Here is a 228165-nt window from a genome sequence, read left to right on the forward strand (position 1 = left end):
GTTCACGTGAATCCCCTGCCGCTGGACCACCTGCTCAGGGCCGATCCCGATCTGTGTTCCTTCCGTAACGCCAATACCCCTGACGAACTGCGCTCTTTGCGCGCTTTGGCAGCCGAAATCAGCCATTCACAGGAGACTCTTCCGTGACGCAGCCCCCGATTAGCCGAGATCTCGCCCTGGAGCGGATCAGGCATCACATCCAAGAACATCAGACCAATCCGGTCGAACTGCCGCTGTTCGAAAGTCTCGGCCTTGTCTGCGGGCAGGATCTCTTCGCCGTTCACGCCACCCCGGCAGAGCCCAGAAGCACCGTGGACGGTTTCGCCTTCGCCAGCCAGTCCATACGAATGGCAACGCCGGACACCCCCATCACGTTGTCCGTATCCGGTCAGATACGTCCTAGCACAAAATCTCCCGCTGCGTTGGATTCTGGCTGCGCGGTGCAGATTCTGACCGGTGGGCCGCTGCCTCCGGGCGCGGACTGTGTGGTCCCGGCAGAAGATGCCCGCATTCAGGAAGGTGCCCTGGTATTCGAACGTCCATTGGGAGCGCGTGAGCATGTCCGCGCTGTTGGCAGCGACCTGAAGGCAGGCACACGCATTATCCGCCGTGGCGAAGAGCTGAACGCGCAGGCCCTTGCCGCTCTTGCGGTGTCTGGCTCGCAAACCGCCAAGGCCTACCGGCCTCCCCAGGTGCTGGCGCTGGCCTTGGGCAACGAGCTTGATCCTCCCAGCGTTGAAGCCGCTCCGGGCCAGACGTCGGCCGACAACCTGTTGCTTGTCGCAGGGGCGCTGCTGCAACGTGGCGTACCCGATGTGACTGCTGAAGTGTGCCCCAACGATCTGGAGCGAATCAGCAACAGGCTTGGTCAGGGCACATACCAGTGCATCGTCACCACGGGCGGCACAGGACCGGGACAACGGGACTTCATCCGCAAGGCGGCTTCCGATGCCGGATTCCATCCCTTGTTCGATGGCCTGGCCCTGACGCCTGGAAAGAGCATGTTCGTCGCCGTACGGGGAGCGACCCTGCTCTTCGCGCTTCCCGGAACCCCCTGGGCGGTGTTCTCGCTCACGCAGGCCATTGTGCTACCCTCCATATGCTGGCTGCGCGGCCGCACCTTGCCGACGCCAAGCCCCATCCTGGCCAAGCCGATGCTGCCACTGCAGTCTCCGCCGCTTGGCTGGGAAAGATTGGTGCCCTGCACGGTCTCGGCGCTTGGAGCGGAACTGCAGGCGCATCCGCTGCTTGACCGGTCCCGCGAGGCTCGGCTGGACATGCTTGAGGCGCAAGGACTCCTCATCGTTACGGATACCACCGACGCCAATGAGCTGTTGCGCATGATCCCCATATGGGAAAATCGCCGAGGGCACCGCCTGGGCTGAGGCTGTTGCGGTTTTTCTTGACCCCCGCACGCGCCTTGTATACAAATTCGCGTCTCGAGTCGGCCAGCGTAGCTCAGCTGGCAGAGCAGCTGATTCGTAATCAGCAGGTCCGGGGTTCGATTCCCCGCGCTGGCTCCAGACCACCCCCTCTCCACGCGAAGGCACCACGTAGCCCAAAAGGAAATTCCTGGCGTTGCCGGATTTCCTTTTTTTCGTTTGCGCGGGTCTCCTCTTCGGGCAGCCGCCCCAGACAACGTTCATCACGCCACCCGCAGTCTGGAGGGCATTGCGCAATGCCGACAATGGCCGAGCAGCAAGGCATCCGTCGCGGCACTCGTCCCAGTGTCCAAGAAACTGACTCGAAATCGTTGCATTCCATATCTGCGGCATGTATGTATGGATATGCGTGGACACCAGTATTCGTTTCCTGGAACATGAGCAGACACTGGCGGTCGAAGCGAAATGGGACACAATACCTGCTCGGAGGAAACGGGCTTTCTCCTGACAAGGCAGCCGGTATTCGACCGCAGCCTTGAGCCGTGGGGATCGGCCATGCGCTTCGCCCTGCCTGGAAATGAAGGCCATCTGTTTTGCGACGAGACCAGCGCCAACATGCTGCTTGAAGCCTATCTTCCCCAGCGGGAAGATTCCACCTCGCGGATTTTGATAGGGTTTCCGGAAGAGGCGTTGCTCCAAGACATCCCTCGTTTGCTCTGGCCCGAGGGCGTGGTTCTGGAAGTAGATGAAAGCGCTGGATTTCGGCCCGGGATTGTTCAAGCCGTGGCCGAGCTAAAAAAGGTCGGCTTCGGCATCGCGATTTCTGATTTTCGCAACAGGCCAGGCTGCGGAGGGCTGAACGCCCTTGCGGAGATCATGGGGATCGACTGTGCGGATGGCGCAGAGAGCGATCACGGCAACCTTGAAGAGCGGATTCAGGCCGCCCATGGGCTTGGAGCAAAGGCCCTTGTGCGCGGCCTGACAAGCTGGACACCCATGCTCCAGGCCAGAATGGCCAACGCAGATTTTTTCCAGGGTTTTTTCTTCACCAGTATGCATTTGAAGCCCAGCAGCAGGCTTATTACCGCCACCCAGGTCTCGCGTTTGCGCCTCTTGGAGTGTCTGAGCCAGCCAGATGCCGACTTCAAGGCGCTTGCCCGCGTGGTTGAGGCCGATGCCGCCCTGACGTATCGCTTGTTGCTGTTTCTCAACTCCGCCAGCTTCGGCCTTGCGCGCAAGGTCACGTCCATAGAACAGGCAATCGTGCTTGCCGGTTGGCGCCCCCTTAAAAAGTGGCTGGAAATCGCCTTGCTTACCGATCTGTCTCCTTCGCCAAGGCACCAGGAACTCTGCCACTATGCGGCGCAGCGATCAATCTTCCTGCGCTGCATCGCCAAGACTGCTGGACTGGAGCAGCTTGCTCCCAGTCTCGCGCTCTTGGGGCTTCTTTCGTTCATTGAGCCGATTTTGGAGATGCCGCCTGAGCAGGCGCTGGTGAATATCCCCGTGAGCGAGGCCATCCGCATGGCCCTATGTGGCCAGAAAAGCCCATTGAGTCCATGGCTTGGGCTGGCCTACGCCATGGAGAACGCGCAGTGGGAGCTTGCGGCACGAGTGGGCGCAAGCGTCAAGCTGGCGTTGAGCGACCTTTCCAAATGCTATCTGGAATCCCTTACAGAGGCCGATGCGTTGTTTCGGCTGCTTCCTGCCCCAAAGACAAAGGCGTCTAATCCAGACGCCTGAGCGGCAGCAAAGCGCCTGATTCGGCTTGGGCGAAGCCGTGGCTTGCGCATATCCGGACAAGATCCTGTGGCAGCGGCGACACGGCGGCAAGCGCCCTGCCCCGGTTCTGAAAACTGCGCTTCGCGCAATGGAGAAGTTGAAAGAACAGCAGGTCCGCCCGAACTACAGCCGTCCAGTCGAGAAGGACGCCCTCACAATCGGCCATGCCAGCCTCCAAGGCATTGCGCAAATCCGTCAACACGGGCGGCGAGAGCGTCTCCGGCAGACATATTGTGGCCAGCTCCCCCGCTGGGCGCAGCGCCAGGGCTCCATAGCGCTTTTCATCCGCTCCCGGTTCACGGGAAATCAGTGCCAAGCTGCCGACATCCATATGCCGCACGCGATCGTGCGGAAGCTTCACCAGCCCTGCCACATACTGGGATTCGAGAATGCTGGCGAAAAGGACATAAAACGGGATGCTGTTTGTGAAGTCATCCAAATCGCCAACGGTACAGAAATCCACCTTGCAGTCCACTATGCGGCCGGTGTCGGTCAGGGCCTTCAGCACCTCAAGGGGCATTCTCCCCTTCCCGTGGATGTCGTGGATGAGGTCGAATTCAAGCAGGTAGATTTCGTTCCCTCCGGCGGCGGCTTGACGAAGACTTTCGGCGTCCACGTCAAAGGTCCCCCCTTTGCCGACAGCAAGGGCTGCAAAGCCTCCAGCGGGCATGACGGCGTCGTCCGGTTCGCCCACCAGGGCAAGGAGCTGTTCCACCTGGGGTGCGATGTCCAGATGTTCGCTCTCATGGATGTTGCCCACCAGGAAGCTCAACCGGTCAAAACCGTTGAGCAGGGCATCAAGCAGAGATCTGCTGGACCGCAACTCGCCGCTACGCATCTTGTGCAGTACGTTTTCCAACTTGTGGGCAAGGGCCTTGATGTTGTCAAAGCCGAGCATTCCGGCACCGCCCTTGATCGAATGGGCCAAACGGAACACGCCGTTGAGGAGTTCAGGGTCGCGGTCGTCCCCGGCGGCTTCGATGTCCAGGAGCGATGCTTCGATGCTTTCCAGATGTTCCCGGCAATCCTCCACGAAGCTTTGCGTAAGCTGCGACAGGTCATGGCTCATGTGGCGGCCTCCCGCTCCGTGCTGATGCTGAAGTGCTTATCCAGCCGCATAAGGGTGAGCAGTTGGTGGATGTCCGTGTTCACCCCGGTGAGGGCCAGCGCCCCACCCAGCTTGACGAGGGAGTTGTGCGTGGCCACAAGAAGGCCAATTCCCATGGAATCAAGATGCTCAACGCTGGAAAAATCGAGCACGATCCTCCGTGCGCCCTGCTGGATGCTTGCGCGGAAGCTCTCACGAAGGCCCGCGACTTCCTTGGCGGTAACGTTCGGCCCAAGTGCCATTTGAACCAAATCGAATGCAGTGTTGGACATGCCCTGATTCTCCATAGACAAACGTTTGATCATGGTCAGCACGTTGCCTTGGTCGTTGAAGAAAAATGAATCGGAATACTTGCTGATGATGAACAGGCCCCGCCCTTTCTCTTGCAAGGGGTCGGGGGGGCGCAACGCCGCTGTGCGCCAATCGAAACCGGGCCCCTGGTCCTGAATGCGAAGGGTCAACGCATCGGCGCTTCTGCACAGACGCACCCAGACGGTCCGGGCAGGATCGGATTCGCTGCCGTGCTGCACCGCGTTCATGATCCCCTCTCGGGCAAGCAACTCGACATCAAAAGCCAAGCCGCAGAGCCCTTGTTCAGCAAGATATTCATGAACGAGCGCAATGAAACGCTCTACTCCCTCCAGAGAGGCGGGCAATTCGCAGGCGACGCCGTCCTCCTCCTGCTGCGCAGGGCGTGCGGTCATACCTCCACCCCCAGGAGCACGATGTCGTCCTGTGGTTTTGCCTCCGTCGTCATGCCGCGAACCATGTTCCCCACAGCATCCCGAAGGGGGAACAGGACGTTTTGCAAGCACAGTTCGGCCAACGTGTCATGAAAACTGTCGCTTGTGACGTAACGCCCTGCATTCTCGGCCAACCCATCGGTATACAGATAGAATCGATCGCCTGATTGGGCGCGAGCGCTGCAATTCCCGAAATCGGCGTCAAGGAACAGCCCAAGCGGCGGACTTGAAACGCGTATGCTCGCCACCAGGCCGTTTTGCACCGCCATCGCCGGAGGATGCCCGGCCGAAGCCAGCATGTAGTGGCCCGCCGAGCGATCGACAAGCAGACACACTGCGGTCATGTAGACCTCCTCGCTGGTGATGGCGCAAAGGGTTGTGTTCATGCGGGAAAGCACATCCGCTGGGGTGGCGCTTGATATCGCGTGCTGGCGAAACAAGGCTTTGAGGGAAGGGGTGAGAAACGATGCGCTCAGGTCGTGTCCGCTCACGTCAGCCAAAAAATACACCGTGCGGCCGGACCCGGTATCCAGCACATCATAAAAGTCGCCTCCAGCCTCAAGCACGGTGAGGAACTGCACGGCAAACCGGGAATCAGGAAGGTCTTCCGGGCGGGGGAGCAAGGCTCGTTGCGCCTGCTGCACCTGCGCCAGACGTGAAGCCTGGCCGTCAATGACCTCGCGTTGGCGGGCCTGGAAGGCCATTTGCGCCTTTACCCTGGCCAGAACTTCAGCGGCCATGAATGGCTTGGTGATGTAGTCAACCGCGCCAATGCCCAATCCTTCGAGCTTTTCGGACATCTCGCCGAGGCCAGTGATGAACATGACCGGCAAATGTGACGTGGCCGGGTCGTGTTTCAGCTTGCGGCAGGTGTCGAAGCCGGACTCCCCTGGCATCATTACGTCCAGCAGAATCATGTCTGGCTGGCTGCTGCGCGCCAATTCAAGGCATTGTTCGCCGCTTGAGGCGCACTCGACATGATAGCCGGACTTGCCCAGCACACCTTTGAGCACCATGAGGTTCACAGGCTCATCATCCACAACAAGAATTTTTCCGGGGATGTCCGCATCAGCCATGATGACGCCGTGGCCCTCGCGTGGGTGGGGGTTCTCGGTCAACTCGCCGCTCGGCGCATTCATAACACAGAATGAGGCAAAAGGAACCGGCAAGTCAAACAGTCTGGCGCAAACGGGTGGGCTACGTCGTCCCCAATTGCCGCAGGGCCAAAAACACCAACGCGGCCACAAGCCCTGCCGCAGGGATGGTGATGATCCAGGCGATGACCATGTTCCCGGCCACACCCCAGCGCACGGCGGACAGACGCTTGCTTGCGCCGACCCCAAGCACGGATGTGGAGATGACATGCGTGGTGCTGATGGGCGCGCCCATGTGGCTGGCCGCAGTGATGACCATGGCGGCAGCGGTTTCCGCCGCACAGCCGTGAATCGGCTCCAGCTTGAAAATCTTGTGCCCCATGGTCTTGACGATCTTCCAGCCGCCGGTGGCGGTTCCAAGTCCCATGGCCATGGCGCAGGAAAGCTTGACCCAAAGCGGGACGTGGATCTCAGGTATTTCGTGTGAGAGAAACAAGGCCAAAGTGATGATGCCCATGGTTTTCTGGGCATCGTTTTGCCCGTGGCTGGTGGCCATGAAAGCCGAGGAGACGATTTGCAGTTTGCGGAATAGGGTGTTGACTTTGCGGGGTTTCGCCTTGTGGAACAGCCATGTCAGCAGGACCATGATGACGTATCCGCCCAGAAACCCCGCCATGGGCGAAAGCACAAGGGGCAGGATGACCTTCTTGAAGATCGAGGCGAAATTGAGTGCGTCGAAGCCGCTGTAAGCCGCCGCGGCTCCCATAAGGCCGCCGATGAGCGCATGGGAGGAGGAAGAGGGAAGCCCCAAATACCAAGTGAGAAGATTCCAGAAAATCGCACCGAACAGTGCTGCGAGTACAATGGTCTGGCAACCGGCGACGACTTCGGCGTTGACGATCCCGCTGCCGATTGTTCTCGCCACCTGCTCGCCCATGAGCGCTCCGGCGAGATTCAGCATGGCGGCCATTACGACGGCCATCTTGGGCGAAAGGACTTTGGTGGAGACAATGGTTGCGATGGCGTTGGCGGAATCGTGCGCGCCGTTGGTATAATCGAAAAAAAGCGCCAACGCGACAATGGCCACCAGCATCAAAGGCAGATCAGGCATTTTTCAGCACCACCCCTTCGATGATGTCGGCCAACCGTTCAGCCTGGTTCACGGCCTGCTCGATCCTGTCATAAATGTGGGTCCACTTGACGATCTCCATGACCGAATCAAACCCAGTGAGCTTGATGTCGTAGACTTCGCCCAAGGCCACAAGCAGCAGCATCTCGCATTCGTACTTGAGCGACTTCACTTTCTTTGCGTTCTCTTCGACGGGCTTGCGTTCCCGAAGGCGGTCAAGCATCCTTCCGCCCTCTTGAACCATGATGGCGAGGTTCATGACGAGCTTCTTGGCCGGGAATTTAACGGCGTGGAAGTCGTAGAGGCCGATGCGGGTGCTGATGGCCTTGATGAGGTTCAGCAGGTCTTCCTGGGCGATGTTGATGTTGTGGATGTCTTCGCGATCAATGGGGGTAATGAAGGTCAGGGACAGCTGCTGGGATATCCTTCGGGCGATGCCGTTTCCGGCTTCCTCGATGATGTTGATGGACTTGCACTTGTTCTCAACGTCTTCGAATTCTTGAAATATGCTGTTCAGCGCGGCCACGGCCTCGTTGAGTTTAAGAAACTGTTCCTGGAAGAGGTCAAAAAACTGGATTTCCTTAGGAAAAAAGCTGAACCCCATAGGCTCTCCTTACGGATGGCATCCTTCGCCGTGGCATCGGCGGAAACTCACGGCGGCGACATGCCGCCAAACCATTCAAGCATACTCCGAGGCTTCTCGTCTGCCAAGTCAAAAGCGACCATGGGCGGCGGACGCCAACCTTGACACTGGTCATCAAAATGCGCAGAACAGGCTATGCTGTCCAACCCATCTTCATGCGTGCATCATTGTGACCCTCTGGTGAAGGCGCCCCCCGTGCACGATGCATGTGGAAATAAAAAAAGCCGACCCAAGTTGGATCGGCTTTTGTGTCTTACGTGGTGGGTCACCAAGGAATCGAACCTTGAACCTCCGGATTAAGAGTCCGCTGCTCTACCAATTGAGCTAGTGACCCACGTTTGCGTTGCGTCGTTGTCGTCGTCAGCGCGAAAAGGGGTCTACGCAAACGGGCTTTCTTTGTCAACACGAAAAAATGCATTAGGCAAAAAAAATGTCACGGAAATTCCTAACATTTCTTGTAAGTATCATCATTTCAACATGTTGCACCAGCTTGACCGCTTCGGCCATGGAGCGGCACGGCGATTTGCCACTGGGCACGCAATGGACGGCCTTTGAACTCACGCCTGCGGAGCTGCAGCAGACGGGGCTCATGGGGCCGGGCCTGGTTGTGCTCTTTGTCGAGCCGGATCGAGGCTGGTACACGTACACGGACCAGCCAGGAGAGGACGCAAAGCCCACGCGCCTTCAGGCGAGCATGGAAACAAAGCCGCTGACGGTGCTGTATCCCCCTGGGGTCGCGAAGGAAAACCCGCTTCATGCCGGAAAGCAGGTCTTCACGTACATCGGTAGGACACCGCTGTTCGTGCCATTGCCGGTCTTGCCCCCATCCGGAGACACGCCCAGGCTGGCTGCGCAACTTGATCTGCTGCTATGCTCTCAGGACAAGTGCCTTCCCGTCCGCATCAAGCTGGAAAGCACACTGCCGGCCCCTCTGCTGCGCGATGCGGACAAACAGCCTTGGTGGCCGCAGCTGCTTGCCGCCGCAAAAATCGCAAGCACAAGCACGCGGAAGTCCACACAGCTCTCCGAAACCATGGGAAATCCGGACACAATGCCACGAACGGAGAGTTCGGCCTGGGCGGATCTGCGCCCTCGTTATTTCCAACCGGAGCTTGAGGTTTCGGGCCTTGTCAAGGCCGTGCTCCTGGGAGTTCTGGCTGGTTTCATACTGAACTTCATGCCGTGCGTGCTGCCCGTCATCAGCATCAAGCTTTCAGCGCTGCTCGCTGGGGGCGGCATTGAAGATGCCGCTCGGCGCAGAAGCGGTTTCAGGCGGCATAACCTTTTCTTCGCCTTCGGAATCATGCTGTATTTTCTATTCCTCGGCGGTCTCCTTGGCGTCACGGGGCTGGCCTGGGGGCAGATATTCCAGCAGGCCAACGTGGTCATGCTTTTGATCACCCTGGTTTTCATTCTCTCGCTGAGCCTTTTCGGCGTATTCAGTCTGCCGGTCATAGACCTGAAGTTCGGCCAACACGCAACCCATCCTAGACTCCAGGCCCTTTTCACCGGGCTTTTGGCGACGCTTTTGGCCACTCCCTGCAGCGGCCCCCTTCTCGGTGGCGTTCTGGGATGGACGCTCATGCAACCTGCATGGATCATCAGCAGCGTGCTTGCAGCCATTGGCGTGGGCATGGCGTTTCCCTACCTGCTCTTGAGCCTGTATCCCGACCTTGCACGCCTGTTTCCAAAACCTGGGTCATGGACTGGACACGTGGAAAAGGCCGTGGGCCTGTTTCTGGCCGGAACCTGCCTCTATCTGCTGTCGATCCTGCCAACGCCGCGGCTCATGCCAACCCTGGTTTTGCTGTGGTTCGCGGCCGTCGCCGGTTGGGCATGGGGGGTGGCCGGGCCTGGTTTCGACACCCTGCGGAACAGGAGCATCAAAATCGCGGCTCTGCTTTTTTTCGCTTTGGGCCTGTGGCTTGCCTTGCGGCCCCCTGAGACGAAGGCGCCTCTTGAGCCGTTCGCCACGGCGGCGTTGCGCGAACGCATGGGCCGACAGACCGTGCTTGTGGATTTCACGGCGGACTGGTGTCCCTCATGTAAGGCGCTGGAGCAAACGACCTTGACGCCGGAACGCCTTAGGGCCATGAAGAACCGTTTTGATTTGGCGCTTATGAAAGCCGACCTGACGCAGAGCAATCCCGATGCAGAAAGGCTTTTGGAGGCTCTTGGCAGCAAAAGCATTCCGCTTTTGGCTGTATTCCCCAAGAATGCCCCCAACGAGCCTTTGGTGCTGCGCGACCTGTTCACTCCGGCACAGTTGGAAGAAGCGCTTACGTCCACCGCACGTCAGTAAAGGAGCCCCCCATGTTGTCCTTCGCCTTCCATCTGCCCACCGCGCTGCTGTTCGGACCTGGAAAAATTGACGAAATCGAGACCAGCCCGCATATGCCCAAGGGGAAGAAAGCGCTCATCGTCATTGGCCAAAGCGGCAACATTCTGCGCCAGGGGTATCTTGCCCGTGTGCAGGGACTGCTCGGGGCAAGGGGCGTCAAAACAGTCGTCTTCGATGGGATTCGGGCCAATCCTCGCACCGAGGACGTGGATGCGGCAGCGGAACAGGCCCGGAGCATGGGGGTGGATTTCATCGTGGGTCTCGGCGGTGGAAGCGTCCTGGATTCGGCCAAGGCCATCGCCCTTGCAGCGACAAAGGAAGCTCCGTTCTGGGCCGGTTTCGCCGCACAGGTCTACGAGAATGTCTGCGCTCTGCCCATGGTGGCGATTCCCACAACGGCAGGCACCGGCAGCGAAGCCAACGGAGCCGCACTTATTTGCGGCGCGCCGGGAAAACGCGGCTTCATCCAGCCAGGATTTTTCCCAACCCTGGCCGTGGTCGACCCTCGACTCAGCGCATCCATGCCCGCAAGACTCACGGCTGTTACCGGCATGGACGCCTTTTTCCACGCCGTGGAATGCTTCCTTTCCACCGCGCGCCAACCCATGAGCGACATGCTCTGCCTGGAGGCCGCACATCTCGTCACCCGTTTTCTTCCCCAGGCCGTGGCCCAGGGCGACGACCTCAACGCCCGCACCGCCCTTGCCTGGGCCAGCACAGCGGCGGGAATGGCGCTGGCGCTTTCCTCCCCCATCTCTCAGCACGCCTTGGAGTATTCCTTCAGCGGCTCTGGGCGCGGTTCGGAGCACGGGGCCGGGCTTTCCGTGCTTTCGCGCCCGTACTTCAAGCGGTTTTTGCTGCTTGCACAACAGCAGGGGCAAGAGGACACGCTGGACCGGTTGTCGAATCTCTCAGTCGCCATGGGCTTCGGAGCTGATGATCAGCAAGGTCATCCCTTCCTGCTGGCGTTGGACGCCCTGCTCGAAGCCGTTGGTCTGTCCGAACTGCGCGCCGAGGATATGGGGTATTCAGCCGAGGAGATCCCGGCCTTTGTGGCTGCGGCCATGGCCCTCAAGGACGCCAGGAACTTTGCCAACACCCCCGTACGCATGGGGGAAGAGGACGTGCGCGGCATTTTCGAGGACGTGTTCAAATAGGAAGACAATGCCCGGCCGCACACATCGCGCCATCTCTTGACGCTGGCATTCCCGGTCATGGAAAAAGGAATTCCGGTCGGAGCATGGAGAGTGCGGCGACCTGGTCGGCCAGGGGCTGTTCGCCTTGCGGTCGATCACAATCAATGCCGGACGCAGAGGCTAGGGGTGCCCTTCCCAGCCCTCGGCCAACTCGTGCAGTCGGCTGAATCCCTCGTTGCGTACCCAGCGGACCCCGCCTTCCTTGGCGAACCAGGTGAGCTGACGCTTGGCGTAGGCACGGGTGTTCCGGAACCAAAGTCGACGAGCCTCGTCCAAATCCGTTTCGCCCAGCACATGCGCAAGCAATTCGGCGCACCCTATCCCCGAATAGCCTGGAGCGGAGCGATCGGGAGTGCGCAACCAGGCCTCGCGCAACTCGTTCAATGCGCCCCTTTCCAGCATGTTGCCGATGCGGAGGTTGAGGCGAGGTTCAAGTTCGCCAAGGGTGGCGGACACGCCGATTTTACGCAGCATCACGCCGGGTTCCGTGCTTTTCTGCTCCCGTATCCATTCGCTCAACGTACGGCCCGTGCCCAACAAAACCTCCAAGGCCCGTGCAATGCGCTGCGTGTCGTTCGGGTGCAGGCGCGAAGCGGTTTCCGGATCGGATTGGGCCAAATCCGCGTGCAAGGCGTTCGGCCCTTCGGCGTCCATCCTGGACAGAACCCAGGCGCGCACCTCCTGCGGAACAGGGGGAATGTCGGCCAAGCCGCGCTCCAAGGCCCGCACATACAGCCCTGTTCCCCCCACAAGCACAGGCACGCGTTTCTCCGCAAGGCATCGTGCTATCTCCTCCCGCGCCAACTCGGCAAAGCGGGCGGCGGTCATGGACTCTGCCGTGGGCAAAAAACCATAAAGCCTATGCGGACACGCGGCCTGTTCGTGCGCCTCGGGCTGGGCGGTGATAACGGGAAAATCGGCGTACAGCTGCCGCGAGTCAAAGTTGATCACCGTCACGGGCAGGCGCTCCGCCAGACATAAGGCCGCCTCGGTCTTGCCGGAGCCGGTAGGCCCAAGGATGCACAGGGCGCGCAGTGCGGTCATGACGCCTGCTGGCCGCGCAAGGCTTCATATTTTGCGGCAAGGCCGGTCAGCACCGGTTCCGACACCAGCCCCTTGACGTTGCCGCCGTGCAGGGCCACTTCCTTCACGATGGTGGAACTCAGGTACATCCACTTGTAGTCGGTCATAAGGAACACGGTCTGCACCTGTCGTGAAAGCCTGCGGTTCATGAGCGCCATCTGAAATTCGTACTCGAAATCGCTCACCGCGCGCAGACCACGCAAGATGGCCCCGGCTCCCCGCTTGGCCACGTACTCGATGAGCAGCCCGTCAAAGGGCTCGACAACGATGTTCGGCTCGTCGGCAAAGCTCCGCCGGGCCATGTCCACGCGTTCCTCAAGCGTGAAGCAGGTTTTTTTGGGCGTGCTCTTGGCGATGGCCAGCACAACGGTCTCAAACACGCGCAGACCTCGGTAGATGAGGCTCATGTGGCCGCGGGTCAGAGGATCGAAGGTTCCGGGGTAGACTGCGAGCCTTGGGTTGAATTCCGCCATAAGAGTATCCTCGTCTGCCCGTAGAGCCTGTCGGCCTGCGGGATGAGTTCAGCTGGAAGCCGGTCCGCGAAATCGCACCGGGCCTCCACTTCGGCGAGCACAAGTCCGCCTTCGGCGATCCAACCGCCGCGAACGGCCTTTTCCATGGCCGGAGGCAGAAGGTCAAGACCATACGGAGGGTCCACAAAGACGATATCGAATGGCGCAGGAGCTTCCCGTGCAAGGGCTTTCAGCAGGTCGGCGGCGAGAACGCGCGCCCGCGACGGCCTGACGCCAAGCTCAGCGAGCGTCGCCTTGATGGCCGAAACCGCGCGTGGGTTCTTGTCCAGAAACCAGGCTTCGTCCGCCCCACGGCTCAGGGCTTCCAGAGCCAGAGAGCCGCTGCCTGCGAAAAGATCAAGCACGCGGGATCCGGGCCACAGCACTCCCCTGGCCTCAAGCATGGAGAACACGGCCTGGCGCACCTTGGCCGTTGCCGGGCGGTAGCCAGGGCCCTCCACGGTGCGGATGCTTCTCCCGCCATACTCTCCTGATATGATACGCACTTACAACTCCGTAATCATTTCCACCATCTTTCTGTTCAAGTCCAAAACACGGTCGCGCAAGTCGGTCTGCGCCACCCAGGACTTTTCCTTGGCCGTCTCCATGCGCTTCTGGAATTCGGCGTACAGGTTCCTGGAATCCGCCAGCAGGTACTCCCAGTCGATTCTCGGAGCGGCCTTGGCCTCGTCCACCACGGGCACCATGACCTTGCCCGGAGCGAGGGTCAGCTCTTCAAGGTAGCTTGGGACATGGACATCCATGCCGATTGTGTCCTTGATTATGCCGGAAAGCGCGTTCAGCGCCTTCACTTCGCCGTGGATGAGGATGACCTTGGTGTCCTTGCCATCGAAGCTGCTGAGCCATTTGAGAATTTCTGACTGACCGGCGTGGGCGGAAAAGCCGCCGATGGTATAAATCTTCGCCGCAACGGAGATTTCCTCGCCGAAGATGGTGATGTGTTTGGCGCCGTCCACGATCTTGCGTCCGGGAGTTCCCTCGCCCTGATATCCGCAAAACACCACGCTGGCGCCCCTGCGCCAAAGGTTGTGGCGCAAGTGGTGGCGAATTCTGCCCGCATTGGCCATACCGCTGGCGGAGATGACGATGGCCGGGCCGGTCATGGTGTTGATGGCGCGAGACTCCTCGCTGGTGAGGCTGAAGCGCAGGTTGGGCAGGGAAAGGGGATCCTTGCCCGCGGAGATGAGCGCTTTGGCGTGCTCGTCGAAGTACTGGTGGTGCTGCCTGAAAATTTCCGTCGCCTGGATGGCCAGGGGGCTGTCCAGAAAAATGGGCATGTCGGCGGGGAGCTTGTTTTCCTCGCGCAGCAAAAAGAGGGTGTAGAGGATTTGCTGGGTGCGTTCCACGGCAAAGGCCGGGATGATGACCTTCTCGCGATTTTTATAGCTGTAGGCTATGGCCTGGGCCAATTCCTCACGGCTGGATTCCGAGGACTTGTGGTCGCGGTCGCCGTAGGTGGATTCAAGGAAGAGGTAGTCCGCCCGGCCGCCGGTGCTCGGATCGCGAAGAATGAGCTGGTCCGGGCGGCCCAGATCGCCGGAGAAAATGATTTTCGTGGGCTTGCCGTCCTCCACGTACTCCACCTCAACGAAGGCGGAGCCCAGAATGTGCCCGGCGTCGCGGTAGGTCACGCGAATGCCCGGGGCGGGTTCGAACGGGGTGTCGTACTGCACCGCGTGGATGAGCGGGAACGTGGCGGTGGCGTCCTCGGTGGTGTAGAGCGGCTGCTCCATCATAGCGGCGCGGCGCTCGACCGGTGGGAAATGCGTCGCCGGCACAGCCTTGCCACGACGCTCCATGGCGGGAGCCGATGGCGCCCCCCTGCCCTTGCGCTGGTTGCGGCGCATCCGCTGTTCCGCATCCATTTCCTGAATGTGCGCGCTGTCCAGAAGCAGAATCTTCATCAGGTCCATGGTGGGCGGGGTGGCGTAGATCTTGCCCTTGAATCCTGCCCCCACAAGGCGAGGCAGCAGGCCGATGTGATCGATGTGCGCATGGGTCACAAGGACGAAATCAAGGCTTGCGGGCCGGTAATTGTCCATGTTGAGGTTGCGTTTCTCGATCTCCTTGTTGCCCTGGTGCATTCCGCAGTCGATGCTGAAGCGGTGGCCGCCGGTCTCCAAAATGTAGCAGGAGCCGGTGACGGCCTGCGCGGCTCCGAGGAAATTGATCTTCATGTGCCCCCCGCGTTGGTGCATGGTTGTTCAGCTGGGCCGTGTACGCCTCTGTCCCGGCCTCTTTCGCTCGGGCCGGAATGCGTGTATTTGTTTTCATCCGGCGGATGCACATGTTAGCCGCACTCGGCTCGGCCTCGCAACCCCTATTACGCAAGCAGAGAGGAGCCATGCCCCATTCCAAGCAATATCTCATAGACGACCTGTCCATGCAGGAATCCTGGCGGCTGTTCAAGATTCTGTCGGAGATCGTCGACGGTTTCGAGACGCTGAACGACATCGGCCCCGCAGTGTCCCTGTTCGGATCCGCACGGGTAAAGCCTGGCGAACCCTGGTACGAACGCACCGTGGACCTCTCCCGTCAGCTCGTCGAGGCCGGCTTCACGGTCATCACCGGCGGCGGACCGGGGCTCATGGAGGCGGGCAACAAGGGCGCCTTCGAATCCGGCGGACGGTCTGTGGGCTTGCACATCCACTTGCCCCTTGAGCAGATGAACAACCAGTTTCTGAGCACGCGCTGCGACTTCCGCTACTTTTTCGTGCGCAAGCTCATGTTCATCAAATACGCCTTGGCTTATGTCGCCCTGCCAGGCGGCTTCGGCACCTTGGACGAGCTTTCCGAGGCCCTGGTGCTTATCCAGACCAAGCGCATCAAGGCTTTTCCCATCGTACTGCTCGGAACGGAATTCTGGGGGGGGCTGGTGGACTGGTTCCGCCACCGTCTGGTGACGGACGGCTACTGCAATGCCAAGGACCTGGATCTTTTCCTGCTTACGGATTCAAGCGAGGAAGCCGTGGCGCACATCAAGCGGCACGTGGTGCTCTAACCTCATGCCTGACGCCTCGCGGCAACGCCTGGCCTACATGTATGGCTTGGCCACTGTGCTCATTTGGAGCACCGTGGCCACGGCCTTCAAAATCGCGCTGCGCAGCCTGGAGCCCGTTCAATTGCTTCTCGTCGCGGATGCGGTCTCCATCGTCACCCTGTTCGGCCTCCTGGCCCTCACAGGGAAACTCGTGCTGCTGCGCTCGCTTTCCGCCGCCGACTTGCTGCGAAACTGCGTGCTTGGGGCGCTGAACCCATTCCTGTACTACCTTGTGCTGTTCAAGGCGTATTCGCTGCTGCCCGCGCAAGTGGCCCAGCCGCTCAACTACACCTGGGCAGTGACCCTGTCGATTTTGTCCGTGCCGCTACTTGGCCAGAAGCTGTCCCGCCGCGACTTAGCCGCCATCTGCATCAGTTATCTGGGCGTGGTCGCCCTGTCCGCCCAAGGGGAACTCGACGGGGTCGCGCTCGGCAATCCGCTGGGCATCCTGCTGGCCCTTGGCAGTACGATCATCTGGGCTCTGTATTGGATTGGCAACACCCGAAACAGCACAGACCCCATTCTGGCCCTGCTGGTGAACTTCGTCGCCGCACTGCCGCTGATCCTGGCCGCAACGCTCATCACATCCGGCCTGCCCGCCTGGGACAACCCCGGACTTGCTGCAGCAGCCTACGTGGGCGTGTTTGAAATGGGCGTCAGCTTCGTGCTGTGGCTCAAGGCCATGCGGCTGACGGACTCCACGGCACGCATCGGCAACCTGATTTTCCTGTCGCCCTTTCTGTCGCTCGCGTTCATCCACCTTATTCTGGGTGAGCGCATCCACCCCACAACCTATCTTGGCCTTGCCTTTATCCTGGCAGGGAACCTGATCGGGCGGAAAAAAACGGTGCCAGGCTAAAGGCGGCCGCGGTCGCTGACGAAATTCCCCAACACCTTCAAATGTGAGCGCTCCTCCTCGGCCAACAGCGTCAGTCTTGCGCGCAGTTCCGCGTCTGCTTCGGCCATGGAGCGGCGCATGTACAGATCAAGCGCCTGGGCCTCCACGGCCATGGCGAGTTCCATGGCCTCGGCGGAATCATCGGGGTCGCGCATGAGGCTCATATAGTCGTTGGCCGAAACGCCGCCTTCGAGCACGGTCGATGAGGCAAAGGCGCGTGCGCGGGCCTCAAAGGCGGTGACATCGGCGTCTTCTCCCTTGCTCGTCCGATAATGCGACCAGAGAAGGGATAGGACGCGGCGGTGCTTGTCCTCGAACCCAGCCAGACGCCGGAACACATCCGCACGTTCCGGATCTGCAGCTCTGCCAGCCAGTTCCAGGTACAGCGCCTCCAGCGCGAGCTCCATGGCCCAGGCGCGTTCAAGAAGCGCATCAACCGTGCGGACCGCTGCGAGGGACTGCATTCCAAGATCGGCGGGACCGCGCGCCACCCCGCCCTCCCATGCCAGGAAGCCTCCCGTAAGGCTCATGGGCTCGGCGAACCCTTGTCCTGCAAGGAGATTGGCCGCGGCGAGGCTGCGCACCCCGGAACGACAATAGACCAGAACAGGCAAACTGCGGTCCAACTCGTCAAGACGTTCGGAAAGCTCTGGAAGTGGAATGTGCCGCGCCCCCGGCAGATGCCCTTCGGCATACTCGAAGTCCTGGCGCACATCGAGAAGGGTGCGCTCGCCAAGACGCGCCGAGTCGAGAAAACTGCCTGCTTCATGCGGAGCGAGTTGACGGACTGTGGCGGTCATAGGGTGCTCCTATCCTCCCTTGCGGGCGCTGAAGGTATATCTCCCGGCCAGGCGTCCAGTGTCCGGCGGCCCATTCAAACATGGTTGCGCAATTTGAGCTCCGCCGGGTGCGGGTGAAGATGCCATTGAGCGGACAGGTAGGGTTCATGGAACTTGCGCACATAATGGTTCAAAAGGGTCACCGGGACCACAAGCGGCACAAGCTCGCGTCCGTATGCCCCGATGACCTCCAACAGCTCCTGCTTTTCATCGGGATTCAAGTGACGCTTGAAGTATCCCATGGCGTGCATGAGGACATTGACCTGTTTTTTGACCGTGGCCTTAAGGCGCAGGCTTTCCATGAGTTCAGTGAAATAGCGTTTCTCAAGCGTTTGCACGTCCATGGTAGACCCGGCGGCCACAAGCCTGCCCAGGCTCCGATACCCCTCCACGCTGTGCGCCATGACCAGCAGCTTGTGTCTGGTGTGATACTCCACAAGCCGTCCCAGGCTGAAGCCACGGGAGAGCAGTCCCTGCCAGCGGTGCATGACAAACACGCGTTCGATGAAGTTCTCGCGCAGGGCCGGGCTGTGCAGCCGACCGTCATCTTCGACCGGAAGCATCGGCATGGCATCCATGAGCCGAGCGGCAAAAAGTCCCCTGCCCTGCAGCGACGGCGCGCCCCCAGCCTCCGGGTACACTTTGACCCGGCTCATGCCGCTTGAGGGCGAGCCGAACATGAAGACAAAGCCGCACAATCCCTCGGAACGCATGGCGGCAACCCGATGTTCCGCCCATTCCGTCATCTGGGCCGTCAGGTCCTGCCCCCCCCTGACGGTCACCAGGCGCGGGGATCGCGGGTCGCCCACAAGGCGCATGGCTTCGCGCGGAACCCGCAGCCCGCATTCCACCTCCGGACACACGGGGACATACTCCACATGCGGTCCAAGCACATCGCGCAAAAAACGGTCCAGCTTATGCCCGCCGTCATAGCGCACGGGGTCGCCCAGCAGACATCGGCTGATGCCGATTCTGGGTCTGCCTTGCGCAGTGCGCCCGGATGGATTCCCCGTCATGTCCGCCTACCCGCCTGTTTACAACAACCCCGTCTCCCAGTTGAAAACACTGATGCGCGGTGCGATTTCCAAAAACTTCGGCCATGGTTCCCGCAGCATGGCGAAACGGGCGTACCCAGCCTGCTCCAGCTCCCGGCGATGAGCGGAGATATCCAACTCCCAGCCTGGATAGATCCAATGATTGCCACCATGCTTGCGCACCCAGGCCACTTCCCCGCGCGGGCTCAGCACCGGCTCCTCAAGCCGAACCTCCTCGGCCAGAATGCGGGTGATGCCCAGGGGCCAGAATCCGCCAAGGACGATGCCCATGGGCACGGGACAGGTACGCGGCAGCGAGAGCAATTCCTCGCCGGAGAGCTCCGGACTGGCGAAGCACCCTTCCACGCCAAGCGAGGCGAACACGGCGGCCGTGTGCGGGCTGGCGAGATTGCAGAACGGGCCGCTCCAAAGCTTAAGCCCTTTGCAAGTGGCTTCCTTGCCGGGGAAAAGGCCTGCCTGCCATGGCGCGTTGAGCACGAACCGTACTGCGCCTCGCTCCAAGGCTTCGGCCATAAGGCGCACATAGCGTTCCTCTTCAGAGGGCCAGATGACCGGGGGGAGCCACCACCAGATTGCGCCAGCGACCGGGCGCGGGACATCCAGCAAAGCCGATCGCTCAAGCCATATGCCTGTTTCCGCTGTCTTGCCTCCCCTGGCCAGGCCACGCGGCAAGGAACGGAACACCTGCGTCTCCACTGGACGGGAGGCTGGCGGTGGGGAATACGACGGCGGCGCGAAACGAGCCGCTTCCTTCTCCGGCACCTCGCCCAACACCGCGACATCCTTCTCCATGTCGGCGAGGATGCGCATGAGTTCGGGCTCCCGCCGGTCGATGAGAAACACAGGGGCCTTGGAAGGCGCGGCCCCCATGCGCCGGGCGCCGGGGCTGGCCGGTGGCGCGGCGGGCAGGTCCAGTCGCCCGCCTTTTGGAATTCTGCGTCGCAGCGGGATGGTCTGGTGCCAGGGATCGTCCTCGCAGCCCAAACGCAGCAGATCGCCGGGAAGCAGGTCTTCGCGCGGCTGGACATAGGCCCGGCCGCCTGGCTCGCGCTTCACCTGTCCAACCAGCAGCCCGGAAGCGGTTTCCTGCTCCGGGCGAACAGGCGGGTGCGGACGCTGGGGCAAAAACACCCCATGGGTTCCGGGTCGGCCAAGAGCCTGGGAAAGAAGCGAGACGGCGGTCTTCCGCGCCTGGGGATCGCCGGGGTTGTCGCGCAGCAGGCGGTAAGCGGAAACAACGTAGTAGACGTAATGCGGCCCTTTTTTGCGGCCTTCAATCTTCCAGGACACTATCTGCGGGATGTCCAGCAAGGGCTTGGTCAGCACGTCCAGGCTGAGATCTTGGCAGGAGAACAGCCGCTCGGGCTTGCCTTTGGGGCCGCCTTGCCTGTACAAGCGGCGGCAGGGTTGAACGCAACGGCCGCGCAGTCCACTCTTGCCGCCGAAGAAGCTGCTCCACCAGCATCTCCCGGATACGCAGTGGCAAAGCGCGCCATGGACAAACATTTCCAGGCCCATGCCTTCCGGGCAGTGTTGCGCCATGAGCTTGGCTTCGTCCAGGGACAGTTCGCGCGGCAGAACCACCCGGCTTGCGCCAAGTTTCTGGGCCACGGCGAGGGCCGCAGGGTGCGTTGCGTTCGCAAGCGTGGAGATGTGCAGCTCGCCTGTGAACCCCGCTTGGCGGGCCAAAGGGATTACCCCGAGGTCCTGCACAATGAGCGCGTCCGGGTGGACGATGCCGGACAGGCGCTCCACGAGGTTGCCTGCCGCGCGCGCGTCATCGGGCTTGAGCAGCACATTCATGGCCACATACACGCGCACACCGCGCTGGTGCGCATAGGCCGTGAGCGCGGCAAGCTCGCCCAGGCCGAAGTTCTTGGCCTGCATCCGCGCGGAAAAATGCTTCAGGCCCAGGTACACGGCGTCCGCTCCGGCGGCCACGCCAGCCAGGAAGCTGGCGCGGTCGCCAGCTGGGGCCATTATTTCAGGTACTTGTCTCTCCATTTTGGGAAAACGCCTTTGGTGTAAGTGCGGAAGCCCCGCTCCTGGCGGCGGGGCAAAGGAAGTGTCATCGTGGTCAGAAACTGTCGTGAAGTCAAGGTTCGCGAATCGCGTCATCTGGGCGCCTGGGACCAGCCTGGCGATTTTGTGGAGCTGACGCTTGAAAATCCCGGCTGGGAGGACTACCGCCCCGGCCAGTTCGCCATGCTGCGCCCCAAGTCCTGGGGCCTTGATCTCACCTGGGGGCGACCGCTCTCGATATCACGGGCGGACGCAGATTCCGTGACGTTTTTCTTCCAGGTTGTCGGCAAGGGCACGCATCGCATGGCCTCCCTCGCCGCGGGAGACGAAGTGGTGGTATGGGGGCCGCTGGGGAACTGGTTCAGCGCGCCTGTGGACGGCCCTGTGACGCTGCTCGCGGGGGGCATGGGCATCGCCCCCTTCCGCGGCTATGCGGAGCGTTACCCGAATCCCGACAACCTGCGGCTCGTGTTCGCCCACAGGGCCGATTTGTCGAGCTACCCGTACCAGCTCATCGCTGACAGGATCGCTGCCCAGGCCATCCAGGAGCGTAGCCGAGAGGATCTGCCCATGATCATTGAGCGCATTGAGTCGGAGGTGAAGGCGGCAAAAGGCGGACTTGTGCTCGCCTGTGGCCCGACACCCTTCTTGAAGACGATTCAACATGCCGCAAAGGACCATGGCGTGCGGGCCGAACTCTCACTCGAAAGCAGCATGGCTTGCGGTGTCGGGGCCTGCCTCGGCTGTGTATGCAAAGACGGCAGGGACCGCCACGTGCAGGTCTGCGCACGCGGACCAGTGTTCCCGTCCGACGATGTGCGTTTGTAGGAGGCCTCATGGATCTGCGCGTTGAATTCGCCGGGCTGGTGCTCAAAAATCCCATCATCACCGCCTCGGGCACTTTCGGATTCGGATTGGAATTTCAGGATTTCGGCGACATCCGTCGACTTGGGGGCATCGTGGTCAAGGGGCTGTCCCTCAAGCCCCGGGAAGGCAACCCTATGCCGCGCATCGTCGAAACGTCCTGCGGAATGCTCAACGCCATCGGCATCCAGAATCCGGGCGTCGAGGCCTTTGTTCGGGACAAGCTTCCCCTTTTGCCCTGGCGGGAAACCGCCATCATCGCCAACCTGTACGCCTGCTCCGTGCAGGAGTTCGGTGCGCTTTCCGGCGTGCTTGCCGCAGAGGAAGGCGTGGCCGCGCTTGAGGTCAACGTAAGCTGCCCCAATGTGCAGAGCGGCGGCGCCGCTTTCGGTCAGGACCCGGCACAAATCCGCAAGGTTACCGAGGAAGTCAAAAAGCATGGCGGGGGCAAGCCGGTCATCGTCAAGCTTTCCCCCAACGTAACGGACATTGGCCTGTGCGCACGCGCCGCCCAGGATGGTGGCGCCGATGCCGTGTCGCTCATCAATACCCTGCTCGGCATGGCCGTGGACATCCGCACCCGCAAGCCCAGGCTGGCCAATGTGGTGGGCGGCTTGTCCGGACCGGCCATAAAGCCCGTGGCCCTGCGCTGCGTGCACCAGGCCTGCCGCGCTGTGAAGATTCCGGTCATCGGCATCGGCGGCATCGCAAGCGCAGAGGATGCGCTGGAGTTCATTCTGGTCGGCGCAAGCGCCGTGCAGGTCGGCACCGCAAATTTCCTGCGCCCGGATCAAGCGTTTCGCATCGTGGACGAACTGCCTGACGCCATGCGCATGGCGAAGGTGGAGGATCTGGATGCGCTTCGACGTGGCCTTGTGCTGCCCTAAGGAAGGCCCTCGAAAAAAAACGGCTCTGCCTCGACTTTTTTCTTGCCAGGCATGATGATTCGTATTAATTGCTACGACCTCGCGGAGAGGTGTCCGAGTTGGCCTAAGGAGCACGCCTGGAAAGTGTGTGTACCCTAACGGGTACCGGAGGTTCGAATCCTCTCCTCTCCGCCACTTTTTCAATCCTGGGGAAGCCGGACGGCGGGTTTGCCGTGAACCCCGTCAGACCCGAAAGGGAGCAGCGGTAGCGGTCCGAACCCGGGTGTCCGGTTTCCCTAAAAGAAGGGCGCAGTGATGCGCCCTTCTTTTTTTGCGTCTGGTGCGCCGTGTTTGAAATACGCATTTACATTGTCGGGGATGGATGTTAACTGACTTTGCTTTCGATGAATATGCTCACTAAAGCAAATGGTTAGTTGCGATTATTGGCATAAATAAAATCAGTCTAACGAGGAAGAACATGCGTCTCAAACGCAACCTGCACCACTTGGCCGCAAGCGCGCGCGCCATGGCCCTGCTCATGCTGGTGCCCACGGTCTGCCACGCGGGCGGCTTCGCGCTCAACGAATTCAGCGCCCGAGGCAACGCCATGGGCGGTGCCGTCATCGCCCTGCCCGCCGATGCCTCCACCGTCATTTACAACCCCGCCGGAATAACGCAGTTGCCGGGCACCAGGACCATGGTCGGCGTCACGGCAATCGCCCCCACGGCAGACGTGCATGCCGGTTCCGGCTCCAAGACCACCCTGCAAACAAACGTCTACACCCCCCCCCACGCTTTTCTCACCCATCAGTTGAGCGACACCACTTGGCTGGGCGTGGGCACCTATACCCGCTTCGGGCTGGGAACCCAATTCGGTTACGAATGGGCGGGTACGACCAAAACCTACAAGGCGGAGCTGGCTTCCTACTCCTTCGCAGCCAACATCGCCTTCAAGCTTACCGACAAGCTTTCCTTCGCCGTCGGGCCAGAAATTATTTACAGTTCCGCAGACCTGCGTAAACGCCCGACTTCCACAACTGATATGCGCATGATCGTGGATGGTGTGGGAATCGGCGCTCAGGCAGCCTTGCACTACGTGTTCAACGACCAGTGGTCTGCCGGATTTGTCTATCATTCCACGCAAAAGCAGTCGGATTCCGGGCATGTTCATTACACAGAAATAATCGCCCCTCCCCTCGTCCTCAGAAATCAGGCGCTCACAATCCGCATGGACCTGCCCGCCTCCTACAGTCTGGGCCTGGGCTATAAGCCGAACTCGGATTGGAAGATCGAGGCCGACGCGGTGTTCACCCAATGGGAGGACTACAAGAAGCTGCGCTATGATTTCGAAAACCAGGCCGATGTGACATCGCTGAAGAACTGGCGCAATACTTGGCGTTTCCAGCTGGGTGCGGAATACATGGCTACGGACTGGCTGGCCCTGCGCGGCGGTTTCGTGTGGGATCAGGACCCCATCCGCCGCGGCTACGAAGACTACATGCTGCCAACCAACGACCGTAAGATCTACAGCCTGGGCTTCGGCATCATCGACGACAAGCTGACCTACGACTTCTCGCTCATGTACCTGATCAACAACGACCGCAGCATGGATTCCAATCCCAACTTGGCTGGTGCGACCAAAATCACCAACAGCAAGGCGTACATGGCCGGTTTCTCCATCGGCTACACATTCTAGCCGCGCAGAAGGATACGATTTGCAGGGGCCGGGTAACCGGCCCTTTTTTTATCTGTTCGAGTCTGGAGCGTTCGCTGTTATCGCATACGAAGTGTTCGACTCTTCCAGGCGCGCAATAAAGATTCGCACAAAAAAGGGGGGGGTGAGAGGTTGCCAGGGGGATGACGGGTTGAACTGGCGTTATCTGCTGGAATCGTCACAAGGCGCGTGATCCAATTCCCTGTCTGCGCAGGACAATGCTTAAACCCTGGTGCCCCAAGAAGCAGCGGCCCTCGGCCCGTCATTGTCTGGAGCGTGTTGGGCTGTGCTTCTTCTGTCCCCACGCAAACAGGCATTGCACAAAAAAAGCGGGCCCCCGAAGGAGCCCGCCGAAGGTGCTGCTGTAAACCCTTGGATTAGGCGAAGGCCTTTTCCATGGGGGGAACAACCTGCTTCTTGCGGCTCATGCAGCCGTCAACCCACATGGAGTTGTTGGCCACCTTGCCATTGAAGGCCTTTTCCACCAGGGAGGCGTCTTCGGAGACCACGAGGATCTCGGAGCCTTCCTTCATGATGTCGGTCAGGAGCAGCATGACGGTGTGACGGCCGTCGGCCTTGGAGGACTTCACCTCTTCCAGCAGAGCGGGCTTCACCTTGTCGAGGAGGGTGAGGTCCAGCACTTCGACCTGGCCAATGCCGACCTTCTTGCCGCCCATGTTGAAATCCTTGAAGTCCCGGTACATGAGATCCTTGGCGGGGATGCCGTCCACGGAGCCCTTGATCTTCAGCATCTCCATGCCCAGAGCCTTGAAGTCGGCCACACCGGCGATCTTGGCGAGGCCTTCGACGGCCTTCTTGTCGGCATCGGTGCAGGTGGGGGACTTGAAGAGGACGGTATCGTTCAGGATGGCGCACAAAAGGGCTCCGGCGATGCCCTTGGGGATCTCGATGCCGTAGAATTCGTACATGGCCTTGATGATGGTGCCGGTGCAGCCCACGGGCCAGACCCACATCTCAAGGGGATTGGGGGTGGTCACGTCGCCCAGCTTGTGGTGATCGACGACGAAGAGCACCTTGCCCTTGTCCAGGTTGTCAAGGGTCTGGGAAAGATCGGAGGTGTCGACCAGGGCGATGTCCTTGCCGGTGGCGTCGGTCTCGATGGCGGGAGCGGCCAGGCCAAACTTGTCCAGCACGAACTTGGCGTCAGGGGTGCAAGGACCCTGGGCCGCTGCAACGGCTTCCATGCCGCGCTTGCTCAGCAGGTCGGCAACGGCAATGGCGGCGGTGATGGAATCGCAATCGGGATTTTTGTGACCGCAAACGATAATAGCCATGTAGAAGTCCTCCTCAATATTATGTGGATGCCACAAACGGTCATTCCTCACGAATGATTGTTCCATTTATCACAAAGCATCGGCTTTGCCAAGCCAGAAGATGTCATGGGGATGTGAAAAATGAGGGTAACCGCTTCGCTTGCAACCCAAAAACAGTCCTGAAGGAGGAAACGCGAGTGCACAGCGCGGCGTCCAGGAAAGCTTTTGTGCGATTTGTCCCAAAGTGGCCTGGCGGAGTATCAAAAAATTCCGAGAAGGCGCAAGACTCCGAGGACGATGCCCCCCCCGGCCAAGGCGACGTACAGGCTGCGCAGACGCAGGGCCAACAGCCCCCCAACGCTTGCGGCAAGAAGCAGTTCACTCCAGCTGATGCGACACGATGCCAGCGTTGGCCCGTACTGGTGCAGCACAAAATGAACGGCTGAGGCAAGCAGGCCTGCCCCGATAAGGAAAAACAGCCAATTCGCAAGAAGCTTGCTGATGAGCGTCCACATGAGCAGCCGCCCTGGCACAGCGACATCCGCAGGCTTGCGCACCCATTGCAGCACGCCGCTGTATGATCGGTTCAGACGGTCGCGCATGATGCGCTCCAGGCGTGTCCCCATCCAGGCCATGGGCAAGCCGGCTGCAAGGGCTAGGCTGGCCAATGGCAGGGAATCAAGGCCAAAGTAGCTGCACAAGGCCAATGCAGTGAACGTTGCTGCGGTTGTGTGCGGGGGAATGAAGGTGCCGACCGGGATGAAGTCGAGCCAGAGCAGTTCGAAAAACACGGCAACCAGCATACTCGTCTCAAGATTGCCGAAAGAAAGCCCCCAAAGAAGCCCGACAAACAGGGGGCGCTCAATGAGCCCAAGGCTTAGCGAAAAGCGGAAAAGGGAAAACAGCGCAAAAAAAAACCAACGGTGGCGAACCACACAGGGCCGGTCATGCTTGCGTCCATCAGGTGAACCTCACGGATACAGGATCGTTTGGAACGCAACGAAAGTCGAGCTCAACGCCCTTGTCCTGCAGGAAACGCAAACAGGCCTCGTCGTCCGGACCGATGGAAACGCTGGGAGACACCTGACGTTTTCCCTGTGAATAATGAAGGTTGCCGATGTTCAGAATGGAGATGGACAGCCCCTTTTCCACCGCTCGCCGGACATCGAGACAGGTAGAGAACAGGAGCAGCGTTGATTCACGGGCAGGCGCCTTGAGCCTCGAATCCGCGGCTAGGGCGTCTATGGGCAAAAAGGCGCTTTCCACCGCCCTTGGAATCGCCAAGGACATGATCTCCTGCTGAAATTCGTCGCGGGACAATTCGTCGTTGCCGACGATGATGCACTTGGCGTCCATAAACGGCACCCATGCCTCCACAACCTGCCCGTGGATTAGCCGGTTGTCGACCCGCACCCAAAACACGACAGCCGCTCCCTCAGGTCCGCTTCCTGAGCATTTCGCCAGGGACGACAATACCTTGCACACCTGCGGATTTGGCCTGGGCGGCCAAAGCATCCAGGCTTTCCGAACGCGACTGGAGCACCTTGAGCAGCATGGGAAGGTTTACTCCGGCCACAACCTCGACATTGCCGAGCTTGCGCAGAGAAAGACTCAAGGTCGTCGGGGTGCCGCCAAAAAGGTCCGTCAACACCAGCACGCCCATGCCCATTTCCAACTGGGCCAAATCGACCTTCAGTTCCGCAAGAATATCGTCCACCCCGCGCGATTCGAGCACAGAGACCGCGAGGAGCCCCTCTTGGGGGCCGACAATCAACTGCGCCGCACCAAGCAAGGCCGCGCCAAACTCCCCGTGTGTGACAAGAAGCACGCCCACCTGCCGGGCTCCGGGGCGCGCATCGTTGGATTCCGCCATCATACCGCCTGTGTGCGCCATGGTGCGCACCTGTTCTGGAACGAACTGTCAACCAAGGTCGAAGTGCCGGTGCTCCAGGGTGACGCTGTAGCCCGCATCATGCAAAGTGGCATAGGCCAATTCCGCAAGCGCAACGGAACGGTGCCTCCCCCCGGTGCACCCCAGGGCCAGGGCCACGCGGTAGCGTCCTTCGGCCGCATAAAGCGGCAACAGGTAGAGCAAAAAATCAAGGAACCTGGCCTTGAAGGTCCGCCCGGTCTCCGAGTCGAGCACATAGTCCGCCACTGGGGCGTCCTTCCCGGACATGGGCCTAAGCTCGGGGACGAAATATGGGTTTGGCAAAAAACGCAGATCAAAGACAAGGTCCGCCTCGGCCGGTGCGCCGTACTTGAAGCCGAAGCTCATGACGTGCACGCGCATTCCCTGCCCTGCATGTTCCTTGGCGCCGAAACGCTCCTGAATCTGGCGGCGCAAGTCATGGATGGAAAAGCTGCTTGTGTCGAGCACCAGTTCAGCATCGCGCCGAAGAGGCGCAAGCAGGGCGCGCTCCTTGGCCAGGGCCTGCTCAAGCCCTCTTTCGTCGCTCTCCAGAGGATGCGGACGGCGCGTGGTGGCGTATCGGCGCATGATGGCGTCGACCGTGGCTTCCACAAACAGCACCCGAACCACTATGCCCTTTGCGGCAAGCTCCTGCACCGCGTCATTCCATTGGTCAAGAAACTCATGTTGTCGCAAGTCCATGCCCAGGGCGAGTCCCCTGTGTTTGGAGTCCTTGCCGAGAAACAAGGCGACGAGCTTGGGAAGCATGGCTGCGGGAAGACCATCCACGCAAAAATAGCCCAGATCCTCGAACACGTTGAGCGCCGTGCTTTTGCCCGCTCCGGACAGGCCGGTGACCACCACGACCGAGAAGGACTCTGACGGATACTGCGACATGACTGACGGACCTCAGTAAGACTGGAGCAGGCGCAAAAGCCCCTCGCGGTCCTCGGCCTCAAAGAAGTCCTTACGGAACGAATCGTCCTTGATGAGCCGCGAGATGTGCGCAAGGATGCGCAGGTGGATTCCGGTCATCTGCTCTGGCGCAAGAACCAGAAAAAAGATGCTGCACGGCTTGAAGTCCAAGGCCTCAAAATCAACACCATGCAGGCTGCGCCCCACAAGCAGGATGATGTTCGACAGCGTGGGGAGCTTGCCATGCGGAATGGCGACGCCATCGCCAATGCCTGTGGTGCCGAGCCCCTCCCGGTCCAGCAGGACCGAGAGGGCAAGATCGGCATCAAGCTGCGGGTGCCTGGCGGCTACGGCCATGGTCATTTCCCGCAGAACTTCGGGCTTGCTGGTGGCCGCAAGAGCGGGCAGCACCAATTCCCGATCCAGATACTCGTCAAGACGCATTGTTAGTTTCCGGGGTCGATGAGACCGAAGTCTCCGTTCTTGGTCCTGTACAAAACGTTGACGCGGGCGGTTTCCGCATTGCGGAACACCAGAAACTCGAACTTGCGGCTCTCAAGCTGCATGGCCGCTTCATCGACGCTCATGGGCTTGGGCTCGAAGTTGTCGCTTTCCTTGATGGTTGGCGTCCGGCCAGAGCCTTCGTCAGTGAAGCTTATGACATCCATGCGCGCGGCGCGGGGCGTTCCGGCGCGGCGACGCTCCTTGTGGCGTTCGCGCATCTTCTTGAGCTGCGCCTCCAGCTTGTCAAGCACCTGGTCGATGGTCGAGTACATGTCCTCGGACTCTTCGTAGGCCGAAATATGCAGATTGTCCGCCGCAAGAACCACTTCCGCCTTGTGGCGGAACTTCTCCACGGAGAGATTGATCTGGAGTTCGGTCTCTATGGTATCGCCAATGAACTTGGCCATCTTCTCGAAACGGGAAGTGGCGTATTCCTTCAAGTGGTCGGAGGGCTCGAAATTCTTGAAGGCGAAAGAGATGTTCATGCAATACCTCCAGTAGTCTTGATGGCGCGCGGCGCCTGTTAAAACACGTGCTTGCGCTTGGAGGAAGACTCGATGTGCATGGCCGTTCGGTACTTGGCCACTGTTCTCCGTGCTATGTTCACCTCCAGTTTCTGTTTCAGGATTTCGCCGATCTGTTCATCGCTCAACGGTCGTTTTGGGTTTTCCTCGCCGATGAGCTGCTTGATGAGCGCCTTGACGGACTCGGATCCGACCTGAGTGCCGTCGTCAAGGTCCAGCGCACTGTTGAAAAAGAACTTGAGCTCAAAAATGCCGTGGGGGGTCGCCACATACTTGCTGGTGGTGATGCGGCTCACGGTGGACTCATGCATCCCGATGTCCTCCGCGACCTCCTTGAGGATCAACGGCTTGAGCCGGGTCACCCCATGTTCGAAGAAGTCGCGTTGAAAGCGGACGATACTCTCCATCACCTTGTACAAGGTGCGCTGCCGCTGGTAAAGGCTCTTCATCAGCCATTCCGCGCTGCGGACCTTGTCCTGAAAATATTCACGCTCGGCCGTGTTCTTGGCCTTGGCGTTTTCCATGTAGAAGGGGTTGAGCTGAAGGCGGGGGAACCCCTCCTCGTTCAATACGATGACGAAATCCTGCCCGACCTTGTACACGAAGACATCCGGGCTCACATACTGCGGCTCGCCGGAGGAGAAATGCGCTCCGGGCATGGGCTCAAGACTCTGGATCAGGTCGAGATAGTCCTTCAAATCCTCCATGGTGATCTTGAACTTCTTGGTCAACGGCTTGTAGCGGTGCTTCTCAAAATCCTCCAAGTGATCCCGCACGAGAGAAACCAGCACAGGATCCTCGTCGAGGCCCTGGTGCTGCAGCTGGACGAGCAGACACTCCTGCACGCTGCGCGCGGCCACGCCCACCGGATCCAGCCGCTGGATGCGCCGCACTACAGCCTCTATGTCCTCGACGGGACAATCAGGCAGCTGCTCGGCCATTTCCTCGACCGAAGCCTGCAGATATCCGCGGGAATCCAAGTTGCCAATGACGATCTCGCCGATGTCCAGATCCCGATCAGTGAAGTTGGACAAACGCATCTGCCAGGCCAGATGGCCTTCAAGACTCGGCTTGGAGGTCAGCCTGGACTCGAAGGAGAGCCCCTCTTCAGGCACTTCCAGCTCACGCCCAAGCGACTGCTTCGTAACGCTTGAAAACTCTCCGAGATAGTTTTCCCAATCCGCGCTGCGCATGAGGTTTTCGTCCTCCCTGCTCTGCGCGTCCACATGGGCGGCCTCGTAGTCGTCGAGATTGTCTGTGGCAGGTGCCGTGTCCACAACCTCCGGGTCCAATTCCTCAAGGAAGGGGTTTTCCATGAGTTCCTGCTGAATGGACTCAACAAGCTCTAGCCTGGACAGCTGGAGCAGCTTGATAGCCTGCTGCAACTGCGGCGTCATCACCAGTTGCTGCGTCAGCTTGAGTTGTTGGCGGAGCTCAAGACCCATTCACGGACACCATTGCCTTCACGTCGCCAGGGGGGAAACGCCAAAAAAATTATGAAACCTGGATATTCGCTTGCCGCCATGGTGCCACAGGCGTTGGGACTGTGCAAGTTCTTTTTGGTAACTCACCAAATATACGAACCTTTTCATAGCGGAATACATCATATGAAAAAACTGTACCAACCTTCCAGGAATGTGTAAATCCACAATTCCTTGCCCTCGGCTGCTCCCCGTGTTTCGAGAAGCCGAGACAGATCGCAACCGCCTGAAATTACGGGGTGCTACAGACTGAACGATTCGCCCAGGTAGAGCTTTCTGGCCTTGCTGCTCTGCACGATCTCCGAGGGGCTCCCCTCAAGGATGACCATGCCCTCATAGACGAGGTAGGCTCGATCGCAAATATTGAGCGTCTCCCGGACGTTGTGGTCGGATATGAGGATGCCGATGCCCATCCCCTTGAGCACGGAGATGATCTCCTGAATATCGATCACGGCGATGGGGTCGATGCCGGCAAACGGCTCGTCCAAGAGGATGAACTTGGGGTTCACGATAAGCGCGCGGGCGATCTCAAGCCTCCGGCGCTCACCCCCCGAAAGGAACATGGCGGGCTGGTTGGCAAGCTTGGTGATGGTGAACATCTCAAGCAGTTCTTCGGCGCGCGTCTTCCGCTCGGCCCGGGTCATGGGCATCTGCTCAAGAATTACGTCAAGGTTGTGGCGAACCGAGAGTTTCTTGAAAATGGAACTTTCCTGGGGCAGGTAGGAAAGACCGAGCCGAGCACGCTCGTGCAAGGGCATTTCGGTCACGTCCTGCTTGTCCAGAACGACATTTCCCGTGGTGGGATTCACCACGCCCACGAGCATGTAGAAGGTTGTGGTCTTGCCTGCGCCGTTCGGCCCCAGCAGCCCCACAACCTCGCGATCATGGATGGCGAGATTGATGTGGCGCACGACCTCGCGTTCGCCATAGCGCTTTGACAGGTTCGTCGCGATAAGTTCGGCCATGCCTATTTCCTGTCCGAACCTGGGGTAAAAAAGACCGCTTCCACACGCCGTTGCGCGCCACTCAACACTTCGCTGCGCTTTTCGTTCAGATAATACTTGATCACATCGCCGCGTACGGTGTTCTGCCCTTCGCGGAGGATGGGGTTGCCTTCCATGCGCAAAACCCCCTCGTTCACAAAATAGGTAAGCTGAGCACAGGCCCCTTCATTCTTGCCTGCGACAAGGCGCACATCCCCTTCCGCAACAATGCGGTCGATTTTTCCAGCCCCCAGGTCCGTGCCGTTTTCCTTCTGCTGGCTCCCCGGCGTCTTGGCCTTGTCGGCAAAGTAGGCCGTAATCTTGCTGGCCCAGATGGCCATGTCGGCCTGCGCGCCATGCACATTGCCCTGAAAGACAACGGCGTTATCCGTCTGGCTGTACACCATCTTGTCGGAGGTGATCCGAACAGGATCCTGATTTGCATCCTTGGCCGCTTTCACCGGTGGGCTTTGGACGGCGCTGGCTTTGAGCTCACTGCCTGGCTTCACCCCCTGCGACGACTTCCCTTTTGTGCCAGAGGACAATGCCGTGGCGGGATTCTCCGGATGGGGCGTCCCCGGCACGGCGAAACTCGTCGCCTCGGCGTAGCCAATGGCGCGGTTGGGGTCGCGTTTGGGTTCGCTCAAGTCGTACACTGCCAGCCATCCAGATGGTTTGGCGGGCTCAACGCGGACACGAACGCCCTGCTGCAGCACGCGCACCACCTGGGCGCCAGGCTCCGGCTTAAGCCGCACGGCAACTTCTCCTGCGGCCATTTTCACCTCGCCCCCTGTCGTTTGGGCTGAAGCAACGGCAACCAGCGCCAAAAGCGCCGCTACGGCGAGTACGTGGACAAACGGCCTCACGGCTTCTTCTCCTTCTTGAGCCCCTCCAGGGCGGCTGGCGTAAATTCTGCGGCAACGCCTCCCGCGGCGGTAAGCTCCCGTGTCTCCAAATTTATCTCCACCGTTGTGGCATTAACAGTGAAGTCCGGCCGGGTGACAATGACCCGGCCCTTGAAATACGCTTTCTTCATGGCGCCGATGTAGTCGAACACATCGGAACTGAGCGCAAACTGCCCAAACCGGCCAGCGATGTTGTCTCGCAGGGTCACGGTGTTGCCGGACTGATTTATCTCGCCCAGGTCGGACTTGATAAAGACCTCCTCGCGCTCAGGCCCGACATAGGCGAAAAGCTGTGGCCTGATAACCTGCACGATACGCTGGTCCAGGCTATATTCGGCGCTCGTGGCGCGAATGCGCCAGAGTTCCTTGCCATCGCTGCCCTGCACCAACTCCAGATCCTCGGCCAGAACGTCGGGCTCAGCCTTGGTCTGCGGCTTTTCGGCAGGCGCGTCGTGAACGTTGTCCCGCTGCATGTTGACCACAAGGCCGACGACCAGGCCAAGCAGGAAGATCACGATCACGGTGAAAAAAGGCTTGCGCATGCATCATCTCCACTTCTCCCAGGCCGCATCGTACTGTCCGCGGCAGCGCAGGAGGAACATCACGGCCTCGCGTACGGCTCCGTGGCCGCCGGGGCGCGTGGAGACCCATCGGGCCAGGGCCAGGATTTCCGGCTGCGCGTTGAGCACGGCCATGGGCAGCCCCACGGAACGCATAACGCCCGCATCAACCCAATCGTCGCCAAGGTAGGCGACTTCGGCGCGTTCCAGCCCCAGCCGCCCGCAGATGCCATCCACCAACGGCGCCTTGTCCACGTGCCCAGCGTGGTATTCGGCGATGCCGAGCTCGCGAACCCGTTTTTCCACCGCGCCATGGTTCAGGCCAGTGGTGACGGCGACATCCAACCCAAAGGATTGTGCAATTTTGATTCCAAGGCCGTCTTGAACGTTGAAGCGCTTGGAGACACGGCCCTCATGGTCGTAATACAGGCCGCCATCGGTGAGCACTCCGTCAACATCCAGAACAAGGAGCTTGATGCCCGCTCCAAGGCGCGCAATGTCCGCTTCAGACACTGGGCACGCTCCATATGGCGAGCAGACGCTTCAAAAGCGGCTCCAGTTGCGAAAGAGGGAGGCTGTTCGGGCCATCGCACAAGGCGCAGTCCGGATCCGGATGCACCTCCATGAACACGCCCGAAGCACCGGCGGCCACTGCCGCGCTTGCCAGGACGGAGACATATTCGCGCTGTCCGCCCGAACAGCCTCCCTGCCCTCCCGGCAACTGGACGGAATGGGTGGCGTCGAAGACCACCGGCGCGCCGAAGCCCCGCATGATGGGAATCGAGCGCATGTCCACCACAAGATTATTATAGCCGAATGAGGCCCCGCGCTCCGTGAGCCAGAACCGTCCGTTGCCTGTGGAGCGCAACTTTTCGCAGGCGTTTTTCATGTCCCAGGGGGCAAGGAACTGCCCCTTTTTGACGTTGACGATGCGCCCCGTTTCAGCGGCCGCCACAAGCAGATCCGTCTGCCTGCACAAAAAGGCAGGAATCTGCAGCACGTCGGCCACCTCTCCCACGGGCGCAGCCTGTTCCGGCAGATGGATGTCCGTCACCACGGGCAGGCCTGTGGTCTCGCGCACCTCGGCCAGCCACGTGAGCCCCATGTCCAGCCCAGGTCCACGGAAGCTCGTCACCGAGGTCCGATTGGCCTTGTCGAAAGAGCTCTTGAAGACGATGGGCAGCCCCAGTCGCTCCGAGATGGCGGCGAGTTCCTTGGCCACATCAAGTGCCAGCTGGCGGCTTTCGAGCACGCACGGTCCGGCCAGCAGGAACGGCCCGGCCAGGCTTTTGGCGTACAATGCCGCGCTGTCGGTGCAGCTCATGCTACTTTCCCTGCGCGTAGGCGAACCCGGCGGCGATGAATTCGCGGAAGAGCGGATGCGGCTGCATGGGGCGCGACTTGAACTCCGGATGGAACTGGCAGCCCAGGAACCAGGGATGTCCTGGGAGCTCTACGATTTCGACAAGCTCTTCGTCCGGGGATGTGCCGGAGAGCACCAGCCCGGCCTTTTGCAGAGCATCGGCGTACTTTTTGTTGAATTCATACCGATGGCGGTGGCGCTCCTCGATGCGGGGCTCGCCATAGGCAGCCAAGGCCTTTGTTTCCTTGACGAGCTTGCAAGGGTACGAGCCCAGGCGCATGGTTCCGCCCTTGTTGGACTCTTCGTTGCGCTTCTCGACCTTCTTCTTGCGGAAGTCATACCACTCGGTCATGAGGTAGATGACCGGATCTGGCGTGAACTCGTCGAATTCCTGGGAATTGGCCTTTTCAAGCCCCAAGACATGTCGCGAGAATTCGATGACCGCGCACTGCATCCCCAGACAGATGCCAAAGAACGGCACCTTGTTCTCGCGGGCGTATTTGATGGCCAAAATCTTGCCCTCGATGCCGCGCGAACCGAAACCGCCGGGCACAAGGATGGCGTCCAGGGTCTTGAGACGCTTCTCCACATTCTTGGCGGTGATCTCCTCGGAGTTCACGTACTCAAGCTCCACGGACACCTCATTGGCCACGCCGCCGTGAATGAGGGCCTCGTGCAGACTCTTGTAAGCCTCCTTCAAATCCACGTACTTGCCCACAATGCCAACGCGCACCTTGCCTTTGGGGTTCTGGATGCGGCGGTTCAGCTCCTTCCAGGGATCAAGCTCAGCGTTCTTGGCCGGCAGCTTGAGCAGGATGGCGATCTTCTGGTCCACGCCCTCGCGATAGAACTCAAGGGGAACCTCGTAAATGCTCTTGACGTCAATGGCGGAGAACACGGCGTCGCGGTCCACGTCGCAGAAAAGCGCAATCTTGGCCTTCAGGTCATCGGGCAGGGGCACCTCGGAACGACAGAGAATGATGTCGGGCTGGATGCCGATGGCGCGCAGTTCCTTGACGCTGTGCTGGGTCGGCTTGGTCTTGAGCTCCCCTGCGGCGCGCATGTAGGGCACCAAAGTCAGGTGCAGAAACAGCACGTTCTCCCTGCCCAAGTCATTTTTGAGCTGGCGAATGGCCTCCAAAAACGGCAGGCCCTCTATGTCGCCCACAGTGCCGCCGATTTCGATGAGCGCCACGTCCTCGTCATTCTTGGCCACGTTGAGCACCGCATGTTTGATTTCATCGGTGATGTGCGGAATGACCTGCACGGTACCGCCCAGGTAGTCGCCGCGGCGCTCCTTGTTGATGACGTTCTCGTATATGCGCCCGGAGGTGTAGTTGTTCTCCTGGCCCATGTGGATGTTCAGATAGCGCTCGTAGTGGCCCAGGTCGAGATCGGTCTCCGCACCGTCCTCGGTGACGTACACCTCGCCATGCTGGAAGGGGTTCATGGTGCCGGGGTCCACGTTGATGTACGGGTCGAGCTTCTGAATGGTGACCTTGAGGCCGCGTGCCTGTAGCAGCGCGCCTATAGACGCGCCGGCCAGCCCCTTGCCCAGGGACGAGAGCACCCCGCCGGTGATGAAAATATACTTGGTCTTCATGCAAACACCCCTTCAAGTCTGCTGTGGTTCAATCGCCGCGTGTTGACTGCGCGCGTCCGCACACGTATTCTTTCCGTTTGCGGGCCCGAAAAAACACTCGGCCCCCGCGCCATCGCCGCAGGAGGATGTTCATGGCCCGCGTCAAAGCACTTGTTCTTACCGGATACGGCACCAATTGTGAACAGGAATCCGCACACGCTGCCCGGCAATCCGGCGCAGACGAGGCGGACATCGCCTATTTTTCCGATATCTCTTCCGGACATGTCCGCATGGAGAATTACAATTTCCTCATTTTCCCCGGCGGGTTCCTGGATGGCGACGATCTGGGTTCGGCACAGGCGGCGGCCTTGCGCTGGCGTTTCGCCAAGACGGCAAATGGAGAGCCCGTCATTGAACAGTTGCGCGCCTTCTTCGAAAAAGGCGGCATCATCCTGGGCATCTGCAACGGTTTCCAACTCCTGGTGAAGCTTGGGCTGCTGCCCGCAATTGGCGGCAAGTACTTCGAGCGCCAGGTATCCATTTCGCACAACGATTCCGCCCGCTATGAGGACCGCTGGGTGACCTTGAGGGCCAACCCCTCCTCGCCCTGCGTGTTCACAAAAGGGGTGGACGTGCTCGCCGCCCCGGTGCGCCACGGCGAAGGCAAGATCGTGCCGCTTGACCAGGCCACGCTGGACGCACTTGAAGCCGCCAACCTTGTGGCCCTGCGCTACATAGACCCGGAAAGCGGCCTGCCCACCATGGACTATCCGCTGAACCCCAACGGCGCGGCCAACGCCATCGCCGGGCTCACCGATCCCTCTGGCCGCATTCTGGGCCTTATGCCGCACCCGGAGGCCTACAACCACCCCTGCAACCATCCCGGTTGGACACGTGGCGAAGGTTCGGCCCTCGGCCTGATTTTGCTGGAGTCCGGGGTGCGGTACCTGAAGAACCTTTAGGCCCATGCGCCCGGCCCCCACCCCTCCAGCCCTGCCGCCGGGCCATGCCGCTGGCCAGACCTGGCGGAGCATGATGGCCGAAGCCTTTGACGAGGCATGCCTGGCTGCGCAGGAAGGCGAAATCCCCATCGGGGCGGCCCTGTTCGACGCGAAGGGTGAACTGCTGGCTCGCGCCCGCAACCGCAACATATCCCTTTGCGATCCCAGCGCACACGCGGAAATCCTCTGTCTCCGCGAGGCTGGCGCCATGCTTCGCAACCATCGCCTCACGGGAAGCGTGCTTGCGGTGACCCTTGAGCCCTGCCTCATGTGCGTTGGCGCCCTGTTGCACGCCCGCGTGGCCGGTATCCTGTTCGCCGCGGCCGACCCCAAGGCCGGCGCACTGACTTCCAACCTTGACGGCGCAAACCTTCCTTTCGCCAACCATCGGCCATGGGTCATCCAAGGCGTGCTGGCCGAGGACTGCTCCGCCCTGCTCAAACGCTTCTTTCTCGCCCGCCGCAAATAGCCCTCACACATGAGAACAGCTTTCCGCCTTATGAATTTGCGACTAGAGAAAGTATAGATATTTTCTACATATTGATTTTCCATAAAAAAATTTGATTCGCTTGTGGACAAAAAAAGGCGGCGCACCTGCAGATGCACCGCCCGGAGTGGAATCGTAAGGCCGAAGTTAGAGAAAATCCGGATCGATTGCAGCCTTGCCGCCAGCAAGCATGATCTTGAAGTACCGCAAAGCGCGGTCGTCCACGGGGACGATGGGAAAGGTCTTGCGGCAGGAATCGCACTGGGCCATGGCTGGCCGGGTTGGGGCGATGAGGGTGACCTCGCGGCCGCAGTGCGGGCATTGGTACAGGAAAATGATCTCCATTCCAGCCGGGCGGACCGGGGTGATGGGCTTGGTCATTCGCGTTCCCCGCCCTTACGCCTTATTGGCGAAGAGGCATTCGCCGGTCATGGCGGCGGGTTGGTCCAGGCCAAGCGTGGCCAGGATGGTTGGGGCGATGTCGCCCAGCTTGCCGGGCCGCAGGTTCCGGCCGCCCGAAGGATCGGCGTGGAGCAGCGGTACGGGGTTGGTGCTGTGCGCGGTCTGCGGGCCGCCTGTCGCATCAAGCATTTCTTCGGCGTTGCCATGGTCGGCTGTGAGGAACACCTGCCCGCCATCGGCCAGGAAAGCGTCCACAAGTCTGCCCACGCACTCGTCAACCACTTCGCAGGCGGCCACAGCGGCAGAAATGACCCCGGTGTGGCCCACCATGTCCAGGTTGGCCAGGTTGCACACGCACAGGTCGAATGCGCCCCGGCGCTCTAGCAGGGCCTGGGTCACCTCACGCGCGCTCATTTGCGGCTTCAGGTCGTAGGTGGCCACGTCACGCGGTGAGGGAATGAGCGCACGCTCTTCGCCGGGAAGCGGCTCCTCCACGCCACAATTCAGGAAATAGGTTACGTGCGCGTACTTCTCGGTCTCCGCAATGCGCAATTGCCGTAGCCCCTTTTCGCTCGCCACCTGTCCCAGAAAGCCCTCCATGGACTGGGGGCCGAAGGCCACAGGCATGGGAAAGCCGGACTCGTAACGGGTCATCGTAGCAAAGGCCGACAGGGCGGGTACTGTCGGCCGTGAAAATTCCTTGAAGTCCTGCTCGAAGAACGCACGACAAAGCTGCCGAGCGCGGTCGGCACGAAAATTAAAGAAAAACAGGGCATCGCCATCGCCTATAGTGCCAATGGGGGCATTGGCCTGATCGACAACGATGCGCGGCTTCACGAACTCGTCGGTCTCCCCGGCGGCATAGGCCTGACGGATGGCCTCCGTGGCGGAGTGGACCGCCACGCCCTGACCGCTGGCCAAGGCCGCATAGGCGGGCTCGTTGCGTTCAAAGTGCTTGTCGCGATCCATGGCATAGTAGCGGCCGGTGATCGTGGCGATGCGCCCAACGCCAATGGCGTTGAGCTTGGCCTCCAGCGCCCGCACATACCCGCCACCGCTCGAGGGCGACGTGTCCCGGCCATCGAGAAAGGCGTGGACAAACACTTCGCGCACGCCCTGCGCCTTGGCCAGGGCAAGCAAGGCGTGGATGTGGTTCTGGTGGCTGTGGACCCCGCCGTCGGACACGAGCCCCATGAAATGCAGACGACCGCTTCCAGCCTTGGCCTTGGCGCACAGGTCAAGCAGCACAGGGTTGGCGGCGAACTCGCCGTTCTCGATGGCGATGTCGATGCGGGTCATGTCCTGGTACACGATGCGCCCGGCTCCGATGTTCATGTGCCCCACCTCGGAGTTGCCCATGAAACCGTCGGGCAGCCCAACGGCGCGGCCCGAACAGGCGAGGCTCGTGTGGGGATAGCGGTCGAACAGCCTGTCGAGATTGGGGGTCTTGGCCAGGGATACGGCGTTGCCAGGCCCGCCTGGGGCAATGCCGAAACCGTCGAGGATGAGCAGAAGCGTCGGGATGGCGGACATCAGTCCTCCAGGTCGGCTGCCGAAACGCGGCCAGCGGGAGCGTCCACGCGCCGACCTTCGGCCCAAAGCCCCTCGATGTTGTACATGCGGCGCATATCCTCTTGGAAAATATGCACGATGACATCGTTCAGGTCCGCCAGAATCCAGGTGCCGGCATCGTAGCCCTCAACGCCGAAGGACACGAGCTTGCGATCCTTCACCGCATCCATGACGGCGTCCGCCAAGGACTGGGCATGGCGCTGTCCACGCGCCCCGGCGATGATGATATTCTCGGCTATGGGGCACAGGCCGGAAACGTCGAGCACCACGATGTCCTCGGCTTGCTTGTCGTCAAGCAGCGCGGCGAGCATTTGGCTCTTTTCCGGAGTGGGCATTGCGGGAACTGTCGGATTTGCTTTTTTCTTCATGATTCCTCTGGCCGCAAGGGCGGCGGTGTGCTTGCCGCGCTTTGTAGCGGAATCGGCGCGGGAGCGCAATGCGCCCTACCCTGCGGCCACCTGCAGGCTGGTCCAGCGCAGCCACAGCCACAGGGCCGCACATGCGAAACTGACCAGGGTGACGGGCACTCCCACCCGCAGGTGCCGTCTCCAGGTCATGAAGACCCCCATGCGCGCAGCCTGTTCGGCCACGATGAGGTTGGCGATGCTGCCCAGCAGGAACAGGTTGCCCGCAAGCGTGCTGACAAGGGCCAAAAGCAGTTTGTCCTGGGGAGAGGCGCAAACGGGCAACAGCAGCATCACTGCCGGAACGTTGGAGATGACGTTGGAAAGCCCGGCGGTCAAGGCGAAGAGCCACACCGGTTGTTCGGGTGCCACGCCAAGGCCGCGAAGGCCCGCGAACATGTCCCCCAACACTCCCACCTCCGCCACGGCGTGGTTGACCACGAAAAGGCCGAGGAACAGCAACAACAGCTGCCAGTCCACCAGCGAGAACACGGCCTGGGATTCGGTTTTACGGCTCAGCAGGACGAATCCCCCCACGGTGAGCGCCACCACCTCGCGCGGAACGTCCAGCCAAAGAAACCCGGCCAAGGCGGCGGCCATGAGCAGGCATCCCTTGGCTGTGGGCCATGCCCGAAACTCCACAGCCGGAGCGGGCGCGCTGTGGCGCTCAAGATTCCAGTCGCCGCGATGCACGTATGCAATGACGCCCCAACCGGCCAGAAGGGAGGCCGTAACCGGAGGCAGCGCGTCGAGAAGAAACGCTCCGAAGGGCAATCCCCCTACTTGGCCAATGAGCATGTTCTGCGGGTTGCCGATGAGCGTGGCCGCTGATCCGATGTTTGATGAACAGGCCAGGCCAAGCAGAAACGGCATGGGGTTCAGCCTGCGGCGCAGACAGCCCTCGACGAGGATAGGCGTCATGGCCAGACATACGATGTCGTTCACCAACACGGCCGAAAGTGCCCCCCCGGCGGCCATGACCAGCAAAAGCAGCCAAGGCGCGGGGAGGTCGGCCTTCGCGATGCGACGCGCCATGAAGGTGTAGAACCCGCCCAGACGGAGCTGCGCGGACACGAGCATGAGGCCGAAAAGCAGGCTCATGGTCGGCATGTCGACGCTGGCCCAAGCCTGACGTGAGTCAAGCACGCCGAAGGCGAGCAAGGCCACGGCGCCCAGCACGGCGATTCCGGACCGGTTCACCGCGAGGCCAGGCAATCCTCCGAGCACCATGCCAACGTATACCACGGCGAAAACCACCATCACGATGTTCTGCATCCTTTCCTCCACTTCCGCGACAGTCCGGTTATGCGCTGCCGGGCTAGGCATTTCAAGCATCCAGCAAGGCAGCCATTTCATCGGCCTTCCTTGACGGCCAAAAGGGATTCGGGCAAAGGATTTCTCATGCTGAATCTTTTGCACAGTCTGGCCCGCAGCCACCGGCCCGGCTCATAGACTGCATGCATCCGTGGCGCGGTTTGGCGGGGCAAAGCGCGACCCCCAGCCCACGGAATGCAACAAATGGTACCGCTGTCGCGGGTGGTTGCCCGCTTCACCCGAACGCGCACACGCAGCTCGCCCCTGCGAGACCTCTCCCGAAGGAGGACAGGCCATGATTTTTGACGTGGAACACGAAACCATGCCGCGCGAGGAACTGGAAGCCCTCCAGCTGCGCCGCCTGCAGAGCGTGGTGGCCCGCGTGTATGAGAATGTGCCTTTTTACCGCAAGAAACTTGACGAACGCGGTGTAAGGCCAGAGCACATCCAGAAGCTCTCCGATGTGACGCTGCTGCCTTTCACTGAAAAGCAGGATTTGCGCAACCACTATCCTTTCGGCCTTTTCGCCGTCAGCCGCGAAAACATCGTGCGGCTGCACTCCTCCTCCGGCACCACGGGCAAGGCGACGGTCGTCGGCTACACCAAGCGCGACATTAAGAACTGGGGGCATATGGTGGCCCGCTGCTTGGCCGCGGCCGGTGCCACCAGCGGCGACTTCATCCATAACGCGTATGGCTACGGACTGTTCACCGGCGGCCTGGGTGTGCATTACGGCGCAGAGGAACTCGGAGCCACCGTGATTCCCATCTCCGGAGGCGGCACGCGCAGGCAGGCCATGATTCTGCGCGACTTCGGCGCAACGGTCATCACCTGCACGCCCTCCTACTCCCTGCACCTGTACGAAGCCGCCAAGGAAATGGGCATCGACATCAAGGAGCTGCCCTTGCGGATCGGCATCTTCGGGGCTGAGCCGTGGACAGACTCCATGCGCGCGGAAATCGAAGGCAAGCTCGGCATCACCGCCATCGACATCTACGGCCTGTCGGAGATCATGGGGCCTGGGGTGGCCATTGAATGCGCCCGCGTGAAAAACGGTCTGCACATCCAGGAGGACCACTTCCTGGCCGAAATCATCGACTCTGAAACAGGCGAGCAGCTGCCGCACGGCGAAAAAGGCGAAATTGTCTTCACCACGCTCACCAAGGAAGGCATCCCGCTCTTGCGGTACCGCACCCGCGACATCAGCCGCCTGAATACCGCGCCCTGCCGTTGTGGTCGCACCACGGCGCGCATGGAGCGCGTCACCGGCCGCAGCGACGACATGCTCATCATCCGCGGCGTCAACGTGTTCCCCTCGCAGATCGAGACCATTTTGCTGGAAACCGATGGTCTTACCCCGCACTACCAGCTCATAGTGGGCCGCGAGGGCACGCTGGACACCATGGAGGTGCGCGTGGAAATCGACGAGGCCGTATTCTCGGACCAGATCAAGAATTTACAACGCCTTGAATCCAAGATAGAAAAGAACATCAAGGAGTTCCTGGGCGTCACCGCCAGGGTGAAGCTTGTGGAGCCAAAGAGCATTGAGCGCAGCGAAGGCAAGGCCAAGCGCATCATCGACATGCGCAAGCCTCAGGCATAGCGCTCCGCGCCACCGGACACGAGCACCACAACCAAGCGAGGACATCATGAAGGTCGATCAGCTCTCCATCTTCCTGGAAAACCGCGCCGGTCGCCTGGCCGAGGTCACCCGCATCCTGGCCGACAGCGGCGTCAACATCCGCGCCTTGTCCCTGGCGGACACCTCGGACTTCGGCATCCTGCGGCTCATCGTCTCGGACTTTGAAAAGGCAAGGGAGAACCTGAAGGCCGGCGGCTTCACCGTGGGACGCACCACCGTCGTGGCCGTGGAGGTCACCGATCAACCCGGCGGCCTCAACAACATCCTGCAAATGCTGCGCGACGCAAAAATCAACGTCGAATACATGTACGCCTTCGTCACACAGGCCGGAGCGAACGCCATCATCATCTTCCGCTTCGACCGCACCGACCAGGCCATCGAACTGTTGCAAAAAAGCAACATCTCCATCGTTCCCGGAGAAAAGTTGTACAGGATGTAACGAAACGAGAGGGGGGGGCCGAAGGGTTCCCCCTTTCTTTCTCACGGAGCCGCCATGCCCGATGATCAGCCTCCTCCCATCAACCGTGAATGGCTGAAGCGGATGCGCGAGAATAAACCAGCGCTGCTCCATGAATTGTGCGCAATGTTCCTCAAGGACGAGCCGGAACGCATCAAGACGATCCGTTCAGCCGTGGAAACCGGCGACCTTGAGCTCGCCCGATACCATGCCCATTCCCTGAAGGGGGCCGCAGCGGTCATGGGCATGGCCGCCCTGTGCGACGCGTGCCGTGATGTGGAGTATGCCGCGCGCGATGCGCAAGCGGACGTGCTGCCAGTGCGCTTGGAGCGACTGGATCGCGCGGCCAAGGCTGTGTGCGACGCGATGCGCGTCGAACTTCCGCAAACGTAATTTCTGAGCATAGGCACGAAAAACGCCGGACCTCCAGCGGAAGCCCGGCGCGTTGATCCTGTGCAAAGAGGGCGCTACAAAAGGTCGCCAATGTCGTAGAGCCGCCCAGGCTTCTGCCTGGCCAGCCACTTGGCGGCGCGCAGGGCGCCCTGGGCGAAGTTTTCGCGTGAATGCGCCCGATGCGTGATTTCGATGCGCTCTCCTGGCCCGAAGAAATAGGCCGTATGGTCGCCCACGACATCGCCTCCGCGCACGGCCATGACTCCCATTTCCTTTTCCGGCCGCTCGCCCACAATGCCGTCGCGGCTATGGCGCTTGACCTCGTCATACACCCATCCGCGAGCCTGAACCATGCACTCCGCCAATTTGAGGGCCGTTCCGCTGGGCGCGTCCTTCTTCCGGCTGTGATGAATCTCGACCATCTCCATGTCATAGGCCGGGCCGAGCATGCGCACCAACTGGGGCAGAATCTTCAGGAGCACGTTGACGCCAAGGCTCATGTTCGGGGCCAACAACACGGGAGTTTCCATCGCTGCCTCCCGTATGGTCGCCAACTGGTCCGGCTTGAGTCCCGTGGTGCCGATGACGATGGGGTTGCCGTGCCGCTTGCACACGCCCACATGCTCAACCGTGGCCTCGGGAGAGGTGAACTCCACCACGACCGCGCGCGGCGACTGTGGCAACACCTCGTCCAAATCGGCGGAGAGCTGGCAATCAAGGCGCTCCAATTCGTCCAGCCGCTCGGCGCGCTCAATGACGGCCTTGAGGTGCAAATCCGGGTCGTTCTGCGCCATGCGCACCAGGGTGCCGCCCATGCGGCCGCAGCCGCCCATGACGATGATATCGGTGATGAGATCAGTGGCCATTGCGTCCTCCAAAATTAGGGGGTCGTTATTCCATGTTGGCGGAGCATATCGAAAAATTGCGGGATGTCCAGAATCGCCACGCCAAGCTGTCTGGCCTTGTCGACCTTGTGCGCCGTGGCTTTATCGCCCGCAACCAGCATGTCCAGCCTGGCGGAAACGCTCGACGACTTCGTCGCGCCCAGGCTCTCCAGCCACTGCTCTGCCCTCTTGCGGGGGATGTCGGCGGCAATCTTTCCGGTAATCAGAAAACTTTTCCCCTCCAGGGGAAGACCGGAAGCCTGCCCCGGCTGGCTCTTGGGCCACAGGCCAAGGGTCTTGAACCGCTGGAGCATGGCCTGGTTCCCCGGATTGGCGAAATAGGCGAGAATGCTCTCTGCGACCTTTGGCCCAACATCCTTGAGCCGCATAAGCTCCGTCTTGTCCGCGGCCGCCAGTTCGTCCAGATCGCTGAAGCGACGGGCCAATTCCTTTGCCGTCTGCTCGCCCACCTGCTCTATGCCGAGCGCGGCGATGAAGCGGGCCAGGGTCGCGCCCGTGCGCGCCTGTTCGATGGAGTTGACGAAGTTCTCCGCGCTCTTTGCGCCCATACGCTCGAAGCGTTGCAGGCTTTCGGTGTTGATCCGGTCAGAGTCGAACAGATCGGCCGGGGATTCCAGCACACCGGACTGAGCCAGCCGCTCGATCCACCTCTCGCCCACTCCGTCCATGTCCAGCCCGGCTTTGGATACGAAATGGACGATGCCGAGCACCACCCGGGCGGCGCAAGCGTGGTTGGGACAGTAAGTGATTTTGTCCTCTGCCACCACCTCGCTGCCGCAAACGGGACACAGGGACGGAAAAGCGAAAGGCGGTCGCGAAAGATGTTCCGAGGCGTTCCGATCAAGCACCTCGGCAACCTGCGGGATCACATCGCCTGCGCGTTGGATGACCACCCTGTCGCCCACTCGCGCATCAAGCCTGGCAATGTGGCTCGCGTTGTGGAGCGTTGCGCTGGAGACCACCACTCCTGCCACACGCACGGGATCAAGCTCCGCCACGGGGGTCAGCACCCCTGTTCGGCCGACCTGGATGTTTATGGCCAAAAGCGTGGTCGGCACTTGCTCTGGTGGAAACTTCAAGGCCAGGGCCCAGCGGGGGGCGCGCGCGGTCTGTCCAAGCAGCCGTTGCACGGCCACACGGTTCACCTTGGCGACAACGCCATCGATTTCAAAAGGAAGCAGATGCCGTCTGGCTTGAAGATCCAGGTAGAAACCCGCAACCTCCTCCGCCGATGTACAGACTCTGGCTTCCGGCGCGGTGGCCAGCCCCAGGCTCGCCACGCCGCGCATGATCTGCTCCTGTGTGCCCCAGCCAGGGTCGCCGCCATCGGGCCACTGTGTCCGCCCGATGCCATAGGCCATGAACCGCAGCGGCCGCGACGCCACCACATTCGGGTCCAATTGGCGGATTGAACCCGCAGCGGCGTTGCGCGGGTTGGCGAACGGCTTCTGCCCCGCACGCTCCTGCTCCGCGTTGAGAGCCTCGAAATCCTTCACGGCCATCACCACCTCGCCGCGCACATCAAGCACCTGCGGCAGGGACGATCCAGTGGCGAGCAGCCTGCCGCGCACGCTGGGCACCATGCGCAAATTGGCGGTCACATTCTCGCCAGTCTCGCCGTCGCCACGGGTGGAGCCTACAACGAAACCGCCATCTTCGTAAGTAAGTTCGCCTGCCAGGCCATCCATCTTGGGCTCAACCCAGAACTCGGACAGTGCGGCGATGGGGTCCGGGCCGATTTCGGCCGCAATCCCTCGCAAACCGGGGAGACTCCGGCCTGTTTGGGCGTGGGATTCCAAGCCGGGAAGTCCGAGAAGACCGCCCGACCAATGAGACCCTTGCCCCGGCCTGCGCGGGCACAGACGCAACACGCCGTCGAAGAGGGCGTCCCAGCCAGCCCCGGAAAGCAGGGTCGCGCCGATGAGCGCGCGCACCTTGGAAGCCAGGTCCTTGCGTACGTCCTTTCTGGGGTCGCCCCCTGTGACGAAGGGGCGACCGAACGCCGCCTCCATGTCCGCAAGGGCGACCTCGGCCAGTGCGTCCCGAAAGGCGTTCACCAGCTTGGTTTCCGCAAACTCGCGCCATTCATCCAGATTCATGGCGTTGTCCAGGGAAAGCATGGGCAAGGCGTGCCGGTGGGCCTCGAAACCTTCGGCGGGCGTGCCGCCTACCCGACGGGTCGGGGAATTGGGATCATCGAACTCCGGGTACTCGCCCTCAAGACGGGCCAGCTCACGAAATGTTGCGTCGTACTCCGCATCGGATATTTCCGGGCTGTCGAGCACATAATACCTGTAATTGTGGTGCTCCAGCTCCTGGCGCAGTTCCAAAACACGTTCCCGCATCGTTGCTTTGCCCTCGCTCACAAATGCTCTCCGATGCGTTGCAGTTCCGATGGCCGCCCCAGACTGATGAGGGTGTCGCCGCTGCGCAGTTCCTCCCTCGGCCCAGGGTTGAACACCAGTTGCCCATCCTCCCGCTTGATGGCGACCACAATGAGGTCATAGTCCTTGCGGATGTTCGAATCCATCAGTGAGACGCCCACGTAGCGGGAGCCCGGAGTGATGACGAGCTGCTCCAGTTGCAGGTCGATATTCCCGCGCACAGCCAGATCGAGAAAATCCGTCACGGTCGGGCGTAGCACGGTATGGGCCATGCGCACCCCGCCGATGAGGTGCGGCAGCACGACCCGGTCGGCCCCGGCGAACTCCAGCCGGGTGATGTGCGAGGCGTTGTTGGCGCGCGCAATGATGGAAATCTTGGGATTCAGCTGCCGGGCCGTGAGGGTCACGTAGACGTTGGCCGCCTCGTCCGTAAGGGCGGTGACGATGGATTTGGCGCGCTGGATCCCAGCGTCGATCAGCAACGCATCGTTGGTGGCGTCGCCCTGCAGGTGCATGATTCCATCGCGTTTGAGCTGCTCGACAAGCTCCGGATCGTGTTCGATGACCACGACATCCGGGCTGACCTTGAGGATCTCCTGGACCACCACGCCGCCGATGCGCCCGAAACCGCAGATGATGTAGTGGTTCTCAAGCCTGTTTATGCGCCGCTGCACTTTGCGCCTCCACAAAAGATTGTGCAGGTGCCCGTCAACAAGCATCTGCGAAAATGACCCGACGATGTACGCGAAGTTGCCGACGCCAAGGATGATGATGCCTGAGGTGAGCAGCCTGGCCCGGTCGGACAAGGGTTGGATTTCGCCAAAGCCCACCGTGGAAAGCGTGATGACCACCATGTAGAAGCTGTCGACGAACCCCCAGCCCTCGATGAACATGTACACGCATACGCCGCCTGCGAATATGCAGGCCATGAGCACCAGCCCCAACAGGAACTGGAAAAGCGGGCCCCACTTGTCCTTGAGGGCGCGTAGACGAGTGATGTCAACCAAGGTGGCCATTCAGTCTCCCAATTGCAACAGCCGCTCGCGCAAGGCCAGCACCCGGTCACGCAGTTCCGCCGCGCGTTCGAACTCCAACTCTTTGGCGGCTTCGCGCATGGCCCGCTCAAGCTGGCCGATCTCTTTTTTCAGACGTTTGGGATCCAGTTCACGCAACAGATCGTCTGGAGCGGCCGCACTGGCGTCCTGCCCCTCGGGAACGGCGTGGGCCGCAAGTGCGCCAAGGATGTTGTCCAGCCCCTTGGTGATGGTCTTGGGTACGATGCCGTTCTCTTTGTTGTACTCAAGCTGCTTTTCTCGTCTGCGTGCCGTCTCGTCAAGGGCTGCGCGCATGGAAGGCGTAACGGAGTCGGCGTAGAGCAACACCCGGCCTCCGACATTTCGCGCCGCCCGGCCAAAGGTCTGGATGAGCGAACGCGTGCTGCGCAGGAAGCCCTCCTTGTCCGCATCCAAAATGGCAACAAGGGAAACTTCCGGAATGTCCAATCCCTCGCGCAAAAGGTTTATGCCCACCAGGACATCGAACTCGCCCGCGCGCAGGGCCTGAATGATGGCCATGCGCTCCAGGGTCTCCACGTCCGAGTGCAGATAGCGGGCATGTACCCCCATCTGGTTCAGGTAGTCGGTCAGATCCTCGGCCATGCGCTTGGTGAGGGTGGTCACCAGCACGCGCTCGCTCTTAACCACGCGTGCCTTGCATTCGCCAAGAATGTCGTCCACCTGGCCCGCCACCGGGCGGATGTCCACCTCCGGATCGACAAGGCCGGTGGGCCGGATCACCTGCTCCACCACCAGCCCCTGGCTGCGCTCCAGTTCCCAGGGGCCGGGCGTGGCCGAAATGTACACGGCCTGCCCCAGGCGCTGCTTGAACTCCTCGAAGTCCAAGGGCCGGTTGTCCAGGGCGCTGGGCAGACGGAAACCGAAATCGACGAGCGTGCTCTTGCGGGAAAAATCGCCATTAAACATGCCGCCCACCTGGGGGACGGTGATGTGGCTTTCGTCGATGAAGAACAGGAAGTCGTCCGGGAAATAGTCGATGAGGGTTGCGGGGGGCTGCCCTGGAGCGCGGCCGTCCAGGTGGCGGGAGTAGTTTTCGATGCCGGTGCAGTAGCCCAGCTCCTCGATGGTCTCCAGGTCGAACATGGTTCGCTGCTCCAGGCGCTGGGCCTCCACAAGCCGCCCCTGGGACGTGAACTGGGCCAAGCGCTGCTGCAACTCGTCGCGGATGGCGTCCGTGGCGCGCTTGAGGTTGTCCTGGTCCGACACGTAGTGGCTGCCGGGATAGATGACCGTCTTGCGCAAAACGGCAAGCACCTGGCCGGTCAAGGCATCGGTCTCCTGAATGCTCTCGATCTCGTCGCCGAAAAAGGTGAGACGCAGGGCCTTTTCCCGGCTGTAGGCCGGGATCAGTTCCAGGGCGTCTCCGCGGACGCGAAACGACCCGCGGTGGAAGTCCATGTCGTTGCGCTCGTAATGCACTTCCACCAGCCTGCGGATAAGCTCCTCCATGCCCAACTGCTGCCCGGTCTCCACCGGAATGATCATCTTTGCGTAGTACTCCGGACTTCCCAGGCCGTAGATGCAGGACACGGAAGCCACAATGAGCACGTCGCGCCGGGTAAGCAGGGCGTGGGTGGCGGCGTGGCGCAGCTTGTCGATGTCGTCGTTGATGGAGCTGTCCTTCTCGATGTACGTGTCCGAGTGCGGCAGGTAGGCTTCCGGCTGGTAATAGTCATAATAGCTGACAAAATACTCGACTGCGTTGTGCGGGAACAGCCCCTTGAACTCGTTGAAGAGTTGGGCCGCCAAAGTCTTGTTCGGGGCCAGGACAAGCGCCGGGCGATTGAGCCGGGCCACGAGATTGGCCACAGTGAAGGTCTTGCCCGATCCGGTGACGCCGAGCAGCACCTGATCGCGCACCCCGGCAATGATGTTCGCCTCAAGCTCATTGATGGCTTGCGGCTGGTCGCCCCTGGGGACAAAATCGCTCACCAGTTCAAAAGATGTGCGCATCGCATCCGCTCCGCTTCCAGGATATGCCCTTGTGCCGACTGGACGAAAGGGCTACATTGCGTTCACGAAATTCGCCGGAGGCTTGCCCATGGACATTACGCTCATCGCTCCAGATCGTCCCCTGCCCATTGACCGCGCCTATGCCCTCTCCATGACCATAAAAAGCTTCAAGGGCCGCCGCGATGTCGAAGTGCACCTGTTCCGCAGCGCCTGGGACCCGGAGGAAGAGGAAGCTGTGGACTGGGACAAGCTCCTCGCCGCGCAAAACATGAGCGAGGCCCCGGAAGCGTCCGGCAGCCGCCATGTGGTGCTTGAAGCCCTCACGGTCGAAGAACGCGACAAGGCCGTGGCCTACCTCAAGGAGCATTATGCAAGCCGTCTCTCTGGCGTCTTCAGTGCGCCGATTCCCTTCCCCGTGCCCATCGGCCTTGTGGCCCTTTCCGACCTGACAGAGGGCAAAAGCATCGGCTTCATCCATTTCGAACGTATTCCGCACTTCAATCTTGGCTTTGCCTTGCGCGGGTTCTACGATTTGGCCCAGCACGCCCCCATCGTGGGAACCGAAAGCAACGCCGGGTAGGCGTCTCTGCCCGCCTGCCGGACGGAAGGAATTGCCCTAGAAAAATCTGCCAAGTGCCAGTCCGGCCACCATGCACGCCACGCCAAGCGCGGTCTGCCCGGCCAGGTTGATCCCGGCAGAAAGCCACTGCCCGTGCTGCATGAGGGCGACGGACTCGAACATGTAGGTGGAAAACGTGGTGTACGCGCCCATGAACCCGGTCAACGCATAGAGGCGCAGTTCCCCCGGCAGGCCGCTTCTGCTTTCCACTATTGCATACACGAACCCGAAAAACAGGCAGCCACTCACGTTCACCACGAAGTTGCCGAGCGGAAACGCCTCGCCAGCCAAACGCTGCACCACCCCGCCGAGCCAGAATCTGGCCAATGTGCCAGCGGCCCCGGCCAAGCCAAGCACCAGGTGCTTTTGCATCATTACTCCTTTGTGCGCCTTGCGGCGCGATGCGAACCCTAGCAGCAGGCGTTCAGGGAGAAAAGTGGAAAATGGGCATTGAAACCGAGTTGAAATTCATCGACGCCGACCATGTCGCGCTGCGCGCGCTCCTGGCCGAACAGGGCGCTACGCCCCACGGCGCTGGGTTCGAGTCCAATGTTGTGTTCGACGATCCCAGTGGTGGGCTCAAGGCGAAGGGCATCCTGCTGCGCCTGCGCGAATTTTGCGGACGCCACATCCTTACCGCCAAAACCCCGGTCAATGCGCCAGGACCGGCCAAGACCTGCCGCGAAGACGAAACCGAGGTGACCGATGCCGTGGCGACTTCCGCAATTTTCGCCGACTTGGGCCTCATCCCTGCCCTGCGCTACGAAAAATTCCGGGAATCATGGTCGTTTATGGACTGCGAGGTCTGCCTGGACACGCTTCCATTTGGGCGATTTGTGGAGATCGAGGGCGGGGAACAGGATATTCTCGCCTGTGCGGCCGCGCTGGGTCTGGACCTGGACAAGGCCAGCCGCGAAACCTACCATGAGCTCAACCGGCAGTGGCGTCTGTGCACCGGCCTGGCGCCCGACCCCTCCTTTGTGTTCGATGAAGCCTCCCGGAGGGAGCTTGGCCTGGGGTGACGCGCCCCCCCTCGACAAACGCCGCCAAATTGCTATGATGTAGGACATGTGGAAAACCCCCAGCGGCAGGATGCATTGAGACCATGAGCGGATCAACGGAAACCAGGCAGGCTCCTGGCCTGGACTTCGAAAGCGAGACGCGGGAGCCGAGGCGCTACAAGGTGCTGCTCCACAACGACGACTACACCACCATGGAATTTGTGGTGCATGTGCTCAAGCGCGTGTTCCACAAGGCGGAGCCGGAGGCCATGCGCATCATGCTGGCCGTGCACAAGCAGGGACTTGGCATGTGCGGCGTGTACACGGCGGAGGTAGCCGAAACCAAGGTGGACACGGTTCACACCATGGCCAAGGCCGCAGGGTATCCACTGCGGGCCAGCCTTGAGGAGGTTTGAGGTCATGTTGAGCAAGGGGCTTGAAGCCGTACTCACCAGCGCGTTCCACGAGGTCCGCCGCCGCCGCCATGAATACCTGACCTTGGAGCATTTGCTGTACGCCATGATCCACGAACCAGTGGGCAGCAACATCCTGGATGCCTGCGGGGCGAACGTCGAGAGGCTGCGTAGCCAGCTCGAAGGATTTTTCCGCGACCATATGGACGCCCTGCCCCCGGATGCCGACACCGAGGTGGTGCAGACGTTGAGCGTACGGCGCGTGATGCAGCGGGCCGTGTGGCAGAAGGAATCCTCCGGCAAGGATCTTGTGGAGGTCGGCGACGTGATCGCGGCGATGTTCGAGGAAGAGGATTCCTTCGCCGTGCACTTCCTCACTTCCCAGGGCGTCTCGCGCCTGGACGTGCTGGAATACATCTCACACGGCCTGCGCGATCCCGACGGCATGGAGACCAAGCGGGACGAGGGCTTCGGCCCTGGGGATGACCCCCTTGAGCGTCCTGCCCGGCATCAGGACGGACCGCAACGCAAAAGCGCCCTTGAGGAGTTCACCCGCAATCTGACGGCCAAGGCCCGCGATGGGGAGATCGATCCCATCATCGGCCGCGCGGCCGAACTGGAACGCATGGTCCAGGTGCTGGCCCGCCGCCGCAAGAACAATCCCATTCTTGTGGGGGAACCTGGGGTGGGCAAGACCGCACTCGCCGAGGGCTTGGCCCTGCTCATCGCCCAGGGACGCGTCCCCTCCCAGTTCGCCGAGGCCAAGGTCTTCGCCCTGGACATGGGCGCCCTTCTTGCCGGCACCAAGTACCGCGGCGACTTTGAAGCCAGGCTCAAGGGCGTGCTTGCCGAACTCAAGCGCGAGCCGGGAGCCATCCTTTTTGTCGACGAAATCCACACCATCGTGGGCGCTGGCTCCGTGTCCGGCGGCAGCATGGACGCCTCCAACATCCTCAAGCCGTTCCTGGCCTCTGGCGAGGTGCGCTGCATCGGCTCCACCACCTTCGAGGAATACCGCAACAACTTCGAGAAGGATCGCGCGCTTTCCCGTCGCTTCCAGCGCATCGACCTTGTCGAGCCCAGCGTGGACGAAACCGTTGAGATTCTGAAAGGCCTCAAGCCCTACTACGAAGACTTCCATGGCGTGGTCTACACGCCCCCAGCCCTGCGTTCCGCGGCGGAACTGTCCTCGCGCTACATCACGGAGCGTTTCCTTCCGGACAAGGCCATAGACGTGCTGGACGAGGCCGGTGCGCAGTTCAAACTCTCCCCGCGCAAGAACCCGCGCATCACCGTGCAGGACGTCGAGCGCGTGGTGGCCCGCATGGCGCGCATCCCGGCCCGACGCCTCAGCGGCTCCGACAAGGACCGTCTGCAAGGCATGGAAGAGGAGGTAAAGCGCGTGGTGTACGGCCAGGACCAGGCCGTAAGCACCCTCTGCAAGGCGATACGGCGTGCGCAGGCGGGCATGAAGCAGCCGGGACGCCCTCTTGGCGCGTTTTTGCTCACCGGCCCCACAGGCGTGGGCAAGACGGAGCTTTCCCGGCAGTTGTCCAGCGTCATGGGGGTGCGCTTCCTGCGCTACGACATGAGCGAATACATGGAAAAGCACGCGGTCTCCCGGCTCATCGGCGCGCCTCCCGGCTATGTGGGCTTTGATCAGGGTGGGCTGCTCACCGAGGCGGTGCGCAAAACGCCGCACTGTGTTGTGCTGTTCGACGAGATCGAAAAGGCCCATCCCGACGTGTTCAACATCCTGCTGCAGGTGATGGACTACGCCACATTGACCGACAACACCGGACGCAAGGCCGACTTCCGCCATGCAATTGTGCTCATGACCTCCAACGCCGGAGCGCAGGAGTTGGCCAAAGGCGGCATGGGCTTTTCCCGCAACGCGCAAAGCGATTGCAAAAGCGGTTCGATCAAGGCCGTGGAGCGGCTCTTCAGCCCCGAATTCCGCAACCGTCTGGACGCCATCGTTCCCTTCCAGGCTCTGAGCCGCGAGGTCATGCTGCTTGTGGTGGACAAGCACATCCGCGAGTTGAACGCACAGCTCAAAGAACGCAAGGTGGAGTTGCACCTCACCGAGGCGGCGCGGGTTCGGCTCTCCGTGCTTGGGTACGACCCGGCCTACGGAGCGCGGCCAATGGCCCGTGTCGTTCAGGCGGAGCTCAAGGACGCCATTGCGCCGGAACTGCTCTTCGGGAGTCTGCAAAAGGGCGGAGTCGTTCTGGTCGACCTTGCGCCAGGAGTTGACAGGGAAGCCCCGGTCAAGAATCGCGGCGTTCCAAGCGGCGAGAGTTCGGGCGATTTCGTGTTCGCCTATGCGCCGCACGAGGCGCGGGCGGTGGAACCGGCGCTGGCCCAGTGACCATCTACCGGCTCTTCGACCAGCCGGTGTTTCCGGACCCCGAAGAGTCCGACCCGGACGGTCTGCTGGCCATCGGCGGGGACCTCTCCCCGAGGCGGCTCGTCACGGCCTATTCCCTGGGCATCTTCCCCTGGTACGCGGAGGGATCACCCATTCTGTGGTGGACGCCCGATCCGAGGCTTGCGCTCATTCCCAGCGAACTCCATGTGCCGAAAAGCCTCAGGCGCGTGCTCAACTCCGGCACGTTTCGCCTCACCCTCGACACGGCCTTCGCCCGCGTCATCCGCGCCTGTGCGCAGACCAAACGTCCGAACCAGGAAGGCACCTGGATCGTTCCGGACATGGTGCTGGCGTACGAGAAACTGCACAGCCTCGGCATTGCCCATAGCGCGGAGGTCTGGCGGGACGGGGAACTGGTGGGGGGCCTCTACGGCGTGGCCCTTGGGGGCGCGTTTTTCGGGGAATCCATGTTTCACGCCGAACCCAACGCGAGCAAGGCCCTGTTCGTCACCCTGGTGCGCTGGCTCCAGTCACGCGGCTGCGAATTGATCGACTGCCAGCAAACCACAGCGCATATGCTGCGTTTCGGCGCACGCGAGCTGCCGCGCAAGGCGTTTCTCGAAAGGCTGCGCAAGGCATTGCGCTCCGATGCCCTGACGGCCCCCTGGGGCCTGGAGACAGGCATCTAGTCGCGACAGGACCGGACCACCTCCGCCGCAATGGTGGCAAGCGGCAACACCTTGTGCACGCCCCCGTGCTTGATGGCCTCCTGCGGCATCCCGAAGACCACGCAACTGGCCTCGTCCTGTGCGATGGTGTAAGCTCCGGCATCAAACATTTCCCGCATTCCCTTGGCGCCGTCGTCGCCCATGCCGGTCATGATGACGCCGACAGCGTTCTTGCCGGCATACCTCGCGCCGGAGCGAAACAAGACATCAACGCTGGGGCGATGCCGAGAAACAAGCGGACCGTCTTTCACTTCCACATGATAGCGTGTTCCGCTGCGCTTGAGCAGCATGTGCCTGCTGCCGGGCGCGATAAGCGCCTGGCCGCGCAGCAAGGTGTCATTGTCCTTAGCCTCGCGCACGTTGATGCGACAGATGCCGTCCAAACGCTTGGCGAAAGCCGCGGTAAAATGCTCGGGCATGTGCTGCACCACGGCTATGGCCGGGCTATCGTGCGGCAAAGCCTGCAAAAACGTGAGTAATGCCTCGGTCCCGCCGGTGGAAGCACCGACCAGCACGACCTTTTCTGTGGTCCGAAAGTGGTTTGCCCCGGGCTGGGCCTTGGCGAGCATGACGTCAGCGTCGAGCTTCGGAGTCACCTTGAAGGAGGAAGCGCCGGAACGGAGCTTCAGCTTGGACTGGGCGGCGGCACGCACCGCATCAAGGATGCGGATGCGCGATTCTTCCAGGAATTGTTTGGTTCCAACCTTGGGCTTCGTGATGATCTCCACGGCCCCGTATTCCAGCGCGCGGAAGGTGGTCTCGTCGCCCTCCTCAGCCAGGGACGAGCAGATCACAACGGGAATGGGATGCTGGCTCATGAGCTTGCGCAAAAACGTCAGCCCATCCATGCGCGGCATCTCGATATCAAGGGTAATGACATCGGGAACCACTTCGCGCAGTTTTTCCGCCGCGACAATAGGATCCGCTGCTGCGGCCACAACCCTGATGTCCGGGTCGGACTGCAATATGTCGATGAGGGTCTGACGCACCAGGGCGGAATCGTCCACGACCAGGACGTTGATGGGCCTGCCCACTTTCAAGCTCCTCCGCTTGCTCGCACGGTTTTATGTCCTTCTGTATACCGTTGGTGCTACTGGTTCAAGGGGCAGATTCATTCCGGTCAGGCTTTCGGAATGGCCGATGAACAGAAACCCGCCGGGTGCAAGCTTACGGCAAAAACGGGTAAAGAGCCGCTCCTGGGTCGGCCTGTCGAAATAGATGACGACGTTCCGACAAAAGATGATGTCAAGCTGGTGCTCAAGACTGAAATCCTCCATGAAATTCAGCCTGCGGAAGCGCACATTGGCTCTTGCCTCCGGCCCTATGCGCACCAGCCTGCGGGAGCGATCCTTGCTGCGCAGCAGATAGCGCTTGCGATACTCCAGAGGTACGGGCCCGATCTTGGATTCCGGATACACCGCGCGCACGGCCATGCGCAGCACCTGGGTACTGATGTCCGTTGCGAGGATATTGAACGAAAAACCCGGGCTCACGCGTGCATATTCCGAAAGCACCATGGACAGGGTGTAGGGTTCCTCCCCGGAGGAGCAGCCGGCACTCCAGACATGGACTCTCTTTCCAGAGCCGCCACGGTCGAAGAGAGTGGGCAGCACATGGTCCAGAAGCAACCCGAAGTGTTTCGGTTCACGAAAGAAATCTGTTGTGTTCGTGGTCACGACATCCACAAGGTTCACAAGCTCTTCGTCCATGCCTTGCGGACTGAAAAGGTAGCTGCAATATTCCTCGTGGCTCTCCATGCAGAGCTCACGCAAGCGCTTCTGGAGCCGCGCCTCAAGAAGCGTCTTCTTGGACGAGGGCATCTTGATGCCAAGCTCGGCCTTGATGAATTCGCTCAGACGTTCGAAAATGCGGTTGTCCATGCGCGCAAGGCCAAGGCCTTCCGTCTTGGGCTGGCCCCCTGGAGCCGCTGTCTTTACGGGTTGCCGGGGCATGGCCTCAGTCCGCGGCCTCGGCCGCAACGGAACGCACCAGTCGTGGCACGTCGAGAATTAGCGCCAGACTGCCGTCCCCCTTGATGGTGGCGCCGGAAATGCCTTCAACATCGCGGTAGACGCGCCCAAGGCTCTTGATGACCGTTTGATGTTCACCAATCACGTGGTCCACGACAATGCCCACGCGGCGTCCCTCGACCCCGGTGATGACGATCTGTTCGATGTCCGGCGGCTGGCCTTCGATTTCGAACCAACGCCGCAGGCTGATGTACGGCACCAATTCGCCGCGCAGGTTGATGATGCGCTTGCGTCCGCTGGGATCGACATCCTTTTGGTGCAATTCGACGCACTCCTCAACCAGGGAAAGCGGGATGACATAGAAGCCATCGCCCACTTGCACCTGCAGGCCCTCGATTATCGCCAGGGTCAACGGCAGGCGGATGGTGATGGTGGTGCCACGGCCTGGTTCGCTGGCGATCTCGATGGCCCCACGAAGCGAGTCGATGGCCTTGTGGACGACATCCATTCCCACCCCGCGGCCGGAGATGCTGGTGACCTTGGCCGCAGTGGAAAAGCCGGGAAGAAAGATGAGCTTAAGGGCCTCCTTGTCCGGGAGCTCTGCATCCGGTCCGATGAGCCCTTTTTCCACGGCTTTGCGGCGGATGGCGTCAGGGTCCATGCCTTTACCGTCGTCGGTGATGCGGATGAGCACCTCGGAACCGGAATGCTCCGCCTCAAGCAGAATAAGGCCCTGGGGGCGCTTGCCTGCTGTTTTGCGCTCCTCTGGCATGTCGATGCCATGATCGATGCTGTTGCGCAACAAATGCACCAGCGGGTCGCCAAGCCGCTCAAGAACGGTTTTGTCCAGCTCCGTCTCCTCGCCGCGGGTCACCAACTCGATTTCCTTGCCCAGTTCGGCGGAGAGGTCGCGCACCAGGCGGCGGAATTTGCTGAAGGCGGATCCGATGGGCAGCATCCTGATGCCGAGGGTGCTGTCGCGCAGGTCCGCGCTCAGTCGTTCCAACTGTTCCGCCAAAGCCGTAAGCTGGGAATCGCCGCGCTCGGACACGATCTGGGTTATCTGCGCCTGCACAATGACCAGCTCGCCCACAAGGTCGACAAGGGTGTCGAGCTTGTCCGCAGCGACACGAAGGCTGTTGACGCCGTCCCTGGGCATGGACTTGGGCGCCGCCTCGCGTGGCGGAAAAGCCGCCTGCGTGGATGCGGGAGCAGCACAGGTCTGGGGCTTGGGGGCAGGCTGGGCTTGCGGTGACGACGGGCCAAGCTCCGTCGCGGTCGAATCCCCTGTCCCAGAGCCCTCTGACGGTGCAGTCAAAAGAGGGTGCTGGGGCTGAACAGACTCTCCGGCGTCTGCGCTGCCGGTCTGCATCCCTGGTCCGGAATCAAAAGCTTCCGCTGCGGCGGAATCCGTAACAGGCTGCAGATCAACATCCAGGTCGATATCGGCGAAGAAAAACAAATCGAGAATTTGAGACTGAGCCGCTGTTGTTGTGAGCAACGCCTCCCAGCTCAAGTACAGATTCTGGGGATCAAGTTGAGAGAGATCAGGAAGAGCGGAGTCGTCCATGCGCAGTCGGCATTCTCCAAGTCCGTGGAGATCATCGAATATGGGCTGGAGATTCAACTCTTTGCCGACCTTGGGGTCACGTGGGCGGATGCGAATGCGATACGTAACGGGGACATCGTCCGGTTGGCCGCAACAACCCGAATCTTGCCCAGACGTTGACAGGTCTGGGTCGGCGATCATCGATGGCGGCACGGCCGTATCCACGGTTCCGGTCGAATCCGTGGCGCTTGCGGGCTGCTGGGACAAGGGGTCAAGCAGTCCTTGCAGCTCCACGTGGATGGCCTGTCCGCGTTCTGGGCTGCCGTTGCCCAATTCGTCCACTCCGTTCAGCAGGCCGAGGATGTGATCGCGAGCGGCGAAGGCTGTGCTGACGAGTTCCCGGCTGATGTGCAATTCCTCGTTGCGGACCTTGTCGAACACGCCCTCGATGGCATGGGTGAAATCCGCAATTTCATCAAACCCGAACATTGCGCCGGAACCCTTGATGGTGTGCAGAGCCCTGAACACCTGGTTCACAAGATCCATGTTCAGCGGGTTTGCTTCCAGTTCAAGCAGCGTGGACTCAAGTTCCGCCAACAGATCAAGCGCTTCTTCCCGAAATATGGCGCGGCTTTCGTCGTCGGACATCACATCAGGCTCCTCATGGCGGCTCCCCGGTCCCGGGTGACATGCAGTTCGGGCGCCGGTCGCAACCCTTCACAGGACACAGGGTCAGGTCCGTTCTGCTCGCATCGTGGCGGCAACCCGGCACTTTACCCTGTAGCAATTGACGGGGGAAAATGCAACGTGGCTGGCCGATTCCATCAACAGGATCCTATCGGCCATGGGAAGAGGCAAGCTTAGGCAAGCACATCGAATTTGGCGAACTTCATGGAAAAAGAAGCACGCCCTTGCGTTGCGGAACGCAGGAACGTGGAAAAGCCGAACATCTGCCTGAGCGGCGCGTACGCCTGGATGAGCTTGTTGCCGCCTCGGTCCAAAATGCTCTCGATCTTCGCCCCCTTGCTGCCAAGAAGCCCCACGACCTCGCCGACAAAGGCGTCAGGAGCGATGAGCTCCACCAGCATGATCGGCTCCAACAACTGCGGCCCTGCTTCGGCAAGCACGCTTTTGAGCGCCATCGCCGCAGCCATGCGGTAGCCTGCCGGGCTTGATTCGCCCTCGCGGCGAGGGAGATCCAGCACGCGCAACCGCACATCCTGCACCGGGTAGCCCCCAAGCACGCCGCACGCCAGACCATCGGCGAGCCCCAACTCCACAGCCTCCATCCAGGCTTGCGGAAAACGCATACGGTCACATTCCACGCGCACCTCTCTGCCCTGTCCGCGGGCAAGGGGTTCCACGGCCAGACGCACGGCGCCGTAATGCAGCGCCTCGCCAAGCTCGCGGTGGAATTCCTCTGTCACCTCGGCCGCACGGGTCACGGTTTCCTGATGCACCACTTGCGGCTTTCCTGTCCGGGGATGCACACCATGCTCGCGGGCCATGCGCTCCAACAAAACCTCAAGATGCAGCTCGCCCATGCCGGAGAGCACCACCTGACCGGTATCCTCGTCGCGCACCACGGACAGCGTCGGGTCCTCCACAAGATAGCGCCGCAGCACCTCGTCGAGCTTGTCCGCCTCTTCGGCGTTTCGAGGCTCGATGGCCAGGGAGATCACCGGCTTGTAGTCTGCCATCTGCTCAAGGAGGATGGGATTGTCCGCCCGGCACAGGGTGTCCCCCGTGACGCCGAACCGAAGCCCCACCGCCGCCACGATCTCGCCTGCGCGGGCGATTTCGATCTTCTCCCTGCGGTCGGCGTGGAGTCGGAACACCCTCGCCACACGCTCTTCGCAGTCGCGCGTGGCGTTGTGCACGCTTTCCCCCTCAACCAGGTGCCCGGAATATATTCGCAAGAGTGATTGCTTCCGGCCGGAGTCCATGACGACCTTGAACACCAGCGCCGAAAGCGGAGCCTCGGGATCGGGCGGAAAGGACTTTGGCAGTCCGCTGGCTGGATCAACGCCGCATTGCGGCGATGCCTCAAGCGGACTTGGCAAGAAATCGCATACTGCGTCCATGAGCGGTTGGACGCCGCAGTTGCGCAAGGCCGAGCCCAGCAGCACAGGCACGAGCTTGAGCGCAATCGTGGCTTGGCGAATCGCCGCCACAAGGGTCTCGGCCGGAATATCCTGTCCGGCCAGGTACGCCTCCATGATCCCGTCATGGGCATCCGCGAGGGTTTCGAGCATGGCTTCGCGTCTTGGAGCAACGCGCTCACGTTCGGCCTGGGTAAGCGGTCGGCGGCTGTACTCCGCCCCGCGACTGTCCGCATCGAACTCAAGGCGCTCCATGCGAAGCAGATCGAACACGCCGGAAAAATCCTGTCCTTGGCCGTCGGGAACCTGCAGGGCGAGAGGCACGACTCCGAGCTTCTCCCGAATGGAGGTAAGCACGGCGTCAAAGTCAGCCCCAAGCCGGTCCATCTTGTTCACAAAGGCCAATTTGGGCACATGATAGGACTCGCTTTGACGCCACACGGTCTCAGACTGCGGCTCCACACCGCTCACGGCGCAGAAGACCCCTATGGCGCCATCCAGAACGCGCAGGCTGCGCTCCACCTCGACAGTGAAATCCACATGCCCTGGCGTATCGATGAGGTTCACCACATGCCCTCGCCACTGACAGGAGGTGACGGCAGAGGCGATGGTAATGCCGCGGTCCTGCTCCTCCGGCATGAAGTCCATGGTGGCCGTACCTTCATGGACTTCTCCGAGTCGATGGATACGCCCGGAATAAAAGAGAATGCGTTCGGAAAGCGTCGTCTTGCCCGCATCTATGTGCGCAATGATGCCGATGTTGCGGATGGACTGCAGATACTTGGAAGAAAGCGGTTTCCTGCTCACGGTCTTCAGCCTTCGCGTGTATGCGGGTCAAGGGGAATCAGGCTGGGGAAAAAACCTCGTTGCAGACAAGGAAGGCCTGAGGGCCAAGTCCTGGCCAGCGCCACATGCCCAGGCTGCCGGTGGCGACCGTCACGGCCGCACCGCCCTGGCGTGCGCGTTCGTCCGGGCAAACGAGCAAGTCCCGTTCCGCATTGCAAAATGCCAGCCAATCGGACTCATGCGTATCCTGTCCTGGGCGGTTGGTCTCCCATTGCAGCACGCCATACAACAAGGACACGTCATCAGCTGGGGGAATATCGGCGGTGTCGCGCCACAGAGCGACTCGCCAGGGGCGACGCAGCGCAAGCAGACGCACGGTTGATGCAGCCAGACGCTCTGCAAGCGTTGGACGTTGCAGCAGACGAGCCAATGCCGCGGTTCCCGGATAGAGCACGACGCCGGGGCGACCGTCCGCCATGCAGGCGTCAAGCAACCGCTGCACCTGGATTGGGCCAAAAGCGGCGACACGTTCCTGGCCGGCAAGCTCGCAGGCGGTCAGCAGCGTGTCAGGAGCAGCGGAACGAGACCCCATCCAGGCCACAAGCACATGCGGGACACGTGCGCAAAGCGCAGGAATCAAGGCCGCCAACAAAAACGCCGGAGCGCTCATGCTGTCGTCAACGAGCAAGAGCGCGAAGGAGACGGGAGCCATGCGGGATTCCCGCCGCATGGTCGGATAGTGCTCGTCCAGGGTCCAGGACAAGGGGCCCATAGGCTGATCAAGCTGGTAATGCCGGGCGATGAGCCCCTTGATCAGACTTCTGCTGCGATCGCCAAGCGAAGCATATGCGCGGGAAAAACAGGCCTCAGGCACCATCCGGCCCTCGGTCCAGGCCGGAAAGGGGCTCGGGCGCAATTCTGGAAGGGGCGGCTCCATGGCGGCACGTTTCCTGCTGCTGCCTTCACTACAGCCATTTGAGCAGGCGCTTCCAGGTCCACTGGATGCGCTCGCGTTCTTCTTCGGACAGCACCTTCTGGTATTCAAAGTAGGAATACTCGGCCCTTTTCTTCACGTATTCCTTGAATTCCACAACGTCTGCGAAATTCTCCAGGACATACATGTAGCGATGCCACGCGGCGCCGAACTGACTTGTACGCCAGTAAAAATCCGCAACAAAGATCTCGTGCTCGGCCAGAATCTTACGGCAACGGGCGATGTTCTGCTTTACCGACTCGGAAAACTCCGAGTTGGGATAGGCTTCTTCAAGGCGATAGAAAATTTCCAGCGCCTCCTTCACGTTGTCCTGGCGTAGGTCGATAGTGCGGAATTGGTTCAGGTTGCTCAGGCCCATTTGGAACAGTACATACGGAATCTGTTCGCTGCTGGGGTGAAGGTTCTCGAACTCCTTGTAGGCGTCCAAGGCCTCGGGGAACTTGCCATCCAGGAAATAGGCGTCGCCAAGCGCAATTTCAGCCTTCGGGGTAAGCGGACTGAAAGGATAACGATCCTTGAGCTTCAGGAAGTTCTCTGCGGCGCTGGAATAATGCTTGTCGCGCATGTGGTCCATGCCGGTCTCGAAAAGCTCCTGCGCGGTGTCGTCGGGTGGGGGAAGAAAATAATAGTCGATGAGCCCGCAAGACGACAGGAGCGGGAGCAACAGAAGCAGGAGTGACGCAAAGCGCTTATGCATTCAATTCTTCCAGGTAGGCGTACGCGGCGGTTGCGGCGGTTGCGCCATCGCCCACTGCGGTGGCCACCTGACGGCAATTCTTGCTGCGGACATCGCCAGCGGCGAAAATTCCAGGCAGGTTGGTGCGCATTTCGCAATCGGTGACAATGAACCCCGCGGGATCAAGCCCAAGGCCTTCCGGCACAAACGGGCACACAGGCTCGAAGCCGACGAATACAAACACGCCATCAACGGCAAGTTCGCTTTTGCCACCGTTTTTGACGTTCTTAAGGGCCACGGAGGTTACGCCCTTGAAGGGGTCTCCCTTGATTTCCTCGACCACGGTGCTTCGCAGAATGCTGATCTTGGGATTGGTCACGCACTTGTCCTGGTAGCACTTGGCTCCACGGAATTCGTCGCGACGGTGGATGAGGTGGAGCTTGTCCACCAGCCGGGCCAAGTACAGAGACTCCTCGAGGGCTGAATTGCCGCCGCCAATGACCGCGACCGTCTTGCCACGGAAGAAATTGCCATCGCACAGGGCGCAATAGGACACGCCCCGTCCGGTGTACAAATCCTCTCCCGGGGTGCCTACGCGCTTGTAGCGGGCACCGGAACACAACACCACGGCCTTGGCGCGCAACACCTCGTCGCCGACCTTGATGTCGTAGCCGCCGTCGGCGGCGGTGATGGAGCGCACCTCGTCAGAATGGCGAGACAGTTCATAATTATTCAAGTGCTCGACGAACTTGTCCACCAACTCATAGCCCTTAACAGGCTTTGGAAACCCGGGGTAGTTCTCGATTTCTTCGGTCATGAGCACCTGCCCGCCGGGAGAAAGCTTCTCGACCAGGGCGGTATTCACGCCAGCGCGCACAAGATACAATGCGGCGGTGAGCCCGGCAGGCCCACCGCCGATGACGACAACGTCGTAAGTATTCATACCTAAGTTAGACCTTCTTGGCGATCATGTCCTTGATGCTGCTCTTGGAAACGGCGCCGGTGGACTGGTCCACCACCTCTCCATCCTTGAACAGAATCAGGGTGGGGATGGCACGAATGCCAAAGCGGCTTGGGCTGGCGGAGTTCTCGTCCACATTCATCTTGCAGATTTTGACCTTGCCTTCGAATTCAACCGCCAATTCGTCGATGATGGGACCCATCGCGCGGCAGGGGCCGCACCAGGGAGCCCAAAAATCCACCAGAACGGGAACCGGGCTTTTGAGGACTTCCTGCTCGAAATTGCCGTCAGTCACCTGGGTAGCCATACTCTCTCCTTCAGCCTTGAGGTGTCGTTGGTGCTATGCGTAATTTGTCGTCTGGCCTGTAGGATGAAGGCCATGCCGCATGTTCGGCAAACTAGTTCCCCGGCCCAATTCTGTCAAGACGCATGGCCTGCAGCATCGGTGCATCGCGGGTCCAATCGCGCGGCACGGCGCGGCCACGTGGAATGCTTTCAAGATCAAGACCGTGAGAATATCCTTCACGCAGGGCAAGCCACCCCGCGTGGGCCACCATGGCGGCGTTGTCCGTGCAGAGGGAAGGCTTTGGCATGTGCGCCGCAAGGCCCCGGCCCTCGGCCTCGGCGCGTAGGGCCGCGCGCACATGGGAATTCGCCGCAACGCCTCCGGCCACGACAACAGCACGCAGTTCGGAATCGCGATCCAAAGCCCGGGCCACCTTGACCCGCAACGTTTCGGCCACCGCGTAATTGAACGAGGCGGCAAGAAGCGACAGTTCAGCCGGATGCGGGTGAGCGGTCAAGACCCCGCCACGGAGCAAGACTTCGGCCTGTGGCATGACCGGAAAGGGCAAGTGCGGCCTCGCGGCCAGACGCTCGGCAACTGCGGTCTTGAGGCCGCTGAAGCTGAAGTCGAGATTGTCGTTGTGCACATAGGCAAGGGGAAACATGGAGCGCTCGGGCTCCACCCCCTGGCTCATCTCGTCAAGATACCGCCCGCCGGGATACGGAAGATTGAGCAGCTTGGCCACCTTGTCAAAGGCCTCGCCGGCGGCGTCGTCCAAAGTGCGGCCCAAAAGGGTGAAGCGCGTGGGATCGTCCACGCGGTAGATGTGAGTATGGCCGCCCGAAACCAGCACCCCGAGGGCGGGGAACAGCATCTGCTCCTGCAATCCCGCAGCAAGGATGTGCGCGTGGAGATGGTCGACGCCAACAAGCCGAGCTTCTGTGGCCAGGCACAGCCCCTTGGCGAACGAAAGTCCTACCAGCAGACTGCCGAGCAGGCCGGGGCCGCGGGCGACGGCGACTCCGGAGAGGCCTTCCGGCGAAGCTCCGGTCTTGCGCAACAGATCGTGAAACAAGCCAGGCAGCATCTTCTGGTGCTCACGCGAGGCGATTTCCGGCACCACTCCGCCGAATACGGCGTGGATGTCCGTTTGCGAGGCCAAGGATTCGCCAAGCAGCCGCCCATCATCAATCAGGGCGACCCCGGTTTCATCGCAAGAGGTCTCGATTCCGAGGACGAGCACTGGGCCTATGCCTGTTGCGCGGCGGTGTAGATTTCCCGGACCTTTTCCACGTCGAACCGCGAGCCGACGAAGAGCGGCACCCGCTGGTGCAGGTGCTCAGGCACGATGTCGAGGATGCGGCGGACGCCGTCGGTGGCGAGCCCCCCCGCCTGTTCGACGATGAAGGCCATGGGCGCGGCCTCGCACATGAGACGCAGCTTGCCCCCTGGCTTGCTTGGGTCGCGGTTGTCCGAGGGATACATGAAGATTCCGCCGTAGACCAGATTGCGGTGGAAATCCGACACGAGAGAGCCGATGTACCGCAGGCTGCAAGGCTTTTTCCGGCTCATGCCCACGGCCTTGAAATGCGCCAGAACGTCAAGGGTCGGCTTGTCCCAATAGTGATAGTAGCCCTCGTTGACGGAATAGATGTTGCCCTGCTCCGGAATGCGGAGGTTGGGGTGCGAAAGCAGGAACTCGCCCACGCTGGGATCAAGCGTGAATCCGTTCACTCCGTCCCCGGTGGTGAAGACCATCATGCAGGAAGAGCCATAGAGGATATACCCTGCGGCGACCTGGTCCGATCCCCTTTGGAGGTAATCCGAGGCGAGCAGGCGCGTATCGCTGGGACTTTTGCGACGGTAGATGGAAAAAATGGTCCCGATGCTCACATTGGCGTCGATGTTCGAAGAGCCGTCCAAGGGATCGAAAATGACAAAATAGTCCCCGGTGGGCAGGCCGTCGGGAATCTCGATGATGTCGGCGTTCTCCTCGGAGGCCATGGCGCACAGTGCCCCGCAGCGGGAAAGCCTGTGGATGAGCACCCGGTTGGCGAACTCGTCCAACTTCTTGACCTCTTCACCCTGGACGTTCACGTCGCCGGTGAAGCCGAGCACATCCACAAGCCCGGCCTTGCTCACCTCGCGCTGGATGATCTTGGCCGAGAGAATCAACTCGTTGAACAGACGGGTGAAGCGGCCGGTGGCCATGGGGACCTGCTTCTGGTGCAAAAGCAGATGCTCGGTGACGGTGATTTGCTGGGCCATGAGGGGGTCCTCCGTGCGCGCAGAGCTGCGCCGATTACGAATTGCCGCCGAAGAACGGGATCGAAAACCCCTTGTCCTCGATGCTTGCGTTGGCGCTTTCGGTGGCGAAGACGAACAGATCGCGCCCGATGAACCGGGCCAGCCACGTGTACTGCTTTTCCCCGGCCATGACCGTGCCGTGAATCTTTTCCTTCATGATTTCAAGCCAGGGGATATTGGTCAGTTCGACAGCGCCAGCGGGAGGGGTCTCCGTCGAGGTCCACAGCTTCTGGGCGCGCGGATCGACGATCACGAGCTGTTCCGGCTCGGGGCAAAAGGAAAAGAGCACCCGCGGGTCAAAGCTGATCACGTGCAGGCCTTTGAAATCCGCGCCGTCGAAATTGGGCATTCCGAAGTACAGCTCCGGACCAAGAGCGGTGTAGTCCACAACGGTCTTGACCAACGTCTCGCGCCAGATGGACTCGAACACCAAGGGCTCGGAGAAACGCTTGAGGGGGACAGGAGGCCTGCGCATCAAGATCTCCCCGTTCTCATCGGCCACAATGACCCCGTCTACCCAGGGGAAACGCGTCAGCAACGCGTTGATCCAGGCCTCGTCGGGACGATAGTCAATGCTGGTGACATAGCGGGTGAGGGCCATGATCCGCGCATCCACGGGCGAGAACAGCAGGGCCAGCTTCTCCTGGTTGGGATTCTCCCACTTGTAGCGATTCACGTCGATGGCAGGAGCGGGGTTGATGAACTCCTTGGTGTCCTTCATCGTTGAGCGCATACTGCTGACGCCAGTCTCCCAGCTGGGGCCAACGGCGCCGCAGCCTGAGAGAAACGCCACGCACACGGCGAAGCACGATACCAAAACGGGGCGGCGAGAAACGCGCCACCATCCTGACCTGAAAAGGGGGGTGGACATGATTGTGCGACCTCTGCGGCTGTCTCAGGCCTGGATGCGGGACTCAAGGCGCGCGGCCAGGGCCTCCAGCGTGCTCATCAGGCGGTTCTTGGCGTGTTTTCCGAAGGGATCATCAGCGGGTGGTGGGACAGGACCGCCCTCTCCCGCCGGGGCCGCAGCCATGTTTGCCTCAAGGGTTGCGATGCGGCTGGAAAGGTCGGTCTTCTCGCGATCGTCCAGGGCGCGCCCCCAAAGTTCGCGGTAGATGCCCAGAGCTCCGCCAAAATCGCCCTGAGAAGCGAGCAACTCGGCCATGGTGCGCGTGCGGTAGCTCCCCGCTTCAGGAGCGGGCCCGTCGTACCCCGCTTCGGCGCCATCCAGCGCTGCGGCAGAACGGTCCGGCGCGGGCTGGGCCTGTGGGGCAGAAACTGTATGCTCGCGCGGTTTGCGCGCACCGGTCTTGAGGGGGCCGATAAGCCGTTCGGTGAGCGAACTCAGGCCCTCGATGACGACATCGGTCCATTTGACGGGACGATCAGTGAAGTGCGAGGCGACCAGCATGAGGAAGACGGAGAAATCGCGGTCCTTTTCAGCAGTCTGCTGCGCCCACAGGGACCAAAAAGCCGGATAGCGCTCAAGTGGCTTGATGACGGCGGGCATATGCTCCAGAGCCTCGTCGTATCGCTCCTGCCGTGTCAGCACCTGGATGAGCAGAAGCCGCGCTTCCATGGAATCGGGGTGGCGGTCCAACCCTTGCCGCAGCGTCCGCTCGGCGTCCTCAAGCTGGCCGAACTCCACAAACAGCTTGGCGAGGGGGAAAAAAATGCGAGACCCCGGTTCGAGGGCCAAGACCTCTTGATACCACTCAATCTTTCTTCTCATCGTCCTCGGCCCCCTGGGGTACGTCGGTCCTGTCGGAGAAGATATACAGCACTTCATTTTCTTTCACGTAGTTCATCTTGTCGCGAATGACCATCTCCTGGTAGGCGCGGTCCGTCTTCAGACGGCGGATCTCGTTGCTCAACTCAAGACATTTGGCGTCAACGTCGCCCAATTGTCTCTCAAGCTCCGCGGCGCGCTTTTGCATGTTCATGTAGGCGATGACGCCATGGTCGCTCCAAATGATACGGAACAGAAGCACCAAGTTGACCGCGACCAACACGGTGAGCAGAATTCTCCGGGCCATGTGCGGTCCTCACTGCAGGCGCGAGCCGAAGCGTCCGTTGGGCCGAACACGTGCCAACGGCGCACGAAGCTCCTCAAGAAAACTCGCGGTGGCGCTCTCCACGCGCGACACATCATCCTCGTTCAACAGCACGGTGTCGATGCGGCGCAAAAAATCCTTGAGCACGCCAAACTCCTCAAGCAGGCCCTTGCCGAGCTCAAGCTTCTCCAATTCCGGCTCCAAATCCAAAATGGTTTGGAGGCAGTTGGAAATGCGCGCCAAATGGCTGTCATCCGGATTGCTCATCACCCTGCTCCGCAGCGGTCGCCAGCAACGCCGCTTCCTGCTCACTCGGCTTGTAACCAGTTCTTATAGAAATTGTACAGATAATTCCCCCCCGAAAAAACCGTAAGTCCAAGAGCGACATAAAGCACAAACATGCCGAGAGGCGCTGGATCGTATCCAAATATCGGGTAATGGGCCAGCAAGGGCACCAATGCCAAGCTCTGGGCTATTGTCTTCATCTTTCCGAAGCGATCCGCAGCGATGACGACCCCGCGGTCGGCAGCGACACCGCGCATTCCGGTCACGGCCAACTCGCGGCAAATGATGACCACAACGATCCAGGCCTCGACCCACCCCAACTCCACGAGCATGATCAACACCGACCCGATGAGCAGCTTGTCCGCGAGGGGATCGAGGAACTTCCCAAGGTTGGTGATGAGATTCTGCCTGCGGGCGACGTAGCCATCGGCCATGTCTGTGAGCGAAGCCAAAGCGAACACGATAGCGGAAAGATAGGCCAGCAACACAGTTTGCATCGCCTGTTCCAGATACAGGAGCACGACGATGACCGGCACCGCAAAGATGCGCGCCAGGGTCAACATGTTGGCCAGATTCAAGGTCATAACGTGGCTGCGCCCCCCCGTGCTACTTGTGGACGGTGGAAGCGGCCTCCAGGCTGGTCTGAGCCGCATGGGCGACGCGGTCTCCAAGCGCCAGCAAGGCGGTCTTGGCAGGGGTTTCACCAGGCAGAAGCACCACCGGCGTCCCCATATCCCCGGCTACGACAGTGGCTGGATCAAGGGGGATGGCGCCGAGGAACTCCAGCCCGTACTGGTCTGCCAGCTCCTTTCCGCCGCCCTGCTTGAAAAGATCGATGATCTTGCCGCAATGCGGGCAGGCAAGCCCGCTCATGTTCTCCACAACGCCAAGAATGTTGGCCTGGGCGTACTGAAGGAAATTGATCGCCTTGCGCACATCGGCGAGGGATATTTCCTGCGGGGTGGTGACGACCACGGCCAATGCGTCCGGGATGAGCTTCAGCACCGTCATGGGCTCGTCGCCGGTGCCCGGAGGCGAGTCCACGACCAGAAAGTCAAGCTCGCCCCATTGCACATCGGAAATGAACTGGCGAATGGCCGAAGTCTTCATGGGCCCGCGCCACATCACGGCCTGGTCCGGATCCAGCAGCAGCGAGTCCATGGACACCACGTGAAGGTTGTCGTTGTACTGCTTTGGTTTGACGAGGCTGCCGCGATCCTGCTCCAATTGCCCCGTGAGGCCAAGCAGCCGCGGCACGCTGGGGCCATGGATGTCCACGTCCATAAGCCCGACCTTGAATCCCTTTGCGGCGAGCGCAGCGGCTATGTTGACGGAAACGGAGCTTTTCCCGACGCCGCCCTTGCCGCTCATGACAAACAACTTGTAGCGGATGCGCTGAAGGGTAAGGGAAATAAGCTGATCCTGCATGGCCAGCTTTGCGTTGGTTTCACCCTTGTTGGCCGAGGAACAGGAACTACCGGTGCACGAACTCACAATAGACACTCCAGGGTCGGAATTATGGCGCTTTTGACCTTCAAAAATGAAGTATGGCCGATTTTGCCGTGCGTGTAAATCGTGAAGAAGGAGACCAGGCCAGCGGGGCCGGGGCACAGGCGCAGACTACCAACCATGCTCACCGACGAGATCGACGAAGGCCACGGGGCACACCTCGCTCCATTGCGGTCCGTCCGGCTGCCGCTCAACAAGGATCAACCGCTGGGAGCGCCGACTGGAGCCGACAGGGATGACGAGACGCCCGTCCTCGGCCAACTGCTCCACAAGAGGGGCGGGAACCTCCGGTCCCCCTGCGGTGACGATGATGCGGTCGAAGGGCGCGGCGCTTGGCCATCCCAAAGTGCCATCATCCTGTTTCACATGGATATTGAACAGCCCAAGCGACAAAAGCCGTTCGCGCGCGCGCGTGCAAAGCTTCGGAATGCGCTCAACTGTGTACACGTCCGCTCCAAGCTTGGCCAACACAGCAGACTGGTATCCGGAACCCGTGCCGATTTCCAACACCTTCATGCCGGGCTCCACCATGAGCAACTCGCTCATGAGGGCGACGATATACGGCTGCGAAATGGTCTGCCCTTCGCCAATCGGCAGGGGGGCGTCCATATATGCCTGCCTGGCCAGGGCCTCCTCCACGAAAAGATGCCTGGGCAGTTCGCCCATGACTGCGAGAACCCTGGCGTCTTTGATGCCTCGTGACACGAGTTGCTCGCTCACCATGCGTTCGCGTTGTCGTTTCGGATCAACCCGCATCGTCGCTGTACCGTCCCCTTCGTCGAAGTCTTGTTTCTGGCCGTGCTCTACAGATTTTGACGACCAAGTCAACACGAACCAGTCAGCTCTTGACACACCGCAGCATTGCTTACACAATCAAAGACAGGCATCCAGACTGCCGCGAGCACCCCGAACGCCGAGGAGACGCCCATGTTCAAAATCCGAGAACTCATGACAACCCCCGTCTATTCCCTGCGCGAAACGGATACGCTCCAAAGCGCACGGGTGCTCATGGACAAGAAGCGCATTCGGCATGTGCCCATTACAACCGCCGACAACGCCTTTCGGGGGCTGATCACCAATCGCGACGTGCTGGCGAACACCATTTCCCACCTTGCCAATATTGACCCTGCAACACAAAACGAAATCGACGCCGGCATTCCCTTGCAGGAAATCATGCGCACAGACGTGTGCATCATCTCCCCGGAAGAAACCGTGCGCGAAGCTGCGCACATTCTGTACAATCACAAGTACGGTTGCCTTCCTGTCGTTGAGGACGGAAAACTCGTCGGCATTGTCACCGAGGCCGACTTCCTCCAGCTGACCATGCAGCTTCTGGACGCAATGGAACCTTCCGAACTGGCCTGATCAGCACGACAAGTCTGGCCGTCACAACAAACCAGGATATCATGAAGATTCATCAAAACGCCAAGAAACGTCCCGGCTTTCCACTCCGCGCCAGCCTCCCTGTCATCGGCATCGTCCTGCTGGCCCTTGCAGCAATCTTTGTGCTTCGCGATGGCGGGTCCCCCACCATCAAGCTTTCCCCACAGACGGGTGCCGCGTCCTACACCACGGAGTTTTCACTTGATTTGTCGGCCGGAAAATCCGGTCTCAAGGAATGCTCCGTCGTGGCGGCGCAAGACGGCAAGCGTGTGGAGCTGCTGCGCGAGTCCTTCTCCGACAAACGCCCGGCGCACGCAGCGGCGTTCCGCCTTCCCCGCGAGGCCGGGTTCAAGGAAGGGTCCGTGGAGCTTTCCGTCATTGTTCGCAGCAACGCCATGCTCTCATTTCTCGGCCGAGGCAAGGCCAGCCTGGTGCAGCAGATCACCCTCGACTTCACCCCGCCCCGTTTGAGCGTGACCCCCGGCGTCCACAACGTGAACCAGGGAGGCGGCGCAGCGGTAAGCTACACCGTTTCCAAGCCTGTGGAGAGCACAGGCGTCATGGTCGGGTCGCACCTCTTCCCGGGCTACCAGCAGCCTGACGGCCGGTATCTCTGCTATTTTGCAATGCCGCACGACATGCAGCCCAGCCAGTTCAAGCCAAAGGTCATCGCCCGTGACAAGGCCGGCAACGAGGCCACGCAAAACGTGAGCGTCCTGGCGATCCCCAAGCCCTTCAAGGCGGACAAGCTCAACATCCCCGACGAATTCTTGAACAGCAAGATGCCGCAGTACACCGCCCTGTATCCGTCCGAAACATCGCCACTGGAGATATACAAGCGCGTCAACACGGAATTGCGGGACAAAAACGTCACGGAGCTGCTCAAGATCGGCAAGGATACCTCCCCCACTCCGTTGTGGAGCGGACCTTTCCTGCGGCTGCCCAACGCGGCGAGCAGGGCGGGATTCGGCGACCAACGCGACTATTTCTACCAAGGCGAAAAGATCGACCACCAGACCCACATGGGCGTGGATCTGGCCAGCGTGGCCAACGCACCTGTCCCGGCCGCAAACTCCGGCCGCGTGGTTCTGGCGGAATTCTTTGGCATCTATGGCAACTGCGTCATCATCGACCACGGGCTTGGGCTGCAAAGCCTGTACTCGCACCTGGACGAAATGAGCGTGACCAAGGGCACGCAGGTCAAGAAGGGCGACATCATCGGCAAGACAGGCACTACAGGCTTGGCCGGAGGAGACCACCTGCACTTCGGCATGATCATTGGAGGACTGCAGGTGAACCCGGTGGAATGGTGGGACGATCATTGGATCAAAGACAATATTCTCGAGCACACTGGAAAGTAGGCGCATCCGAGGCACGCAGCAGAACAAAGGCCGGGGTCCCGGCCTTTTTTTGTGCCCTGCTCCCGATAGGACTGTGCGCTTAATGGCCTCGCCGCTTGCGCTTTCGCCGTTCGCAACGCTCCACAAAACGCTCGTCGCGCAGGGCTTCACGCCGGGCCGACCGTGCGGACAGGCGTTCAATCTTGCGAGCCTCGCGCTCTGCCTGGACCGACTGTCTCGCCTTCGAGACTGCGCAAACGTCGCGCAAGGTGCGGGCGATCTCTCGCAGGCGTCGCTTCGGACTAAGCTTTGGCTGGGGCCCGATGCTGCCCTGCTCCGCACGCGCCCAAAGGAGACGACCATACCCGGTGCCTTGGACAAACGCACCAAGTTCAGCGATCCCAGGCTCCTGGCCGAACACATGACGCGCCGCTGAGCATTCTCCAGCGCACTCGCGTTCAAAATACCCAACCCAAAACCCAGCCTCGAACAGAATCAAGAGTCGAACTGTGACGGTCTCCACTCGCTTTCCCCTTTGTTGTGTACAATGCCCAGGAACGGACGACCCAAGGGGGGAAGGTTACTGGCACGCCATGCGGCGTGCGTCCGGACTACCAACCGGACCGTGTTTTTATCCTGGTGAGCCACTCAATAGGAAATAAATCATAGGGAATGCTCCGGCGTTGGGCAAGGAGCACATGCTGGCCCGAGCATAAAAAAAGGCCGGGACTGCTCCCGGCCTTTGGTCATGCATGGCGTGGCTGGAGTTAGTGCGTGGGACGCTGGTACTCTTCCTTCACCAGCAGGTCGCTCAGGGGGGAGATGTTGTCCCGTCCGCAGAAGAGCGCGTTGGAGCTGCCGCATTCCAGGGCCTGCTCCAGCACAATGTCCACGGTCTCAACAGGCACAATCTTGAGGTCCTTCAATATCTCTTCAGGCACTTCCTTGAGATCCTTTTCGTTCTCCGCAGGAATGAACACCGTGCCGACAAGACCGCGGTGCGCAGCAAGCAGCTTTTCACGCAGGCCGCCAATGGGGAGCACACGGCCACGCAGGGTTATCTCCCCTGTCATGGCCACATCGTTGCGCACGGGGATGTTCAGCAAGGCCGAGACGATGGATGTGGCCAGGGCCACACCGGCGGAAGGGCCGTCCTTGGGGGTCGCACCCTCGGGCACATGCACGTGAATGTCGATCTCCTTATGGAAGTCGCGCTTGAGGCCGAAAAGGTCCGAACGTGAACGCAGATAGGAAAGTGCTGCGCGCGCCGACTCCTGCATCACCTCACCCAGCTTGCCGGTGATCTCCACCTTGCCCGAGCCGCTCATGAGGACAACCTCAATGAGCAGCAACTCGCCGCCCATCTGGGTCCAGGCCAGGCCGGTGGTCACCCCCACCTGGCTCTTGTCCTCGCGCTGCTCGTGCCGGAACTTGGGCACGCCAAGCAGGGCCGCAACGCTCTGCCTGGTAACGGGAACCGTAGTGACCGTTTTGTCCTCAACAATCTTCATGGCCGCTTTGCGGCACAGGGCGGCAATCTCTCGCTCCAGGCTGCGCACCCCCGCCTCACGCGTGTAGCGGCGGATGATCTCCAGCACCGCATTGTCGGAGACGGTAAGTTGCTCCTCTGTCAGACCGTGCTGCTCGCGCTGCTTGCCAAGCAAAAACTGCTTGGCGATTTTCAACTTTTCCGTCTCCAGGTAGCCGGGCAGGCGGATGATCTCCATGCGGTCGCGCAACGGCAGCGGGATGGAATCGAGAGTATTTGCCGTGGTGATGAAGAAGACCTTGGACAGGTCGTAGTCCAGGTCCAGGTAGTGGTCGTTGAAGGCGTAGTTCTGCTCCGGATCAAGCACTTCCAGCAGCGCGGCGGAAGGATCGCCGCGGAAGTCGGTGCTCATCTTGTCCACCTCGTCCAGGCAGATGACGGGGTTGTTGAACTCGCAGCGCCTGAGGGAATGGATGATCTTGCCCGGCAGCGCGCCCACATAGGTTCGCCGGTGGCCGCGAATCTCGGCCTCGTCGCGAACGCCGCCAAGGGAGATGCGCACGAACTCGCGATCCATGGCCCGTGCGATGGACTTGGCGATGGAGGTCTTGCCCACCCCCGGAGGACCGACAAAGCACAAGATCGGGCCTTTCATGGTTTTGACCAGGCTCTGCACGGCGATGTATTCGAGGATGCGCTCCTTGGGCTTTTCCAGACCGTAATGGTCCTCATCCAGCACGGACCGGGAACGGGAAATGTCCAGTTCGGATTCCTTGAGTACGCCCCAAGGCAGGTCCAGCACCCAGTCGACATAATTCCGCAGCACGGTGTACTCGGCGCTGGATGGCTGCATCTGCCTGAGCTTCTTGATCTCCTTCCGGGCGCGCTCACGCGATTCGTCGCTCATGATCTTGGCGTCCAGACGCTTCTCAAGCTCCAAGGCCTCGGCGGCGGGATCGTCCTCCCGGCCCATCTCCTTGTGGATGGCCTTCATCTGCTCGTTCAGGTAATACTCGCGCTGGTTCTTCTCCATCTGGCCTTTCACGCGCCCCTTGACGCGCTTTTCGATGGAGGCGATCTCAATCTCGCCAAGCAAAAGCTCATACACGTATTCAAGGCGCTTGACCGCATCAGAGATTTCCAGAGCGCGCTGCTTGCGCTCGAAATCCACTTTTAAATGCGGCATCACGGCATCAGCCAAGGCGCCTGGCTCGCGCAGCGCGGCCATTGCAAGCAGGGATTCCGGCGCAAGCTTCTTGTTGCTTCTGGCGTACGCCTCCAGCGATTCGTTCGCGGCGCGGATAAGGGCGTCGCCCTCCCCCGCATCACCGGGCACTTCCTCCAGGCGGTCAACCCGCACAAGGGGGAAATCCCCGGCATCGGCCGGATCGGTGGGCAAAATATTCCAATTGGCCCGGTACAAACCCTCGAAAAGCACCTTGATGGTGCCATCGGGCAATCGCAGCATCTGCAAAATGCGGCTCACCGTGCCCACAGCAAAAAGCTCGTCCGCCTCGGGCTTCTCCTTTTCCGGAGAACGTTGGGTGACAAGGAAGATGTGCTTGTCGTGGAGGGCGATGGCACTCTCGATGGCCTTTATTGAGGCATCTCGCCCCACGAACAGGGGCACGATGGAGCGTGGGAACATCACCACTTCGCGCAGGGACATGAGGGGCAACACGGAATCGTCCGGCTGAATGTCGCGCTCAAGAGCGTCGTTGTCGGTCATGGAGGCTCCTTGTGGGCCGAGGCCGGGCTGGTTCTTGCGTCCCCGCCCAGGCCCGTCGGCAAAGGACGGGTACCGGGCGGTGTCTTGGGTTCAAGCCGCGCTATGCGCTCTTGACCTCCTGATGAAACAGGATGAGGGGTTCCATGCCCTTCTCAATGACGGCGCTGTTGATGACGCACTCTTTGACGCCGGTGAGCGAGGGCAGCTTGTACATGATGTCGAGCATGGTGCTTTCAAGCACATTGCGCAGGCCGCGCGCCCCGGTCTTACGGGCGATGGCCTGCTTGGCGATGGCTTTCAGGGCGTTCTCCGTAAAGCGCAGCCCCACCTTGTCCAATTCGAAAAGCTTCTGGTACTGCTTGACCAGCGCGTTCTTGGGCTCTGTGAGGATGCGGACCAGGTCTTCGCTGGTGAGCTCGTCCAGGGCTGTGACGATGGGAATGCGGCCCACGAACTCCGGAATGAGCCCGAACTTGATGAGATCGTTGGGCTGGCTGGAGGCGAGCAGTTCGCCCATGGCGATCTCCTTCTTGCTCTCCACCTTGCCGCCAAAGCCCATGCTGGCCCCCTGCATCCGCTGTTGGATCATCTTGTCCAGGCCGATGAAGGCACCGCCCAGGATGAACAGGATGTTCGAGGTGTTCATCCGGATGAATTCCTGCTGCGGGTGCTTGCGGCCGCCCTTGGGGGGAATGTTGGCCTCGGTGCCCTCAATGATCTTGAGCAAGGCCTGCTGCACGCCCTCGCCGGAAACATCGCGGGTGATGGAGGGGCTGTCGCCCTTTCTCGCGATCTTGTCGATCTCGTCGATGTAGATGATGCCCCGGCTGGCCGCGTCGATGTCATAGTCGGCGTTCTGCAGCAGCGCCACCAGGATGTTCTCAACGTCCTCGCCCACGTAACCGGCCTCGGTGAGGGTGGTGGCGTCGGCGATGGCGAAGGGCACCTTAAGGATGCGCGCAAGGGTCTGTGCGAGCAGCGTCTTTCCGGAGCCGGTTGGGCCGATCAAGAGGATGTTGCTCTTGTCGATCTCCACATCGTCCTTGTTGTTCTGAGCATAGAAGACGCGCTTGTAGTGGTTGTGCACGGCCACGGAAAGGATCTTCTTGGCCTTGTCCTGCCCGATGACGTACTGGTCGAGCAGCGCCTTGATTTCCTGCGGAGGCAGCAAGCGCACATCGCCCACGGCCTCTGTCGCGTGCTCCTGCGCGATGATGTCGTTGCACAGCCCGACGCACTCGTCGCAAATGTACACATCCGGGCCGGCGATGAGCCGCTGCACATCCACCTGGCTCTTGCCGCAAAACGAGCAGGCAAGGTCCGTGGGAGAGCCGGTCTTTTTCCTGTCCATGAGCTTAGGCCTTCTTTTCCGCGTCGCCGCGCTTGACCATGATGGTGTCGATGATGCCGTATTCCAGGGCCTCGCCCGCAGTCATGAAGTAGTCACGCTCGGTGTCCTTTTCAATGCGCTCCAGGCTCTGTCCGGTGTGCCCGGAGAGAATGCCGTTCAGCTCCTCGCGCATACGCAAAATCTCGCGGGCCTGGATGCCGATGTCGGTCGCCTGTCCCTGCGCGCCGCCCAGCGGCTGGTGAATGAGGATGCGGCTGTGCGGCAAAGCGTAGCGCATTCCCTTTTCGCCAGCACACAGAAGCAGGGCTGCCATGCTGGCGGCCTGACCCATGCACAAGGTGGCCACAGGCGGCGCTATGTACTGCATGGTGTCGTATATCGCCATTCCGGCGGTCACCACGCCCCCCGGCGAGTTGATATACATGTAGATTTCTTTTTCAGGATCCTCGGACTCAAGAAAAAGAAGCTGTGCGCACACGAGGCTGGCCACGTGGTCGTCGATGGAGCTGCCGAGCAGGATGATGCGGTCCTTGAGCAGGCGCGAATAAATGTCATAGGCGCGCTCGGTGCGGCCGGTGGTCTCAATGACGATGGGGACTGCGGGCATGGGCGGCTCCTTGCTGTGCTTCTTCCCGCGGGATGGCGCGCATCCCATTGGGCGTCCGCTGTGGGATTCATCGGCAATTTTCTTTCAATACCATATGCCGACTTGTAGGATAATGGTTTGTCGGCGTCCGTCAATACATGCGATGGTGCAGCGCGGCAAACGTGACGCCTGAAACCGTGACGCGGCGACCGGTTACAAGGCCGGCCGCCGCGCATGAATCAAACACTTTGGCGCAAAACGCGACCCAAGGCTACTCCTTGGGGGTCTCGGCCTTCTTGGCGCGGGTGCGCTTGGGCTTGGCCGGCGCCTCCTCCTTCTTCTCCTCCGCAGCGGCTGCTGCAACCTCGGTCTTTGCCGCACGGGCGTAAACCAGCTCAATGGCCTTGTCGGCAAGGATGCGGTCCTTCAGCGGGAAGATGAGATTGTTTTCCTCGTAGTACTGCTTCACGGAAAGCAGATCCTGGCCATGCTGGCGGGCAACCTGGGTCAACGCCACGTCGATTTCCTCGGACTTGACATCAAGGTTTTCCTTCTTGGCGATGGCCAGCAGCATGATCTCTCCGCGGACGGCCTCCTCGGCCTGGGCGCGGTGCGCCTCGCGCAACTCCTCCAAGGACTTGCCAAGGGCGGACAGGCTCTTGCCCTGGCGGTCGAGCTTCTGCTCAAGGTCGGCGAGCAAACGATCGATGCGGTTTTCAACCATGCTGGGCGGCAGAGGATACTCCACCTTCGCCACCAGCTGGTCCAGAAGCTTCTTCTGCGCCATGGACTTGTTCAATTGCTCACGGCTTTGCAGGTAGCTCTTCTCAATGGCTTCGCGCATCTTCTCAACGGACTCGAAGCCCCCGGCCCGCTTGGCCACCTCATCGGTGAGCTCGGGCAGAATACGCTCCTTGATGGCGTGCAGCGTGGCGCGCATGGTGAGCGTCTGTCCAGCCATGGCGGGATTGATGAAATCCTCCGGGAAGGTGATCTCGCATTCCCCGTTCTCGCCTGGCTTGAGGGTTTTGAGCAGATCCTCAAACTCGGGCAGGGCCTGCTTTTCGCCAATGGTCAGCTCGAAATTCTCTGCCTGAATGCCCTGGTACACCTCGCCGTCCTTGTAGGCGCCGAAGGTGATGACCACAATATCCCCTTCCTTGGCCAAACGGACCTCGGAAATGGGCTTCACTGTGGCGGCATTGCTCAAAATGCGCTGTTCGACTTCCGTGATCTCCTCCGGCTTCACCTCGGCCTTTTCAACGTCCACGGCCAAGCTTTCGTAATCCGGCAAGGGGAAGTCCGGCGCGACTTCAAATTCGATGGAATAATTGAGCTCCTGGTCGCGGACCAGTTCCTTCGCGTCCACATCGATACGCGACAGGGGCATGACGCCCAAGGACCCAAGGGCCTCGTTGATCTGGTAGTTCACCAGATCGGTTGTGGCCTCCTGGTAGATCTGCGTCCGATACTTGCTTTCAACCACGGAGGATGGGGCCTTGCCGCGACGGAAGCCCTTGATCTCGTAACGGTGGCGGTACAGGGCCACGGCGGTGGAAAGGGCGGCGTTGACCTCCTCCACCGGGACCGTGATGTTGATTTTGCGCTTCACCGGAGAAAGTTCTTCAACCTTGTATTCCATTGACTTGCCGTCCTCCTGGGATGTCAGCCCGCATCATGGACGCGGGACGCGTTTTTGTGTTCTTGGTGCGAGAGGAGAGACTCGAACTCTCACGGACGCGGCCGCTGGATCCTAAGTCCAGTGCGTCTACCAATTCCGCCACTCTCGCCCTGCGGGCCTCCGAAAGCACCGCCAAAAGTCCTGTTAGATAAGCGGGGGGCGGCAAACTGTCAACACGCGCGGAGCGAAGGAACACGCACTGCTACAAGAGGTCCAGCACGCGCCGGACCTTGCCGATGAGTTCGTTGGGGGCCGTGGCCAGGATGCGGATCATGGCCTCCTTGCCCGTTCCTCCACCGTCCACAACGGCGTCCACGGCGTGAGGATCGGGCGAAGCGTCCAACGCGGCCTGGGTGCCCCAATCCATGGTGCCCCCCTCGTGGCCCAAACCGTCTGTCGGCTCGTCGCCGCGGTCGAAACTGGCGCAGACGAGGCCCGCACGGCGCACCGCGACCAACACCGAGTCGTTGCACGCGATATTGAGGGCGCAGCAAAGCCTTGAATTGGACTTGCGGGCCGCAAGAAGCACGCGGGCCATGTGCGAGGAGGCGCCGAATTCCGGACCGCCCGCGAGGATCACCTCGCCGCGACGCGTGCAGGTAATGCGCCCGGCGAATCCGGCGATGTCCATGGCCGACATGGCATAGGGCAACGCCAAAACAAGATTGGAACGCACTTCGGGGATAAGTTTGGCGAACCGGGGCAGCAGGGAAAGCACCCTGCCCGTCTCGGCCAGTTCGTCCAGAGTGGCCAGTCGGGCCTGCTCCCGCAGCAAAGGAACGGCGTGGTTGGGGGATCCTCCACCAGCGCCGACGGAGTAGCTGGCCCGCAATGCGGCCTGCAGGTACTGCTGCGCCTTGCGCACGCTTGCAAGCATGTCGTGGCCCTTGCCCAGACTGGCGGCAATGGCGGCCGAAAGCGTGCAGCCGGTGCCATGCACATTGCGCGTATCCACCCTGCCCTGCATCAACGGCAAGGGCTTCTGGCCCGGCGTGGCGTACCAGTCGGTGGAGGCCGGGGAATCCATGTGCCCGCCCTTGATGAGCACGGCCTTTGGTCCCAGCGCGAGAAGCCGCTCCGCAGCCTCGCAAATGTCCCCGGGCGTCTTCAAGACAAGCCCGGTGAACAGCTCGGCCTCCGGAATATTGGGGGTAAGCAGGTCGGTGATGGGGAACAGGTGGCGGACCATGTCCTTCACGGCGGACTCTTCGAGCAACCTTGCGCCGGACTGGGCGACGCACACCGGGTCCACCACAAGGGGAAAATCCCGCCGGGCAAGCCTGGAGGCGACCATCTGGATGATCTCCGAAGAAAACAGCATCCCGGTTTTTGCCGCGCGCACGGTGAGGTCAGAGAGCACGGCTGCAAGCTGCTGGCCGACGAAATCAGCCGGAACAGGGTGAATGCCGGTGACTGCCATAGTGTTTTGAGCCGTCAGCGCGGTAATGACCGACGCCCCGAATCCGCCAAGCATGGAAATGGTCTTCAGATCGGCCTGGATCCCTGCTCCGCCGCCGGAATCGGACCCGGCGATGGTCAGGACGGTGGGATTCTCTTGCATGGATCGTGTCCTTAGGGGAGAAGCATTGCGGGATGCTCCGGATTCAGCGATGCGCTGCGCCAGGCGGAAGGGCCAATGGCCAAGGCGGCGCAAGTGCAAAAAGGCTAGCTGCCGGTGCAGGTCATCTTCACGTAGTCATCAAGGGAAACGCCGCCCCAAGCCTTGCTGGTCCAATACGCGGTTGCCCAGATCATCAGCGCTGTGGCCTGCAAATCACTCAGTCGGCGCAGCTTTATCTCCAGATTGCTCCGGCTTGCGCCATGGGTGATATGCGCTTCGTGCTCATCGCAGGCGCTCTCAACCCGCAGCATCAAATAGGCCTGTTTGGACTGGTTGGGCAAAAGGCGCACGTCCCTATGCGCTTCCAGTATGGTCTTGAGTTCCGCGGTAGTGAATTCCACCGACACGCCGCGAATCATCTTGAAAAAGACGTCCACCGCCCACGGCAGAATAAATTCGGCGCCAGCGCTCTTGGTTTTAAAGAAGTCCTTGAGCCACTTTTCGTGGTCGGTGCTGATCCTGGCGGCGACTTGCGGCATGTTTGCTCCTCCGGATATGTCACGGGAGAATATGATCTCCCCTATCCTATATGATCGACATCAATCAAGAGTTAATCTAGAGCAAATCCTCATTCTTGCTGAAAACATTCACGCAATTGCCGAAACATGCGGACCAGGTGCACATGGGGAACAGGCGCCCCCCCAACGCGCATGGCCATGAGCACAGCCACCCTGTTCCCGCTCGGCGTCCGCATGGGACGGACCCGCAGTACGTAAGAACAACAATGGCCAGCAGAAATGACCCCGAAGCTCAGGCTCCAGCCTCCCGCCTCCTCGTCCCAGAAGGAGGCGACGACACGATCCGCACCCCAGCCGACTTCAACCAATCGAATAAGCCCCGACAAAGTCAGCGGGGTTCCTTGCGCATCCGTTACGCCGAGATACTCCCCCTGGCGGGAGCGCAACACCAACGGACGGAGGAGAATCTCGGTCGGAGGACTGCCGTGCGCCGGAACATGTTCCCTTGCGGTGCGAGCAAGGCGGATTCGCTCCCGTTCCCCTTCAAGGGCCCGATGCAACGCGCGTGTTTCCGCCTCAAGTTCCAGGATCCGCTTGGCCTGAGCGGCTTGCCCCTTCCTGTACGCCTCATGCGTCCGGTCAAGCTCGCGACGCAAACGTTCCTGGGCTTCCAGGCTTTCGGCGACTTGCCGACGGGAAGCCCCACCCTGCGGGCCACCATCCGGAAATGTGGACGCCCTGCCTAGGCGCATGGAGAACATGGGCTTGGGCGCATCCACTATCGCAAAGACACCGGGAAGCTCCCGCTCCCCCTCCTCGCTCGAGCAATCGGATGCGCACATGTCGGCTCCCCAGGCCACAGGGTTGAGGCGCATGACCTGCCTTTCGCACTTTTGGATATGCCTATCCCACCCAACATGTGATGTCTAGACTTTTTATATAATCGAGAGCAACGAAAACAGCATCGCCGATTTCGTAGCCACATTCTGACAAAGCGGCCAGAACAAGCACCTGCGGTTGCTAATGATTCCATGCAAAACAAACATGTTGGATTGTGGACCCCAACCCTATGACGCCGCCATCATGGACTCCTGGTTTCGGAGGGCTCATATGGAACGGGAGCAAAACCAGCACGACCGCGGTGCCCACGCTCGGACTTTGGCGCATTCCCGCTCATGCTCTCTATGTTCCCTTTTTGCGCTCTGCGAAACGGAAATCAAAATGTGTCATCGAATCAGCAGTATACCCAGGTAGCCACAAGCAACAATGGAAAACCGCTGGACGAATGCCGCCCGCAAATGGCAAGTACGCAAACGGTACGCACAATGCGACTGCGGTAAACACTCGCAAGGGCGGGATATGGCAGGAATCATCAAGGTAGAGGTGGCCGAAGGCATCACCTTTGTGAGCATCCCTGAGGCTGACCTGCATATTCAATGCGGCTGTCCGGCCGACAGCGTCAAGCACCTCATGAAACGTGGGCTTATCCGAAACTGCATCCGCGATGGGGTGCGTTACGAGACGGGGCCGAACGCCATTGTGCTTTCCGACGTGCATATACAGAACGGACGTTTTTCAAATCTCTCGGAATTTCCAATTCTGCAAATGTTCTACCGCCAAGGGCGCATCATCCCCGGGCACCCCAACAATACGGGCGTAAAGCCCGTTCTTGTCGGATTGCGCAAGCAGGTCGAAGCCCAGATGGAGTACATCTATCGCGGGAACTACGGCCTGGTGAGCGAAGAGGAGATGATCTCCGCTGGCGCATCCCCTCAGGATGCGCGCGACATGATGCGACTCAAGCTGCGCTTCGCTTTCGGCAAGATCCGCCGCATGGACGAATACCTGGACCTGCTCGCCCTCGAAGACGGCCCACTTGAAATCAGGAACGATGTATTCATCCGCCGCCTGCGGACAAACGTCTTTGAAATCAGCCACGGCAAAAACTCTGTCCGTGTGGACCTGAACCCACCCGAGCAGCCTGCGCAAGCCCCCCCGTACACGCTCGGCTACCACCACATCCCTCGCGACTATTTTTCCGTTCTGCATTCGGGAGAAGGCGACGGCTGGGACATCAACCGTCCTGCCATGGCCAGCATCCTGCTCTTTCAGGGCAAGGTCTATCTTATCGACGCCGGACCGAACATCACCTTCAGCCTTAACGCTCTCGGCATCAGCGTCAACGAAATCGCAGGGATATTCCACACCCATGCGCATGACGACCACTTCTGCGGGCTTCCGGAGCTCATGCGCGCCGATCACCGCATTCCATACTTCGCGACACGACTTGTCCGCGCCTCGGTCATCAAGAAGCTGGCCGCGCTCTCCATGATGCGCGAAGAGGAATTCGACCACTATTTCGTGTTCAATGACCTTGTCGCGGGACAATGGAACGATGTCGACACCCTTCAGGTAAAACCGGTGTTTTCGCCGCATCCCGTCGAAACCACTGTGATGTTCTTCAGGACGCTGGATCGGGCCGGGTATCGCACCTATGCCCACTTGGCCGACATCGCGAGCCTGAAGCTCCTGCGAACCATGATCGGTCATGATGAAGACGCACCTGGGATTTCACACGAGCTCTACGACGCAGTGGCCGCAAATTACCTTGCTCCGGCGGATTTGAAGAAGCTCGACATCGGCGGTGGCATGATACACGGGGACGCCGAGGATTTCGCCAAAGACCGGAGCCGCAAGATCGTTCTGGCGCACACGTCGCTTCCCCTCACGGGAAGGCAAAAAGAAATCGGCTCAGGAGCGCCCTTCGGCACGGTCGATGTGCTCATCCCCGCTCACCAGGATTATGTTCGGTCCTACGCCTTCCACAGATTGACGGAATACTTCCCCACGGTACCCGCCTCTTGTCTTCGGGTATTGCAAAACAACCCCATCGTCACCTTCAACCCGGAATCCATCATCCTTCACGCGGGCAACAAGGCGGATTGCGTCTATATGCTGCTCACCGGGCAAGTGGAAATGCTGCACTCCCGCCGCAAGGTGTACAGCACCTTGTCCGCTGGGGCCATGCTCGGAGAGCTGACGGCCATGACCGGGAAACCGTTGGCCGAAACCTACCGCGCCGCGAATTTCGTCCAAGCGCTGCGCATTCCCCTGGACCTGTACAAAAGCTTTGTCCAGAATAACAGGCTTGCTGAACGCGTCACCCAATTACTTGATATTCGAGGGTTTCTCCACGGAAACCGCCTCTTCGGCGACGCCATGTCCAGTTCAAGACTGAACGCCATCGCCTCGGCCGTAACCCCCAGCGAACACGCCCGCGAGGCCGTCTTGAGCCGCAATGGCTCATCGCACCTCACCCTTGTCCGTTCCGGCGCGGTTGATCTCATTTTTGCGGGAAAGGTTGTGGAACGCCTCAAGGCAGGAGACTTTTTCTGCGAAAGCACCGTCCTCTTCGATATCCCCTGCCTGTTCAAGGCGGTTTTGGTGCGCGATGCCGTGCTGTACCATATCCCCGCTGCGGACCTTGCCGATGTGCCCATCATCCGCTGGAAATTGCTGGAAATATATGAAAGCCGTCTTGAGAAGGCGCTGGCGATCGGAATGCACGAATCCCCGCTTGCCTGGCACGAAGAGTATTCCCTGGGCGTGGAGTCTCTTGACAACGACCACCAGGAGCTATTCGGCACGGCACGTGAGCTGCTTGATGTCCTTTTCGGCACCAACACAACGCGTGATCCCGTGCAGCTCTTCAACACCCTGATTGGAATGACCGTCCGTCACTTCAAATCCGAAGAAAACCAGATGCGTAGCGTCGAGTACCCCGGCGCTGGTGAACACATTCGTCACCACGAACGGATTCTTTCGCTCCTGAGTGCCTTCGGCCAGGATGTTCAGCAATTCCGGCGCACCTCTCGCAAGGAAGCCGTCGCATTCATCAAGGACCACATCCTTGCGCACGTTCTGACCACAGACCGCCAACTTGGCGCCTACATCAGAAAAATCACGGCGAACCTCTCCGAAGCCTGACAGCAAGCAGACATTTTTGTCATCACCTGCGTCTCGGCTTTGCGAAATTTTACAATTTCGCAAAACTGTTGACAGAAACGCCATTGCCAAAAATCTCAACCACCTGATATTCAAGAAAAATTAATTTTGGCCCGCTTCTTGATTAGGCTGGTTGGTTTCAGTGAACGCTGAAGGCCGGTGACCTTTCCGAAGGCTCACCGCAGCAGAACGGTTCCGGGCCGATGCCAATGGCGACCCCGCTATTGGGCACAGGTCGGCATAGACGAAATACGTAGTACATTTTTGCAACACAGACCAACGCCACCATCTACAGGAGTCAGCCACCATGAGCGGAATCCAGGCACGCCTCAACGCCATTTCGGCAGTCATCAACTACAAACCTGCCCATGCGCCCCTGAACTTCCACGACACCAAGCCTACCGAAATTTTCGGCTCCAACGTCTTCAGCGAAAAGGTGATGAAGGACCGCCTGCCCAAGGATGTCTACAAATCCCTCAAGAAGACCATAGAGTTGGGCGAAAAGCTCGACGCCACCATCGCCGATGTCGTCGCCAACACCATGAAGGACTGGGCCATCGAAAAAGGGGCCACCCACTTCACCCATGTGTTCTTCCCGCTCACCGGCATGACGGCGGAAAAGCATGACGCCTTCCTTGTGCCCGATGGCAAGGGCGGCGCCATCGCAGAGTTCTCCGGCAAACTGCTCATCCAGGGCGAACCCGATGCCTCCAGCTTCCCCTCCGGTGGTCTGCGCTCCACTTTCGAGGCCCGTGGCTACACAGCCTGGGACGTGACCAGCCCGGCCTACATACTTGAGAACCCCAACGGCACCTTTCTGTGCATCCCCACCGCCTTTGTCTCCTGGTCCGGCGAGGCCCTGGACAAGAAAACGCCGCTGCTGCGCTCCAATCAAGCGCTCAACAAGCAGGCCAAGCGCGTCCTCAAGCTGTTTGGCGTCGAAACCAAGCTTCCCGTCACCTCCTATGCCGGCCCGGAGCAGGAATACTTCCTCATCGACCGCAACTTCGTGTTCTCCCGGCCCGACCTGCTCATCGCCGGCCGCAGCCTGTTCGGGGCCAAGCCGCCAAAGGGGCAGGAATTCGAGGACCAGTACTTCGGCGTTGTGCCGCGCCGCGTGCTTTCCTTCATGATGGAGGTGGAGCGCGAACTGTTCAAGCTGGGTGTGCCGGTCAAAACCCGCCACAACGAGGTGGCGCCCAGCCAGTTCGAGATTGCCCCGATCTACGAGGCCGGAAACATCGCCACCGACCACAATCAGATGGTCATGACCACCCTGCGCAGCGTCGCCAAACGGTATGGCATGGTCTGCCTGCTGCACGAAAAACCCTTTGCCGGGATCAACGGCTCGGGAAAGCACCTCAACTATTCCCTGGGCAACGCCGATTTGGGCAGCCTTTTCGATCCGGGCGACACCCCGCACGAAAACGCCATGTTCCTGGTCTTCTGCGCCGCAGCCATCCGCGGTCTGCACAAGTACGGTGCTGTGCTGCGCGCCACGGTGGCCACAGCCTCGAACGATCATCGCCTGGGAGCAAACGAGGCTCCCCCCGCAATCATGAGCATGTACCTGGGCGAGCAGCTCTCCGACGTGTTCGAACAGATCAAAAAGGGCAAGGTCAACGGCTGCAAGACCAAAGGCCTCATGCACATCGGCGTGGACACGCTGCCCCCGCTGCCCATGGATCCGGGCGATCGCAACCGCACCAGTCCCTTCGCCTTCACCGGCAACCGCTTTGAATTCCGGGCCGTTGGCTCTTCCCAGTCCATCGCTGGACCGCAGGTGGCCATCAACACCATCATGAGCGAATCCCTGGACTTCATCGCCACGGAACTGGAAAAGGCCACCAAGGGTGACGACAAAAAGCTGAATGCCGCCGTTCAGACCCTGTTGCAGAAGATCATCAAGGAGCACGGGGCAATCGTGTTCAATGGCGACGGCTACTCCGATGCCTGGCACAAGGAGGCCGCCAAACGTGGTCTGCCCAACCTGAAGACCACCCCGGACGCGCTGCCGGTCCTGACCACCAAGGAATGCATCGAGCTGTTCACCAAGTACGGGGTGCTCTCCGAGGCCGAGCTCAGAAGCCGTGAGGAGATCTACCTGGAGCAGTACTGCAAGACCCTCAAGACCGAGGCGAACCTTGTCGTCCGCATGGCGACCACCATCATCTTCCCTGCGGCCATGCGCTACCAGAGTGAACTCGCCGCCGCCTGCTGCAACCTCAAGACCATCGGGCACGATTACAAGATGTCGGCCCTGGAGACCGTGACCGCAAAGCTGCGTGGAATGCAGTCCGCAGTCGCCAAGCTGGAGAAGCTCCTTGAGCATGAGGCGGACGGAACCCATGCGGAGGCGAAATTCCTGTGCGACAAGGTCCTGCCCGGCATGACCGAAGTCCGCTCCTTCGCCGACGCCTTGGAAAACGTTGTGGCCGACGATCTGTGGGCTCTGCCGAGCTACCAGGAGATGCTCTTCATCCGCTAGCGCGCCTCCCAACCCCTCACAAGACAAGGCCGCTCCGGTTGGAGCGGCCTTTTTCGTGGGGAACGGGGAAACCGAAACTCGGTCATCAGTTTTGCGGAAGGGGCAAATCAAGCGGAGGAGCGGTCTGCCAGCCTGGGCCGTCGAAATGCCACCATTCCGTGGACAAGGGCTCGAAACCCTGCTCCGTCATGGCACGCTCCAGAATGTCGCTATTGCGCCGGGCTTCCGGAGACGCCGCAAGACTGCCGCGATGGGCCTTCTCGCTGAAATCGTCAAAGCCGGTGGGCATGGGCAGTTCGCGGCCCTGCGCGTCTACAAGGGTTACATCGACAGCGGCGCCACGGTTGTGGCGCGAGCTCTTGACGATGACGCCATTCTCGCGGCGCGGCTCCAAGACATAGCGCTCATCTGGCATAATAGCCCAGAAACGCTGCTGCACAGAAAACGGACGATAGCAGTCGTATACTTTAAGGCCATAGCCATCGGCCTTGAGCGCCTTGTGCACTGCGACAAGGCGTTTGGCGATGTCGGTCAAAAGAAAGCAGCGCCCGGAAGGGTACACGGCCTTGCCAGTAAAATTGTTGGACGTGGCGTACCGCATGTCCAACACAATGTCAGGCTCAAGCCGGATAAGCTCAACAAAACCTGAGGCCTCAAGCTGCGGTTCCTCATGGCCTGCGCAAAATAGAACGTTCGGGGCGCACAAGCACACGCAGAACAGAGCAAATGCGGTAAAACCCCTTGCGACCGCGCCAGTTCTCCCGCGTTCTACTTCTTGCCGCGCTTCTTCCACAACTCCATCTCCTTCATCTTCTTGCGGCGATCACGCTGGAGCGATTTGCAAACAAGAGGCATGCCTTTCTTGTACCCATACTTCTCGCGATATTCCGCAGGGGTAAGTCCATGAGACGCCAAGTGTTTCCTGGTGATGATCTTGAACGACTTGCCGCACGCACAACACGTGATGGTTTTCTCTCGTACGCATTTTGAGGGGTCGCATGAGGCCTCGTCATCACTGCTCACCGGCGAGGAATCCTCGGCAATGGCCTGGATGCCGCGGACCAGTTTCTTGACCATTGAGGTTATCTCCTCTTCAGTCATGGTCCGGACACTGGCCTGCGCCTTGACGATCTCCAACGCTTCCTTCAGATAGTCATCCATCGCGGTCTCCTGTTTGGCTTGCATACAGTGTTTCGTGAATCGACCTTGCATGGCTTTATGCATCACAATAGTCGATGCCGTATCATCGGCGCAACACCACGTCAACACATGCTTCGAATTCTTGTTGCGCGGCGTGAAACAGTACAGGGGACGAAATGGCGATACGTTCGGCGTCGACCAAAAAAGAAGGGCCGCCCAAAGGCGACCCTCATACGGAACAAATCAATCCAGCAGACTATTTCTTGAGCCAGCTCATCATGGAACGAAGCTTTGCGCCCACGACCTCAATGGCGTGTTCGGAAGCGATGCGGCGCTTGGCATGAAGCACCGGCTGCCCAGCCTGGTTCTCCAAAATGAACTCGCGGGCGAACTGGCCGGTCTGGATTTCGGTGAGGATCCGCTTCATTTCCTTTTTGGTCTCGTCGGTGATCACCCGGGGACCGCGCGTAAAATCGCCGTACTCAGCGGTATCGCTGATGGAATGGCGCATTTTGGCCATGCCGCCCTCGTACATCAGGTCCACGATGAGCTTCATCTCATGCAAACACTCGAAGTAGGCCATCTCCGGCTGGTAGCCAGCCTCGACCAGGGTCTCGAAGCCTGCCTGGACAAGAGCGGTGCAGCCGCCACACAGCACGGCCTGCTCACCGAAAAGGTCCGTTTCGGTCTCTTCGCGGAAGTTGGTCTCAATGACGCCGGAACGGGTTGCGCCAATGCCCTTGGCGTACGCCAACGCGATGTTCAAGGCGTTGCCGGTGGCGTCCTGATGCACGGCCACAAGCGCGGGCACGGCGCCGCCCTCGGTGTAGGTGCGGCGCACCATGTGGCCGGGGCCCTTGGGGGCGATCATGATGACATCCACATCCGCAGGCGGCTTGATCTGTCCGAAGTGGATGTTGAAGCCGTGCCCGAAGGCCAGGGCCTTGCCTGCGGTGAGGCAATCCTTCACCTCGTTGTCGTAGATGAGTTTCTGCAATTGGTCCTGGGCCAGAATCATGATGAGATCGGCCTTCTGGGCAGCCTCGCGGGCACTCACAGGCTCAAAGCCGTGTTCCTTGGCGAGTTTCCAATTGGGGCCGCCGGGGCGCTGGCCGACGATGACGTTCACCCCGGAATCGCGCAGATTCTGGGCGTGGGCATGGCCCTGGCTGCCATAGCCGATGATGGCCACGGTTTTGCCCTTCAAAAGCCCAAGATCAGCATCGGAATCATAATACACTTTCATGACTTCTCCCTTTTCATTCGTCGGGTGGCCCCGGCGTTGTTGGCTTATATGGTCTGAGTAGAGCGCTTCATGGCCACCATGCCTGACCGGGAAATCTCCTTGACCCCGAAGCGGGTAAGCAGACCGATGATGGCGCCGATTTTTTCGTAATTGCCAGTGGCCTCGATGGTAATCTCGTCGATGCTGACATCCACCACCTTGCAGCGGAAAATGTCCACTGTGCGCAGAATCTCGGCGCGGTTGGCGTCCGTGGCGTTGACCTTCAAAAGCACCATTTCGCGCAGCACGCTCTTCATCTCGGTCAAATCGACAACCTTGATGACGGTGATGAGCTTTCTGAGTTGCTTGACGATCTGTTCGATGATCTGCTCATCGCCCTCGGTGGTGATGGTCATGACCGACATGCCGGGGTCCAGGGTCGGCCCGACGTTCAAGGACTCGATGTTGAAACCGCGTCCACTGAACAGACCCGCCACGCGGGAAAGCACGCCAGGCTCGTTTTCAACTGTAACAGACAACGTATGTCGCATGGCGTATCTCCTAGACGAGCAGCATGTCGGTAAGTGAGGCGCCTGCGGGCACCATGGGGTACACGTTCTCCTCCTTCTCGACATGCACATCGACAATGACCGTGCCTGGAGTTTCCAGCGCCAGCCTGAGGACAGGCTCAAGCTCCTCGGGCTTGGTGATGCGGAAGCCCTTCGCCCCGTATGCCTCGGCCAACTTCACGAAGTCGGGCTGGGCCTCCATGCAGGTTTCACAATAGTTGCGCTCGTAGAAAAGCTCCTGCCACTGGCGCACCATACCAAGAAACCCGTTGTTCAGAATGACGATTTTGACTCCCAGCCTGTTGCACACGCTGGTTGCCAATTCCTGAATGTTCATCTGGATGGAGCCGTCCCCGGCGACATCGATGACCATCTTGTCAGGGCAGGCCAGTTGCGCGCCGATGGCGGCCGGGAAACCATAGCCCATGGTGCCCAGTCCGCCAGAGGACAGGAAGGTGTTGGGCTTGTTGAAGGTATAGAACTGCGCGGCCCACATCTGATTCTGGCCGACCTCCGTGCAGATGATGGCGTCCCCGCCTGTGAGTTCGTGCAGCTTTTCCACCACGGACTGGGGCTTGATGGCTCCGTTGCCGGGCTTGTAGGTCAGCGGATGCTCCTTGGCCCACACGCCGACCTTGGTGATCCAGGGCATGTGCCCGCCCTCGAAGTCGTATTCCGCGAGGCTGGGCTCCAGTTCCTCCTTCAGCGCCTCCAGGGCGAGGCGACAATCGGAGACCAGCGGTACGTGGACGCTGACGTTTTTCTGGATGCTCGTGGGGTCGATGTCGATATGCACAAGGGTGGCCTTGGGAGCGAAAGTGCTCACCTTTCCGGTCACGCGGTCATCAAATCGGGCGCCAACGGCAAGGACCAAATCAGCGTTGTTGACGGCCATGTTCGCGGCGTATGTTCCGTGCATTCCCAGCATTCCAAGCCACAGGCGCTTGTCGTCTCCGGGAAAACAGCCCAGCCCCATGAGGGTGGCCGTGACGGGGATGTGCAGATTCTTCGCCAGCCAGGTAAGGGCCTCATGCGCCTTGCTGGAGATGACGCCGCCGCCAGCGTAGATCAGCGGACGCTCGGCATCGCGGATGAGCTGCGCCACCTTGCGAATCTGCCCGGCGTGCGGCTTGTAGGTGGGATTGTAGCTGCGCATCCGCACATCTTCCGGCCAGGCGAACTCGGTGCGGGCCTGCATCACATCCTTGGGCAGGTCCACCAGCACCGGCCCGGGGCGGCCGGATCGGGCAAGATAGAAAGCCTGGCGGATGACATGCGCCAGATCCTTCACGTTTTTCACAAGATAGTTGTGCTTGGTGCAGGGCCGGGTGATGCCCACGATATCCACTTCCTGGAAGGCGTCGTTGCCGATGAGCGGAGTGGGCACCTGCCCGGTAAGAATGACCACAGGGATTGAATCCATGTAGGCCGTGGCGATGCCTGTGACGGTATTGGTAGCGCCTGGGCCGGAGGTGACCAGACAGACGCCGACCCTGCCCGAAGCGCGGGCGTAGCCGTCGGCCGCATGGATCGCCCCCTGCTCATGACGCACAAGGACATGCCTGAAGGAGGCGTTCGGCAACTCGTTGTAGATGTCGATAACGGCTCCGCCCGGGAACCCGAAAACAACCTCCACTCCTTCACGTTTCAGACATTCAAGCAGGATTTGAGCTCCGGTGAGCTCCATAGCGCTAGGCCTCCTGTTGACGATACTTATCCAGCAAGGCTTGCAGTTTCGTCTTTCCGGCAAGCTTCTTCTTCTTCAGCTCCTTGATCTCCTGTTCGACAACGGGGCTTAGGAAAGGCTTGCCTTCTAGCTTGACGATCATCTTTTCATAATCCTGGTGCTGCAACCAAAGGGCGCGCAGTTCGGAATCCTGGGTTTCAAACTTTTCGATAAGGGCGCGATCCTGTGCTTCCATGTGTGGCTCCTTCAGTTGGAGGTTGCCCGCCGGCCTGGTCCGCCCGGACCCGAGGCCAGATCGGCTCTTTCTCAGCACGCACTCGAAGCGTCTTCTTCCGGGACGTCTGTCCGGACGCAAGCGCCACCTGGCTTCGTTTAAGCCCCAACAGGGCCGCCACATACTCCACCAGCGAGGCGTTGGCCTTATTGTCCACTGCGGGCGCGTTCAGGCGAATCTTCAAGCAGTCCTGGTGCATTCCGGCCAGTTCATCGCGCTTTGCTCCCGGCTGCACCCAGACCTGGACCCGCCATTCCCCCTCTCCCGCAGCGCGGACATATTCAGGGGTTGCCGTTCCCGTCAAAGATCACTCCGCTTTCCGCAAATATTTCAACTTCGATTCCAAGGTCTCAAGCCTGTTCTCGGCCGGATCGTCGGATTCGAGGATGCGCAAATGCGTTTCCAGCAGGCCGCGCAGCTGGATATCGAACTGGCTGCGCTGCCGTTTCAAATTTTCAATATCTTCATAGAGTTGAGCAAGCCGGTTGTGGCCCTGCTGCACCATGCCCTCGGCCTTGGCGCGGGCCTCATCCAGGATGAGTTGGGCTTCGCGTTGCGCTCCGCCCTTGATGTCGTCGACCATCTTCTGCGTGCTCATGAGGGTGTCGCGCAGCGTTTCGTCTCTCTGGCGAAACTCCTCAACGCTGGCCTCCATGCGCCTGACCTTCTTGATGAGGTTCTTGCGCTCCTCGGCCACTGCGCCCAACATCTCCGCAACCTCGGCCATGAGCTGGTCGACCTCTTCCGGAGCATAGCCCCAGAGCTTCTTGGAGAACTTGCGGTTCAGCAGGTCAATCTTGGAGATGGTCACATCCTACCCCAACAGCGTGGAGGCGAGAGCCCCCATCATGCGCGCGTTCATGGCCATGTCGATCACAAGCCGGTCAAGCAGGGCCGTAACAATCTGCACGCCAAAAATGACGACTATGGGGGAGAGGTCGAAACCTCCGACCACGACAAAGGGCATCCAACGCCGGATGCGCCAGTAGAGCGGTTCCGTGGCGTTGCGCAGAAAGCGCACGATGGGATTGTACGGATCCGGGTTCACCCATGAAAGCAACGCGGACACGATGACCACCCACATGTAGCCGGTAAGCAGGATGGACACCAACTGCACGAACTTCACCAGAACGATCATCAAATACGACATCAACCCTCCGCAACACAGTGGCGCCGCTATTTGCCGGGCACCCCGCATGTGCCTCCCTTGTGGCACAGCGAAGGCGAAGAATCAAGTCCTTACGGCATGGCCGCGCGCTCCGGCCAGGCCCGCCGCAGCGCGTCGAGCAGGGTGGGAAAGTCGGGAACAAGCAAGGCCGCGTCAAGGTCCGGATTCTTGAAAGACCAGAAGTCCACCCCGGCGTTCTTGGCTGTGTGCTCGTCCACGCTGGAGTCGCCCAGAAAGGCCACATCGGCGGGGCCAAGTCCCCAGGCTTCCAGAATCTGCCGCACCCCGTCCGGGTCCGGCTTTGGCGCGGCGGTGTTGGCCACGGTCATAACCGGATCGAAGTAGCCCCGCAGATCAACGGCCTCGAACACCAGATGCACCGTGTCCATACGATTGGTGTCCACCGCAAGCAGAAAGTCCGACTCCTTGAGCCAGCCCAGCAAGCGGCGGATGCCAGGTTCGCGTGTCAGAAACGGCAGCATGTCGCGGTAGTCGATCTGCGAACGGAAGGCCAAGGCCTCCTCGTAATGCTCGGCTGGCACGATGCGCCTCAGGGAATCGTACACGTTCTGGATGTGCGTGTACTGCTCATCTTCGGGCGTCATGGGCGGCAGGCCGAACCGCGTGCGGTACTTGTTGTAGTACACCACATTGGCCCGAAGCGAATCGATGAGCACGCCGTCGCAGTCGAAAATGAAGCCCTTGTAACGCCGCAAGGCGGAAACATCAGGGGAGAGGTCGAGAACAACCATGTGTGCGCCCTACTCGTCCTTGGCGCCCGGCTTCAAAACGCCAAGGGTCACCATGGAGGCCAGCCACGACTTGTTCGCAGGGACATTCCCAAGCCCCAGGAACCGCCACAGGGGCGCACGGTATACGCGCTGCGCGCCAGAAATGGCTTCCAGAGGCCCCTCGGGGATTCCGGCCTCGGCCAGTTCGTCGGCAATACTGCCCACGTCCGTGCACAGGGCTTCGCCCGGCATAAGCAGGACAAAACTTTCCAACAGCTTGCGCCAGGGCAGGGGCGTATGCTCCGTCTGAGGCAACGTGAGGCCGGACAATTCACGCCCAAGGGCCAACGCGTCCTGGTCGGAGTCCTCGTCAACAACCTCAGGCCCGGCCGCGACACTTTGGCCCAGACGGCTCCAGGCGTTTTTCAGCCGTTCCTCCACGCTACGCAGGTCCAGCATCCTTTCCTCAAGACTCCAGGCCAGCAGCAGCAGCACCTGGGCCTGGCGCAAGGCGGCGCTTTCGGGATCGGCCGCCTCGACACCGCCAACGCCAAGCAGACTGCGCTCCACCTCGGCCTGCACGGCAATGCCGCCTTCAGGCGAAAGCGCTCCGACAGCGCCCGCCAGGCTTTGGGCCAGGGCATCGCCGGGATTGGCCTGCTCCTCGCCGAAGCGCAGCAAATCGGCAAGCAGGGCCCGCGCCGTGCGTGGATCAAACGGCGACAAGGCGGACCGGACCGTCTCGATATCGGGCGAAGTGCCTTCAGAACGTTCCCGGATGGAAGACAAGGCTCCGCGAACCGTGGGCAAGCCAGGATCCAAAAGGCGGAGTCCGGCCGCCAAGTGCGTGCCCATACGGGAAGAAAGCAATTGCGGGTGCATATATGGAAAATACAATGGCATGGGTACTCCAGTGCGGGTTCACGCCTTGGCGCGCAGGCGATAGTTGATGCAATGCCCCGCGCACATGGGCAGGCGCAACAGACAGATATCCACGAACAAGTGACGGCATTCGGGCAGTGCCTCCGCGGTTGTCGGCACGTACTGCGGGCAAACGACGCCTTCACTCACCATGCGCTCGAAACGCGCGCTCCACAACCGCATGAGTTCGGTCTCGTCAAGCCCGAAATTGTCGGCCCGGTTCAAGAAATCATCATACGCGGCCTCCCAGCCGAGTTGGACAACGCAGCGGTAGTCCTGGTTCAGGCCGGGGTTCAGCTGTTCCTCATAAAGGCAACGTCCCTGGTAATAGGAACGGCACCCGAAGGCAGGTAAACGGACAAGAACATTTTTCGCGTGTTCAGACACTTGCGATCCCAGCATCCTGCCATTCCATGGTGCGATCCCCGAACGAGAGAATACGCTGGCGCAATGTGGATTGTAAAGCCGCAGCCCATGCAAGGCATTGACCTGAACCAGGGCGGCAGGTAGACTTCATGCACAATAAGGAGATTCAAATGGGCGGACTTACAGGAATTCTAATCGTCGTCATCGTGGCGCTCATCATAACCGGCAGCCACAAGCTGCCGGACCTGGGGTCCGGTTTGGGACGTGGCATCAAAAACTTCAAGCGGAGCTTGAAAGAGCCGGATGAAATCGACGTGACCCCCCAATCTGCTGAAAAAGATAGGGATAACAAGCCCAAATAGCACCAAGCGCCATTACACTCGCGCCTGACCGTTGTCGTTGTGCGGAAACATGCGCAGACCGACGACCAGATAATACGCCCCGCTCAACGCCGTGAGCACCGCGACTGCACAAACGAGCCATTTGTGTATATCGGGATGAAAACGCATCATGCTATGTTCGACCATCACCAGCAGCACAAGGGATATCTGCACGGTGGTGGCGCATTTGCTGATCCATACCGGCTTGATGCCCCGCTTCACGTCCACGCCGGAATAGTGCAACAGCGCCAGCCCGCCCACGATGAACAGGTCGCGGCTGACCACGAGAATCGCCAGCCATTGCGGAATCCAGTCCTGCACGGCAAGGCAGGTGAAGCTGGTCACAAGCAGGATTTTGTCTGCGAGGGGGTCCAGTATGGCGCCGAAAGTCGACCTCTGCTTGAGCAGCCGGGCAAGGGTTCCGTCCAGGGCGTCCGTGAGCCCGGCAATGGCGAAGAGCACCCAGGCCAGATCAAGCCGCTGGTCCACAAAGGCCATGACAAAGCCCGGAGTGAGCATGATTCGCGTTACCGTGAGCAGGTTCGGAATCGTCCAGTTGTTTTCGCGTAAGGGAGGGGTCACCGCTCCGAACCCCCGGCCTGCTCCAAAAGCGAAAGGCCTCGCTCCTTCAGGGCGGCGTCCAGCCGGTCACCAAATGACTTGGGGTTCGCCACGCGGCAGCTGAACACTGCGGAAACTCCGGCGGCGCCGATCTGCAGTTGATTCAGACAGGGGTCCTGCACGTCTTTGTCCCACCCTGCGAGCACATGCAGAAACTCGACGACTCCGTCCGCGTTGGAAAAGCCGACGATCTCCATCTGCCGCTTCCCTGGACCGTGCAGACGCTCGTCAACGGAAAAATACCGCCCCCAGACGTCGAGCCACAGGGCGGGCAGGCTGGAAGAATCCGCCGCGATCATCACCTGACCCTGGCGCAAGACCGCCTTGTAGTACCCCTGGGGCACACGCTCCACCGTGACTTCCGGCAGTTGAACGCCCTGACGCGGCTCGTCGAGCCCAAGGAGCACGTCCTGCTCCCGCATCAGATTGGCGTCCTGTTGGGAAACTCCGGCGCCGCGGTGCAGGGTACAGCCGCCGGGGTGCCGCTCACCGGACAAGAACCCCAGGCGCAGCACGGTCTGTCGCAAGGCGTGGCGGTTGGTCTCCACATCCAGCTCAAGTTCCACAGCAGGACCTGCCACAGGGGCCGAAACGGATGCGGACGCAGGCTGTGGAGCCGATGAAGCGTGGGCTTCAAGCTGCGGCTGTGCAACTTCCTGATAGGTTTGCACGAACTGAAAAGAAATGGGGGTTAGGTACGCGCGCAGGGCGTCCAGACGCTTTTCAGGCGGGGCATGGGACAGAAGCCGCAGTGCGTCAGCCAGCACGGCCTCGGCCACCCCGCGTTCCAAGGCTTGCTGCCGTCCCTGGGAAAGCGGCAAGCCGACATCGGAAGCGGCGCGGACGCGCACCCGTTCGGCCTGGACGGCCTGGGGCCACGCGATGAGCACAAGCAGCAGCGACGCCAAGCCAAGTCGAAGAACAGGCAGGACCGACCGGACGACGGACGAAACGGCCCTCCCGCTTGCGGCCCAAGCCGCGCATGGCGTCTTCAAAGCGGTCATGATTGGCATCCATACACCACAACAGCCACATGCACAACGCCGCCAATGCGGGAGAATTCCATGCCCCCCTGCCGACTTGCCGCGCGCGCCGCTATGGGCTACTGCTTCGGAAATGCCATATACCCCCGGAGACCAACCATGAACCTGTACCTTATGCAGCACGGCCCCTGTCTCCCGCAGGAAGTGAAGGCCAACCAGCCCCTCACGCCGGTTGGGCAGGACCAGATGATCAGCGCTGCAAGGGCCATGCGCATCATGGGGCTGTGGTTCGACGCACTCCTCGCAAGCCCATTCCACCCCGCCATGCAGGCGGCCTCGATCATTGCCGAAGGCATGGGCTATGCTCCGTCCAGCGTCACCAGCTTCGCAGCGCTGCGCGGGGACACGCCTCTCAAACACTGCCTGGAGCATCTGCGCGAATGCGAACGCCATCAATCCGTGCTGCTCTGCGGAGAAATGCCGCTGCTGGGCGCACTCGCCTCGCATCTGCTCACATCCGGTCCGAAGCTCTCACTCGCTCTCGAAGGCGGTTCGCTGCTCGCCATCTCGCAGCCCAGGCTGGACGGCCGCAACGGCACGTTGCGCTGGCTGCTCCAGCCGGGGCAGATGCAGATGATCGCCGCAGGATGACGACTAGTCCTGCACGCAGAGCAGTTCGTATTCCTGCCCGGTGATGCACGCCCCGCCCGAGTCCGTCACCTCGTAAGTGTTCTCGACCCCGACCATGCCCAAACCGCCTATGGCCTGCTTGGGCTCCAGAGCGAAAACCATGCCCTTCTCCACCGGTCGGTCGAACCCTTTGGCTATGGCAGGCCAGCCGTCAATGGCCAAGCCGATCCCATGTCCGAGAAAGGGCACCTTGTTGGACCCAAGCCCCATGAACCCCTCGGCGAAGCCCGCTGTTTCTGCCCAGTGCAGGCAATGCGCCCAGATGTCGCTCACGCGGGCTCCGGGCTTGAGCTGTTCCGCCGCCCAGGCCTGCACCTCCACACAAAAATCGTGCGCCGCCTGCACCTGCGCTGGAACGGTGGAGCTATGCCCGCCCCAGTAGAGCTGTGTCTTGTCCGTGTGGTACCCCTCAAGCTGAAAGCCGATGTCCAGGGCCAGCGGCTCGCCAGCCTTCCAAAGCTTGCCCGCATAACCCATGAGCGGCACGGCCGGATGCTCGCCGCGAACGCCAAGCGGCCCGTTGAAACTGCTGGGGTAGATGCCGGAATCCCCGGCGGAGACATGGCCCAGGAAGCACTCCTCGCCAAAAGCGCTCATGCGCAGAATCCCTTGATGACCAAGCTCGAAAAAGACGGCCCAGGCGGTATGGGCGATCTCCCGTTCGCTCATGCCGGGCCGGATAAGCTGCGGCAAGACATCATGCAGGGCCATGTGGTGGCGCTCGCCGCAGGAGCGCAAAATGCGCAGTTCCCACTCGCTCTTGAGCGACTGCGCCACGGCCAGCACCTGGTCGCCGGAAACGAAGCGGTGCGCTCCAAGGCGTGAGCGCAGCATGTCGCCAAGTTGCCAGGACAATCCGCCCATGTCCACGGCGATGGTCGCGCTCAAGGGCGCCCCGGCTTCTGCGGCCAGCACGGCCAAGTCCTTGTAGGAACGGTATGTGGCCAGCGGGATTGTCGGGGCCTCGAGGGCGGCGCGGCCCTCGCCCTTGCGCAGCATGAGCAGCGGCTGTCCCTCCCTGGGCAGCCACAGGCAGCCTGTCCCAAGTGTTCCTGTCAAATAGTAGATCGCAGGCCGCGCGAAAACGAGCAGCCCGCCAGCGTCCGGGACGAACTCGTCCAACAGCTTCCGGCAACGCTCGTGGCGCAGGGTCAGTTCCTCGGCAGGGATGGTGGCGAGCGCTTCGAACATGTGCATCTCCGTGCCCGGCAGGGCGGGTCTAGGCAATTGCGGCGTATTGCGCTACAAGATCCTGCGCCGCAGCGGGCGGACGGTCCGCAGTTTCATGCGGCGCGGCACAAGGACAGGCATGATATACAACGACAAAGAGCTAGCCTCGCTGATCGGCCAGGTCAAGACCATCGCCGTGGTGGGCGCCAAGGACAAGCCCGGCCAACCCGTAGACATGGTCGGACGCGCCCTCATCGAAGCCGGATTCCAGGTGATCCCGGTACACCCCAAACGGTCCACGGTGTGGGGTCTGCCCGCATACCCAAGCCTGGCCGATGTCCCGTGTTCTCTCGATCTGATCGACCTGTTCCGCGCCCCGCAATACTGTCCGGAGCACGCCCGAGAAACCATGGCCCTGGCGAGCCGCCCCCGCTGCTTCTGGATGCAGACGGGCATCGCAAGTCCCGAAGCAAGGGAGATCCTCAAGGGGTCTGGCGTGTTCGTCGTTGAGGACCGCTGCCTCATGGTGGAACACAAACGGCTCTTGGGCGGCGGCCGCAATGGCTGATGCAGCGTTCACCTGCCAACGCTGCGGGCATTGCTGCCAGGGCGAGGGAGGCATTGTGCTCACCGCCAAGGACAGATCTCGCCTGGCAACGCACCTTGGCCTTGCCGAAGCCGAAATGCTGGAGCGCTATGCCGAGCGCGCCGGGGCCAAGCTGCGCCTGCGCACGGGGGAAGATGGCTACTGCGTGTTCTTCGTCCACGGAACCGGCTGCGGCGTGCATCCCGGCCGACCGGACATCTGCCGCGCCTGGCCGTATTTCCGGGGCAACCTCGTGGACGAGGCCAGTTGGGAAATGATCCAGACCGACTGCCCCGGTGTGCGCAAGGAGGCGGGACACGCGGCCTTTGTCCGAGAAGGGGTGTCCTATCTGCTTGAAAACGGGCTCATCCATGCCCCCGGTCCGGATGTGCCACACGCCCTTGTCATCGGCCGCGATTTTGACCTTTCACACCCGGACACGACCGAAGAGGGCTGATGGACGTACGGGACTGCCAACGCATCCTGCAAGTGTCGCCTGGAGCGACCCTTGACGAGGTCAAAGCGGCCTTCCGGAGGCTGGCCTTCAAGCTCCATCCAGACTTGAACCCCTTCCCCAAGGCCGCCGAACAATTCCGGGAACTGAACGAGGCCTACGTCCTGCTTTCCCACGCACTGAAGGACGAACCAAGACGGGAGGCGCGGGGCAGGCCCAAGCCGGGGCCTGAAGCGTCGGCCGGAACGGCAGAAAAAGTGCGCAAGGCCCGCGCCGAAAAGGCCTACGCCAAAGGCTCGTCCCAGGCCAGATCCGCAAGCGCGTCCTCAGGGCGGGCGACCGGACGCGTCTTCCAATTCCGAGAAGAAGAAGTCCTGCGCGACCTGCTGACAGACCCCTTTGCCCGGCAGGTGTTCGAGGACATCTACAGCCAGCTCAAGCAGGGGCGCCCAGAAGCCGCCAGGCCCCAAGCCCAGACGCCGCCGCCTGTCTGGCGGCCAACGCCGACGCCCCAGGCGCAACCGCAAACCAAGCGCCGCAAGCTCGAACTCACCTGGGGCGACAAGACCCTCGGCCTGGATCTGAGCAAGGGCATCGTGGGCGGAGTCAAATCCTGGCTCAGAGGGCAGTTGGACGACGAGCAGACCGTCTTCTATCCCGCCTTTGCCGTGGGCCCGGGCAAGGTGCTGCGCCTGACGGTCAGTTCGCGGTTCGGCGAAAGCCGCACCGTGGAGGTCACCCTGCCCCCGGATTTTGTGGTGGGCCGCCCGGTTCGTCTCAAGGGATTGGGCCGCAAGCTCGGTCCTTTTACGGGCGACCTGTACTTGCGGGTCCTTGCGAAATAGGAGCGGTGCGCGCCCTTGTGTTCCGCGCCGAAATTGACTAGTCGGCTGGTGAACGTACGCGTCTCCGACGCGCCACAGCTGCATCAAGGAGCTCGGAATGCTCGCCATTCTTGACTATAAGGCCGGGAACCAGACCAGCGTGCGCCGCGCCCTCGACCACCTCGGCATCGAAAACATCATCACAAACGATCCCGATGTGCTGTCAAAGGCCGACGGCATCATCTTTCCAGGCGTCGGCGCAGCCGGGCAGGCCATGGACGAGTTGACCTCCGAGGGGCTCGACGAAGTCCTGAAGAGCCTCATCTGGCAAGAAAAGCCCCTGCTCGGCATCTGCGTCGGCTGTCAGATCCTGCTGGACTACTGCGAGGAGAACAACACCCGCACGCTCTCCATCATTCCCGGCGAATGCAGGCTCTTCAACCCGGCCTGGACCGAGCCGGACGGAACTCCCATCCGCGTGCCGCACATGGGCTGGAACCGCGTGGCCCTGAAAAAGGACTGTCCGCTCTTCAAGGGAATTCCCGACGAAGCCGAATTCTACTTCGTGCACAGCTACCATCCTGCGCCCAAGCCCGACTTCATCATCGCCGAGACCAACTACGGCGAGGACTTCTGCTCCGTGCACGGCCGCCCCGGACTCTGGGCCGTGCAGTTCCATCCGGAAAAGAGCGGCGCTCCAGGCCTGAAACTGCTCAGCAATTTTCATGAGTACTGCCTGGAGGCCAAGAATGCTCAGTAAGCGCATCATCCCCTGTCTCGACGTGCGCGATGGCAAGCTCACCAAAGGCGTAAAGTTCAAGGACAACGTGGACATCGGCGATCCGGTGGAGACCGCGCGCCACTACTATGAGCAAGGCGCCGACGAGATCGTCTTCTATGACATCACCGCATCGTCGGAAGGCCGCGGCATTTTTCTGGACGTGGTGGAGCGCGTGGCCAGCCAGATTTTCATTCCGTTTTCCGTGGGCGGCGGCATCAACAGCGTAGCCGACATGCGCGCCGTGCTTGTGGCCGGGGCCGAAAAGGTCTCCGTGAACTCCGGCGCGGTCAAGAATCCGGACATTATCAGCGAAGGCGCGGCCGCCTTCGGCTCCCAATGCGTCGTGCTTGGCATGGACGTGAAGCGCGTTGACAAAAGTGAACGCATCCCTTCGGGCTTCGAGGTCGTCATCCACGGCGGCCGCAAATTCACCGGCATGGACGCCCTGGAATGGGCCAAAACCGGCGAAGCCCTTGGCGCCGGAGAAATCTGCCTGAACTCCATCGACGCCGATGGCACCAAGGACGGCTACGATCTCGACCTGACGCGCCTGGTGAGCAAGAGCGTGCGCATCCCCGTGATCGCCTCCGGCGGAGCGGGCAATCCGCAGCACATGGCCGACGCCTTCACCACGGGCAAGGCCAGCGCGGCGCTCATCGCCTCCATCGTGCACTACGGACAATACACCATCCGCCAGATCAAGGAGCATATCGCAAACCAGGGCGTGCAGATGCGCATGGTCTGGTAGGCTTTTTAATAACCACGGCGGCCAAACGCCGCACACGCCATGAATGATCTTCTTCGCCACTATGCCGAAGCCCTGGAAGCCTTGGACGCCCAGGGCCTGCTGCGCAGACTCCCCCCTTCCCCGCTGGGCGGAGCGGTCGATTTCTCAAGCAATGACTATCTTGGCCTTGCCCGCAGGCCCAAACTTGTAGAAGCCGCGGCAGAGGCTGGACGGCTTTACGGCGTGGGTGCTACGGGGTCGCGCCTGCTCTCCGGCAACACGCCGCTTCATGAGGCTTTCGAGGCCCGCATCGCCACGGACAAAGGCTCCGAGGCAGCGCTGGTGTTCGCCTCCGGATACCAGACCAACGCGGCCTGCATCGCAGCCCTGCTCGACAAGACCGTGCTCGGCGCGGAGCCGCTCGTTTTCGCCGACAGGCTGAACCACGCCAGCATGCATCTGGGCTGCGCCCTGGCCGGGGCCAGGCAGTTGCGCTACCGCCACCTGGACCTGGAGCATCTTAAAGTCCTGCTTGAGCAATACGAGGATTCCCCGCTTCCACGCGTCATTCTTACGGAGTCAGTGTTCGGCATGGACGGCGATCAGGCCGATGTGGCGGCCCTGCAATCCCTTGCCGTGCGCCATGGCGCGCTTTTGTATGTGGACGAAGCCCACGCCACAGGTGTTTTCGGCCCGCGCGGCTATGGCCTGTGCGAGGCCGTAGGCCTTGCCCCGTCCACTGTGGTCATGGGCACCCTGAGCAAGGCTCTTGGCGTCAGCGGCGGCTACATCGCCTGCTCGCGCCTCGTGCGCGACTACCTCGTCAACAAGGCTGGCGGCTTTGTCTTTTCCACCGCGCCCTCCCCGCTTGTGCTGGGCGCGGCCCTCAAGGCCTGGGAAATGCTGCCGCACATGGGCGCGGAGCGCACCGCCCTGCTTGACCGCGCACAGTCCCTTCGCGTCGCCCTGCGCGGCATGGGGCTCGACCATGGTGCATCCACCACGCACATCGTTCCCGTGATCCTGGGATCCCCGGAACGCACCATGGCCGCCAAGCAAACCCTCGCGAACCACGGCATCCTGGTCTCCGCCGTACGGCCGCCAACCGTGCCCCAAGGCTCCTCCAGGCTTCGCCTGGGGCTATCGGCCGCCCACACCGACCAGGACATGGCGCGGCTTCTGGCGGAGCTGGCCCGCGTATGACCGGGCTGGTTTTCCTGCATGGTTGGGGGTTCGGGCCTGAAGCCTGGAGCCCCTGGGCGGATGCATTCCCCGAACGGCCTGTGGCGCTGCTCGACGCGGGCTACTACGGTCCGGAACGCTACGCCCTTCCCCCGTGTCCTGATGGGTGGATCGGCATCGGCCATTCCCTGGGCTTCGCGCGCTTGCTGGCGATGGACATCCCCTGGCGCGGCCTTTTGGGGTTTGGCGGGTTCCTGCGCTTTTGCGCGCCGGAACCGACATGCTGCGGCGTGCCCCACACCACTGTCGACGCCATGATCGACCGTCTGGAGGGCGACCCGACGGATGTGCTTCGCCGCTTCTTGCGCCGTTGCGGCATGAACGGCATGTCCCCCAGGCAGCCTACGGCAGAAGGACTGTCACGGCTGCGCCGCGACCTGCTGTTCCTGCGAGGCCCAGGCCTTTCCGCCCCGGCCGGACCGCCGCCCACACTGCTGATCCATGCTGCGGACGACCGCATCGTGCCGCTTTCGCTGGCCGAGGAAACCTGCGCCGCGCTCAAGGGCGCGCGTCTTGCGACACTTGAGCGCGGCGGACACGCGCTGCCCTTTCTGCACATGGGGCCATGCCTTTCCATGTGCCGGGAGTTCCTCCATGGCCTTCCATGACCCGACCCTGTCCCGCAGCGCGCAAATCGCCCGCAGCTTCGGGGCCCGCGCGGCGCAGTACGATGAACACGCCCTGCTGCAGCGCCAGACCGCACAGACACTTGCCGACTTCATCGCTCGCAACGGTGGATTGCCTGGCCTGGGGCTGGTGGCCGAGGTCGGCTGCGGCACAGGGCTCTTGTCAATTCTGCTGGCGCGGGAAGCCCAACGGTACCTCGCCACGGACATCGCCCCGGAAATGCTTGCGCGCTGCACACGCCGCCTCGGCGATCTGGACCATGTGGCGTTCGCCGTCATGGATGGGGGAACCCCGGTTTTTCCCGAATCACCAGCCGCCATCGTCAGCAACCTCGCGGCCCAATGGTTCGAGGATCCGGTGGGCGGGCTGACGCGGTTGGCCCTTTGCGCTCCATGCCTGTTTTTTGCGGTCCCGCTGGCGGGCAGCTTCCCTGAATGGCGCGAGGCCTTCCAGGACATCGGCCGCCAGCCAGGGCTGCTCCCCATGCCGAAGAGCGGGGATATACTGCGCGCGCTCACCACGCTTCCCGGTCGCCGCACGCGTTTCGCCACAGAATCCCACTGCCTGCGCTATCCAAACGCCCGCGCCTTTGCGGACAGTTTCCGCAACATCGGCGCGGACAAACCACGGGACGGCTATCGCCCCGCGCCCATCAAGCCCGTGTTCGAGCGCTTTGCCCAGGGCATGGAGTCCACAGCCTTTGTCCTCTACGGCATGGTGAAACAGGAGGGCGCATGAAGATCTTCGTTACCGGAACGGACACAGACGCGGGAAAGACCGTGGCTTGCGCATGGCTGTGCCTGCACTCCGGAGCGGACTACTGGAAGCCCATCCAGTCCGGCTACCCGCCCGACCGCGATGCGGATACGGTCTCCAGGCTTTCCGGCGCCGCCGTCCATCCTGAACGGCACATGCTTCGCGCCCCGCTTTCTCCCCTGCACGCTGGGAGGCTGGAAAACCTGTGCATAGATATTGACGACTTCAGGACGCCTTCCACCACGCGTCCGCTGGTCATCGAGGGAGCAGGCGGAGTGCTTGTGCCCGTCAACGAACGCGCCACCATGCTCGACCTCATCACGCGCCTTGGCGCGCCAGTCATTGTGGCCGCGCGCAGCGGCCTGGGCACAATCAACCACACCTGCCTAACCCTTATGGCCCTGCGGGCGCACAACATCCCGGTGTTCGGCGTCGTGCTCAGCGGACCGCTCCATGCCGAGAACCGCGAGGCCATAGAACATTTCGGAAACGTCAAGGTCGTTGCGGAGATCCCGCCCCTGGACCCGCTCTCCAGGGATTCCCTCGCACGCGTGGCCCCCCTGCCAGGAGCCCTGGACTGGATACGGTGGAAATCATGAAACCCGGAAACATCGTCGACATCGACAGGCAATGCGTCTGGCACCCCTTCACCCAGGAGCGCACGGCCCCCCCGCCGCTGCCTGTGGCAAGCGCCCGAGGAGCAAGCCTTTTCCTGGATGACGGACGTGAGCTGCTGGACATGGCCTGCTCCTGGTGGGTCAACGTGCATGGGCACAGCCACCCCAAGATCGCCGCGGCAATCGCCCGCCAGGCCGCCACACTGGAACACGTGATCTTCGCCGGCTTCACCCATGGGCCCGCAGTGCGCTTGGCCCAGGGAATCGTGGACGCCCTGCCCGCTCCCCTTGAGCGCGTGTTCTACTCGGACAACGGGTCCACGGCCGTGGAAGTGGCGCTGAAAATGGCTTGGCAGTTCTGGCGCAACCAGGGACGCACTGACCGGAGATTTTTCCTCGCCTTCCAGGGCGGTTATCACGGCGACACCTTCGGCGCCATGAGCGTGGGCCGCACCTCGGGATACTACGTTCCGTTCGAGGATCTTATGTGCGAGGTGCGGCATGTGCCTTTCGCCGCCACATGGATCGGGGACGAAGCCTGCGCGGAACGCGAGGCCGCGGCGCTTGAGGAATTGGACGCGTTGCTTGCGGCGTGTGGGGACCAGTGCGCGGCGTTTCTGGCTGAGCCCCTGGTGCAGGGAGCCAGCGGCATGAACATGTGCCGTCCGGAGTTTCTGCGCGCCGTTGTGGAACGGATGCAGGCACACGCGATCCCGGTCATTCTGGACGAGGTGATGACGGGCTTTGGCCGCACAGGCACCATGTTCGCCCTGGAACAGGCGGGCGTGGTTCCCGACCTCGTGTGCCTGTCCAAGGGGATCAGCGGCGGATTCCTGCCTCTTGCCGCAACAGTGGCCAGTCGCCGCATCTACGAATCCTTTCTTGGGGAGGACTTCCACACAGCCTTTGCACACGGGCATTCGTTCACGGCAAATCCCCTTGGCTGCGCCGCAGGCGTGGCCTCCTTGGCGCTGTTCAAGGAGGAAGACACCCTCCGGCGCATAGCCGACATAACGCACGCGCACCGTGTCTGGCTGGCGGATATCGCAACCCTGCCGGGCGTCACCCGGCCTCGCGCGCTGGGGTCCATCGCCGCTGTCACCCTTGGCGACGGCGCCAGCGACTATCATGCCGGCGTAGGCGCGGCGGTCAAGGCAAAATGCTTTGAACGGGGACTGCTCATCCGCCCCATGGGCAATGTGGTGTACCTCATGCCTCCGGCTTGCGTGACCAGAGAGGAACTGCTGCGGGCTCAGGAAGGTCTGACGCGGGTACTCAAAGAAACCGCCACGCTGTATGCGTCCTGAACGCTATGTGGTAAATCGACGAAAACGCCCGCCCCGGCTTTTGCCGAGGCGGGCGTTTTCGTCATACGGAAAAGACGCTCAAACTCAATCAGCCTGGAACAGCCCGCTCTTGCCGCCGCTCTTGTACACCAAACGACAGTCTGTGATGCGAATGTCCTTCTGCACGGCCTTGCACATGTCATAGATGGTGGCCGCCGCCACCTGTGCGGCGAGCAGGGCCTCCATCTCGACGCCGGTCTTGGCGCTGGTGCGGGCCTCGGCCTCAATGCGCACGATGTTGGCGGCTTCATCCAGCTCGAACGACACATCCGCAAAATCCAACGGCAGCGGGTGGCACAAGGGGATGAGCTCGGCCGTGCGCTTCGCGGCCAGAATACCGGCCACCCGGGCCGTTCCCAGCACCTCGCCCTTGGGAAGCGCCTTGTCGACGAGCAGCCGCATGGTCCGCTCGTTCAGAACCACCTCGGCACGGACGCGGGCGATGCGCACGCTCTCGCTCTTGCCGCTGACATCGACCATGCGGGCACGCCCGGTGTCGTCTATGTGCGAGAACTCCTGGCTCATGACTCCCCCATCACTTTTTCTTTGGCTTTCTTGAAAAAGCTCTTGGCCTTCTTGAGAGGCTTGTCCTCCTCAAGGCGGGCGAACTCCCGAAGGAGTTCCTCCTGCTTCGCGGTAAGGCCGGTGGGCGTCTCCACCTTGACCTCTATGAGAAGATCCCCCTTGCGCCCCCCACCGGGATGGGGCAGCCCAAGGCCGCGCAATTGAAACACCTCACCGCTCTGGGTGCCCTTGGGAATGTCCACGGTCACGGGGTCGTCCAGGGTCGGAATCTCGATCTTGTCGCCCAGTGCGGCCTGGACCATACCGATGCTGCGGCGCAAGATGAGGTTCTGGTCCTGGCGGTCAAAGGTCTTGTCCGGCTCGACGGTGATGACGACATACAGGTCGCCGTGGGGGCCGCCGTTGACACCCGGTTCTCCCTCGCCCCGCAAGCGGAGCCTGGAACCATCGTCCACGCCTGCGGGGATGCGGACCTTGAGTTCGCGGGTCTGGCTGGTAATGCCCGCACCGTGGCACGCGGAGCAGTATTTGGTGATGATCTTGCCCCGGCCGTGACAGCTGGGGCAGGTGACGGAGATACGGAAGAACCCCTGGGCCTGCTGCACGGTTCCCGTGCCACGGCATTGGCGGCAGTCGGTAAGTTCCGAGCCGGGTTCCGCGCCGGTTCCCTTGCAGGCCGAACACGGAACGTTCTGGGGAATTTTAAGGGTGACCTCGTCTCCCTTGGCCGCTTGGCGGAAACTGATGTTCAGGTTGTACCGCAGATCCATTCCGGCTTGCGGACGACGCCCGGCCCGACCGGCCCCGGCGAAACCGAACACCTCTCCGAAAATGTCGCTGAAGGCGCCGAAGATGTCTTCCGACGAGGCGAACCCAGACCCGCCGCCGTTCAGCCCATCGTGGCCAAAGGCGTCATAGCGGCGGCGCTTTTCGGCGTCACGCAGCACGTCATACGCCTCGGCCGCCTCCTTGAACCGCTGCTCCGCCTCGGGATTGTCCGGGTTGCGGTCAGGGTGGTGCTCAAGGGCCAGCTTTCGGTATGCCCGCTTGATCTCATCCTCGGAGGCGCTTCGCTGGACGCCGAGGACCTCGTAAAAATCACGCTTGGACATGGGAGTGGAGCTTATGCTTCAGGCGCCGAGATGCCGGCCTCTGGGATGGCGTCGCCCGGCAGAACCTTGGCCTCGGCGATTTCGCGCAGGGCGGTGACCGCTTCCTTGTTGCGCGACTCGATGAGCGGGCTGTAGCCCTCGCGGTACTGTTTGACGCGCTTGATGGCCATCTGCACGATGAGAAAACGGTTGGGAACCTTTTCGAGGCAATCTTCGACTGTGATTCTCGCCATGAAGCACTCCTTGCGTGCTGAGGTGGACTAGTTCTCATCCTGCTGCGGGGCCTTTTGCGGCCACGCAGGCAAGTATCCCTGGACATCTTCAAGAAGCTGGCTGGTGACGGGGTAGTACATCTCCTCCTTGCCGACCTTGAGCCAGCACTGGCCCGCGGGAAGCCGCGGATCGCTGAAGAAGGTGAACGAGGTGACGACAGCTCCGTCTTTCGCCAGCAAATCAAACTCTAAGCGCTGGGCCGCAGGATACCCAAGCCGAGAAACGGGCTCGGCCTCGAACCTCATTTCTTTAAGTCGCCACAGCGTCATGTCAATACCTGGAATGGCGCGTCCCGTATCTCGCTCGGCCCAACCGGCAGGGGTTTTCTCCACCGCAAGGGTCTGGTTATGCGAAACGGAGTAGACACGCGCCCCCTCCACGCGGGAGGAGTCGAAATTCACAACGCCGCGCCACTGCATGTCGTAAGCTTGCCGAACAAGGTTCTTGGCCTTCTCGCGATCGAGAAGAAAACCGGCCGGATGCCGTGTGGAGCGGCCATAAACCTGTTCTGCGTCGAGCGGGGCGAACAGTTCAAGCTTGAGGGGCGCCGTGGACTTGGGCAACAGCATTTCGATGCTGCACGCGGGACGGCCGTTGACCTGCCGATCAGGCCGCGTCAGGATGACATCAGCCGCGATGGCGGTAAGATTGTGGACGTACAGCCGCACCTCGGATGCGGTCACGGTGCTGCCCCGCATGGAGTCCGGAACAGCGAAAATGAACAGGTCATCCTTGCGCTCCATGTCCCATTGCACGCCGCCAGCGCCGACAAGCGTGAGGCGTTGGATGTCCTCGCCGCGCACATCGAGCAGCCGCGTGTCGAAAAAGTAGTCCGAAGGCTTGTCGAAATGGTGAAGAACACTTGCGTCAAGGAGGAACAGGGCCGCAGGGGCCAAAGAACTGTGCGCGTAAATGGCGGCGCCGGTGGGCGTTTCAATGCCGAGCGTCAGGCGCGCTTCCCGGTCATCCGCGCGAACAGGCTTGATGGTGATCTGCACAGTGGAGTCGGCAAGGGCTTGGCCGGCGCCTTCGGAACCGGGGTCGACCATCTGGCGGGGCCGGTTGTGCGCCACCGAGGACAACAGCGCATCAATGCGGGAGACATCCGCCGGGACAGGCGGAGCATCGTCCTCGCCCCCTTCCAAGCGGACCACCCAGCCGGAGGCCTCATGCAGAAGCGTATACCGCTCCTTGCGTGTGGCGACCTCGATGCTCCGGACATCGTCCAAAGCGTATTCCGGCCAAACGCTGGACGCCAGCCTCCGCTCCTGCTGGAAAAGGAAGAACGCTGCTCCAAGCGCCGTCAAAAGCGCCAGAAACAGCAATAGGCCGAAACGGGTTGCGGGGGTGGTCAAAGCTGGCCTTCCATATATAAGGATAGGGGATGGCCGCTGGGAGGAAACTCCACGCGCCATGGGTGGAGGCTTGGGCGGCGCCCCTGCCGGGTACAGTTGGACAAATTACGCAAAGATGAATTCGTTACTCGTGCCCAGCTTGCATGTCAAGCGCAAATAGCCTACACCCGCGCGCACAAAGCCCCCGCGAAGGAGCCACGATGTCCGGCCTACGCACCCTGACCTATGCACAAAAGAAATGCATCAGCACCATCGGCATGTTGATGCAAAAGACCCGGATGCTCGGCCCGGGTGCAAGAATCGGCGTAGCCGTTTCCGGCGGCGTCGACAGCTTCACCCTGCTCAAGGCGCTGGCTGTGCGCCGATCCATTCTGCCCTTCCCGGTAGAGGTCATGGCCCTGCACGTGAATCCGGGCTTCACCCCGGAGAGCCATTGGCCCCTGGCGCGTTGGGTGGAACAGGAAGGCCTTGCGGCGCATATCGAACTGACGGACCACGGGCCGCGCGCCCACTCCGATGAAAACCGCAAAAACTCACCATGTTTTTTTTGCGCCATGCTGCGGCGCAAGCGCTTGTTCGATCTGTGCGCCCAGTACAAACTGACGCACCTGGCGTTTGGACACAACGCCGAGGATCTGATGGTGACCTTCTTCATGAACGTTGTCCAGAACGGCCGGGTAGACGGCCTCTCGGCCAGCGAGGACTATTTCAACGGACGCCTCAAGGTTGTGCGGCCGGCGCTGTTTCTGGAAAAGAAATACATGCGCGCCGCGGCGCGCCAGTGGGGGCTGCCACTGTGGGAAAACACGTGCCCCTCCAACGGCAAGACCCGCAGGACCGAAATCAATGACTGGCTGGAGCTGGAGTTCAGCCGCACCAAAAGCACCCGGCAAAACGTGCTGAATGCCCTCACGCGCTATCAACTGGAGCGCCAGCAGGCCAGCTTGACCAGCCTGCCATGATGGGCTAGGTGAATTGACTCTGGAGGCATGTCAGGCCAAATCGGCGTGCATACCCTAAAAAAACATGTTGTTCGGCAAATTCCACATCGTCATTTTCCGCGAGAAACGCGGCAGCACGCGCAAACTCCAAATGCGCGGCTGGATGCTTCTCGGTTTGGGGCTTCTCGCCTTGGCCCTTGTGGTCGGAAATGCCATCCTGCTCGCAGGCATGTTCAGCAGCGGCAGCCTGGAACGCAGCCTCTCCCTTACGGAAAAATCCGCCAATGAGCAGAAAACCCAACTGCTCAACTTGAGCCAAAAGCTTGTCACCCTTCAAAAAGACGTGACGCGCATCCGTGACTTCGATTCCAAACTCAGGGTAATGATCAACCTTGAGCAGGAAAACACCATGAGCGTGTCCTCCCGCGGCGGTCCCGGCCAGGACATGAACAAGGGCTATCTGCCCATCTACCGGCAGGAGCTCCTTGCCCGGAAAATGAATGAATTCCTGCGGCAGCTCTCGGTGGAGGCGCGGCTCGAGGAAGTCCGGCAGCAGGAGATCATGCAGCGGCTACGCGCCAACAAGGATGTTCTGGAATCCACCCCGTCGCTGTGGCCAGCAGGCGGGTGGGTCACCTCCGGCTTCGGCTGGCGCAGCTCCCCCTTCACAAGCAAGCGCGAGTTCCACAAGGGCCTGGACATCGCGGCGCCGGCTGGAACCCCCATCTTCGCGCCGTCCCGCGGCATCGTCTCCGCCGTTGAGCGCGATCCGGCCTACGGATTGTTGTTGAGCGTCACCCATGGCGCAGGACTGACGACCCGTTACGCTCACCTGCAACGCGTGAACGTGAAGCATGGGCAGGTGGTCCAGCGCGGCGAAGTCATCGCCTACATGGGCGACTCCGGCCGGAGCACAGGACCGCACCTGCACTATGAAGTGCGCGTCGGCGGCGTGCCGGTGAACCCCATGCGCTATATTCTGAACTAGGCGGATTCGGCCCGACGCCTTGCCGCTTTACGCCCCGCCCAAGGTGGGCTACCTTTACGACTTGGCGGCCAGGCATCGTCGGCGCGCGGTGCGCCGCGAACATCTCCAGGCCGTCTTAACGGGCGGCGGGCCATGGACATCTTCAGTTTCGACCCGAACATGGTGCTGAGCTTCTACCTGACGCTGTTCCGCGTCAGCATCGTGCTCTTCATCATGCCATTTTTCGGGGACACACTCCCCAACACCATGAAGGCCGCGCTTCTGCTGGTGCTTACCCTGGCCATATGGCCCAAGCTTTCGTTCCCGGGTTCGGCCTTCCCCGCGCATCCCTTCAACATCGCCATCATGTTCGCAGGCGAAATCGTCCTCGGCATGACCCTCGGATGCATCGTGCGGATGCTCATTGCGGCGGTGCAGGTTGGCGGCGCCATCATCAACTTTCAAATGGGCTTCTCAATGGTCAACTCCATCGATCCGCTGACCGGACAGCAGGAGCCGATGACCACGCACTTCATCTACATGTGCACCATGCTCACGTTCCTGACCCTCAACGGGCATCTGCACCTCATCAAAGCGCTCGGCGCAAGCTTCGACATCGTTCCACCGGGAGGCCTGTTCCTCTCGCCACAGCTCATGAGCGAAGTCATGCTCTTCTCCAAGCAGATGTTCATCCTCGGCGTGCGCATCGCCGCGCCGGTCATCATGGCGCTGTTCCTGGTGGACCTCGCCCTTGCGCTCATATCGCGCACGGCCCCGCAAATGAACATCCTCATCATGGGATTTCCGCTCAAGATCGCCGTCGGCTTTCTGTTCCTCTCCTTCGTCATGGAGATGATGAGCGACTACGTGACCAACTTCATCAGCGCCATGGACCAGGTGATGCTGCACCTGATGCGGTTGGGCTCCAAGCCCATTTAGCCGCTGCGCAAAGGTTCGCGCCATGTCCCGGGAAGATCCGAGCAGAACAGAAAAAGCCACGCCCAAGCGCATCAAAAAGGCGCGGGACGAGGGCTCCGTCGCAAAGTCGCCCGAGGTGGGCAAAGTGGTCGTTCTGCTGGCCGGCGTGGTGGCAATGCGCTACCTGGGCGAATTCTACTTCAAGAATCTCAACGAAGTCTTCCAATGGTTCTTCACCGAAGGCCTGCGCCAGGAGCTCAACCGGCAAACGGTATACAGCATGTTGCTGTGGTCGTTCCTCAAAATCGCGCTCATGGTGCTCCCGGTAATGATCATCATCGCCATTGCGGCGTATGCCGCGGCGCGGCTGCAGGTGGGCAAGCTCTGGGTGCTCAAGTTTCGCTGGGACCGCATCAACATCAACATATTCAAGTCGCTCAAGCAGATGATGGCGAGCCCCGAGACCTTGGTGCGCCTGGGGCGCGACGTGGCGCAGGCCGCAGCCGTCGCCCTGGCTCCCTACATCGTCATCCAGCAGGAGCTTCCCAACCTCATCCCCCTCTTCAACCAGAACGTCATGGGCATCACCAGTTACATGCTCTTGGTCTCCTACAAGATGATCTGCTATGCGCTGGTGCCCATGCTGCTCATCGCCATCGCCGACCTGTGGTGGACCAGGTACCGCTACAACGACAACCTTATGATGACCAAGGAAGAGATCAAGGACGAGCGCAGACAGGCCGAGGGCGACCCGGAGATCAAGCAGAAGCAGTTGCGCAAGATGTTCCAGGTCATGGCCACGCGGCTCCAAACAACCGTGCCCAAGGCCGATGTTGTCGTCACAAACCCCACGCACTATGCCGTTGCACTGCGCTACGATGTCAGCGAATCCCCGGCGCCCATGGTGGTGGCCAAGGGCGTTGACAACATGGCCAAGAAAATTCGCGAAATCGCCATCGAACACGAAGTTCCCATTCACGAGAACCCGCCCCTGGCACAGGCCTTGTATAAGCAGGTGGAAATCGGCGAGGCAATCCCCGAGGAGATGTATCAGGCCGTGGCCGCCATTCTGGCCAAGCTGGCGAAATTCAAGAGACGCCAGGCCTGATTCTCCCCAATCCAGGCAGACGCCCCGCCGGTCTCCAAACCGCCAGGAGCGTCAACAATATGTCCCAGAGCGCCAAATTCGCCGCCATCGACATCGACTACGCGAAATTCGCCAAGCACGGCGACATCATGCTCGCCATCGGCGTCGTCATCATCCTCATGGTGATGATGGTGCCCATGCCCACCCTGCTTCTGGACTTGCTGCTGACGTTCAGCATCTCCATTTCCATCGTTGTGCTCATTACCTGCATGTTCATGCAGTCTCCCATGGAGTTCAGCATCTTCCCATCGCTTCTGCTGGTCACCACGTTGATGCGCCTGTCGCTCAACGTCGCCTCCACCCGCCTCATCCTGCTCCACGGCGACGAAGGCACCTCCGCGGCCGGTTCGGTGATCCAAAGCTTCGGCGAATTCGTGGTTGGCGGCAACTATATCATCGGCCTGGTCATCTTCTTCATCCTCTTCACCATCAACAAGGTCGTCATCGTCTCGGGCATGACGCGCATAGCAGAAGTTGCGGCACGCTTCACCCTCGACTCCATGCCCGGCAAGCAGATGGCAATCGAGGCGGACCTGAACGCCGGGCTCATCGACGAGCCCGAGGCCACGCGTCGGCGCGACAAGATCCGCAAGGAGGCCGACTTCTACGGCGCCATGGACGGTGCGGGCAAGTTCGTCCAGGGCGACGTGAAGGCCGGGCTCATCATGCTCCTGATCAACATTGTCGGCGGCTTTTTCATCGGCGTGTTCCAGAAGGACATGGCCTGGCTGGACGCCGCGCGCACATACACCCTGCTCACCATCGGCGATGGTCTGGTGGCCACGATCCCCTCGCTTATCATCTCCACCGCGTCGGGCATCATCGTTTCCCGCGCGGCGGCCGAGGCCAAGATGGGCGAAGAGTTCCTGGGCCAGCTGACCTTCCACCACAGGGCGCTCAAGCTCGTTTCGGGCATCCTGCTGGTGTTCGCCCTGGTGCCGGGTCTGCCCACCCTGCCCTTCATCACCTTCAGCGTGCTCATCTTCTGGATCGCCCGCATGGCCGAGCGTGCCCACCCGGGGCTTTCCTCCGGCGATGCTTCGGCAAAGGCCAAGGCCGATGCGCCCAAGCTCGACACCCCGGAAGAGGTGCAGTCGCTTCTGCCTCTGGATCAATTGGAACTGGAAGTCGGCTATGGCCTCATCCCCCTGGTGGACGAGGAGCAAAACGGCAACCTGCTCTCGCGCATCCGCAGCATCCGCCGCCAGTTCGCCCTGGACATGGGCGTTGTCATTCCCTCGCTGCACCTGCGCGACAACCTGCAACTCAAGCCCGGCGAATACCGCGTGCTGGTGAAGGGCAACCCCATCGCCTCGGCCGAAATCCTCATCGACCACTTCCTGGCCATGGACCCCGGCGACGCCAAGCACAAGATCGAGGGCGTGGCCACGGTGGAGCCCGCCTTCAATCTGCCCGCCGTGTGGATTCCGGAAGGCCGACGCGAGGCCGCGATGCTGGCCGGGTACACCGTGGTGGACCCCTCCACCGTGGTGGCCACGCACCTGACGGAAGTGTTCCGCCGCAACCTGCACGAGTTCCTTGGCCGACAGGAGGTGCAGGAACTGCTGAACAACCTGGCCAAACGCGCGCCCAAGGCCGTGGAAAACCTGGTGCCCGGCGTCCTCCCCCTCGGCACGGTGCAAAAGGTGCTGCAGAATCTCGTGCGCGAGGGCATCTCCATCCGCGACATGCTCTCCATAGCCGAGGCCCTGGCCGACTATGGCCCGGCGGTGCAGGACGCCAACATGCTCACCGAATACGTGCGGTCGCGCATGGGCCGCACCATCATCAAGGGCTACCTCGCCAGCGACAACTCCCTGCCCATCGTCACGCTCTCCGGCGACATCGACCAGACGCTTGCCGGCAGCCTGCGCAACACCGACCAGGGCGGCTACCTCGCGCTTGAGCCCCACAAGGCCCAGCAGATCATCAAGGCCATCGCCACCGCCCAAGAAAAATGCGGTCGGCACCGATGGCCAGCCCGTACTGCTCACCACGCCGCAGGTACGGCCGCACTTGGCCCAATTGTTGCTTCGCTTCCTGCCGACAATGCCTGTGATCTCGCAGGCGGAGATACCGGCGGATATCAGGATACAGTCCCTTGCAACCGTCAAACTGAGCTGATGCCATGCACGTAAAGACATTCAAGGGAATCGACGCACAGGCCGCGCTGGCCAAGGTGAAGGCCGAACTTGGTGACGAGGCCATCATCCTGAACACCAAAACCGTGCGCAACGCCGCGGGCAAGTGCTGCGAAATCACCGCGGCCATCGACCCACGAAGCGCCGTGCCAACTCCGCGCCAACAGGCCGACGGACGCGAAGCGACCGGCTTTCCCCTGCCGGACGAGACCCCGGCCGACTGGGCCTGCGAATGGCGGCAGATCAAGGACCAGCTCATGGCCCTGGTGAAGCCGCAATTGAACATGGACGAGCTGTCTCCCCGCCAGCGCGTGGCGATCAAGTATCTGGAGCGCGAAGAGGTCGACACCCAGGTGCTTCTGCGCGTGTTTCTGGACCTCAAGGCCGATCCTGAGCGGCCCATTCTGCCGGTGCTGGAAGGTGTGGCTCCGTGTTACGGCTTCGAGTCAAAAAAATGGCAGCAAAAATTCCATGTCTTTGCCGGTCCGCACGGTGTGGGCAAGACCCTTTCCCTCATACGCCTCGCCCTGCGCGAAAAGCACGCGCGCCCCAAGTCCCGCATCTGCGTTGTCGCGGCCGATCAGGGACAAGGCAAAGGCAGGCTTGTGCTCCGGCATTATGCGGACCTTGCCGGGCTGGCCTTCCGCGAAGCGGGCAGCCTCGAAGAGATGCAGGAGTTTTTAAAGGAATCTGAGACGTTCGACATGGCGTTCATCGATCTGCCCGGACTGTGCGGGCAGACAACGCTGGCTGAACGGCTTGACGCCATTGGCCTGGCAAACGGTTTTGATGTGGCTGCGCACCTGGTCCTGGCGCCCTATTTCGCGCCAAGCCAATACGCGCAAATCGCCAGCCGCTACGCCTGCCCCCAACTGAAAAGTCTCATCTGGACGAAACTGGACGAAGCCTGTAGTTTTGGAGCGTTGCTCAACATGGCGCGGCTCACGGAACTGCCCGTTTCCGCCCTGTCCTTCGGGCCTGGACTCAAAAACTCCATCGTCCCGGCCCAAAGCGACATGTTGTGGCGGCTGATCTTCAAGCATACGCTGCCCGGCAATCACGCCGAGCAGGCCGCATAAGGCGAGGAACAATGGCACGCACGGCTCTCCCCCTGGTCTTTTCCGTCACCTCCGGCAAGGGCGGCGTGGGCAAGACCAACATTTCCGTCAATCTGGCTTGCACGCTCACCCGCATGGGCAAGCGCGTGGTCATCCTCGACGCGGATCTCGGCCTGGCCAACGTGGATGTGATCCTGGGACTTGCGCCCAAGTTGAATTTGTTCCACTTGTTCAACGAAGGCATGACGCTCAAGGATATCCTCTTCGACACTCCGTACGGCTTCCGCATCCTTCCGGCCGCCTCTGGCGTCAGCGACATGGTGAACCTCACCACCGGCCAGAAGCTCGACCTGCTGGAATCCATGGACTATCTGGAAGGCGACATCGACCACCTCATCGTGGACACCGGCGCGGGCATCAACGACAACGTCCTCTATTTCAACATCGCGGCCCAGGAGCGCCTGGTGGTGCTCACCACCGAGCCCACCTCCCTCACCGACGCCTATGCCCTCATCAAGGTGCTCAAGCTCAATCACGGCGTGGACCGCTTCCGCGTACTGGTGAACATGGCCAAGGACGAACGAACGGCCAAGGAAATCTTCATCAAGCTGTACAAGGCCTGCGACCACTTCCTTTCCGGCGTCTCGCTGGACATGGTGGGATTCATCCCCACAGATCCCCTGGTGCGCAAGGCGGTGATCAACCAAACCCCCTTCGCTGTTGCAAGCCCCGATTGTCCGGCCAGTGTGGCCATCGCCAAGGCGGCAGAAAAGATCAACACCTGGAAAGTCACGGCAAAAGCAGATGGAAACATTAAGTTCTTCTGGAAAAAGCTGCTCTTCCAGGAGCAGTCCGTGGCGTGAGCTGGAGGCCGGAATAACGGCCTGGGCGCATTTCCCCCCGCGCGACCAGGAGCAGATCGTCCGCCATTACGCCCCCAAGATCCGCATTCTCGCCCTGCGCATGAAGAACAAGCTTCCGCAGAGCGTCGAACTCGGTGAGCTCATCAGCGCCGGAAGCATGGGGCTTTTGGACGCTCTGGGAAAGTTCCGGCCCGAGCTCGGGATCAAGTTCGACACGTACTCGGAAAACCGCATCAAGGGGGCGATGCTCGACGAGCTTCGGCGCATGGACTGGTTCTCGCGGGGGTTGCGGCAAAAGGTCAAGATGATCGACGAGGCCATGCGCCAGATCGAACACGAGACCGGTGCCGCCGCCACACAGGAACAGCTTTCCACCAAGACCGGGCTGTCGCCCAAGGAAGTGCAGAACGGCCTGGAAGCATTGCAAAACCAGATGTGCGTCAGCCTCGACGCCTTCCAGGAGAATTTCGTCGGCAGCAGGGAGTCCCTGACAGAGAACGAACCGTATCAGTCCACGGCCTTCCAAGAAATGGTTGACAAGATCGCAGGGCTCATAGAAGAGTTGACGCCTCGCGAGAAACTCGTCATATCCTTATATTACGGTGAAGAATTGAACATGAAGGAGACCGCGCAGGTCATGGACATCACAGAAGGGCGCGTGTCGCAACTACATTCACAGGCCCTGGCCAAGCTGCGCGACAGCTTCCGCAAACGCTACGAAACCGAAGGCTGAGAGGAGAGAGACACCATGCCGGCAGACAAGAACATGCGCATTCTCGTTGTTGACGACTTCTCCACCATGCGCAAAATCATAAAGAACATCCTCCGCCAGCTCGGATTCAATAACGTTGTGGAAGCCGATGACGGAACCACTGCCTGGGAGACATTGAACCGGGACAACATCGACTTCATCATTTCCGACTGGAACATGCCGCAGATGACCGGCATTGAACTTCTGCGCAAGGTCCGCGCCAGCGAGGAATACGCCAGCACCCCGTTCCTCATGGTCACGGCCGAAGCCCAGCAGGAGAACATCATCGAAGCGGTGCAGGCCAAGGTGTCCAACTACATCGTCAAGCCGTTCACTCCCGAAACCCTGGGCCAGAAGATCGACAAGATCTTCAGCTGATGCCTGCACCCGTAGTGGGGAAGGCGTTTTTTCATGGCTGCTGACCTGAAGAAGGCCGAGGCGGAACCAGGAGCGGAAGCGCCAAGACCGGCCGAAGTCGCCATCGACACAAGCGAAACGACGCGCGGGACGCAGAAGGTCGAACTTGACCTGGAGGACGCTCCCTTTCTGGAAGAGGAAGAGGAAGCCCCAGCCGAACCGGAGAAGCCGACAGCGTCAGTCAGTCTGGAAGCGCCGCCGGAAGAAAAGAAACCGCTCGACAAGAAGAAGCTCATTCTCATAGCCGTTGCGGCACTGGTGCTGCTCATCGGGGCAGGGATTGCCGTCAAGCTGGTTTTCTTCGGCGCCAAGGACTCACCCAAACTCGAAGAGACGAAACAGACTGCCGCAGCCGAGGAACAGGCAGCGAACCAGACAGCGGCCGAACCGGAACCACCAGAGATTCAGGTCCGGCTGGACCCTTTCTGGGTCGAGCAACGTGCGGAACAGGACCAGATACGGTTTCTCATTGTCCGCATTCTGGTGGGGACCAAGGATCCGTCCATCGCGAAGGAGTTTGAGGCGCGATTGCTCCCGGCGCGCAATGCGATTTTTTACTACCTCAAAAACAAGGACGTGCATTTCCTCGCTGATGAGGAAAACACAGAAAAGCTAAAGGAAGAACTGCTGCTCGTCATTAATCAATACGTCACTGACGGCAAGTTCGACACCCTGATGTTCGAGGAATACGTGGTGAAGTAGATGGCCGCCAATCCGCTGGATATGCCCATTCTCATTTCCCAGCTTCCGAACGTGCAGTTGCTGATGGGGCCGCAGCACGCCCCTCACGAGGCCCAGCAAGCGCTTTTCAGCCAACTGGTGGCCGAGAACCAGAAGAAGGCAGAGCAAACCGTACAGGTCACCGAAAAGGGCGAGGGGGCGGAAGCCATGGGCCGCGACTCCGGCGGCAACAAAAACGCTTCCCAGAACAGCCCTCGCCAAGGCCAGCGTCCACCTCCCCAACAATCGGACCCGGCCCAAGGCGCTCCGGCGTCCAATGCGTCCCCCTGGGCGGGCAACATCATCAACGTCAAAATCTGATCCTCAACGGCCGGGCTTTTTCTTCCGACGCTCCGCCTCAAGCCGCTCCGCCTCTCGTTCCGCCTCCTCCTCGTCCTCGCGCTCCTCATTTTCCGTAGGAAAACGTCCGAAAAACCACAGATACAGCCATTTGGCACGCTCGGAGCGCAAGCGGGGCTCGCCAACGCGGCTGCCGCGCCGCGATTTCATACGATCCAGAAGATAGGCCAGCGCAAAGCCGAACAGCAACACGACAAAGGCGAAGATCCAGCCGGACATGGGCGCTTCCTCCTGGCTTTATGGCCAAGAATTTCCACATGCCTCCTGCATAGCGTGTTAAAAACCGAAACGCGAGGGAAAATCCACACAACCGGCGCATTGCCTCTTGCCCCTCAAATGTGCATAATGTTCAGGCAATGCGGACATCGATGCAGAAACTCTCTCACGACAAGGAGTCCATATGCCCGTAGCAAGCGAGTTCACCCTGTTCAGCGGCGGCGCCCAGGGGGCCGAGGCGGAGTTCGGCAGGCAGGCCGAGCGCTTTGGCGTGCAGGAGATCAACTATTCATTCGAGGGCCACAAAATCGAACGAGCCCGAGGCTTGCGAATGCTCACCCAGGAAGAGCTGATGCGCAAGGATGTGAGCCTGACCTACGTTTCCAAACTGCTGGACCGCAACTTCAGCAACGGGCCGCTTATCCGCATGGTGTTGCGCACCATCATGTACCAGGTTGACGCTGGGCTTGAGGTTTTTGTCGTGGGCGCCATTCTCGACAATGGCACAGTCAACGGCGGCACGGGATGGGGCGCGGAATTCGCCAAGATTTGCAACAAGCCCTTGTTCGTGTTCGACCAGGTCAAAAATGGCTGGTTCACGTGGGCGCACGGAGCCTGGGCTTCGGCTGGCGAGCCCGTCATCTCCAAAGCGCATTTCACAGGGACTGGAACACGCTTTCTGGAAGCCAACGGCAAGGCCGCTATTGCCTCACTCTTCGAAAAATCGTTCCCCAGCGCCTGATCGCGCTACGCCTCTTTCCCCCGCGCAGGGCCGCCAGCCACTCATGCTGAGACGGCCCGCGCTGCGGGGCGTGTCCGCAAGGCGTCCATGCGGAGCACAGGATTGCGCAAGTCCCTCCTCTTCAACCCGTCCGAACAACAGGTGCAGTCATGCAGATTTCCGCCCTCCTGCTACTGGCCCTCACCATTACGGAGCTTATGCTCCTTTTCGTGGTCATCGCCTTCTATCTCCGTTTGCGCAAAAGTGAGGCGCTGATCGCCAGAATGCAAACCAAGCAGGAGGAATTCCTGGTCAAGCTGCGCGCCAACGCGCAGTTGGAACAGGAATTGGTGGACAGCTTCGAACGGAGGCAGAATGAACTGGCGAGACTGGACACCCAATTGACGGAACGCGTCGTCGCACTGAACAAACTCCTCAAACAGGCGGACGAATATGCACGTTCGCCGCAATTCCTTCGCCAAGTCATTCTCACAGGGCACAGGCAAGGCAAAAGCATCAAGGAACTCTCCAAGGCCACGGGCATTGGCGTGGACGAGGTGGAGCTGATCATCGATCAAGCAGGGACCTAGGCGAAAAGCCATGCGCATCGGCGGGTACGGCACCGGAGGTTTTCGACAAGACGGCGGGCGCGATCGCGCCGCCTCCTTCCGCGCCCGGCACAGCATCGGCCAACGCATCAAAGGGCGCATTCTCCGCAAGGAACCGAACGGGCTGTACTGGATTCTCGCCGGGGGCGAAGAATTGCTCGCACGGCTGGAAGTGCAGGCGGAACCCGGAAACGAACTGCTGTTCGTTGTGCGTGCCTTGACTCCGGAAATCATGTTGCAGGCACTGCCGGAGGGCATGAGCGCTGCGGATCTGCCGGGCCTTGTGCAACGCTTCCGCGCGGCGCGGGAGGTATTCGAGATACAGGACAGCCAATTGCTTTCAGGCCTCGTTGGCCTCCCGCCCGTAACGGCAGCCCGCGTCGAGGCCTTCCGCGCCGCGCTGGCACAAAACGACGCGGCCTCCAAGCGCCTTGCCGATGTCCTGCGCCTGCTGGGGCAAGTCAACGCCCTGCTCCCTCCGGATGCCAGCCGCACGGCGGCATACGAACCCTGGCTGCTGCCTCAGGCGCGCAGACAGGAGGCGATCCGCACGGCCTCAGGCGGGCTTCGTTTGAGCGCGGTGGATGCCGCGGCTGGCGAAATGGAACTGACCGCCAGCCCCACGGAAGCAGGGATCAAACTCCTGTTCTCCGCGGAACGTCCCGATGCGGCAACGGCAATGCTTGCGGAAGTCGCCACCCTGCTCTGCGGAGAACCGGTCCTGTCGGCCAACGTGACGGGGCCGACGCGTCTGCGCCCCAATCCACTGGGGGGTGTGCTTGCCGAACTCTTCGGCACCTGCCCCTCCTGGTCCTCCGGTGGGCTGAACACCCGCGTGTAACGCGTTTCGGCGTCTCTTGCCCTTCCCCGGCAATTCGCGACCACAAGGGCGCGACAAAAACAGAGATGCCTGTACGGCATCCCTGTTTCAAAAAAACGGGATGGATGAGGGGCTACGCCAGAGCGGGCTGCCCTCGCAGGCCGCGAACCGGCTGGGCAGGTGCGGCGGCAGGGCTTTCCACGGGAAGCGGCAAAACGCGCTGTTCAAGATATTCGGAAGCGTTGTCTTCAAGATGGCGCAAAAAGCTGTTGTTCAAAGCGTGTCCGGAGGCGAACACCTCGAAACGCCCCTGCAGGGGCAAGCCCATGATGGCCATGTCGCCCACGAAGTCGAGAAGCTTGTGGCGCACAAACTCGTCAGGGTAGCGCAAGCCATCGGTGTTCAGCACGCCGAACTCGTCAAGAACAACGGCGTTGTCCAGGGTGCCCCCAAGGGCCAGGCCGTTGGCGTGCAGATACTCGACTTCGCGCAGGAAGCCAAAGGTGCGCGCCTTGGAAATCTCCGACGCGAAGGCGTCCGGGGTTACCTCAAGGCTGACATTCTGACGGCCGATGAGCGGATGGGCGAACTGGATGGTGTAGTCGACAAGAAAACCGTTGTGTGGAGTGGCTTTGACGAATTTTCCGTCCCGCTCGAACGTCACGGGTTTGGTTATGGCGAGAACCTTGCGCGGCTTGCTTTGGCGGCGCAGCCCGGCCTGGTTGAGCAGATAGACGAAAGAAGCGGCGCTGCCATCCATAATGGGCAGTTCGCGCCCTTGCACCTCGATGCGGATGTTGTCGATGCCGAGCCCCCGCACTGCTGCGAGAAGGTGCTCGACGGTCGCGACATGGTCATGGCCATTGCCCAGGCTGGTCGCCAGCCCGGTATCCACAACAAGCCGCGGCTTGGGGCTCAAAAACGAAGTGCCGGAACCGCTGCGCAAGGCAAAAAGGATGCCGGTGTCCTCGGGCGCGGGGCGCAGCACCAATTCGACCTGTTTCCCGCCATGAAGGCCAATGCCCGTGCAGCGTACTGTATTCTTTATAGTTGTCTGATGCATACATCCTCCGACGAAGGCCTTTATGCACGGAGGATGCCAAAGAACAAAGGTTAGACAACAGCTTGATTTTAAAGACAATCACAAGAATACGACAGAGCGTTCCGCTGTGTGTTTTCCACCACTCTCGTCGCATCCACGCGACACGTTCACGACAGAATGCCGCAGAGATGCGAATGCCGCTCCACGGAAAGCAACCGATCGAGCCCGGCGTGGTCGGGAAGTATCCGGGCATGATCGAAGCCACACGCAGAGCCCCTGACAAGATCAAGAGCCGCCCTCCCCTGACCGCATCCAATCTCGCAAAGCAGGCGCCCCCCTGAACGCAGGGCGCGCGCAGCGACGGGGAGCAGTTTCCGCAGATGCCAAAGGCCATGCTCTGGACTCACCAGGGCCTGGCGCGGTTCATACCCGCGCACCTCGCGGGACAGCCCGCCGTACTCTTCTTCGGTGACATATGGTGGGTTGGAGACCACCAAGTCCAATGTTCCAGGACGGCAGGCGAACAGGGTGAAGTCGGCGCGCAGGAACAGCAGGCGTTCCGCAACGCCGTTGGCGATGGCATTGGCGCGGGCCACCAGCAACGCCTGTGCGGAGAGATCAATGGCGAGCCCTCGCGCGGCGCGAAACTCATGCGCCAGCGCCACGGCCAAAGCGCCGGACCCGGTGCCGAAATCGGTGAAACAAAGGGGGTGGGCATGGTCGAAGGAGGTTAGGGCTTCCTCCACAATGCGCTCGGTTTCAGGGCGCGGAATGAGCACGTCTGGCGTGACCAGGAGCGGCAGCCCCCAGAATTCACGCTGGCCAAGGATGTACGCGATGGGTTCGCCATTGGCGCGTCGGGCCAAGAGGACGCGGAACCGAGCCAATTCGGCGGGGGGAAACGGCTGCTTGGCGCGCATGACAAGGCCGAGCCGATCACAGCCAAGGGCCATGGTGGCCAACAGCTCTGCTGAGAGACGCGGCGAATCAACTTCCGCCTCGGCCAGGGCGCGGGAAGCGGCAAGAATCTCGGCCTCAACCGTCACCGCTCCCGGAGAAGACGGTCCGGCCATGGGGCTAGGCTCCAGCGGCCTGCTGCTTCAGGGCCTCTGTCTGATAATGGCTGGTGAGCGCCTGGATCAACTCGCCGCAATCGCCATCCATAACGGCGTCCAGCTTGTAGAGCGTCAGGTTGATGCGATGGTCCGTAACCCGGCCCTGTGGGAAATTGTAGGTCCGGATGCGCTCGGAACGGTCGCCGGAACCGACCTGGGCGCGGCGGATGTCCGTCTCAATGGCCTTGGCCTTCTGCTGTTCCTGGTCGAGCAGACGCGAAAGAAGCACCTTCATGGCCTTGGCCTTGTTCTTGTGCTGAGACTTCTCGTCCTGGCACTGGACGACGAGTCCGGAAGGAATGTGCGTGATGCGGATGGCCGATTCCGTCCGGTTGACGTGCTGGCCGCCGGCACCGCTGGCCCGAAACACGTCGATGCGCAGGTCCTCGGTGCGGATGTTCACGTCCACTTCCTCGGCCTCGGGCATGATGGCCACGGTGACAGCGGAGGTATGGATGCGGCCCTGGGCCTCGGTGGCGGGCACACGCTGCACGCGGTGGGCGCCGGACTCCCATTTGAGCTTGCTGAACACGCGTTCGCCGGAAATGGAAGCGATGACTTCCTTGTATCCACCGGTATCGGTTGGGTTGGCGTCAAGCAGCTCGACCTTCCAGCCGACCCGTTCGGCATAGCGGGTGTACATGCGAAAAAGGTCGGCGCAGAATAGTGCTGCTTCGTCCCCCCCCGTCCCGGCTCGAATTTCCAGGATGCTGTTCTTGTCGTCCAGGGGATCCTTTGGCAGCAGCAGCAGCTTGAGCTCGGTGTCCAGTTCCTCAAGCCGAATCTTGATGCGCTCCACTTCACCGGCAGCCATATCGCGCATTTCGGGATCAGAATCCTTGAGCAATTCCTGATTGTCCCCAAGCTCTTGCGACAACGCCTTGTACTCTCTGAACGCCTTGACGATGACCCCGAGGTCGGCGTGGCTCTTCGCCACTTTGCGGTAGCGGTCCTGATCGGAGAGCACCTCCGGGGCGCCAAGCTCCTTCTCCAGGTCCTCAAAGCTGCGTTCGATCTCCTCAAGCTTGGCGAACATCAGGAACAGGCCTCCTCACGCACCGCGCACTTGAGCGCGGCCATGGCCACCTCGATCTGGCTGTCGTCAGGCTCCTTCGTGGTGAGCATCTGAAGGGCCAACCCCGGCCAACACAGCACGCGGCAAAAGATATTTGTGTTGAATTTCCCGGCGAAGCGGATCATCTCATACGCAACGCAACTGACAGGAACCATGAACAACAACTTTGCGGCAACAACAAACACGTGCTTCACCACCGTGGACTCCGGCCTGTACAGCTCAAGCAGAAGCGGGACAAGGATGGTGTGGAGCATGATGCTCACCGCGAGCACGAAAAGCAGAAACGACGTGCCGCAACGTGGGTGCAGCCGACTCTTGGAGCGTGCTTTGTCGACCGAAAATCCGCCGCCGCTTTCGAAAGTCCAAATGGCCTTGTGTTCAGCCCCATGGTACTGGAACACCCGGCGAATATCCGGAACAAGGGAGATTGCGGCAATGTAGCCGACGAAGACCAGCATCTTGAAAAGCCCGTCCCAAGCGTTGAAACTTACGGACTCCACATCGCCGGCAAGCCCCACCCACTGCATGAATGCGGACAAGAAGTGCGGCAGCACAACGAAGAGGCCCAGCGCCACCCCAAGGGCGACTGTCATCGTAAGGACAAGATGCCACGAAGTGAGTTCGCTTTCGCCGTCCTCTCCGTCAACGCTTTGCATGGCGGAAAAATTCAGGGCCTTGATGCCGTTGACGAGCGTCTCCAACAGGACCGGGAAGCCGCGGACAAAAGGCTTGCGCAATATCGGCGCGTTGCTCAAAGAGAACCACGGGCGCAATTCCACAAGAATTTCGCCGTCCGGCTTGCGCACGGCTATCGCCAGCCGGTCCTTGGCCCGCATCATGACGCCTTCTATGACAGCCTGTCCGCCAACGGTGGGGGCGGCCACAACGGTAGGAAGCAGGGAACGTTTCAAAAGACACCTCTGGAAGGTCAAAGGCCTCGGAAAGGATACACCGTCAACCGGCACGCCCGGCAGGCCCACTCCAGATAAGTCCGCCGCGGCCGATGTAAAGACGCCCCAGGGCGCTTGTGGCCGGACAGACACGGGAGAAACAAGAATGCCTCCATTGGGAATCCAACAGAGGCATTCCTTGACGCGCTCGCGGGCGCGCTACTTCTTGGCGTCGGAGACGGCCGCGTACTTCTTGCGGAAGCGGTCGATGCGACCGGCGGTGTCGACGAAGCGCTGCTTGCCAGTGTAAAACGGGTGACAGTTGGAGCAAATTTCCACAGTCACGTCCTTGCCCTTGGTGGTGAGCAGTTCGGTCTCGTAGCCGCAGTTGCAGCGCACCTTGGCGTCGTTGACATTGGGATGGATATCTTTTTTCATGATGCTCTCCGTGGCGTTGTTCACTTGAAGAAGGTCGCTATACGCTCGATGCCTTTGGATTGCAAGAGGCGGTCGGCAAGTTTTCGCCACCAGACGCGGGCGCGGACCTGTTGACTTCATCCTTGGCTAAGGCTAGCAAGGTTTTCTGTTCATTGCCAGCATACAACCATACGGGGGTCCGGGGAACCGGGCTGAGAGGGTCTCTGACACCGGGGCCGACCGTGGAACCTGATACGGGTCATGCCGTTGGAGGGAATGGAACAGGCTGGACTTCCGCCTCTCCCTCACGCGTGCCCTGTCGCTACCGCCCGCCAAGGCGAACACAAGGAGCGCGCAATGTCAATCATCGCAGCCAATACGGCGCTTTCCCAGGCCCTGCACACAGCCCTGCCCCAGCTCATGGAGCACGAACGCATGGGCGAGGCGGAAATCCGTTCCCGCATCGATTCGGGCACGCTTGCCCTGCTGGCGAACCCCAGGCACGAAGGCGTGACGCCGACGCTCATCGGCCAACCCGCTCGCGTGAAGGTGAACGCGAACATCGGCACCTCTCCTGTTTCCAGCGACGGCGCAGGCGAGCTGGACAAGCTCAGGGTCGCCGAAACAGCCGGTGCCGACGCCGTCATGGACCTGTCCACAGCCGGAGACCTGGACGCCATCCGTCTGCGGATGATCAAGGCCACTGCGCTGCCCCTGGGAACCGTGCCCCTTTACGGCTTGGCGCAGCAGTGTACGGATGCCGGGCGCGACCCCGCGGGATGGGAGGCCAGCGAGCTTCTGGCCGAGGTGGCCAAGCAGGCGGAACAAGGCGTCGACTTCATGACCCTGCACTGCGGGCTCACAAGGCGTGGCGCGGAACTGGCGCAGGACGGCTCGCGCGAAATGGGCATCGTCTCGCGCGGCGGAGCCATTCTTGCCCGGTGGATGCGCCGCACGGGCCAGGAAAACCCGCTGCTGACCCACTATGACGAGTTGCTTGAAATCTGCCGCGTCCACAATGTGGTCATCAGCCTCGGCGACGGCTTGCGCCCAGGCGCCGGATCCGATGCCGGAGATCCGGCCCAGTGGGAGGAAGTGCTGACCCTTGGCGTGCTCGCCCGCCGCGCATGGGCGGCAGGTGTGCAAGTCATGATCGAAGGGCCTGGACATGTACCGTTGCATCTGGTGCAGGCCCAAATCCAGGGCATCAAGCGGGCGACTTTCGGAGCGCCGCTCTACGTCCTCGGCCCACTCGTCACCGATGCCGCCGCCGGACGCGATCATCTCGCCGGGGCCATCGGGGGTGCGCTTGCCGCACAGTACGGCGCCGACTTCCTCTGCTACCTCACCCCGGCGGAGCATCTGTGCCTGCCCGATGCCAGGGACGTGCATGAAGGCGTGCTGGCCTCGCGCATCGCAGCCCAGGCCGCCGAGGCCTCCCTTGGACGCCCCTGGGCGATGGAACGGGAGCGAACCATCAGCAGCGCCCGCAACAGGCTCGACTGGAGCGCAATGGCCGGGACGGCGCTGGATCCGTGCCTTGTGCGCCAGCGCTCGGCAGGAATCGAACACGGCAAGGAATGCGGCATGTGCGGCAAATTCTGCGCCATCAGAATGGTTGAACCTGAACGGTAAACCAGCAACGGGCCCAGGCACGCAAAAAAAGAGGCGGGAGCGCGCATACGACGCTCCCGCCTCTTTGCTTGACACGTAGTGCGTTACACGCAGCCAGTGGGCTTGGGCAGGCCGGCCATCTTGCAGGCGCCCTTGCCGGGGCCGGAGGGGAACAACTCGTAGATCTCCTTCAGCTTGTACCCGGTCACCTTGGACAGGATGCGCACCATGGGAGCGATGCCGTTCTTCTTGTAGTAGTCCTGCAGGAAGTCGATGACCTTCTGGTGGTTCTCGGTGATGACGGGGATGCCCTCGCTCTCCTTCACGAACTCCACCCACTCAGGGTTCCATTCCTCAAACTTCAGCAGAAAGCCGTCCTCGTCAACCTCGAACTTTTTTCCCTTAAACTCGAGAATAGCCATTCGTCGTCCTCCTTTAGGATCTTGTGAATAACGCCTCAGCCTTTCCTGTCCAATTCGAGCCGTGAAGAGTCCACAGCCTGTGTTCGTCAAAAAGCTCCTAAAGTATTTCGAAGTCATGGTCAATATGGATGCCGCAGCTATCCCCCTAGGCGAAGAGGCTTAGGCATCGGAAGCCCCGCGGAGTTCATCGAGGTGTTTGCGCGCGTATTCCAGCGACGGATCCAAGCCAAGCGAAGCCTCAAGGCACTGCACCGCCTCGTCGCGCTCGCCAAGGAATTTATGGCACAGGCCAAGGTTGGCCAAGTCCGGTGCGGAACCGCTGTCCAGTGCCAGTACGGCGTGGAAGTCCGCCTTGGCTAGTGCGAACGCACCGGCCTTGAAGCGTCCCACCCCGCGCAAGTTGAAGTACTCCTTCACCTCGGCATCAAGCGCGATGGCGCGGTCAAGATGGTCGATGGCGGCGTCCCAGGCGGATTTCTGGGAAAGTGCATAGGCCTGGTAGAAGGCGCACAAGGCCCGTTCTTCGGCTGCGGGCTGATGCGGTTCGGCCTGCGCAAAAAGGTCCGCAGCCTGATCGATATTCCCCTGGCGCAGGGCCAGCAAGGCACGATAGAACGGCAAGTGGCTGGCGTCGGGCGCCACCTCGGCCAGAACGGCAAGCCCCGCCTCGGCCTCGGCCTCCGGGGCCTCCTCGGCCAGCTTGCGCCCGACAAAAAGCCCCAGGCTGCGGTGTCTGGTCCGCTCGCGGAAATCAAACCCGGGGACAAAGTTATAATTTGCGGGCACGCCGAGATCCGGATGCGTGGTATCCACGGTATACAGCCAATACCCCAAAGCTTTCAGCCCATCCGCAAGGCGGGACAGTTCCACGCGGATATTGGCGTCCTCAACACAGGGGAGATCGCCAAGATCGACTTCCGGTCCTTCAGTCAACCAGGCGAACTGGCCGGGATCGGTGAACTTCCGCAGTCCAGAGGCCTCGTACACGCGGCCGGTCTCGAAATCTCCCGCAAGCTGCGCAATCTCCGTCACGGCGCGCACCGCCGCCTTGACCGGGGAGGCCGCGGTCCCGGCCGTATACACGATTTCGCTTAAGGCCGGGTAGGTCTTGGGATCAAAGGCCAAGGCGGCAACGGTCGGCACGGGCATCCCAAGGCTGAAATCCTTCAAGAGCAGCATGATGCCATTGGCGCGAAACCGTTCGCACAAATCCTTGAGCACGGGGTCGGTAAGGGAATCCTGGCGGATGGTGGGCAGCACAGGGGCATTCCGGTCCACGATGGCCGACACGTGGCGCTCCACCAGTTCGCAGGAACCCTGCAGCACGGATTCCTCCGGAGTATTGCCAGCGGAAGAGCCGTTGAACTCGTTCAAGGTCTTGAACCAGTCCAGGGGAACGGCCACAGCCTCGCCGCTGGCCACGTCCAGCACCTCGCAAAACCGCCAGCGCACAAGGTTCATGAGGCGCCGCGCATCCTCGCGGGTCAGGTCGTCGTCCACGGACTGCCGGATACGGTCAATATCCATAAGGCGGTCGCCAAAACGCTCTTGCGCCTCGTCCCAGGAGCCAAGAAAAAAGTTGTCCGCATCCTCCCAGAAGCTGAAGTAGCTGAAGCGCTCGACGAGCTCCATCAGCGCCGAGGCCTCGGCCTGGTCGGGGCTCGCGCCCTTGCCCATCTGCTTCCGGGTCGGCATCACCGCGCGCGCGGCAGGTCCGCACACGCTCAAAAACACCGGAATCCCCAGTCGGCCGGTGTCCACCCGCCTCGTCTCCTCCAGCACGCCAGGGCATTTCTCCTCCAGCCGCGCCTTGACTCGGGCAACGGTCTGCGCCGGGGCGACCGCCTTGTCCTGATCCGCCGTGTAGGCCTTGAAGCAATCCTGCAACTGAAACATCAACACTCCCCTAAGCGTAAACAAGGGCCGGAAACGCACTCCCGGCCCTTGACGTTTGCGTGGCGCGCTGCCGCACTACCCTTCCAGTTGTTGTATGCCCTCAAGACGCCAGTTGGCCGAAAGGTCGGCGGTGGGACGCGAAAAGTGCCAGACCTCGCGCACCTGCTTGGGCCGCTCCTCGGCCGCGTCCTCACGCATGAGCACATCGAAAAGCACTGTGGCCACAGTGTCCTGATTGTCCTCGCGAAACTCGACCAGCCGCGCATTGACGAGCAGCAGTTCGGTCTTCGAGGGCTGAGGGGCCGCGGAAGCCTGTCGGCGGATCTCTGCAAGGACCTCAGGGGTAGTGAACAGAGCGATGTCGTCCAGGTCCCGACGGTCCCAGGAATGCTGGAGGCGGGCGTACACGGTCTTTGCCCCCTCCAGGAACTCGTGGACGTTGAACCCCTGCGGCACGGCGGGACCGTCGACGACATCGGCGGCGGGCGCCACGCCAAAGCCGCCCGTGGGCTGGGGGGACGCGTTACGGCCACCCGCAGAATCCTCGCGGGAACGCAAATGGCCCCAGCTCTGTTCCGCGCGATCATACGCATCAGGCGAAGCGGAACCGGTGGGCCCCGTGCCCGGAGCAGCGGCCGCGCGGCGTCGAAGCAGCTTGAATCCCAAGAAAATCACAAGGCCGATGAGCAGGATGTCCAGCATCCCGATGCCGCCTCCTGCGCCCCAGCCCATGCCGCCGTGGCCGAAAAGCATGGAGCCAAGAAGCCCGCCAGCCATGAATCCGCCCAGCCCCCAGCCCATGCGGGAGAACATGCTCGGACGCTGCTGCTGGGACATGGCGCCTGGCGCGGCGGACTGCTGCTGGTTCATCGGCCGCGCGGCAGGCGATGGCTGCGTCGGGGAAGTGGGCGAAGTCTGGCGCGGTGCATAGCTGCGGGAATACCCGGCCTTGCCGCCAAAGGAACCGCCCCCGCCCATGCGCTTGGCAAGGGCGAAATCAGCCAGAAGGCCGCATGTAAGCACAACGGCCAGAAGGCCGCTCATAGTCTTGGTCGTCACGTTCATTGTGCAAATCCTCGCGTCACACCTCGAATCCGAGGCTGCAGATGGTCTCATACAGACGTTCGGTCAAGATCGGCTTGGTGATGTAGGCCGTAGCCCCTCCCCTGTACGCGCTCATGACCGAGCGCATATCCCCCAGGGCCGTGGTCATGATGATCTTGACACCCTGGCCCGGCTTCACCCCGGCCAGCCGCTCCAACCGGCGGATCTCCTCAAGCACCTCCTGCCCGTTCCTGCGCGGCATCATGATGTCCAGACACAGGAGCTGGAAGGGGCGGCCCTCCTCCAGGGCCAGACAATAGGCGGCAAGGGCGAGTTCGCCATCCTCGGCCAGAACGCATTCGCCGAACCGGGCCAGGAGCCCGGACATGTACCGCGCACTGGCGCAGTCGTCCTCGGCTATGAGAATGCGCATGGAGCCACCTCTTCCCCTCCTCCTACCCGATGTTCGGTCCGGGCACAATCTCCGCTGGCGCACACGGGCGCGCCCTTGCAACACGGCGCGAGTCCACGTACTCTCAGCCTTCAAGGCCCGGCCAGATTCGGGCCGCATCCCTGGAGGCACATTCCCCATGTCATACCTGACTGTTTCGGTCCAGAGCGGCGGGCCGTCAAAATGGACCGCGTGGCCGTTCAACTCCGGCGTTGGCGGCGACTGGGAGACCAGCCTGGCCACTTACGCGTTTTCTTTCGCCATCTTGGCTGTCATCTGCATTTTTCTGCGACTGCTTTACGGCCCCAAAGGCATTTGGCGAGACAAAGAGATGGACCGCGAAGCCGAAGAGATGCGGCGGCGCGAGCACGCGCAGCTCGACGCCGATTTCCGTGCAGGGAGGCTGAGCCGACAACTCTATGAGCTCAAAAAGAGGTCCATCGACAGATGAACGACCCACTCGTTGACCATGTCGCCGAACGCTTCAAGGCCTTTGCCGGACGCTACATCACGGACCGAGACGACGCCTTCGCCTATCGCCTCAAGATCGACCACACGCTCCGGGTTCTGGCCATTGCCGAACGCCTGTGCCGCGATGCGGGATTGGACGCCGGGCTCACGCAGGCCGCGCGTCTGGCGGCCCTTCTGCACGATGTCGGCCGCTTTCCCCAGTACCAGCGATACCGCACGTTCCGGGATGCGGAATCCGCCAACCATGCGGCCTTGAGCATCACCCACACCCTGCGCGAGGGGCTTCTTGAAGACGCGCCCAGCCCTGTCCGGCGGCTTGTCCTGGGGGCCGTGTACCTGCACAACAAGCGGTTCCTGCCTCCGCTGCGCTCCCCGGCCCTGCACACAATCGCACGGGTGCTTCGGGACAGCGACAAGCTGGACATCTACTCGGTCATGATCGCCCACTTCTCCCAGGAAAACCCCAAACATCCCGAGGTGGCCCTGAGCGTTGTGGACCAACCGGACCGCTACACTCCAGCCGTGCTCGACACCGTGCTCAACAGGCAGCACGGAGATTACCAAGCAATCGTCTATGTAAATGATTTCAAGCTGATGGTCATTGGCTGGCTCTATGACCTGAACTTTGGTTCCTCAGCACGGATGCTGCAGGAGAAAGGCTATCTGGACACCCTCATCGACTGGCTGCCCCAAAATGAACACGTCATGAGGCTTCGGCGCCAGGTGCATGAGGACCTTGCCCGCAAGGCGGAGTGTGCTTAACTCCCTGGTGTCGGCTTTTCACCGCCATAAGGAGATCCCATGGAACCAAAGAAGATCTTCGATGTCGTCATCCTGGGCTGCGGGCCTGCCGGTATCCAGGCCGCCATTCACGCCTCGCGCAAGAAAGCCAGCGTGCTGCTGCTGGGACGGCTGAACAAGAGCAGCCTGTTCTGGGCGCACGTGGAAAACTTCATGGGCATGTTCAAGACCAGCGGAGAGGCAATGCTCACAACCGGGCTGGCGCAGGCCAAAAGTTTCGGGGCGGAGACGCTGGAAGAGGATGCCCTGCGCATCAGCCAGACGGGACGCTGCCTGGAAATCGAAACCGAGAGCGGAAATGTGCTCTGCGCAAGAGCTCTGGTCGTCGCCACGGGCACCACGCGCAACCGCCTGGGGGTTCCCGGCGAAAAGGAGCTTCTCGGCCGCGGGGTGTCCTATTGCGTGGATTGCGATGGCGGCTTCTTCCGGGGCGAGGACGTGGCCGTGGTCGGCGGGCAAAGCGCCGCGGCCGGCGGGGCGCTCACCTTGCTTTCCATGGCCAGAAGCGTGCACCTCGTGGCGGAGTCCCTTGACGTGTCTCCCGTCCTCAAGGCCAAGCTGGCGCAATCGGGCGTTGTGCTGCACGAAGGCGTCAAGCCCGTGGCAGTACAGGGCGAGGGGAAAGTCAGCGGTCTCGCCCTCTCCGATGGACAGACCCTCGCGGTGTCAGGCGTCTTCATAGAACTTGGCGCCAAGGGCGTGCTTGAACTCGCTTCCTCCCTGGGGCTGACCCTGGACGAAAGCATGAAGTACATCGACACGGACAAGCGGCAAGCCACGAGCGTTCCTGGCGTGTTTGCCGCCGGAGACATCTGCGGCCCGCCCCTGCAGATGGCCAAGGCCGTTGGCGAGGGCTGCGTGGCAGGCAGCAACGCGGCGATGTACGCAAAAAACATGAAACTGGCCCAGGAAGGCCCTGACGAGGAGCAGCCCCAGGCGCAATAGCCCCTCCGTCCCCCTCCGAGACATCGCTGCCGAAGGCCGATTCCCGTGCGACCGGCGCTGCGGGAATCGGCCTTGGCATTGAAACGCGCCCTGAGGAAGACTCCCGTTACAACATGCGCAGCAGCCACTGGTACACGGCAAGGGCCGCCACAAGCGCCGCCAGGGCCGTTCCCCCGGCCACGGCCAGCACCACCCAGGAACGCCCGCACTCCTTGCGCAGCACGCCCATTGTGGCCACGCACGGCAAAAACAGCGACTGCGCCACCATGAAGGACATGGCTTGCGCAGCGCCCATCTCCGCGCGCAGCACCTCCGGCAGGCGGTCCAACGGAACGCCGTAGATTATCGCCAAGGTCGCCAGCACGGCCTCCTTGTTCAATACAGAGGTCAACAGCGAGGTCAGAAGCCGCCAATCGAAGCCAAGCACCGCGCCAAGGGGCTCAAGCCGCACGCCGACCTGGCCGAGCAGACTGGTGCGGATGTCCCCAGTTGGATAGTAGGCGAAGAACCACACCAGCACGCAGAAGCTGACGATCAGCGTCCCAGCCTTCTGGACGAACGCCCAGCCACGGGCCACTGCCTCGGATGCGATGACCCGAAGTCGAGGACGCTGGTAGCGCGGCAGTTCAAGAAGCAAATGCTGTGCCTCGCGCCCGGGCAAAAGCCGGTCCACAGTGGTCCCGGCAAGTCCCAGGAGCAAGGCGTTGAGCACCAGCACGCCGAACACGGCCGCCCCGGCGATCCACGGGGGAAACAGCCAGGACGCCAGTGTGGCCGAAACCGCCAACTTGGCGCTGCACGGGACAAAGGGCGCGAGAATGGCCGCCATTTTGCGCTGCCGGTCGGAATCGCAAATGCGGCCGGCCGATACCCCGGCCACATTGCACGGCAGGGAAAACAGCAAGGCGACGAAAGCCTTCCCCGTCAGGCCGATCCGCGTCATGGGGCCATGCATGACGTAGGCGATGCGCGCCAGGTAGCCGACATCCTCGAGCAAAGCGAAGATGGCGTAAAAGGTCACCAAAAACGGCGTCAGGCAGACCACCGAGCCCACCCCGCGCACCACGCCCATGCCGAGTCCGCCCAGCCAGGGCGACACCGGCGACAGCAGGCCGTTCACGTATCCCTCGGCGTAAAACATGCCTTTCATGATAAGGTACGGCAGAGGGAACCCGACCAACATCCCAACCGTAAACGCGAGCACGAGCACGAGCACCGCCAGCAGCGGCCCCGCCAGCGGATGTGTGGCCACAATGTCGAACCGGCCGAAAACCGGGCTGATCTCGCCAACCTGCCTGAGCGCCGCGCGTGCCATCTCCACCGCCTTGGCGTGGCGCGCGGCGTTGATGCCGTGACCATCGAACTGAAAGGACTCGATCTGCACGATGGTATTCGCAGGAAGCTCCCTGCGTGCCCACGCGAGCATGTCCTGGTCGCCCTCAAGAACCTTCAGCGCCAACAGCCCGGCGCTTGCGCCACGCGGGTGCCCGATGGAAAGGCTGGCGCGCATGGTATCCCAGACAGACCGAACCTTGTCCGGCAGATAGGAAGGCACAGCCGTGGAACGTAACGCCGTTCCGGCCCCGGTCGCAAGGGCGCGGTCGACAGCGGCCTCAAGCTCCTCCAGTCCGAAGCCCTTGGCAGCATTCACCGCAACGACCGGCAAACCGCTCGCGCGTTCCAAAACCTCGGCATCGAAGACCAAGCCCTCGCGCTCTGCAATGTCGATCATGGTCACGGCCAGCACCACCGGCACGCCGATGAGCGCAGCGTCCAAGGCATGGCAGAGAGCCCGCTCAAGCGAGATGGCAGAAAGCGCCAGGACAATCACGTCGGGCCTGGAGTCCAGCAGGAAATCGCGTGCGATACGCTCCTCCTCCGAGGCCGGAGTAAGGCCATAGTTTCCCGGCAGATCCACCACGGCGACGGACCGCCCGCGGATACGGGCAAGACCGGTCTTCTTGTCCACGGTGCGTCCGGGCCAGTTGCCCACCTGCTGGCGCAGGCCGGTAAGGGCGTTGAACAATGTCGACTTGCCGGTGTTGGGCTGCCCGGCCAAGGCGACCATGGGGAGGACGGCGGCGTTCATGCCTCCTCCTCGACACTCACGGTCAGGGCTAGGGCTCTCGCCACAGCAAAAATGCTGCGTCCGCACTCAAGGAGCAGGGCTTTCCGCTTCCCGTTCCGCAGCACAGTGACGCGCACGCCAGGCAGGATGCCCATTCCCGCCATGCGTACCCCGTGCACGCCCGACACAGCCACTTCAAGCACGATGGCGCGCCCGCCTTGCCTGATTTCCGTCAATGGTCTCATAGGAATCCCTCTCTTCTTAAAACGTCGCGCCAAGTTCCACGCCAACCGTAAGCGGCGACGCCATGACCGCCGGCGCCAGCGTTCCGGGCATGAATTGAAAGGCGCGCACCACATAACGCTCATCACCAAGGTTCTTACCCACCAGCGCGGCGTGCCAATGCTCGGCCCTGTAGCCGACCTTGGCGTTCACCAGGGTATACGGGTCCTGTTTGAGCGTGTTCATTTCGTCCAGGTACTTGGTCCCGAAGCGCGTTGCGTCGAAGCCCATGAAAAAGCCGCTTGCGTGCTGGTAGGTGAAGCCGCCACCAAAGCTCGAATCAGCCGTATTGGGGATGTACTTGCCGGAAGGATCGCCGGAGGCCATGGGCTTGTATTCGTCGAACTTCGCGTCCATGAAGCCGCCCTGACCGAATACCGTCAGGCCCGGCAACGGTGCCCACTGGATCTCGGCCTCCATACCCCGGCTGTGGCTTTTGGCCGCGTTCTGCCTTGACTGCACGCCGCCAGCGGTGATGGCCGTCACCTGCATGTCGTCCCAGACGATGCTGAACGCTGCGGCGCTCAAACGCAGGGAACGATCAAAAAGTTCGGCCTTGTATCCCAACTCGTAGGTGAGAGAATACTCAGGAGAAACCACGGGGCTGTCACGCAAGGTGGTGATGTTGGTCTCGTTGGCGGTGAAATCGCCCGAGCGCGAGCCCCTGCTCACGGAAACGTAGGCGGTCTGCCTGTCGGCAAACTCCCAAGAAAGCGATGCGCTGGGCAGCACGCTCGTCCAGCCTTTCGTCATGGCGAAGTCGGCGTTGCTGTCAAGGCTGCGCCATTTGAAGGCCTGGCGTTCGTAGCCCAGACGCAGCCCGCCAGTGAGCTCCCAACCCGGCAGAAAACGCCAGCCTGCCTGCCCGAAGGCTGCGGCGGAATTGTTGCCGATGGACGCTGTGGACGCACCAGTGGCGAATGCGCCCGTGCCGCCGGTGTCATAGTCCGTGTTCTCGTGCAGCAGGAACATGCCCCCAAGCCAACGCCAGGGCCCCTGCCCTTCCGGCGAGGCCACGCGCATCTCGTGGGTCAGTGTGCTGAAGTCTTCCTTGTAGTCCAGGTTGAACAACGCCGCCGAAGAGGTATCCATGTCCATGAGCATCTTGTAGCGCGAGGCGGAGTAGGCGGTAATGCTGGTGAACCGCCCCATTTCCATGTCCCGGTTCACGGTGAGCATGGCGGTGGAAAGCCCGCCCTTGTCCAGCCCCGGCTCGTCGCTCTGGGCGTGGTAGGTGCGCCCGTTGGCCATGTTGGTCCAGCCCATGGCGCCGTGATACTCGTCCAGAATGCCAGCCAGGGTCACGTCCGTCCGGCTGTCGATGTCCGCCCTGAGCTTCAGGTGCATCCCGTTCTGCCAGGAGCTGTCGGCATCGTTCTTGCCGTACATGTCGTTGGTGATGAAACCGTCTGAGGAACTCCGCCAACCCGACACCCGGTAGCTCAACACATCGTTGATGGGACCGCCCAGGGCCGCCTTGAAGGTGGCCTCTCCATAGGAGCCGTAGCTTACGTCGGCCTTGCCTTCCAACATCCGCGATGGTTGCGGAGTGAAGACGTTGATGACGCCCGCGTTGGTGTTGCGCCCATAAAGCGCGCCCTGTCCGCCGCGCAGCACCTCAATGCGCTCCACGTCGTAGAGCGAGTCCAGGCCGACATAGGGCAGCGTGGCCCCGTCTATGTTGACGTTCCAGGTCTTGGACATGGTGGTGACCCCACCAATGCCACGGTAGTTGAACTCCGTGAAGTGCGCGCCAAACTTCTGCATGTTCAGGTTGGGCACCAACACGGGCAGGTCGCGCAAATTCTCCACGCCCAGGTCCTCAATCTGCTGCTGGTCCAGAGCGGTGACGCTCACCGGGACCTTCACGAGATCCTGCTGGACCTTCTGCGCAGAGACGACGACCGGGCTCAGCCTCGTGGCGTTGTCCTGCTCTTCCGCAGCAAGGGCCAATTCGACCGAACCGGAAAAGGTGGCCAGCATGGTGCCCGCGGCAATCAGGCAGGCCAGCGTTGTCATATTCCGTGAATGTGGGGGCATGTGCATCTCCTTGAAATTTTGTCCTCCCCAGCTACCTCCAAGGCACACGACGCCGCTCCCCGTTTTCACACCAGCATTGCCCAATTTTAAATCAAATTCCCTTCCTTCAAAGGCTTGATGCCGGACATGAATTTGAATATTATTCTCAAAAAGAACAAAACGACGGAGCACCCATGCCTTCCGAACCCGGTACCAAGAGCCTTCAAACACATGTGCTGCCCCCCCAGGTTCTGCGCCAGGGCGGGGTGGAGGTGTTCCCCGGCATGACCCTTTTCCCTGCCCTGCTGCCCCACGGCAAAAGCGTATCCGGCACGTTTGAAACCCCTCGGGAAACGCTGGAGTTCGGCTACATGCTGCGTGGCAGAGCCAGGGCGGAAAGCCGCGACCAAAGCAAACGGTATTGCATCGATATGCCCCAAGACACCGTCATCCTGCGTAGACCTCCCGGATTGCCAGGGGTGTTCCACGGCAGCTCCGATGACGACCTTGCCCTTATCGGGCTGGAGTTCACTCCGGAATCGGCGGAACGGCACCTGTGGCCTTGGCGGCCCGGCGCCCAGCCCGAACCCGTCGTCACCGCGTCACTCTCCGCGCAGGAACGCTACTTGGCCTGGCAGCTACTGGAGTCGGACACGACCCTATCCTTCGGCCCGCTGCTCCGTCAGGGGCTTGTGCTCCAACTGCTGTCCGTGACCTTGGGGCGTCTACACGGCGTTGACCGATGCGAACGCGCGAACATCGCCCCGTTCGAGCGCAGAAAGGTGAACGCGGCCAGGGATCTGCTCGACCAGTGTCTGGAAACCCCGGCCGACCTGGCCGACATGGCGCGTGAAGTCGGCCTGCCGCCCGCGCGTCTCAAGGCCGGGTTCGTGGCCCTCCACGGCATGACGCCGTTCCGCTATCTCCATGAGCAACGGATGCAACACGCCCGGCTGCTCATTGAACAGGAGGACTGCTCGGTGAGCGAGGCCGCCTGGCGCATCGGGTATACAAACGTCAGCCACTTCGGTGCAGCCTTCAAGCGCCGGTTCGGAGATCTTCCGGGCGATCTGCGCAAAAGCTGCATTGCATTGGGAAAGGCGCGGCCATGAAACTGTATTGCGGCGTTCGGGAATCCAATGTGGACTACCGGCCAGAAACAGGAGGGCCGCAGTGGCAGGTTATAAGCGCCGAACTGCGGCCGGGAATGCTGTGTGTGGCATCACGTCTGGATGCAGCAAAGTCCGGGAGCTTCGATTTCGAAATTGAGAACCCGCCTGTGCATTTCGGAGGCATCCTCCATGGCAGCAACCGTTGCAGTTACTCCAGCGGACAGCTCAAGGGGCATGAAGTGGTACGCACAGGCGGCGACAACGGCATAGTGTGCCTGCCAAAAACAACGGGACGAGTGGAATGCGCCCCAGGTGAAGATGCCTGTGTTGTAACCGTGCTGGTTTCTCCTAATGTGTTGCGTCACTATCTGGACGATGCCAAGGAACAGACGCCGCAGCCTCTGCGCCGCGTACTGCGGCCATACCCGGAGCAACTGCTTTGGCGGGGAAGGCGCAACGCCAGAAAGACCTACCTGCTTGGCGCGCTGCTGGAAACCCTGCGCCATCGCCCTGCCTGGCGGCTCATGCAGGAAAGCATGGCCTTGGAACTTGTCGCGCTACAGCTTGAGGAGTGCCGCGAGGAACAACGGCACCCCCCTACGCCACCACGCATATCAAAAGGCGATGAAGAACGTCTGCGCGAGGCCAAGCGGCTCCTGCTGCTTGATCTGGAACATCCTCCGAGCATCTCCCAGCTTGCGCGCCTTGCGGGACTGAGCGAAAAAAAGCTCAAGGCAGGATTTCCCGTTCTCTTCGGCGATACCGTGTACGGCTGCTTTCGCGCGCACAGGCTGAATCATGCGCGCCGCCTCATTGAGGAGGACCGGCTGTCCGTCAGCGAAGTGGCCTACAGCATCGGCTATTTGAACTTGAGCCATTTCAGCCAAGCCTTCCGGGTACGTTTCGGCATGAACCCCAGCGAGCTTCTGCGCCGACGTTCCGAAAAACTGCCATAAGGCGCCGCGCGGGGCAATCTCGGCCCCGCAACGGTTAGCGCCCCGCCGTCCTCTTCGGCTAGTTGAGTTTGAACGTCAAACTCAAATCGGGTCCGCTCCGTGCGGGCCTTGGAGGACGCAATGCTTTTACGTTCGCTTTGGCTGGCGCCGCTGCTGTTGGTCCCAGTCCTGGCCCTTGCAGATGACGGAGCTGGAGCGTTCCGAGCGGATAACGCAACAGAGCCGCACTTGCTCGAAACCGTCCGCGTCACCGCCACCAAGCGCGAAGAGGAGCTCCAGCGCGTTCCAGCCAGCGTTTCCGCGTTGGACGAGACCTCTCTGGAGCAGATGGGCGCGCAAAAACTGGGCGAAGCCGTCCGCGCCCTGCCCAACGTGCACCTCAAGCAGGCCACATCGGGTTCGGCTTTGGTGATACGAGGCCTATCCACCATAGACACCTCGCTCTACAACTCCGGCGGTCTTTACGTGGACGGGGTCGCCCGCCCACTCACCTATATGCAGAACCTCGACCTCATGGACGTGGAGCGCATCGAGGTGCTGCGCGGCCCGCAAGGCACGCTCTATGGCCGCAACAGCGATTCCGGCGTGGTCAACGTGGTGCTGCGCCAACCCGGACTCGAACCATCGGCCCGCATCTTTGCCGACTATGGATCGTACAACTCGCTGCGCACCGGGGCCAGCTTCAGCACCCCTCTGGACTTCCAAACCCTCTTCCTCTCCGGCAGCCTTCTCCGCAACGCCACGGACGGCTTCACCACCAATGTTTCAAAGAACGACGACAGGGCGGCCAAAAGCACCTACCTCATGGGGCGAGGCTCACTCCTCTGGAAGCCGCGCGAGGACTTCGACATGACCCTGTCGTTCGACTCCGACAACTCCTCCGACGGCGTCGGCAAATTGCGATACGAAACCGGAACCAACGCCTCCAGACGGTTCAAGGTCCGCTCCAATGCAGCGGACGACTCCAGAGAAAACAGCCTGGGACAGACCCTCAAGTTGCGTTGGAGCGCCGACTTCGGCGAGGTATCTGCGGCATCCTCCTTCCGAGACTATACTTACGGCTTTCTTACGGACCTGGACAGGACCGCGGCGGCGCAAGGCTACTCGAACATGGCATTGCAGCAAAACAGCTGGAGTCAGGAACTGCGCCTGGCCTCCCCGGTCGGGAGCGCGATGACCTGGCTGGCTGGGGTATACGCCGGCCGAGACGATACCTCGGTGCGCTTCGACCGCATCCGCGCGGTGGGCAACCTGTATCTCGACACGTCCATGACCGAGGCAAGCTACGCCTTGTTCGGCCAGGGCACCGTGCCATTGTGGGAGGGACTGCGCCTGACCGTTGGGCTTCGGGCCGAGGCGACGCAAAGCCGTGGGACCCAACGCTATGCGACCGCCCTCCTCTCCCGAGAGTATGGAAAGAATCTGGACGACACGGCTCTGCTGCCCACTGCCTCGCTGGCCTACGACTTTGCCAAAGACGTGACGGCTTACGCCACCTTTGCGCAAGGCTATCTCTCGGGCGGCTACAACCCCTTTTCAGCCACAGATCAGACGTCCTTCTTCTACAGGGCGGAGCACACCACAAACTACGAGCTCGGCCTCAAAACGGCCTGGCTGGACGGACGGCTCACGGCAAATGCCGCGCTGTTCCACACCGAGGTGCGCGACAAGCAGGTGCGCCAGGAAGTTCCCGGAGGTGGCGTCGGGGCATGGTCCTTCTCCAACGCCCCGGAAGCCCATGTGGACGGGATGGAGATTGAATTCAAGGCCCTGCCCTGGACTGGATGGGAACTCTCTGCCGGAGCGGGCTACGCCAAAAGCGAGGTGGACCGCTGGAAGGCAAGCGTCGGCGGTACGCAATACGATTACAAGGGTAAACGTTTACCTTGGGCTCCGGAAATCACCTGGAACCTTGGCGCGCTTTATACGCACGAAAGCGGCGTATTCGGCCGGGTGGATGTGCTCGGTGCGGGCAAGCAGTACTTCGACGCGGAGAATACGCTGCTCCAGACCCCATACCAGACCGTGAACCTTCGGCTGGGCTATGCCCGTGACGGCTGGGAGTTCGCCCTCTGGGCCAAAAACGTTTTCGACACGGCATACACCACAAAGCAGGTCAAAGATACGGCGGGAAACCGCATGGTTGAGGACGGCGACCCACAAACCTTCGGAATAAGCGCTGCATGGAGCTTCTGATGGACACCTTGGCACACGACGACATGCTTCTTGGATTCGCCCCCCTGGGCGAGTGGCTTCTGGGGCCTGTACGCATGGCCCTGCTCACCACCGCAATCGAACTCGGCATCCCTGAACTCCTTGCCACAACCAGCGATGCGGATGAGGTGGCGCGCCAACTCGACGCGCATTCCGGAAACACCCGGTTGCTGCTCGACGCCATGGCGGCGATGGGCTTGGCCGAAAAGCACGGCAACGCGTATGCGAACTCGCCCCTGGCGGAACGGCATCTGCGTGACGGTTCGGAAACCAACCTGCTGGACGTGATCCAGCGGATGACCGCCATGCAGCACAAAAACCTGGTTCGACTTGCCGATCTTGTCCGCAACGGGCCGCCGCCGCTCAAGCAGGAGGACAAGTTGGAGAACCCGGAACTTTGGCGCAAGGCCGCGCGTGGGCTGGCCAACTACCAGCGTTCCGGACTGGCGCAATACGCCGCGAGCCTTGTGGCCGCGCTGCCGGAATCCGCAAGCCTGAAACATATGCTCGACCTTGGCGGGGGGCCTGGCGTTGTGGGCATGGCCATCGTCGAACGCCATCCAGGCATGACCGGGGTGTTGTGCGACATGCCCAACGTGGCGGAGACCGCGCAGGCGGAGATTGCGGCCAAAGGCCTCAGCAACCGCATTCGTGTCCTTTCCGGCGATTACAATACGCTCGACCTGGGGGGCGGCTTCGACCTCGTATGGGCCAGCCATACCCTGTACTACGCCAAGGAGCTTGATGGTTTCATGGGCAAGCTGCTCGATTGTCTCAATCCCGGCGGCGTGTTCGTGAGCCTGCACGAGGGCCTGGAGCAAGGGCGGACACGTCCTGAATATTGCGTGTTGTCACGCCTGTGCCTCGCACTGGAGGGGCAAGACGTCTCCTTCGACTCTGGCCGCATCGCAAAGGCAATGCTGGAAGCAGGCTTCCAATCCGTGGAAAGCCGTGTTGTGCAGCTCTCGCTGGGAAGCGCCCGGCTGGATATCGCCCGCAAGGCGGGGCGGCTGCCAGGAGCCGGAGCCCTTGCATGAATCGGCGGGGATTCTTGCGGTTCGCAACGTGCGGCGGCGCCGGGCTTGCCCTCGCGATAGCAGGCTGCGGCGCCCCGCAGGACACGGCCACAGCGCTTCGACTGAGCGGACCGGCCCTTGCGGAGTCACTGCCGTTGTTGCTCTTGCAACGCACGCTCCAAAGCCAAGGCCGACAGGCCGCCTTCACTCCCTGGCAGTCGCCGGATCAGTTGCGCTCCCTCATCAGCGCCGACACGGTGGATGCAGCGGTCCTCACAATCACAGCCGCTGCGGTTCTATACAACCGCGGCGTTCGCTTGCAGGTCGCCGCACTGACGGAACCTTCGCTATGGATCGTTTCAACCACCCCAGAACTCCGATCCCTTGAGCAACTGCACGCCCAGGAAGTGTGCCTGCCCTTTGGTCCTGGCGATACTCCGGACCTGTTGCTGCGCTGTCTGGCGGACCGCCTAAACGTAACGCTTCAGCCCAGGCATACGGGCGGCAGCCTGGAAGCGGTCAACCTGCTTCTGGCCGGGCGCGCGCGACACGCCTTCCTGAGCGAACCTGCCGCCAGCCTTGCGGTTCGCCGAACGGCGGATGCCGGAGGCTGCGTGCTGCGCAAGGCGGTAGACGTGCGCGAGACCTGGGCCGAGGCATTTCCGGAATCCCCTCGACTGGCCCACGGCGCCCTGGCCGTGTTCGCCTCAAGATCCGACATACCGGCCCCAAGGCCGCTCGTAGCCCGGTGCGAGGAGCCGGACAGCCTAGACTGGCTGCGCGCCGCATATCTGCGCGAGGCCGCCTTGGTGGCTCGCGACCCGCACCAGGCCGCCATGCTGGCAATAGAAGTCTTCCCCGACTTGGGACGACAGACCGTGGACGGCATCGTGCCAGGCTCCGACCTGCGCCCGGCAATCGGGTCGCAAGGAAGGGATGCAGCCCAGTTCCTGCTGGCGCGGCTTTTTGAGCTGTCCCCCAAAGCCCTTGGCGGCAAGCTTCCTGGACCAGGCTTTCTGGAGCTTGGACAATGACCGTGCGACGCCTCTCAAGCCGCTCGGCGACAGTGCTTGGCGTTCTGCTGGCGCTTGGCCTCTGGGAGTTGGCGGCCCGCGCCTCCTCCGGACTGGCCGTCGCCTCTCCGTGCGACACCCTGCTGGCCTTTGCCGAGCTCTTAAAAGAGGACGACTTCATCGGCGAGCACTTGGCCGCCAGCCTGCTGCGTACGGCATGTGGCCTCGGCCTTGGCCTGTCACTGGGCCTTACGGCAGGGGCGCTCACGGTCATTTGCCCATCCCTCCGACAGGTTATGGCGCCCTTCCGTTGGACGCTCACCAGCGTGCCCGGAGTCGTGGTGGTCATGCTCGGAATGCTTTGGCTGGGCATGGGCACCCCCATGGTCACCGGCATCGTGGCCCTTATGACCGCACCCGCAATCTATGTCGCGGTTCTGGAAGGACTCGCCGCCGTGGACGCGGAACTCATCGAAATGGCGAGACTCTACAGGCTTCCGCCATATTTGCGCGCAACCCAATTGTATCTTCGCGCCCTGGCGGCTCCGCTCTTCTCGGCCTTGGTTTTGGCCCTTGGCGGGGCCATGCGCGTGGTGGTGCTGGCCGAAGCGCTGGGAGCATCGCAAGGGCTCGGGCATTTGTTGGCCATGGCCAGGACAAACCTGGACACGCCTCGGCTGTACGCCCTGGCATTGCTCTCCATGTCCGTGGTCGGCATGGTCGAGTTGGTGCTTATCGGTCCGGTTCGACGCCTGGCATGGAGGTGGCGGGGATGACCACTGTGCTTTCGTTTCATGCAGCGAGCAAGACCCATGCGGGGAGGACAGTTCTTCCGCCAACGGATATCGTTCTCGCTCACGGAGACATCTTGGCCGTTACCGGGCCAAGCGGAGCCGGAAAATCCACATTGCTCCGATTGGCCGCTGGACTCGCCACGCCAGATTCAGGCCGCGTCGCCATCGCGACCAGGCGCATTGGATTCGTGTTTCAAGAACCGCGGCTGCTCCCCTGGCTGTGCGCCCTGGACAACGCGTCTCTCCCGTTGCGGGCGGCAGGATGCTCACGGGACGAAGCCGGAAGGCGGGCGTCAACGCTGCTCGACGCCCTGGGCCTGGCGGAATTCCATCGCGCTTTCCCTTCGCAGCTTTCAGGAGGGATGCGCCAACGCGTAAGCTTGGCCCGCGCCCTGGCCCTTGAACCGGACCTGCTGCTCCTGGACGAACCTTACACAGGCTTGGACGAGGCTCTCAAACAGGACGTGCGCGGCCTTGTGGAGCGGCAGCTTATGGCCACCAACGCGGCCGCAGTCCTCGTCACCCACGACCGCGGAGACATTCCGGATAGGGTACGCACAATCCTGCGTCTTGGGACAGTATAAAGCGGCCTCAAGGCGCATGAAACGTTGGTGGATCATCCGTGAGTGCAAAATCACTTCGTGAGCCGCCCATGAAGCTTTCTTGACCCGAATGTCCGTCGGGCACCATTCCCCTGCCCAGGAAACGGCCAAATTGGCCCATCCGCACAACGCAGACCACTTCATTGGGCATTATTGCTCCAACAAGGGGTAGAGGCGGAAACCATCGGGGCCTATCCTTCCGGCTGAAACACAGGAGGACCCGATGAACATACGTTCCTGGATTATGCCAACGGCGCTGGCCATTGCCTCAACCGCACTGCTCCTGGCCGCCTGGGCCTATGGCGGAGGCAGCATCGACGGTTTTACGAACCAACCGGTGAGACCGCTCTTTCTTGCCTGCACGGCAATCATGTTTTTTGCTGGACCGTTGGCCTCAAGGCGTATCGGCAACGTAAACGCAAAGGGTGACAACCATGTGAAACAGCAGGATTACATGATCTTCATTAGCATGGGTCTGAGTCTGGCGCTCGGCCTGCTCAGTCCCTGGAGCGATGCCAAAGGAATCGGCGTGCTGCCAGGGGGGAACGTCCTGCGCTGGATAGGACTGGCCGTCTACCTGCTTGGTTCTGTGCTCATGATCTGGGCTCCGGTGCACCTGGGACGCCTATTCAGCACGCGCGTAACCCTGCAGGAAGGACACAGGCTGGTGACAGACGGCCCTTTCGCCTTCATGCGGCATCCTCGTTATGCAGGCTGTCTCTACTGGGGGGTAGGCCTGCCCCTTGTGTTCCTCTCCATACCTGGGCTCGTGGCGGCGCTACTCTACGGCCTTACCTTCGCCTGGCGCATCCATGACGAAGAACGGCTCCTGGCTGAGCATTTCGGTGACCAGTGGGCGGCCTACGCCAACCGGACCAAACGTCTTGTGCCGTATCTCTTCTAGACAGGAGGCAGAGAGTCCCCATCCCAAGCCCTCGCCGCTCCAGCGTTTTCCTGGCTCTCGCCCTGCTGGGGGGGAAATTGAAGACGCTCTCCTGCCGGTCCGCACCGGAGGGGGGAGAGAGGCCTGGCGTCATGCGAGCGATGCCCTGTTTTGCCTGGCGAACATGGCGAATCGCCTCGCAGCCGGTTTGATGCCGCTAGAAGCGGCGCCGTGGTCGCCTGCGGCAAGGGCACGGAAGCCGCTGGTCGGAACTCGGCAAAAAGTCCATTTGGCCATGCTGTCTTTGTGGAGCAGCCGGACAGTGTGAACGTGCTGCGAGGACGCGTCCATCCGCCGACATGTTCCAATGGTGACGCGATGGCGGGGAAGCTCATCTTTGGCCCCAGCCTGCGGGCTTCTCGCCATACCGACGAGCCATCGAGGAGCAGATTTGCAATCTAGACTATATCATGACTTTCTTTAACATGTTACTTTCACAGTATACATTAACTTTCGTCTCAAGAAAAATAAAGGATCCACAATCCCTAGGCGGGGCCTCCACCAGCGGGGGCCCCGACACTGGGCCAGTGGTTCCAAGGCCAGGCGCAGCGGCAGCGTGCCCGGATAGCGGGGCCAAAACCCAAGCGGTTAGGCACCGCCGGACGCATGACGCGGAAGGGACATGCGTCCGGCGGCTGGTCGTTTTCGACGGCTTATTTCTCCATTATTTTCTTTGACGCTTTCACGTGCCGGGAAAAGGCCCGCTCCTTCATGCGGCGTTGGTGGACCGAGGATGCGGTATGCTGGGCCTCTTTTTGAAGTTTGAGGTAGTTCTCATAGCGTTTGCGTGACAGCTCGCCGCACGCCAGGGCAGCGAGCACCGCGCAGCCCGGCTCGGTTGTGTGGCTGCAATCCGCGAAGCGGCACGCGGCGGCAAGTTGGGCGAAACGGTCGAAAGCGGCCCCAACGCCGACCTCGCCGACAGCAAGGCCGAACTCGCGCATCCCCGGCGTGTCGATAAGCAGCCCTCCGTTCTCAAGCATCAAGAGTTGCCGACGCGTGGTGGTGTGCGTGCCCTCGCCCGTGGCGCTCACCGCGGCGGTTCTGAACAACTCGCGTCCGGCAAGGCGGTTCATCAAGGTCGTTTTCCCCACCCCAGAAGAGCCAAGCAAACAGCAAGTCCTTTCAGGCCCAATGTGCTGCAGCACGGCATCAAGGCCATCTCCGGTGACATTGCTGAAGGCAATGGCGGGTGCGCCGGTGATGCGCTGCACCTCGGTCAGCATCTGCGCGAGTTCGGCTGGTTCCGCGAGGTCCGCCTTGGCGAGAAGCGCCGCAGGCTGCACTCCCCCCTCCAGGGCCAGCACAAGGGCGCGTTCCAGACGGTTTGGATTGAAGTCATACCCACAGGCCTGAACGATGAAGGCGACATCGACATTCGCAGCGATCATCTGCACCCTGGACACGCTGCCGGCCGCTCTGCGCCGCAGGAAGGTGCGGCGTGGCAGCACCTTCTCGATGATCGCGGCGCTCCCGCCGTTGTAGCGCCGTATGGCCACATAATCGCCGACGCAAGGCAGTTCGGCTGGGTCGTCCACAGCATAGCACAACCGGCCAGAAGGTTCGGCTGACACTTCCCTGATTCCATCATGCACGGCGCACTGGCCGCGATCCACCGCGATGACCCGCGCGGGCACGCATCCCTCGTCCATCTGGATCGGTCCGATGTTCCTTTCCCAAAACTCAAAACCCAATTGCCTCAAATCCATGACAGTTCCTTCGCGGCCGCAGTGGCTCCACTGGCCGCTCCGTATCGCGTAATGAAAAACGCGCGCCATTGGTACAGGACCAAAACGGCACACAAAGTGCTGCGGCGAGACTCCCTTGCGCGAAGCGCGGAAAACGGCCGCAACAAGACGCGGACAAAGGGAACTGGACGTTGGCGTAGATTCAGCTTCCCGCATGGAAAAACATGCGGGCGCTGGCGGCCAGAAAATACAGGCAGGGCGGACCACCGTCAGAAAGACGGAACGATCCGGGGGTCAGGCGCTCCTACCGGCCGCGGCTGTCGCCGACGCCCGAAAGGACAAGATCCATGAGAGAGTTCGTCACAAAAACCTCTTGTTCAATACGACATGAGATCAACTAGCCAAGAGCGGCGCACTCGTCAACAGCTTGAGCCGACGAAGAGTGCGCGGTGTGACGGCGGGCGCAGCGCTCGCGTCTATTTCCGGTTGAAGCGGACCATGCTCTGTGGCTTCTCGTCAAGGCCGCGGGCGTCGATGCAGTGCGTGGAGCAGCTGATGCATGGGTCATATGCGCGCACCAGCATGGACAGCCGCAGCTCCATCTCCTGTTCCGAAAGGCTGCTCAACCCTGGCACGATGGCGTCAAAATCCTTTTGGATGTTGCCGTGGTTCTGGTTGGTGGGGATGACGCAATCGGCCTGAAAAATGCGGCCCTGGTCGTCGTATTCGTAAAAATGGAACAACAGCCCGCGCGGAACCTCGACAGCGCCAGTGCCGCGCCCGGCGCAGATGTGCGAAGGCCTGGCGGGCGCCTCGTCGCGGATGCCGCGGGCCAGAAGCTCCTCCACCTGCACAAGGGATTCCTCCACCGTGTGCACGCACTCCACAAGCTGGGCGATGGTGATCATGTAGGGGTTGGTGCAGCCCTTTTTGAGGCCGAGCTTCTTGGCGGCGGCCTTGGCGCGCGGCATGAGGAAATCCGCGTTCAGGTTGAAGCGAGCAAGCGCGCCCACCATGTACGATTCGCCCACATTCCTGGTCCACTTGGCCGTTGATGTCGGGACGATGTACTCGCGGGTGATGTTGCGGTACTGGCGCGCAGGTCGGCGCTCGTCCTTGCTGGTGCCGATTTCGCCCCAGTACATGGCGTATTCGGAAGGCGAAACGAGGGCCACGTACTCGGTCTCGCGATCGAAGCGGGGCATACGGTCCATGAGGCCGGCGAAGAAATCCACGGCGAAATCGAGATTGGGCAAGGTGTCCAACAGCAATCCGCGCAGGGTCACCAGATCGTCCGTGGTGGGGAACATGGTGAAGCCGCCCGGCGTCATGCGCTGTGGATGGGTGGTGCGACCGCAGACAAGACGGCTGAATTCGTTGGAGACCCGGCGCGCGGCGATGAACTTGAGCACGGCGTCCCTGTGCGTATGGGCCAGGGAGAGCACAGAGTCCACCCCCATGAGGTCGGGCAGGACGAGATAGACGATGTGCAGCAGGTGGCTTTGCAAATTCTCCGCGTGCAGGGCCAGGCGGCGCAAGAGGTGCGTCTGCTCGCTGACGTTGATGTTCAGCGCGTCCTCGGTGGCCTGGAGGCTTGCGAGTTGGTGGCCGATGGCGCAAATGCCGCAAATGCGCGAAACGATGTGATGCACGTCGGTGTAGTCGCGCCCGACCACCATGGCCTCGAAAAAACGCGGCGCCTCGGGCACCTCCCAGCGGCAGGTGGACACGCGGCCATCGGGCTCCACGTCCACAACAATGTTGCCGTGGCCTTCCACTCGCGTCAGATAGTGCACATGGACCTTCTTTGGTCCGGGCGCGGCCTTGGACTCCGCCTCAGGCACGGATATGGGGCGAGCGGGAGATTTCCCCTTTGCGGCCGCCCCTGGAGCGGTCTTTGCTGCTGTCTTGGCCATGATGTCCTCTCCTCGGCCCGACTGGCCGGTGGGTTTCTCGGTGTGCTAGAGGGCCGCTCCGGTATCGCCCAGGAAGAAGCGCAGCAAATCCTGGATGGCCTTGCGGCTGGTGCCGGGCCGGTCCATGACGATGCGCGCGGCATCAAGGTTTGCGCCGGGCACAAGGCCACGGCAGCCCCAGCAGTGCGCCCCCTGCGAAACGCAGGCCGCGCCGCAACCTGCCCTGGTGATGATGCCCAGACACATGCGCCCCATCTCGTATCGGCACACGTTGCCCGCCTGCTTGCACTCCACGCACACGGGGAAATCCGGAATCCACGGCGCGCGCCCAAGCAGAAGCTCCTTGGTGATGCGGGCGAATTCGGAAGCGTCGATGGGACACCCCGGGACCTCGGCATCCACCTTGACCACGCTCTTCAACGGGCGCGCCGCATAGGTGGGAAACCAGCGCGCGGAGGAACCGTATACCTCTTCGCGGTAGACATTCTCGGCAATGAAGTTCTTGAGACAGTTGATCCCGCCGATTGCGGCGCAGGCGCCCAGCGCGACCAGAACCTTTGCGTTCTTGCGAATCTCCTTGAGCCGGACTTCATCTTCCGGACGGGTGATGGAGCCTTCGACAAAGGCCACATCGTAATCGTCGGAGTGTCCGGTGGCCACCTCGCGGAAGCTCACCACCTCGACGTGGTCCAAAATGTCGAGCAGGCGTTCTTCAAGGTTGGCGATCTGCAACTGGTCGCCTTCGCAGCCGGCGAAGTCGAAGAAGGCGATTCTCGGTTTGGCCATTGTGTCCCCCCCCCGCCTAGATGGCTTCCTGGTAGGCCTCGATGTCCGTGTAGCAGAACACGGGGCCATCGATGCAGGCGTTGAGCTCATTGATCTGGCAATGGCCGCACTTGCCGAGGCCGCACTTCATCTTGCGCTCCAGGGAAACAAAGATCTGGTCCGAGGCGATTCCCTTCTTGCGGCACTCGGCGATGACGAAACGGTACATGATCGGAGGCCCCACCATGGCCACGTAGGTATTGCCCGGATCGAGGTCGGCCTTGGGCAAAAGCGTGGTGATAACGCCCACATTGCCCTTCCAGGTCTCATCAGGCATGTCCACGGTCTCCAGGACCTCCACATCCCCGCTCTTGGCGAGATCGGCGATCTCGTCCACGAAGATGCGCTCCTTGGGCTCGCGGGTGCCCACCATCAGCACCATGCGGCCGAATTCGTCGCGGTGACGAAGCTGATAGAACAGCAGGGAACGCAAGGGGATGTATCCCAGGCCGCCCGCAACGATGAGCACGTCCTTGCCCACGAACTTCATGACGGGAAAGCTGGTGCCGTAAGGGCCGCGGATGCCCACCTTCGCTCCGGGCTCCAGGGCGTGCAGCGCGCCCGTCACCGCGCCGATCTTGCGCACGGCGATTTCGAAAGTGTTGTGGGTGCGCCTGGGGGGGGAACTGATGGAAAACGGAGCCTCGCCAACGCCGTACACCGAGAGGTTGACGAACTGTCCCGGCTTGTGCGCAAGCGGCTTGCCGTTGTCCTGCTCAAAGGTGAAGCGGGTGACGAAATCCGACAGTTTGGTCTTCTCGACCAGCGTAACCGGCCGCGGCACGTAGGGCGAGAAGAGCTTAGTGTTCATGCGCGGTTTCCTCCCAAAGCTCGTTGAAGACCTTGAGGGGATTGGCGATGCCCGCCGTGCAGGCGCGCACGCAACGCCCGCAGCCCACGCAGCCCAGTTCCCCGATCTTGTCGTAGATGTATTTGCCCTTGCGAAAATATCGGTGGCGGTATCGGTCCTGGGCCTTGGGACGGAAATTGTGATTGCCCGCCACTTTGGCGAAGCCTTCCAACATGCAGCCGTCCCACTCGCGGTAGCGCACGCCCTGCTCAAGGCGGTCGTCAGCCTCCTCGCGGATGTCGAAGCAGTAGCAGGTGGGGCACACCAGGTTGCACGATCCGCAGGCCAGGCACATCTGGGAATAGCGACGCCACAGCGGGGAATCCCAACACTTGGCGAGCAAAAGCGGAGTTTCCTCCCAGTTGTAGCGCAAGCCGCTCTTGCGGGCCTTGAACAGGATGCGCGCCTTTGCCCTGCGCGCGCCTTCCTTGTCTCCGGGCGTGGAGGGAAGCAGCGGACCGCCCATGGCGAGAAGTTCCTCGCCGCGCGCGGACCCCACTTCCACGGTAAACGAAGCCGGGCCGATCTTGGTCCAGTAGAGATCGAAGCCGTGGTCCACGCTGCCTGCGCCCACAGTGGCCCAGAAGGCCGAAGACGACACGGTGAGCGGCTCATAGCCCATGATCACCGTGGCGGCCCTGCGGCGCACATAATTTTGGTCAGGAGCGCCGGTTTCCAGCAGTTGGTCGAGCTGATTGACGGCTTTGACATCGTAGGGGTGCACGCCAAAAAGGATCTGCGGCGGCGCGTCGAACACTGGCGCGGCCTCGCAGGTCTTGCGGTTGAAAGTAATCAGCGCCTCATGCGGGGGGAGCAGAAACCGCTTTGGGGAATTGTAGGCCACGTCGAAATCCCAGGCGATCTCCAGGCCCGGCTTCCACGGCACCAGATCATAGAATCCTTCACGCAACCTGGCCGGGACATAAAGCGCATGGTTCTCGCTCCACCTCTCGAACAGCACGGGCAGCTGTTCCTTGTAGACGGTGTACGTCGTCATTGTTCCCTCCGGGTCGGGGCTGTAACGTTGCTCCGTACCACATTAGGTCATTCTCCCAGGAAATGGCAAGCCGCGTTCAAAAATGCACATGGTTTTCCAAGAAAAAGGGAGGAACACCCAAAGATGTCCTCCCCAATTCCGCGCGCTCCAGCGCAAAGCGCCTCAGCGGACGGAGACGAGCCACCCCCGCAGGGCGGCAAGCTGCGCCGCAACAGGGTCCGGCCCGGTGCCGCCGGGCAGAGAACGTCTGCGCACAGCCGCACCATGCCCCAACACGACGAACACATCCTGATCGACCAAAGGCGAAAAGCCCCGCAATTCCTCCAGGCTCAAATCCTCAAGCCGCACGCCCTTTTTTTCCGCCAGGGCGACAGCCGCGCCTGTGGCGTGGTGCGCCTCGCGAAACGGCAGCCCCCTGGCCGCAAGATAGTCGGCCAGCTCCGTGGCGTTCAAAAACCCCTTGTCCAGGGCCGCCAGCATCGCATCAGGCCGAAATTCAAGCACGGCCAACATGTCGGCCATGATGGACACCGAGGCGCTCACCGTCCGGTCCGCGTCGAAGAAGGGCTCCTTGTCCTCCTGCATGTCGCGGTTGTAGGTAAGCGGCAACCCCTTCATGATGGTCAAAAGCGTGGTGAGCGCGCCGTACACCCGTCCGGTCTTGCCTCGCATCAGCTCACACACGTCCGGGTTCTTCTTTTGCGGCATGATGCTCGAGCCCGTGGAATACGCGTCCGGCAGCTTGACGTAGCCAAAATTCGGATTGGCCCACAGGATGATTTCCTCGCACAGCCTGCTCAGGTGCATCATCACCACGCTGCCGCAAAACAGCGCCTCCAGCGCGTAGTCCCGGTCGCTCACGGCGTCCATGCTGTTGGCGAAGGTGGCGGGAAAGCCCACGCCCTCGGCCACCAGGTCGGGCCGGATGGGATGCGTGGTGCCGGCCAGCGCCGCAGCGCCCAGCGGCGACACGCGCACCCGCTTCAGGCAGTCGGCAAGGCGCTCGTGGTCCCGCTTGAACATCTGCGCGTAGGCGAGCAGATGCTGGGCCAGGCTCACAGGCTGGGCGGGCTGCAAGTGCGTACAGCCGGGCAGAAGCGTCTGCGCGTGCTCCTCCGCCCTGCCCGCCAGCACATCCACCAGGCGCGCCAGTTCGCAGCGCCACACCTCCAGACGGGCGTTCACGTGCAGGCGGAAGTCGAGCCCCACCTGGTCGTTACGGCTGCGCGCCGTGTGCAGCTTGCCGCCAACAGACCCGACGATCTCCGTCAGGCGGCGCTCGATGTTCATGTGCACGTCTTCCAGCTCGCGCTTCCAGACGAACGTTCCCGCCTCAATTTCGGACAACACCTGGTCCAGCCCGCGCACCAGCGTCTCGGCTTCATCAGGCGAAATGATGCCGGTCACGCCAAGCATCCTGGCATGGGCCTTGGACCCGGCGATGTCCTCGCGATACAAGGCCCTGTCGAAGCTCTCGGACTGGGTGTACTCCTCCACCGAAGCCGCCGAGGCCTCGGCGAAACGTCCGCCCCACATCTTCTTGGTCATGGTGTCGTCTCCTGGCGTCGCGTGCGATAACAGGGTGAGGCGCCGCCTTTCCAAGGCCCCCTCATGCCCTCCGGGTGTTCGCTGCCCAGAGGCCGTGAACACCCGGAGGGCATGGGAACCCAGAAGGGGTATGCCCCCGCGCCGGGGCCCAGGGGAAGCGCCCCGAAGCGCTTCTACTTGTCGGCCATGCGGCCCTTGAGGCGCAGGCCAACGAGTTTGATGAACCCGGCCGCATCAGCCTGGTTGTAGACCTCGTCCTCTTCGAAGGTGGCGAGGTCCATGCGGTAGAGCGAGAACGGCGACTTGCGGCCCACGGGGATGCAGTTGCCCTTGTAGAGCTTGCAGCGCACGGTGCCGGTGACCTTTTCCTGCGTCTTGTCCACAAGGGCCTGCAGGGCCTCGCGCTCGGGCGCGAACCAGTAGCCGTAATAGACCATTTCGGCATAGCGGGGGATGAGGGAATCGCGCAGGTGCATGACCTCGCGGTCCAGGCAGATGCCTTCCAGGTCGCGCTTGGCGATGTGGATGACGGTGCCGCCAGGGGTCTCGTACACCCCGCGCGACTTCATGCCCACGAAGCGGTTCTCCACCATGTCCACACGGCCCACGCCGTGGCGACCGGCGACCTCGTTCAGGGTGAGGACCATCTGCGCGGGCGAAAGGGGCTTGCCGTTCAAGGCCACGGCGTTGCCCGCCTCGAAGTCGAGGGTGATCTCCTCGGCCGTGTCCGGCGCGTCCTCAATGGGCGTGCAGTAGCGGTGGCAGCCCTTGGCGGGCTCGTTCCAAGGGTCTTCCAATTCGCCACCCTCGAAGGAGACATGCAGAAGGTTGGCGTCCTGGCTCCAGGGCTTGGCCTGGGTGACGGGCACGGGGATGCCGTTCTTCTCGGCGTAGGCGACCAAGTCCGAGCGGGACTTCATGTCCCAGTCGCGCCAGGGAGCGATGGTCTTGAGCTTGGGATTGAGGGCCATGGTGGTGAGCTCGAAGCGCACCTGGTCGTTGCCCTTGCCCGTGGCGCCGTGGGCCACGGCCTGCGCGCCCTCGGCCTCGGCGATTTCGCACATGCGCTTGGCGATGAGCGGCCGGGCGATGGAGGTGCCGAGCAGGTACCGGCCCTCGTACAAGGCGGCCGCGCGCAGCATGGGGAACACAAAATCGCGGGCGTACTCCTCGCGGATGTCCTCGACGTAGGCCTTGGTGGCGCCGGTGGCCAACGCCTTGGCCTCCACGCCGTCAAGTTCTTCGCCCTGCCCCAGATCGGCGGTAAAGGTGACGACCTCGCAATTGTACGTGTTTTTGATCCACTTGAGGATGATGGAGGTGTCCAGGCCGCCGGAGTAGGCGAGCACGACCTTTTTGATGGAACTCATTGGCTTCTCCGCGTGTGCGATGTGGTTACAGGGCCTCGAAGACCCACTCGAGAACGGCCTTCTGCATGTGCAGGCGGTTCTCGGCCTCGTCGAAGATCATGTCCGCGTTGGCCTCGAACACTTCGTCGGAAATTTCCTCGCCCCGGTGCGCGGGCAGGCAGTGCATGACCTTGCAGCCCGGCTTGGCCAGTGCCATAAGGCCGTCGTTCAGCTGGTACCCCTCGAAGGCGGCCTCGCGCCGGAGCTGCTCGGCTTCCTGCCCCATGGAGGCCCAGACGTCGGTATTCAGGTAGTCGGCGTCCCTGGCGGCCACGGCGGGGTCTTCCGTCAACGTGACGCGCGCGCCCAGCGCCTTGGCCCTGGCCACGATGTCCGTATCCGGGGTGTAGCCCGAGGGGCAGGCCAGGGTGAGGTCGAAGCCGTACAGGGCCGCGGCCTCGATCCACGAATGCGCCATGTTGTTGCCGTCGCCGATCCAGCCCACCTTGAGGGCGGGCAGGTCCGGCGTGCGCTCGTACATGGTGAGCACATCGCTCATGACCTGGCAGGGGTGGTGTTCGTCGGTGAGGGCGTTGACCACGGGAATGCTGCCCCACTCCACAAGGGTCTCCAGCTTCTCCTGCCCGAAGGTGCGCACCACAAGCGCGTCGGCGTAGCGCGAAAGCACGCGGGCGGTGTCCTTGAGCGGCTCGTTCCGGCCCAGCTGTGATTCGTGCGGGGTCAGAAACACCGTCTGGCCGCCCAGGTGCCGCACGGCCACCTCAAAAGACACGCGCGTACGCGTGGAGGCCTTCTCGAAAATGAGGATGACGGTTTTGCCGTCCAGCATCCTGGTGCGGATGTCGCCATCCTTGAGAGCCTTGGCGCGCAGCAGCACGGCGCGTGCCTCTTCCTTTGAGAGGTCGAGGATGTTCAGAAAGTGTCTGGGCATGACGGATACTCCTCAAAAGCCGCCCCGTGGCGATTTGTGGAAAAAGGGCATTTTGCCCAAGGCAGCTGCGCTTGTAAAGGGAAAGCGCGCCAAGACGGCGCAGGTCCTGGCTTCAGGCCAGACAGGCGCGCGCCACGGCGCGCTCGGTCAACTCGTCCATCTCCGGTCCGTGGTCATGCCCGGCCAGATGCAGAATGCCATGAGCAAGCAGACGGGCCGTGTGTTCGCGGGGCCCTTGCCCATAGAGAAAGGCCTCGCGGACAAGGGTCTCCGCGGAAAGAAACAGCGCCCCAAGGTCACGGGGCCGCGCAGGATCGTCCTCGGGGAAACTCAGGATATTGGTGGGCCCAAGGCAGCCCAGAAATTCCGCATTGAGCTCGGCCTGCGCCGCGTCGTCGACCACGGTCAGGGAAAGCCCCGCACCGGAGAGGTCCAGGGCGGCGAGAAGAATGGCGACGAGTTCCAGCAACTCGCGCCGGGTGAGCGGGAAGCGGGGGTCCAGGCAGGAGGGCGCGGCCTCGATGCTCAAGGCGACTCTGGATACGCGCGCCACGGTCATGCGCGCTCCTTGCCCCTCTCGACGTCGCGTCTCTCGGCCTCGCGCCCCCCGCCCTGCCGCTGTTCGCGCTCGTAGGCCTGCACGATGCGGCCCACCAGCGGATGGCGGATGACGTCCTCCTCATGGAACCGCACGAAGCCAATACCCTTGACCCCTTGCAGGATGCGGCTGGCGTCGACGAGCCCGGAGCGGGCCTGGCTCGGCAGGTCGATCTGGGTCACGTCGCCGGTGACCACCGCACGGGAACCGAAGCCCAGCCTCGTGAGAAACATCTTCATCTGCTCCGGCGTGGTGTTCTGGGCCTCGTCAAGGATGACGAAGGCATCGTTCAAGGTGCGGCCGCGCATGAAGGCCAACGGGGCCACCTCGATGACGCCGGTCTCGAGCATGTCCTGCACGCGGGCGAAGTCCAGCATGTCGTGCAGGGCGTCGTATAGCGGACGCAGATACGGGTTGACCTTTTCGGCCAGGTCGCCGGGCAGGAAGCCGAGCTTCTCCCCGGCCTCCACCGCCGGGCGGGCCAGCACGATGCGCTTGACCTCCCTGCGCATGAGGGCGGAAACGGCCAGCGCCACGGCAAGATACGTCTTGCCCGTGCCCGCCGGGCCGATGGCGAACACGAGGTCGTTTGCACGGATGGCTTCCAGGTAGTCGCGCTGGCTGATGGTCTTGGGCGCGATGGTCTTCTTGGGCGAGGCCACGTACACCGTGTCCATGAAGATGCGCCGAACGTCCGCTCCGGGTTCGCGCAGCAGGATGCGCCAGGCGCAGTCAACGTCCTGCGGGTGCACCTGCCTGCCCTCGCGCAGCAGCCCGTACAACTGCGTCAACACTCCGGCGCAGACCTCCACAAGGTCGGTCTCGCCGCGCAAGGTGGCGCTGGTCCCACGCGTTTCAATGGCCACGCCGCTCTTCTCGGTGAGCAGGGCCAGGTTGGCGCCCTGCGGACCAAACAATTTGTTGGCCAGACCAGAATCCTGAAACTCCAGCTTGCGGCTGGCGCCGCCTTCCATGCTCATGCCCTGCGAATGCCTCCGTGTGCTGCCAATGGCATTGGCTACCGCAATCGGCGCCGCCCCGCAAGACCGCGAGCCGTTTCCGTCAATGACCATGCCCTGCGCCGCGCGCGAGCCACGCCCGCGCGATGAGCGCCAAAAGCAAAATGGCGCTGGACGTTTCCACCCAGGCGGGCAGAGCCTCGCCCACTTGGCCGAGAATGGCGTGGATGTCAAAACCAAGAGCGGCATACAGGCGGTTGGCCAGAACACCGAACAGCAGCGAACACGCCGCGATGGATGCGACATAGACCGCCGTAAGCGCGGGACCGAAGCTGCGGGCCATGACGGTGATGGTGGTGGCGTTCGTGGCTGGTCCCGAGAGCAGGAACACAAGCGCCGCGCCAGGGGAAAGCCCCTTCAGAAGCAACGATGCCGCGATGGGCGTGGAGCTTGACGCGCAGACGTACATTGGAATCCCCGCCGCCAGCATGATGAGCATGGAAGACAATTCGCCGCCCGGAACATCGCTGAAGAAATCAGGAGGCAAAATCAGCGAGATGGCTCCGGCCACGAGGATTCCGATGCACAGCCAGCCCCCCACGTCGGAAAGCATCTCGTCGAAGGCTTCGCCAACTCCGGCGCGCAGCCGAACGCACATCCCCGCCGCATGATCGTGCTGATTCCCGGCAGAGCAGCCACCGCAACAGCAATCCGCACCAGCCAAAGGCGACAATGTCTGCGGTTCCTGTCGCAGCAGCCTTTCAGGCAAAAGGTTGGCGGCCAATCCCGCGGCCACGGCCGTGATCAACGCGGCCAAGGGCCGCAACGCCGTCATCAGCGGATCGATCATGGCCCAGGTAACGGCCAAGGAATCCACTCCTGTTTCCGGCGTCGAAATCATAAAGGCCGTGGTGGCTCCCGGACCAGCTCCCTGCCGTTTGAGCCCCAGCGCGGCGGGCACGACCCCGCAGGAACACAGCGGCAACGGAACGCCCAGGGCCGCGGCCTTGAACACCGAAAGCGGCCCCCGCCCGCCCAAATGCCGCGTCAGCAATCCGTCCGGCAGCAGCCCCTTGAGCACTCCGGCGAAGAGAAACCCAAGCAGGACATACGGCGCGGCCTCTCGCAGCACCCCCCAGCATTGCATCAAATAGGCCGATACCAACCCGCCTTCCATGCGTGGCCCCCTAGATGAACAAACATTTGAGCACTTATTCATACGTAAAACAAAAAAATAGCGCCCTATTCCAATACATGCTCCAGACCCTGGGTGATAAGGCTATGCACATGGCCATCGTCCAGGGCGTAAAAAACGTTCTTCCCTTCCTTGCGGGCGCGAACCAGTTTTGCCGTGCGCAACAGCCGCAGTTGGTGCGACACGGCTGAGGCGCTCACGTTCAACACCGCCGCAAGATCGCACACGCACAATTCTCCCAGGCTCAAGGCATGCAGAATGCGGACGCGGGTTCGGTCTCCAAGCAAACTGAATAGTTCCGCAAGCCCATCGGCCGTGGCGTCATCGAGAAACGAGGAGCGCACACGAGCCACCCTGTCCTGATGGACACAAACGTCTTCGCACTGCTCCGGTACGGAGAGGCTGTCCTGCGGCTGCGCACGCGCCCTGTCCGCACTCGGACCGACTTCGCATGAACGATTGCTCATATATTCAAGATACCCTTCACCCTCACGTTTGTCAAACCTATTGCCTCGCCGTGGCCTCGGTAAGCAGGGTGACGTTGCTTTTGGTGAAGAAGCCCTCAAATCCCTCGTACCGTTGGATGTATTCATTGACAATGAGCGTGTGCGGCGAAGGCCGACTGAAGGTCTGCTTGAGGCCCTCCTCCGGCGAGCCCACCAGTTCAAGCAGGAACTCCATTCCCTGGGCCTTGAGCCCGGCGAAGGTCTCCTCGATGCGACTGGTGCGGAAGGCCAAGTGGTGGATGCGCCGCCCGTAGTTCCTGATGAACTTCTCCGTGGGCCCCTCCTGCCCGTCAGCTGAATCGCCCAGGCCGGAGGTGATGACCATGGCATAGGGCTCGCCCGGCAGGCGTGCAACATTGGTGATGGAATTCAAGTTGTCCACGTACACGGCCATGGAAAACTCGTAGTTGGTTAGTTCCAAGAACTCCACGATGGCATCGTCGCGGTCCCGCGCCCGTACGCGAACAGAGGCATGGTCGAACACGCCGATCTGTCGCAAATGTGGCGCGTCGGGCTTTGCGAAACGCAGCCCGCCCGATCGACAGGGCTCCAATGCCCGCGAGTTCGATCCGACTTCCCGTTGCACAAATCCGTAGGACAGGGCGCTGCATGTCGACACTGCGGTCCGGATGAAGAGGCCACCGTCAGAGCGCACGGGCGCTTCTGTCATAAACCGCACCCCACGGCGTTTCTGTATGCCGACATAGCGCTCCAGGTCGGGACAGGCGAAAACCATGCTCTCCACGCGACTGCGCGGCACATGGAAAGACTTTGGGCCCAAAGGTTCAGATGCGAATGCCCAGTTGGGTGCGGTGCGGGTGCGCAAGAGAAAATTCGCGGATCCGGCAAGGGTCAGCAGACACCCTTGCCCATCTGGAAAAAGGAAATGCCCGCCGTAACCGTAGCCTGTGGTTCCTAAAAATTCTACAACAGCGTCTTCAAGATGGTCCGGGGCCACACTGACCACGACTGTATCCAGCCCGCCGACAAGTCCTGCGAGGCCTGAGTCCCGACGCATTGCGTCCACCTGCTCCACACGTCTGCGCAACTCGGTATCGTCATTGCGAAACCCCACACTCATGCAGCCTCCCCGCGCCTCGGGCGCAACTCAAAAACACGTCAACACCACCCCCAAACTCCTGCGCACCTAATTGACACAGCCAAGGGAGTGGACGTAATATACGTAGCTATTCCCAAAAGAACAACCACGGGCAAAGGAATCCCCATGCTGACCCCAGAAAAAGAACACGCTGAAGCCTCGGAACGCCTCTCCGAGCTGTTGCGCCAGGCTGCCATGGGGTGCATGGTCGGGGTGCCGCAATGGGAGGATTTTGCAGCAAGCACCGGGCAAGGCGCGTATGTCGAAGCCATGCAGCGCTTGACGCGGCTCGAACTGCCGCCTGAAGAAGCGAAGGAGAACCTGCTCGGCATCGTGTCCCACCAGCAAAGCCTCTGCCAGGAGCTCGGCCGTCCGGTAAGCCTGATCACCGCCACCTGTGATTTCTTCATGCACGTTCGCCCGCTGCTGCGCGACCCCATCCTCGTGGAGGTGCGCCTGCTACAGCAAAAAGAGGAATGCGCGTACCGAGACGAGCTCACCGGCCTGTTCAACCGCCGCTCCTTCAACCAGGAGGTGCCCAGGGAGATGGAGCGCTTCCGTCGCTTCGGGCAGCCCTTTTCGCTGCTCATGCTGGACCTGGATCATTTCAAAATATTCAACGACCGTCACGGGCACTCGGCCGGGGACCAAGCCTTGCGCGATGTCTCCAGAATCATGCAGGAAAAGGCCCGGCTGTACGACCGGGTGGTTCGCTACGGGGGCGAAGAATTCGCCGTCATTCTCCCGCAGACCTCGGCAGAAGAAGCGCTGTTCATGGCTGAGCGCATCCGGGAAGCAATGGCTGAACACCATGTGCTTTACGCGGGGGAGGATCTCGGAGCCATAACCATCAGCATCGGCGTGGCCGCTTTCCCCCAAGACGCGCTCAGCATGTCGGACCTTGTGCGCAACGCGGACAAGGCGCTCTATCTCGCCAAGCAGGAACGCAACAGGGTGCGCAGATTCCAGGACAGCCAGCGCAGCCACCCCCGGTACACCCTGAGCACTCCCCTGCCCTTCCGGATCATGAGCGGGCAGACTGGCCGCATCGATGCTGACGTCCTGGACATGAGCCTGGGCGGGCTCTCCTGCAAAGTTCGGAAATCCCTGCCCAAGGCCTCAACGTTGCATCTGGTGCTCTCCGATCCCGAGCGTCTCGTCCACCTCCCTCTGCAGGCAGAGGTGCGGCGCGTTGTGGAGACAGAAGACAGGAGCTACCAGATAGGGCTGTCCTTCCGGCTGGAGAGCGTGGAGGATCAAATGAAGCTCATGGCCCTGCTCGAAGGCCGCATGACCGTTCCGGGACATGTTGCGGAAGTGCAACCCGGCATCTCCGACGCCTAGACGCCTTCCCCCTGCGGCCAACACCGGTACAGGGTGGCCAGGTCCTCAAGGCCAAGGGACTGCATGAACACAGCCACCTCGGCGGCCACCTTCGGCAGCTCTCCGCTGCGCGTGATCTCGGTCCGCCAGGCCAGCCAGTTTTCAGCCATGGACAGCCGCTTGGCGTCCCCGCACAGCCTGGCCAACCGGGCCAACTCGACCATGCACTCCGCATCCGGACAAAACCGGCTTTGCAGAAACCGCTGGGCGCAGGCGCCCGCCACATCCCCCCAGGCCTCAAGCATCCCGGCGAGATGTCCATACCCGGCAAGCCATAAGGGCTCGCGCTGGAGCAGCTCCGCGCACTCCGCAGCTCCGAGCCCCTGCGAGAGCCTCCCGGCAAAGATCCGCTCCCTGCGTGGCGGCAGCGCAAGATACGGGCGCAGCACGGCATTCAGGCGCAACTCGTAGCCATCGCGCGCAGCGTGAAAGGCCAGATCCGGCACGAGCAGTGTGAGGCAGCGCTCCTTGAGCACGCGCGCGTTGTGCGCCTCGTGGTCATTGCGGCCGGGAGTCTGGCTTGCCAGGTGGATGATGACGCTCTCCGGCACGCACAACTGCTGGAACCCCTTGCGGTTGATGCGGACACCAAGCTCCACGTCCTCCCCGCCATTGCGGTACTGTTCGCAAAAGCCGCCGCATTCGTCGAAAAGCACACGGGGCAGAAACAAGGCCGCGGCGGTAAGCGCCTGCACGGCCCTGCGCTTGCGCACAAGAGGGTGCCCGATGGGAAAAAATTCATAGACATGCTTCGGATAGAGTTGCGGCCCAACGGCGATGCCCAAGTGCTGCACCCGTGCGCCAAGGAGCGGATCGTCCGGATAGCGCAAAAGCGGGCCGACGGCACCGATGCGCCCGTCGGCTTCCAGCGACTGCAACAGAGGGGGCAGCCAGTTCGGAGACATCAGGGTGTCGTTGTTCAGGAAAAACAGCAGTGGCGAGGCGGCCGCGCGTGCGCCTGCGTTGCAGGCCGGGCCGAAGTTCCGGTTGGTCTCGAAGCGCAGCAGGCGGAAGCGCCCCGGAAAAAGTGCCTGGCCCAAGGGCAGACAGTCCGTGGCAGTGCCGTCGGAGGAGGCGTTGTCCGCCACCACGACCTCGAAGTCCACGCCGACCGTGTGTTGGCGCAGACTCTCCAGACAGGCCCGCGTCAGTTCCCACTTGTTGAACACCGGAATAACGCAGGAAAACAACGGCACGGCGTTCATCCTGCCCTCCCCTTCGCGGCTCAGCCGACTTCGGTCATGGCATCGAGCCGCGCAAAACGTTCGGCCATGTCGCGTTCCAGCAGCTCCTCGCCCTCGCGGCTGATGCGGGCAAGGCCCTCCTCGCCGTGCTTGGCCTCCAGCTTGCGCAGGTTGGCGCCGGCACAGGCGATTTCAACCGGGCTGCGCTCTGCGGCCATGCCACTGCGGCGCTTGTGCCGCACGCACAGATGCCCCTGGTACGCAACGCCGCCCCCGGAAAGAAACACCCGCAAATCGCGCTCCAGGTCGTCGTACTGCGAGGGCGAAAACCGGATGTCGAAGCCGCCTACAGCATCGATGGCGGCGGAACGCAGCATGTGGCAGCAACCCGTAACGCTGACGCACGGGCGCAGATAGCTGAACTGCCCGAAATCGGGCTGGCGAAGGTGCATGGAGGGCAGGTGCATGAGCAGGCTCTGCTCGTGGGGTGGACGAGGGGCCAAAGGCGTGTAGTCCACGCTCTGCGCCACCAACGGGTTGGCCTCGTCCACCACGCGGCAGCCCCACACCTGGGCCCGGGGCGCAAGCGCAGCCGCCGCTCCCAGGCGGCCCAGCCAGTCATGGGGCAGGCTCACGTCGTCATCCAAAAAGACAAGAAATTCCCGGCGCCGCACCTCCGGCAGGGACAAAAGCCAGTTGCGGGCTGCGGGAGCGCCAACGTTCACCGGCAGACGCAAAGAGGTCAGCCGTTCAGCAAAGACGCCGCGCCAGCGTTCGATGACTTCGGGCGTGGCATCGGAACTGCCGTTGTCCAGCACCCAGACGCCCGCGTCGTGCATGTCGGACGCGGCCAGGGAGGCCAAAGTCTCGTCCAGCTCGCGGGCCTTGTTCCAAGTGTAGAGCAGTATGGCGGCGCTGCCGGGAACTGGCGAACACAGGCGATCCACGCCGCGCAGGATGTCATCGAGGCGCAGCAGCTCGCTGGTGCGCCAGGGAGCGGAGAGCACGGCCTCTGCAAGGAGGATTGCGGCCTCTTCCACCCTGCCCAGGCGCAGCAGACACTCTGCGCGCAGGTTCGGCGCTCCTCCTGGGAAGAACTCGCCCAGCGCCTCCAGCAGGGCCAGCGACTCCTCGGCGCGGTTCTGGGCCAGCCGAAGCAGGGCCTGGGCGTGCAGACGCAGGGGCGCAAGGGGCCTAGGCCACTGCGCCTGGGCAAGCGCCGCCTCGGCCAGGGACCAGTCTGCCATGGGCCAAGACACATTCCAGGCCTGGGCCTTCCAGTACAGATTCTCGGGCTCGCGGGACATGAGGCCGGGCAGGGCCTCTCTGGCCTCTGACCGAACACGTCCATGCCAGGGATCGTCACCGTGCGGAACCCGCCAATGGCGCGGCAAGGCGGCGAGCACGGGCCGCAGGGCCTCTGGAGGAGCGGGCAGATCCGGCCCGCGCAGACCGGAGAGCAACAAGCCCAGGTCGCCGGAAAGGGGCTCAGCGCACCAGGCCGCGGCGAGGATGTCCCGGCCCATGACAGCCAAGCGGCAGCGTTCGGAAGCGGTGGAAACTCCCGCCTGGGCCAGGCATTCCCCGGCCAGGGCGGCGAGATGGTCTCGGCCAGTGGAGCCGCGTGCGGCGAGAATGCGGACCGGTCGTGGCAATGCGGCCCACAAGCGGCTGGGCCGCTCCGGGCTCATTGCGCCCCCCGACGCAGGATGCATGTACGGAATGGAGTCGCGGGAGTTCTAAGGATTGCGGACCGCTGCGTGACTGCCCCATGGCTGTGGCCCGAAATGCGAATGCGGTCCATGCCTTCCCCCTTGTGGATGCGCCGGGGCGGAAGGGCGTCCGCCCCGGCGGGAATGATCCGTCAGCGGGTCAAGTGGCGGTACTTGATGCGGTGCGGCTGCTCGGCGGCAGCGCCCAGGCGCGCCTTGCGATCCGCCTCGTACTCGCTCCAGTTGCCCTCGAAGAAGCTTACCTGACTATCGCCCTCGAAAGCCAGAATGTGCGTGGCGATGCGGTCCAGGAACCAGCGGTCGTGGCTGATGACCAGCACGCAGCCTGCGAAGTTCACCAGCGCATCCTCAAGCGCGCGCATGGTGTTCACGTCCAGATCGTTGGTGGGCTCGTCGAGCAGGAGCACGTTGGCCCCTTCACGCAACAGAGAGGCCAGGTGCACGCGGTTTCTCTCGCCGCCGGAAAGCACGCCGACTTTCTTCTGCTGGTCCGCACCTGTAATGTTGAACTTGCCGATGTAGGCGCGGGCGTTGACTTCGCGGTTGCCAAGCTTGATGACGTCGTTGCCGCCGGAGATGACCTCGTACACGGTCTTGTCCGGGTCCATGGCGCGCTCCTGGTCCACATAGGCCAACTGCACGGTCTCGCCAATGCGGATGCTCCCCTCGTCGGGCGCGTCCTTGCCGGTGATCATCCGGAAGAGCGTGGACTTGCCCGCGCCGTTGGGACCGATGATGCCCACGATGGCTCCCGGCGGCAGGCTGAAGGTCATGCCGTCCACCAGCAGGTTGTCGCCGAAGGCCTTTTTGACCCCGTTGGCCTCGACGACCACATTGCCCAGGCGCGGCCCGGCGGGGATGAAGATCTCAAGCTCCGGCGCAAGCTTCTCCGTTTCCTGGGAAAGAAGGTTTTCATAGGCGCTGATGCGCGCCTTGCCCTTGGCATGGCGGCCGCGCGGGCTCATGCGTATCCAGTCCAGCTCTCGCGCCAGGGTCTTCTGGCGGTCGCTCTCGGCCTTCTCCTCTTGGGCGAGCCGCTGCTGCTTCTGCTCCAGCCAGGAAGAGTAATTGCCCTGCCAGGGAATGCCCCGGCCACGATCCAGCTCCAAAATCCAGCCAGCCACGTTGTCCAGGAAGTAGCGGTCGTGGGTGACGGCGATGACCGTTCCCGCGTACTGCTGCAGGTGGTGTTCAAGCCAGGCTACGCTCTCGGCGTCCAGGTGGTTGGTGGGTTCGTCCAACAGCAGGATGTCCGGCTTCTGCAAAAGCAGACGGCACAGGGCCACACGCCGCTTCTCACCGCCGGAGATGACCTTCACGGGCGTGTCCGCCGGGGGGCAGCGCAGGGCGTCCATGGCCATTTCCAGGCGCGAATCCAGATCCCAGGCGTCCAGGGCGTCCAACTTCTCCTGCACGGCCGCCTGCCGGTCGATGAGCTTCTGCATGGCGTCGTCGTCCATGGGCTCGGCGAACTGTTCGTTGATGCGCTCGAACTCGGCCAGCAGGTCCACGGTCTCCTGGGCGGCCTCGGCCACGACCTCGCGAACGGTCTTGCTTTCGTCCAGGTTGGGCTCCTGTTCCAGAAAGCCGATGGTGTAGCCGGGAGAAAGGGCGATCTCGCCCTGGAAATCGGTGTCCACACCGGCCAGAATGCGCAGCAGAGAACTCTTGCCCGAGCCGTTCAAGCCCAGGACGCCAATCTTGGCGCCGTAGAAGTACGACAGGGAGATGTCCTTCAACACCTGCCGCTTGTCGTGAAATTTGCTCACGCGCATCATGGAATAGATGATCTTGTACGGTTCGGCCATGCCTGTCCCTTGTTCCTGGTCGTTTAAAAAAGCGGGGCCGGTATGACCCGGCCCCGTTGCGTTCCTACTTCTTCGCCTTCATGGCCTGGGCCAGCATTTCCCCCAAAAGCCCCATGGGCTTCTCGGCGGCCTTTTGCGGTCTGGCGTACTGCTTCCATTCGCCGCTTTCGCGTCCGCCGCCGCCCTCGCCCTTGGCGTCCTCGCGAACCTCAAGGGGCGAAAGCGCGATGCGGCGCTCGCCCGCGCGCAGATCCTCGACCAAGAGAGTCACGGAGTCGCCGCGCTGGAGTTTGTCAAACGGCTTGGGATCAACCGCCGCGGCGATGCGGGACTTGGGCAAAAGCGCGGTGATGCCGGGCTCAAGGGTCACGAAAATGCCGAAGGTCTCGCGCTTTTCCACAGTGCCCGACACCTGCGTGCCGGGAGCGTACTTGGCCGCGGCCTCCAGCCAGGGATCGCCCTCGGCGTCCTTCATGGACAGGGAGATGCGCCGCTTCAGCGGGTCGATCTCCTTGATGACCACGGCTACCTCGTCGCCAACCGCGACCATGTCGCCGGGCTTGTTCACGCGCTTCTTGTAGCTCATCTCGCTCACGTGGACCAGGCCGTCCACGCCGGGCATAAGCTCCACAAAGGCGCCAAAGTCGGCCAGACGCACCACCTTGCCGGTGGCCTTGTCGCCGTCCTTCAGCCTGCCCGCGACATCGGCCCAGGGGTCGCCCATGGTCTGCTTGCGCGACAGGGAAATCTTCATCTGGCCGGGCTTCTTGCCAGGCTCCACGCCCAGCACCTTCACCCGGATCACGTCGCCCACGCTCACGGCCTCGTCCGGCTTGGCGATGCGGGCAAAGCCAAGTTCGCTCACGTGGACCATGCCCTCAAGGCCGGGGGCGATTTCCACAAAAGCGCCGAAGTCGGTCAGACGCACGACCTTTCCTTCCAACTCGTCGCCGGGGTTCACGCTGGCCAGGAACTGTTCGGTGGCGGCCTGGCGCTCGCGCTCAAGAAGGGCGCGGCGGGTGACGACGATGTTGCGGCCGCGCTCCTCAAGCTTGCTGATGAGGAAGGGCAGGGTCTGGCCCACGTATTCCTCGGGGTTCTCGACGAAGCGCGCATCGATCTGGCTCACGGGGCAGAAGGCCCGGCGGCCCATGATCTCCACCGAGAAGCCGCCCTTGCAGGTCTCCTTCACGCGGCCGTCCACAGGCAGGCCGGAATCCTTGGCGCTCTGGAGCATCTCAAGCCCGCCGGCCCCGGCCAGGGCGCGGGAGAGAACGATCTCGCTGCGGGTCTTGGAGACCACGTAGAGGTCCATGGTATCCCCTTCCTTGTGGGGGAACTCGCCCTCAGCGTCGAGAAGGTCCTTCTTTTCGCCCACACCGTCGATCTTGGTGCCGGTGTCGAAATAGACGCTGTCGGCGCCGATGCTGATGATGCGGGCGGAAACCTTGTCGCCCACGTTCAGGGGTTCGCCTTGCCCGGCGTAGCTGGCCTCGAAGAGTTCGGCGAAGCTCTGCTCCATGTCCCCGTTGTTTTGTGCCTGATCCGTCATCTGCTGCTCCTGTGCGATGTTCCGCAAAGATATTGGCGGGAGATTGCCGCCTGGGGCGTGTATTATCGAAGGAGACGGACTTGTCAAACGAAGAGGCGGCTTTTTCTGGCCGACCCTAAAGTTTTTTAAGGAAAGACCGATAGGACGCGAAGAAGGCGTTGTCTTAACCTGCGGCGTCAAGGAGGTGGTCACGGCATGTCAATCAGCTCCATCAGCGGGTCCTCATCCGGCTACGGCTCCGACCTGTTCGGCGCCCAGGTGGTGAGCAAGACTCTGGATTACATGAACAACCAAGGCTCCGGAAGCGATTACGCCATAACCGACAAGCAGAGCTTCGGAGCAGCCGTTGTCTCCAAGACCCTGGACTACATGAACAGCGGCGGCAGCAGCGGCGGCTCCGACATGGCCCAGACCTACGACTTCAACAAGAGCGTCCTTTCCGGCTACATGTCCGGCATAGGGCAGTTCGCCGACTACAACATCTAAGCGCCCAGCCCTGACGACGCCGTTCGAAAGCCCCGCCGAGGCCAGTCCTTGGCGGGGCATTGTCGTGTCTAAAATCGCCCCCTGCACGATGCTGGAAATGCCGCGGCCAGGGGCGTACACTTGCCAGACGGACCAAGAACGGCTAAAGGGCGTCCTCCAACCTCCCCCCACGAACAGCCCAAGGAACACCAAGACGTGAGCAGGGAACAGCACAAAGTACTTATCGCAAACCGGGGCGAAATCGCCGTGCGCATCATGCAGGCGTGCCGCGACCTCGGACTTGGTTTCGTCGCCGTCTACACCCGGGAAGACGCAGCCTCCGGCCACGTGTCCCTCGCCAGGGAACTGGGCGGCGAACAGGCCCTGGTGCGCATCCACAACTATCTCGACGCGGGCGACATCCTCTCCGCTGCCGATGCCAGCGGCGCCACGGCAATCCATCCCGGCTACGGGTTCTTCTCGGAAAACTACCGCTTCGCACGCCGGGTCGAGGAACGCTCCCGCCCGATGGTGTTCATCGGCCCGTCCTGGCGCGTTATCCGCGACCTGGGCGACAAGATCAACACCAAGCGGCTGGCGAGACGCCTGGGTGTCCCCACTGTGCCGGGCAGCGACCGCGCCATCTACGACGAGATGGAGGCAGAGACCATCGCCCAGCAGCTCTTCGACTACCAGGAGCGGCAGGGGGTGGCCAAACCCATGGTGCTGGTCAAGGCCAGCGCGGGCGGCGGCGGCATGGGCATTGACGAAGTGCACAGCATGAACCGCTTCCGGCAGACCTACCGGCGCATTCGAAACTATTCCCAGCGCCAGTTCAACGACCCCGGCGTGCTCATCGAGCAGCGCATCTTCAATTACAACCACTTGGAAGTGCAAATCGTTTCCGCAAGAGGCGGGGACAACCCCGTGCACTTCGGTACGCGCAACTGCTCTGTGCAAAGCCCCGGCAGGCAGAAGCGCATCGAGACCGCACCAGGATTCGCCCCGGAAAGCCTCGCCTACAGCTTCGACGCCCGGAAGGTCATGGACGACATCGTGCGCCACTCCCTGTCCATCGCGCGCGAAATCAAGTACGACAACGTCGGCACCTGGGAATGGATCGTCACCCCCAAGGGCGAGCCCTTTCTCATGGAAGTCAACACGCGCATCCAGGTGGAGAACGGAGTTTCGGCCGCCATCGCCCGCATCAAAGGCCAGCCGGGCGTCAACCTGATCCGGGAGCAGATTCGCCTGGGACTTGGCGAGCCCATGGGCTACACCCAGCAGGACGTCAGCTTCGACGGCGTGGGCATCGAGTACCGCATCATCGCCGAGGACACGCAAAACCGCTTCGCCCCTTGGACCGGCCGCATAGAGAAGATCGCCTGGCGTGATGAGCCCTGGCTCAAGCTGCACACCCATGTGCCCCAGGACCGCCCCTATCAGATCCCCACCGAGTACGACCCCAACTTGGCTCTCGCCATCGTTTGGGGCAAGGATCTCGAAGAGGCCAAGGCGCGCGGCGCCGCCTTCCTGGATGATTTCGTGCTGACCGGCGTGGACGCCCAAGGCCTGGAGCTCAAGTCGAATATCGCCTTCCTGCGCGAGAAAACACAGGATCTGCTGGAATTTTAAAGCCAGCCAGGGACCTCCGAATGGTTATTGAAAAAAGCCTCGAAACTCTTTCCCAGCGCGTGGCCTATGCCCGCGACATTCTCGGCGCCCGCGTCAGCGAACGTCTGGAGTCCATCAGCCAGGACATCCAAACCTTGTCTCAAAAGGCCGACAACCTTGATGCAGAGGAGGCCATGGACAAGGCGACCGGGCTCTCGGCCCGGCTGAGCGCCCTTGAGGAGGAGCTGGACAAGCAGCTCAGCCCCATGGACAAGGTGCGCATTGTCCGGCACCCCCAACGCGTATGCCTCAAGGACATCCTGGAAAACGTGTACGACAACTACACCGAGATCGGCGGCCGCGACGAGGTCTCCATCGATCCGGGAATGCTCATCGCCCGCGCCTACATCACCCGGCGCGTGGGCAAGCGCGTCATCCACCATCCAGTGATGGTGGTGGGCCAGGAAAAAGGCCACGGGCAGGAGTTCCGCAACGGCGGGTCCATCAAGCCCTGGGGCAACGCCAAGGCCCTCAAGTACATGAAGGTCGCGGCGCAGGAGAACATCCCCATCCACGCCTACGTGTCCACCCCCGGCGCCTACCCGGTGGAGGACTACCCCGGCGCGGCCCAGCAGATCGCCGAAAACATATACGAAATGGCCGGGCTCGACGTGCCGGTTGTGGCGATCTTCTCCGAGGGCGGCTCCGGCGGGGCCGAGGCCATAGCCCTGGCGGACAAGCGCCTCATGTTCTCCCACGGCTATTACTCCGTCATCTCGCCCGAGGGCGCGGCGGCCATCGAGTGCAAGTTCCACGGCGAAACGCGCGCCACTCCCGAACTCATCGAAATGTGCGCCAAGCACCAGCAGATCACCGCCCAGGACAACCTCAGAAACGGGTACATTGACGCCATACTGCAGGAGCCGCCCCTTGGCGCGCGCAACGAGCACTTCGACTTCTTCAAAATGCTGCGTTCGGCCGTCATCCGCGCCACGGACGAGGTCGTGGTGAACGTGCGCAGCGTGAGCCTGCTCCGGCGGCTGGCCATGCGCGGCTCCAAGCGCAGGCAGGTGGGCGAGGATGTCATCGTGCGCTGGGAACTCTCCCCGGACGATCGCGAACTGTTGGTGTGGAGACGCTACCAAAAGTACCGCAGAATGGCGCGTCACGCCTACATCGACAAGCGAGGCATTCTGGAGCGCCTGGCGGCCAAGCACATGGAGTTCCTTTTTTCCGTCTATTCCACCGTGCGCTTTGAAATCCTCAAGCATTACCAAAAGAAAATCGCCCGCGTGGCCACGGATGTCACCGACGAGATCCACGTGGTGACCAGCCGCATGGACCGCATGACCTGCCGCGCCATGGAGGTGCTCGGAATTCCGCAGTGGGGGAGCGGCGAAGACGAAAGCGCCCTCACCTGCCTTTCCGAGCCCACCCGGGACAGTTCCCGCGTAGCCAACTCCGGCTATGTGAGCCCGAAGTCGCTGGAAGACCGCGAGTTCACCTGCCCCCACTCCGCGGAACGCGGCTGCCTGGACATATGGGCCCGCGACCTGTTCGGCGAATTCGCCGGTGTGTGTCCCAACTGCGGCTACCACTTTCCCATGGAATACCAGTGGTACATGGCCAACGTCTTCGATCGGGGCAGCGCGCGCGAATTCAACCTCTCCATCGCCGCAGGCAACCCGACAAATTTCCCCAAATTCGACGAGCGCATCCAGAAGGCCAAACAGAGCACCCACCTGCAGTCCTCCTGCGTCACCTTCAACGCCAACATCCGGGGCATACGCATCACCTGCGGAATGCTCGTGGCCAATTTCCGCGGGGGAACCGTGGGCAGCGCGGAAGGCGAAAAGCTCATCCGCGCCCTGGACCTGGCGAGAAAACGCCACCAGCCGTTCCTGGCCTATGTGCACGGCACGGCCGGCATCCGCATCCAGGAAGGCGTCAACGGCCTCATCCAGATGCCGCGCGTGACTATGGCCGTGCGCCGCTACATCGAGGAAGGCGGGCTGTACATCGTGCTCTACGACACCAACTCCTACGCCGGACCGGTGGCCAGCTTCCTCGGCTGCTCCCCCTACCAGTACGCGGTGCGCAGCTCGCGCATCGGCTTCGCCGGACCCGGCGTCATACGCGACACCACCGGCATGGACATCCCCCCCGACTACCACAGCGCCTACAAGGCGCTTTCGCGCGGGCACATTCAGGACATCTGGGACCGCCGCGACGTGCGCGCCAACCTGCATCAGGCCTTCCTGACCATGGGCGGACGCAACCTCTACTACCGCTAATTCCCCTGTGGAGGCTTTACGCAAAGGCCCTGCGGACTGGTTCCGCCGGGCCTTTGCTTTTTTACGTAGCACAGCAGCCAATCATCACCCTTCCGTCACGCTGCTGTCACACGCTCCCGCCGCACTTGACCTAATCTTCCAGGCCGAAACAGCGTCTCCACCACGTCTCCACGAGGTTCGCCATGCTCAAGACCGTGCTCAAACGCCTGCGCTCCGGCACTTTGCACAGCGGGTTCATCAGCATCCCCCAGCCTGCCCCGCAGCCGCCACACCGCCTAAGGGAACTGCTGCGCGCAGGACGTGACCTGGATATCCTGCTCATCAACGTCCGGGACTTCGCCCTGCTGCGCGAACTGTACGGACGCGATCTTGCGCAGGAGATTGAAAACCAGCTGCAGACCGTGCTGCGCCGCGCGGTGAACGAGCGCCTGCGCACGTCCCCCACGTGCATGGCCCTTGAACCCGGCGAATACTTGCTGTGCTGGCCTTCGCGCGGGGACGACCCCCGCTCACAACACGACACGGCCTACGAGATCAAGCTCATCGCCCAACGAGAGGCCAACGCCCACCTGCTCCGCTGGGCCGGTCGCGAGCTGGGGCTCGGCTTTGGCTGTGCGCGACACGAAGGCGACGCCATGGGTGCGGACGCCAATCGCGAAGCCAGGCTTTTCCAGGCCGTGGGCGAGGCGCGCCTGCGCGCCAAGATGCGCATGGACCTGAGCCAGCTCTCCCTTTCCTCGGAATTCAACGCCATTTTGCACGAAAGGACCGTACGCGCCCTGTTCCAGCCCATAGCCGACTTCTCCACCGGCACCATCATGGCCTGGGAGGCCCTTGCGCGTGGGCCGGAGGGCAGCGCGTTCCAGTCGCCCGCCGTGCTTTTCGACTTTGCCGAGCAAAGCGGCAAGCTTTTCGCCCTGGAGCGCCTGTGCCGTGAAAAAGCCATCCGATCGCTTGGAGGCATCGGCCAGGGGCAAAAGCTCTTCCTGAACATCCACCCCAAGACCATGGCCGATCCGGAGTTCACCCATGGCAAAACACTGGAGCTCCTTGAAGAAGTCGGCCTCGCCCCGGAGAACATCGTCTTCGAGATCACCGAGCGCCACAGCATCCATGAATTCGCGCTGTTCCACCGCACGCTCGACCACTACCGCAGCCAGGGCTACCTGGTGGCTGTGGACGACGCCGGAGCGGGCTATTCCGGCCTCACCTCGGTGGCGCAGATTCGCCCGGAGTTCATCAAGATAGACATGTCCCTCATCCAGGGCATCGACAAGGATCCGGTCAAGCGCGCCCTCATCGAAACCTTCGTCACCTTCGCCGACAAGATCGGGTCCAAGATCATCGCGGAGGGCATCGAAGCGCAGGCCCAGGCTGCTTGCCTCATCGACATCGGCGTCCATTACGGCCAGGGCTTCTACCTTGCCCGGCCCGCCGCACCCAAACCGGCTCTCTCCCTGGATACCGCCTACCTGCGCAAGACACAGGAACCCACGCGCGTCATCACAGGCTGCCTCATTCCCGTGGGCAACCTGGTGGAGGCCGCCCAGACGCGCCGCCAGGGAACCCTTGTGCCCGAAGCGCAGCACTGCTTCGAAACCTGCCGCCAGCAGGCCAGCATCGTGGTGGTGGACCAGGAATCCGCCCAGCCAGTGGGGCTGATCATGGAGTATCAGCTGAACCGCCAGCTTTCCGGTCAGTTCGGCGCGGCGCTGTATTCCAAGCGGCCCATCGACGCCATAATGGACAGGAGCCCGCTCATCGTGGACGAGGCCACGGCAGTGGAGCACACGGCCAAGGCAGCCATGCAGCGGGAGAAGATCAAGGCCTATGACGACATCATCGTCACACGGCACGGCAAGGTGCTGGGCATCGTTACCGTGCAGCGCCTGCTGAACACCCTGGCCCATGTGCAGGTGGAAATGGCCAAGGGCACCAATCCGCTCACCGGCCTGCCCGGCAACGTCACATTGGAACGCGAGGTGGAGGCCGGAATCGGCGCGGGCAAGCGCTTCACCATCGCGTACGCCGACCTGGACAACTTCAAGGTCTACAACGACACCTACGGCTTCAAGAACGGCGACCGCGTGATCAAACTCGCGGCCGATATTCTGGACCACGCGCTGCGTCGCTTCGGTGAAGGGCAGGACAAGCTCTTCCACATCGGCGGCGACGACTTCGTCATGCTCTGCAAGCCGGAAACGGTGGAACGCATCTGCCGGTCGGCCACGCGCTGCTTCCGCAGGCTCATCCGCACCTGCTACTGCCAGAAGGATCGCCAAAGCGGCGAGGTGCGCGCCACAGGGCGTGACGGCGTCGAACGCGCCTATCCGCTGGTGTCCCTGTCCATCGGCATTCTGGAGATCGGCGGCGCCTGCACCCTGCTTGAAATCGGCGAACGTGCGGCGCACGTGAAGAAATACGCCAAGTCCATGCCCGGCAACGTGTACGCCTGGGACCGGCGGCCCGCCCTGGGGACCCAACCATCGCAGACGGTTGCTGCTGCGGTGTAAGGACCGACAGCGCCCCCTCCCCCGCGGCGGGAAGCCCTATGCTCCGCCACGGAAGAGGGGCGCGCCTGGGCCGCACGGCCGCCTATGCGACAGGCGGGGTAAACACGCGAGTTGCCAGTTCGCGGTCCAGCATGAACATGCCGCCGCCATCGCCCACCATCTTGAGCTTGTTGACGGTGTCGCCAAAGCTGGCTTCCTCTTCCACCTGCTCGGAAACAAACCACTGCAAAAAAATGGCCGAGGCGTGGTCGTTCTCCTTCTGGGCAAGGGTCATGAGGTCGTTGATGCGCTTGGTGACGGCAAATTCATGCCTCAGCGCATAATCGAAGGCCGCAAGCGGGGTCTTCCAGGTGCTCGGCGGGGCCTCTATGCCCTGCAGGACAACGCGCCCACCTTTCTCGTTGACGTAGTCGAACATCTTGCGGGCATGAAACTGCTCTTCCTGGAACTGCACATCCATCCAGTTTGCGAAACCGGAAAGTCCGGCGTTTGAAAAATACGACGACAGGGACAGATACAGGTACGCAGAATAGTATTCCCACTTGATCTGGTCGTTGAAGGCCTTCTCCATCTTTTTGCTCAGCATCTGCTCGTCTCCTATGGCGCACGAGGCGCGGTGGTGGTGGGGAGGCGAGTGTAGTTCTACACACTTTGCGTGCGGATGGGAAGAGAGGACAAGAGCAAAGAATCAGCGCAGGGCATTGCCGGTGAAGATGTGCCGGATGCGATGCATGAGGTGCGTCATGCGCTGGCCCGAGGTGATGTTGGCCAGGCCCGTGGCCAGCGCCTTCTCGGACCCGATGAACACGGCCAGCCTGCGGGCGCGGGTGAGGGCCGTGTAGAGCAGGTTGCGCATGAGCAGGACATAGTGCTGGGTGACCACGGGCACCACCACGGCAGGATACTCGCACCCCTGGGATTTGTGCACGCTCACGGCATAGGCCAGCGTCAGATCCTCCAGCTCTGTGGCGTCAAACGGCACCAAGTTGCCATCGAAATCCACGGACAGGGAGCCGTCCTCCGGATCCACATCGCTCACCCAGCCCAGATCGCCGTTGAAAACGTCCTTGTCATAGTTGTTGCGCAGTTGGAGCACGCGGTCACCGGGGCGGAACACGGCGTAGCCCCGCTTGATCTCCACCCCACGGCGCGGATTCAGGCGCTCCTGCAACAGCTGGTTGAGGGCGCTCGTGCCCACCTCGCCCTTGTGCATGGGGGTCAGCACCTGCACGTCGCGCATGGGATCCAGGCCAAAGCGCTCAGGAATGCGGGCGGTGACCATCTCCACGATCATCTCCTGCACCTTCTGCGGATTGTCTTGGGGAATCCAGTAGAAATCCGCGTCCGGCGGCTCCTTGCCGCTCGCCACAGGGAACTGCCCGGCATTGAAGCGGTGGGCGTTGACCACGATGGCGCTTTCCTGCGCCTGACGAAAAATGTGTGTGAGCACGGCTTTGGGCACCGCGCCGCTCTTGATGAGATCGGAGAGGACATTGCCCGCCCCCACGCTGGGCAGCTGGTTCACGTCGCCCACAAGCACCAGGCGGCATGTGGCGGGCAGAGCGCGCAAAAGCGCGAGAAACAGACCGGCATCCAGCATGGAGACCTCGTCCACCAGCAGCACCTCGGCCGACAGTTTCTGGTCTTCGCAATGGTAAAAGCCATGCTCCGGGGAATACAGCAGCAGGCGGTGCAAAGTCTGGGCGGTCTCGCCCGTGGCCTCTGAAAGCCGCTTGGCCGCGCGGCCCGTTGGGGCGGCCAGCTTGACCTTGAGCTTGAGCCGCGAGAGCGCGGCCACGATGGCGCGGGTGATGGTGGTCTTGCCCGTGCCCGGGCCACCGGTGATGATGAACACCTTGTTGACGCAGGCCTCAAACACGGCCTCCCGCTGTTCTGGGGAGAGGTCGAAGCCCAGCGCCGTCTCGATTGCGGGCAGGGCCCGCTTGACCTCCGCGCGGGATACCGGGGCCGGGTGACTCACCAGGCCGAAGAGCCGCTGGGCGATCTCGCGTTCCGCCCGGTAGCCGCTCATGAGGAACACGGCCTGTTCCACGTTCTGCTCCGGCAGATCCTCCACATGCACGCGTTTCTTACGCTCCAGGGCCTCCAGGCCTTCCTCCAGCAGGGCCAGATCGTCCAGGCCCAGCATCCGCGAGCACTCGCGGAGGAGCTGCTCCTTTGGGCAAAACATGTGCCCGCCCCGCTCGCCCTTGGAGATGAGCACGTAGGCCAGAGCAGCCTCTACGCGCTCGGGAGCGTCCTCGGCGAAGCCGAGCTTCAAAGCCATGGCGTCGGCCGTGCGAAAGCCGATACCCCGAATGAGGTAGGCCAACTCGTAGGGGTTCTGGCGCAACTTCTCCTCGCTCTGCGCGCCGTAGAGCTTGAAAATGCGCGAGGCATAGGTGGGCGGAACCTCGTGGCTGTGCAGGAACACGATCAGGCTCTTGACCTCGCGCTGGGTGCGCCAGGACTCCACCATGCCCTCCAGCCGCTTTTTCGTGATGCCCTTGACGGCGCGCAGACGCTCCGGGTCCGTGTCCAGAATGTCCAGCACGGCCACACCGAACTGCTTGACTAAAGCTTCGGCGGTCTTTTCGCCCACGCCCTTCAAGGAACTCTTGAGAAAACGCACCACCCCGTGCTCTGTGGCGGGATAGGTCTGCTTGAAATGGCTGGCCTCAAGCTGGCGTCCGAACTTGGGGTGCGTCTTCCACTCCCCTTCGATCTCCAGAAATTCGCCAGGCTGAAGCTGGCCAAGGCAGCCCACCACGGTGACGATTCCAGGCTCGTCCTTTGCGCGCACGCGCACCACCGCATACCCGTTGTCCGGATTGTGGTACACGACGGTCTGCACCTCGGCCTTGATCGCGGCGGGCATGACGTTCCTTGCCTGACCCGGCGCCTACACGGCCTGGCGGTGCATGAGTGACTGGCGCAGGGTCTCGCGGTCCATGAACTTGACCTCGGCCCCCATGGGAATGCCCTGGGCCAAGCGCGACACCCGCACGTCCGGGTGCGCCTGGGCCACCAGGTTCTTGATATGCGAGGCGGTGCTCTCGGCCTCAAGGGTGGAGCCCAGGGCCAGGATCAGCTCCCGCACGCCCCCTTCCGCCAGGCGGCGGCGCAGGAGGCCGAATTCCAGGGCCTGCGGACCGACGCCGTCCAGCGGGGAAAGCAGTCCGCCCAGCACAAGGTACAGCCCCCGGTAAAGGCCCATCTCCTCCAGCACGAGCAGGGAATCCCACTCCGAGACCACGCACAGCTGTTCGCGGTTGCGGGTGGCGTCGGAGCAAATGGGGCACGGGTCGCTCTCGGCCAAGCTGGCGCAGGTGGAGCACAGGCACAGGCGCTCGCGCAGGGTCAGAATGGAGCGGCCCACGGCCTCGGCCTGCTCCCGCGGGAGCTTGAGCAGGGCGAGGGCGGCCCGCAGGGCGCTCTTGGGGCCAAGCCCCGGAAGCCGCGCCAGATGCTCGGCCACCTCGCGCAGGGGGGCGGGCAGTCGTTCCAGGGACATCTAGAACATGCCGGGAATCTTGAAACCCCCGGTGAGCTTGCCCATCTCGTCCTCCATCATGCCCTTGGCCTTCTTGAGGGCGTCGGTGACGGCGGCCAGCACCAGATCCTGCAGCATCTCCACATCCCCGGCCTCCACAACGCTCTTGTCAATAGTGACGGAGAGCACCTGCTGGCCGCCCGTGGCGCGCACGATGACCATGCCTCCGCCCGCGCTGCCCTCAACCTCGCGGGTTTTGAGCTCCTCCTGCAAGGCGGTCATCTTCTTCTGCATCATCTGGGCTTGGCGCAGCATATCCTGCATTCCGCGCATGTCTTCCTCCGGATTGGTTCTTGATTGTGCCGACGCGAAAATGGCGTCGAAAATGTCGTCCTAGCGGCCCCGCGGATACACAAGGGCCGGATCGCGGCACTCGAAGGTCTCGCGCACGCGCTGCACCAGGGGATGCTCCTGCATCTCGCGTTGGATAAGCCCATCACTCTTCGTCGGTTCGCGCTCGATGCTCCGCAGGGCCACGCTGGCCTCGGGGCCAAAGTACTCGGCCACGAGCCGCACCAGCCGGGCGTTGTTGTCCCCGCTCTGCATCATGCCGCAATGGGTCTCGTTGTGGCAGGTAAGGGTCAGCACGCCAGCGGAAAACTCGCCCCGCGCCTGCGCAAGGCCAGTGACGAAGCCGTTGCCGTTCTTGCCCGCCACAAACTCAAGGAAGCCCTCCCAACTGCGCGGGCCGCTTCCGCCCATGGCGCCAGGCGCGCCCCTCCCCTGTGCGGGAGCGGGCCTCTGCCCTTCCGCAGCGGCAGGCGCCTCTTCGGGGTCGGAGGGCGTTGCGCCCCCAACGCTAGGAGGATCGGTGGGAGTGCCGGGGCGAAGGCTGTCCGACGTGGCGGTTGGCGCAGCGGTGGACGCGTCCTTGGGCGAGCGTTCCGCATGGTCGGCCGTGGCGAAAGACCGCCGCTGTGGCTGCTGCGGCGCGGAAACCGCCTGCGCTACGGCCGGGGCGGCCTGCCGTGACGAGGCCTGCTCCGGTGCGGCGGAACGCGATGGGGATGGTCCGGAGCTGGCCTGGCCGGAAGAGGATGAACCGGATGGAACGCCACCGCCGACAGGTCTCGGTGCAGCGCCGGAGGCTCCGCCCAGGGCCGCGAGGGGAAGCAAGTCCGGCAGGCAGGCCAGATTGAGCAGCAAAAGCTCAAGGGCCTGCGCCGGCTCAAGACTCTTGACCACGCGCTGCTGGCCGTCAAGGGTCATCTGCCAGCAGGCGTGGATGTGCGCGGGCGCGAAACGCCCGGCCCACTGCGTCCACTGGGCGATCTCCTCCTCAGGCAGGCCGATCTCGGAAGCAATGGCCTCGCCCGCCTGGCGCAGCAGGAACATGTTGCGCCAGCAGCCGGAGAGTTCGCGCAGGAAAAATCCCAGGTCGAGGCCCTGGTCGAGCACGCCGCGCAGGGTGCGCGACAGAAGCGGCAAATCGCGCGAGGCGATGGCTTCCATAAGGGTGAAGAACACTTCCTGCCCAGCCAAGCCAAGGCAGGCGCGCACTTCGGCCTCGGCAAGCACGCCAGCGCTGTAGGCCAGGGCCTGTCCCAGTAGCGACATGCTGTCGCGCACGCTGCCCGCCCCGCGCCGGGCGATGATGCGCAGGGCGCCGGGCTCGTAGTCCACGCCCTCGGCCTTGAGCACGGCCTCCAGGTGAGCGACGAGTTCGGCCTGGGGCAGCATCTTGAACACGTAGTGCTGGCAACGGGAAAGGATGGTGGCCGGAAATTTATGGGCCTCTGTGGAGGCCAGGATGAAGGTGACGCGGGCGGGCGGTTCCTCCAGGGTCTTCAGCAGGGCGTTGAAGGCCGCGGTGGAGAGCATGTGCGCTTCGTCGATGATGAAGACCTTGTAGCGCCCTTCAAGCGGGGCGTAGCCCACGTCCTCCTTGAGGGAGCGCACATCGTTCACGCCGCCGTGGCTCGCGGCGTCGATCTCGATGATGTCCACCGCGTTGCCCGCGTTGGCCTGCTTGCACAGGCGGCACTCGTTGCAGGGCTCCGGGGCCGGGGCCTTCTCGCAATTGAGCGCCTTGGCGAAGATGCGCGCGATGGTGGTCTTGCCCACGCCGCGCGTGCCGCTGAACATGTAGGCTGGGGCCACCTTGCCCGTGGCGGCGGCGCGGGAGAGGATGGCCTTCACCGCGTCCTGTCCGGCCACATCGGCAAAGCGGCGCGGGCGGTATTTAGCGGTAAGGCTCGACATGGCGTTCTCCCGATGGTCGTTGCTGGCCGGGGCCAGGAGAAGATTCCCCCGCGCCCCGGCCCTGATGCAGCCGCTAGAAGCGGTATTCCTGAAGCCAGGAGGCGTATTCCGGATTCTCGCCCTTCACGATGCGGAAGTACTCCTTCTGCAGCTGAAGGGTGACCGGACCGGCCTGGCCCGCGCCGATGACCCGGCGGTCCACCTCGCGGATGGGGGTGATCTCGGCGGCCGTGCCGCTGAAAAAGGCCTCGTCGGCCACGTACAGCTCGTCGCGGGTGAAGAGCTGCTCCTGCACCTCGTACCCCAGCTTGCGCGCCAGGGTCATGATGCTGTGGCGGGTGATGCCGGGCAGCACGCTGGTGAGCGGCGTGGTCTTGATCATCCGGTCCTTGACGATGAAGATGTTCTCGCCGGAGGCCTCGGACACGTAGCCCTGGGTGTCGAGCATGAGGGCCTCGTGGTAGCCGTCGGCCACGGCCTCGGTCTTGGCCAGAACGGAATTCACATAGTTGCCGCAGGCCTTGGCCTTGGTCATCATGGCGTTCACGTGGTGGCGGCAGAAGCTGGAGGTCTTGATGGAGATGCCCTTCACAAGCGCCTCATCGCCCAGGTACGCGCCCCAAGGCCAGGTGGCGATGGCCACGCGGATGGGGTTGGTCCCCGGATGCACACCCATGACGCCGTCGCCGATGAACACCAGCGGCCGGATGTAGGCGGACTTCATCTTGTTGGCCACAAGGGTGTCGAGCGCGGCCTTGACCAGCTCGTCCAGGGTGTACGGGATCTTCATGCCCAGAATGTGCGCAGAATCGATGAGGCGCTGCATGTGCTCGGGCAGGCGGTACACCGCGCTGCGGCCGTCTGTGCATTCGTAGGCGCGGATGCCTTCGAACACGCCGCAGCCGTAATGCAGGGTGTGGGTAAGGATGTGCACGTTGGCCTCATCCCAGGGCACGAGTTTGCCGTCGAACCAGATTTTCTCCGCTTTCTGCACCATCTCCCTACTCTCCCTTGTGCGCGAATATGTGCGAGCCACGCCCTGCCGAACAAGAAGTCGGCCGAGGCTCACGAAGTCATGCAGGCTAAAAAAAAGGGACGGCGAGGTCAAGGGCGGCGCGAGGCGAAGGGGATGCTTGCCCTCCGCCCCTCATGCGGCTATGTGCCCCCATGCGCGAAAATGATCGTCCCACCGTGCTGCTGGCCACGGATGTCTTCGGCGTTACAGCAGAGCTGCGCGCCCTGGTGCGCCAGTTGTCGGCCCATGTCGTGTGCATCTCCCCCTACAGGGACGCCGTCGCGTATGCTCGCGAGCAGGAAGGCTACGCGGCTTTCCTGAAGGCCGGCGGCGTGGAGGCCTATGCGCGCCGGGCGGCCGAAAGCCTGCGCTCCGGCGCTCCGGGCCACAAAAAATCCTATGACGTGGCGATAGGTTTCAGCGCCGGAGCCACAGCCCTGTGGCTCTGCCTGGCCGAAGCCGCACTTGACGCGCACCTGCCCTGCCGCGCAGCGCTCTACTACGGCTCGCGCATCCGCGACCACGCCAGCCTGAAGCCCCGCCGCCCCGTCCAACTCATCTTCGCCGAGCGCGAAGCGTCCTTCGATCCCGTGCCGCTGGCGGCGCAGTTGCGCGCCCAAGGGGTCGAGGCCGCTGTGCTTCCCGGCACGGGCCACGGCTTCATGAACCCGCTCTCTCCTGGTTTCGATCCGCAGGTCGTGGCCGACGAACTCCTACGACTCGGCGCACTGCTCCAACCGGAACAGCACTCGACTTTCGGTCCGGCCTGAACCTATTTGTGCTGTGCGGGCTTGACCTGGCCCTTGGCCTGAACCTTTTCGGATTCGGGCAACAGCAACTCACCCTCCCCCTGGGAACGCGCATTGGGATCAGGGTTGGGCTCGGCCGATGCGCCGTCCTGCCCCTTGGCCTGGGTTTTGCCTTGCGCCTTGGCCTGTGGCTTGGCGGTTGCGCCGACCGTCCGTTCCCCGCCGCCCTTCGCCTGCGACGGCTGCGAACCGACAGCACCCGCTGTGGCCGGAACCGCCGCGTCCGCGGCCTCCGGAAGCATGGGCTGTGCAGCCTCACCGGCATCAGCGGGGCCGCCCTGCGCCTGGGCCGGTTCCGCTTGCGGCTTTGGTTTGGGCTTCGGCCTGTGCGCGGCGGCCCACAGGGCCGCAAGGATGCGTCCCTGCTCCGGGTGCCGCCCCAGCCAGGCGACCTGGCCGGTCGCGGGGTCGTGCACGCCGCCAAGCAGCAAGGCGCGACCATCCTGCACATGGCTGCGGACCACAACGCTCTTGCGCAGGATTGTCTCCATAGCCTGCCACACCAGCGCCCGGACCGCCTTTTCCCGCAAATCACCGCCCGTGGCTGTCGGACTCCACTCATGCGCCTTGGTCACGGCCTTGCGCAGGTCGGCATATAGCGCGGCAGGCACCCCGACCGACCGGGCATTGCGCATCGCCGCGTCAATCAGCCGGGAATCGAGACTGCCCAGAACCAGAACGACTGGCGCGCCCAGATGGGCCAGACCGTACTCCAGGGATGCAAGGACCTCCGCCCCGGCGGCAAGCCCCGCCACACGCACGGAGCAGATTCCACCGGGGGGTTGATCGAACACGGCTTCGGCCGGGGCCGTCATGTCGGAGCTGGTAAGCACCACGGCAAGTGGCTGCGGCCAGACTTTGCCAGCCTGAAGCGCGACGGACTCGGCAGTGAAATGCGCCTGCGGATTCCCCGCCGCGTAGCGCGAATTGCCTCCCTTCAGCAGTTGCACCGCTTCATCTGCGGGGACGGAGACTTCCGCGCCCTGGGCCATTGCTGACGGCACGAAGCTGACGATGAGACAGACTATCCCCAAAACTCGCCACATGTCGCCTCTCCTCCGCGCCACGCCCCAAAGCCGGGCTCGCACGTTCGTCCCAAACACAGCAGCTTTGCTACGCGGAAACCATCTGTCAAAAATTTACAATACCAATACATCCATAACCGCAGACCTAAAGATTCGTGTCAATTCTGTCGATACACCTATCGTAAAGGAAAGGCTCCCCCCGGACACAGGTCTCCATCATCATGAGGTGAACGTCATGAACATCAGCCCCTCGGACATGGATGTCAGGCAGGGGTTCTCCCCTGCAAGGCAAGCCGTGGCGACACACGCGCAAAGCGTGGATCCACAGACGGCCGACACGCAGCGGAGCGCCGCACAGGCGACCGTGGGCCAGCAGGCCACGCGGCAGACGGCAAGCCAGGAGCCAAACGGCACGGACGCCCGCTCCCAGGCAGTGGCCGCAACCGCGGACAGAACGACCGCGCTGGGCACGGCCCAAATCCTCGAACAACGGCTCAACGCCACCGGGACCGCTCTCAAGATCCGCGTCCTGGACAACTCCGAGGACCAGATCCAGGTGGAGATCGTGGACACGCAAAGCAATAAGGTCCTGCGGAAGATACCGCAAGACGAGTTGCTCAAGCTCTCCGCTTCCATCAAGGAAATGACCGGAGTGCTGCTGAACAACCCGGCGTAGCCTCCTGGGCTGCGGTTGTCCGGCGACCAGACGCCTTTGCCCTGCTCCGGGGTTCAGCGCCCTTGCCCTGTCTCCAGCGGACAGGGAACGGGCGGCTGACGGCGTTGCGTGGCCCGGGCATCGGCTCAGCGTTCCTGCAAGGAGCCGCTCAGGGCGTCCACAAAGGGATCAAGGAAATAGCCGAGCACCGAGCGCTTGCCGATGTGGATGGCGATCAGCACGCGCATTCCCGGAAACAGGTCGTAGCGGTTCGCCTTGCTGGAAAAATGGTCGGCCTGCGTCTCCACCATTACCTCATAATACGTATTCACGCCACTTGGCAGGGTTTCTGTCACCGCATCAGGGCTCACATGCAAAACCTTTCCCTCGATGCTGCCAAAGCGTCTGGCATCGCGTGAAGCCAGCTTAACCACAGCGCGCTGCCCTGGCCGAACGTACCCGATGTCCTGAATGGGGAGATGCGCGGCAATGACCAGCTTGTCGTCTGCGGGCACGATTTCGGCGACCGTCATGCCCGGCATGACCACCTCGCCTTCGCTCACCACGGAAAGGCGCTTGACCACCCCGGCCTCGGACGCGCGCAACACGGTCCGCTCCTGGCTGTCGCGAAACTTCTTCATGCGCTGCGTCAACTCCATGAGTTCCCGCTGAACCTTTTTGAGTTCGTTCTCCACCTCCTCACGGAAGGTGTTCTGCGCAAGGCCAAGTTCCTCCTTGGCGGCGGCAAGCGCGGCGCTGGCCCGCGAAAGCGCGGCGGAATGCTCCAGAATGGCGCTCTCGGTGTTGTTGCGCTCCTTCAGCCTCCCGATCAGCTCGTCCTCCTTGACCAGGCGCTCGCGCAGCAACTCCTCGCTGCGCTGCACCTGCCGGACGACATGGGGAAGATTGCGGCGCAGATTGTCGAGCCTGGCGCTGGTTTCGCGGATATCCTGCTCCCGTTGGCGGACCTTTTCCGTCAAGGCCGCCAGGTCCGTATTCAAGCGGCTGCGCCTGGCCTGAAACAAATTGCGCGCCTGGTCCACCAGGTCCTTGTGGAGTTCCTCCAACTGGGGAGGAAACACCGGCTTTTCAAGCCCCTTGGACTCGGCATCCAGGCGCAGGGCTTCGATCTGCAAACTCACCAGCCGCACGTCCAACTCGTCCGTGCTGGCGGCTGCGGCGGCGGAATCGAGCACCACCAACGGCTGGTCCGCCTCAACCCGATCCCCTTCCCGCACGAGGATGTCGCGCACGATGCCGCCTTCAAGATGCTGCACGCGCTTGACCTTGGTCTGGGGAATGACCTCCCCGACGGCCTCGCTCACGATGTCGAGATCACAAAAGGACGCCCAGGCAAAAGCCAGCACGAAAAGAGAAAAACACAGATAGAGAAAGCGCCGATGGGCGACAAGCGCGGCATCGTCGGCGCAGGTGCGCGCCTTGGGACCAAGCACGGCGTCAAGCGGCTGCTCGCTCATGCGTCCTCCGGCTTCGGCCCGCGGGGTGCAGAGGCGCCAAGGCTCGGCGTGGGCTTTACGTTCATGTCCAGCACAAGGGCCGCGCCCTTGAGTATGTTGACGTCGGCCGTGGCAACGACAAGGGTGCTCCCAGCCTTGGCCAGCCCGTTGAGAATGGCGTAGACGGCGAGGCGTCCCTCAGAATCAAGCCCCTCTGTCGGGTCGTCGAAAATCGCCAGGCGGCCGGGCGTCATCAACGCGCGGGCAAGGGCGATGCGCCTGCGGATGCCAAGGGGCAGCGCCTTGCCCCCATCCTGAATCGGCATGTCGAGCCCCAGGCGGGAGGTATCGAGAAAACGGCGCAAAGCGGCGGCTCGCACGGCCTGATTCATGCGCTCCTGACTGGCCTGCCCCTTCGGTTCGGGGTCTGCCAGGGCGATATTCTCGCGCAGGGTGGCATCCAAAAATGATGGCTCCTGCGGGAGATACATGAGCTGCCGACGCCACCAGTCCGGCGCCAACTGCCGCAAATCCACGCCATCGGCCAGCACCTGTCCGCGCCCCGGCTCCAGCAGCCCGGCCGCGACCTTGCAGAAAGTGGACTTTCCCGTGCCGTTGAAGCCGGTGACGCAGAGCACGCTGCCAGGCTGCAGCACAAAGCTCAGGGATTCGAAAAGGGGGCTTGAGGTCCCGGTATAGGCAAAGCCGATGTCACGGAACTCCAGCCTGCCGGAAAATTCGCGCAAGCTCGTCCCGGACAAGGGTTCAAGGGGCAGGGAATGCAGCTCCGACAACCGTTCGAGCGCCTGCTCCCCACCGCGCGCGGCCATGTAGGCCTGCATGAAGGCCGCCCCCATGGCAAGGACCTTGCCCGACAGAATGCTTGCGCCGATGAGCCCGCCCACGGTCATCTCTCCGGCAACCGCAAGCATTGCGCCAAAGGCGTACACGAACACACGCAAGAATACCGCCACGGATTCCTGCCGCAGACGGCTCTTGCGCTGGTCTCGCGCCAAGAGCGCGCGCAAGGCGCCCAGGGATTCGCGCTTGCTGCGCCAGACGTTGCGCAGAAACTCACCACCCGAAAAGGCGCGCACGGTCTCCGCCCCCGAGAGTGCGCTGGAAAGCTGGGCGCGGTGCACATGGGTCTCGCGCTGGAGCTTGAGGCCATCGGCCTCGGCCCTGCGCAGTCCCAGCACGCTGAACAACGCCGAAAGGCATACGGCGAAAACGGTGACGAGCATGAGCCATGGGCTGATGAGCGCGATGGCGATCAGGAACAGCAGCATGAACGGGGCATCCAGCACGGCGGAGACGTTGGCCGCGTCAAAGGCGGACCGCACCTGGCCCATGGCCCCGAGCAGCTCTTGGTGGCGGGTCGGCGGAAAACGGTTCAGGTCGCTCAGGCGGGCGCGCGTCACCACCGCCAGACTCCGCTCCTCAAGCTCTTCATCCGGCCCCTGGCTGACAACCCCGGCCAAGCGCGTGCGCACCTCGCCAAAGGCGAAACCAAGAGCGGAGGCGATGAGTACCCCGATGGTGAGCGTATACAGCGTGCCGTCGAAGCCATAGCCCACGTAGCGGTTGAGCACCAGAATGACGTAGACCGAAGAAGCCAGGGACATGAGGTTGGCCAGCAGCGAGGCGGCCAGAATCTCCCACGACACGCGCGGGCACAACGAGAGGCGTCGGAGGAGTTCCTTCATGACCAGACCGCCCCAAAGGGGCCGTGCGCGGGGAGGGGAAAAACAGCTTGGCGCGGCATGGGCGCCCGGCCTAATTTTCGACGGCTTCCGGCCGCAGTTGGCCCATCTGATAGAGCAAGGTGTAGGCGGCGGTGATGTGGTCGATGTCCGCGGTGACCTTGGAACTGGTGGCGGAGACGTAGTCGCGTTCGCCCACGAGGATGTCCAGCAGATTCACCTCGCCGCCCATGGCCTTCTTTTTCTTGATGAGCTCCAAAAACGACCAGGTGATGTTGGCCTGATTGTCATACAGAGCCACCGTGCGCGAAAGCGTGCTCATGTCGTTCCAGGCGTTGCGCACCCGCTCCTCCACCGTACGGCGTCGGTCCAGCAGCGTTTTGCGGATGGCGACGATGTCGCTCTTGGCCGCGCGCGTGGCCTCCTGGTCCCGGAACCCCTGGAACAGATTGTAGGTGACTTGCAATCCGGCCCGACCTTCCGTGCGGACACTCTTTTCGCCCTGGTCGTTCTCTTTGCGAACGGCCTCGGCAACTGCCTCGAACTTGGGAAACATGGCCGACTCGCGGGCGGCAAGTTCACCCTTTCGGGCGTTTATGCCGTGCTGCAATTCCAACAGAAAAGGGTTGCCGTCAAGCGCCTGCTCAACGGCGGCGTCCAGGTTCGCGGGCAGCTTGGCGCCCGGCATGGCGGGCAACAGCAAGGAGTCAATCTGGGAATCGGCGATATCCGCCTGGAACACGGAACGATAATTGTTCCTGGCGTTCACCAGCGCCCGCTCCACGTTGACGCGGTGCGCCTGCGCTCCGGCGAGCTGCGCCTTGATCTGCAACTCCTCGTAGGAAAGGCCCACTCCCCGCTCGACAAGCGCTTCCTGCATCCCGGAAAGCTTCTTGATATTCTCCTCCGAAAGGATGGCGTAGCGCAGCATCTCCCGCGCGCGGATGAGGCCGAGATACGCGCCCACGCCCTGCATGGTCACTTCCTGGCGGGTCTGCTCGAGCTTGGTCGCGGACTCTTCCCGTTGCGCCTTGGCCTGGGCGATGCTGCCGCCAGCACCGCCGAAATCATACAGAAGCTGGTTGGCCGAAAGCGTCTCCACATTGCGGTTCAAATTGGTGTTCTTGGTCTGATCAGGCTGGGTGATGTCCTCAACCCCGGCGTCCACCTGCGCGTTCACGCGCGGATACCACAAGCCCTTGGCGCGCTTTTCCAGATGTTCCGAAGTGTTAAGATTCGACTCGGCGGCCTTGATGCGGTCGTGGATGCGCATCAGGTGCGCAACGGATTCCTTCAGTGTCACCGGGAGGGCGACGTCGGGCTTGGGAGCATCGGCGCATCGGGCCGGGTCGGCGGGGACGAAAACAGCCGCCATGGTGGTGAGCAAAAAGGGAATGAGCCGCACGGCATAATGTTTCATAATGTGGCCGCACCCGTGTTGAAAAAACGAAATATGAAATCGACAGTTCCGATGGCTACTGACTTGACGGGATTCGTAGCCCATGTAAACGATAATGGCAAGTGAAAGTATTCCTTTAATGACATCAACGTTCAAATCTGGACGCAGGGCGGGGAACGGAATGTTGGAACAGCTCAAAAAAGCGTTTGCGAGCGACAAGGCGGCGCTTCTGCTCACCGGCTTCTGCCTGTCGCTGCTCGTAGGGGCCTTGTACGTCTCGCAGCCCGCCATGCTGCGGTTTCTGGACTACAAGATTTACGACCAGCTCCTGCGTCGGACCCATTCCACCAAGACTTCCGGCGTTCCGGTCATTGTGGACATCGACGAAAAAAGTCTTTCGGCGCTCGGCCAATGGCCTTGGCCACGGTACCGCGTGGCCTTGATGCTGGAAAAGATCCGCCAGGGCGGCGCGCTTGCAGTGGGCATGGACATGGTGCTGGCCGAGCCGGACCGGACTTCCCCATCGCTTTTGCGTTCGCAAATCAAGAAGGAACTGATGGTTGACGTCACCTTCCAGGGCCTGCCGCCCGCCCTGGAAGACCATGACGCCCTGCTGGCTTCGGTCCTCAAGGACAAGCCCTATGTGCTGGGCTTCTATTTCTCCTTTTCCCGCGCGGAAGCCGACCAACAGCGCCAGGACGGGCAAAGCGCCATCACTCCGGCACAGGTGGCCGTGCTGGAGGCGCCCGGCGCCATGCCCGCCGACAAAGCCTTGCACAGCGCCTTCGGCGCGGTATGTCCGCTGCCTGTGTTGGGTAGCGCCGCCTCAGCCACCGGATTCTTCAACGCCACCCCGGATGCGGACGGGATTCTGCGGCGAGTCGCCCTGCTCATACACTACGATGGGCGGTTCTACCCCAGCCTTGCCCTGGCCACGCTCATGCAGGCCACGGGAGAACAGGGCGTGTTGCTCAAACTCGACACCCAGGGCGTGGAATCCATGCGCGTGGCCGGGACCGTCGCGCCGCTGGATCGCGCCGGGCAGTTGCTCGTAAACTATCGGGGCGGCGGCGGAATGTTCCCCTACATCAGCGCCGTGGATGTCATCGAAGGCCGCGCGGACCCGGCGCAGCTCAATGGCAAGGTCGTGTTCATCGGCACCTCCGCCGCGGGACTCAAGGACTTGCGGGCCACCCCCTTCACGTCGGTATATCCCGGCGTGGAGACCCACGCCACAGTCCTCGACAACATCCTCACCCAGGAATTCCTCACCGTGCCGGACTACGCGCCGGCCGTGGAGCTCTTCGCAACCCTGCTGGCCGGAATCGCCATCACCCTGCTTGTGTGCTGGGCCAGGGCGGTCTGGATCGTGGCGCCTCTTGTGGCCATGGCCTACGGCATGTGGGAAGGCGCGGCACATCTCATGGACACGGCGCGGGTATACATCTCGCCGCTGTATTCCTACATCGCGCTGGGGCTCAACTTCTCCCTGCTCACCCTGATGAAGTTCTGGCGCGAGGAAAAGCAGAAGAAATTCATCCACGGCGCGTTCTCGCACTATCTCGCGCCTGCGGTCATCAAGCAGATCTACGACTCCCCCGAGTCCCTGAGCCTCCAGGGACAGGAAAAGGAAGTCACCGTCATGTTCTCGGACGTTCGCGGCTTCACCACCATGAGCGAAAAGCTCACCCCGACACAAGTGACCGACCTGCTGCACGATTACCTGACCCCCATGACCCGCGTCATCACGCACAACATGGGCACCCTGGACAAGTTCATCGGCGACGCCATCATGGCCTTCTGGAACGCGCCGGTGGACGTGCCGGAGCATCAAAAAAAGGCGCTGTCCTCGGCCTTGCAGATGTTCACCCACCTGGACGAACTGAACGAAGGCTTCAAGCAGAAGTTCGGGCTCACCATAAAAATCGGCGTGGGGCTGCACTGCGGACGCGTTCGTGTGGGAAACATGGGCTCGGCCGACCTCTTCGACTACACGCTCATCGGCGACAACGTGAACCTGACCTCGCGACTGGAAAGCCTGACCAAGTATTATGGCCAGAAGCTGCTCGTCAGCCAGGCCATGGTGGAGGCCTGCGGCGACGCCTACGCCTATGTGGAGATGGACTCCGTGCGGGTCAAGGGCAAACACGAGCCCATCACCATCTACACCGCCATGACCCACGAGGAAGCCGCTGCCCGCGCGGGGGAGATCCGCGAACACGAAGCAGCGCTTGCGCTTTACAAGTCCCAACGCTTCGCAGAAGCCGAGGCGGCCTTCGAGGCGCTTGGACAATCCACCGGCAACGAAGCCCTCTACGGCATGTACGCCGAGCGCTGCCGCGCCCTCAGCGAGCGCCCGCCCGGAGCAGACTGGGACGGTGTCTACACCCACACCAGCAAATAGGCGTTCATCCAGCCGCCTTCCGCATGTCCTGCCGTCACCCCGGGCCGAGGGAGCGGCCCTGCTTGACTTCCAGTCGGCTATGCAGCAAATTTACCCGTTCCGATGAAACCCCGTGCAGGCCGCTGAACGACCTGCCTCAAGACGAGGAAACACAAAGAAATGAGCGACTACAAGCAGACCCTCAAGCTGCCGCAGACCGGCTTCCCCATGAAGGCCAACCTGAAGCAGAAGGAGCCGGAAATCCTCAAGTTCTGGGAGGAAATCGACGCCTATGGCGCGATGGTTGCGGCCAACGAGGGATACGCGACCTATGTCCTGCACGACGGCCCGCCCTACGCCAACGGCAACATCCACATGGGCACGGCCATGAACAAGACCCTGAAGGACATCGTGGTCAAGTCGCGCAACATGGGCGGAAGGCAAGCCCAGTACGTTCCTGGCTGGGACTGCCACGGGCTGCCCATTGAACACAAGGTGGAGACCGAGCTCAAGAAAAAGAAAAAGGAATTGCCCGCCGTCACCGTGCGCAAGCTGTGCCGCGAGTACGCGCTGAAGTTCCTCGACATCCAGCGCAAGGAATTCAAACGCCTGGGCGTACTGGGGGCATGGGACAAGCCTTACATGACCCTTGACCCCAAATACGAAGCCGCAACGGCGCGCGAACTGGGCAACTTCATGGCCAAGGGATCGGTGATCCGCGGCAAGAAGCCCATCTACTGGTGCTGCTCTTGCCACACGGCCCTGGCCGAGGCCGAGGTGGAATACGCCGACCACTCCTCCCCATCCATCTATGTGCGCTTCCCCCTGGCGGACAAGCGCGTGCAGGAGCTTTTGCCCGCCGGGACCAAGTGGGACCCCGCCAAGACCTTCGTGGCCATCTGGACCACCACTCCCTGGACCCTGCCGGACAACATGGGCGTGTGCGTGCACCCGGAGTTCGACTATGTTTTCGCCGAGGCCGACGGCTGCCTGTACCTCATGGCCGAACGCCTGCTTGCCCCCTGCGCCGAGATTTTCGGCTGGGACGCGCCCAAGGTTGTGGCTCGCCTGAGCGGCGCGAACCTGGAAGGTTTGGAAGCCTGCCACCCCTTTTACAAGCGCAAGTCGCCCATCATCCTGGGCGACCACGTGACGCTGGACGCGGGCACCGGCTGCGTCCACACCGCTCCCGGCCACGGCCGCGAGGACTACGAAGTGGGCCTGAAGTACGGGCTGGAGGTGTACTCCCCCCTGGACGATGCGGGCCGCTTCCTCACGGACGTTGAGTTCTTCGCTGGCCTCACGGTGTTCGAGGCCAACCCCAAGGTCATCGAGAAGCTCAAGCAGGTGGGCCATCTGCTGGCGCAGGAGAAGATCAGCCACTCCTACCCGCACTGCTGGCGCTGCAAGGAGCCGGTCATATTCCGCGCCACCACCCAGTGGTTCATCTCTATGGAGGCGAACGAGCTTCGCAAAAAATCGCTGTCGGCCATCCACAACGACGTGCGCTGGATTCCGGCCTGGGGCGAAGAGCGCATCGGCAACATGATCGAGAACCGCCCGGACTGGTGCATTTCGCGCCAGCGCACCTGGGGCGTGCCCATCGTGGCGCTCATTTGCGAGGACTGCGACGAGGCCTACTTCGACCCAGCCTGGGTCATGGGCGTTGTGGAGAAGTTCGCGCAGCATCCCACTGGCTGTGACTACTGGTTCGAGGCGCCGCTTGAGGAAATCGTGCCGACCGGGCTCAAGTGCCCCAAATGCGGACGTTCGCACTGGCGACGTGAGACCGACATCCTGGATGTCTGGTTCGACTCCGGCACCAGCTTCGCCGCTGTGCTGGAGCAGCGCCCGGAGCTGTCCTGCCCGGCGGACCTGTACCTGGAGGGCTCGGACCAGCATCGCGGCTGGTTCCACAGCTCGCTTTTGGCCAGCATGGGCACGCGCGGGGTTCCGCCATACAAGGCCGTGCTCACCCATGGCTACGTGGTGGACGGCGACGGCCGCAAGATGAGCAAATCCATCGGCAACGTCATCGCCCCGCAGGAGATCATCGACAAGCACGGCGCGGAGATCCTGCGCATGTGGGTTTCGGCCGTGAACTATCAGGAAGACGTGCGCATCTCCGACGAGATCCTTTCACGCCTGGTGGACGCCTACCGCCGCATCCGCAACACGGTGCGCTTCCTCTTGGGCAACTTGGCCGACTTCGACCCGGCTGCTGACGCGGTTGCGCCCAAGGATATGCTCCCCCTGGACCGCTTCGCCCTGGACCTGATGGAGCGCCGCCACAAGACCATCGCCCAGGCTTACGAGGACTTCGAGTTCCACAAGGTGTACCACACCCTGCACAATCTCTGCACCACGGACCTCTCGGCCTTCTATCTCGACATCATCAAGGACCGGCTCTACGTGTGCGCAGGCCTGGAGCGCAGAAGCGCCCAAACCGTGCTGCACAGGGCGCTGCTGATTCTGTTGCACGACATGGCCCCGGTGCTGTCGTTTACGGCGGAAGAGGCGTGGCAGACACTGCCCGAGGCCACGCGCCCCGGCGGCAAAAGCGTATTCACCATGCGCCTGCCTGATGCGTCGGCCAGCCTGTCTGACGCTGAACGGCAAGGCTTCGAACTGCTGCTGGCCGCGCGCGGCGAGGTGACCCGCGCCATTGAGCCCATGCGCAAGGCCGGAGGCATCGGGCACTCCCTGGACACCAGTGTAAGCCTCTACGCCGATGGCGACATGGCCAACGCCCTGGCGACGCCAGGACTCGATCTGCGCGAGTTCCTCATCGTCTCCAAGGTCCAGGTCCGCCCGCTGGCGGAGGCCCCGGCCGATGCGCACGCTTCCGAGGAACTGGCCGGGCTCAAGGTGACGGTCGACCGCGCCCCGGGCGACAAATGCCAACGCTGCTGGCGCTACGACGAAGCGTTGGGCCAGGACGCCGGGCACCCGGACCTTTGCCCGCGGTGTACGGCGGTGGTTCTGGGAAACTAGGAGCGGCAATGGATTCGCGCCTCAAAACAGCGTCCCTGCTCGCCGCAGGCGTCATCATTCCGGACCAGATCACCAAGGCGGTGATCCAGCAAAAGTACGCCTTGTGGGAGACGGACCCCGTGATCCCCGGTTTTTTCAACATGGCCCATGTGCTGAACAAGGGTGCGGCCTTCGGCTTTCTGAACAACCCGGACAGCAACTGGCAGGTCTGGTTCTTCGTTGCCGTCACCGTGCTGGCTGTGGGCTTCATCTCCTACCTGCTCGCCACCGCCGACCCCGGCGACCGGTTCTTCATCTGGGGACTGGGCCTTGTGCTGGGCGGGGCGCTCGGCAACTTCATCGACCGGATCCGCTTCGGGCACGTGGTGGATTTTCTGGACTTCCATGTGGGCGGCTATCACTGGCCGGCCTTCAACGTGGCCGATATCGCCATCACCTGCGGCGCGTTTTCGGTCATCGTTTCCATGTACATGAAAAACCGGCGCGAACACAAAACCGAAACCAGACGCTCAGGGACCGGAGGATAACCGCATGTTTGCGCTCCCCAACCTGGCCCCATCGCAGTGGGCCGTCATCCTCGGGGCCGTGGGGCTGTTCGCCGCCATCAGCCTCTATTCAATATGGGACGCCTTCCACCGTGACTTCGGATCCAGCAACGCCAAGTTCGGCTGGATTCAGCTGGCGGTCATGGTTCCTTTTTTTGGGGGACTGGCGTATCTGATTTTTGGCAGAAAAAGAGGGAGGAGACTGTAATGACCGCTCGCACTACGCTTCTTGCCGTGGGCCTGTCCGCCCTGCTGTTCGGCTGCGCCACCAAGTCGGACCTGGAAACCCTTCAAAACCAGTCCTACCGCGATCGTCAGGAAAGCCGCCGCACCATCCAGAAGCTGGAAGAGCAGCTGACCCAGACTCAGGACCAGCTGCGCGAGGAGATACAGAAGAGCACGAGCCCGGTGCAGGCCAAACAGGCCAACACCTGGGCGGAGCTTGAGGCCATGCGGATGCAGGTGGCCAAGATGCAGGAAAAACTCGACACCCTCACCATGAAATACAACGCCATGACTTCCGCCGGAGAGGGCGCTCCCACCCTGGCCGAGGTTGCGGGCGATGTGCAAAACATCAAAGTCGCGCTGCAGAGCCAGTTCGGCATGGACCTTGGCGCCCCGGCCCCGGCCCCGGCCAAGCACGCGGAGGTCCACGCCCCCGCCCAGGACAAGGCGCAGCCGTCCGCCAAGCCGGCCGAGCCCGTCAAGGCCGCGCCCAAGGCCGAGCCCATCAAGACCACGGATACGGCGGAGGCCCTATTCGCCAAGGCGGACGCGTCCTTCAAGGCCCGGAAGTACGAGGAAGCGCGCCAGTACTACTCGGAGTTCGCCACAAATTTCAAGAAGCATCCCAAGACATCCGACGCGATCTTCTGGGTGGGCGAGAGCGCCTACAACCTGCAGGACTACGGCAAGGCCGTGCTCGCCTATCAGGAAGTCATCGAGCGCTTTCCCAAGAGCGGCAAGTACAAGTCCGCCGTGCTCAAGCAGGGCATGGCCTTCTTCAAGATCGGCAAGGACAAGGCTGGCCGCGCCGTGCTGGAGGACCTCATTTCCCGCTTCCCCAGCGCCCCGGAATCCATCAGCGCCAAGAAGTTTCTCAAGGACCACAAGTAACCCCCGCCCGTCCGCCCGTCACGACGGAAACAGGGCTAGAGGCGCCACATGACAGCAGATGGCAACGGCTTCAGCAAAATCATCTACCTTTCCTTCCCGCCGGAGACCAGCGGCAGGCCCGTGGTATGCAACCTCGCCATGCTCTTCGACCTGCGCTTCAACATCCTCAAGGCCGACATCAGCCCCAGACATGAGGGAAGCCTTACCCTGGAAGTGTCCGGCCGGGAGGAAAACTATCAGAAGGGCCTCTCCTACCTGAAAGAGAACGGGGTCAAAATTACCCCGGCCTCGCAAAAGGTGTCCCGAGACGAGGACGCCTGCATGCACTGCGGGCTGTGCACCTCTCTGTGCCGCACAAAAGCCCTTTCCGTAGACCTGACCACCCGCAAGGTGCTTTTTGATGTGGACCGCTGCTCGGCCTGTGGCATATGCACACGGGTATGCCCTGTGCGGGCCATGATCGTCGATATGAACGATGACGATCTCAGCTGACCCCGATGCCAAGGAGGCGACCGTGAGCGAAGAGAATCCCATCATGCGCGAACTGATGCAGAAGGTGGCCGACAAGCTCACCGCCGACTTGCGCGATACGCTAACCGCCGCCGTGGAGCGCGAGATCTCCCGCACCCTCTCCGGTGCGTTGCTTGAGGGAGAGTTTTATCGCCGCGTGAACGAGGACCTGCAAAAAGGCTTCAAGGAAATCTACCAGGAAATCAAAGTCGCCAAATCCGGCAACAGCGCGCCGGTCCCTGTGAGCGAAGACCCCAACGAACTGTTCAGCCGCGCCTCAAACCAGCTTGACGCCATCCTGCAGACCACGGAAAACGCCACGGTCAAGATCATCGAAACCATAGAAAACCTGCAGACAATGAGCGACACCCTGGGCGGCATCGTCAAGTCCTTCGAAAGGGGCGGGGTATCCAAGTCGGAACGGGAGACCCTCGGCCGCATCAACGATGCCCTGAGCCGCGATCTCATGAGCATAATGACCACGTTGAGCTTTCAGGACCTCACGGGGCAGCGCATCAAGATCATCATTGAAACGATTAAGAAGATTGAAAAAATTGTCCTTGATGTGTACATGACGACAGGGCTCATGATCAAGGCCCGCGCCGAGGCGCCTGCCGAGGAGGCTGACTTCAACGACCTTCAGGCCAAGGCCAAGACCCAGCTCTCCACACTGCAAGGCCCGCAGCTCGACTCCACGCAGGGCTCCGTGGACGACCTGCTGGCCAGCCTGGGGCTGTAGATACCGCCTTGACAGGCCAACGCCAAAAGGATAGCTAGGCAACCCGCACGGGCAATTAGCTCAGTTGGATAGAGCGTCGGCCTCCGGAGCCGAAGGCCGTGGGTTCGAATCCCGCATTGCCCACCACAGCACATAAAAGGCCGCATCCGCGTAGATGTGGCCTTTTTTTACGTGCATCTCCGTAACGCCATGCCTCATCCGGCCCGTCTTTGTTTTCCGGTTCGATCATGCTACCCTCCGGCTGGTCGACATGCCAAAACGGCTGCTCGCCCTCACAAATGCACCCCAAGGAGCCCCAATGCCGAAATCACGCCTTTTGCTCCTGCCCATGCTGGCGCTGTTCTCGCTGCTGGTCGGCGGCTGCGGCGCCGCAGCGCGTCTCATGAGCCCCTCACAGGTGGAAGCCCGCCTCGCCCCAGTTAAAGGCGGCAAGGCCTCCGGCCTTATGACCTTCCGCCAGCAAGGCAAGGAATTGCTCATACTGGGAACCTTCACGGGGCTGACTCCGGGCGCGCACGGCCTGCACATTCACGAGGGCGGGGATTGCGGCGGGCCCGCCGCGCGCAACGCGGGCGGACACTTCAATCCAACCGGCGCTCGCCACGGCAGCCCAGGCGCCGCATCGCACCACGCGGGCGACCTGCCCATGGTCACGGCAGGGGCCGATGGCACGGCGCGCTTCCAGGCGCGCATGGCCGGCCTGAGCCTGGACGGCGGCCCCATGTCCATCAACGGACGCACGGTCATCGTCACCGCCCGGCCCGACGACTTCACCACGCAGCCGGACGGGAATTCCGGTCCTGCCGTGGCCTGCGGCGTCATCGGCCAGTCGCGCTGAGCAAACGCCCCCGGAAAGCCGACGCATGGGGGCAAGGCGTTGCCTCAGGCCGCACGGCTTGCCGTTGCGCGGCCCAGGTTCACGTCCACGCCGATGACGCACAGCAGATCTCCGGACTTGGAGTACACAGGGGCGGAAACGGTGATGCAGTTCTCTCCGGTGGCGCTTGACACATACACCTCGCTTACGGCCATCCCGCGCGACTGAACAGGCTGCGTGAACCAAGGCCTGCGTGACCAGTCGCGGCCAAAGGCCGATGCGTCCGCGCTGATTCCACCGCTTCCGCGGCCCATGTTCGACACCACTTGGCGGCCGCGGGCATCCGTAAGGTACAGCAGCTCAAGGGAGGCATGTGTCGTCAGGGCCTGGCGCAGGGCGGCCTCCTGCTCTGCGCGGTCCATGGAGAGAATCCGACTGTCCGCAGCCAGACCGTCCACGACAGCCTGTATGGCTCCGCCGCCGATAAGTTGGAACACCGCGTTCATGGACTCAAGCTCCACCACGCGACCAAGCAGGCCGGTCACCGATGACAAGGAGCTCTGGGCCCCGGCGTGGCTCTGTTCGGATATGCGCTTGACTTGGCGCACGATGTCGCCGATGCGGCCGCTTGATTGCGCCTGCTCGTCGGCGGCTTCGGCCATGTCTCGAATATTTCGGGCCGTGTCGTCGGCAAGGTTGACGATCTCGCGAAGCGATTCTCCCGAGACCTGCGCCAGCCCGACGGCGCTGGCCACACGGCTGGCCGTCTCCTCCATGTCTCGTTCGGTGCGCTCCACCCCTTGTTGGATGTCCAGCGTTCGCTGTGCAACCTCGCGCGTGGCGCTCATGGTCTTTTCCGCCAGTTTGCGCACCTCGTCCGCCACAACGGCAAAGCCACGCCCCGCATCGCCAGCGCGCGCGGCCTCGATTGCGGCGTTCAAGGCAAGCAGGTTGGTCTGGTCGGCGATGTCGCTGATGACGTCCATGATCTTCTCCACCGCCAGGGCCTGGCCGCCCAGTTCGCGCACCACCGAGGCAAGATCCTGAGCCTTGCGCTCCACCTCGCGGATGGCGAATACGGTCTCCTCCACCGTTCCGGAACCATCTTGCGCCTTGTCCCGGGCAAGCCCGGCCTGGTCCACCGCGCTTGTGGCGCGGGTCTGCATTTGGCGCACGGCTTTGTCCAGGCATTCCGTCGCCGCCGCCGCATCGAGCATAAGATCCTGCTGCCGCTGGGCGCCAGCGCCGCTTGCTTCGGAAAGGGCGCGCAACTCGTCGCAAGAGGCGTGGATGCCGTCGATGGCGACGCCAAGCGTACGGGCGGCGGAAAGCAGACCATCACGGCGGGACGCCTCGGCTCGTTCACGCGACAGGACTGCACTGGCAATGGCCTCTTCCACCGCGCGTTCCGCTTGGACAACGCGCATGGACAAGCTTTCACGCTCCCGGCGTAGCTGTCGGCAAGACTTAACAATTTTATCTATTCCATCAAAAAGCATGACAAGTTTGTCGCCGCCAACTCTCAAAACTGTCTTTAAACCCGCATCCTCCGTGGCATCAGCCTGTTCAATGCAGCCGAGCAACTCATGCACGCCTTTACTCAATTGGCCGAGAACACTGGCCACAACCGCGCACGCGACCAAAGCAAGGGCGGCGGCGACAACGGTTCCATACGACAGCAGGACGCTTTGCACATTTGTCATTTGCCGAGCCCCACCCTGAAGTGCGGAATCGCCGGGCAGCATGAGCTGGAGCGAAGCGATCATGAGCAGAATGCACGCGATAGCGCCAAGTTTGACCTGGAGTGACTGAAAATTCATGAAAATCTGTCTCCTTGCATTGGGGGGAACGACTGAACCCAAAAAGCAAGAATCCGGCCAAGATGACGTCTGACGCCGAACCGAGGAAAATGCGTTGCATGGACGCCCCGTTTCTTGCAAAATTAGAGGGAGGATCAGAAATCATCCTTTTCCAGGCCCGCATCGGCCACAAGCCGCACCGGAGCAAGCATGTCCATGTCCTGGTTGAGCAGGGTCACAAAATTTCAGCAGTTCAAGGCCATACGGCGAACGCTTTCCGTGTTTGCCGTGGCGGTCCTGGCGTTGCTCGGCCTCGTCCTGCTCGCTGGGCTCTCCCTGCCGCCCCTTATGTCTTCCGATTTTGGCCTTGGGCTTGCCACGCGCGCACTGGAGTCCGCCTTGGGCAAACCCGTGGCGGTGGAACGACTGGAGTTCAGCTGGGCTGGCGGATTACGCCTCACATCCCTGCGCATTGGGCAGGGTGACTTGCCGTCGCCGACGTTTCTGGCGCGCGTTGCAGAAGCGCGCCTGGACCTAGGCTACCGTGCGCTGCTGAGCGGAGATCTGCGCATGGACCTGGCCGTTCGCGGCCTGCGGCTGCGGCTGCCCCACACGCCCAAGGAACCCGACCCGCCACTCCCTGAAAGCCTGCGCAAGGCATTTGCCCTGCTGCGTACGGGCGTGGCTCCAGTCGACGCCGACGTGGACGCCCACATGCGCCTCGAACTGACCGACGCCATCGTGCGCATCGAGCCGGAGCCGGGCGGACAGCCGCTTGAACTGTGCGTGGTCAACTCGCTGGTCGAATCCTCTGGCCTGCGTCATGCCCCCCTGCATGTCGCGGCCTCACTCAGCTTGCGCCCCATTACCGACAACGCTCAGCCGATGCCCGTTCCAATCAGCCTGGAGGCGAAGCTCACCGACCTCAAAGACGCGAACGGCCGCCTTGTTCCGGCGCAGGCAAAACTGGATGCGCGGCTTGACGCACCGGGAACCGAACTGCTGGTCCAAGGCAGCATGGACGCTGGGATCACGGCGTCCCTGCGAGCCGATGCGCGCACAGTCCGCAACGCCTTCGCGCCGCTTGTGCCCGCCCCCCTGCCTGAACTCAGCGGCTCGCTTGCCGCTTCCGCAAGCATCAAGCGCCAGGGAGCCGAAGGTGCGCAGTTGGGGCTGGCGCTCTTTGTTGATGCGCTGCGCGCCGCAAAGGGGCCCCTCGGCTCCACGTCCGTAGGACCGCTGAGCCTGAATCTGCTACAGGAGGCAGAGCTTGACCTCGTTTCCGAAACGGCGGCCATGCCCGGCAGTATGGAGCTGCGCTTCCAAAACGGCGAAGCCTCGCGCCTGGGCTGGACCGCACAGCTCGACGGCCTCCAGAAAAACAGCGTCCGCCTGGGGGTCGGCATGTCCGATGTCAGGCTGCAGCTCGCGCCGCTGCTTCCCGCACTGCAGGGCTTCCTCCCGGCTGGACTCAGCCTCAAGCGAGCCGAGTTTGGCCTGGACCGACTGGACCTCGCCTCGGAAATCTCATCAGAAGGCGGACGACCAGACATCCGCCTCGTCCTGCGCGGCTTCTCCCTTCGCGTGGAAAGGGCGACCCTGCCCCCCGCCCGCCTGCAGGCGCGGAACGTGGGGCTGCTGGTGCATGAAGCCGCCGCAAACCTGCCAGCCTCCGAACCTTGGGACATCCGTGCAAAGGCGGCCGTAGAAGCCGACTCCCTTCTTCTGGATGGTGAAAAGACTCTGACTCTCAAGGCGTTCCGCCTGCCGAACGCTTCGCTGGAATTCACGAACCTGCTCCCGACCGCAGAGGCCCTTTACGGCGTAAGCGGGCAGTTGGCCCTCAAGGCGGATGTGCGGCTGCACGGACTGGAAGCAACGGACACGGCGTCCGTGCCGAATATGGATATCGCGCTTGCCGCAACAGGCCAGCTTCCCACCAGCAAAACCGCCACGGTTGCGGTCCGGTCGCTGTCCGTCAGCGCACCCGAACTCCGCATCCAGCACCCTTCCGGACACATATCCACCCCGTTGGAACTGCTGGCCGTGGCGCCCAAGATCACTCTGGGCCACGATGGCCTGACGGGCTTCACGGACGCGTCGGTCAGGCTTGACCTTGGCCGGGCCGGTCACGGCGACGCGATGGCAAGCCTTGCCGCACGCAGCCTGCGCAGCACGGGCGGACTGCGCATCGATGCTGGCAGGGCGCTGGCCCTTTGCGCCCCGCTCGTCCCGTCCGGGCTTGCGGCCAGCGGGACGGCTGAGGCCACCTGGACACTTGACGCGGAGCTCCCCGCCGCAACCAACGCAGGCGGCCCGAGCATCACCAACTCGCTAAAAGAAAAGCTTAAAAAACTTGAAGCGTTGCATGAGCTGCACGCCACCCTGCGGCTGGACAGGCTCGACATCTCGTTGCCTCTCGCCGCGCCAAGCGGGGGCCAGCCTGAACCGCTGCGATTGCGTGGACTGACCACGCCGCGCCCAATGCGGCTTGCCGTTCGCCAGGGGCTGCGCAGGGCGAATCTGGAGGGGAGCGTGGCTTTCGGCCCCCTTGAAACCGTTCCGGGGGCAGGGAGACTTGCGCGGCCCATCAGCGGCCTGCTTACGATAAACGCCGCCCAGCAAAGCCTCCGCTCGGCGCAGCTGTCCCAGATGCTCCATCTGGACGGACTGGAGCTCGACCAGAACCTCACCTTCACTGTGGACAAGCTGGACTCGTTGCTTGGCGCTCCGGACATCCTGGCCGCCGCGCTGGAACGTCTGGATGGCGCTTTCGCTTTCCGGCTGGCAACAAGCCTTGCCGCCCTGCCACCACGCGCCAAGGCCAAGGGACTTGGCGGGACGGGACAGCTTGAGGCGCAGGCGCAAGGTCGGCTCACGGGGGGCAGAACCCTTGACATGTCAGCCAGGCTGCTCAGCCCCGGCCTGGACCTCAGCCTCGGCCCGGACATGGCCGTGCAGGGCATGACCAGCACCCTGCGCCTGGGGCGGCGCTTCCGCCTTGCACCAGGGCTCGCCTGCCCAGGTGATGCCCCTTCCGCAGCCGCGCCGCTCTCCGAACAGGTGTTCGACCTCTTCCCCGCCCAGGGGGAGTTCCAGTCCTCCGCAGAAGCGCCGCTTGGCGGCGTGCTGCTTCAAGACAACGCCGGAGACGCGGGTGCTGTCGGCGGAGCGCTCACAGCCGCAAGAATCCGGCTTCGAGCAGGCCGCCTGGCCGTGGATCTGCGCGACCTTGCGGCACGCCTCGACGACACCGGGCCGGTTCCAGGCCTCAAGTCCTTCCGATGCGGACTGCTGGGGGGCGATATTCTCGGCAGCGCCATGCTGCGCAAAACGGCAGGACGCTACACCCTGGACGCAGACCTCGGCTTCACGGGCATTGATGCCGCCAACCTTGTGCAGGGCGGGACCGCACGCGATGCGGGCGACCAGGCCGAGGCTTCCGGCCGCGTCACCGTCTCGCTGCCCCTCACCCCTGATCCCGAAGAGCTGCTCAGACGGCTGGTGCTGCGCGTGGACATCACCAAAATCGGGCCGCGCACACTGGAGCGCGTCCTCTACGCCCTGGACCCGGACGAACAGAACGAGGCCATCGTCCAGCAACGCCGCCTCATGGACATGGGCCACCCGCGGCATCTGCGCGTTGCGGCCTCCTACGGAAACCTCAGCGTCACCGGGGCGGTGGAGATCAAAGGCTTCCGCCTGGACCTTCCTCCCGTGGACCGACTGCCCATCGCCAACCTGCCCCTGCGCGACAAGCTCGCCACGCCGCTTGCCGCCGTGCCCGGGTTCATACGGTTGCTGGACGCCGCATCAGGAACGCACATCTGCCGCGACCCTGCGGACCCTCAGGGCGCCCTGCGCGTGGTGGAACCAGCCAAACGAGGAGGATCACGATGAAGCGCCACTCCGCCCCTCGCACCTGTGTCCTGGCCGCGGCCCTGTGCTCGGCCCTCGTCGGCTGCACCCTGGCCGAAGTCAAGGTCAACGTGGCCAGCGAACGCACCTCCCTGGAGAACCAGATTCTTGGCTCCTACAATGCCTTGTCCGACGAAACCCTGCTGGTGGCCTCGGTACGCGGGGTGGACCCGCTCGGCCGCATCCAGACGCCGCCTCCAAAGAGCGGCGAGCAGCAGGACGCCATCGCCGCCATGCAGCTCTTGTCCTTCCATGCCGACGATGTGGACGCCTTCAAACGCCTGGGATGGGCGGGAGAGGACAACCAGGGCCTTCTGAAACCCTTCCCCCTGACGCGCGGCAACGCCCCGGACGACTTGAAGGAATTTGCGGCCCGCTACGGACAGAAGGAATTCGACAACGTCGTCGCCGAGGTCAACGCCGCCCGCGAGGTGGTGATGCGCCGGGCCATGGAGACCAACGCCAGGCTTACCCGGGCGGACATGCCCAAGGTGCGCGCCGTGTTCGCCAAGCTCGCGGCCGATGCTTCGCAGCCGGGGGACAAGTTCCAGAATCCCGATGGTGCCTGGACGGTGAAGCGATGAACGCCCGGACAACGCGCCCCGCCCTGGCCGCACTGCTTGCGACCGCCCTGCTCATCTGCCCGGACCGGCCCAGTGCGGCAGCTCCGCCCGATGCCGCACTGGACCAAACGGCCCAGCCCGGCCAAACGCCCGCTGCGGGGCTTCTTCGCCCTGCAGCCATGCGCACGGCGCCCAGAAAACTCGATGTGAACCTGCCCGAACAGGCGAGTTTTGAAACCGGGGCCGTGCGGCAGGCGGATGTGAGCCGCGACGGCAAGTGGCTCGTGCTGACCAGGGTTTCCGGCGGCTACAGCGAACTCTGGCTGCGCTCCCTGGTCACGGGCGTCCCGGTTTTGCCTCGTCGCCTGGCCCCGGCCTTGGCCGACAGGCTTTCGCCCGCCCTTTCGCCGGACGGGCGGCAACTGGCCTTCGTCGGCCTTGAGGACGACATCAAGGGCGACATCTACCTTCTTGACCTGGGCACCCCCGACGCCAGTCTCCGCCGACTCACCGACCGCGATACCGAAGATGGCGCCCCCGCGTTTTCGGCCGACGGCAAGACCCTCTATTTCCACCAACGGTTGCCGGGGCATGGCGACCGGCGCATCGTCGCCCTTGCCCTGGACGCCCGAAAGGCCTCCCCGCGCGTGCTCGACACCGGCGGCGACGCATCCAATCCCGCGCCTTCTCCGGACGGCAAGCGCCTGGCCTTCGTGTCCACGCGAAGCGGCGCAAGCGCCGTGCATCTCATGGACCTTCCCGGAGGCCCAGCCCGCAAGCTCACCAGCGGCGCGGAAAACGAGTCCGCGCCGCGCTTCACTCCGGATGGGTCGCGCATTCTCTTCGTCGTCTCCCCGGCCGATGCGAGCGGAAAGCTGTCGCCATTCATCGCCCAGGCCCCATCGCGCCCCGGTTCGTCCGCGAGCCAGCTCACCAGTGCGGGGCACGCAGCCGATTCCCCCATCATGACGGCGGACAGGCTCTATTTTCTCTCCGAGCGGGGAGGTCCGTCCAATGTCTGGTCATTGCCGCCAGAGGGCGAGATACCGGACCGCCCATCCGAAGAACTTCTCGGCCTTGCCGACACCCTTGCCAACCAACTCCCGGTGGACCGGGCGCTGACCATCCTCGGCTACGCCCGCTCGGCGCAAACCGCCGGGGCGGCGGCCCACCTTGCAGCCGTGGCCCTGTACTCCCAGGGCCGCCAATACGAGATTCTGGGGCTCGACGCCCAGGCCAAGACCTCGCACGAAGACGCGGCACAGCTTGGCAAGCAGCCCCACTCCGGGCTCGCGCGGGTGCGTCTCGCCCTGCTCGCGGCCAAGGCAGAACGCCGCAAGGCCGTCAATGACGCCGGTCGCGCACAGGCCCTTCACAAGGCCCAGCAGGCCCTGGACGCCATCGCCAACGAAAGCGGCGCTGACGCTCGCGTGCGCTGCCAGGCAAAGCTGGAGTTGGCGCGGCTGCTCATGGAGCGAGGCATGGACTCGGCTTCGCTCACGGGGAGCCTGCAACTCCTGGACGCCCTGCTCGCGGCACCGGGCTGCGACCGGGAGCAACAGGCCGAAGCCCTGTTCCTCAAGGCTGAAACCTACGCCAAGATCGGCCACATCCAGGCGGTGCTGCCGCTGTACGCCCAGGTCATCAGCCAGCATCCGGAAGAGGGCAGCTGGGCGGACCTCGCCGTCTCGCGCGTGCTGGACCGCAGTCTGGCCGGTGCGGGAGAACGCTTTGAAGACAAGGCCCAGGCCCTGACGCTGTTAAGCGAGCAATACCGCCAAAGCCTGCCCAAGCTTTCTTTGGGCGCGCTGAACCGCCTGGGCGACGTGTACTTCGCGGCCGACGAGCGGGCGCGGGCCAAGGACGCCTACCGCCAATGCATCGCCAGGGCCAAGAGCGTTCCCCAGGCTGGCACGCAGCTTGCCGCCGCGCGCATGGCGCTCGCCGAAATCCTGTATCTGGAGGAGCGCTTCCACCAGGCCCTGGACCTCTATGAAACGGAAATGGCCGCCCGCCCCTTCGAGGACCGCCTGTACCGGCTGGCCAAGACGGCGCACCTGCGCAAGTCCGTGGCCGCAGGCGACTACCTGCTGCGCGTGGGCGAGGTCTCATCGGCCCAGGCGATCTTCGCCGGGCTGCTGCGCGACGATCCCTCCTTCGTGCCGGCCCACCGGGGCATGATCCGCGCCAGCGCCGCCCTGCGCACCATTCCGGCCACGGTGGCCGAATACCGGACACGCCTGGCCCAACAGCCCGACGACGCGACCCTGCTCTACGCCACAGGATTGGCCCTGACCTACCAGGACGGCAAAGCGCCGCTCTTGGAGGCCCGCTCACTCATCGTCCGGGCCATCCAGCGCAACGGGCAGATGGAATACTTCCACCAGACCCTGGGCTATGTGGACGAGGTGCTGGAGACCGTGCACAAGGAACGCGGCAGACTCGAATCCGCCCTGGAGTCATACCGGCGCGCGCGCTTTCTCAACGCGAGGGAGCAGAATCCGGAGAACGCCGCCAACCTGGACTTGAACATCGGCAACGCGCACTTCCTGCTCGGGCAATATGCCGACGCTTTCGAGGAATACCAGAAGCGCCACGATTCCGGGGTTCCTTTCGACAATGAGGAGACCGAAATCCTGTTTTTGCAGCGCTTCGGGGCATCGGCCTTCCAGGTGCGCGAACCGGAAAAGCCCATCCTGGCCTACACGCAATCCCTTGAACTGGTGGAACAACGCATCCAGCCCAAATTCGCCTCGGAGATTTTCGGTCGCATCGGCCGCTACGTGTTCGATCGCGTCCTGACTCCGGCCCTTGGGCAAGAAAATCTCGCCGAAACGGCCAAGAAGCTGGCCACGCGCCAATCCGACCTGAACAACCGACTCTTCGAGGCCAGCACAGCCCCAGCCGGACCGCCGCCCGATCCCGCCTGGGCACGCTACGCCTCGGCCATCCAGGGGCTGCTTTCCGAACAGGACGCCATCATCCGCGAACTGCCCCCGCTCATGCCTGGGCAGGCGGACACGCACATGCTGAACCTCAAGGTGATGACAAACAAGGTGCGCGAGGCGCTGGGCTTCCCGCCGCGCTTCGTGGAGCTGCGGGCGGAGCTTCACGACCGCCTCGGCTTGGCGCTTCAGGAAACCGGGCGCTGGAAGGAGGCCCGCGAATCCTTTGAAAAGGCCCTGGCCATGAACACCGCCCTTGGCCTGAACCGCAACCTGGCCGCCAACCAGCGCTCCGTAGCCTACAACGCCTTCATGGAGGCGGGGCTTACCACCGGCCTTGAGCGCGACCGCCTGCTGGACGCTGCGGAGGCCGGTTTCCGACGGGTTCCGGAGCTTGTGGCGCGCCACGGCGTCGTTGGCAAGCGTGGCGGCGGACGGGGCAAAGGTCTTGTCAACCTGGATTTCGACGTGACCCTGGACGCGACCACGGCCTCCCAGGCAGCTTACGGCTTCAGCGCGGAGCAGGAGCTGCGCCTGGCCGACACCTTCCTGGCGCGCATTGCGGCGGAGCAAGGCCGACCGCGCGAAGCCCTTGGCCTTGTGGAACGCCAGTCCAAATCCTTCGAGCGGGGCGACATCGCCCCCCGGGACGCCTTTGGCGCGGCGCTGCTGCTGCATCGTGCGGGGCTGCTGGAAACCGGACTGGGACGCGAGGCCGCAGCCTTCGAGCGCTTCCGCCGCTCGGCCCAACTGGCCCTGGAACTTGGAAACGTGGTCAGCGCCAGCCTCAATGCGGCCGACATGGCCGCCGTGCAGGCCGCCCTGCCCGTGGACGAACGCTTCGCCCAGCGCATGGACCAACTGCGCAGCCTGGAGGGTCTGGTGCGTCGAAGCCTGCGCAGCGCGCCGCCGAGCGGAGAGTCTCTGGCCGTTCCAGTCTTCCACAACCTCATGGCCGCCCACGGCATGGCGTTGGCGGAACGTTTCGACCTCGCCCCCGGAGCCGACCCGGCCCAGATTGCCGCCCTGCGCATGGACACCCTTGCCCGCGTCGGCCAGCGCCTTGCGGACGGCCTGGAATGGTTCCGTGCGCACCCGCCGACCGACCGCCGCGCCGTGGCCGTCAACGCGGCCCTGCGCCTCAACGAGGCGGCTCTCGCGCTGCGCCTTGGCGAAACAGGTCGCCGCGCCCAAGCCTTTGAGGCGGCCTTGGCCCTTGCGGAACGCGGACTGCTGCCAGGCGTTCGCTGGCGCGCACTGGCCGGGCTGGGCCACCTGGACGAAGCCCTTTCCACCCTGGAAGCACTGCCCCTGGACGAACCGACCTGCGGTCCGGGGGAGGTCATGCGAACCTTCGCTCCCAAGGTCGACGCTCTCATCCGCACAGGCAAGGCCGAGGCCGCGTTCAACCTGCTGGAGCGGCTCTCGGAGCTGGAGCGTGTCTCCCGCATGGGTGCCCTGGGAGGAGCCGCCCCTGCGGAGGCGGAACGCGGCCTGCTGCGAAGGTGTGGCACGCGCCTGCTGGCCATTCGAGATCTGACGGACCGGCTGTCGGCTGTGCGCGACCAAGAGCGCGCCGACATTTCGCGCCGCCTGGAGCAGGAGCGGGAAATCCTCGCCGCCGAGCTTGGACCCGAGCGAGAACGCCTGCCCGGAGTCGCCCGCGCCGGGCAAGGCGAAGCCGAACAGGATTGGCTGCTCATGCTCCATGGCCTGTCGGCCGAACTCTCGGCCACGGCCGCCTCGGTCGTCTCCACAACGGACGCGCACTCCGCGACCGCGCTGCGCCAGCGCCACACGGCCCTGGCCGCGCGGCTGACCGCTCTCAAAGCCGAGGCGGTCCGCGACATGGGGAGGCAAGACGCCCCTGGCGCGCTGGGATTCGCGTTGCCCGCACCCGTCGAGGCCATGGACCTCATGGACGCCCTTCCAAAGGGGACGCACGCCCTTCGTGTCGCCCTGTTGCCGGACGGCGGTTGGGCTGCGCTGCGGCTCGACGCGGACTCCGTGCGTGTGCTGCCACTGCCGAATGGGCCCGTTCCGGTTCTTCCTCCGCCCGCCCCAGGCGAAAAGCGCCTGCTCCTCTTCGAGGAGCCGACCGTCTTGGCCGACGAAGACATCAGCCACGCGGTGTCCCTAGGCCTGTCCGGCACGCACATGCGACGCAGCCTAGCCTCGCGCAAGCCCTTCCGGACAAACCTGCTGTTCGTGTCCGGCGCCTATGCCGCGCCGAAGCCGTTCACCGCGACAAACGCCCAGGCCTCCCAGCCGGAACTCGCGGTTCTGGCGGCGCAAGCACATACAGTTGTGGCCACGCCACCCGTACGGCAGCTCCACCGCGCGCCTAGTCGGCAAAACGAACAGGCCACGGAATTCCTGGCCTTGAACGACCCCAAGGCCGAACCCGTTGGCCTGGCTGCCCTGGCCGCCTCCCTGCGCGAGACTTCCCTGGCCGTGCTGGCGCACCCCGAAGCGCAGGACCTGCCCCTCATCGCGCAACTGCTCTCGCTCTATGGGGTTCCCTCGGTGCTTGCGGCTCCGCCTGCGTCCGCTCCCGGCGAAACGACAAGACGCATGGAGTCCTTCCTGACGGCCTATGCCGAGACAACGGCCGCCGACGCCTCTGGGCGCACGGGTGCTCCCCGCTGGCTGCTGCTGGGCGATCCCGGCCTTTCCGTGCAGGAGGCAGAGGCCTTCGCCGTGACGCAGTTCGCGCGTTACGTGCACTCCGGCATGGAGGCCTTCAAGTCGGGCCGCAGCGCAGAGGCTCTGGCGCGTTTTGAAAACGCCCTGCGCGTGGCCCGCTCCTCCGGACAATTCGCAAAGCACATGCCCGACCTGCTGGCCTACTCGCGCGAGAGCGCATACGGCGCTGGAGAATACGATAAGTCCTTGGCCTACGCGCGGGAGTTGGCCGTGCTTCTGGCGAAAATCCAGCCGGACACCCCGGCCCATGCCGAGGCCTTGCTGCGGCTGGGCCTGGTGGAGGCAAGGCTTGAGCGCTACCCCGCCGCCATCACAGCCATGGAGCAAGCGGCGGAGATGCTGGCCAATCTTGAGCTGACGCCAAAAGAAATCGAAGCGCTGTCCAGTCTGGGCGCGGTGCTGGAAAACGCCGTCCAGTACGACAAGGCCCTCGCACGCTTCGAAGGCGCGGCCAAGCTTTCCCGAAAGGCCGGAACCAAGGAACTGGTGGCCAGACAATATATGAGCATCGGCCGCATCCACGACATGCGGCTTTCGCAATATGCGCAGGCCAGGGCCGCCTACGGCGAAGCGTTGCGCATCTATACGGAGCTGGGCAAACGGGCGGACATGGCCCAGGCCCAACTGGACATGGGCCGCTCAGCGCGCCTCACCGGGGACTTCCCGGAGGCCGACCGCCGCTACGCCGAGGCCCTCAAGCTGGCCGGCACGGGCAAGGACCAGGAACGCCTGCGCCTGCGCATCGTCATCGAGCAGGCCAACAACGCATGGAGCCAGGCCCGCTACCAGGAGGCCTTCGACCTCGTCCGCGCGGTGCTCTCTAGCGCCGAAACACACGGCTGGGCGCTGGAGCAGGTCATCGCCCGCAACACTGCCGGCCTGCTCTGGTGGAGCCTTGGCGACCACGAGCGCGCCATCCGCGAGTTGGACGCGGCCCTGCCCCTGGCCAGGAGCCTGCGCATCCGCAAGGACGAAGTGGCCACCACACTGAACAACAGGGGCCTTGTGGAGCGCGACATGGGCCGACCGGAGAAGGCCCTCAAGACCCTGAACGAGGCCCTGGACATTGACCGCGAGATCCGCTCGCGTTGGGCCATCGCCTACGACCTGCGCAACATCGCCCAAACTTACGCGCGCATGGGCGACCCCAAGAAGGCCTTGCCCCTGCTCGGCGAGGCCTTGGACATCGTGTCGCAAACGGGCAACCGCGTGAACCAGGCCAAGATCGTGTTGGCGCAAGGCGAAGCGCTGTTGGCAACGGGCGACGCAGACTCGGCGTTCCGGGCCTTCTCCCAGGCCGATGCCCTGGCCAGGGACATGAACCTGCGCGACAGCCGCTGGCGTGCCCTGCACGGCCTGGCGCGCATCGCCATGTCGGCGCGGCGGCTGCCCGAGGCCCGCGCCCTGCTGGAGCAGGCCGTGACGGTCATTGAGGACATGCGCGCCGAACTCAAGGTCGACCAGTTGAAGGACGGGTTCATCGCCGACAAGGCCGTAGCCTACGAAGACCTCGTCACCGTGCTGGCCGACCTGGGCGAGGTGGCGGAGAGCTTCCGCACGGCGGAACGCTCCCGGGCGCGAAACCTCATGGACTTGCTCGGCAATGCGCGGCGAAATCCACAAAGACCAGAGGACAAGCCCCTTTACGAACGCATGAACGCATTGCGCCGCAAGCTGCACGACCAGGAGACGCTGCTCGCCGGAGCCCAGGCGCAGGCCGAACGCGCCGTCTACGAACGCGGCGTCAAGCGCGCCCAGGACGAATACCGCGACGCCCTGCTGGACCTCCAGGCCCGGCGTCCAGACCTGGCGAGCTTGGTCTCGGTGAACCCGCTGAGGCTGGGCGAGGTGCAGAAGCTGCTGGAGCCAGGCGTGGGGCTTTTGACTTACTACGTCACCGCCGACGAAGTGTTCTGCTGGACCGTGGACTCCGGCCGGGCGGAGCTGGTGCGCACGCGCCTGGGTCGTGAGACCCTGGGCCGCATGGTGCTCACCTACCGGAGGATGCTCCAGAATCTGGAGCCTTCGGACGCCCATTCCAAGGAACTCTACGATCTCCTTGTGGCCCCTGCCCTGCCGAAGCTCGCCGGAGTTCGGACCCTGGGCATCGTGCCCCACGATGCGCTGCACACCCTGTCCTTCGCCAGCCTTGGCAATGGCGAGGAGCATCTGCTGGACCGCCACGCCCTCTTCCAACTGCCCAGCGCCAGCGTGTTCCGATTCACGGTGGCGCGGCGCAATGATGCGCGCAACATCCGCGTGCTGGCAGTGGGCAACCCCGACCTGCGGGACAGTTCCCTGGACCTGCCCTTTGCGGAACGCGAGGTGGAGCAGATGGCCTGGACATATCCTGACATGACGGCCCTTGTGGGCGAAAAGGCCACGAAACAGTGGCTCACGCGGCACATTGGCGAGTTCGGCATCATCCACTTGGCCACCCACGGCGAGTTCGACCCCGCCAATCCGCTGTTCTCCGCCCTCAAGCTTGCTGGGGTAAAAAACGACAACGGCGACCTTGAGGCCGGGGAGGTCTTCGACCTCGACATCAACGCCGACCTGGTGGTGCTCTCCGCCTGCCAGACGGGGCTAGGCAAAGTGACCAGCGGCGACGAGGTGCAAGGCCTCAATCAGGCCTTCCTGTACGCGGGGACGCACGCCCTCGTCTCCAGCCTCTGGCGTGTGAGCGACATCGCCACCGCCATGCTCATGAAGCAGTTCTATCGAGAGTACCAGCAACGCCCCAAGGCCGAAAGCCTACGCCGGGCCATGCTGCATGTGCGGACGCGCTTCCCGCACCCCGGCTACTGGAGCGCCTTCACCCTGACGGGGGATTACAAATAGGAGGCCGAGCGCATGTTCCGCGCACGCCTGGTCCTGGCGCTTGCCGTTCCGTGTCTGCTGGCGGCCGTCGCATTCGGCGCTAACGCCCCGCGCGAAGCGCGGGCGGGCGCAGGGAGCGATGCGTTATCGGAGGTGTGCTGGACTGTGGTGGACGAGGCGCCCTTGCGGCCAAGCGCTTCGGCGGAATCCGGAGTGCTGGCGAGGCTTGGCCGGGGCGAGGCCGTGCGCGTGCTGCAGGCGGAGGGGAACTGGATTCTTGCGTTGCGGACGGATGGGAGCAAGGGATGGGTGTTCCAAGGGCATGTGGCCGCGGAAGCGCCCCTCCCCGCTCCGGCCAGCCTCTTTGAGCCGCTTCCTGCGAGCATGATCCTGGCCGAGGCGGCGGACACGGCCCGGAGTGCGCGTTCTCAGGCGTCGACATCGCAAATCGCCTGCGCCGAACTGAATGTGGCGCTTGAACAACACTTCACGCCGGACATGCTGGAACGATTCCTCCGGGACGGCGCAATCGCGGAGTTCGCCCCCGAACAGTCGCAGCCGCCCAAGGCCCCCCTGTGGCGCAGAATCACGGCATACGGTGGCGAAACGGAGCGGCAGGCGGGGCTGAACCTCGCGGCGCGCATCCTGCGCAGCAAGGCCAAGGCGGCCTTCGGGCTCAGCCTGGGCCGGTATGTGAACCTGGTGGCGCTGGCTGTCGCCCGGCACGCGCCCGGCATCCTGCCGGGGGTGCGCGTTGTGGTGCTGGAACTCTCCGAACCGGTCTCCTTCAGCCTGCCGGGAGGGCTGGTGATGCTCAGCACAGGGACCTTGGCCGCCCTGGACAACGAAGCCCAATTGGCGTTGCTGCTTGCCCACGAGCTGGCCCATGCGGCCCTCGGACACCTGTGGGCCGGGGCCCAGGGCGCGGCATTCTTTCTTCGTGGCGGAACACTGGACAGAACGCGCGCGGGTGATCCGCTGTCCACCGAATTGCTTGATCAGTTGGAAGAGACGGCCCTTGTGCGCGGGCTGAACCCAAAGTTCGAGTACGAAGCCGACCTGGCGGCCATGGACATGGCCTGGCGCGCAGGCTACGATCCCAGGGAATACCCGGCCCTGCTGCACAGGATGCACGATGCGGCAAAGGGCAAACCGAGGACGACAGCCCCACGGGACTGGCCCGCCCTGCACCCGCAGACGGGAGAGCGCTTGGCGCATGTCGCGTCCATGCTTGCGCGCATCCCGGAAACGGGACTCGCCCTGGCCAGGGAACGCTTCCAGGCCAACCGCTGACTCTTCGCCCCCGCCTACTTGCCGAGCCGCTCCACATCGTCCAAAAGCTTGCGCGTTTCGGGCGGAATGTCGGCCTCGGAACCCGGGGTGGAGTCAACGTAGACCTTGTCGCCGATGCGCACGACCCCGCCCTTGTTCACCACGGTTCCGGTCTCGACCTTTGTCGTGCCCTTTTCCACACCGCTCGCGGCCTCGCGCTTTATGGCCTCCTTTTCGGCCTTGAGCCGGGCCTTGAGCTCGGCCTTTTCCTTGTCGCGGGCGGTCTTGGCCGCGGCCCTGTCCGCCGCCTTGCGGGCGTCAGCAGCAGGGTCGTGCGGCAGCAGCAGCACCTTCCCGTCGCGCAGATGCACGTCGGTTCCGGGCCTGTACTTCTCCTTCTGCAACACACCGTCCACGTAGATGTTCTCGCCCTGGATGGTGATGCTGCCGACGCTCTTCGAGGAAGAGACGCCAGCCGGATCGTCGGCCAACGCGGCCCCACCAGCCAAGAATGCGCAGGAACAGGCCAGAGACGCCAGAACCAACCGTGCCATGTGGACCTCCTTGGCGCAGATGCGCCAGCCGTTCTGAAGCGGCTTCGGGGGGGCGTCGGGCCGCGAAGTCATCTACCGTCCAGGGGCCGAAGCGCTCCGGGATGCACAGTCCCGGCGTCAGGACACGCGAATGGCTTCGGTCACCGCCTGAATGTTGCGAATCTTGTCCAGTACACCGTAAAGCTGCGTCAAATTGGTCACCTCGACAGTGAACTCCATCACGGCCTTGCCGTCCACGTTGCTGTGGAACGTGCCGGAGTCGATGTTCACGTCGTCGCTGGCCATAAGCGCGGTGACCTGTGACAGGGCGCCCTTGAAGTTGCGGGAAACGATGCGGATCTTTGCCGGATAGGGCTTGTCTTCCTGCCCGTCCCAGGCCACGGACACCAGCCGTTCGGGCTCCAATTCCTTCAGGTTGGTGCAGTCGGCCGCGTGGATGGTGACTCCGCGCCCACGCGACACGTACCCCACAATGGGCTCGCCGGGCAACGGGTTGCAGCAACTGGCGAAGCGCACCAGCACGTCATCCACGCCACTGATGCGAATGCCCTCGCTTTTCTTGGGCTTGGGGGCTTCGGCGGATGACGCGGCCGGCTCGGGCTTGCGCTCGCGCTCGTCCGGTGGACGCTCTCCGGGGTGCAGTATGACGTACAGCTTGTGCAGCACCTTGCGCGGGGTAAGGCGCGCATAGCCCACCTGGGAGAGCATTTCGTCCACGCTGGGACAGGCGAACTCCTCAGCAAGCCTGAGAAACAGTCCATCCTTCATGGCCTTGGCCACGTTGATGCCGACCTTGCGGCCTTCCTTCTCCAGCATCTCCTTGGCCAAGCTTATGCTGCGGGCGCGTTCCTCGGTGCGGATGTACTGCTTGATGCGCGTTCTGGCGCGGGCCGTCTTGACGAACTTGAGCCAGTCGCGGCTGGGGTTGCGGTGGGCATCGGTGATGATCTCCACGCGGTCGCCGTTCTTGAGCGGCGTCCCCAAGGGCACCAGCCGCCCGTTGACCTTGGCCCCGGCGCAGTGGTCGCCCACCTTGGAATGCACGGCGTACGCAAAGTCCACGGGCGTCGCGCCCTCGGGCAGCTCCTTGATGTCGCCGCGCGGAGTGAACACGTAGACTTCGTCCTGGAACAGGTCGATGCGCAGGGAGGACATGAACTCGCGCGGGTCCTTAAGGTCGCGCTGCCAGTCCAGTATCTGCCGGAGCCATGTAAAGCGTTCGGCGTCACGGCTGCTGCCCTTCTTGCCCTTTTCCTTGTACTGCCAGTGCGCGGCCACGCCGTATTCCGCGACGCGGTTCATCTCCTCGGTGCGGATCTGGATCTCGATGCGCTCGCCGTCCGGCCCGATGACGGTGGAGTGCAGGCTTTGGTACATGTTGGCCTTGGGAATGGAGATGTAGTCCTTGAAGCGGCCGGCCACGGGCTTCCAACGCGAATGCACCAAGCCCAGGGCGGCATAGCAGTCCTTGAGGCTTGTGACGATGATGCGGAAGGCGATAAGGTCGAAAACCTGGTCCAGACCAAGGTGCTGCTGCTGCATCTTGGCATAGATGCTGTACCGGTGCTTGATGCGGCCACGCACGCGGGCCCTGATGCCGTTTTCCTCAAGAAGCCCGTTCAGAATGCCGATGACCTTGTCGATGTAGTCGTTGCCTGCGGTATGGTGCGCAGCAACGCCCTGGTCGATTTGCTCGTACACGTCCGGCTTGAGGTACTTGAGGCAAAGGTCCTCCAGCTCGATCTTGGTGCGGTGCAGGCCCAGCCGGTTGGCGAGGGGGGCATAAATCTCCAGCGTCTCCTGGCTGATGAGCCGCTGCTTGACGGAATTCTGGAAGTCGAGCGTGCGCATGTTGTGCAGACGGTCGGCCAGCTTGACCATAAGCACGCGGATGTCCTCGGCCATGGCCAGAATCATCTTGCGGATGTTCTCGGCCTGGGCCACAGCCTTGGACTCGAACTGGATCTTGCTGATCTTGGTCACGCCATCGACGATGTCGGCCACCTCTTCGCCGAAGAGCTCCTCGATCTCGTCGATGGTGGCCTTGGTGTCCTCCACGGTGTCGTGCAGAAGGCCGGCCACCACCGTGGCCTCGTCCAGTTGCATGTCGGCCAGCACCTTGGCCACGCTCATGGGGTGCGAGAGGTAGGGCTCGCCGGAGAGCCGCGTCTGGCCCGCGTGGGCCTCGGCCGCGAAAATGTAGGCCTTCTGGATGATCTCCAGGTCGGGCTTCTCGATGTAGCTGGCCACCTTATCGGTGATTTCGTTGATGCGGATCATTGTTCTTTCAGCTCCGGAGCCTGGCCCTGCCGGGATATCCACCAGCGGATGGAGTTGTGCTTGATTCCGGCAGGCGCGGGCTCGATGCCCATGACCCGCTCGTGGACCATGGGCAGCGCCATGGGGACATACAGAAAGCAATAAGGCTGCTCCTCGTGCAAAATCTCCTGGAGGCGATCGTACAGGGGCTTGCGCCGCTTCTGGTCCAGCATTCTGCGCCCGCGCTCAAGCAGATCGTCCAGTTCAGCGTTCTTGAAACCGGTGAAGTTGAGCCCACCCGGCACGGCCTTGGACGAGTGCCAAACGTCGTAGAGATCTGGATCCTCCAAAATGTTCCAGCTCAACAGCACGGCGTCGAAGCGGCCCTTGTCCACAAACTCCTTGATGAATGCGGCCCATTCCACCGTGCGGATGCGTACGATGACGCCCATGTCCTTCAGGCGGCTTTGGATGATGATGGCCGCCTTGATGCGCTGGCTGTTTCCCTGGTTGGTGAGGATGGTGAAGGCGAACGGCTGCCCCTGTGCATTGGTCAGCATCCCGTCCGGCCCCTGGCGCGTCCACCCGGCCTCGGCGAAAAGCCGCCGGGCCTTTTCCGGATCGAACTCGTTGGCGGGAATGCGCCCGTTGAACGCCCAGGCCCCCGGCTTGTACGGTCCGCAGGCCGCCACGCCAAGTCCGGCCAGCACCCCGCGCACGATCTCGTCCTTGTCGATGGCGTGTAGAATGGCCCGGCGTACGCGCACATCCGAAAAGAGCGGGCTTCTCATGTTGTAGCCCAGAAAGGCGTAACCCGAAGCCAGATACTGAAACTTGCGGTATTGCGCAGCCCAGCCGTCCTCGCCGGTCTGGTAGAGATACTGCTGGGGCGTCAGGCCCATAAGGTCCAGATTGCCGCTTTTCAGCTCCATGAACTGGGTGGTCTGGTCGGGGATGATGCGCATGACCACTTCATCTATGTAGGCGCGCCCCTCGAAGTAGTCGGGGTTGGCCACAAGCACCAGACGGTTTCCCGCGGTCCACTCCTTGAGCATGTAGGGCCCCGCGCCCACGGGCTGACGCGCAAGCGGGGTCTTGAGCAGGTCCTGCCCTTCGAGCAGGTGGCGCGGCAGAATGGCGCTCGCCCAGGTGACAAGCGCCCGGGCGAAGGGAGTGTCGTAGCGCACCTCGAACGTATAGTCGTCCACCAGGCGGAAGGATTTCACCGCAAGGTAGTCCTCAGCGTAGGCCGTGGGCGTGCTCGGGTCCACCATGAGTTTATAGGTGAATTCAACATCGCGCGCGGTGAGCGGCACACCATCCGTCCAGCGGATGTCGTTGCGCAGGGTAAAGCGCAACAATCGGCCGTCCTCTAGAATTTCGAACGACTTCGCAGCATCCGGCACAAGGTTGATATTCTTGTCGTACTTGAGCGGCGCAACGTAGATGAGCGAGGAAATCTCATGAGACGAAGAGTCGGTTGCCAGGGGCGGAATTAGGTTCGACGGCTCGCCAATGGTGGCTTCCACCAGTCGGCCCCCGTAGGCAGGGCGTGCAGCGTTGCTGGCGGATGCAGGGCCACCGCCGGTTTCCCGAGGGGCGCGGCCTGCGTCGCCCCGGCCGCAAGCGGACAGAAGTACGAGCGCCAACAACGCAAGATGCAGTAGTGTCCGCAGCATCAATCCTCTTGCCAAACGCCTTGTTTTTGCGCATATGATCTGCGAAGAGCGTCTGACGGCGTCAGTATGGCCCAGACGCGGCGAAAAGCCAAGCGGACCTTGCTTTTGTGGCTGTGGTGCGTATTGTCCCACCCTTGACCGGGCGCCGCACCGTCACTTTCGCCGAACAATACCACAAGCCCTCAATTTTTCAAGGGAGCTTTCGACCGCATGTCCATCGCCGAAGCCGACAAGGTCCGGGAAATCCTCACCCGGTTCACACGGGAGACCATCCCCGACTACATCATGGAGAACTCCACCGCCATCGTCGAAGCTGGCGGCGTACAAAAGCTCGACATCCAGCAGCGCGAGCAGTTCCTCGACGTGGACGGCCAGGTGCAGGGCGACGACTTCCAGATATACACATCTGAACTTGGTTTGAACCTGGCCGACGGCACCATCAATTCCTACTGCAACTGCCCGGAATCGTTCTCCGGGGTGTGCCGCCACGTTGGCGCCACAGCCCTCAAAATGCTCAAGAGCCTCTCCGGCGACAAGAAAAAGGCCGAACTGCCGCGCCCGCGCACGGACTGGCGGCAGACCTTCCGCAGCTTCTTCTCCACCGAGCTTGAGCCTGAGCCGGGCAAGCACTACCTGGTGTTCCGTCTCTACCCGGAGCCGGGCCGCCTCCAGGTGGCCTTCGCCCGGGCGCGCCAGAACAAAAGCGGCATTTCCGCCGTGCAGCAGGACATCACCCTCGAACACATCATCAAAAACCCGGACTGGTGCGAACTCTCCCCCGGTCTGCCCAAGGTTGCGGGCATGATCGCCCACTACCTGGACTACCAGGGCCACCGCGTGGAGCTCCCCGCCGGGCTGCACTCCTGGTTCTTCCGGGCAATAAAGAACGAGTATTACGTCTACCTGCGCGACACGGAAACGCCCGTGCGCATCGAAACCAAGACCCTCCAGCTGAAGCTCTCGCCGCAGCTCTCCGAGGACGGCCTGGGCTTCGACATCATGCTGGCGCGCGAAGACCGCCCCCCCTTCTCCATCCGGAAGGAGGACGAGCTGTTCCTGTACGGGCGTATGCCCCTGTGGGTGTTCTGGAAGGGAAATTTCCATCCCGTGCAGACCGGGCTGGACCCGGAACTCATCCAGGAGATGGTCGAGCAGGCCCCCATCGTGCCCCACGCCGACATCTCCGAATACCTTGACCGGGTCTGGACGCGCATCCCCGTGAGCGACCTCTACGGCCAGGAGGACTTCCTGGAGCGCATGGGCCCCATCTTCCAGCCTGCCGAGTTCAACCCCAAGCTGTTCCTGGACGAGGAAGGCAGCCTCTTGGTGCTCAAGATCCAGTGCATCTACGAAACCGAGCACGGCGAGGTGACGCTCCCCGGCCCCAACCCGGATCTGCAGACCGGCAGCTACCGCTTCGCGGACAAGAGCTACCTCATCCGCCGCGCCCAGGACGAAGAAAAAGTCCTGTTCGCCGAGCTGCAGCACATGGGTTTCCAGCCTCGCAGCAACCATACCTGGTTCATGGAGCAGGAAGCGGCCATCAACTTCCTGCTCGACTTCTACCCCATGCTGGTGGAGGGGTACCGCGTCTACGGCGAACAGAACCTGGCCCGCTACAAGGTGCGCCTGACCAAGCCCGTCATCAATGCCGAGGTAAAGAGCGACGAGGAAAACAAGTGGTTCACCCTTGATCTCACCGTACAGTACGACGACCAGAAGGTGCCCATCGAGGACATCTGGAAGGCCTGGGTGCAAAAGAAACGCTACGTGCAGCTGAAGGACGGCTCCTACACCAGCCTTCCCGAATCCTGGCTGCGCAAGCTGGGGCACAAGCTCAAGGCACTGGGCTTCGATCCGGAAAAGCCGCCCCAGAAGCAGTTCCAGCAGTTCGAGGCCCCGGTGCTGGACAATCTGCTGGACGACATGCCCGGCGCCAAGACCGACTCCTATTTCGTGAAGCTGCGCGAAAAAATCAGCAACTTCCAGCAAATTCGCCAGATCCCCCCCCCGCGCGGCCTGAACGCCACCCTGCGCCCCTATCAGGTGCTGGGGCTTTCCTATCTGAACTTCCTGCGCGAGTATGGCTTCGGCGGCATCCTGGCCGATGAAATGGGCCTGGGCAAGACCGTACAGACCCTGTCCTTCGTGCTCTCGCTCATCGAACGCGGCGCCTCGGGCCCCTGTCTCATCGTGGTGCCCACCTCGGTGCTGCCCAACTGGGAGCGCGAGGCCGCGAAGTTTGTGCCCAGCCTGCGGCGGCTGACCATCTACGGCGCCAAGCGCGAGGATCTCTTCGCCCGCATCAAGGACTCGGACATCATCATCACCACCTACGCCCTGCTGCGCCGGGACCTGGAGGAGTTGTCCAAGTACAAGTACATGGCGGTCATCCTGGACGAGGCCCAAAACATAAAGAACCCGAACACCATCACGGCCCGCAGCGTGCGCAGGCTCGATGCGGACATGCGCCTGTGCCTCTCGGGCACGCCCATCGAAAACAACCTTTTCGAGCTTTGGAGCCTGTTCGAGTTCCTCATGCCGGGTTTTTTGGGCTCGCAGCACGCCTTCCAGCGCGGCATCGTGAAGCCCATCAAAGACGCCGACGAGGAGACCCTCAACTACTTGCGAAGCCGGGTGAAACCCTTCATCCTGCGGCGCACGAAGAACGAGGTGGCCAAGGATTTGCCGCCAAAAATCGAGACCACGCACTACTGCGAATTGGCGGACGAGCAGCGTGACCTTTACGGCGCGCTGGCAGCCAAGCTCAAGGAGCAGGTGCTCAAGGACGTGGACGAAAAGGGGCTTGCCAAGAGCCAGATGTCCATCCTCGACGCGCTGCTGAAGCTGCGGCAGATATGCTGCCATCCAAGGCTGTTGAAGCTCGACATCCCTGGCATCAACACCAATCTGCCCTCAGGCAAGTTCGACGCCTTCAAGGACCTCGTGACGGACATCGTGGAGGGCGGACACAAGGTGCTGGTGTTCTCGCAGTTCGTGCAGATGCTGCACATCATCCGCTCCTGGCTGCAGATACGCGAGGTGCCCTTCGCCTATCTCGACGGCTCCAGCAAGGACCGTTTCGACCAGGTGGACCGCTTCAACGACAATCCGGACATCCCCATCTTCCTCATCTCGCTGAAGGCGGGCGGAACAGGCTTGAACCTCACCAGCGCCGACTACGTCATCCACTACGACCCCTGGTGGAACCCGGCCGTGGAGAACCAGGCCACGGACCGCACCCATCGCATCGGCCAGAAGCGGCAGGTCTTCGCCTACAAGATGATCTGCCAGAACACCGTGGAGGAAAAGATCCTCAAACTGCAGGAGATGAAGAAGGACGTGGCCGAGGCCATCATCCCCGGTCAATCCGCCTTCAAGACCCTCACCCGCGACGACCTGGAGATGCTGTTTGACGTGTAGCGCGCAGGACGGGTGCCATCAGACATGAATGCATTGACCTTTCAGTGTGTGCGCCTTTTCGACAGGGCGCAGGCCGCAGTGGAGTCTGAAAAGACGCGGCGCAGGGTGGGCAAAGGGCTCATCTTCTTCTTTCTGGCTTCGCTCTCGCTCATTGAATTGAACACCCTGGGCCTGCTCCCGGAGGCGATCGGGGCCCATGTCTCCCTGAACCGCTTCCATTCCGTGACGCAGACCTTTACGCTTGTGCTCATGCTTGAGGTGGTCGACCTTGTGTTCGCGCTGCCGCGTTCCACCTCGCGCGCCGTGGCCAAGCAGTTCGAACTGCTGGCCCTCATCCTGCTGCGCAACGCCTTCAAGGAACTCACGTACCTGCCCGTGCCCATTGAGGTCATGGGCCATACCGATGTGCTCATCCGCATCGGCGTGAACGGAACCGGAGCGCTTGCCGTATTCGTGCTGCTTGGCGTCTACAAGTACGCCCAACGCTGCGCCCCGCGCCACTGGGCGCCAGACATCCTGGCGAAATTCATCGCTGCGAAGAAGCTGGTGGCACTGCTGCTCCTGGCCGCGCTCATTTTCATGGGATTGTTGAACATATTCTTCCTGCTGCGCCACGAGCCCCTGCTCGACATTTTCCACGACTTCTACACGCTGCTCATCTTCACCGACCTTCTCATCGTGCTTATTGCGCAACGTTACATGCCGGAATTCCATGCCATATTCCGCAACTCCGGGTTTGCGCTCTCAACGCTGTTCATCCGCCTTGCCCTCACCGCCGATGCCTTCCTCTCTGTCATTCTCGGAGTCGGGGCAATGCTCTTCGCTCTGGGCCTCACCTTCGCATCCAACCGGTTTTACGCCATCACCGCCAGTACCCAGGGGGCCTCATGTCTGGGCAGGGATTCTCAAAAATAGGGCAAAGCGACAAAAAGCGCCTCTACGGCCCACGGGCATTGCTGGTGTGCGGCTATGCCGCCTCCGAGCAGGACCGCCTCTTGGACATGCTGGAGCGCTTCCGACTTGAGGACATCTCCGTGGTGTTCGCCACCGGGGCTGAGGCCGATACGCTTGTGCGCCAAGTCCTCGAACGGCCTTCCGGGCACGGCCGGGGAGAGGACAGCCCCCTGCCCAGGGCGGTGGTGCTCTCCGGCATCACGGAAAAAGAGCTCTCCACAATCATGGCCGCCTGGAGGCACCTTGGCCTGCCCAGACAAAACTGGGCCACCCTCACCCCTTCCTCCGAAAGCTGGCCGCTGATGGATCTGTTGGCCGAACTCGACGCTGAACGCATTGCGCTCAACCGCCCACGCTGACCCCACCAGAATACGCCGACACATCAATCAAGACAGCACCACCATCGACGACAACAAATACTTAAGTTTTTTGTTGCAGAAACGTTACACCATACGTATTCTGCAACAAGCGTAGCATATTCGGCGCAGGGTCACCCCAAGCGCAGCAGTACGCAAGCCCAGTTCCCAACCCCTGGAGGCGTCATGAAACTTGGACTTCGATCAAAACTGCTGTCCCCCACCATCATCGCGGTCATCGTCAGCATGGCCTTGGCCGGCTTCTTCTCCGCCAAGACTGCTTCGGACCAGCTCTGGAACGAACTTGAGAACTCCTCCAGGCTCCTGGCCGCCAATCTCACCAGCGCGGCGGGGTCGTTCGCGGGGAACGTGCGTGGGGCCGTGCTCCTGCAGGCCAACAGCGACCGCGTGCGAAAGGCGCTGACGGATCCCACGCCTGAACACATCGAGGATGCGCGCAAAGTGCTTTTGGACCTTCGCGACTACGATGAATCCGTGCAGGGGGTGAACGTCCTCGACGCCAAAGGTGAAGTGGTCTTCGGAGACGACCCCAAAGCCAAGGGCAATTTCGCAGACCGGGGCTACTTCAAGAAGGCCATCAAGGGCGAGGCCAACATCTCCGAGCCCGTCATCAGCCGCGTGACCAACAAACCGGTGTTCATGGCGGCCGCGCCCATCAAGCAGGGCGAAAAGATCCTGGGCATCATTTACGCCCGCGTAGACCTGGCCAAGTTCTCGGAGAACATGGTGGACCCGGTGAAGGTGGGCCAAAGCGGCTACGCCTACATGGTCAGCGACACGGGCCTGGTCTTCAGCCACCCGGACAAGGAGACCATCCTCAAGGTCAACATCTCCGAAACCGACTGGGGCAAGCAGGTTATGGGCAAGGATTCCGGGACG

209 protein-coding genes, 5 tRNA genes, 1 other RNA gene and 1 riboswitch (2 of these 216 running past the window's edge) are annotated in these 228165 nt (G+C 62.2%); of the genes, 90 read left to right on the forward strand and 125 right to left on the reverse strand.

The window, feature by feature from the left end:
- The 4 genes from mobA to CHB73_RS00340 form a co-directional block, all read left to right on the forward strand.
- Positions 1 to 147, forward strand: partial view of a molybdenum cofactor guanylyltransferase gene (gene mobA, locus CHB73_RS00325; protein WP_089270918.1) — the end only. Its footprint begins 525 nt before the window's first position; 147 of the gene's 672 nt are visible here — the last part of the coding sequence; the start codon falls outside the window, past its left edge; its stop codon occupies positions 145 to 147.
- On the forward strand, positions 144 to 1385 hold the full coding sequence (locus CHB73_RS00330) for a molybdopterin molybdotransferase MoeA (RefSeq protein WP_089270920.1): 1242 nt from the start codon (positions 144 to 146) through the stop codon (positions 1383 to 1385). The genes mobA and CHB73_RS00330 overlap by 4 nt, the downstream gene beginning before the upstream one ends.
- A 62-nt stretch (positions 1386 to 1447) precedes the next feature.
- A tRNA-Thr gene (locus CHB73_RS00335) sits at positions 1448 to 1523 on the forward strand.
- A 414-nt stretch (positions 1524 to 1937) separates the two neighbouring features.
- Entirely contained in the window at positions 1938 to 3125 is a 1188-nt protein-coding gene (locus CHB73_RS00340; RefSeq protein WP_179216825.1) for an EAL and HDOD domain-containing protein, read from the forward strand.
- Here the strand turns inward: CHB73_RS00340 and CHB73_RS00345 are convergent.
- The 6 genes from CHB73_RS00345 to CHB73_RS00370 all read right to left on the reverse strand — a co-directional run bounded on the left by CHB73_RS00345 (position 3109) and on the right by CHB73_RS00370 (position 8215).
- A complete protein-coding gene (locus CHB73_RS00345) occupies positions 3109 to 4233 on the reverse strand; it encodes an Hpt domain-containing protein (protein WP_089270924.1) in 1125 nt (374 codons plus the stop codon). The two genes, CHB73_RS00340 and CHB73_RS00345, sit on opposite strands and share 17 nt — an antisense overlap.
- Positions 4230 to 4976 carry an ATP-binding protein gene (locus tag CHB73_RS00350; protein WP_089270926.1) on the reverse strand — a complete coding sequence of 249 codons (747 nt, stop codon included), beginning with the start codon at positions 4974 to 4976 and terminating at the stop codon, positions 4230 to 4232. Before CHB73_RS00350 ends, CHB73_RS00345 begins: the two co-directional genes overlap by 4 nt.
- The gene (locus CHB73_RS00355; protein ID WP_089270928.1) at positions 4973 to 6154 is read right to left on the reverse strand and encodes a PP2C family protein-serine/threonine phosphatase; all 1182 of its coding nucleotides are present in this window, start codon (positions 6152 to 6154) and stop codon (positions 4973 to 4975) included. The genes CHB73_RS00350 and CHB73_RS00355 overlap by 4 nt, the downstream gene beginning before the upstream one ends.
- A 58-nt stretch (positions 6155 to 6212) precedes the next feature.
- Positions 6213 to 7220, reverse strand: coding sequence for an inorganic phosphate transporter (locus CHB73_RS00360; protein WP_089270930.1), 1008 nt, complete (start codon positions 7218 to 7220; stop codon positions 6213 to 6215).
- Positions 7213 to 7842, reverse strand: a complete 630-nt coding sequence (locus CHB73_RS00365) for a DUF47 domain-containing protein (RefSeq protein ID WP_089270932.1) — start codon at positions 7840 to 7842, stop codon at positions 7213 to 7215. The genes CHB73_RS00360 and CHB73_RS00365 overlap by 8 nt, the downstream gene beginning before the upstream one ends.
- A gap of 297 nt (positions 7843 to 8139) precedes the next feature.
- Positions 8140 to 8215 (reverse strand) — tRNA-Lys (locus CHB73_RS00370).
- Between the two features lie 171 nt (positions 8216 to 8386).
- On the opposite strand from CHB73_RS00370, the gene CHB73_RS00375 reads away from it, so the two are divergent.
- Together CHB73_RS00375 and CHB73_RS00380 are read left to right on the forward strand one after the other, a co-directional pair.
- A complete protein-coding gene (locus CHB73_RS00375; protein ID WP_179216827.1) occupies positions 8387 to 10183 on the forward strand; it encodes a protein-disulfide reductase DsbD family protein in 1797 nt (598 codons plus the stop codon).
- A gap of 11 nt (positions 10184 to 10194) precedes the next feature.
- Positions 10195 to 11379, forward strand: a complete 1185-nt coding sequence (locus CHB73_RS00380) for an iron-containing alcohol dehydrogenase (protein ID WP_089270936.1) — start codon at positions 10195 to 10197, stop codon at positions 11377 to 11379.
- Between the two features lie 159 nt (positions 11380 to 11538).
- On the opposite strand, the gene miaA is transcribed toward CHB73_RS00380, so the two are convergent.
- From miaA to CHB73_RS00400, 4 genes are read right to left on the reverse strand one after another with little or no spacing between them, the layout of a single operon-like run.
- Positions 11539 to 12462, reverse strand: coding sequence for a tRNA (adenosine(37)-N6)-dimethylallyltransferase MiaA (miaA, locus tag CHB73_RS00385; protein ID WP_089270939.1), 924 nt, complete (start codon positions 12460 to 12462; stop codon positions 11539 to 11541).
- Positions 12459 to 12974 (reverse strand): pantetheine-phosphate adenylyltransferase, encoded by a 516-nt coding sequence (gene coaD, locus CHB73_RS00390; RefSeq protein ID WP_089270941.1) that lies wholly within the window; start codon positions 12972 to 12974, stop codon positions 12459 to 12461. Before coaD ends, miaA begins: the two co-directional genes overlap by 4 nt.
- Positions 12920 to 13519: a 16S rRNA (guanine(966)-N(2))-methyltransferase RsmD gene (rsmD, locus tag CHB73_RS00395; protein ID WP_089270943.1), complete on the reverse strand. Its 600-nt coding sequence runs from the start codon at positions 13517 to 13519 to the stop codon at positions 12920 to 12922. The genes coaD and rsmD overlap by 55 nt, the downstream gene beginning before the upstream one ends.
- The gene (locus CHB73_RS00400; RefSeq protein WP_089270945.1) at positions 13520 to 15211 is read right to left on the reverse strand and encodes an MBL fold metallo-hydrolase RNA specificity domain-containing protein; all 1692 of its coding nucleotides are present in this window, start codon (positions 15209 to 15211) and stop codon (positions 13520 to 13522) included.
- Positions 15212 to 15378: 167 nt separating this feature from the next.
- Between CHB73_RS00400 and CHB73_RS00405 the strand changes: the two genes are divergently transcribed.
- Positions 15379 to 16035, forward strand: a complete 657-nt coding sequence (locus CHB73_RS00405) for an LOG family protein (RefSeq protein WP_089270947.1) — start codon at positions 15379 to 15381, stop codon at positions 16033 to 16035.
- Positions 16036 to 16039: 4 nt separating this feature from the next.
- Positions 16040 to 16933 (forward strand): DMT family transporter, encoded by an 894-nt coding sequence (locus tag CHB73_RS00410; RefSeq protein WP_235641449.1) that lies wholly within the window; start codon positions 16040 to 16042, stop codon positions 16931 to 16933.
- Here CHB73_RS00410 and CHB73_RS00415 read toward each other — a convergent pair.
- The 3 genes from CHB73_RS00415 to CHB73_RS00425 form a co-directional block, all read right to left on the reverse strand.
- A complete protein-coding gene (locus CHB73_RS00415) occupies positions 16930 to 17772 on the reverse strand; it encodes a rhodanese-like domain-containing protein (RefSeq protein ID WP_089270949.1) in 843 nt (280 codons plus the stop codon). The genes CHB73_RS00410 and CHB73_RS00415 overlap by 4 nt on opposite strands.
- Positions 17773 to 17846: 74 nt before the next feature.
- Positions 17847 to 18827: a YbgA family protein gene (locus CHB73_RS00420; protein WP_089270951.1), complete on the reverse strand. Its 981-nt coding sequence runs from the start codon at positions 18825 to 18827 to the stop codon at positions 17847 to 17849.
- 18 nt (positions 18828 to 18845) lie between these two features.
- Entirely contained in the window at positions 18846 to 20846 is a 2001-nt protein-coding gene (locus tag CHB73_RS00425) for a peptidase U32 family protein (RefSeq protein WP_235641450.1), read from the reverse strand.
- Between the two features lie 93 nt (positions 20847 to 20939).
- On the opposite strand from CHB73_RS00425, the gene CHB73_RS00430 reads away from it, so the two are divergent.
- From CHB73_RS00430 to CHB73_RS00450, 5 genes are all read left to right on the forward strand, one after another.
- Positions 20940 to 21716 carry an iron-sulfur cluster-binding protein gene (locus CHB73_RS00430; protein WP_235641451.1) on the forward strand — a complete coding sequence of 259 codons (777 nt, stop codon included), beginning with the start codon at positions 20940 to 20942 and terminating at the stop codon, positions 21714 to 21716.
- An 8-nt stretch (positions 21717 to 21724) separates the two neighbouring features.
- Complete coding sequence (locus CHB73_RS00435) at positions 21725 to 22639, forward strand: dihydroorotate dehydrogenase (RefSeq protein ID WP_089270956.1); 915 nt, start codon at positions 21725 to 21727, stop codon at positions 22637 to 22639.
- An 83-nt stretch (positions 22640 to 22722) separates the two neighbouring features.
- A tRNA-Ser gene (locus CHB73_RS00440) sits at positions 22723 to 22813 on the forward strand.
- Between the two features lie 11 nt (positions 22814 to 22824).
- An RNA gene (gene ffs / locus CHB73_RS00445) (signal recognition particle sRNA small type) lies at positions 22825 to 22921 on the forward strand.
- Positions 22922 to 23096: 175 nt separating this feature from the next.
- Positions 23097 to 24314 carry an OmpP1/FadL family transporter gene (locus CHB73_RS00450; protein ID WP_089270958.1) on the forward strand — a complete coding sequence of 406 codons (1218 nt, stop codon included), beginning with the start codon at positions 23097 to 23099 and terminating at the stop codon, positions 24312 to 24314.
- Positions 24315 to 24709: 395 nt separating this feature from the next.
- On the opposite strand, the gene CHB73_RS00455 is transcribed toward CHB73_RS00450, so the two are convergent.
- The 14 genes from CHB73_RS00455 to CHB73_RS00520 form a co-directional block, all read right to left on the reverse strand.
- Positions 24710 to 25627 (reverse strand): manganese-dependent inorganic pyrophosphatase, encoded by a 918-nt coding sequence (locus CHB73_RS00455; RefSeq protein ID WP_089270960.1) that lies wholly within the window; start codon positions 25625 to 25627, stop codon positions 24710 to 24712.
- Positions 25628 to 25866: 239 nt separating this feature from the next.
- A complete protein-coding gene (locus tag CHB73_RS00460) occupies positions 25867 to 26541 on the reverse strand; it encodes a PTS sugar transporter subunit IIC (protein WP_089270962.1) in 675 nt (224 codons plus the stop codon).
- Between the two features lie 25 nt (positions 26542 to 26566).
- Entirely contained in the window at positions 26567 to 27028 is a 462-nt protein-coding gene (locus CHB73_RS00465; protein ID WP_089270964.1) for a PTS sugar transporter subunit IIB, read from the reverse strand.
- A 13-nt stretch (positions 27029 to 27041) separates the two neighbouring features.
- Positions 27042 to 27440 (reverse strand): PTS sugar transporter subunit IIA, encoded by a 399-nt coding sequence (locus tag CHB73_RS00470; protein WP_327438353.1) that lies wholly within the window; start codon positions 27438 to 27440, stop codon positions 27042 to 27044.
- Between the two features lie 87 nt (positions 27441 to 27527).
- Positions 27528 to 28415, reverse strand: coding sequence for an RNase adapter RapZ (gene rapZ / locus CHB73_RS00475; protein WP_089270968.1), 888 nt, complete (start codon positions 28413 to 28415; stop codon positions 27528 to 27530).
- Between the two features lie 12 nt (positions 28416 to 28427).
- Entirely contained in the window at positions 28428 to 28877 is a 450-nt protein-coding gene (locus tag CHB73_RS00480) for a PTS sugar transporter subunit IIA (RefSeq protein WP_089270970.1), read from the reverse strand.
- A 2-nt stretch (positions 28878 to 28879) separates the two neighbouring features.
- On the reverse strand, positions 28880 to 29422 hold the full coding sequence (gene hpf, locus CHB73_RS00485; RefSeq protein WP_089270972.1) for a ribosome hibernation-promoting factor, HPF/YfiA family: 543 nt from the start codon (positions 29420 to 29422) through the stop codon (positions 28880 to 28882).
- A gap of 38 nt (positions 29423 to 29460) precedes the next feature.
- Positions 29461 to 30906, reverse strand: a complete 1446-nt coding sequence (gene rpoN / locus CHB73_RS00490; protein ID WP_089270974.1) for an RNA polymerase factor sigma-54 — start codon at positions 30904 to 30906, stop codon at positions 29461 to 29463.
- Between the two features lie 278 nt (positions 30907 to 31184).
- Entirely contained in the window at positions 31185 to 31907 is a 723-nt protein-coding gene (gene lptB, locus CHB73_RS00495) for an LPS export ABC transporter ATP-binding protein (protein ID WP_089270976.1), read from the reverse strand.
- A 2-nt stretch (positions 31908 to 31909) separates the two neighbouring features.
- On the reverse strand, positions 31910 to 32791 hold the full coding sequence (locus tag CHB73_RS00500) for an LptA/OstA family protein (RefSeq protein ID WP_143337277.1): 882 nt from the start codon (positions 32789 to 32791) through the stop codon (positions 31910 to 31912).
- A complete protein-coding gene (lptC, locus tag CHB73_RS00505; protein ID WP_089270980.1) occupies positions 32788 to 33372 on the reverse strand; it encodes an LPS export ABC transporter periplasmic protein LptC in 585 nt (194 codons plus the stop codon). Before lptC ends, CHB73_RS00500 begins: the two co-directional genes overlap by 4 nt.
- A gap of 3 nt (positions 33373 to 33375) precedes the next feature.
- Positions 33376 to 33903, reverse strand: a complete 528-nt coding sequence (locus CHB73_RS00510; RefSeq protein WP_089270982.1) for a KdsC family phosphatase — start codon at positions 33901 to 33903, stop codon at positions 33376 to 33378.
- A complete protein-coding gene (gene kdsA, locus CHB73_RS00515) occupies positions 33896 to 34714 on the reverse strand; it encodes a 3-deoxy-8-phosphooctulonate synthase (RefSeq protein WP_089270985.1) in 819 nt (272 codons plus the stop codon). The genes CHB73_RS00510 and kdsA overlap by 8 nt, the downstream gene beginning before the upstream one ends.
- Before the next feature lies 1 nt (position 34715).
- The gene (locus CHB73_RS00520; RefSeq protein WP_089270987.1) at positions 34716 to 36356 is read right to left on the reverse strand and encodes a CTP synthase; all 1641 of its coding nucleotides are present in this window, start codon (positions 36354 to 36356) and stop codon (positions 34716 to 34718) included.
- A 131-nt stretch (positions 36357 to 36487) separates the two neighbouring features.
- Between CHB73_RS00520 and CHB73_RS00525 the strand changes: the two genes are divergently transcribed.
- Both CHB73_RS00525 and CHB73_RS00530 read left to right on the forward strand, forming a co-directional pair.
- The gene (locus CHB73_RS00525; RefSeq protein WP_089272211.1) at positions 36488 to 37297 is read left to right on the forward strand and encodes a phosphoribosylformylglycinamidine synthase subunit PurQ; all 810 of its coding nucleotides are present in this window, start codon (positions 36488 to 36490) and stop codon (positions 37295 to 37297) included.
- A 4-nt stretch (positions 37298 to 37301) separates the two neighbouring features.
- On the forward strand, positions 37302 to 37805 hold the full coding sequence (locus CHB73_RS00530) for a nucleoside deaminase (protein ID WP_235641452.1): 504 nt from the start codon (positions 37302 to 37304) through the stop codon (positions 37803 to 37805).
- Between the two features lie 165 nt (positions 37806 to 37970).
- On the opposite strand, the gene CHB73_RS00535 is transcribed toward CHB73_RS00530, so the two are convergent.
- The 4 genes from CHB73_RS00535 to CHB73_RS00550 form a co-directional block, all read right to left on the reverse strand.
- Positions 37971 to 38204 carry a hypothetical protein gene (locus CHB73_RS00535; RefSeq protein WP_089270989.1) on the reverse strand — a complete coding sequence of 78 codons (234 nt, stop codon included), beginning with the start codon at positions 38202 to 38204 and terminating at the stop codon, positions 37971 to 37973.
- 15 nt (positions 38205 to 38219) lie between these two features.
- Positions 38220 to 39758 carry a 2,3-bisphosphoglycerate-independent phosphoglycerate mutase gene (gpmI, locus tag CHB73_RS00540; protein WP_089270991.1) on the reverse strand — a complete coding sequence of 513 codons (1539 nt, stop codon included), beginning with the start codon at positions 39756 to 39758 and terminating at the stop codon, positions 38220 to 38222.
- A complete protein-coding gene (rsfS, locus tag CHB73_RS00545) occupies positions 39758 to 40165 on the reverse strand; it encodes a ribosome silencing factor (protein ID WP_235641453.1) in 408 nt (135 codons plus the stop codon). The genes gpmI and rsfS overlap by 1 nt, the downstream gene beginning before the upstream one ends.
- A 75-nt stretch (positions 40166 to 40240) precedes the next feature.
- The gene (locus CHB73_RS00550; RefSeq protein ID WP_089270993.1) at positions 40241 to 41476 is read right to left on the reverse strand and encodes an anion transporter; all 1236 of its coding nucleotides are present in this window, start codon (positions 41474 to 41476) and stop codon (positions 40241 to 40243) included.
- A gap of 334 nt (positions 41477 to 41810) precedes the next feature.
- Between CHB73_RS00550 and CHB73_RS00555 the strand changes: the two genes are divergently transcribed.
- Genes CHB73_RS00555 through CHB73_RS00565 form a run of 3 tightly spaced genes read left to right on the forward strand, consistent with a single transcriptional unit; the run spans position 41811 to position 44007 of the window.
- On the forward strand, positions 41811 to 43118 hold the full coding sequence (locus tag CHB73_RS00555; RefSeq protein WP_089270995.1) for a phenylacetate--CoA ligase family protein: 1308 nt from the start codon (positions 41811 to 41813) through the stop codon (positions 43116 to 43118).
- A gap of 46 nt (positions 43119 to 43164) precedes the next feature.
- Positions 43165 to 43596 (forward strand): ACT domain-containing protein, encoded by a 432-nt coding sequence (locus tag CHB73_RS00560; RefSeq protein ID WP_089270997.1) that lies wholly within the window; start codon positions 43165 to 43167, stop codon positions 43594 to 43596.
- A 54-nt stretch (positions 43597 to 43650) separates the two neighbouring features.
- A complete protein-coding gene (locus CHB73_RS00565; RefSeq protein ID WP_089270999.1) occupies positions 43651 to 44007 on the forward strand; it encodes an Hpt domain-containing protein in 357 nt (118 codons plus the stop codon).
- Between the two features lie 74 nt (positions 44008 to 44081).
- Here the strand turns inward: CHB73_RS00565 and dapB are convergent, their stop codons facing one another.
- From dapB to uvrB, 4 genes are read right to left on the reverse strand one after another with little or no spacing between them, the layout of a single operon-like run.
- Entirely contained in the window at positions 44082 to 44873 is a 792-nt protein-coding gene (dapB, locus tag CHB73_RS00570) for a 4-hydroxy-tetrahydrodipicolinate reductase (protein WP_089271001.1), read from the reverse strand.
- 14 nt (positions 44874 to 44887) lie between these two features.
- A complete protein-coding gene (gene ligA / locus CHB73_RS00575) occupies positions 44888 to 47278 on the reverse strand; it encodes an NAD-dependent DNA ligase LigA (RefSeq protein WP_327438354.1) in 2391 nt (796 codons plus the stop codon).
- Positions 47275 to 48312, reverse strand: coding sequence for a potassium channel family protein (locus CHB73_RS00580; protein WP_089271003.1), 1038 nt, complete (start codon positions 48310 to 48312; stop codon positions 47275 to 47277). The genes ligA and CHB73_RS00580 overlap by 4 nt, the downstream gene beginning before the upstream one ends.
- The gene (gene uvrB / locus CHB73_RS00585) at positions 48313 to 50325 is read right to left on the reverse strand and encodes an excinuclease ABC subunit UvrB (protein WP_089271005.1); all 2013 of its coding nucleotides are present in this window, start codon (positions 50323 to 50325) and stop codon (positions 48313 to 48315) included. It lies immediately after the preceding gene.
- An 88-nt stretch (positions 50326 to 50413) separates the two neighbouring features.
- Between uvrB and CHB73_RS00590 the strand changes: the two genes are divergently transcribed.
- Entirely contained in the window at positions 50414 to 50905 is a 492-nt protein-coding gene (locus CHB73_RS00590; RefSeq protein WP_089271007.1) for a hypothetical protein, read from the forward strand.
- 36 nt (positions 50906 to 50941) lie between these two features.
- On the opposite strand, the gene CHB73_RS00595 is transcribed toward CHB73_RS00590, so the two are convergent.
- Entirely contained in the window at positions 50942 to 51316 is a 375-nt protein-coding gene (locus CHB73_RS00595; RefSeq protein WP_089271009.1) for a fluoride efflux transporter FluC, read from the reverse strand.
- 71 nt (positions 51317 to 51387) lie between these two features.
- Between CHB73_RS00595 and CHB73_RS00600 the strand changes: the two genes are divergently transcribed.
- From CHB73_RS00600 to aat, 4 genes are all read left to right on the forward strand, one after another.
- Entirely contained in the window at positions 51388 to 51966 is a 579-nt protein-coding gene (locus CHB73_RS00600; RefSeq protein ID WP_089271012.1) for a class IV adenylate cyclase, read from the forward strand.
- A gap of 83 nt (positions 51967 to 52049) precedes the next feature.
- Positions 52050 to 52361, forward strand: a complete 312-nt coding sequence (locus tag CHB73_RS00605) for an ATP-dependent Clp protease adaptor ClpS (protein ID WP_089271014.1) — start codon at positions 52050 to 52052, stop codon at positions 52359 to 52361.
- Between the two features lie 4 nt (positions 52362 to 52365).
- Positions 52366 to 54729: an ATP-dependent Clp protease ATP-binding subunit ClpA gene (gene clpA / locus CHB73_RS00610; RefSeq protein WP_089271017.1), complete on the forward strand. Its 2364-nt coding sequence runs from the start codon at positions 52366 to 52368 to the stop codon at positions 54727 to 54729.
- Positions 54726 to 55418 (forward strand): leucyl/phenylalanyl-tRNA--protein transferase, encoded by a 693-nt coding sequence (aat, locus tag CHB73_RS00615; RefSeq protein ID WP_089271019.1) that lies wholly within the window; start codon positions 54726 to 54728, stop codon positions 55416 to 55418. The genes clpA and aat overlap by 4 nt, the downstream gene beginning before the upstream one ends.
- Here aat and CHB73_RS00620 read toward each other — a convergent pair.
- The 17 genes from CHB73_RS00620 to CHB73_RS00700 all read right to left on the reverse strand — a co-directional run bounded on the left by CHB73_RS00620 (position 55415) and on the right by CHB73_RS00700 (position 71692).
- Entirely contained in the window at positions 55415 to 56491 is a 1077-nt protein-coding gene (locus CHB73_RS00620; RefSeq protein ID WP_089271021.1) for a protein-glutamate methylesterase/protein-glutamine glutaminase, read from the reverse strand. The two genes, aat and CHB73_RS00620, sit on opposite strands and share 4 nt — an antisense overlap.
- 30 nt (positions 56492 to 56521) lie before the next feature.
- On the reverse strand, positions 56522 to 57409 hold the full coding sequence (locus tag CHB73_RS00625) for a CheR family methyltransferase (RefSeq protein ID WP_179216828.1): 888 nt from the start codon (positions 57407 to 57409) through the stop codon (positions 56522 to 56524).
- A 4-nt stretch (positions 57410 to 57413) separates the two neighbouring features.
- Entirely contained in the window at positions 57414 to 59624 is a 2211-nt protein-coding gene (locus CHB73_RS00630) for a chemotaxis protein CheA (protein ID WP_179216829.1), read from the reverse strand.
- Positions 59625 to 59836: 212 nt separating this feature from the next.
- Entirely contained in the window at positions 59837 to 61885 is a 2049-nt protein-coding gene (gene fusA, locus CHB73_RS00635; protein WP_089271027.1) for an elongation factor G, read from the reverse strand.
- Positions 61886 to 61922: 37 nt separating this feature from the next.
- Complete coding sequence (locus CHB73_RS00640) at positions 61923 to 62741, reverse strand: hypothetical protein (RefSeq protein ID WP_143337278.1); 819 nt, start codon at positions 62739 to 62741, stop codon at positions 61923 to 61925.
- Positions 62742 to 62829: 88 nt separating this feature from the next.
- Positions 62830 to 63555 carry an outer membrane protein assembly factor BamD gene (locus CHB73_RS00645; protein ID WP_089271031.1) on the reverse strand — a complete coding sequence of 242 codons (726 nt, stop codon included), beginning with the start codon at positions 63553 to 63555 and terminating at the stop codon, positions 62830 to 62832.
- Positions 63548 to 64477 (reverse strand): thioredoxin-disulfide reductase, encoded by a 930-nt coding sequence (trxB, locus tag CHB73_RS00650; RefSeq protein WP_089271033.1) that lies wholly within the window; start codon positions 64475 to 64477, stop codon positions 63548 to 63550. The genes CHB73_RS00645 and trxB overlap by 8 nt, the downstream gene beginning before the upstream one ends.
- Positions 64478 to 64484: 7 nt before the next feature.
- Positions 64485 to 64802, reverse strand: a complete 318-nt coding sequence (trxA, locus tag CHB73_RS00655) for a thioredoxin (RefSeq protein ID WP_089271035.1) — start codon at positions 64800 to 64802, stop codon at positions 64485 to 64487.
- 91 nt (positions 64803 to 64893) lie between these two features.
- A complete protein-coding gene (gene tsaD, locus CHB73_RS00660; protein WP_089271037.1) occupies positions 64894 to 66024 on the reverse strand; it encodes a tRNA (adenosine(37)-N6)-threonylcarbamoyltransferase complex transferase subunit TsaD in 1131 nt (376 codons plus the stop codon).
- A gap of 5 nt (positions 66025 to 66029) precedes the next feature.
- Entirely contained in the window at positions 66030 to 67049 is a 1020-nt protein-coding gene (fbp, locus tag CHB73_RS00665) for a class 1 fructose-bisphosphatase (protein ID WP_089271039.1), read from the reverse strand.
- Between the two features lie 34 nt (positions 67050 to 67083).
- Positions 67084 to 67821, reverse strand: a complete 738-nt coding sequence (locus CHB73_RS00670; protein ID WP_143337279.1) for a hypothetical protein — start codon at positions 67819 to 67821, stop codon at positions 67084 to 67086.
- A 162-nt stretch (positions 67822 to 67983) separates the two neighbouring features.
- Positions 67984 to 68820 carry a tetratricopeptide repeat protein gene (locus CHB73_RS00675; RefSeq protein ID WP_089271043.1) on the reverse strand — a complete coding sequence of 279 codons (837 nt, stop codon included), beginning with the start codon at positions 68818 to 68820 and terminating at the stop codon, positions 67984 to 67986.
- Positions 68804 to 69124 (reverse strand): FtsB family cell division protein, encoded by a 321-nt coding sequence (locus tag CHB73_RS00680; RefSeq protein ID WP_089271045.1) that lies wholly within the window; start codon positions 69122 to 69124, stop codon positions 68804 to 68806. The genes CHB73_RS00675 and CHB73_RS00680 overlap by 17 nt, the downstream gene beginning before the upstream one ends.
- Positions 69125 to 69133: 9 nt before the next feature.
- Positions 69134 to 69409 carry a hypothetical protein gene (locus tag CHB73_RS00685; protein ID WP_089271047.1) on the reverse strand — a complete coding sequence of 92 codons (276 nt, stop codon included), beginning with the start codon at positions 69407 to 69409 and terminating at the stop codon, positions 69134 to 69136.
- 41 nt (positions 69410 to 69450) lie between these two features.
- Positions 69451 to 70011 (reverse strand): CDP-diacylglycerol--glycerol-3-phosphate 3-phosphatidyltransferase, encoded by a 561-nt coding sequence (gene pgsA, locus CHB73_RS00690; RefSeq protein WP_089271049.1) that lies wholly within the window; start codon positions 70009 to 70011, stop codon positions 69451 to 69453.
- 22 nt (positions 70012 to 70033) lie between these two features.
- Positions 70034 to 70921 carry an Mrp/NBP35 family ATP-binding protein gene (locus tag CHB73_RS00695; RefSeq protein ID WP_235641454.1) on the reverse strand — a complete coding sequence of 296 codons (888 nt, stop codon included), beginning with the start codon at positions 70919 to 70921 and terminating at the stop codon, positions 70034 to 70036.
- A gap of 126 nt (positions 70922 to 71047) precedes the next feature.
- Positions 71048 to 71692, reverse strand: a complete 645-nt coding sequence (locus CHB73_RS00700; protein WP_089271051.1) for a protein-L-isoaspartate(D-aspartate) O-methyltransferase — start codon at positions 71690 to 71692, stop codon at positions 71048 to 71050.
- 171 nt (positions 71693 to 71863) lie between these two features.
- Between CHB73_RS00700 and CHB73_RS00705 the strand changes: the two genes are divergently transcribed.
- Both CHB73_RS00705 and CHB73_RS00710 read left to right on the forward strand, forming a co-directional pair.
- Positions 71864 to 72301 (forward strand): CBS domain-containing protein, encoded by a 438-nt coding sequence (locus CHB73_RS00705; protein WP_089271053.1) that lies wholly within the window; start codon positions 71864 to 71866, stop codon positions 72299 to 72301.
- A 41-nt stretch (positions 72302 to 72342) separates the two neighbouring features.
- Positions 72343 to 73680 (forward strand): M23 family metallopeptidase, encoded by a 1338-nt coding sequence (locus tag CHB73_RS00710; RefSeq protein WP_089271055.1) that lies wholly within the window; start codon positions 72343 to 72345, stop codon positions 73678 to 73680.
- Between the two features lie 79 nt (positions 73681 to 73759).
- On the opposite strand, the gene CHB73_RS17300 is transcribed toward CHB73_RS00710, so the two are convergent.
- The 9 genes from CHB73_RS17300 to CHB73_RS00755 all read right to left on the reverse strand — a co-directional run bounded on the left by CHB73_RS17300 (position 73760) and on the right by CHB73_RS00755 (position 83416).
- A complete protein-coding gene (locus CHB73_RS17300) occupies positions 73760 to 74182 on the reverse strand; it encodes a YjdF family protein (protein WP_089271057.1) in 423 nt (140 codons plus the stop codon).
- A gap of 244 nt (positions 74183 to 74426) precedes the next feature.
- Positions 74427 to 76877, reverse strand: coding sequence for an endopeptidase La (gene lon, locus CHB73_RS00720; protein ID WP_089271059.1), 2451 nt, complete (start codon positions 76875 to 76877; stop codon positions 74427 to 74429).
- Positions 76878 to 76977: 100 nt separating this feature from the next.
- A complete protein-coding gene (gene clpX, locus CHB73_RS00725) occupies positions 76978 to 78228 on the reverse strand; it encodes an ATP-dependent Clp protease ATP-binding subunit ClpX (RefSeq protein ID WP_089271061.1) in 1251 nt (416 codons plus the stop codon).
- A gap of 4 nt (positions 78229 to 78232) precedes the next feature.
- The gene (gene clpP, locus CHB73_RS00730; RefSeq protein ID WP_089271063.1) at positions 78233 to 78835 is read right to left on the reverse strand and encodes an ATP-dependent Clp endopeptidase proteolytic subunit ClpP; all 603 of its coding nucleotides are present in this window, start codon (positions 78833 to 78835) and stop codon (positions 78233 to 78235) included.
- Between the two features lie 250 nt (positions 78836 to 79085).
- Entirely contained in the window at positions 79086 to 80456 is a 1371-nt protein-coding gene (gene tig, locus CHB73_RS00735) for a trigger factor (protein WP_089271065.1), read from the reverse strand.
- A 63-nt stretch (positions 80457 to 80519) separates the two neighbouring features.
- A tRNA-Leu gene (locus CHB73_RS00740) sits at positions 80520 to 80604 on the reverse strand.
- Positions 80605 to 80697: 93 nt separating this feature from the next.
- The gene (gene thiD / locus CHB73_RS00745) at positions 80698 to 82056 is read right to left on the reverse strand and encodes a bifunctional hydroxymethylpyrimidine kinase/phosphomethylpyrimidine kinase (RefSeq protein ID WP_089271067.1); all 1359 of its coding nucleotides are present in this window, start codon (positions 82054 to 82056) and stop codon (positions 80698 to 80700) included.
- Between the two features lie 104 nt (positions 82057 to 82160).
- The gene (locus CHB73_RS00750) at positions 82161 to 82595 is read right to left on the reverse strand and encodes a hypothetical protein (RefSeq protein WP_089271070.1); all 435 of its coding nucleotides are present in this window, start codon (positions 82593 to 82595) and stop codon (positions 82161 to 82163) included.
- 89 nt (positions 82596 to 82684) lie between these two features.
- A complete protein-coding gene (locus CHB73_RS00755) occupies positions 82685 to 83416 on the reverse strand; it encodes a hypothetical protein (RefSeq protein ID WP_143337280.1) in 732 nt (243 codons plus the stop codon).
- Between the two features lie 517 nt (positions 83417 to 83933).
- Between CHB73_RS00755 and CHB73_RS00760 the strand changes: the two genes are divergently transcribed.
- Both CHB73_RS00760 and CHB73_RS00765 read left to right on the forward strand, forming a co-directional pair.
- Positions 83934 to 86561 (forward strand): hemerythrin domain-containing protein, encoded by a 2628-nt coding sequence (locus CHB73_RS00760; RefSeq protein ID WP_089271075.1) that lies wholly within the window; start codon positions 83934 to 83936, stop codon positions 86559 to 86561.
- Between the two features lie 325 nt (positions 86562 to 86886).
- Positions 86887 to 89067 (forward strand): glutamine synthetase III family protein, encoded by a 2181-nt coding sequence (locus CHB73_RS00765; protein ID WP_089271077.1) that lies wholly within the window; start codon positions 86887 to 86889, stop codon positions 89065 to 89067.
- An 85-nt stretch (positions 89068 to 89152) separates the two neighbouring features.
- Here the strand turns inward: CHB73_RS00765 and CHB73_RS00770 are convergent, their stop codons facing one another.
- The 12 genes from CHB73_RS00770 to CHB73_RS00825 form a co-directional block, all read right to left on the reverse strand.
- On the reverse strand, positions 89153 to 89860 hold the full coding sequence (locus CHB73_RS00770) for a M15 family metallopeptidase (protein ID WP_235641455.1): 708 nt from the start codon (positions 89858 to 89860) through the stop codon (positions 89153 to 89155).
- On the reverse strand, positions 89836 to 90228 hold the full coding sequence (locus CHB73_RS00775; protein WP_089271079.1) for a MucR family transcriptional regulator: 393 nt from the start codon (positions 90226 to 90228) through the stop codon (positions 89836 to 89838). Before CHB73_RS00775 ends, CHB73_RS00770 begins: the two co-directional genes overlap by 25 nt.
- Positions 90229 to 90463: 235 nt before the next feature.
- Entirely contained in the window at positions 90464 to 91453 is a 990-nt protein-coding gene (ilvC, locus tag CHB73_RS00780) for a ketol-acid reductoisomerase (RefSeq protein WP_089271081.1), read from the reverse strand.
- Between the two features lie 44 nt (positions 91454 to 91497).
- The gene (gene ilvN / locus CHB73_RS00785; RefSeq protein ID WP_089271083.1) at positions 91498 to 91983 is read right to left on the reverse strand and encodes an acetolactate synthase small subunit; all 486 of its coding nucleotides are present in this window, start codon (positions 91981 to 91983) and stop codon (positions 91498 to 91500) included.
- Between the two features lie 10 nt (positions 91984 to 91993).
- Positions 91994 to 93688: a biosynthetic-type acetolactate synthase large subunit gene (ilvB, locus tag CHB73_RS00790; protein ID WP_089271085.1), complete on the reverse strand. Its 1695-nt coding sequence runs from the start codon at positions 93686 to 93688 to the stop codon at positions 91994 to 91996.
- Between the two features lie 4 nt (positions 93689 to 93692).
- Complete coding sequence (locus tag CHB73_RS00795) at positions 93693 to 93923, reverse strand: DUF465 domain-containing protein (protein WP_089271087.1); 231 nt, start codon at positions 93921 to 93923, stop codon at positions 93693 to 93695.
- On the reverse strand, positions 93886 to 94266 hold the full coding sequence (locus CHB73_RS00800; protein ID WP_089271089.1) for a DUF167 domain-containing protein: 381 nt from the start codon (positions 94264 to 94266) through the stop codon (positions 93886 to 93888). The genes CHB73_RS00795 and CHB73_RS00800 overlap by 38 nt, the downstream gene beginning before the upstream one ends.
- Before the next feature lie 3 nt (positions 94267 to 94269).
- Entirely contained in the window at positions 94270 to 94773 is a 504-nt protein-coding gene (locus CHB73_RS00805) for a DivIVA domain-containing protein (RefSeq protein WP_089271091.1), read from the reverse strand.
- 3 nt (positions 94774 to 94776) lie between these two features.
- Positions 94777 to 95112 (reverse strand): YggT family protein, encoded by a 336-nt coding sequence (locus CHB73_RS00810; RefSeq protein WP_179216830.1) that lies wholly within the window; start codon positions 95110 to 95112, stop codon positions 94777 to 94779.
- A gap of 89 nt (positions 95113 to 95201) precedes the next feature.
- Entirely contained in the window at positions 95202 to 95882 is a 681-nt protein-coding gene (locus tag CHB73_RS00815; protein WP_089271093.1) for an HAD family hydrolase, read from the reverse strand.
- 9 nt (positions 95883 to 95891) lie between these two features.
- Positions 95892 to 96587, reverse strand: a complete 696-nt coding sequence (locus CHB73_RS00820; RefSeq protein ID WP_143337281.1) for a hypothetical protein — start codon at positions 96585 to 96587, stop codon at positions 95892 to 95894.
- A 195-nt stretch (positions 96588 to 96782) separates the two neighbouring features.
- Positions 96783 to 97169 (reverse strand): hypothetical protein, encoded by a 387-nt coding sequence (locus CHB73_RS00825; RefSeq protein ID WP_143337282.1) that lies wholly within the window; start codon positions 97167 to 97169, stop codon positions 96783 to 96785.
- Positions 97170 to 97318: 149 nt separating this feature from the next.
- Between CHB73_RS00825 and CHB73_RS00830 the strand changes: the two genes are divergently transcribed.
- Positions 97319 to 97510 (forward strand): twin-arginine translocase TatA/TatE family subunit, encoded by a 192-nt coding sequence (locus CHB73_RS00830; protein ID WP_089271099.1) that lies wholly within the window; start codon positions 97319 to 97321, stop codon positions 97508 to 97510.
- Positions 97511 to 97522: 12 nt separating this feature from the next.
- Here the strand turns inward: CHB73_RS00830 and CHB73_RS00835 are convergent, their stop codons facing one another.
- Positions 97523 to 98110, reverse strand: coding sequence for a CDP-alcohol phosphatidyltransferase family protein (locus CHB73_RS00835; RefSeq protein WP_235641456.1), 588 nt, complete (start codon positions 98108 to 98110; stop codon positions 97523 to 97525).
- Positions 98107 to 99057 (reverse strand): hypothetical protein, encoded by a 951-nt coding sequence (locus CHB73_RS00840; RefSeq protein WP_143337283.1) that lies wholly within the window; start codon positions 99055 to 99057, stop codon positions 98107 to 98109. The genes CHB73_RS00835 and CHB73_RS00840 overlap by 4 nt, the downstream gene beginning before the upstream one ends.
- 234 nt (positions 99058 to 99291) lie before the next feature.
- Here CHB73_RS00840 and CHB73_RS00845 point away from each other — a divergent pair, with 234 nt between their 5' ends.
- Positions 99292 to 99783 carry a SixA phosphatase family protein gene (locus CHB73_RS00845; RefSeq protein ID WP_089271105.1) on the forward strand — a complete coding sequence of 164 codons (492 nt, stop codon included), beginning with the start codon at positions 99292 to 99294 and terminating at the stop codon, positions 99781 to 99783.
- Between the two features lie 3 nt (positions 99784 to 99786).
- On the opposite strand, the gene CHB73_RS00850 is transcribed toward CHB73_RS00845, so the two are convergent.
- Entirely contained in the window at positions 99787 to 101013 is a 1227-nt protein-coding gene (locus tag CHB73_RS00850) for a M24 family metallopeptidase (RefSeq protein ID WP_089271107.1), read from the reverse strand.
- A gap of 118 nt (positions 101014 to 101131) precedes the next feature.
- Between CHB73_RS00850 and CHB73_RS00855 the strand changes: the two genes are divergently transcribed.
- The 10 genes from CHB73_RS00855 to bioA all read left to right on the forward strand — a co-directional run bounded on the left by CHB73_RS00855 (position 101132) and on the right by bioA (position 108913).
- The gene (locus tag CHB73_RS00855; RefSeq protein WP_089271109.1) at positions 101132 to 101560 is read left to right on the forward strand and encodes a CoA-binding protein; all 429 of its coding nucleotides are present in this window, start codon (positions 101132 to 101134) and stop codon (positions 101558 to 101560) included.
- A complete protein-coding gene (locus CHB73_RS00860; RefSeq protein ID WP_089271112.1) occupies positions 101553 to 102035 on the forward strand; it encodes a YkgJ family cysteine cluster protein in 483 nt (160 codons plus the stop codon). Before CHB73_RS00855 ends, CHB73_RS00860 begins: the two co-directional genes overlap by 8 nt.
- Positions 102035 to 102877 (forward strand): J domain-containing protein, encoded by an 843-nt coding sequence (locus CHB73_RS00865; RefSeq protein ID WP_089271114.1) that lies wholly within the window; start codon positions 102035 to 102037, stop codon positions 102875 to 102877. Before CHB73_RS00860 ends, CHB73_RS00865 begins: the two co-directional genes overlap by 1 nt.
- Before the next feature lie 97 nt (positions 102878 to 102974).
- On the forward strand, positions 102975 to 103616 hold the full coding sequence (gene hisH, locus CHB73_RS00870) for an imidazole glycerol phosphate synthase subunit HisH (protein WP_089271116.1): 642 nt from the start codon (positions 102975 to 102977) through the stop codon (positions 103614 to 103616).
- A complete protein-coding gene (gene hisF / locus CHB73_RS00875; RefSeq protein ID WP_089271118.1) occupies positions 103606 to 104385 on the forward strand; it encodes an imidazole glycerol phosphate synthase subunit HisF in 780 nt (259 codons plus the stop codon). Before hisH ends, hisF begins: the two co-directional genes overlap by 11 nt.
- A gap of 39 nt (positions 104386 to 104424) precedes the next feature.
- Complete coding sequence (locus tag CHB73_RS00880) at positions 104425 to 105567, forward strand: aminotransferase class I/II-fold pyridoxal phosphate-dependent enzyme (RefSeq protein WP_089271120.1); 1143 nt, start codon at positions 104425 to 104427, stop codon at positions 105565 to 105567.
- A complete protein-coding gene (locus tag CHB73_RS16655; RefSeq protein WP_179216831.1) occupies positions 105564 to 106214 on the forward strand; it encodes an alpha/beta fold hydrolase in 651 nt (216 codons plus the stop codon). The genes CHB73_RS00880 and CHB73_RS16655 overlap by 4 nt, the downstream gene beginning before the upstream one ends.
- Entirely contained in the window at positions 106201 to 106971 is a 771-nt protein-coding gene (locus CHB73_RS00885) for a methyltransferase domain-containing protein (RefSeq protein ID WP_179216832.1), read from the forward strand. The genes CHB73_RS16655 and CHB73_RS00885 overlap by 14 nt, the downstream gene beginning before the upstream one ends.
- Positions 106968 to 107588 carry a dethiobiotin synthase gene (gene bioD / locus CHB73_RS00890; RefSeq protein WP_089271124.1) on the forward strand — a complete coding sequence of 207 codons (621 nt, stop codon included), beginning with the start codon at positions 106968 to 106970 and terminating at the stop codon, positions 107586 to 107588. Before CHB73_RS00885 ends, bioD begins: the two co-directional genes overlap by 4 nt.
- Positions 107585 to 108913: an adenosylmethionine--8-amino-7-oxononanoate transaminase gene (gene bioA / locus CHB73_RS00895; RefSeq protein WP_089271126.1), complete on the forward strand. Its 1329-nt coding sequence runs from the start codon at positions 107585 to 107587 to the stop codon at positions 108911 to 108913. The genes bioD and bioA overlap by 4 nt, the downstream gene beginning before the upstream one ends.
- A gap of 84 nt (positions 108914 to 108997) precedes the next feature.
- On the opposite strand, the gene moaC is transcribed toward bioA, so the two are convergent.
- Genes moaC through CHB73_RS00915 form a run of 4 tightly spaced genes read right to left on the reverse strand, consistent with a single transcriptional unit; the run spans position 108998 to position 112217 of the window.
- Entirely contained in the window at positions 108998 to 109477 is a 480-nt protein-coding gene (gene moaC / locus CHB73_RS00900) for a cyclic pyranopterin monophosphate synthase MoaC (protein ID WP_089271128.1), read from the reverse strand.
- Positions 109474 to 110589, reverse strand: coding sequence for a molecular chaperone DnaJ (gene dnaJ, locus CHB73_RS00905; RefSeq protein WP_089271130.1), 1116 nt, complete (start codon positions 110587 to 110589; stop codon positions 109474 to 109476). Before dnaJ ends, moaC begins: the two co-directional genes overlap by 4 nt.
- Positions 110590 to 110600: 11 nt before the next feature.
- Positions 110601 to 110822, reverse strand: coding sequence for a DNA-directed RNA polymerase subunit omega (gene rpoZ, locus CHB73_RS00910; RefSeq protein WP_089271132.1), 222 nt, complete (start codon positions 110820 to 110822; stop codon positions 110601 to 110603).
- A 27-nt stretch (positions 110823 to 110849) separates the two neighbouring features.
- On the reverse strand, positions 110850 to 112217 hold the full coding sequence (locus tag CHB73_RS00915; RefSeq protein ID WP_179216833.1) for a DUF4340 domain-containing protein: 1368 nt from the start codon (positions 112215 to 112217) through the stop codon (positions 110850 to 110852).
- Positions 112218 to 112417: 200 nt separating this feature from the next.
- Here CHB73_RS00915 and CHB73_RS00920 point away from each other — a divergent pair, with 200 nt between their 5' ends.
- The 11 genes from CHB73_RS00920 (at position 112418) to CHB73_RS00970 (ending at position 122461) form a co-directional block, all read left to right on the forward strand.
- The gene (locus CHB73_RS00920) at positions 112418 to 113179 is read left to right on the forward strand and encodes a tRNA lysidine(34) synthetase (protein WP_089271136.1); all 762 of its coding nucleotides are present in this window, start codon (positions 112418 to 112420) and stop codon (positions 113177 to 113179) included.
- A gap of 64 nt (positions 113180 to 113243) precedes the next feature.
- Positions 113244 to 114146 carry a M23 family metallopeptidase gene (locus CHB73_RS00925; RefSeq protein ID WP_089271138.1) on the forward strand — a complete coding sequence of 301 codons (903 nt, stop codon included), beginning with the start codon at positions 113244 to 113246 and terminating at the stop codon, positions 114144 to 114146.
- 132 nt (positions 114147 to 114278) lie between these two features.
- A complete protein-coding gene (gene fliR / locus CHB73_RS00930) occupies positions 114279 to 115064 on the forward strand; it encodes a flagellar biosynthetic protein FliR (RefSeq protein WP_089271140.1) in 786 nt (261 codons plus the stop codon).
- A 22-nt stretch (positions 115065 to 115086) separates the two neighbouring features.
- Entirely contained in the window at positions 115087 to 116151 is a 1065-nt protein-coding gene (gene flhB / locus CHB73_RS00935) for a flagellar type III secretion system protein FlhB (RefSeq protein ID WP_089271142.1), read from the forward strand.
- Positions 116152 to 116210: 59 nt separating this feature from the next.
- On the forward strand, positions 116211 to 118328 hold the full coding sequence (gene flhA, locus CHB73_RS00940) for a flagellar biosynthesis protein FlhA (protein WP_407656591.1): 2118 nt from the start codon (positions 116211 to 116213) through the stop codon (positions 118326 to 118328).
- Positions 118319 to 119410, forward strand: coding sequence for a flagellar biosynthesis protein FlhF (locus CHB73_RS00945; RefSeq protein ID WP_089271144.1), 1092 nt, complete (start codon positions 118319 to 118321; stop codon positions 119408 to 119410). Before flhA ends, CHB73_RS00945 begins: the two co-directional genes overlap by 10 nt.
- 11 nt (positions 119411 to 119421) lie before the next feature.
- Positions 119422 to 120252 (forward strand): MinD/ParA family protein, encoded by an 831-nt coding sequence (locus tag CHB73_RS00950; protein ID WP_089271146.1) that lies wholly within the window; start codon positions 119422 to 119424, stop codon positions 120250 to 120252.
- Positions 120194 to 120985 (forward strand): FliA/WhiG family RNA polymerase sigma factor, encoded by a 792-nt coding sequence (locus CHB73_RS00955; RefSeq protein ID WP_089272225.1) that lies wholly within the window; start codon positions 120194 to 120196, stop codon positions 120983 to 120985. The genes CHB73_RS00950 and CHB73_RS00955 overlap by 59 nt, the downstream gene beginning before the upstream one ends.
- Positions 120986 to 121000: 15 nt before the next feature.
- Entirely contained in the window at positions 121001 to 121381 is a 381-nt protein-coding gene (locus CHB73_RS00960; RefSeq protein ID WP_089271148.1) for a chemotaxis response regulator CheY, read from the forward strand.
- 33 nt (positions 121382 to 121414) lie between these two features.
- The gene (locus tag CHB73_RS00965) at positions 121415 to 122122 is read left to right on the forward strand and encodes a flagellar basal body-associated FliL family protein (RefSeq protein WP_089271150.1); all 708 of its coding nucleotides are present in this window, start codon (positions 121415 to 121417) and stop codon (positions 122120 to 122122) included.
- Complete coding sequence (locus tag CHB73_RS00970) at positions 122123 to 122461, forward strand: single stranded DNA-binding domain-containing protein (RefSeq protein ID WP_089271152.1); 339 nt, start codon at positions 122123 to 122125, stop codon at positions 122459 to 122461.
- 3 nt (positions 122462 to 122464) lie between these two features.
- Here CHB73_RS00970 and CHB73_RS00975 read toward each other — a convergent pair whose 3' ends face one another.
- Complete coding sequence (locus CHB73_RS00975) at positions 122465 to 122719, reverse strand: hypothetical protein (protein ID WP_089271154.1); 255 nt, start codon at positions 122717 to 122719, stop codon at positions 122465 to 122467.
- Between the two features lie 181 nt (positions 122720 to 122900).
- Between CHB73_RS00975 and CHB73_RS00980 the strand changes: the two genes are divergently transcribed.
- From CHB73_RS00980 to CHB73_RS00990, 3 genes are all read left to right on the forward strand, one after another.
- Positions 122901 to 123458, forward strand: a complete 558-nt coding sequence (locus CHB73_RS00980; RefSeq protein WP_089271156.1) for a hypothetical protein — start codon at positions 122901 to 122903, stop codon at positions 123456 to 123458.
- Positions 123459 to 123607: 149 nt separating this feature from the next.
- Entirely contained in the window at positions 123608 to 124027 is a 420-nt protein-coding gene (locus tag CHB73_RS00985) for a DUF6115 domain-containing protein (protein ID WP_089271158.1), read from the forward strand.
- Between the two features lie 10 nt (positions 124028 to 124037).
- Positions 124038 to 124886 carry a hypothetical protein gene (locus CHB73_RS00990; RefSeq protein ID WP_089271160.1) on the forward strand — a complete coding sequence of 283 codons (849 nt, stop codon included), beginning with the start codon at positions 124038 to 124040 and terminating at the stop codon, positions 124884 to 124886.
- Between the two features lie 112 nt (positions 124887 to 124998).
- Here CHB73_RS00990 and lpxC read toward each other — a convergent pair whose 3' ends face one another.
- From lpxC to rpmE, 5 genes are all read right to left on the reverse strand, one after another.
- On the reverse strand, positions 124999 to 125928 hold the full coding sequence (gene lpxC / locus CHB73_RS00995) for a UDP-3-O-acyl-N-acetylglucosamine deacetylase (RefSeq protein WP_089271162.1): 930 nt from the start codon (positions 125926 to 125928) through the stop codon (positions 124999 to 125001).
- 146 nt (positions 125929 to 126074) lie between these two features.
- Positions 126075 to 126980 (reverse strand): peptide chain release factor N(5)-glutamine methyltransferase, encoded by a 906-nt coding sequence (prmC, locus tag CHB73_RS01000; protein WP_089271165.1) that lies wholly within the window; start codon positions 126978 to 126980, stop codon positions 126075 to 126077.
- Positions 126981 to 126984: 4 nt separating this feature from the next.
- On the reverse strand, positions 126985 to 128058 hold the full coding sequence (gene prfA / locus CHB73_RS01005) for a peptide chain release factor 1 (RefSeq protein ID WP_089271167.1): 1074 nt from the start codon (positions 128056 to 128058) through the stop codon (positions 126985 to 126987).
- Positions 128058 to 129008 carry a DUF1385 domain-containing protein gene (locus CHB73_RS01010; RefSeq protein ID WP_089271169.1) on the reverse strand — a complete coding sequence of 317 codons (951 nt, stop codon included), beginning with the start codon at positions 129006 to 129008 and terminating at the stop codon, positions 128058 to 128060. Before CHB73_RS01010 ends, prfA begins: the two co-directional genes overlap by 1 nt.
- A gap of 198 nt (positions 129009 to 129206) precedes the next feature.
- Positions 129207 to 129425 (reverse strand): 50S ribosomal protein L31, encoded by a 219-nt coding sequence (gene rpmE, locus CHB73_RS01015; RefSeq protein WP_089271171.1) that lies wholly within the window; start codon positions 129423 to 129425, stop codon positions 129207 to 129209.
- A gap of 160 nt (positions 129426 to 129585) precedes the next feature.
- Positions 129586 to 129697: riboswitch (TPP riboswitch) on the forward strand.
- A 64-nt stretch (positions 129698 to 129761) separates the two neighbouring features.
- Here rpmE and thiC point away from each other — a divergent pair.
- Positions 129762 to 131039, forward strand: a complete 1278-nt coding sequence (thiC, locus tag CHB73_RS01020) for a phosphomethylpyrimidine synthase ThiC (RefSeq protein WP_089271173.1) — start codon at positions 129762 to 129764, stop codon at positions 131037 to 131039.
- An 83-nt stretch (positions 131040 to 131122) separates the two neighbouring features.
- On the opposite strand, the gene CHB73_RS01025 is transcribed toward thiC, so the two are convergent.
- The 4 genes from CHB73_RS01025 to CHB73_RS01040 all read right to left on the reverse strand — a co-directional run bounded on the left by CHB73_RS01025 (position 131123) and on the right by CHB73_RS01040 (position 134813).
- Entirely contained in the window at positions 131123 to 131440 is a 318-nt protein-coding gene (locus CHB73_RS01025; RefSeq protein WP_089271175.1) for a TusE/DsrC/DsvC family sulfur relay protein, read from the reverse strand.
- Positions 131441 to 131599: 159 nt separating this feature from the next.
- Positions 131600 to 133336: a YcaO-like family protein gene (locus tag CHB73_RS01030; protein WP_089271177.1), complete on the reverse strand. Its 1737-nt coding sequence runs from the start codon at positions 133334 to 133336 to the stop codon at positions 131600 to 131602.
- 75 nt (positions 133337 to 133411) lie between these two features.
- On the reverse strand, positions 133412 to 134395 hold the full coding sequence (locus CHB73_RS01035) for a Tim44 domain-containing protein (RefSeq protein WP_235641457.1): 984 nt from the start codon (positions 134393 to 134395) through the stop codon (positions 133412 to 133414).
- Between the two features lie 22 nt (positions 134396 to 134417).
- On the reverse strand, positions 134418 to 134813 hold the full coding sequence (locus tag CHB73_RS01040) for a response regulator (RefSeq protein WP_089271181.1): 396 nt from the start codon (positions 134811 to 134813) through the stop codon (positions 134418 to 134420).
- A 157-nt stretch (positions 134814 to 134970) separates the two neighbouring features.
- On the opposite strand from CHB73_RS01040, the gene CHB73_RS01045 reads away from it, so the two are divergent.
- The 3 genes from CHB73_RS01045 to CHB73_RS01055 are packed head-to-tail and all read left to right on the forward strand — an operon-like array spanning position 134971 to position 137048.
- Positions 134971 to 135282, forward strand: coding sequence for a hypothetical protein (locus tag CHB73_RS01045; RefSeq protein ID WP_089271183.1), 312 nt, complete (start codon positions 134971 to 134973; stop codon positions 135280 to 135282).
- Positions 135279 to 136064 carry an HD domain-containing protein gene (locus CHB73_RS01050; RefSeq protein WP_089271185.1) on the forward strand — a complete coding sequence of 262 codons (786 nt, stop codon included), beginning with the start codon at positions 135279 to 135281 and terminating at the stop codon, positions 136062 to 136064. Before CHB73_RS01045 ends, CHB73_RS01050 begins: the two co-directional genes overlap by 4 nt.
- A 39-nt stretch (positions 136065 to 136103) precedes the next feature.
- On the forward strand, positions 136104 to 137048 hold the full coding sequence (locus CHB73_RS01055) for an NAD(P)/FAD-dependent oxidoreductase (RefSeq protein ID WP_089271187.1): 945 nt from the start codon (positions 136104 to 136106) through the stop codon (positions 137046 to 137048).
- A 106-nt stretch (positions 137049 to 137154) separates the two neighbouring features.
- Here CHB73_RS01055 and feoB read toward each other — a convergent pair whose 3' ends face one another.
- The 3 genes from feoB to CHB73_RS01070 are packed head-to-tail and all read right to left on the reverse strand — an operon-like array spanning position 137155 to position 141438.
- A complete protein-coding gene (gene feoB, locus CHB73_RS01060) occupies positions 137155 to 139137 on the reverse strand; it encodes a ferrous iron transport protein B (RefSeq protein ID WP_089271189.1) in 1983 nt (660 codons plus the stop codon).
- The gene (locus CHB73_RS16660) at positions 139134 to 139361 is read right to left on the reverse strand and encodes a FeoA family protein (RefSeq protein ID WP_179216835.1); all 228 of its coding nucleotides are present in this window, start codon (positions 139359 to 139361) and stop codon (positions 139134 to 139136) included. Before CHB73_RS16660 ends, feoB begins: the two co-directional genes overlap by 4 nt.
- 16 nt (positions 139362 to 139377) lie before the next feature.
- Positions 139378 to 141438, reverse strand: coding sequence for a TonB-dependent receptor (locus tag CHB73_RS01070; RefSeq protein ID WP_179216836.1), 2061 nt, complete (start codon positions 141436 to 141438; stop codon positions 139378 to 139380).
- Positions 141439 to 141611: 173 nt separating this feature from the next.
- Here CHB73_RS01070 and CHB73_RS01075 point away from each other — a divergent pair, with 173 nt between their 5' ends.
- The 8 genes from CHB73_RS01075 to CHB73_RS01110 all read left to right on the forward strand — a co-directional run bounded on the left by CHB73_RS01075 (position 141612) and on the right by CHB73_RS01110 (position 150028).
- A complete protein-coding gene (locus CHB73_RS01075) occupies positions 141612 to 142529 on the forward strand; it encodes a helix-turn-helix domain-containing protein (RefSeq protein ID WP_089271195.1) in 918 nt (305 codons plus the stop codon).
- Positions 142526 to 143485, forward strand: coding sequence for a helix-turn-helix domain-containing protein (locus CHB73_RS01080; protein WP_089271197.1), 960 nt, complete (start codon positions 142526 to 142528; stop codon positions 143483 to 143485). The genes CHB73_RS01075 and CHB73_RS01080 overlap by 4 nt, the downstream gene beginning before the upstream one ends.
- 228 nt (positions 143486 to 143713) lie before the next feature.
- The gene (locus CHB73_RS01085) at positions 143714 to 145681 is read left to right on the forward strand and encodes a TonB-dependent receptor (protein ID WP_235641458.1); all 1968 of its coding nucleotides are present in this window, start codon (positions 143714 to 143716) and stop codon (positions 145679 to 145681) included.
- Complete coding sequence (locus CHB73_RS01090; RefSeq protein ID WP_179216837.1) at positions 145681 to 146736, forward strand: class I SAM-dependent methyltransferase; 1056 nt, start codon at positions 145681 to 145683, stop codon at positions 146734 to 146736. The genes CHB73_RS01085 and CHB73_RS01090 overlap by 1 nt, the downstream gene beginning before the upstream one ends.
- 386 nt (positions 146737 to 147122) lie before the next feature.
- Complete coding sequence (locus CHB73_RS01095) at positions 147123 to 147749, forward strand: hypothetical protein (protein WP_179216838.1); 627 nt, start codon at positions 147123 to 147125, stop codon at positions 147747 to 147749.
- On the forward strand, positions 147746 to 148504 hold the full coding sequence (locus CHB73_RS01100; protein WP_089271205.1) for an ABC transporter permease: 759 nt from the start codon (positions 147746 to 147748) through the stop codon (positions 148502 to 148504). The genes CHB73_RS01095 and CHB73_RS01100 overlap by 4 nt, the downstream gene beginning before the upstream one ends.
- Positions 148501 to 149106, forward strand: coding sequence for an ATP-binding cassette domain-containing protein (locus tag CHB73_RS01105; protein WP_235641459.1), 606 nt, complete (start codon positions 148501 to 148503; stop codon positions 149104 to 149106). Before CHB73_RS01100 ends, CHB73_RS01105 begins: the two co-directional genes overlap by 4 nt.
- Positions 149107 to 149347: 241 nt before the next feature.
- Positions 149348 to 150028, forward strand: a complete 681-nt coding sequence (locus CHB73_RS01110) for a methyltransferase family protein (RefSeq protein ID WP_089271209.1) — start codon at positions 149348 to 149350, stop codon at positions 150026 to 150028.
- A 692-nt stretch (positions 150029 to 150720) separates the two neighbouring features.
- On the opposite strand, the gene rsgA is transcribed toward CHB73_RS01110, so the two are convergent.
- The 13 genes from rsgA to CHB73_RS17030 all read right to left on the reverse strand — a co-directional run bounded on the left by rsgA (position 150721) and on the right by CHB73_RS17030 (position 163949).
- The gene (gene rsgA / locus CHB73_RS01115) at positions 150721 to 151776 is read right to left on the reverse strand and encodes a ribosome small subunit-dependent GTPase A (protein WP_089271211.1); all 1056 of its coding nucleotides are present in this window, start codon (positions 151774 to 151776) and stop codon (positions 150721 to 150723) included.
- 455 nt (positions 151777 to 152231) lie between these two features.
- A complete protein-coding gene (locus tag CHB73_RS01120) occupies positions 152232 to 153671 on the reverse strand; it encodes a Ni/Fe hydrogenase subunit alpha (protein ID WP_089271213.1) in 1440 nt (479 codons plus the stop codon).
- Between the two features lie 45 nt (positions 153672 to 153716).
- Positions 153717 to 154457: an NADH-quinone oxidoreductase subunit B family protein gene (locus CHB73_RS01125; RefSeq protein WP_179216840.1), complete on the reverse strand. Its 741-nt coding sequence runs from the start codon at positions 154455 to 154457 to the stop codon at positions 153717 to 153719.
- 16 nt (positions 154458 to 154473) lie between these two features.
- Positions 154474 to 155307: an FAD/NAD(P)-binding protein gene (locus CHB73_RS01130; RefSeq protein WP_089271217.1), complete on the reverse strand. Its 834-nt coding sequence runs from the start codon at positions 155305 to 155307 to the stop codon at positions 154474 to 154476.
- Entirely contained in the window at positions 155297 to 156343 is a 1047-nt protein-coding gene (locus CHB73_RS01135) for a 4Fe-4S dicluster domain-containing protein (protein WP_089271219.1), read from the reverse strand. Before CHB73_RS01135 ends, CHB73_RS01130 begins: the two co-directional genes overlap by 11 nt.
- 162 nt (positions 156344 to 156505) lie before the next feature.
- Complete coding sequence (gene argH / locus CHB73_RS01140; RefSeq protein WP_089271221.1) at positions 156506 to 157891, reverse strand: argininosuccinate lyase; 1386 nt, start codon at positions 157889 to 157891, stop codon at positions 156506 to 156508.
- 173 nt (positions 157892 to 158064) lie between these two features.
- Positions 158065 to 159261, reverse strand: a complete 1197-nt coding sequence (locus tag CHB73_RS01145; protein ID WP_089271223.1) for an argininosuccinate synthase — start codon at positions 159259 to 159261, stop codon at positions 158065 to 158067.
- 25 nt (positions 159262 to 159286) lie between these two features.
- Positions 159287 to 160192, reverse strand: coding sequence for an ornithine carbamoyltransferase (gene argF / locus CHB73_RS01150; protein ID WP_089271225.1), 906 nt, complete (start codon positions 160190 to 160192; stop codon positions 159287 to 159289).
- A gap of 112 nt (positions 160193 to 160304) precedes the next feature.
- Positions 160305 to 160751, reverse strand: coding sequence for an rRNA maturation RNase YbeY (gene ybeY, locus CHB73_RS01155; RefSeq protein ID WP_089271227.1), 447 nt, complete (start codon positions 160749 to 160751; stop codon positions 160305 to 160307).
- Positions 160748 to 161770, reverse strand: coding sequence for a PhoH family protein (locus tag CHB73_RS01160; protein WP_089271229.1), 1023 nt, complete (start codon positions 161768 to 161770; stop codon positions 160748 to 160750). Before CHB73_RS01160 ends, ybeY begins: the two co-directional genes overlap by 4 nt.
- Before the next feature lie 82 nt (positions 161771 to 161852).
- A complete protein-coding gene (locus tag CHB73_RS01165) occupies positions 161853 to 162926 on the reverse strand; it encodes an SO_0444 family Cu/Zn efflux transporter (RefSeq protein WP_089271231.1) in 1074 nt (357 codons plus the stop codon).
- 65 nt (positions 162927 to 162991) lie between these two features.
- Positions 162992 to 163411: an ArsR/SmtB family transcription factor gene (locus CHB73_RS01170; protein WP_089271233.1), complete on the reverse strand. Its 420-nt coding sequence runs from the start codon at positions 163409 to 163411 to the stop codon at positions 162992 to 162994.
- 37 nt (positions 163412 to 163448) lie between these two features.
- Positions 163449 to 163949: a VOC family protein gene (locus CHB73_RS17030; RefSeq protein ID WP_235641460.1), complete on the reverse strand. Its 501-nt coding sequence runs from the start codon at positions 163947 to 163949 to the stop codon at positions 163449 to 163451.
- 726 nt (positions 163950 to 164675) lie between these two features.
- Between CHB73_RS17030 and CHB73_RS01180 the strand changes: the two genes are divergently transcribed.
- Positions 164676 to 165893, forward strand: coding sequence for a diguanylate cyclase (locus tag CHB73_RS01180; RefSeq protein WP_089271237.1), 1218 nt, complete (start codon positions 164676 to 164678; stop codon positions 165891 to 165893).
- On the opposite strand, the gene CHB73_RS01185 is transcribed toward CHB73_RS01180, so the two are convergent.
- The 4 genes from CHB73_RS01185 to CHB73_RS01200 all read right to left on the reverse strand — a co-directional run bounded on the left by CHB73_RS01185 (position 165890) and on the right by CHB73_RS01200 (position 172209).
- Complete coding sequence (locus tag CHB73_RS01185; RefSeq protein WP_089271239.1) at positions 165890 to 167137, reverse strand: glycosyltransferase family 2 protein; 1248 nt, start codon at positions 167135 to 167137, stop codon at positions 165890 to 165892. The two genes, CHB73_RS01180 and CHB73_RS01185, sit on opposite strands and share 4 nt — an antisense overlap.
- Before the next feature lie 20 nt (positions 167138 to 167157).
- Entirely contained in the window at positions 167158 to 168807 is a 1650-nt protein-coding gene (locus CHB73_RS01190; RefSeq protein ID WP_179216841.1) for a glycosyltransferase family 2 protein, read from the reverse strand.
- A gap of 173 nt (positions 168808 to 168980) precedes the next feature.
- Positions 168981 to 170657 carry an energy-dependent translational throttle protein EttA gene (ettA, locus tag CHB73_RS01195; protein WP_089271243.1) on the reverse strand — a complete coding sequence of 559 codons (1677 nt, stop codon included), beginning with the start codon at positions 170655 to 170657 and terminating at the stop codon, positions 168981 to 168983.
- Positions 170658 to 170721: 64 nt separating this feature from the next.
- On the reverse strand, positions 170722 to 172209 hold the full coding sequence (locus tag CHB73_RS01200; protein ID WP_089271246.1) for a 30S ribosomal protein S1: 1488 nt from the start codon (positions 172207 to 172209) through the stop codon (positions 170722 to 170724).
- Between the two features lie 195 nt (positions 172210 to 172404).
- On the opposite strand from CHB73_RS01200, the gene CHB73_RS01205 reads away from it, so the two are divergent.
- The 4 genes from CHB73_RS01205 (at position 172405) to CHB73_RS01220 (ending at position 179095) form a co-directional block, all read left to right on the forward strand.
- Positions 172405 to 172695, forward strand: coding sequence for a hypothetical protein (locus tag CHB73_RS01205; protein WP_089271248.1), 291 nt, complete (start codon positions 172405 to 172407; stop codon positions 172693 to 172695).
- A 195-nt stretch (positions 172696 to 172890) separates the two neighbouring features.
- A complete protein-coding gene (locus CHB73_RS01210) occupies positions 172891 to 174309 on the forward strand; it encodes a biotin carboxylase N-terminal domain-containing protein (RefSeq protein WP_089271251.1) in 1419 nt (472 codons plus the stop codon).
- 20 nt (positions 174310 to 174329) lie between these two features.
- Entirely contained in the window at positions 174330 to 176582 is a 2253-nt protein-coding gene (locus CHB73_RS01215) for a carboxyl transferase domain-containing protein (protein ID WP_089271253.1), read from the forward strand.
- Between the two features lie 182 nt (positions 176583 to 176764).
- Positions 176765 to 179095 carry a GGDEF domain-containing protein gene (locus CHB73_RS01220; protein ID WP_089271255.1) on the forward strand — a complete coding sequence of 777 codons (2331 nt, stop codon included), beginning with the start codon at positions 176765 to 176767 and terminating at the stop codon, positions 179093 to 179095.
- An 82-nt stretch (positions 179096 to 179177) separates the two neighbouring features.
- On the opposite strand, the gene CHB73_RS01225 is transcribed toward CHB73_RS01220, so the two are convergent.
- The 6 genes from CHB73_RS01225 to CHB73_RS01250 form a co-directional block, all read right to left on the reverse strand.
- Positions 179178 to 179681, reverse strand: a complete 504-nt coding sequence (locus CHB73_RS01225) for a ferritin (protein ID WP_089271257.1) — start codon at positions 179679 to 179681, stop codon at positions 179178 to 179180.
- A gap of 102 nt (positions 179682 to 179783) precedes the next feature.
- Positions 179784 to 181973 carry an SF1B family DNA helicase RecD2 gene (recD2, locus tag CHB73_RS01230; RefSeq protein ID WP_089271259.1) on the reverse strand — a complete coding sequence of 730 codons (2190 nt, stop codon included), beginning with the start codon at positions 181971 to 181973 and terminating at the stop codon, positions 179784 to 179786.
- 24 nt (positions 181974 to 181997) lie between these two features.
- Positions 181998 to 182609: a recombination mediator RecR gene (gene recR / locus CHB73_RS01235; protein ID WP_089271261.1), complete on the reverse strand. Its 612-nt coding sequence runs from the start codon at positions 182607 to 182609 to the stop codon at positions 181998 to 182000.
- Positions 182610 to 182921, reverse strand: coding sequence for a YbaB/EbfC family nucleoid-associated protein (locus tag CHB73_RS01240; protein ID WP_089271263.1), 312 nt, complete (start codon positions 182919 to 182921; stop codon positions 182610 to 182612).
- A gap of 60 nt (positions 182922 to 182981) precedes the next feature.
- Positions 182982 to 184850: a DNA polymerase III subunit gamma/tau gene (gene dnaX, locus CHB73_RS01245; protein WP_089271265.1), complete on the reverse strand. Its 1869-nt coding sequence runs from the start codon at positions 184848 to 184850 to the stop codon at positions 182982 to 182984.
- A 73-nt stretch (positions 184851 to 184923) separates the two neighbouring features.
- Positions 184924 to 185847: a branched-chain amino acid transaminase gene (locus tag CHB73_RS01250; RefSeq protein ID WP_089271267.1), complete on the reverse strand. Its 924-nt coding sequence runs from the start codon at positions 185845 to 185847 to the stop codon at positions 184924 to 184926.
- A 170-nt stretch (positions 185848 to 186017) separates the two neighbouring features.
- On the opposite strand from CHB73_RS01250, the gene CHB73_RS01255 reads away from it, so the two are divergent.
- Complete coding sequence (locus CHB73_RS01255; RefSeq protein WP_089271269.1) at positions 186018 to 186635, forward strand: dienelactone hydrolase family protein; 618 nt, start codon at positions 186018 to 186020, stop codon at positions 186633 to 186635.
- Positions 186636 to 186637: 2 nt separating this feature from the next.
- On the opposite strand, the gene CHB73_RS01260 is transcribed toward CHB73_RS01255, so the two are convergent.
- Positions 186638 to 187720 (reverse strand): carbonic anhydrase, encoded by a 1083-nt coding sequence (locus CHB73_RS01260; protein ID WP_089271271.1) that lies wholly within the window; start codon positions 187718 to 187720, stop codon positions 186638 to 186640.
- Between the two features lie 214 nt (positions 187721 to 187934).
- Between CHB73_RS01260 and CHB73_RS16665 the strand changes: the two genes are divergently transcribed.
- Positions 187935 to 188375 (forward strand): flagellar protein FlaG, encoded by a 441-nt coding sequence (locus CHB73_RS16665; RefSeq protein WP_179216842.1) that lies wholly within the window; start codon positions 187935 to 187937, stop codon positions 188373 to 188375.
- Positions 188376 to 188500: 125 nt separating this feature from the next.
- Here the strand turns inward: CHB73_RS16665 and CHB73_RS01270 are convergent, their stop codons facing one another.
- The 3 genes from CHB73_RS01270 to CHB73_RS01280 all read right to left on the reverse strand — a co-directional run bounded on the left by CHB73_RS01270 (position 188501) and on the right by CHB73_RS01280 (position 192934).
- Positions 188501 to 189832 (reverse strand): HlyD family type I secretion periplasmic adaptor subunit, encoded by a 1332-nt coding sequence (locus CHB73_RS01270; protein ID WP_089271273.1) that lies wholly within the window; start codon positions 189830 to 189832, stop codon positions 188501 to 188503.
- Positions 189829 to 191517, reverse strand: coding sequence for an ATP-binding cassette domain-containing protein (locus CHB73_RS01275; RefSeq protein ID WP_089271275.1), 1689 nt, complete (start codon positions 191515 to 191517; stop codon positions 189829 to 189831). The genes CHB73_RS01270 and CHB73_RS01275 overlap by 4 nt, the downstream gene beginning before the upstream one ends.
- A gap of 70 nt (positions 191518 to 191587) precedes the next feature.
- Complete coding sequence (locus CHB73_RS01280) at positions 191588 to 192934, reverse strand: TolC family protein (protein ID WP_179216843.1); 1347 nt, start codon at positions 192932 to 192934, stop codon at positions 191588 to 191590.
- A 160-nt stretch (positions 192935 to 193094) separates the two neighbouring features.
- Between CHB73_RS01280 and CHB73_RS01285 the strand changes: the two genes are divergently transcribed.
- The 9 genes from CHB73_RS01285 to CHB73_RS01325 all read left to right on the forward strand — a co-directional run bounded on the left by CHB73_RS01285 (position 193095) and on the right by CHB73_RS01325 (position 202038).
- A complete protein-coding gene (locus CHB73_RS01285; protein WP_089271279.1) occupies positions 193095 to 195317 on the forward strand; it encodes a CHASE2 domain-containing protein in 2223 nt (740 codons plus the stop codon).
- A 159-nt stretch (positions 195318 to 195476) separates the two neighbouring features.
- A complete protein-coding gene (gene ileS, locus CHB73_RS01290) occupies positions 195477 to 198290 on the forward strand; it encodes an isoleucine--tRNA ligase (RefSeq protein WP_089271281.1) in 2814 nt (937 codons plus the stop codon).
- 8 nt (positions 198291 to 198298) lie between these two features.
- Positions 198299 to 198817: a signal peptidase II gene (lspA, locus tag CHB73_RS01295; protein WP_089271283.1), complete on the forward strand. Its 519-nt coding sequence runs from the start codon at positions 198299 to 198301 to the stop codon at positions 198815 to 198817.
- A 4-nt stretch (positions 198818 to 198821) separates the two neighbouring features.
- Positions 198822 to 199043 carry a PLD nuclease N-terminal domain-containing protein gene (locus CHB73_RS01300; RefSeq protein ID WP_089271285.1) on the forward strand — a complete coding sequence of 74 codons (222 nt, stop codon included), beginning with the start codon at positions 198822 to 198824 and terminating at the stop codon, positions 199041 to 199043.
- Entirely contained in the window at positions 199043 to 199951 is a 909-nt protein-coding gene (locus CHB73_RS01305; protein ID WP_089271287.1) for a tetratricopeptide repeat protein, read from the forward strand. The genes CHB73_RS01300 and CHB73_RS01305 overlap by 1 nt, the downstream gene beginning before the upstream one ends.
- Positions 199952 to 199999: 48 nt before the next feature.
- A complete protein-coding gene (locus tag CHB73_RS01310; protein WP_089271289.1) occupies positions 200000 to 200443 on the forward strand; it encodes an NIL domain-containing protein in 444 nt (147 codons plus the stop codon).
- 22 nt (positions 200444 to 200465) lie between these two features.
- Positions 200466 to 201200, forward strand: a complete 735-nt coding sequence (locus tag CHB73_RS01315; RefSeq protein WP_235641461.1) for a protein phosphatase CheZ — start codon at positions 200466 to 200468, stop codon at positions 201198 to 201200.
- A gap of 49 nt (positions 201201 to 201249) precedes the next feature.
- A tRNA-Arg gene (locus tag CHB73_RS01320) sits at positions 201250 to 201326 on the forward strand.
- A 172-nt stretch (positions 201327 to 201498) separates the two neighbouring features.
- On the forward strand, positions 201499 to 202038 hold the full coding sequence (locus CHB73_RS01325; protein WP_089271293.1) for a superoxide dismutase family protein: 540 nt from the start codon (positions 201499 to 201501) through the stop codon (positions 202036 to 202038).
- A 44-nt stretch (positions 202039 to 202082) separates the two neighbouring features.
- Here CHB73_RS01325 and CHB73_RS01330 read toward each other — a convergent pair whose 3' ends face one another.
- Positions 202083 to 203444, reverse strand: coding sequence for a methyl-accepting chemotaxis protein (locus tag CHB73_RS01330; RefSeq protein ID WP_179216844.1), 1362 nt, complete (start codon positions 203442 to 203444; stop codon positions 202083 to 202085).
- A 159-nt stretch (positions 203445 to 203603) separates the two neighbouring features.
- Between CHB73_RS01330 and CHB73_RS16670 the strand changes: the two genes are divergently transcribed.
- From CHB73_RS16670 to CHB73_RS01350, 5 genes are all read left to right on the forward strand, one after another.
- Positions 203604 to 203825: a hypothetical protein gene (locus CHB73_RS16670; RefSeq protein WP_179216845.1), complete on the forward strand. Its 222-nt coding sequence runs from the start codon at positions 203604 to 203606 to the stop codon at positions 203823 to 203825.
- A gap of 201 nt (positions 203826 to 204026) precedes the next feature.
- Positions 204027 to 207716, forward strand: a complete 3690-nt coding sequence (locus tag CHB73_RS01335; protein ID WP_089271297.1) for a hypothetical protein — start codon at positions 204027 to 204029, stop codon at positions 207714 to 207716.
- Positions 207713 to 208318, forward strand: a complete 606-nt coding sequence (locus CHB73_RS01340) for a DUF1318 domain-containing protein (protein WP_089271299.1) — start codon at positions 207713 to 207715, stop codon at positions 208316 to 208318. The genes CHB73_RS01335 and CHB73_RS01340 overlap by 4 nt, the downstream gene beginning before the upstream one ends.
- The gene (locus CHB73_RS01345) at positions 208315 to 216789 is read left to right on the forward strand and encodes a CHAT domain-containing protein (protein WP_089271301.1); all 8475 of its coding nucleotides are present in this window, start codon (positions 208315 to 208317) and stop codon (positions 216787 to 216789) included. The genes CHB73_RS01340 and CHB73_RS01345 overlap by 4 nt, the downstream gene beginning before the upstream one ends.
- 12 nt (positions 216790 to 216801) lie before the next feature.
- A complete protein-coding gene (locus CHB73_RS01350; RefSeq protein WP_089271304.1) occupies positions 216802 to 218061 on the forward strand; it encodes a M48 family metalloprotease in 1260 nt (419 codons plus the stop codon).
- A 14-nt stretch (positions 218062 to 218075) separates the two neighbouring features.
- Here CHB73_RS01350 and CHB73_RS01355 read toward each other — a convergent pair whose 3' ends face one another.
- From CHB73_RS01355 to CHB73_RS01365, 3 genes are all read right to left on the reverse strand, one after another.
- Entirely contained in the window at positions 218076 to 218594 is a 519-nt protein-coding gene (locus CHB73_RS01355; RefSeq protein WP_143337286.1) for a hypothetical protein, read from the reverse strand.
- A 117-nt stretch (positions 218595 to 218711) separates the two neighbouring features.
- Entirely contained in the window at positions 218712 to 220874 is a 2163-nt protein-coding gene (locus CHB73_RS01360; RefSeq protein ID WP_089271310.1) for a RelA/SpoT family protein, read from the reverse strand.
- Positions 220871 to 222532, reverse strand: a complete 1662-nt coding sequence (locus CHB73_RS01365; protein WP_089271312.1) for a peptide-binding protein — start codon at positions 222530 to 222532, stop codon at positions 220871 to 220873. The genes CHB73_RS01360 and CHB73_RS01365 overlap by 4 nt, the downstream gene beginning before the upstream one ends.
- Before the next feature lie 210 nt (positions 222533 to 222742).
- On the opposite strand from CHB73_RS01365, the gene CHB73_RS01370 reads away from it, so the two are divergent.
- The 4 genes from CHB73_RS01370 to CHB73_RS01385 all read left to right on the forward strand — a co-directional run.
- Positions 222743 to 225955, forward strand: coding sequence for a DEAD/DEAH box helicase (locus CHB73_RS01370; RefSeq protein ID WP_089271314.1), 3213 nt, complete (start codon positions 222743 to 222745; stop codon positions 225953 to 225955).
- A gap of 24 nt (positions 225956 to 225979) precedes the next feature.
- Complete coding sequence (locus CHB73_RS01375; protein ID WP_089271316.1) at positions 225980 to 226870, forward strand: hypothetical protein; 891 nt, start codon at positions 225980 to 225982, stop codon at positions 226868 to 226870.
- Positions 226843 to 227268 carry a DUF3783 domain-containing protein gene (locus CHB73_RS01380; RefSeq protein WP_089271318.1) on the forward strand — a complete coding sequence of 142 codons (426 nt, stop codon included), beginning with the start codon at positions 226843 to 226845 and terminating at the stop codon, positions 227266 to 227268. Before CHB73_RS01375 ends, CHB73_RS01380 begins: the two co-directional genes overlap by 28 nt.
- 183 nt (positions 227269 to 227451) lie before the next feature.
- Positions 227452 to 228165, forward strand: the 5' end (the start) of a protein-coding gene (locus CHB73_RS01385) for a methyl-accepting chemotaxis protein (protein WP_089271320.1). Its footprint extends 1323 nt past the window's final position; only the first 714 of its 2037 coding nucleotides appear in the window; it begins with the start codon at positions 227452 to 227454; the stop codon falls past the right edge of the window.

The sequence above is a fragment of the Humidesulfovibrio mexicanus genome, from assembly GCF_900188225.1.
Classification (GTDB): domain Bacteria; phylum Desulfobacterota; class Desulfovibrionia; order Desulfovibrionales; family Desulfovibrionaceae; genus Humidesulfovibrio; species Humidesulfovibrio mexicanus.

Bases quoted from the DNA above. Each gene is read 5' to 3' on its own strand.
- CHB73_RS01305 (WP_089271287.1), top strand. From the start codon at position 199,043: ATGACCGCTCGCACTACGCTTCTTGCCGTGGGCCTGTCCGCCCTGCTG.
- rsfS (WP_235641453.1), bottom strand. From the start codon at position 40,165: ATGAAGAAAAAAGCAAATCCGACAGTTCCCGCAATGCCCACTCCGGAA.
- rsgA (WP_089271211.1), bottom strand. From the start codon at position 151,776: ATGGATTTGAGGCAATTGGGTTTTGAGTTTTGGGAAAGGAACATCGGA.
- CHB73_RS01220 (WP_089271255.1), top strand. From the start codon at position 176,765: ATGCTCAAGACCGTGCTCAAACGCCTGCGCTCCGGCACTTTGCACAGC.
- clpP (WP_089271063.1), bottom strand. From the start codon at position 78,835: ATGCCCGCAGTCCCCATCGTCATTGAGACCACCGGCCGCACCGAGCGC.
- trxA (WP_089271035.1), bottom strand. From the start codon at position 64,802: ATGGCTACCCAGGTGACTGACGGCAATTTCGAGCAGGAAGTCCTCAAA.
- CHB73_RS01340 (WP_089271299.1), top strand. From the start codon at position 207,713: ATGAAGCGCCACTCCGCCCCTCGCACCTGTGTCCTGGCCGCGGCCCTG.
- CHB73_RS01360 (WP_089271310.1), bottom strand. From the start codon at position 220,874: ATGATCCGCATCAACGAAATCACCGATAAGGTGGCCAGCTACATCGAG.
- bioD (WP_089271124.1), top strand. From the start codon at position 106,968: ATGAAGATCTTCGTTACCGGAACGGACACAGACGCGGGAAAGACCGTG.
- CHB73_RS00420 (WP_089270951.1), bottom strand. From the start codon at position 18,827: ATGACGGGGAATCCATCCGGGCGCACTGCGCAAGGCAGACCCAGAATC.
- rpoZ (WP_089271132.1), bottom strand. From the start codon at position 110,822: ATGGCGAGAATCACAGTCGAAGATTGCCTCGAAAAGGTTCCCAACCGT.
- CHB73_RS00600 (WP_089271012.1), top strand. From the start codon at position 51,388: ATGGGCATTGAAACCGAGTTGAAATTCATCGACGCCGACCATGTCGCG.
- ilvC (WP_089271081.1), bottom strand. From the start codon at position 91,453: ATGAAAGTGTATTATGATTCCGATGCTGATCTTGGGCTTTTGAAGGGC.
- CHB73_RS01225 (WP_089271257.1), bottom strand. From the start codon at position 179,681: ATGCTGAGCAAAAAGATGGAGAAGGCCTTCAACGACCAGATCAAGTGG.
- CHB73_RS01050 (WP_089271185.1), top strand. From the start codon at position 135,279: ATGAACGACCCACTCGTTGACCATGTCGCCGAACGCTTCAAGGCCTTT.
- CHB73_RS00525 (WP_089272211.1), top strand. From the start codon at position 36,488: ATGGCCCGCGTCAAAGCACTTGTTCTTACCGGATACGGCACCAATTGT.
- CHB73_RS01240 (WP_089271263.1), bottom strand. From the start codon at position 182,921: ATGCGCGGAATGCAGGATATGCTGCGCCAAGCCCAGATGATGCAGAAG.
- CHB73_RS01180 (WP_089271237.1), top strand. From the start codon at position 164,676: ATGCTGACCCCAGAAAAAGAACACGCTGAAGCCTCGGAACGCCTCTCC.
- CHB73_RS00760 (WP_089271075.1), top strand. From the start codon at position 83,934: ATGGCAGGAATCATCAAGGTAGAGGTGGCCGAAGGCATCACCTTTGTG.
- CHB73_RS16660 (WP_179216835.1), bottom strand. From the start codon at position 139,361: ATGAGACCATTGACGGAAATCAGGCAAGGCGGGCGCGCCATCGTGCTT.
- CHB73_RS01080 (WP_089271197.1), top strand. From the start codon at position 142,526: ATGAAACTGTATTGCGGCGTTCGGGAATCCAATGTGGACTACCGGCCA.
- CHB73_RS01055 (WP_089271187.1), top strand. From the start codon at position 136,104: ATGGAACCAAAGAAGATCTTCGATGTCGTCATCCTGGGCTGCGGGCCT.
- CHB73_RS00365 (WP_089270932.1), bottom strand. From the start codon at position 7,842: ATGGGGTTCAGCTTTTTTCCTAAGGAAATCCAGTTTTTTGACCTCTTC.
- argF (WP_089271225.1), bottom strand. From the start codon at position 160,192: ATGCCCAGACACTTTCTGAACATCCTCGACCTCTCAAAGGAAGAGGCA.
- CHB73_RS00450 (WP_089270958.1), top strand. From the start codon at position 23,097: ATGCGTCTCAAACGCAACCTGCACCACTTGGCCGCAAGCGCGCGCGCC.
- CHB73_RS01165 (WP_089271231.1), bottom strand. From the start codon at position 162,926: ATGGAAGGCGGGTTGGTATCGGCCTATTTGATGCAATGCTGGGGGGTG.
- CHB73_RS01145 (WP_089271223.1), bottom strand. From the start codon at position 159,261: ATGAGTTCCATCAAAAAGGTCGTGCTCGCCTACTCCGGCGGCCTGGAC.
- flhA (WP_407656591.1), top strand. From the start codon at position 116,211: ATGTCCCAGAGCGCCAAATTCGCCGCCATCGACATCGACTACGCGAAA.
- CHB73_RS01355 (WP_143337286.1), bottom strand. From the start codon at position 218,594: ATGGCACGGTTGGTTCTGGCGTCTCTGGCCTGTTCCTGCGCATTCTTG.
- lon (WP_089271059.1), bottom strand. From the start codon at position 76,877: ATGACCGACAACGACGCTCTTGAGCGCGACATTCAGCCGGACGATTCC.
- CHB73_RS00815 (WP_089271093.1), bottom strand. From the start codon at position 95,882: ATGGTTGTTCTCGACCTCTCCCCTGATGTTTCCGCCTTGCGGCGTTAC.
- CHB73_RS01255 (WP_089271269.1), top strand. From the start codon at position 186,018: ATGCGCGAAAATGATCGTCCCACCGTGCTGCTGGCCACGGATGTCTTC.
- moaC (WP_089271128.1), bottom strand. From the start codon at position 109,477: ATGAGCCAGGAGTTCTCGCACATAGACGACACCGGGCGTGCCCGCATG.
- CHB73_RS01025 (WP_089271175.1), bottom strand. From the start codon at position 131,440: ATGGCTATTCTCGAGTTTAAGGGAAAAAAGTTCGAGGTTGACGAGGAC.
- CHB73_RS00960 (WP_089271148.1), top strand. From the start codon at position 121,001: ATGCCGGCAGACAAGAACATGCGCATTCTCGTTGTTGACGACTTCTCC.
- CHB73_RS01040 (WP_089271181.1), bottom strand. From the start codon at position 134,813: ATGCGCATTCTCATAGCCGAGGACGACTGCGCCAGTGCGCGGTACATG.
- fliR (WP_089271140.1), top strand. From the start codon at position 114,279: ATGGACATCTTCAGTTTCGACCCGAACATGGTGCTGAGCTTCTACCTG.
- clpA (WP_089271017.1), top strand. From the start codon at position 52,366: ATGTTGAGCAAGGGGCTTGAAGCCGTACTCACCAGCGCGTTCCACGAG.
- argH (WP_089271221.1), bottom strand. From the start codon at position 157,891: ATGACCAAGAAGATGTGGGGCGGACGTTTCGCCGAGGCCTCGGCGGCT.
- CHB73_RS01345 (WP_089271301.1), top strand. From the start codon at position 208,315: ATGAACGCCCGGACAACGCGCCCCGCCCTGGCCGCACTGCTTGCGACC.
- CHB73_RS00580 (WP_089271003.1), bottom strand. From the start codon at position 48,312: ATGGCCACCTTGGTTGACATCACTCGTCTACGCGCCCTCAAGGACAAG.
- CHB73_RS00360 (WP_089270930.1), bottom strand. From the start codon at position 7,220: ATGCCTGATCTGCCTTTGATGCTGGTGGCCATTGTCGCGTTGGCGCTT.
- CHB73_RS01215 (WP_089271253.1), top strand. From the start codon at position 174,330: ATGGTTATTGAAAAAAGCCTCGAAACTCTTTCCCAGCGCGTGGCCTAT.
- ileS (WP_089271281.1), top strand. From the start codon at position 195,477: ATGAGCGACTACAAGCAGACCCTCAAGCTGCCGCAGACCGGCTTCCCC.
- CHB73_RS00590 (WP_089271007.1), top strand. From the start codon at position 50,414: ATGGACATTACGCTCATCGCTCCAGATCGTCCCCTGCCCATTGACCGC.
- CHB73_RS01350 (WP_089271304.1), top strand. From the start codon at position 216,802: ATGTTCCGCGCACGCCTGGTCCTGGCGCTTGCCGTTCCGTGTCTGCTG.
- CHB73_RS01375 (WP_089271316.1), top strand. From the start codon at position 225,980: ATGAATGCATTGACCTTTCAGTGTGTGCGCCTTTTCGACAGGGCGCAG.
- CHB73_RS01300 (WP_089271285.1), top strand. From the start codon at position 198,822: ATGTTTGCGCTCCCCAACCTGGCCCCATCGCAGTGGGCCGTCATCCTC.
- CHB73_RS00550 (WP_089270993.1), bottom strand. From the start codon at position 41,476: ATGCAGAACATCGTGATGGTGGTTTTCGCCGTGGTATACGTTGGCATG.
- CHB73_RS01330 (WP_179216844.1), bottom strand. From the start codon at position 203,444: ATGCGCGTTGTCCAAGCGGAACGCGCGGTGGAAGAGGCCATTGCCAGT.
- CHB73_RS00340 (WP_179216825.1), top strand. From the start codon at position 1,938: ATGCGCTTCGCCCTGCCTGGAAATGAAGGCCATCTGTTTTGCGACGAG.
- CHB73_RS00345 (WP_089270924.1), bottom strand. From the start codon at position 4,233: ATGAGCCATGACCTGTCGCAGCTTACGCAAAGCTTCGTGGAGGATTGC.
- CHB73_RS00350 (WP_089270926.1), bottom strand. From the start codon at position 4,976: ATGACCGCACGCCCTGCGCAGCAGGAGGAGGACGGCGTCGCCTGCGAA.
- CHB73_RS01365 (WP_089271312.1), bottom strand. From the start codon at position 222,532: ATGCTGCGGACACTACTGCATCTTGCGTTGTTGGCGCTCGTACTTCTG.
- hisF (WP_089271118.1), top strand. From the start codon at position 103,606: ATGCTCAGTAAGCGCATCATCCCCTGTCTCGACGTGCGCGATGGCAAG.
- CHB73_RS01275 (WP_089271275.1), bottom strand. From the start codon at position 191,517: ATGAAGGAACTCCTCCGACGCCTCTCGTTGTGCCCGCGCGTGTCGTGG.
- CHB73_RS00425 (WP_235641450.1), bottom strand. From the start codon at position 20,846: ATGGCCCCAGCTGGCGACCGCGCCAGCTTCCTGGCTGGCGTGGCCGCC.
- CHB73_RS00885 (WP_179216832.1), top strand. From the start codon at position 106,201: ATGGCCTTCCATGACCCGACCCTGTCCCGCAGCGCGCAAATCGCCCGC.
- CHB73_RS01100 (WP_089271205.1), top strand. From the start codon at position 147,746: ATGACCGTGCGACGCCTCTCAAGCCGCTCGGCGACAGTGCTTGGCGTT.
- fbp (WP_089271039.1), bottom strand. From the start codon at position 67,049: ATGGCCCAGCAAATCACCGTCACCGAGCATCTGCTTTTGCACCAGAAG.
- CHB73_RS00480 (WP_089270970.1), bottom strand. From the start codon at position 28,877: ATGCGTCTTGACGAGTATCTGGATCGGGAATTGGTGCTGCCCGCTCTT.
- CHB73_RS00990 (WP_089271160.1), top strand. From the start codon at position 124,038: ATGCGCATCGGCGGGTACGGCACCGGAGGTTTTCGACAAGACGGCGGG.
- CHB73_RS00565 (WP_089270999.1), top strand. From the start codon at position 43,651: ATGCCCGATGATCAGCCTCCTCCCATCAACCGTGAATGGCTGAAGCGG.
- CHB73_RS00855 (WP_089271109.1), top strand. From the start codon at position 101,132: ATGATATACAACGACAAAGAGCTAGCCTCGCTGATCGGCCAGGTCAAG.
- CHB73_RS00400 (WP_089270945.1), bottom strand. From the start codon at position 15,211: ATGAAGATCAATTTCCTCGGAGCCGCGCAGGCCGTCACCGGCTCCTGC.
- bioA (WP_089271126.1), top strand. From the start codon at position 107,585: ATGAAACCCGGAAACATCGTCGACATCGACAGGCAATGCGTCTGGCAC.
- CHB73_RS01030 (WP_089271177.1), bottom strand. From the start codon at position 133,336: ATGTTTCAGTTGCAGGATTGCTTCAAGGCCTACACGGCGGATCAGGAC.
- rpmE (WP_089271171.1), bottom strand. From the start codon at position 129,425: ATGAAAAAAGATATCCATCCCAATGTCAACGACGCCAAGGTGCGCTGC.
- CHB73_RS01200 (WP_089271246.1), bottom strand. From the start codon at position 172,209: ATGACGGATCAGGCACAAAACAACGGGGACATGGAGCAGAGCTTCGCC.
- CHB73_RS01105 (WP_235641459.1), top strand. From the start codon at position 148,501: ATGACCACTGTGCTTTCGTTTCATGCAGCGAGCAAGACCCATGCGGGG.
- CHB73_RS00645 (WP_089271031.1), bottom strand. From the start codon at position 63,555: ATGCATAAGCGCTTTGCGTCACTCCTGCTTCTGTTGCTCCCGCTCCTG.
- dapB (WP_089271001.1), bottom strand. From the start codon at position 44,873: ATGGCCACTGATCTCATCACCGATATCATCGTCATGGGCGGCTGCGGC.
- pgsA (WP_089271049.1), bottom strand. From the start codon at position 70,011: ATGACCTTGAATCTGGCCAACATGTTGACCCTGGCGCGCATCTTTGCG.
- CHB73_RS00675 (WP_089271043.1), bottom strand. From the start codon at position 68,820: ATGAGAAGAAAGATTGAGTGGTATCAAGAGGTCTTGGCCCTCGAACCG.
- ettA (WP_089271243.1), bottom strand. From the start codon at position 170,657: ATGGCCGAACCGTACAAGATCATCTATTCCATGATGCGCGTGAGCAAA.
- ilvB (WP_089271085.1), bottom strand. From the start codon at position 93,688: ATGGAGCTCACCGGAGCTCAAATCCTGCTTGAATGTCTGAAACGTGAA.
- CHB73_RS01325 (WP_089271293.1), top strand. From the start codon at position 201,499: ATGCCGAAATCACGCCTTTTGCTCCTGCCCATGCTGGCGCTGTTCTCG.
- CHB73_RS00375 (WP_179216827.1), top strand. From the start codon at position 8,387: ATGGAGCGGCACGGCGATTTGCCACTGGGCACGCAATGGACGGCCTTT.
- CHB73_RS00830 (WP_089271099.1), top strand. From the start codon at position 97,319: ATGGGCGGACTTACAGGAATTCTAATCGTCGTCATCGTGGCGCTCATC.
- CHB73_RS00625 (WP_179216828.1), bottom strand. From the start codon at position 57,409: ATGCCCCGGCAACCCGTAAAGACAGCGGCTCCAGGGGGCCAGCCCAAG.
- CHB73_RS00845 (WP_089271105.1), top strand. From the start codon at position 99,292: ATGAACCTGTACCTTATGCAGCACGGCCCCTGTCTCCCGCAGGAAGTG.
- CHB73_RS00945 (WP_089271144.1), top strand. From the start codon at position 118,319: ATGCACGTAAAGACATTCAAGGGAATCGACGCACAGGCCGCGCTGGCC.
- CHB73_RS00685 (WP_089271047.1), bottom strand. From the start codon at position 69,409: ATGAGCAATCCGGATGACAGCCATTTGGCGCGCATTTCCAACTGCCTC.
- CHB73_RS00700 (WP_089271051.1), bottom strand. From the start codon at position 71,692: ATGCGGGTTGATCCGAAACGACAACGCGAACGCATGGTGAGCGAGCAA.
- CHB73_RS16655 (WP_179216831.1), top strand. From the start codon at position 105,564: ATGACCGGGCTGGTTTTCCTGCATGGTTGGGGGTTCGGGCCTGAAGCC.
- CHB73_RS01070 (WP_179216836.1), bottom strand. From the start codon at position 141,438: ATGCCCCCACATTCACGGAATATGACAACGCTGGCCTGCCTGATTGCC.
- CHB73_RS00750 (WP_089271070.1), bottom strand. From the start codon at position 82,595: ATGCCGCAAGTCGCCGCCAGGATCAGCACCGACCACGAAAAGTGGCTC.
- CHB73_RS01135 (WP_089271219.1), bottom strand. From the start codon at position 156,343: ATGACGACGTACACCGTCTACAAGGAACAGCTGCCCGTGCTGTTCGAG.
- tig (WP_089271065.1), bottom strand. From the start codon at position 80,456: ATGGAATACAAGGTTGAAGAACTTTCTCCGGTGAAGCGCAAAATCAAC.
- lptB (WP_089270976.1), bottom strand. From the start codon at position 31,907: ATGGCCGAACTTATCGCGACGAACCTGTCAAAGCGCTATGGCGAACGC.
- CHB73_RS00710 (WP_089271055.1), top strand. From the start codon at position 72,343: ATGAAGATTCATCAAAACGCCAAGAAACGTCCCGGCTTTCCACTCCGC.
- thiC (WP_089271173.1), top strand. From the start codon at position 129,762: ATGTCAATCATCGCAGCCAATACGGCGCTTTCCCAGGCCCTGCACACA.
- CHB73_RS00850 (WP_089271107.1), bottom strand. From the start codon at position 101,013: ATGTTCGAAGCGCTCGCCACCATCCCTGCCGAGGAACTGACCCTGCGC.
- CHB73_RS01160 (WP_089271229.1), bottom strand. From the start codon at position 161,770: ATGAGCATGGAAGGCGGCGCCAGCCGCAAGCTGGAGTTTCAGGATTCT.
- CHB73_RS00560 (WP_089270997.1), top strand. From the start codon at position 43,165: ATGAAGGTCGATCAGCTCTCCATCTTCCTGGAAAACCGCGCCGGTCGC.
- rapZ (WP_089270968.1), bottom strand. From the start codon at position 28,415: ATGTCGCAGTATCCGTCAGAGTCCTTCTCGGTCGTGGTGGTCACCGGC.
- CHB73_RS01185 (WP_089271239.1), bottom strand. From the start codon at position 167,137: ATGAACGCCGTGCCGTTGTTTTCCTGCGTTATTCCGGTGTTCAACAAG.
- CHB73_RS00975 (WP_089271154.1), bottom strand. From the start codon at position 122,719: ATGTCCGGCTGGATCTTCGCCTTTGTCGTGTTGCTGTTCGGCTTTGCG.
- CHB73_RS01205 (WP_089271248.1), top strand. From the start codon at position 172,405: ATGTCAATCAGCTCCATCAGCGGGTCCTCATCCGGCTACGGCTCCGAC.
- clpX (WP_089271061.1), bottom strand. From the start codon at position 78,228: ATGGACAGGAAAAAGACCGGCTCTCCCACGGACCTTGCCTGCTCGTTT.
- CHB73_RS00595 (WP_089271009.1), bottom strand. From the start codon at position 51,316: ATGCAAAAGCACCTGGTGCTTGGCTTGGCCGGGGCCGCTGGCACATTG.
- gpmI (WP_089270991.1), bottom strand. From the start codon at position 39,758: ATGTCCGCCATCCCGACGCTTCTGCTCATCCTCGACGGTTTCGGCATT.
- CHB73_RS01130 (WP_089271217.1), bottom strand. From the start codon at position 155,307: ATGAACACTAAGCTCTTCTCGCCCTACGTGCCGCGGCCGGTTACGCTG.
- CHB73_RS01380 (WP_089271318.1), top strand. From the start codon at position 226,843: ATGTCTGGGCAGGGATTCTCAAAAATAGGGCAAAGCGACAAAAAGCGC.
- dnaJ (WP_089271130.1), bottom strand. From the start codon at position 110,589: ATGTCCAAGCGTGATTTTTACGAGGTCCTCGGCGTCCAGCGAAGCGCC.
- CHB73_RS16670 (WP_179216845.1), top strand. From the start codon at position 203,604: ATGCACGCCTTTACTCAATTGGCCGAGAACACTGGCCACAACCGCGCA.
- CHB73_RS00380 (WP_089270936.1), top strand. From the start codon at position 10,195: ATGTTGTCCTTCGCCTTCCATCTGCCCACCGCGCTGCTGTTCGGACCT.
- CHB73_RS01270 (WP_089271273.1), bottom strand. From the start codon at position 189,832: ATGAGCGAGCAGCCGCTTGACGCCGTGCTTGGTCCCAAGGCGCGCACC.
- CHB73_RS00955 (WP_089272225.1), top strand. From the start codon at position 120,194: ATGGAAACATTAAGTTCTTCTGGAAAAAGCTGCTCTTCCAGGAGCAGT.
- CHB73_RS00520 (WP_089270987.1), bottom strand. From the start codon at position 36,356: ATGAAGACCAAGTATATTTTCATCACCGGCGGGGTGCTCTCGTCCCTG.
- CHB73_RS01250 (WP_089271267.1), bottom strand. From the start codon at position 185,847: ATGGTGCAGAAAGCGGAGAAAATCTGGTTCGACGGCAAACTCGTGCCC.
- CHB73_RS01370 (WP_089271314.1), top strand. From the start codon at position 222,743: ATGTCCATCGCCGAAGCCGACAAGGTCCGGGAAATCCTCACCCGGTTC.
- CHB73_RS00435 (WP_089270956.1), top strand. From the start codon at position 21,725: ATGGATCTGCGCGTTGAATTCGCCGGGCTGGTGCTCAAAAATCCCATC.
- CHB73_RS00605 (WP_089271014.1), top strand. From the start codon at position 52,050: ATGAGCGGATCAACGGAAACCAGGCAGGCTCCTGGCCTGGACTTCGAA.
- CHB73_RS00765 (WP_089271077.1), top strand. From the start codon at position 86,887: ATGAGCGGAATCCAGGCACGCCTCAACGCCATTTCGGCAGTCATCAAC.
- kdsA (WP_089270985.1), bottom strand. From the start codon at position 34,714: ATGAGCTGCACCGACAGCGCGGCATTGTACGCCAAAAGCCTGGCCGGG.
- CHB73_RS00950 (WP_089271146.1), top strand. From the start codon at position 119,422: ATGGCACGCACGGCTCTCCCCCTGGTCTTTTCCGTCACCTCCGGCAAG.
- hpf (WP_089270972.1), bottom strand. From the start codon at position 29,422: ATGAACATCTCTTTCGCCTTCAAGAATTTCGAGCCCTCCGACCACTTG.
- CHB73_RS01280 (WP_179216843.1), bottom strand. From the start codon at position 192,934: ATGAAACATTATGCCGTGCGGCTCATTCCCTTTTTGCTCACCACCATG.
- CHB73_RS01120 (WP_089271213.1), bottom strand. From the start codon at position 153,671: ATGGCCAAGACAGCAGCAAAGACCGCTCCAGGGGCGGCCGCAAAGGGG.
- CHB73_RS00985 (WP_089271158.1), top strand. From the start codon at position 123,608: ATGCAGATTTCCGCCCTCCTGCTACTGGCCCTCACCATTACGGAGCTT.
- thiD (WP_089271067.1), bottom strand. From the start codon at position 82,056: ATGCAAGAGAATCCCACCGTCCTGACCATCGCCGGGTCCGATTCCGGC.
- feoB (WP_089271189.1), bottom strand. From the start codon at position 139,137: ATGAACGCCGCCGTCCTCCCCATGGTCGCCTTGGCCGGGCAGCCCAAC.
- lptC (WP_089270980.1), bottom strand. From the start codon at position 33,372: ATGCGCAAGCCTTTTTTCACCGTGATCGTGATCTTCCTGCTTGGCCTG.
- CHB73_RS00795 (WP_089271087.1), bottom strand. From the start codon at position 93,923: ATGGAAGCACAGGATCGCGCCCTTATCGAAAAGTTTGAAACCCAGGAT.
- CHB73_RS00860 (WP_089271112.1), top strand. From the start codon at position 101,553: ATGGCTGATGCAGCGTTCACCTGCCAACGCTGCGGGCATTGCTGCCAG.
- CHB73_RS01090 (WP_179216837.1), top strand. From the start codon at position 145,681: ATGGACACCTTGGCACACGACGACATGCTTCTTGGATTCGCCCCCCTG.
- CHB73_RS00630 (WP_179216829.1), bottom strand. From the start codon at position 59,624: ATGTCCGACGACGAAAGCCGCGCCATATTTCGGGAAGAAGCGCTTGAT.
- CHB73_RS00970 (WP_089271152.1), top strand. From the start codon at position 122,123: ATGGCCGCCAATCCGCTGGATATGCCCATTCTCATTTCCCAGCTTCCG.
- ilvN (WP_089271083.1), bottom strand. From the start codon at position 91,983: ATGCGACATACGTTGTCTGTTACAGTTGAAAACGAGCCTGGCGTGCTT.
- coaD (WP_089270941.1), bottom strand. From the start codon at position 12,974: ATGGCGGAATTCAACCCAAGGCTCGCAGTCTACCCCGGAACCTTCGAT.
- CHB73_RS00755 (WP_143337280.1), bottom strand. From the start codon at position 83,416: ATGTGCGCATCCGATTGCTCGAGCGAGGAGGGGGAGCGGGAGCTTCCC.
- trxB (WP_089271033.1), bottom strand. From the start codon at position 64,477: ATGAATACTTACGACGTTGTCGTCATCGGCGGTGGGCCTGCCGGGCTC.
- rpoN (WP_089270974.1), bottom strand. From the start codon at position 30,906: ATGGGTCTTGAGCTCCGCCAACAACTCAAGCTGACGCAGCAACTGGTG.
- CHB73_RS00775 (WP_089271079.1), bottom strand. From the start codon at position 90,228: ATGGATGACTATCTGAAGGAAGCGTTGGAGATCGTCAAGGCGCAGGCC.
- CHB73_RS01170 (WP_089271233.1), bottom strand. From the start codon at position 163,411: ATGAGCAATCGTTCATGCGAAGTCGGTCCGAGTGCGGACAGGGCGCGT.
- prfA (WP_089271167.1), bottom strand. From the start codon at position 128,058: ATGTTCGCCAAGCTTGAGGAGATCGAACGCAGCTTTGAGGACCTGGAG.
- CHB73_RS00455 (WP_089270960.1), bottom strand. From the start codon at position 25,627: ATGGCTATTATCGTTTGCGGTCACAAAAATCCCGATTGCGATTCCATC.
- CHB73_RS00980 (WP_089271156.1), top strand. From the start codon at position 122,901: ATGCCCGTAGCAAGCGAGTTCACCCTGTTCAGCGGCGGCGCCCAGGGG.
- CHB73_RS16665 (WP_179216842.1), top strand. From the start codon at position 187,935: ATGAACATCAGCCCCTCGGACATGGATGTCAGGCAGGGGTTCTCCCCT.
- uvrB (WP_089271005.1), bottom strand. From the start codon at position 50,325: ATGCGCACATCTTTTGAACTGGTGAGCGATTTTGTCCCCAGGGGCGAC.
- CHB73_RS00530 (WP_235641452.1), top strand. From the start codon at position 37,302: ATGCGCCCGGCCCCCACCCCTCCAGCCCTGCCGCCGGGCCATGCCGCT.
- CHB73_RS00920 (WP_089271136.1), top strand. From the start codon at position 112,418: ATGTCCGGCCTACGCACCCTGACCTATGCACAAAAGAAATGCATCAGC.
- CHB73_RS01335 (WP_089271297.1), top strand. From the start codon at position 204,027: ATGTCCATGTCCTGGTTGAGCAGGGTCACAAAATTTCAGCAGTTCAAG.
- CHB73_RS01260 (WP_089271271.1), bottom strand. From the start codon at position 187,720: ATGTGGCGAGTTTTGGGGATAGTCTGTCTCATCGTCAGCTTCGTGCCG.
- CHB73_RS00810 (WP_179216830.1), bottom strand. From the start codon at position 95,112: ATGTCGTATTTGATGATCGTTCTGGTGAAGTTCGTGCAGTTGGTGTCC.
- CHB73_RS00925 (WP_089271138.1), top strand. From the start codon at position 113,244: ATGTTGTTCGGCAAATTCCACATCGTCATTTTCCGCGAGAAACGCGGC.
- CHB73_RS01075 (WP_089271195.1), top strand. From the start codon at position 141,612: ATGCCTTCCGAACCCGGTACCAAGAGCCTTCAAACACATGTGCTGCCC.
- CHB73_RS00415 (WP_089270949.1), bottom strand. From the start codon at position 17,772: ATGACCGCCACAGTCCGTCAACTCGCTCCGCATGAAGCAGGCAGTTTT.
- CHB73_RS00355 (WP_089270928.1), bottom strand. From the start codon at position 6,154: ATGAATGCGCCGAGCGGCGAGTTGACCGAGAACCCCCACCCACGCGAG.
- prmC (WP_089271165.1), bottom strand. From the start codon at position 126,980: ATGGCCGGACCGTCTTCTCCGGGAGCGGTGACGGTTGAGGCCGAGATT.
- CHB73_RS00705 (WP_089271053.1), top strand. From the start codon at position 71,864: ATGTTCAAAATCCGAGAACTCATGACAACCCCCGTCTATTCCCTGCGC.
- lspA (WP_089271283.1), top strand. From the start codon at position 198,299: ATGGATTCGCGCCTCAAAACAGCGTCCCTGCTCGCCGCAGGCGTCATC.
- CHB73_RS00640 (WP_143337278.1), bottom strand. From the start codon at position 62,741: ATGGTGCCTGAGGCCTGTTTTTCCCGCGCATATGCTTCGCTTGGCGAT.
- recR (WP_089271261.1), bottom strand. From the start codon at position 182,609: ATGTCCCTGGAACGACTGCCCGCCCCCCTGCGCGAGGTGGCCGAGCAT.
- flhB (WP_089271142.1), top strand. From the start codon at position 115,087: ATGTCCCGGGAAGATCCGAGCAGAACAGAAAAAGCCACGCCCAAGCGC.
- CHB73_RS00405 (WP_089270947.1), top strand. From the start codon at position 15,379: ATGCCCCATTCCAAGCAATATCTCATAGACGACCTGTCCATGCAGGAA.
- ybeY (WP_089271227.1), bottom strand. From the start codon at position 160,751: ATGACCGTGGCGCGCGTATCCAGAGTCGCCTTGAGCATCGAGGCCGCG.
- recD2 (WP_089271259.1), bottom strand. From the start codon at position 181,973: ATGCCCGCCGCGATCAAGGCCGAGGTGCAGACCGTCGTGTACCACAAT.
- CHB73_RS01310 (WP_089271289.1), top strand. From the start codon at position 200,000: ATGACAGCAGATGGCAACGGCTTCAGCAAAATCATCTACCTTTCCTTC.
- CHB73_RS01110 (WP_089271209.1), top strand. From the start codon at position 149,348: ATGAACATACGTTCCTGGATTATGCCAACGGCGCTGGCCATTGCCTCA.
- CHB73_RS00670 (WP_143337279.1), bottom strand. From the start codon at position 67,821: ATGCGCTCAACGATGAAGGACACCAAGGAGTTCATCAACCCCGCTCCT.
- hisH (WP_089271116.1), top strand. From the start codon at position 102,975: ATGCTCGCCATTCTTGACTATAAGGCCGGGAACCAGACCAGCGTGCGC.
- CHB73_RS00680 (WP_089271045.1), bottom strand. From the start codon at position 69,124: ATGGCCCGGAGAATTCTGCTCACCGTGTTGGTCGCGGTCAACTTGGTG.
- CHB73_RS00410 (WP_235641449.1), top strand. From the start codon at position 16,040: ATGCCTGACGCCTCGCGGCAACGCCTGGCCTACATGTATGGCTTGGCC.
- CHB73_RS01045 (WP_089271183.1), top strand. From the start codon at position 134,971: ATGTCATACCTGACTGTTTCGGTCCAGAGCGGCGGGCCGTCAAAATGG.
- miaA (WP_089270939.1), bottom strand. From the start codon at position 12,462: ATGACCGCACTGCGCGCCCTGTGCATCCTTGGGCCTACCGGCTCCGGC.
- CHB73_RS00865 (WP_089271114.1), top strand. From the start codon at position 102,035: ATGGACGTACGGGACTGCCAACGCATCCTGCAAGTGTCGCCTGGAGCG.
- CHB73_RS01285 (WP_089271279.1), top strand. From the start codon at position 193,095: ATGTTGGAACAGCTCAAAAAAGCGTTTGCGAGCGACAAGGCGGCGCTT.
- CHB73_RS00965 (WP_089271150.1), top strand. From the start codon at position 121,415: ATGGCTGCTGACCTGAAGAAGGCCGAGGCGGAACCAGGAGCGGAAGCG.
- lpxC (WP_089271162.1), bottom strand. From the start codon at position 125,928: ATGCATCAGACAACTATAAAGAATACAGTACGCTGCACGGGCATTGGC.
- CHB73_RS01125 (WP_179216840.1), bottom strand. From the start codon at position 154,457: ATGGCCAAACCGAGAATCGCCTTCTTCGACTTCGCCGGCTGCGAAGGC.
- CHB73_RS00555 (WP_089270995.1), top strand. From the start codon at position 41,811: ATGATTTTTGACGTGGAACACGAAACCATGCCGCGCGAGGAACTGGAA.
- dnaX (WP_089271265.1), bottom strand. From the start codon at position 184,850: ATGTCGAGCCTTACCGCTAAATACCGCCCGCGCCGCTTTGCCGATGTG.
- CHB73_RS00535 (WP_089270989.1), bottom strand. From the start codon at position 38,204: ATGACCAAGCCCATCACCCCGGTCCGCCCGGCTGGAATGGAGATCATT.
- CHB73_RS01190 (WP_179216841.1), bottom strand. From the start codon at position 168,807: ATGAGCCCGGAGCGGCCCAGCCGCTTGTGGGCCGCATTGCCACGACCG.
- CHB73_RS00880 (WP_089271120.1), top strand. From the start codon at position 104,425: ATGAATGATCTTCTTCGCCACTATGCCGAAGCCCTGGAAGCCTTGGAC.